Origin of the sequence: Galbibacter sp. (assembly GCF_048266365.1) — a bacterium.
In the GTDB taxonomy this organism is placed as follows: domain Bacteria; phylum Bacteroidota; class Bacteroidia; order Flavobacteriales; family Flavobacteriaceae; genus Galbibacter.
This window is the reverse complement of record NZ_JBLWZP010000001.1, coordinates 403,699-634,384: the sequence shown is the minus strand read 5'-3', so window position 1 is coordinate 634,384 and position 230,686 is coordinate 403,699. Positions and strand designations below refer to the sequence as shown.

The window sequence follows — 230,686 nt, the reverse complement described above, 5'->3', positions numbered from 1 at the left end:
GGCTTGTTTTATGACTGCGAAGTGATCCTCTATCATTCTGTTGGCGAAATCAAGAACATCTTTATTTTTAGACCGCTTCAATGCTACTTTAGCATAATCGATATCTATTTGATTGGCAACCACTGCTACTGATGCTATTTCAGCATCCATCAAATCTGGAGCGTCTTGTCCAAATGTCAGGCTGCTGGCAGACAAGAAAACGAAGCAAACAAATACTAAGCTATTTCTCTTAATTGTTTTCATGAGTAAACATTTTTAAACGTTAATTACTATTTTGATGCAAATAAGATTCTTGGGTTACAAAATATCTGAAAAATCTATTGGTGGATCGAATTTAGAAACCTAGTCTTTACACTTTCTTTTGAAAACTTCCCACTAAAGTAATTTGTTTTGGTAGTGCAGTTCACGTCATTCACTCCACGAGAAGCCACACATAAATGATTGGCCTGAATATAAACTGCGATATCATCTGTCTTTAATAGCTCCTTTAACTTTTGACCAATTTCAACGGTAAGTCTTTCTTGAATTTGAGGTTTACTGGCAAAGAATTGTACGATACGATTAATTTTAGATAAGCCAATCACCTTATTTTTGGGTATATAAGCCACTGCTGCTTTACCAAAAAAAGGAACAAAATGATGTTCGCAATAGGAATAGAGCGTAATGTTATCAACAAGAACCATCTCACGATAGTTATTGGTATTTTCAAACAGGGAAATATTTGGAAAGTTAGCTGGGTCAAGACCTTTGAAAACCTCATTAACGTACATCTTAGCAACTCGTTTGGGGGTCTCCATTAAACTTGGATCATCAAGATCTAAACCCAATGCCTCCATTATTTTTGCAAAATGGAATTCGATGGATTTTAATTGTTCACGATGGGAAGAAACCAAACCTAACTTTTGAACTTTGTAATTGATGAAGACATCATCTTCAAGCTTTTCTTTTCCGTTCATTTTCCAGTGTGTTTTAATATATTAACTGTATTACATTTTCGTTGATAGCAAGATTTAACAACCGAATTCTACGATCCTTTGCAACCTTACTATGCTTTAGATGAATAGCAAGGAAGAAGGTTACATAATTTTGTAACCTAAATAAAAAATTTGCATCCAATAAGAAACATATTGCTATGAATACCAGTAGGGTTAACAAAAAGGAAATGGAGGATTTTTTAATCATAGAGCGCATAGTAAACGGTGACACCGAATTGTTTGAAATCCTCATGCGACGTCATAATGAATTATTATATAGAACAATTAGGAGCTATATACAAACGGAAGCGGATGTCCAGGACACCATACAAGACACCTATATAAAAGCTTTTGAGAAATTATACCAATTTAAAAATAACGCATTGTTCTCCACCTGGCTAGTTCGAATTGGGATAAACGAGGCACTACAACGAAAACGAAAAGCTCATAAATTCAGAACCATTGCCTTGCAACAATATGCCAATGTTTTACAAATCGAAGACAAAAACATCATGAATCCAGAAAACAGAACCATGTACAAAGAGTCCTACTGTTTCATGGAAAAAGCAATAGACACCCTGCCCGAGAAATATAAAATAGTGTTTATGCTTAAAGAAGTAGAAGGACTAGGAATATCAGAAATATCGAAGTGCTTAAACTTGAGCAACAGTAATGTAAAGGTTCGTTTATTCCGGGCGAGAATCATGCTCAAAGATTCCATTTTGAAACTAACTGATTACTCCAATATTTTCGAGTTCGGGGACGCGAAATGTGATCGCATTGTAGCAAGTGTCATGGAATATATTTACAAACAACAATCTTTGAAACAGCTCTAACAAGCTCCACCCCCACCTACACGTAGATTGTTTAAATTCCTATCCGCAACCTTGCCAGTGGGTGGGGATTTTTGTTTGGAAAGAAAATCATTGATAAAATCTCTTATGCAGTTACATCCCATCTATCGTTTTTAATGCATAATCTATATATTGATCTGAATGATAATTTTCGATTGAAATATGGTCTAGTTATGCATTAATATATACAATAATAATGGGTTCTACGTTTGCGTATTTTCCGACCCTGACGGACATAAATTCAACCTTCTTTACAGCAAAAATATGTGATCCTGTACTATGACAAAAATTATTTCAACACCCAACTGTGGAAACTCACCAACAATACGCTAAGAACCATTCACAAGAACAACCTCCTAAACAACATAAAGAATATCCTGGACAAAGAGCTTAAGAGTTCCGCCATCAACAAACAACACTTAATAGACCTGGTAGGTCATATCAACGACAGTTTTATGTTCGACAAGGAATGGAAGCACTTCTACAGCCTATTTAACAGAATACACCCCTCGTTTATTTCGGAACTAAACACCTCCTTTCCACGCCTAAGCGAAAGCGATATTAAGTTATGCGCCCTTATCAGACTTAAATTTTCATCACAGCACATCGCCACCTTGTTAGGGATTTCTCTAGGATCCGTCAAAGTCGCCCGACACAGGCCCCGAAAGAAACTCAACATGGAAGAAAGCGATGATATCTACGATTTCCTAAAACAGTTGTAGTCACCCTTAAAAGGTTATTCGAAAAAATTAAAAACGTTCCACAAATTGCATGCTCCGTATAAGATGATAAATATTCTCAATACTGGGTTCATTTGGATTTTTATAATATTCTCAATTGCTCAACTAGCTCATGGAAATATTTCGGGCTCCATATTTCAAGACCACTTTGGTCACTAATAAAACGTTTAATATCGTTTTTAACATATTCAAAATTCACCGTATCAATTTTTTCAGCTAAAAGTACTCTAAACTCCTTATCGGTAATCGAGTATGTATGCCAATCGCCACTGTCTTTGGCTCGTATGGCAAAATGACTCAAGTTAAGAGGAGTCCCTCTTTTAATATACCATTCCATATCGTACCAATCTCGTCCCTTAACATTCTTCCCCCATTTTCGAAAGAGTAGTGCGTGCATTTTGCCGGCAAATAAATCTGGTAACGTAAAACACTTTACATAGAAGGAAAAAGGTCGTATGAGCAGCTTTTCTTCGGTTTCGAATCCCAAGGGCGGCTGCGTATCCACTTCAATTTTGATTTTAATATTCGCAACTCGGTCAATTCCATGTTGGGGGATTATACTTTCGAGAAGCAATTCTCTCCATAAAGTTTCTGATTTCAGGAATGCGGAATTTATAGTGCTCTCATTTGTTTTTATTTTTTCTCTGACAGATACTTTCATACCTAATGACTCGAATTCATTTACGATCGCTTTTTGATAATTAGCGAGATTGAATTCCGGATCAGTCGTTAATAACGAAAAATCTAAGTCCTCCGAAAATCGGTCTAAACCATAAAATATCCTGAGCGCAGTACCTCCATAAAAGGCAGCTACTTCATAAAAACCTGCTCGGTAAAGTCCGACAAGTGCAATTTCCTGCATAATCTCTCTGAGAGCACTTTTGGCTTCCTGTTCATTCCCGGGGTTATAACTTTCTAACCATTTTGCTATCATAATTGTTCGATCATTTTAACCATCATTAATAAACTCTTCTTCTTTGGTGAATCCGGAATCCATTCCCTAATCATAATCGTATTTAAATCCTTCAGTGCTAATTCGTCCATCCTCATATCCTCTAAAAGTAAGTCATGGGCATTACGGATACTCCTTAGCGTCAATCCCGATGTAGTTACTATTTTGTCACATAATGCCTTTTCCGGTGATGCAATCATTGCATATTGATTGGACGGCAACCGAAGCATATGTAATCCAAAAGAATAATATGGCACAAAAAGGTGCGTATAGGTAAACATACCCAATACTGTCTTAAACGAACGAGAAGCCTTTGTGGTTATCGAGGCTACCTCATATACACGTTCTGGTATTAAACCATAATATGATAAAGCGGTTTCCAAAGATACATAACTTGGTCCCAATAAATGGTTGGCCACCAGGAAGGTATCTGGCGTCTCATCTGTCACCCTTGGGCCTGCAATGTATAATCCTTTTTTTAAAGGCTCCAAAATACCTTTAGCCTTCAGCCCTTGAATCTTATCATTGGGACGTTTATAGCTTTTTAACCATGACATCAATAATTGATGTGGCAACGGTTGATCAAAATGTTTCCCTATGAGCTGTGCAATTTCCATATGCAAATGTAATAAATTAATAAGATAAACGAAAATTACTCGATTATCTTATTAAAAAAACACATTTAATAAAGATTATTGGACTATAACCTATTAGATGAAAAGCATCCAATACAATAGAACATCCAATCATTAAGATTATAGGTCTTATATTTCCGTATAAGTCGAAAGTCATTAAAGTCGAAATTATTAATCATGCTGTAATATGTTTACAAATTACTAAACCCTAAAGATTTGAATTTGAGATAGGACAAGCTGTAGATTTAAGTATTGACAAAAAAGTATGCGAATTGGCTAGCCTCCTATACAATCGCTAGCGCTCCTAACAACGACTACTTAGAATACGTTATAAGGTATACCCCAACAAAACAGTTTGACCAAAGGTATTGCTGAGTTACTGCCAAATGATACCGTTCAACGGATTAATGCTTGGGATCCATACAAATACAGTAGAAGTGGAACTTTCATAGACGCAGGAACAAGCATTACGCCATTCTACCAATATTCGAGTTCGGAGTCTCTAAATGTGATCGCATTGTAGCAAGTGTCATGGAATATATTTACAAACAACTATCATTAAAACTGCCCTAACAAACTCCCCCTCACCTTCGCCTAGCCAGTGAGTTAGAATTTTTATTTGGAAAGAAAATCATTGATAAAATCTCTTATGCAGTTACAGCCCATCTATCGTTTTTAACGCAAAATCTATATACTGATCTGAATGATAATTATGCGTAGAAAGCGGTACAAAGTAATCAATTTTAAGTCCATTTTGTTGTACTTCTAGATCACTGTTGGGGTAGAAAGTTGTCATAGATGTAAAGCGAAATTCAGTACCGTCAGGAAGCTCAAAGGATGTTACATTCATTGGGGAACCTGCCGTTTGCTGACCAATAGTAATGCAATTTGGCGCCTGTTGAATAGCCATTCCATAGTATTCCCCTTTACTCATTGTTGATCGATTAACGATAAGTATAATTTTTCCTCTCACATTTTTGTTATTGCTCTTCTTTCCAACGGTGAAAGAATTGGCAAAAGCCCCCAAGACTCCGGTAGTACTTTCTCTATAAACATACTTAGAAGGAGCTTTATTTACCGGGCTTATTACTTTGAAAAAATTCTTCTTTTCAGTGATAAGATGATCTCCAAGATCACTTAAATATAGATCTTTATTAGGATACCTCCTGGCATCAATTATTAAGTGTTCGATCTTCAGTTTGTTCACTTTGAAAAATGAATCACAAGCTTTTTTGGTAAGTTGAGATAAATCTAAGTAATATACATCTTTGCGCAGTTTTTCAACAGCAGCATGCTCCCCCTCTTTGGTATAAGGATTATCAGAAACGTATTGCTCGGATAAATGAATCTTTCGTTGGAGTAATTCTCCATTTCTGAGCATTTCAATATCCAATTCCTTCTTATGAGAATGAATCAAGTAATTCGAATTATACGATAAGAAACTTGTATTTGATGCTGGAATCAGCGGTGACAACTTTCCCTTCACTGCTTCTTTAATTGAGACGCCATCAATCTTTGTAATGACATCGCCTAATTGGATATCATCCATTTCACATCGCTTCCGATGTATTATATAATTAACTACCAATGAGTCGTTTACATTTACAACTAGGAAATTGGGCTTAAATTTAAAAAGGCTATCGGCAACTGTCTTAGAATAAAACTCAGTATGAGAATCCTTTAATTCAACGAATAGTTTTGTTTTTAGTAATTCAAATTCGAAGTTGTTTTCACAATCCAGAAAGCCAGGTATGTACTTTTCTAAAATCCCTTCCCAATTATTTGTGATAAGATATTTGTTGGCATACCAATACTGGATTACATTCCAGAATTCAAATAGTGTTAGGAGTCTATGGCTGGCTTTCATAAAACTGAAATCCTTCATTTTCCCTTCATTGGGAAAATCAATAAATCCTATTGAGGAGACATGGGTGTAATAATCACCGATGTTCTTATTTTCTTTAAGTTGATGCAGCAGTCCTTTTAATTCAGCATTATCGATTAAGATATCAATCCAACTGTAATCACTGTTTTTTAGGAACAGCTCTGTATCCTTGACGTCATCTGTTCGAATATCTTTAGTATCGTAACGCTTGACAAACTTAAGTAAAGCTGAATCTACCTTTTCTACTCCATCCAATTTCTCTATGCGTTCAAATAGCTTTATAAATTCATCTTCCCAATCATATTGTCCATCGCTTACATCTGGATGATGATACTTTAATAAGCCCCATACCAGACCCATCTTTTTAAATTTTTGAACTGTATTGTTGTCTGGTGTATCATTTGAAAAAACAAGGTTCATTGAACCTAGAAGTAATACTAAGAAGTAGATGTTTTTTAAGGCCATTCGTTTCGTTTAAATAGGTTAATTGGGAACTATGATGCCAAGTACATTTTATAAATGTACTATTTTAAGAACTACAAATTGGAGCAGATGGACTTCTACAGACTGAATTAACATAGGAATAACATTCTATTCTTTCATCATTATGTTCACGAATCATACTTCAGCATTTGCAAATACCAATCTTCGGTTTTACCATCCACTACAATGGCAAAAGAAGGGTTTGACCTCGGGGGTAACCTTTTTAGCTTTTCTCATAGATTAAGGTCAATAAAAGTATCTCCTAGATTTGGTGTAGCGCTTAATTTACCGCTTTTATAGGCGTTTAAAATATTCGTAGTGTTACGAACAACAGAGCTATCAAAGTCTGCCAATGAATACAGTACTGTAGCGCAGCTATCTTGCTTATCAGTAAACCAAATTGCATCATTTCTAAAAATGTCTTTATTATCTAAAATTTCTCGATTATGAGTCGTTGCAATGATTTGAGAACTTTTAGAATTCAAAAGGAAGGACAATAGAAAATGTAAATATAAATCCGGGTGTAATGATGCCTCTAACTCATCAATCGGAAATGCCATTGAATTTTTAATTAATAAAGCTAGTAACCCGGCAAAACCATAATACCGTCTAGTTCCTTGTGATTCAAATTCTAAAGGTAAAGTATATGCTCTGTTATCCACCGTATGTTCAAACTCAAGATTCACGGCTGACAATTTACCTTTATCCTCCAATTCCTTTATCCTTTCATCAGAAGCTTTTAATTGCTTCTTTAAAAACTGAATGAACTCATTAGGGATTTCCTTTTCCTCTTCTTGGATGACAATATCGGAAATGTTAAAATCAGCTTTCTTTAAGATTGTAACAATATCGGATTTAGAAATTTCATTCTCTTGAATTTTTGTTGTTACAAAACCCTCCAATTCTGTTTCCGAATACACTAATGGATTAAGGTAAGTCTCAAACCAAATAATTACCTCCTGTAATTCCTTTAAGTCGATATTAGTCTTTAAATAGCCTCCTAGGACTGTATTGTTTGATAATGTATTAGCTTCAAGCGTTTTCCTAAAGATTTTATCAGCAATGATTTTAGTGCCAAATTCTATTTCCGTAAACTGCTTGGACAAATTTGTTTTTCTCTTAAATACATTAGCTCTATTAGGATTATAAAAATATAATTCTTCAGAAACAATGGCTTTTTTAAAAAAGGTTACCTCATAAAAGTATTTGATACCGTTCTGGAAAAAAGTTATTGAAAGAATTGAATTTTGTGTTGGGGTTAATTGGTCAAAAAGAAACGGATTAAACCTTAACTCAGCAGTTTTCTTAACTTCAGGTTTGAGAATAAGATTTCTCAAAAAATGTAATGCATTAAGAATTGTAGTCTTTCCTGAAGCATTTGCGCCATATATTAATGCAAACTTTAAAATTCTTTGCTGACCACAATGTACAACATAGGCATCCTCAAGGTGCGTCGATTTGTCGGCCTCAAAGGATAAAGTCTGCTTTTCTTTTATTGAAGCAAAATTCTGAATACTGAAATCAATAATCATTTTTATGTTATTTTATGTAAGAGACTTACAAATTTAGTGATAAAAAATCTAAAACAAACAATATAATACACCAAAAATGTAAACAGATTGTAATTTAAATGCTATTTTTAACCCACAATAAGATCGGAGTGACATCTTAAATTTTACCTTTAGTCTTTAAACTTTTCCGTAATATTACCAGATGTAAAACGTACAACACAAGAGACTACTCATAATGATGGATAAAATAATACACTGGAATGTGGACCCTGTCATATTCTGGATCACTGACTCCTTTCCTTTAAAATATTACGGGCTTTTTTTCATGTCCGGTCTTATACTAGCCTATTACCTAGTGAAATGGATTTACAACAAAGAAGGTGTCGCTGTCGATAATTTAGATAAACTATTAACCTATGTTGTCGTAGGTACAATAGTTGGAGCTCGACTAGGACATTGCCTGTTTTATGAACCGCACTACTACTTTACTCATCCCATTGAAATAATCCTGCCCATTACCAAAATCAACGGCTCCTATGAGTTTATAGGGTATCAGGGGCTAGCGAGTCACGGAGGAGGTATAGGCGTTATTATTGCCATTGTATGGTATGCCAAAAAATACAAAACAAATCTATTATGGATATTGGACAGAGTTGCGATAGCCACTCCTATTACAGGGGCCTTTATACGGTTAGGGAATCTAATGAATTCTGAGATTTATGGAAAACCAACCAATGGAGAATGGGGTGTTATTTTTGTAAGGGATGATCTGATTCCTAGGCATCCCACACAACTTTATGAGGCCAGTGCTTATTTCCTGATTTTTGTCATTTTGTTCTGGCTATACAGAACCAAGAAACCGCTCTTGGGAAATGGATTTATCTTTGGACTATTCCTGGTACTCCTATTCATAGCAAGATTCTCAATCGAATTTTTCAAAGAAAATCAAGTAAGCTTTGAGGATCAACTATCTTTAAATATGGGTCAGCTCTTAAGCCTACCTTTCATATTGATTGGATTGATAGTAATGTATTTAAAAAGGAAGCCGAGCCTTTAATTCGAAAATTCTTGTGTTACACAGAGGGATAATACGTACTTAAAGCTATCTGGGAGCTTTTGGTATGCATTATTTGAATCGAATTGAAATATCTAAATGCGCTCCTAACCCTTCATTAATAATCCTTTGTAATGTCGAAAACCTGATATCTTTTAAATTTCTCTCAAGTCTAGAAATATAGGATTTGTTTGTCCCAGCCAATTCAGCCAGTTGCTCCTGTGTCAGTCCCTTATCCTCTCTAGCTTGTTGAATTAATACGCCCAATTTGAAGGCATCGTATTCTATTTCAAATTCCTCGCGTCTTTCATTTCCTAGTTTTCCAATTTTTTCATCAATAAATTGGTCAAGGCTTTTCAAATTTTTATCTTTTGCTTTCATAATATTCTTTTTTACCTGCTCTGCATATTCAATTTGTTGCCTAGGAGTTTTTTGAGTTTACTTCTGAAATCCATTACCAACTACGACAATATTATCCAAGTCGAAGAAACAAAAAATCCTGAAAATGTTATTTCCAACCTGAACTCTTATTTCGTAAAGTCCAGTTGTATTCTTCAGGTGCTTTAAATAATTTTCGGGAATGCGATCAATCTCCTCAATAATTCTTAAAGTCCAAACAATTTTCTTTTGTACCTTTTCTGTCTGGTCATTGTAAAAATCATTGAAGTAATTTTTAAAAAAATATAACTCCCGTTTTTTATTCATGAGGCATATATACAAAAAGTTGTCTAATTGGACTACGACTATTTAGGCTTTCGTAAATTAATTTTAGAATTTATATTCTTACATTAGATTGTGTATCAGGTTAATCTACTCTGTCTAGTTTTGAGATCAATTTTGAAAACAATGACAAATTTGCCATCGGAGAAGATTTTTTTGTCCTGCACGTCAAAGGCACCCTTTTGAGAATCAAGAATTGCCTCTTTTTTTTTAAACGTTAGGACGCTATTGATCTATATCCAAAAAATTGCCTTGAGTCATCACCGATTAACGGATTTAAAATTCAAATAATCCATTTAGTTTTTTTTGGTAAGATCAACTTTGGAAATCGCACCGAAATTAAAACAAATCAAAATCCACAGACAACTTATTACCTCATTCACATCTTGGTTGTAAACATTAAACCAAGGAACAGTTTAATCCATCCCTTGGTTTAATTATTAACTAACATACACATTTATCATTTATCTAATTATTGGCCCGGTGTCAGCCTCATAGCACCAAAATAATAGAATCCAGATCCGTTATTATTGTTCTCCCCAGCAGTGACCGTAATGGTAATTTCACCATTAGCATCTGCTTGAATACCATCAGCACAACCAATCTCAGAATTATTATTGGCAGTTTGGACATAAGTCGTAGCAGTGTTCTCTCCAGCCACTATGAATTTTGTCTCCCTGTCATCGCTAACTCCGGCTCTGGAGCCAAAGAAGCACAGGTTATAGGTGAGATTAGGATCTAAGCCTGAAAGTTTTATTTGACTCTGCTTTATTTCCAGACCCTGCCAAACACCGCTACTGTTTCCGTAGTAGGATTGTGTGGAGACATCTGAAGGAATTTCAAAGTCAGTGGTAACATCTGATTCTCCTGACCCATTCATATCATTAAACCTTTGAGTAACTAGTAAAGAAATATCAGTATACGCATCATTTTCATCTTTTAAATTATCTATAGAAGAACCCTCATGATGATCCGCTAGGGTATTCCATTTTGAAACAATTCGATGTCCAAAATTGATATAAACAGCCGCATTTAACGGTTCTGCATTTCCTGAGGCATAATCAGTGAGGATGGTAACCTTATCTGGATCGCTTATAGCGGCATGCGCAGCATGTTGTGCTATTTCTGCTTCCAAGTCTGTTATAGCGTCCGGCTTATAAGAATTTCCAATTACGTTAATTCCTGTTAGAGCTTCAAACCAAGTACTTGCAGCGGTATACCTTCCTATTCCAAGATCAAGATGATATCCATCACGCGTGAAGTTATCACCAACAAGAGAAGTTCTTCCATTTTGAATTGCAGTCCCGGAAGGGATAACGTAATCCATATCAGCCATAACTACAGCCTTCCTATAGGCATCTACAATAGCCTCATACATGAGCTGTTGATCACTTCCGTAATTAGGAAAATCCGAATGAGTAGAAGTTTCATCATAAGCCCAAGTTTGGTGTAATACATACTTAACCTTAGTATTTACAGCTAGGGCTTGTACATAATCTAATAATGCGGGTAATGGCGTAACAAAGGTCTCATACATACCAGATTTTCCACTTACCTGTTGAAAACTAATATAATCCCAATTTTCATCAGTTACACCCACCTCTATAGAAGTGTCAGGAGTACTTGTCTTAGTTCCATCTTCGTCAATTTTTCTATAGTTATATGCTGCAGTATTCGCTTGTGCATTCGACCAGTGTAGGTCAAGGGGAGCTCCTCCAATATAGAGGTTTCCTATAACCATTTTTACACCCTCAGCTTTCCCTAGATCATATAGATAGTTCTCTACGGCATCTTCAGAAAAACTATTTCCTATGGCTAAAATTTTCAGAACACCATCATCCTTAGGACCATTAACGCTTACTTCAAGGCTGGCACTATATTTTCCATCCACAGAAGAAAAAGTGATTGTAGTTACACCTTCTTTAATTCCAGTAACGACCGCGGAATAATCATCATTCATATGTACTGAAGCCACATCAGGGTCACTAGTTGTCCAGCTATAAGAGTTCCCCGGAATAGTTCCATTAGGTTCAAAAATAGGGCTTACCACTTGCTCCTGTTCCATGTCTAAGATGATAGCTTTTTTATCCAATCTTACCGATACCGCGACCTTAGTCTCTTGCTCCGGAACATTATCATCCTCATTACATGAAAATGAGGAAAAGGTGAAAAGGCTAAGCATGATAAACACAAGTGTTTTCATCTTTATAGGTAAAAGTTTATTCATAATGAAAAAATTTAAATTCGTATTTTGTTTAGTTTGACAGTAGTAAAAATTACTTAAGCTTGATTTAATTCAACTGCTCAAAATTTTCCTTAATAGCTCAAGCCTCAGGGAGGTTCGAATTTTACCTCGGGTGTTTCGAGAAAAATCTCCAAAGGGTTTTGGATACCGTCATTTGCATCTTGGTCATGATCATTAGCAATTTGATCCAGTTCACATGAGGTGAAACGGAAAGGGTGGATAAAAACATCTGTACATATTGTAATTGATTTCATAGTTAGCTAGTTTGAAAATCAATACTGAGGTTTTTGGATCAATCCATTACTATTTATTCCGGATTTTGAACAGTTACAACCTCTTTTCCAACAAAAATGTATACAGATTCTGCACCCAGGATCTATCCTAGGCTTGAGTCTGTTTTTATTAAATTTTAATGAGCCCATTGTTTACTATACGGCTGAAAGTCATATAGCTCTATTTCATTCCAATTGAAATTATCAATGCTCAGCTCATTACAAGTATACTAAAACGTTTTAGCATTTCAAAATATTTCCCGATAAAATTCGATTAATTATTGCCAATCCTGTCCAAATTAAATTTAAGATACTGGTGTGATTTTCAATTGAAATGTTTTTCAAGTTCATCTATCGCTATCTTATGTTCTCTAAAATTCCCTAAATGGATAGCCTCTAATTACCCTCCATTTATAAAGGGGGTTAGTCTACAGGACCGATCGAAGGCTTGGTGTATTAAATAAAAGGAATTCTCAGAACCACAAGAGTAACTTCACCCAGAATCTCATTACTGGAGCGTTTATAGTCTTTACCATGACATCAATGATTGATGTGGTACCGGTTGATCAAAGTGTTCCCCTATGATCAATATAATTTCCATGGGTAAATGTGATAAGTTAATAAGATACACGGATATTTTTCGTTTATCTTATAAAAAAAACACATAAAATAATCAGATAGCTTATTAAAAATAAGTTTCGCTTTACTTATCATCAATTCAACGTTGTTTCGTATCGAACACCTACGGAACATTATTTCTGCATATTTATTATTTTCTTTTATTTATTGCGTTTTCCGGGATTCAGTTAATCGCAAAGGTTAATAGGTTCAAAAAATTCCTTTCCTTGTCCGTAGGCGATGATTCCTTTATGCTGTAATCTACCAATAATCGTAGCTGGATGCGTACCAAATTTACGGGCATATCTTATGATGTCGTTAGTAGAGATTGTTTCTACACCACAAATTTCAGTTTCTTCTTTTTCAGATAAAATGAGGTCAGATGCAAAATTATCTGCCTCTTTCTCGTAGTTATGATTTTCGCCTTCATAAACTACATTTTCAATAGAAATATACTTTTTACCATGAAGTAAAATGTGGCCTACTTCATGGTAAAATGTAAACCAAAAAATATCATTCCTTTTATATCTCCCGCTTAACTGTATAAGGGGTACATTGTTAATCCATCTGGTTGAGCCGTGTATGGCTGTTTTAGGCAAACAAGGCGTATGTACTACTTTCACTCCTGCTGTCAAGCACAAGGCTTGAAGCTGATCAAAAAAATCACCAGGCTGTTCAGCCATAATTGTTTTAATGTTTGGCAAAAGTTTTCTAAATTTGGATTTATCAAATTCAGGTGCTACTAATTGCTCTGCCTGTATCTCTCCACGCCTTAACCAAGATGCAATTGCGGTACCATTTTCGTGGTATTTTAATGATATTCTAAAAGCCACCTGAAGCTTTTGGTTGATGTAATAATCTTCCCAAGCTTTTATACTGGCCACCTCAAAGTAATTAAATAAATTAATAACCTTTTCCTCTATTTTTAAAGTTTTAGGAACCCAACCGAAACTTGCCATCTTTGCGTAAGGAAATGATTTAGCCCAATCAACAGCTTCTTCAATAGCTAATTGAAAGTTCAGTCTCGCCCGATATTCATCAAAATTTCTTTGAGCTTCTGTCCAAAAATGGGCAGGAACTTTAAGAACTTGCTCAAATAATACTGCCATATCTGGTGTAATAGCGCTTTCTCCTTTTAATACAGCTGTAATTGTTTTTTCCGGCTTTCCCGTTCTTACCGCAAATTCCTTAGCTCCTATTTCCCGTTCCTCTAATGCCTCTGATAATATTTCTCCGGGGTGCGTTGTACTCTCCGGGTAATACTGATTAATAGTTGCCATGTTTTCCCTTATTTCCTGTTCTTTTTAATGGTAATCTTCGATCTTGATAATCTCTACTCCTGCAATTTCAACCCAAATGTATTTTCCATCATTATCTGTAGGCACAGGGTTTTCTATAGGAGTAAAAATGAGTCTGTGGGGATGAACCAAATCACAAGCCCAATTTCCTTTTTCATTCTCTCTTAATTCGTGAAATCTTCCTGGGGCATATCTCAAATCTTCTAAAGTTCTTGCAGCTTGAATCTGGGTTAATCTTCTTTTAAAGAGCCTAAACATACCAACTCCTAACTTTCTTTGCCCAATGGAGTCACTATTGGCATATTTTTTTTAGCTTATTGTTCCCAAAAATAATATTCATCGCAAAATTAGTAAAATTATTAACATTAAGTGTTAATTAAAAAACAAAAATAGTGATTGCTTTTTTAAATTTACTATTTAGTTATCAACATCAAGAATTTAATATAGTCAAGTCCAAATATTTAGCCATTAATTACTATCACCAGAGAATAATTTATACAGATAAAAAATTTATATAAAAGCTTCCATAATAAACGCATCAATATAAAAACCCGAATAACCACAACGGAATTTTAGTATTAAGACCTGATTCAATATCATCAGCAGCAATAAGATATGACGGCGCATTATGGACTTGTTTGGATGATTTATTTTTCCCACCAACTTCGATAGTGATTTCGTCGACCAGAAAATCGCCACTCTTAGGTTCAAATACATCAAAACCGGCATTGAGTAACTGTCCCAAGAGAAAGGTTTCCCGTAAATTCCCTTTGTCAGGAATATTGAGAATAGCTGATTACTCTCCTACTAAGATCTGCCTGACCATGGTGAATTTCTAATGCCGAGGATGACGAAAAAATCAATTTTAGTGTTGGTATCCCGTCATATATATTCTTAAGTTCTCTAGACCAATTGGGATACTTATGCACTTCATCAATTAAAAGCACCTCACCTCCTTGTTTATACCAATCCATCGCGGTATCCAATAAACTATGGGTATAAAACCAAGATGATCAGTTGTAACGTATAATCCTTTGCCAGAGGCATCTCCAAGATCATATTTTAAATGTTGCAATAGTAATGTTGTCTTCCCTGGCTCCTCGCGGACCCTTAATTCCAATCATGCGTTGATTCCAGTTAATTTTATCATGTAAAAATCTCCGAAAATCATTATTGGTATTTTTTAATAATATATCCTGAAAATCTAATACTACTTGCATATTGTTGTTTTGAAACAACAAGTGTAGTTAATTTTTGCAGTTTTGAAACTACAAAATATAGTTAATTTGCTTTTTCACAGATAAAATCACAGTTCTCCTTTCTTGGAAGAGTTCCGAACATGTAACACCGCAGGAAGAACAATTTTATCAAACAACGGATTCTCAACATCTTGTTTTAAACTGTTTAAAAACAACTGAGCAGCCCTTTTCCCCATTTCCAATGGAGATTGATCCACAGAACTAATCGAAGGTCTTGTATATTTAATAAACGGTTCATTTCCAAAACCAACCAGCGCCACCTGGTCAGGAATACCTATACCCTGCTCTTCCAACTCCAAATACGCCCCAATGGCCGCAAAATCACTGGCAGAAAAAACAGCATCAAATTCAACCTTCTGTCTCAATAGATTTTTAATCCCAATACTTCCGTTTTCAATCACACTACCGGTCTGAATAACATACTTCTTTGGATCAAGAGCAATACCATGATCCTTTAAAGCAGCACTGTACCCCAGAAAACGATTTTCATAGATATCAAACTTTCGATCCCCCGAAAAATGGACAATCTTACTGCAACCTTGAGAAATTAGATGCTTAGTAGCCTCGTAAGCCCCTTTAAAATCATCAATTACCACAGCGCTGGCATTGACTACCTCAATCGAGCGATCCACCAAGATTAAAGGCGTATCATTCTCCAAAATATGATTTAGATGTTCTTTACCCTCTGTCCTTCCCGTACTGGTGGAGAGAAATATTCCATCCACCTGAACATCCAACAAAGCATTAATATTTTCCTGTTCCGTAGAGGCCAATCCGCCAGTCTGACAAATAATTACATGATAACCCAAAGGCTTTAGCTCCTCTTCTATACCCCGAATAATGGTGGAGAAAAAACTTCGGTTAATAAAGGGAACCACTACCCCTACAACCATGCTATTTCCGGACTTGAGAGCCAAGGCCAATTTATTCTGTTTATAATTCATTTGTCGGGCAGTCTCAACAATAAGCTTTTTAGTAACCTCATTGACCCTTGGGTTATTATTAAGAGCTCGAGATACTGTAGAAGGGCTTATTTTAAGCCTCTTTGCAATATCGTATATCGTAATGTGATTCTTTGATTTCATTGGAAAATATCTAATTAGAAGGAATAACCCTTTTAATAGTGCCATCCTCATTGAACTCCATGGGATCTATGCACACCTCCCTGTGATAGCCCCCGGCACCATTAGCCATATCTACCCCACCTGGTTTAAACATACGGTGGTATACAATATACCATTGATCTGTACCTGGAACCTGAAGTACCGAATTATGACCGGCGCCATAAATTTCCTTAGCATCCTCCCTCATAATTACGATGTTGTTCTGCGGAAAGGTCAACTCCCCTATGGGAGATTTAGAATAGGCATAACGCACCTTGTAATTCGGGCTACGGGTATCATCTTCCGACCAAAGAAAGTAATACAATCCCTTGCGATAGAATACATAAATACCTTCTCTAAAAGTAGCATCCGGCGTGATCACCTTCAAGGTATTTTTCTTTAAAGAAACCATATCCTTTTGAAGTTCAGCCACTGCTAAGTAACCATTTCCCCAATACAAATAACTCTTACCCGTTTTAGGATCCGTAAATACATCAGGATCGATTTCCTGTCCCCTGTCAATCCCTTCAGGTTTAAAATCAATGAGTGGCCTACCGGAATCTACAAATGGCCCCTTAGGATCATCAGCAACTGCAACACCTATTTTCTTGGTACCTCCATCCATTGCTCCACTGAAGTAATAGTAATATTTATAGGAATTTCTTCCTTTCTTCTTTTCAATAATTGAAGGAGCCCAAGAGTTTCCGTTAGCCCAAGAAACTTCCTTTTTCAAATCAAGAATTACATTTTCTTCTTTCCAATTCACAAGATCCGTAGAAGAAAAGGTTTTAAAATAATAACCTCCCCAACCGTCAAACCCATCACTTGTAGGGTACAAATAATACTTTTGATCCTTCTCAGCATACAGAATTTCCGGATCCGCATAAAATCCGGGAATGATTGGATTTGAAGCCGTAGGCATTTCAAAACCTTCAGGCACACCCCACTTATCCGTTAAGTCTTTTAATTCCCATCTGGTGATCGGAACAACAGTTCCATGACGAGGATGAAAATCCATAGAGATTTCAGCATCTATGTTTTCAAACACATCCAAGTCACTGCTCTTACAAAACTGATAGCTTCCATCCATATACACATCGTACAACAACACATAGGAATCGCTGTGATTTAATTTAAAAATACAAGAACCTTCAACAGCTTCTGAAGTCTGTTGTTTATACCCTTTCTGCTCTACCCATTTACCCGAAGTCAACGAACTTGTAATAGCGCGTTTGATACCATTACCATGCCCTTCGGTTTTATAAAACAAATGATACAAACCATTCTTCGCTACGATATCCCCATCGATACATGACTTTCCATTATTTGGAAGGAACAAAGGTTTTGGCTGTCCAACGATATCAGTAAAGTCATCATTAGCATAGGCGTAATAGATAATATCTACGCCATCGCCATATTTCATAGACCAATAGATCATATACTTATCTGCCTCTGCATCATAAATTGATTGTGGTGCCCATACTCTTTTTAAATCCTCCTGTCCACTGTACTTCTTTTGGATGTTAACCACCGAAGAAGTCCAGTTCACAAGGTCATTAGATTTTAAAAGAACCATGGCTCGATTTGAATCCCACCCTTTGGATGAGGTCATATCGGTCATCACCATATAAAATGTTTTACCATCCTCTGCCCTTAGGATATGAGGATCGCGAACTCCACCGGTAGAACTGATTTTCTTGGAATCCAATATCGGCATATTGTTATTCAAAGCCCTAAAATTATAACCATCTGTACTGATGGCATAACACAAAGCTTCATCCGCAACTTGGTTTCCTTTAAAATACGCAAATAAATATGCACTATAGTCTTTCTCCGCGGGGCCTACCTTATAGGATTGTGCTGAAACAAGGCTTGTAAAACCAAGCCCTATACTTATAAGTAACAAACATAACGTTCTCATACTGCTTATAACAATTTTATACGAATCACCTGAAGTGAATACGGTTCAAGATTAATAGTTTTTGATGCATCTAATTCAAGCTCAGTTTGCTGAGCAGTAGCAGATTCATCATCTGGATGTCCGGCAAGCGTATATACAGCTACCTTCTGTGAAGCCAGCTTGAACCCTTCTAAATCCAATTGCGCATCAACAGCCGCAGGAAGTAGATTAACTAGCTTAATGATAAGCTCATTAGAAGCCTTATCCAATACACTTGAAACCGCTACTCTTTTTCTAACAGCCTCGCTAGAATTAGATAACTGCAATTGGTGATCAAAGTATAGCGTTCCAGTGTGATTTCCAAAAAGCTTTTGTACATAATAACCAGGAGTTAAATGCACTTCACTATTGTTAAAATAAATCAGATCCGGATTCCACTGTGTACTCCCTTCCTTAGCCAGTAAAGGCGCATAAGAACTCATCTCCACAATATCGCCATTGCGTTCGATACTGGTAAGGTACAAGGCTTCACTTAAGGCGGTTTCCATATTGTTAGGACGACCTGGCAGATGGGCTGCATATTCCCCAAGATAAACCTTGGACTTACTGCGATCATAGGCGTCGTAATACTCTTGATTATGGATAAACCATCCTGGTGGTTGGTAATAGTGTTCATCTACAATTGGGATATCCAATGCATCGGCCAATTCCCATCCCGCATCATAATCAGATCCACTTGAAAATGGCCCTACAGTACCAATTACGGTAATTTCCGGATGTTCCTTCTGTATGGCATTATAAATCATGGTAAAGCGCTCGATAAACACATCAGAAATCAAATCTTCATTTCCAATACCGATATACTTTAAATTAAATGGTTTCGGATGGCCGGCTTTTGCCCTTACACTTCCCCACTCTGAATCTGCCGGGCCATTAGCCCACTCAATCAGGTCAAAGATATCCTGTATATAAGCATCCATTTCTTCCATAGGCAACCCACACTGTTGTCCTGCTCCTCCGGTGGAAGAGTTTTGACAAGGTACCCCGGCAGCGATAATTGGAATCGGAGCAGCCCCTATATCCTCACAATATTGAAAGTATTCAAAATACCCCAAACCTACTGACTGATGATACCCCCAGATATTACGCTGTGGTATTCTAGCCTCCAAAGGCCCTACGGTATGTTTCCAGTTATAGATATTATCAAGCCCGTCACCATGGGCTACACAACCACCGGGAAAACGTAAAAACTTTGGATTGATATCCGCAATAACCTGGGCCAAATCAGCTCTTAGACCATTAGTTCTATTGTTAAAGGTATTTCTGGGAAATAAAGAAACCATATCCAAAGCAACATCAGAATCCTTCTGAAGTTTGACCTCTAAGAACAACTGCTTTCCAGCTTCTTTGACACGTATAACGGCCTTATGCTTTTTCCAAGAAGTGCTATTGACCTTAACCGAAGTAGCACCATATGATGTACCTAAACTATCCTTAAGGCTAATATCTAAAACATTAGATCCTGATAAAACTTTTGCAAACAAAGAAAGATCATATTTTTCTCCCCCTTTCACAGCAATGCCGGCATAACCGTGATTGCGCAAGGTAGCTCCGGCCTGCTTAGGTCGAAGTACTAAATAATGTTTATTGTTAACATGAATGGGCTCTAAACTATCAATGCTGTGCTCTGTGTCCACTTCCCAAGCTGTTAAAGCATTCCAATTCGGATCGTTGTATTTACGTTCCGAAGGATGGTATTCAAAATCACGATTTTGAATGAGCTCTCCATAAATACCACCATCAGCGGCATAATTGATATCCTCATAAAAAACACCAATAAGCTGATTACTAATTTCTTTCTTACGATCGGCTAAAATCTTAAGTCGAGCTGAAACTGTTTCTAAGCCGGCAAACCGCTGCTCATCTTGATCTGTAGTCTCACGATAAAGCTTGGCATTATAAGCTGCCAAATCTTTTGCAGCGATTAAGTTTTCAACCACATTCCAGGATACTTCATGAACGGTACCCTGAAGAACTTTTCCATTGATACTCGCACTTACCCTTGCATCAGCGATGCTGGAAGATGAAATCTTTGAATAGCTAGAAAAATCTGAAGTCTCTACTGAAAAGCTTTTCGCATCCTGCAATGTTCCATTTTGCCAACTGATCAAAAACGTACCGTTCTGCTTTTGTATTTGTGGTTTTAAGATCGGATCGTCAGTATTAAATACCGGATACGATTGTGGCTTCCAATGAATCAAATCCTTGGAACTTGCATAAGCAAATGCGGGATCCCTATCGTTCACTCCCCATATTGCATGCCAGGTTCCGTCGGTATCATGAAACAAGAAGGGATCATTCATTCTTTTCTCACCACCCCAGGTTCCATAATCACAATACACAAAGGTGTGTTCTGGCCCTATTGCATGCCAATTAAGCTTGTCGGTACTCCAAGCTAAATACAAACCATTTCTGCCTTGCTTTTCTTGAAGTGTGTAAGCAAACAGATATGCCTTTCCCGGATCATCAAGGGCATAGGACTTCATTGGTAGTCCTAGGTATAATACCAATATGACTACTAGAAATTTAATAGCGTAATCAGTTCTTTTCATCAGTAAGTCAATCATTTAATTTAAAAATCTTAGTTCTTTATCTCTTTATAGCGCACCATGGCCTCTACCAGATAATAATCTCCATAGGTAAGTGGTGTATCGACCTCCGTCTTATTGGGCATATTTCCGACTCCGTGTTTTAACAGAAACCCACCGTTACTTCCCTGTTCTGCGATATACTCAGGTGATAACAATGTTTCCAACATGATTTCAACCCGAGAAAGATACTTGCCTTCACTATAGGTAGAGAGTTCTATAAGTGCAGAAGCGATAATAGCCCCCGCAGATGAATCCCTTAATGCATCAGGAATATCGGGAGCATTAAAATCCCAATAGGGCACCATATCCTCTGGCATATTCGGATGGTTTAAAATATAATCAGCGATATTCTTGGCAAAATCCAAGTATTTCACATCCTTGGTTTCTCTATACATCACCACATAGCCATACAAGCCCCAGGCCTGTCCACGAGCCCATGAGGATGCATCTGCATAACCTTGATTGGTGATTTGTTGTTTAACTTCACCTGTGTTTTCATCATAAATCACCTCGTGATAAGAGCTGTAGTCATCTCTGTAATGATGTTCCATGGTAGTATTGGCATGATTAACCGCGATCTCAGCGAAAGCAGGATCGCCACTGTGTTTTGAAGCCCAAAACAACAACTCTAAGTTCATCATATTATCGATAATGACCACCAAGTCATCTTCTCCCCCTTTATTCCAAGGAGCGCTATCCCAGGATCGGATAGCCTTGGCATTTTTGTTATACCGAGTCGCCAGAGATTTAGCACTATTGATCAGAATACGTTCATAGTCGGGATTCGGGTTTAAGCGATTGGCATGCCCATAGCTGCAATACATCATAAAGCCCAAATCATGGGTAGAGGTATTGAACTGTTCCTTTTCCAAATGACCTAATGAATTATCGATCTCCTGTTGAAACATATCACTTCCAGACGCCTGATCCAGGTATAGCATGGTTCCGGAATAAAACCCACTACACCACCATCCTGAGTCACTGGTCTCCAGTTTATCTGTATCTTTAAAATAGGTTTTTGGAAATCGTCCTTCTTCTAAACGAGTCGCCATAGAGTTGTACTGGTAAACAGCAGTATTTAATACTTGGTCAATTTTCTTTTCTAAAGCAGACTCTTCTTTTTGACATCCAACAAGGGATAACCCTAAGAAAAGCAGCAGTGTTTGATAATAGTTTTTCATCAATGTAAGTAATTAGTTAATTAGACAAATCAAGCTCTAATACCTGAACAGTTTGTGGTGGCATACTGCTATCCAAGCCTTCGCCATCAATCTGTGATACGTTTTGAGCATAAATATGTAATTTATTATAGCGTTTCCATAGCCCCTTATCAAAATTGGGTTCCCACTCTCCTACAGCGGTTTTGGTCAGATCCTTCAAGTTCCATTGCTTATTATCAAAACCATACTGTGCCAAGGTGATTTTATTTCCACGAAGCTTATCCCTATAAAGCAAAAACAGATGGTTGTCATTCACCAAAATCTCCGGTCTTGAAATCGGAATACTTTTAGTTCCTCCCCCTCCAAGTTCAAAATCCTGATTACGAAAATCAGTATCCATCAATTGCCACTGATCATCCACATGGTACACCACTTTATATTGTGTTATGGAGTCCGACCTCCAATAACTGGCAATATAAGGATTTCCAAAAGGGTCTGTGGTTATGGAAGTTTGATTCATAAGGTTGCTGTTTTCGACTACCTTCCATGCATAGGGAGCCGTAGCCCGTATGATGGGTAGCTTTAAATCGTTACCATCAATATCCTGCCAACTAACTCCTCCATCCTTAGACACCATATAGGCGATATCGTGATTAGTGGTCACATCCCAGGATTCTCTCCAAGTCCAAGACAGATGAATACCGGTAGCATCCACATGGGTTTGCCAATAGGCAGAACGAATCTGCTCTCCGTCAATAAGATTATGGTGAAGTTGTGTCCATACCCCGGTATTAGGATCATAACGGTTCACCACCAGGTTACCCCGTCCCGAAGCCCCAGATCGGTATAGAAACAATAATGATCCATCAGAAAGATTCTGAAACTCGGGATAGGTTACTTTTTCTTCTTGCAGGCCTGTCATGGAAATTTCCTCATCGAGTTCTAAACTCAAAGGCTCTTTACTTTTAGCATATCGTAAGCGGGTATCATGTTGATCCCAGCTTACATGAAGATAGCCCTTGGCATCCACAGCCATACTGATGGAGTTATGGGCATCTTTGACGTTTCCGCTATAGGGGCTAACCAAGAGTTTCCACTTCGATTCATTTAATGTTCTAGTGCCCAGTACCATCTTCCCTTCACCATTGTAAAAGGCAATAAACTGATGGTTTTTAAAACTACACAGGGCCTGGTTTCTAAAAATAACGGTATTGACGGAGTTCTGACTCCAGCCCATACCGACATTACTTTGGGTTACCCTTAAATCAGCGCAGCCACAACAAAGCAATACACATCCCAAAAACCCTAAAACAACCTTATTCATGAGCGCGTCTTTTGACACAAATATTTTTAGCAAAATACGAACATCCTTCCAGACCATCGGCCTCTCCGGAAGACCCTTCCATTTGCAAGTTTACAATAAGCCACATAGGTTTGTTTGAAAAGTTCGTATAATGAACTCCCTGTTGCACCTCATCGATATAATAGGTAATCGAAGCATGAGATTCGTCCAACCACTGCAAACGAACCTTATACGCATGCCAACTATCAGCAGCATCTGAAATTTCTTTTTTGATGGTCGTCACATCCTTGGGCGTGATAAAGGTGTTTTGCCAATTCACGGCATCACCTTTAAATTCCAGGATGTCCGTCTCAGGAGGCCAACTATCTACTCCGGTCATCCAAAATGCCGGCCAGGTTCCAGGGGCAATAGGCGCCTTAAATTCTCCCGAAATCTCATATAAAGGATACTCCTTTGTTACGGTAATAGGAACTTTAGCATGTACTGCACCAGAGCGATATCGAATTGGCAGGTGTGGATCCGAACTACTACTGCCCACATCTTTGGATAAAAGTTCTGCCCTTAATTCTAAAACACCATCATTTAGGATAATATTAGAGGCATACATACGCGCTGTTCCATTATGATCCCTACCCCAAGGGTAGTAATTGTCCCAATGCTTTTTAAATGCACGATTGCTATCAAAGGACGAAGGTGCGATTAGCGTATCCCATGCCTTCTTTCTTTCCCTACCGGGATAATAGGCATGATCAATTGGAATTTGTTTTCCACTCCATATCCTTTTCTGGGTCCAATCCTGGGCAGGAGCTGCCCAAAATGGGGTTTGTTTTTCTAAACCAAGTACTAAAAAGGCGGTGGAAACCAAATACAAACTTCCTGTGGAAATATAAGGTTCTGCAATTTCTTTTTGCGCCCCATAAAAACCAATGGTTAGCCAGCCCTGTTTATCAAAAGTTCCCGGGGCTTCCATTTGTTTTTCCAGCACAGCCTTTAAAGCAGAGCGTACCTGTGCAGGATGAACTTCTGAAGGTAACTGCTGTAATAAAGCGATCTGGGATAACAACTGAAATGCACCCGCCCTATAGGCCAAAGATCGCCCTATAGGCGGGAAGGTGCCATCAGGAGCGATAAGTCGCTCTTGTACGGCAGCATAACGTCTCGCCCTATCCAAAAACACATCAGCCTGATCAATAAATTTACCTTTATATCGCCAATGTGATAACTGTTCTTTTTGATCTGCAAGAACGCCTAAGATATCCAGGATCATGGGCTGAATTACATAGCTGTTGTAATAATCCCAATGAAAATCAGGACCATCACCGTACATCCCATCACCCAAATACCACTCATCATGCTTAAATAAAGCGTACTCAAGACGCATCATATCCGCCTTTCCTTCAAACTTCAATAACGCTGCTTCTATCATGCCGCTAAACAGTAGCCAGTTCATATAAGGAGGTGATATGCTTCTGGTGCTTTTAAAAGCAGACAGCACGTTTTGCTTTACCTCCAATGAAAGTCTATCCCACAACTGTGTTGGTGCCCGAATTAAGGCTTCCGCCAAAAAAGCGGCATCTACCAAAGGTTGACCGCCCTGGGTGAAGTTCATATAATCTTTTGCTGATGGATTGGTAGCATTTTCAATACCGGCTAAAGCCAACTGAATATACTTCTCTCGAAGCTGACCTTCCGAAGAATCATCGGAACCGAGCTCCAACCAAGGAGCCATTCCGGCCAGGGTTCTTCCGAAGGCCTCCAAATGAGTAACTTCTTCTCTCCCCCCATAAGGATTAAGTGCCTTTTCAACAGGCATTGTTGCCTTAAGTTTATCTTCAGCCAGGTTCTTAAGTACCGGATCCGCAATCTTTACAAGCATATCCACAAAATACTCCCTATCCTCAAAAGTCGGCGCACTTGATTCTTGCGACCAGCTAAAATTCGTTAGTAGCGCAGCAATAAGCAGCAGGGGTAATTTTACCCCTGCAAATGCTTGAACTGCCCTAACAACATCAATCAATTTATTCATTGTTTTTTTATTTTTCTTTGGGCAGTCCTAGTAACCGGGGTTCTGCTCAAGTTTGTTTTCCTTATTCAACTGAATCTCCCGTAAAGGTATAGGAAGTAACAGATGTGTATCCGATAATCCTTGGATTTGCATCCCAACAGGCGCATCGCTATTATGTTCATTTGCACGCTCGACAAGTGTACCGGTACGCATTAGGGTCATTCTTCGATTTTCCTCTGCCAACAGCTCACGAACACGCTCATCCAAGATAAAGTCCAAGTCGATATCAGAAGCTGATACCGCAGGAGCATTGGCTCTTTGACGTAGCGCATTAATGGTAATGGCAGCACCGGAAGGATTACTCTGCATGAGCTGCGCTTCAGCTTTTAAAAGATAGGTCTCTCCTAAACGCATCAAGATAAAATCTTTCCACATTCCGTATCCAAATGTATCTCTTGGATCAAAATGCCCCCACTTCAAGGTATAAGGATTGATGATAAACAGTGTATCAGGTCCTGAGTAAGGCACATACTCTCCATACTGCTCGAAATCAGGATTGTTATATCTAAACCTTCTGTGAATGTTGTATTTAGAATTTCTAACATCACCATCTTCATATAAATCATACAACACCCAGTTGTTCAAACGAATTCTAGCAATTCCACGCCCTCCAAGAGAATCCGCCGGAATCATACCGTTTCTGTTGTGATAACCTGCACCCCAAACACGTCTTTGTTGAGGATCTCCGGTACTTCCACCGCGAACATCACTAGGGTTCTCATTCTCTAACACCCAAATGGCTTCAGTATTCCCTTGTGATCTACGCTGATTACCCTTGAAGAACATATCCGAAAACGGATCCCCAGGTTGATCGGATTTCACTCCATAACGCTCATCTACCAACTGAAACTTACCACTATCAATAATTAGATCCGCCTGATCTTCTGCCTTACCTGGCTCTCCTACACGAAGGTAAAACTTCGCAAACAACTGATTGGCAGCAAAACGACTAACTCTAGCCTCAGCGGGAGTGTTGTCAATGGACGGAAGGTTTTGAGAGGCATACAATAAATCCGCTTCGATTTGAGCATTCACCTCCTCCAAGGAGGCTCTTGTGTAATCGAGCTTTGGCTCAGCAATAGGCTCCGTAACCAGTGGCACTCCGCCAAATAAGGTAGCCAGCAAATTATAAGAGCGCGCTCTAAAGAACCTAGCCTCTGCATTAATTAGTTTTAATTGATCAGCCGTCATATCCAGGGCGCCTCCGGTTGGATGCTCTGCACTGTAAATAATACTATTGGCATTTTCAATAACATTATACGCCCTTCTCCAGGTTTGGAAAGCGGCCTCATCATCTGGAGTAAGCAGATCGTATTCATAATAAGGTACCTCGATACCCTGAGGCTGTGTTGGCCAAACAATGTCTGTTCCTACTTGCCATACTCCTACCCAACCTTGGTTACCACTCTGGGTATAGAACGTACTCACTTGTTGGTAGAGTCCAATAAGTGCTGATTCAAAACCAAGTTCATCATTCAAGGACTCCGGAGTATATGCGGACTCGATATCCTCCTCCAAAAAACTATCGTTGCAAGAGACCAGGCAAGTGCCGCTAAGTCCCACAACAAGAGCCATTATTTTTATATATTTTTTCATCTTCTTATGTTTTAATTCTTTAGTTAGCATGCTTAAAGCGATAAATTCATTCCTAGTGAAATCGAACGAACTACAGGATAGTTATTGGTCCAAGTGTCTGAGCCTCTATAAGATTGATTGCTCTCCGGATCCCATCCAATCCAATCGGTGAAGGTGTAAAGGTTCCTTCCCGCTACATAAAACATTAAATCAGAAATACCATAGCGCTCTGTAAATTCACTTGGGATTCTATAACTCAAGCGAACATCCTTAATTCGAACAAAACTGGCGTCCCGGGCATACCCATATCCACGGGTATTTCTATAGCCGATAGAAGGCCACTCATTGCTCTGATTCTCCGGAGTCCAATACCCTACCTCTTTTGGGGTATTTCTTCTTCCGGCCTCATCACCGTAGTTCATATCTGGATTACCTTTTAGCACTCCCTGAACAGTTTGAATAAAGAAACTCATACTTAAATTCTTATAGGTAAAAGTATTGGTAATCCCGCCAGTCCAATCTGGAAGGCTGGATCCCAAATAGGTTCTGTCATTCTCAGGATCGATCACGCCATCACCGTTGATATCAGCAAATTTGATATCACCCGATTGAGCCGTCGGATCCCATTGTGAGTTATCCTCACCTTCTTGCCATATCCCTACCATTTTATAATCATAGATCGCGTTTAATGGTTTTCCAATAAACCATCGGTTCGCAATATCATCTTCTCCGTCACCGTAAATCTCTAAAAGCTCGTTGGTATAGGTGGAAAAGTTAATGGAAGTTTCCCAGGTAAAATTATCATTCTGAATATTCTTAGTATTCAAGGTAACCTCAAAACCTGTGTTTTGCATCTCTCCTAGGTTATCCCAAATACTTTCCGATCCAGTAATTACAGGGATACTTCTTCTAAGTAGTATATCTCTGGTTTTACTTCTATAGACCTCCACAGAACCGGCGATTCTGTTTCTCAAAATACCAAAATCCAATCCTATGTTCATGGAAGTTGTCGTCTCCCAGTTCAAGTTAGCGTTACCAAGTCCATCCAAAAAGGTTCCAATTAAAGCAGAGCCTCCGAAGGGATACAATACCGTACCTGCAGTAGTGGCTGTTTGTCCAACGGCTACGGCCTGGTTTCCTGTTTCACCATAAGACAATCGCAGCTTTAATTGATTGATCGCATCATTTCCGGATAAAAAGTTCTCATTGTGAATATTCCAACCCAATGCCACACTTGGGAACACCCCATACTTACTTGTATTGGCTCCAAAGGCAGAATACCCGTCACGTCGTGCAGTTAAAGTTAATAAATAACGACTGTCATAAGAATAATTAAGACGTCCCATTTGAGAAAGCAGCGTCGATTTCCAGCTATCAGAAGAAGCTGAAATGTTCTGAGCGGATTCAATATTGTTATATGACAGCTCATCGTTTATAAAACCAACCCCTCTGGAGGTAGATTCAAAAAACTCGTTGGATTGCGCACTGTACAGTGCCGTAAGGTCAAAATGATGTTTTCCTATATCCTTGGTATAGGTCAATATGTTTTCAACAATCCAGTTATTTTCTTTATAATCTTTAATATCCGCGGTACCATTCTGGTCATTGGCTGCTCTACCTTTATAGTTCGCATAATGATATGGATTAGAGGTATAAGAAGCATTGATACGGTATTTTAATCCTTTTACAAATCCGGGAGTAAGCTCTGCAAAGAGTGTCCCGGATAAATTATTATCGCGCTCTGTCCTATCAGTAGTGAGTCCTAAAAGTGGATTCTCCCACAACTGCTCTGGGGACATCGGGAAGATTAAGTAATTACCATTCTCTTGATAAGGCACTGAATACGGGCTCATCGCCGAACCATTTAACAGGTTCGCTCTACCGCCATCAGTATTATTATTGGCAAAGAAAGCATTTAAGCCCACCTTTAAATAATCGGTAACCTTCAAATCAAGATTTGTACGCAGGTTGACCTTTTTAAAAGAATACCCTTTAATCACACCATCTTGATCCAAATAACTACCGGAAAGGAAATATTTAGCATCTTCGGTACCACCTCTGATACTTAAATTATGCTCCTGAATGCTACCGGCTTGGGTTGTTGCATCAATCCAATCCGTAGTGATACCGGCATTGTAATTATCAATTTCAGCCTGGTTTAATAATACCCCGGTTTGTTCAAGACCTCTAGCACGCATGTACTCCCTGTACTTTTGTACATAAGCTTCGGGACCACGAGGTTCCAATATATGTGAAATACTCTCTAAACCCGTATAGACCGAATAGTTTATACTCGGTTTACCGGACACCCCACGTTTTGTAGTGATCAATATCACCCCATTAGAACCACGTGTACCGTAAATAGCCACCGCAGAAGCATCTTTCAAAATTTCAATAGACTTAATATCTCTTGTATTAATGTCATTCATGGATCCATAAAAAGGGGTGCCATCAACAACAATAAAAGGACTTGTGTTAGCATTAATAGAGTTTACCCCACGAATCTGAATACCACCTGTACTCCCAGGAACTGAAGAACCTTCAGTAATGGTAAGACCGGCAGTAGTCCCTTGAATCGCTTGAGTCACATTGGTAATCGGTAAGTTCTCTAAACGACCTTCCGGTACAGAAGATACTGACCCGGTAACATCGGAACGCTTTTGGGTACCATACCCCACCACGACTACTTCATCCAATTGTGCAAGATCTTCCTCCATCGCAACATTAATGGTAGAACGGCCATCAACGGCAATCGTTTGGGTTTTAAATCCAATATAAGAAAATTCCAAGGTAGCATCTGAAGATGCATCCAATTGAAACGTCCCATCAAAATTAGTAACGACTCCAGTGCTGGTACCCTGAACAAGAATACTAACCCCTGGTAGTGGCATACCATCGCTGGAAGTCACACTTCCGGTAATTGGCTGCTGGAAAGAAGAATCCATCCCCTTCCCATACATTGAACAGAAGCTAAACAAGGTCAGGCAAACCATTAGTATGCCAACCCGAAAGCCAAAAATTTGTGTTGTTTTCATAAAGTTGAAGTTTGATTAAGATAATTACAATCGATTGCCAAAAAAGAATACAATCGATTGTATGTTTACTAGTTCACATTTAGTTTGATTGTAAATGTATATTTTACATTTACTAAAAACAAAATAAAATGTTAATTTAACATTTATTGATTGAACACAAATGATTACATCTCCCCTATAACCCCTTAAAAAATACAGTAATGTCCTATTGATCTAGGAAGCTCAGTTAACGGAAAAGTAAAAATCACCTCGGTTGCTCCTGTGTTGCGTACTGCTCCAAACTCTAATACACTTTTACTTAATGATTAAAAGTAGTTCCCGAAAATCCATACTTTCTATTGACCAGACAAACTTTTCGGTTCAATATAATTACCGTTGGATCACAGCTAAGGTGGTGTTGGCATACATTTTTATCTCAGATCTTGTAAAATTTCGATGAACTTTTTGCCATCTCCCATTTTAATTTCGCCGTTTTCATCTTTGATTTTTGGGATTCCGTATTTTACTTCTTTTACTATTCCATTCTTATCCAAGAAAAAATTTAGAGGATAGGCTTTTATTTCCATTTTGTCCATAAAATCCTTTGCACCTACTATATGGTTAAAAGTGAAATCGTATTTTTCTAAAAATTTTTCTACATCTTGTTGCGTTTCGAATGTTAGCGCAACAAAGTTAAAGTCCGAGCTATATTCTTCTTTAATTTTGTTTAGGATAGGCATTTCAACGATACAAGGGGCACATCTGGTAAACCAAAAATTGATAATTGTTGGCTTGCCTTTCAAATCTTCCAATGTAATTTCTTTTCCTTTTAAATCAGACAATTTAAAGTCTGGGAAAGGTTTCTCCAAGTAATCTGAAAAATTATTAGTAAAAGATTCTGCTCCTTTAACCCCAAAAGTAACAAAGTGAATAACGGAATCCTGTTTAGTCTCTGTTCTTGTCGTATGCGCTACCAAGGACATGCCTTTTAGTTTATCACCTAATTTTTCTTGTTGTTGCAAAAGCAAGTTATCTAATTTTGTCTTGGTTAGCCTATTTTTTCCGTTAGTCGAATAGTATTCTATTTGGGAAAATGAGGTTATGGAATAGCTTAAAAAAAAGAGTAGAACAAGGTATTTCATAATTTCAATAATTTAATTTCTATATTCTAAAGACTGAAAAATAAGCAAAATGTCGCAATTCCGTTCAATTCTTATCTTTGTGCAGTACTATGTTCATAAAAGGCTTGGTTTTGGGTTTATTATTTCTGGCAATTCAGTTGCTCATAACCCCTTTTTCTTTATCAAAAAAAGTACAAATCACTTCCTTTAAAGCAAAACTCAATTAAACCAACTAATGGATAAAATAATAATTATTCTAATGGCATTCTCATGCCTTGCCGTAAGCGCACAATCACAAATCACAGGTCGTGTTTTAGAAACAGAAACTCAAAAGAATTTAGAATTTGCAGAAGTAATTTTAAAGAATAATGGATCTTCAATTATTGCAGGTACAGTTACTGATGCTAATGGTTCATTTAATTTAAGTGTTGCTAAAGGAAATTATACATTACAAGTACTCTATGTCGGTCAAATACTTTATTCTAAAAGCTTAACAGTAGCAGAAAAACCTATTAACCTAGGGGTTATTGAAATTGTAAACACCTTAGAGTTAGAAGAGGTCGCGATTGTTGGAAAAAAGAAGCTGATTGAACAAAAAATAGATCGATTGGTTTTTAATGTAGAGAACTCATCGAAAGCGTCTCAAGGAGATGCGCTTGAAGTTTTAAGAGTAACACCAGGAGTTCGCGTGCAAAACGATCAAATTACAATGATAGGGAAAAGCAATCTTCAAGTAATGATTGATGATAAGATCATACGACTCTCTGATGAAGAATTGACCAATTTTCTAAGATCTATAGCCTCAGAAGATATTACGAAAGTAGAGGTTATTACAACACCTCCGGCAAAATATGAGGCCTCCGGAAATAGCGGACTTGTAAATATTATTTTAAAACAAGCTAAAAAGGACTCATGGAATGCCCAATTAAAATCCTCCTATACCCAACGAATTTACGCTGCAGGTTCCGTTGGAGGGAGCTTCAATTTCAATAAAAACAAGTTGAGTATAGCATCTTCCCTTAATTACAGTGACGCAGATTTTTTCTATGATCAACAAGATGATGCCTACTTCCCTGATGGTCTATGGTCTACATCAACCCCTGTCAAATTTTCCAACAAAGGACTTTCAGGAAGAATAGATCTCAATTATCAAATAACATCTAATTGGGAAATGGGAGCGCAGTATATATATAATAAATCTGATTACTTAAGCACCGACACTCCATACACGGCTGTATATGATAATAATACAAATGAAATCACAAGGTCACTGCGATCTAAAGGATCAATGGACTTAGGCCCTGAGATTCATTCTGTAAACTACAATAATGGATTTACATTAGATACTCTAGGAAGAAAAATAATATTGAATTTAGATTACTTCAAGTATAACAATCCGGACACTAAAACTTATGATGGTGTTTCAACTATTGAAGACCCATATTCAGAGCAGTTTTACAGGGGTATCAACACAAACAAACAAGATGTTACCAATGTTTCTGCCAAGTTAGATATTGAATATCCTTTACAATGGGTAGACTTAAGTTTTGGAGGAAAAATATCGAGCTCGAAATCATTAAATGATATTTTATTTTACAACAGCGGTTTGGTTGACGACCCAGTCACTGATATGCCATTAGCCCAAAATGATTTTGAATATAAAGAGGACATTCAGGCTGCTTATATTCAAGCCAATAAAAAGTTTAATGATTCTTGGAGCATGCAACTAGGATTGCGAATGGAGGCAACTCAAACAGATTCTAAATCCAATAATCTGGATTTGTCACAAAGGGATGAGTTTGCCAAGCTATTTCCCACGTTTTACCTATCCTATAATGCTACAGAAAACTCTAATTTCTCATTTAATTACAGCAAGCGAATTAACAGGCCCAATTTTGCGCAATTAAACCCAAATGATTATTGGATGAATCCATTTCAAACTATTGTTGGAAATGCATTTTTACAACCATCTTACATTGATAATTTTGAATTGACGAACACCTATAAAAATTTTGTCACCAAACTCTATTATAATTACGAGGATCATATTTTTTCGAGGGTACCACTAGCAGATAGTCAAACTAATATAATTCGTTTTACTTTTGAAAATTTCATAACCACTAACCGCATTGGATTTTCAGAAAACTACACCTTTAATAAAATCAAATGGTGGAGTAGTTATAACGGATTAGATGTAAACTACTCTAAATCATCATTCAATTTAGAGGAAAATCATGAAGATCAAGAAGGCTTAAACGCTACAGTTTATACCTATAATGATTTTAACCTGAATGCAGACAAAACATGGCTTTTAGGGGTTAACTATTGGTATATGGCTCCAGGTGTAAATGGGATTTTTGATACCAAATCAGCAAGCTCATTATCATTAACGCTACAATATTTATTACTCAATAAAGATTTAAATATTACTTTAAAAGGAAACGACCTCTTTAGAACTGCTGAAATAAGAAGGACAACAACTGTTAATGATGTGTATCAAAATGCCGAATATTACTTCGATAGTAGGTCTATTCAATTATCGGTGAGCTATAAGTTTGGCAACAACGATATTAAAGCGAAAAAACATAAAACCGGAAACGCTAACGAGAGACAACGTACGGGGAACTAGATATTTAATTTTGAAATAAAGAAAAGCTAATTCGGACAGACTTTTGAAAGTCATTTTATACTCGGGAAAGCCATCATAAAGCAGTTTGATCGTTAAATTCAATAATAAGAACTGCAGGATATTAATTTTTTTTAGGGTCCATTAAATCGTTACTTTCAGAAAAACAGATAATGGCTGAAAGCTATGCGATTAATAATTAATTGATCTTGTGAACGACTACTCCGTCTAAATCATAGATTATAGAGTGATAATTTCGTAACTTTTAGTTAAATTAAATTAGAATCTATGGAATACAATCCCTAAAAAACATCATATTTGGGGATCACAATCCCTAAATATGATCAAGAGAATCTTAGAAGAACAAATAAGCGATTTGGCATGGCCCAAAAATGACGACCCCAATAGCGCTTGTTCAACGTAGGAAACTCTTGCTGTAACCGTCTTGAGCTTCTTCCTTTCAGCTTTTTCACAAGACTGCTTACATCCTGGGAAGGACTATACTCAATGTGCATATGAACATGATCCTTGCTGACAACACCCTTCAAAATATTCACGCCCTCTGCATCACAAACTTATATCAAAAGCTTTCAGCAATTCTTTTGAATATCACCAACAAGAACTGGATAACGATATTTTGTGTTCCAAACTATATGTACGGACAATCTCGATACGGTATGACCATTTACCCTTGGATCAGTCATGACAAAGGTAGGTTTTTTAGAAGCTAAAGCGAGATGCGCTAAAGTGCATAGTTTTAACTACGCCTGAGACCAATAAAGAAAACAATTTTTGTTTAGCATCCAATAAAAGTCCTCATTGCACTATACCATTTAATAAATTTCGTAAATTACTGTGGCATTGATGCGCTGTTCAAACAGCGTTAAAGCCTAGATTTTTCCAAATAGCAAGGATGTAAATCGACATCATCGGAGATTATAAAAGATCTCCGATGAATATTTAAGAAATTCCAACCCTATGAATAAAGGACGCTTAGAAGCATTTACAGATGGTGTCATGGCCATCATTATCACCATCATGGTCTTAGAAATCAAAGTTCAACACGGTTCCAGTTTTAACGATTTATTAGTACTTATCCCGGTCTTTTTAAGCTACATCCTCAGTTTTGTTTACATTGGAATATACTGGAACAATCACCATCATTTAATGCAAGCAGCCAAGAAGGTTAACGGGAGGGTTCTTTGGTGTAATCTACACCTCCTATTCTGGCTGTCCTTGATTCCATTTGCCTCGGGATGGATGGGAGAGAATAGCTTCGAAAAAAATACCTTAGCCTTATATGGTTTTTTATTACTTATGTCATCTATCGCCTACCGCATGTTACAGAGAACTGTCATCCGCGCCAACAAAGATCTTGAACTGGATAAAATATTTCAAAAGGATTTCAAGGGTAAAATCTCTCCAGTAATTTATTTGTTAGGTATAGGGCTTAGTTGGGTAAATACTTGGATGGCCGGTGGCTGTTTTTTTATTGTTGCCCTTTTGTGGTTAATACCAGATAAGCGAATAGAACGCGTATTGTAAGAACGACCATAGAAAGCCAAGGCCAGGCACCTATATTACCTGCCATAACCATGTACAACAATTATTGATTTAAACTAATATTGAACAACCAACCAATCCCAACGAAGAAAAGGATTGACTTATTAGATGTTTACCGGGGATTTGCCCTGCTTGGTATTTTTGTAGTCAAGGTCGTAATAATGAATTCAACGTTTCTCAATCAAGACGAATTCGCAAAGCAATGGACATCTATTGTTGACCAAATCTCAAATAGAAGTTTACAGCTCTTTTTCTACACGAAGTTCTTTCCAGTATTTCCCTTGCTTTTTGGCCTGGTATTTCAATGCAAGTCCTTTGGTTAATAGAGAAAAGCAACCTTTACAACTTAAAGGCATCTTAATAAAAACAGTAACCATGACCAACACAATCCAACTTCTAAAATCCAGGTTAACCCTATATTTTTCAGCCTTCATTATTTTAATATTCACCGCCTGTGACAATGGTGATGACCATAATATTAAAACCCTGAATACTGCCTCAGGATACTCGATGATAATTGCAGACAACACGCCTATAATAAGTGGTTATGGGTCGCAACATAATGAATTCACATCAAGGTTCTGGATAGATACAGAAAGTGTTGAAGAAAACAGCTTTGAATCCATTGTCAATAATCAAACATTATATCGTAAAGCTATAGATGAAAATTTCAGGATAAACTATGTATACAAGGACTCACAAGGCCAGAATCAATACTATCAATTCGATCAGGGAAGCCTAGCAGAAACCGGCCGGGTTTTCTACTACAAAAACGATTTTTTAACATTTATGAACAACGACAGTATTGGTACTGTTACAACTGTTGGTTTCTATAATGATCAGCCTTATTTCGCAGGTTCCTTTGGTGAAGTTTCATCTCAGGAAGCCGGGAATTCATTTTATCCTACAATTCCATTCATATGGGATGGCAATGATCTCATAACCACGTTACCTTTACCAGATCAAACTAAAAATTTCCAAGGAATAAATACAATTTATGTTGAAAGTACCGAAACGACTTATGTGGGAGGACTCTGTGGTATACCAATGTATTGGAAAAATACAACTCCCGTTATATTGGACCAGCGATATGGTGAAGTATGGCAAGTAACAAAATCAGACGAGGACATTTATGCCGTAGGGCTAATTAACAAACATAATTCGAATAGCACAGGTCATACGGCTTGTTATTGGAAAAACGGAGAACTTCATGAATTAGAAGATAACGCTCAAGCTTATGGAATCTTCATTGATGGTGATGATGTATATGTCAGTGGAGCTTTCGGGGCAACACCAATAGACTACAAACCATGTTATTGGAAGAATGGCGTTAGAGTGGAGTTGTCGTTGTAAAATTAATTCATTAATGCAGATTAGACACATCAGTAAAAGGGTCTTCTAGTGAACTGTAATTATTACCCTACCCTATCGTCCAAACCTATAGTGTCTAATAAATCATAAGATAAAATAAAAAAGTTATGCATATTCTAGTAGTAGGAGCCAGTGGAAGAGTCGGAAAAGAATTGGTATCAAATCTTCTGCATGAGGGACATCAGGTAACCGGAACAACCCGTCAAAAAGAACATCTCTTTAAAAATCCCAATTACCGCCAAATCGAATTGAATTTAAAAGCACAACAAAAAGATATAGAAATTTCTATACCGAAAGAAACTGAAGCAATTTACTTTGTATCCGGTTCGCGCGGTAAGGATATTCTTCAAGTCGACTTACACGGCGCGGTGAAAACCATGATAGCCGCCGAGAAATTAAACATCAAGCGCTATATCATGTTAAGCGCATTGCATTCATTAGAACCCGAAAAATGGACGAGTATCGTTGATTACTTCACTGGAAAATATTTTGCGGACTTATGGCTTATAAATCAAACGAACTTGGATTATACTATTGTTCAACCCGGTTCGCTAACTGAAACCCCGGGCACAGGTAAAATTGATGTGACTAATCTTGATCGCCAAGGAGATATTGCAATCAAAGATGTAGCTACCGCATTAAAAGAAGTTTTAACTCAAAAGAACACCTATAAAAAAATGATTCCTATGTTAAGTGGCAGCACCTCGATAACAGAGGTTATTGCGAATTATAAATAAAATATGAGTTTAATAACACTCTACATTTTAGCAATTATCTTTCTTGCCACACTTGTTCGTTCAACTTTTGGATTTGGGGAATCTTTAATTGCTGTACCATTACTTACCCTTTTGATACCTATTGAAATTGCCGTACCGCTTTCAGTACTAATCTCCATTTTAATTGCGGCATTTATTGTCGTACAGGACCGAAAGCAAATACATTTTAACAGCGCTAAATGGTTGATTATTTTTGCTGCTCTTGGAATTCCGATTGGATTATTGTTGCTGATTTATGCCAATGAAAACCTGACCAAATTAGTATTGGGAATACTTATTATTTTGTATTCTATTTATTCCTTGACCTCTAAAGGCGGCTTTAGATTAGAAACAGACAACAAATTCTGGCTGTTTATTTGCGGTTTCTTTTCTGGTATATTAGGGGGAGCCTATGGCTTAAATGGCCCACCACTAGTTATTTATGGAAATCTGCGTAATTGGACAGCCAAACATTTCAGAGCTACTTTACAAGCTTATTTTTTACCGGCAAGCATTATAGGAATGATTGGATATTGGTATAATGGACTCTGGGTTTCTACTGTAACACACTATTTCTTATTATCAATTCCCGTGGTGATTCCAGCGATACTATTAGGACGATACTTTAACCACCGATTGAAGGATGGCACATTTTTAAAATATATTTATTTTGGGTTGATTTGTGTGGGAATACTACTATTAGGTCAGTCACTGATTTAACAAAAGACATGTTTACACCAAATTCTAACCAATAAACTTCTGTTGCCATATTTGAATTTTAGCCTTCAAACCCGTTGCTTTATTCATTCGTCCATTTTTTGAATCCCCCATGGCTTGGTCAATTTCTGTATTATACTCCCTCTCTGTCTTTGGCTTGAGATTCTTTTGGATCAGTTCAGCCTTTCTTGCTTCTATATCCATTGTAATTGTCTTTTTATCAAAAACAATTTCTTTTATATACCAAGGTTCTTCCAAACCCAAGGCAATAGCAAAAATATCCAGTGAATTTGTCATGATTTAAAATAGAATTTTTAATCATACCCACAGTATTTGTGGTAAGCCCTAAAATCGACTCTATAATTACGGTCACAACGGTAAAAAATTAAATCTACACCATGGGAATGAAGATCTTTTGATGCAGTAAGATACCGAAGTCCACCTTTCGACTTTAAGATTAAAAACAATATTCATCATATAATTTCACCATAAAAACATAGAAAGAAGAAATACCATATTTCATTTAATTATGATATGAGAATATAGGCGTGTATATGACTATATACCTTTCTTTTAAAACAATTATTGTTAATAATATCTTAATTAAAAAGAAATCAAAAGGTTTAAACAATATTAGTATTATAAAAGAAACTTTATGAAAAATATTTTGTTTTCTTAATCTTTTTTATAAATTTAACGAAATATTAATGTTTCATATTGAAATTTTAACCAGAAAATTAACAATAAAATCAACTATTCATTTAACCAAAAACATGATAAACGATGAGTAAATCCCTAATTACGCTATCAATATTCCTCCTTTTTTGTGGAATACTGTCTGCACAAAATGTTACAATTAAAGGGACAGTGTCTGAAGCAGAGACAGGAATCCCAATTCCAGGAGCAAATGTCCTGGTGAAAGGAACCAATCAGGGTCTTACAACTAATTTTGACGGAAATTATCAAATTGAGGTTCCAATGGGCGCCACAATAGTGTTCAGTTATATTGGATTTACTTCTAAAGAAGTACATGCCTCTAAGAGTACCATAACAAATATTTTTCTAGAAGTCGAAACTTCGCTACTTGACGAAGTGGTTCTGGTAGCCTATGGCAAACAAAAGAAAGAAAGCGTTGTGGGCGCACAGTCTACTATTAAATCGGAACAATTAAAAGTCCCTGTTGGAGATTTAACTACGGCCATTGCAGGTAGGCTTTCTGGCGTAGTAGCTACACAAAGAGGCGGAGGCCCTGGTCAAAATGGTGCTAACCTATTTATTCGTGGAGTCTCAACATTTGCCTCCAGCCCTCAAGGTCCGTTATTGGTTGTGGACGGCGTACCTGATCGAAGCATCAATAATATTGACCCTGAAGATATTGAAAGCTTTACGGTTTTAAAAGACGCAACCGCTACCGCAGTTTACGGAACACGTGGAGCAAATGGGGTGATCTTAATTACTACCAAAGGTGGTAGACCTGGTAAGCCAATTGTAAATGCAGAAATTAATTCTGCAATATCAACATTTACCAGGCTTCCTGAATTTATTGACGGTCCTACCTTTATGAGCTTATACAATGAAGGTCAGGAGACGAGAGGACAAAATGCTGCATTCACTCCAGAAGAAATCAGGCTCTCCGAAATGGGAACAGATACAGATTTACATCCAAATGTAAATTGGTATGATAAGCTTTTCAATGATTTTGGAACTAACAAACGCCTGACAGTAAACATTAGTGGGGGAGCTGAAAATGCCACCTATTATATTTCGGCAGGCTATTTCGGAGAAACAGGGCTTTTCAAAACCGGAGATGTTGAGGCATTTAACTCCGAATTAAAATACGATCGCTTCAACTTCACCAGTAACCTGAATGTAAATGTGACAAAGAGCACCAAAATAGACTTTGGAGTCAATGGCTTTATAACCAATTACAATAGGCCAGCAGCGGGGGTATCCCAAATTTTTAATCTCGCCACGCAAACTGCTCCACACATCATTCCGGCCCAGTACAGTAACGGGCAATGGCCTCAACTTCAAGGTACGCCTGCAAGCCCGTATATGGCTTTAACTCAATCAGGGGTTACCAATGAAATTAACAATACGGTACGTTCCAATTTACGAGTTTCTCAAGACTTAAATAGCATTATTGATGGTTTATCAGCCACCGCTATGTTTGCTTTTGATGTCAATTCTTTTAATGGCACTACGAGAAGCCGAACTCTTCCCACCCATTGGGCAACGGGTAGAGATGAACAAGGGGAACTGATCACAGAAATTTCATTTACGGGATCTGAAGATCTGGGATTCTCACTGGAACGCTTTGGGGATAGGCGTTTTTATTTAGAAACTGCCCTAAATTATAATAAGAAATTCGGAGTACACGATTTATCGGGGCTACTTCTTTTTAACCAATCTGATTATAGAGATGCTACTAAAAGGGTTGAAAGTTATACTGCTTCGATCCCATACCGACAAAGAAATTTTGTAGGGAGAATCAATTACGGATTTCAAAATAAATATTTTGCGGAGGCCAACTTTTCATACTCTGGATCTGATAATTTTGTTCCTGATCAACGTTATGGATTCTTCCCTTCATTTGGTGCAGGTTGGGTGATTTCAAAGGAAAATTTCTTTAAGCCTATTGAGGATGTTATTTCTCTATTAAAGGTCCGATATAGTTATGGGCTTTCAGGGAATGCTAATATCAATGACCCAAACAGTAGATTTTTATACCTAAGCACCATTGGAGAATCCGGCGGATATACTTTTGGTATTCCCGGCTCCCAAAGATCTTATACAGGATATAATGAATCAAGAATCGGAGGAAATGTACAATGGGAAACCTCATACCGTCACAATTTGGGAATTGAAATGAATTTCTTAAAAGATGACTTACAACTCATCGTAGAATTATTCAAAGAACGACGTGAAGGAATTTTATTAAGAGACTATACAATACCTTATGTTTCAGGATTCACCACCGGAAATATCCCGTTTAATAATGTCGGAAAAACGAAAAATAAAGGTATTGATATCACCTTAGATTACAACAAATCATTGTCTGAAAACAGCTATATTCAATTTAGAGGAACCTTTAACTATAACAAAAATGAAGCAGTTTTTGACGGACTTCCGCCATGGAAATACCCATACTTAGACAGAATTGGACATCCCATAAGTCAAAGATTCGGATACATTGCCACGGGACTGTTTCAAAGTGATGAGGAAATTGCAAATTCTGCATCCCAAGCAGGTGATGTTAGAGTAGGCGATATCAGATATAAGGATCTAAATGGAGATGGAAACATCAACAGCAGTGATCAGACAGCTATTGGATATGGAAGCATCCCTCGAATCGTTTATGGGATTTCGATTGGTGGAGGATATAAAGGTTTTGATGCCAGCTTATTCTTCCAAGGTGTTGGACAAGTAGACTTTAATTATTCAGGTGGATTCGGAACGACTCCTTTTTCACAAGGATCTAGTTATGGTAATATGTACGCCAATGTTTTGGACAGGTGGACCCCGGAAAACCCGGATCCCAGACCCTTTTATCCCCGCCTATCTACAAATCAAACAACCACAACCAATTACTACACCAGTACTTGGTGGATCAAACCTGCAGATTATCTGCGTTTGAAACAAGCAGAGATCGGTTATACAATCATCGGGGATGATAACAATATTGAAGTCTTCGAGAAATTTAGAATCTTCATAAGTGGTACGAACTTATTAACCTTTTCAACATGGGATTTCTGGGATCCGGAACTCGGTGACGGAAGAGGAACTGCCTATCCAAATACCACTACGTACAATTTAGGAATTAGACTTACATTTTAAAACTTAGTATACGATGTATAAATTAAATTATAAAATCATAACATTCGCACTCCTAACATTTTCAATTGTAGGATGTAGTGATGACTTTTTCGATTCACAACCCGATAATTTACTTTCCACAGATAATATCTTTGAAAACAAAGCCCAAACCGAGCGGTGGTGGGCTGGTTTATTCACAACAATCCAGGATATTTGGGATTACCCTTACAATTACCAGTATGGATTAATGAGCGACGAAATGGATGCTAGCAACTGGACCAATCCTTCAATGAATTCGGGAGCTATAACCTCAGAAAACTACTATTTTGGATTTATGAACTATTACGAAAGAATACGATTAGCCACGATCTTTCTAGAAAACATCGACAATAATGATGAAATACTAGCCCTTAATGGTGGTCAGGAAATCATACGTCAATACAAGGGAGAAGCGCAGTTTTTAAGAGCTTATTATTATTGGATAATGATGAAACACCTAGGACCGGTTTCCATTCAACCCTTAGAATCAGGAAGCCCAACTGATGACTATCAAATTCCGAGGAGTACATGGACTGAATGTGTGGAATTTGTACTTTCAGAGTTAGAACAAGCCAAGCAAAATTTACCCGTTGATTATTATCAGTCCGGCACTACAATTGTTGATGGAACCCAAGTCGGGAGGATCAACAAAATGATCGTGGAAGCAGTTGAATCTCAAATCCTTCTTTATAACGCCAGTCCATTGTTCAATGGAAATAGCGAATTGGCAAACTTCAAAAACTTAGACGGAACACAACTCATTCCACAGCAATATGATGCCAACAAATGGTCCCTGGCTGCTACTGCTGCCAAAGAGGCTATTGACATCGCAGAAGACAATGGAAAAGCTCTATATCAAGCAGGAGGTTCAGATACTTTTACTGCGGCCTTTAATTCCGTCAAAAACCTTTATTGGGATGGATGGGACGTAGAAGGTATCTGGTTAAAACCATCAACTAATAGTTACAATTGGGAAATTCATTCAGCACCAAGATCTACTCAAAATACCGGTTATAATGGCCTGGCAGTGGTTCAACGTCTTATAGATGATTTTAGAATGGCTAACGGAGAAAACATCGAGGAAAGCAACGATTATACTGAAACCGGTTATACATCCAGCAGCACACCATATTACGCTGAAGGCACCAATAATATGTATGTAAATCGGGAAGCTCGTTTTTATGCATGGATTAGCTTTAATGGATCAACCCATCCTAGCATTTCAAAATCAGGAGAACCCTATGTGGAGTTCTTCAATACAGGGAATTCCGGAAAAGCTGAATCTCCTAGAGACTGGCCAAAAACAGGATACACGGTGCGAAAGAATGTACATCCTTCGTTCAGGTCTGATCAAGGTTCTTTTGGTCGCCCTGCAATGCTGATTAGACTTGCAGAGTTATACCTCAATTATGCAGAGGCATTAAACGAATCAAACCCAGGACACCAAGATATCCTTACATATTTAAACCGGGTTAAAGTTAGAGCGGGATTACCGGCCATTACCGGCGGTATGAGTCAAGAGGAGATGCGTCAACAGATCAGAATGGAAAGAAGAATTGAATTCTGCTTTGAAGCAGGTCACAGATTTTTCGACGTTCGAAGATGGAAGATTCCAGATGAACCAGGATCCTATCAGGGTGGCGCTTATTACGGAATGAATATGAATCAAGGAAATGAAATATCTGATGATGAATTTCACACTCGTGTTCAGGCCTTTACTAGAACACCATGGCAGCAGAAATTTTACTTCTTCCCCTATGGTCAAAACGAGATGGATAGAAACAAACAACTGGTCCAATTCCCAGGGTATTAATCTAAAACATTACAAATCATGAAAACAATACGTATTATATACAGCCTGATTCTTATGTCAGTGTTAATTTTTCATAGTTGTCAGGAGAATGATCCACTCTATGAACAATTGACAACTTCTAAAGATGGAACCAATATCTTTTTAGCCAAGGCCAATTCTGAAATGGAATCCCTTGACATATTTCCGGCTGATGCAGACGAAAGGACCACAACTCTTGGAGTTGGTTTTGGCGGACTAGGTATACCCGCGGACAATATAACTGTCACACTCAGTATAGATGAAGCTACTCTGGACAGTATTAATACTGCGCGAGCTATTAATGGGGAAGATTTATATGAATTATTTCCCGAAAACAGCTATTCCTTAAGTACATTGAACCTTAACATCCCTAGTGGTGAACTATACTCAAATTTGATCACGCTCACCTATTATCCCAAGGTTTTTAATCAAGAAAAGGCTTTTATACTACCGCTTTCAATTACAGATGCCTCGGGTTATCCTATTAGTGAAACCGCCAAAACAGTTATTTTCCTAGCACCGAAAGGGCCAACACTCCAACTTACCCCAACTCCATATAACAAAGAAAACTGGAGTGTAATTGATTTTAGTTCTGAAGAGGATCAGGGTGAAGGCGAAGTAAACGGGTTTGTTCATAATGTGCTTGATGACAACCCTGATACGTTCTGGCACACCTGTTGGTACGCTTGTACTGCAGAGGAAACAACGACTTACCCACATTGGATCACTATTGACATGAAAGAGGCGCTATCTTTAAACGGCATTATCTTTTATCAAAGGCAATCCAATACCAGAGCTATAAAAGACCTTGAAGTGTTGGTTAGCACGGACAACGCTACCTGGGAATCATTGGGTGACTTCCAATTGGAACATTCTACTTCAGAACAAAGGCTTGAATTTGAAATGGAAATACAAGCCCAATACGTTAAAATCTTAATGAAATCAGGATGGGACGGCACAAATAATGCCGCCATGGGCGAGATCAGTCCTTATTTTGATGAGGAAGCTTATGTATATGAATAGTGAACTAGAGCCTTAAGGAACAAACGATCCTGAAAAACAAGCTCATTTTAAATTAAAACAAGCAGAAAAGTCGCTTAGATAATAAAGCCTAAGCGACTTTCTTATTCTATAACTTAATCAATGTAATTTGCGTGTATCAAAAAAATATATCATTACAACACCCTATATACTTTAGATCGCATACGACATCGTATTGGCGTTTGGCGAGATTTTGGCTTTATTGTGGTGGTACTGGGGGAGTTTTCAGGAAAAAACACACCGTCTTTGGATTATGTGTTCTCTCTACCGCGTCTGCAATATCAAATTATGCCATATAGAGAGAAAAGGCCGTTTAATTTATAAACGACCTTTCTAAAAATCTTATCAAGCTAAGAAACTTAACGATATCAAATCACTATTTTTTTAGTATAGCGCATTACTTCAATTCCTATTCTTCTACTTTTTATTAATGTCACCTCGTATGGCCTTAAAATCATGTTGCATCTGTTTTAGCTTCTCCGGCTTGGTTTCTGCCAGGTTCTTTTCTTGTCCGGGATCTGCCTTCACATTGTACAATTGATATTGTTTTGAGTTCCCTACTTCGATTTGCACCCATTGATTTACAGCAGGCCCGTTATAAGACGGAATCATAACCCAGTCTCCCTGCCTAAAGGCGGTTCTGGATGTCGCCTCAATAACCAGTGAATTTCTTCCCTGATCAGATTTTCCTAAAAGCACTGGCATTAGATTTTCACTATCACCGGTCTTAACATCACTTCCAATAAATTCCGCTAGAGAACTTAATAAGTCCAATTGAGATACTAAAGCATCAGAAACCTGAGGTTTAATAGTTCCCTTCCAATAGGTGATAAAGGGCACCCGGGTTCCCGCTTCAAATAAACTGTACTTCCCTCCTCTAAGGGACCCGGCCGGCTTATGATCACCCAACTTTTCGACCGCAAGATCCTTATAACCGTCATTTAACACAGGACCATTATCACTGGAGAAAATGATAAGGGTATTTTCAAGTACACCTTCAGACTCCAGAGTCTTTATAAATTCTCCTATAACCCAATCCGCTTCTATAATCACATCACCCCTGGGACCCATACCCGATTTACCCACAAATCGAGGGTGCGGTGTTCTCGGAACATGAGGCTGTTGAAGCGCATAATACAAAAAAAACGGTTCGTCCTTATGCGCTTTTACATAGTCCTTTGCCTTTTCCAGAAAGTGATCTGCCATATCCTCATCCTTCCATTTAGCAGCCTCCCCTCCTTTCATAAAACCTATTCTCGGAATCCCGTTCACAATACTATTGTTGTGACCGTGATCCCATTCCATTTTTAACATTTCAGGATTGCTCAAAGCCGTAGGCTCTCCCTCAAAATTTTCTTTATAGCTCACCTGTATGGGATCATTGGGATCCAACCCCACTACATCACCATTCTCAATATAAACCGTAGGCACCCTGTCTTGCGTAGCTGCCATGATGTGTGAATAATCAAAACCAATCTCATTGGGTCCGGGAGTAATATGCTGGTTCCAATCCAAATTACCACTACCCAAACCTAGATGCCATTTACCAACTACGCCAGTATGATAGTCCTTGGATTTAAAAACCTTAGGCAAGGTTTGCTGATCCTTCGAAATTAACAAAGGTGCAGTACCGGGAAGGATTTTAGCATCTTTATTTCGCCAAGGATAACTTCCTGTTAGAATAGCATATCGACTTGGAGTACAAGTAGCCGAAGTAGCGTATCCATTAGTAAAGCGAACACCACCATCAGCCAAGGCATCCATATTCGGTGTAGCAATAGCTGAGCCATAGCTCCCCATATCACCGTAACCCAAATCATCCATATAAAGAATCACGACATTGGGTTTTTGCTCCGCCTTTGAAGCGTCTTTGAGTTCTCCTTTACAACTTAAAAACAATAAGCCAATGAAGCTATAAACCAATAACAGTCCCACATCTATTTTTTTTAAACCCAGTGACTTTGTCTCAAATATGCGCATGGTATACAAATTTTAAAATTTTTATAAATTGTACTATTTAACATCTGTTCTTTGTACAGGGGTTAATTATCGTACCAATTTAACAATTCGGCAATTAATTTCAGAACCCTATCCGGAATTTCATTTTTTAAACCAGAAACCTCCCGATTCCCTTATTCTAAATTGTAGCCTTGGATATTTACCTCATCTATATTCTCCAATAAACTCTAAATCCTCATTTTAAAATTACTTGCTTATTTTTTACCCTCACCGACAGCTAATCAAAAATTTCGAAAGCCATAAAAAAACAAAATCCCAAAGTCAATTAAACCCTGGGATTTTGCATCGGTGTTGGTTGGTTTTAGCAAGTAACTTTCTATCTAATTCAATTTATTCAGGTGTGTTCCACCAAAGTGGTGTAGTCAATCTGATATTAGGATTATTGTCAGGCATATTTATATAATTCCTGTCCTCCTCGTTGTACTCATAGCGCATCGCCTGTATCCAATCATTTTCTCCGGGGAAAATATCGAGGTTGACATTATCAGGTCTTTGAAGACCAGGATAAATATCACTGCTGTAATCCATTCTACGCATATCCACCCAAGTTTCAGGATTCAACATATTGGAAATATATTTTTGAACCATGATATCCGACATGGTGACCCCTGAGCCTCCAACTTCAACATCCAGTTGAGCCATATAAGCAGTGATTTCAGCAGCAGGAACAGCTAGTTTTTCAAGATCCGCTTGAACACCCGCCTTAAGAGCAGTATAAGCTCCGGGTAAGTCCCCTTTTCTAAATCTTGCTTCGGCCTCTATAAATTTAACCTCACTGTAGGTAATCATATAAGTTGGTGAAGCCGGATTGGTATAAAAACCACCATTTCCAAGTGAGAAATCCTCAGAAGGTAAACCATCAAGTCCTCTTCCTGTCACTACACCGTGATATCCTCCATTTACGGCCTCAGGAACGATTATCGGTAACCTTGGATCCTCAATGGGTACTGCAGCACCTAGAGGGTTCTTAAGCAGTTCTACAAAGAAGTTAGAAAAGTAATCAAAACGAGATGATCCATAACCATCAGCACTAAAAGGCTGATTGGCATTCTCCGCTTCCCCGCCAGGGAAATTCACTTGAGCATTATCCTGATTTGATGTAAACGATTGCTCACAAAGTGCAATTATCGCATCGGCATTATAAGCCATATCTCCCGAGCTCTTTTTACCCAGGTGGTTCATGTATCTAGCTTTAATAGCCTTTGCAAACTTTATCCATTGTTCTTTATTACCTTGATAAAGAACATCTCCACCTTCTTGGTTTAGCTCAATCTCAGTAGGAAGCCCTAACTCCTCAATACCTTCATCAAGCAATTGAAAAATTGTAGCATACACTTCCTTTTGAGTAACAAACTCAGGAGTTAGATTCATGGAAGACTCACCATCATAGGTCTGGTCAGTAACTATATCACCGTATTGATCTGTAGTCATTCCGAAAATATAGGCTCTCAGTATTTTACCTACCGCCTTGAAATGTGGTGAATTATGCTTATCACCCAATACAATTAAATCAGCCGTATTAGGCAGCGCATACACATAGGCGTTCTGCCATAAAAAGTAACTTCCGGTAGTCAATTCCTTGCTCCAGGTTTCGGAATAGTAATCCGCTACGTTTTGAGAACCGTATTGTGTAATTCCTAATACTTCTCTGGCTCCCCTATATTGAGCAGTCCCTGTTGTATTTTCAATAGCCCCTTGAATTCTAAATTGTGGCGCCAAAGATGTGGTTGTAGGGGCAGTCTCTGAACTATTGACATCAAAGTAGTCGTCGGAACATGACACCAGGCTCACAACCGACAGTGCTATAAATGTTATATATGTACTCTTAAATATTTTCATTGTCCTTTATTTTAAAAAGTAAATCTAAGTCCTAAATCAAACCCTCTTGTATTGGCAGTACCCAAGTTATCAATATACATCGACCCGGCTCCGGAAATTCCGGCACCAAAGGTGTTTACATCGGGATCCACGCCACTGTAATTGGAGATCGTAAGTAAGTTTCTTCCGGTAGCATATAACTCCATGGCAGAAAGCGATAGCTTGTCTAAGATCTTTTCCGGGAATTTATAAGATAGGGTCACATAACGCAATCTAGCGAAGGAACCATCTTCAACAAAGTTCTCTGAGTTCAATGCATAGTAGTTCTGATAATATGATTGATTCATGGCCACAGGTGTTGTGTTAGGATTCCCGCTAGTATCCACACCTTCAATGACAATGGTTTGACCTCTGTCTAAAGTGTTTTGACTTTGCCCGTAGTAGGCAAGAGCAGATTCTGTAGCGTTATAGATTTCCTGTCCTTGTACGATATCAAGCAAGAATGAAAGACTTAGGTTTTTATAGCCAAAGGTATTGGTGATCCCAAGGCTCCAATCTGGTATCCTATTCACGTCCTCATAAGTAGTATCCTGCATATTTGGCAAACCATTGGATTGTACAATGATATCCCCATTTTCGTTTCTCTCAGGACGCTTTCCTCTCAGTCCGAATAAGGAACCATTTAAAACTGCCGCACCTGCCGCAGAGTTTCTAAAGGTCCATGAATCTGACAAATAAACCTCACTTAAGAACCCCGGTAGCTTAACAACATCACTCTTGTTAGTTCCAAAATTGAATATAGTCTCCCAAGTAAAGCTATCCGGATTGGTAAGTATACGGGCAGAAAGTAAAGCCTCTACCCCTCTGTTTTCAATTGAACCACCATTTAGAGTGGCGTAGAAGGTTCCTGTTGTTGGAGGAACCCGAATATCTGTTAATATCTGGTTATCGGATTTACTGTTGTAATACGTTACTTCAAGAGATACTCGGTTTTTGAGAAATCGCATATCAGCTCCAAACTCATAACTGTCTGTGAATTCCGGTTCTAAATTAGGATTCCCAACATCTACTCCATTCCAAGCATAACCGGAACTTGCAGCACCATTAAGGTTTTTACCCAAAGAACTTTCCAGTGATCCTATAGGAGCATCCTTACCTACTTGAGCCCAAGTAGCTCTCAGTTTTAAGAAGTTAAAATCATCTGAGGAGAAATTAAACAGATCGGTCAACACAGCTGACATACCTACCGAAGGATAAAAGAATGAGCGTTTGTTGGCCGGTAAGGTAGAAGACCAGTCATTTCTACCGGTAGCGGTCAAAAATAAAGCATTTTTCCACCCTAATTTAATGTCCCCGAAAACACCCACAGTTCTTTTTCTACTAATAACTTCCGTAATCAGCTGGTCCTCAATAGACACGTTAGAGATACTATAAATACCCGGAGCCTGGAATCCGTCTCCGGTAGTATATGTGGTTCTAATATCCAATTCCTCAACAGAGTGTCCCACCATGGCGTCTATTGAAAAATCTTCGGCTATCGTTTTAGAATAACTTAATAATAAGTTGGAAGTAAAACGCGAGTGATCTTTTTCAAATTGGTTTATATAACCATCATCACGGTTCTCTATTAAGGAACCCGTACCAATAACACGTTTACTGAACTCGTGGTAATCATCTGTCCCTACTTTATAGTTTAAATTAAAATCATTTAAAAAATTGTAGTTCACACTAACCACTCCAATAAGTCTTTTTACATCATCTGTATTAGGGCTATTGGCAATACTCCAATAGGCATTGTCAAATTGCTGATCCAGAAAGAATGATTTCTGAGAGCCATCCTCATTGAGATAATCTTTAGCATTGACATTTACCGGATAAGCCAATAAGCTATTCAGGCTACCTCCGGAAGAGTTACCCTGTCTGGTACTTGAAGTTTTGGAGTTTATATAGTTTCCGGAGACTCCTATGGTTAGGTTATTTCCAAACTTAGAGTTCGCATTAATCTTAAAGGAAGTTTTATCATAACTTGTACTAGGCACTATACCGTCTTGTGATAGATCTCCAATAGAAAAATAGATATTACTTTTTTCATTCCCTGTGGAATAACTTACGTTGTGATTCTGGGTAATGGCAGTTTTGTAAAAATCTTCCATATTATAATACAAGGGAGTTCCGCCGCTTATGGGTGCACCCCATGAAAATGAAGATTCAGGATCGTAAACCATGTCTGCTCCGGATCCTACTTGCATTCCTTGTCCGTATTGACTCTGAACATCTGGAGTCCCTATGATATTATCTACTGATAAGGAACCTGAGTAGCTCAATTGGCTCACCCCTGCCTGACCTTTTTTGGTGGTAATAATCACAGCCCCACTTGCTGCTTGTATTCCATAAAGCGCAGCAGCAGCCGGACCTTTTAATACTGAAATACTGGCTACGTCGTTAGGGTTGATGTCAGAGGCTCTGTTTGTACTAGCCACATCAAGACTGGAGTTTGTTGAGTTGTCAATCGGTATTCCATCTACAACAAAAAGAGGCTGGTTGTTTCCGGTGATGGAAGATCCTCCTCTAATTAGAATAATTGATGAAGTCCCGGGAGCACCTCCGGATGACACAATACTTACACCGGATACCTTCCCTTGTAATCCGTTGACCATATTGGTCTGGTTTCCCTGGATAAGCTGCTCTGACTTAATATTCTGAACTGAATTAGCCAGAGATACCTTTTTAGATTCTATTCCAAGAGCAGTTACTACGACTTCATCAAGACTCTCAGCGTCTTGTTGCATAGTAACATTCAAAACACTACTGCTACCAACTGTTTTGGTTTGGGCTTTCATCCCAAGATAAGTGAAAATCAATACAGTTCCAGTCTCAGCCTGGATGGTGTAATTTCCATCAAAATCAGTTGTGGTTCCTGTGCGAGTTCCGTCTACTACAATAGACACTCCCGGTAAGGGGGTTTGTTGCTCATCTGTCACTGTACCGCTAATACTTTGGGAAAAAGAAAAGCCACACGTCAACAGCAAAAGCATTGATAGTAAAAGTTTCTTCATAATAATTTGATTGTACCGTTAATTTATAGGAATGAAAATACGAAATCTAGATACTTTTTTACCAAAGTGCCGATATTAATAAAATCGACATAAATAATTTTGTATAATTTACTGATATGTAATTGATTAAAAAATCAATAAACCCGCAAGATAGTAGTAAAACTGCATGATTAGCATGTAAACCTAATGTAAATAGCGCATTAAATTAACATTAAAATGCAAAAAACGTTCAGGTTAATGAATGTTAGACTCGATGTTGCTTTGCGCGATGTCACCTGAAAATCAGCTTTGACCATCATCGAGGCAATACTAGCGGATAAGCGTGACACTGCTTACTTAGCTACACTTGTAGATGTCAGGACCAAAAAATCCAAAGAAGAGATCGCTAATTATTTGCACGGTACTTGGAGAACAGGGCTAGTATTTCTAACTTCTCTTTTAAACTCCATTTCATGTATTTCATAATTCAAAGGTATAAACTGAAATTTAAAATATCACTCCGATCTTATTTTGGTCCAAAATAACTGCCTACAGCACGATATATAAAAAACAGTGGTTTAAGTGCTTTAAAGACAATGAGTTTTTTAAATTTATGATAAGTAATAAACCAAAAAGTTAGTACGTGAAAATCCGCTATTTTTCATATATCAAAACAGTTATGTGCAATTTGGCTATGTTACCAAGATTTGGTATTTTTGAGTAAAATTATAGTCAAAATGGGAAAAAACACATCAATATCACTCGGAAATCATTTTGAGGATTTTATCAGAGAGGAAGTAAATTCTGGAAGGTATGGTTCGGTCAGCGAAGTTATTCGTTCAGCATTACGTTTATTAGAACGTGAAGAAAAAAAGGAAAGAGAATTGATTAAAGCTCTCGAAGTTGGAGAAAATAGCGGATTTGTTGAAAATTTTGACCCGAAACAAAATCTGTCTGAATTACATCGCCAACACTTATGAGTAAAAACAAATATCAAATAAGTAAACAAGCGATTGATGATTTAAATGATATTTGGGTTTATACTTTTCGCAAATGGTCTAAAGAACAAGCCGACAGATATTATGACTTAATAATCGGAGAGATTGAATTCGTAGCGGACAACTATCTGATTGGAAAATCCTGTGAACAAACTCGAAAAAATTATCGAGTAACAAAAATAAAATCGCATCTGATTTTTTACAGAAAATCAGAAAATGAAATTGTCGAAATCATTAGAATTTTGCATCAAAGAATGGATATCAAAAAACAACTGAAATAAAAGGTCGAATTGGTAAAGTGGGATATCACCCCTAAACCTCTCATAGGAACCATACGTGATAATCTCCCATCATACGGCTCCTCAATTAATCTATTATTTAAAATTTGCTCAATATGCGTAATAGTCCCCAATTGAAGGTTTTCAGCGCCTTTCAATAATCTATTAAGATATTGAGGGAGCAAGACATCGCTTTTGCTAAGTCTTTTTGAGTTTTCGGAAAGATATTCGCAGTTTTGTTCGCTTTAAGAGTTGACATCATTAAAATTGGATTATCTAAATCATTTATTTTTAAAACTATAGATACAGTACAATAGTAGACCAAAAATCCATTTCACGAATTCAAGCCCCTCAATTTTCACTATAGGCACTACTGCTCTATCGGCAAAGCACTCCCTCTCCTTCTCATCACAACAAAAAACATAACAGTTAATGCAAAAGCAATAATGATCCCAATGATATCAGAAGTCACAATATCAAGATCGAAGCCAATAGTCGAGTCGTAAAAAAGATAGGAGCCTAATACCGAGGTTATAAAAAATGCAGGCACCAAAGCAACGATATAATGCGTTTTCCTTTGGTATAAATAAACTGTAGCGATCCATAAAGCAATTGCTGCTATACACTGGTTAGCCCATGAGAAATACCGCCATAGCACCTGAAAATCCAGTTTAGTCAGTGTGAAAGCCGCTACAAAAAGCGGTATGGCAATCATAAACCGATTCTTTATAGCAATCTGATTAACCTTAAGATAGTCCGCAATAATCATCCTAGCTGCTCTAAAAGAAGTGTCACCAGAAGTAATCGGTAATACAATAACCCCAATGATCGCTAGGGTTCCACCAATGCTACCCAAGAACAGTGTTGAAATCTCATTCACCACTGCCGCCGCCCCACCCTTGTGAAGCAAGGTATTGAGATCTTCGCCATTAAATAAACTCATCGCAGCCCCTGCCCATACCATAGCGATAACAGCCTCAACGATCATCATTCCATAAAATATCTTTCTCCCTTGCTTTTCATTTCTGACAGTTCTAGCAATTATCGGAGATTGCGTGGCATGAAAGCCCGATAAGGCCCCACAAGAAATGGTCAAAAATATTACTGGGTAAAATGGGATGTCCTCAGGATGCAAATTCTCTAAAGTCAACTCTGGAATTGTATTTTCATGGAAGAATATTGCAATTCCGATTCCAACAGCACTACACAATAATAAAAATCCCAGTATGGGATAAATTTTACCTATAATTTTATCAATTGGCAAAACTGTAGCAATAATATAATAGGCAAAAATAGCAAGAACAATTAAGGTGAACACACCAACATCACCTCCACCGATTAAATCATTGATCATTTGAGCAGGTGCAGAAATAAATACGGTTCCGACCAGAAGCAGCAACAAGACCGTGAAAAAGTTGACGACATGACTGAATGATTTACCTAAAAACCGTGAAGCCAATGCTGGTAAATGATCTCCACCAAACCGAATAGAAATCATACCCGTTAGGTAATCGTGAACTGCACCAGCAAAAATAGCCCCAATGACAATCCATAAAAAAGCGATAGGGCCATATAAAGCGCCTAATATGGGGCCGAAAATTGGCCCCACACCAGCTATATTTAAGATCTGAATTAATGAGTTCCTATTGCTATTCATAGGTACAAAGTCAACCCCGTCTGCTTGCGCGTATGCCGGAGTAGGTCTATTTGCATCAGGCTTAAATACCCTTTCAATGAATTTGCCATAAAAAAGGTACCCTAACAGCAGTATAATTATTGCTACGACAAATGTGATCATACTATAATCATATTTAAAAGACACTATATAGGTCTTCAATTCATTCTTAAATGCCCTGTACCATCTATTTATTAAGAAATAGAATTCAATATAGTTTTTATACCTTAATAAGTTAGTCTTGTACTAACCAGGTATAGGCTCATATTGAATTTCTAAGCACCTATTCTTATTTTTCCCAAGCAAGGCGTTGTTTATTTTCCAACAATGTTTTTCTTAGTTCCTCATATTCTACATCCTGAAGGCTAACACCATGATCAATAGCTAGTGAAGCTGCAATGGCTGCAGATTGACCAAGTACCATAAAAACAGGCTCCATCCTGATAGAACCAAAAGCAATATGAGAAGCACTTAAGCACACAGGAACAGCAAGGTTAGTGGCTTCACTTTCTGTAGGGACAATAGAACGGTAGCTAATTGGAAAAGGTTTTAAACCACCAGCTTCAACATTCCCCTCATTTTGTACAAAACCATTTGCATCTACATAACGCTGAACATTATGAGAGTCCATAGTATAAGCAGCCAATCCTACAGGATCCTCCACTACTTTTAAAGCTTCACAATTGTGCTGCGTCATAACATAATCACTGACCATTCTTCTGGCTTCTCGAATATAAAGTTGATTCTGCCAACCATCACCTCGATCAAACTCATCTTTGGTCATACCCCACTTCGATGCGATATCACGAACTTTTTGAGGGATTCTAGGGTGATTCGCCAAAGTCCACATGAGTCCCATTTGGTAGATTCTGTGTTCTTCGATAATCTTTTCACGTTCTTCATAAGAAGCCTCAGGATATTCATAGTTTCTACCGATGTAGTCTGTTGAAAAACCAAACTTATTATTGGTGTCTGTTTTTCCATTAGGCATTTTTGAATTTATCCAAGGAAGTAATGCACTAGAATAACTATACATGTCTTTTATAAGGCCCTTTCTTGCCTCATAATTTCTAAGCAACAACTCATAATCCAATTCGTTGTAATTCTCAGGCTTTTTAAATGGAATTTGATTCTCAGGAACATCTGTCAAACACATTCTAAAACAATACGCCTGAATCTTATCATCAGCCTCACCTTCTAAACCAGGTCTCAGATTGATATTTGGCAACAATCCACTACTAGGATCTCCTTTAACAACATAAGGATCCACTCCTGGTACGAAGTTATGGTTAAAGGCATTTTTAGATACTTTCTTTTTTAAAGTAAGATTGATATTATTTGGCTGCACCCCATTGAGTGTTTCACCATACTGTGCATTACTCTCACGCCCTAAGGTATAACTAACACCAGCAGCAGCCATAAGGTCTCCTTCGTAAGTAGCATCAATAAACACCTTACCGCTATACACGGTTCCGTCTAGCATCACAATGGCATAAATAGTAGTGCCTTTTTTACGCACCCCATCTTTACGATTCAATCTTTTTTCAGTAACCAGCTTAACTTTTTCTTTGGCTAGCATTTTCTTGTAAACTGTCAGCGCAGCAGAAGGCTCAAAAGTCCACATAGCGTCCTCATGCTCGCCTGTTCGAGATTGGCCACCTCCTTTATATTCCGATTTCTTTTGCCATTTCCAATTAGCTGGATCATCATAATACGTTCTGATATTTTGATAGAACTCACGAGAAATTCCCCCAATGGCTTGTTTATTTCCAATGTCTGTCTGCCCCAGACCTCCAGTTGTTAAACCTCCAATTCTTGAAGAAGGTTCAATAAGCAAAACTGATTTCCCCATTCTACTACTCTGAATGGCCGCTGCTATACCAGCAGATGTACCACCATAAACCACAATGTCATATGTTTTTTTTCTAACCAGATCTGGTTCTGCAACAAATGAACTGAGCACTAAAAAAACAGATGTGGCGATTAGGATTAATATATTTTTATTCATTACACTGATTTAAAAATTAGACTTAAAAGGATTTTATTTCTCCCACTTCAAACGTTGCTTGTTTTTCAACAGACTCTCCTTTAATATATCATATTCAAGATCCTGAAGCTTTACGTTTTCATCGATGGCTAATGAAGCTGCGATAGCAGCTGACTGACCAAGCACCATAAAAACAGGTTCCATTCGAATAGAGCCAAAAGCAACGTGGGTTGAGCTCAAACATACAGGAACAACAAGATTAGTAGCCTCACGCTCCGTAGGGATAATGGAGCGGTAACTCACAGGAAAAGGATCCAATTGTAATGCGGCCACATTACCCTCATTTTGCACATAACCATTTGCATCCACATAGCGTTGAACATGATGGGAATCTATAGGATAAGAAGCTAACCCTACTGGATCTTCAACTATAGTGATACGCTCACAGTTGTGCTGGGTCATCACATAATCACTGATCATTCTTCTAGCTTCACGAATATAAAGTTGATCTTGCCAACCATCGCCTCGTTCAAATTCATCCTTGGTCATACCCCATTGCGATGCGATATCACGAACCTCCTTTGGGATTCTTGGGTGATTGGCCAAAGTCCACATGAGTCCCATTTGGTATTCTCTGTGTTCTTCAGCAATCTTTTCTCTTTCTTGGTAGGAAGCTTCTGGATACTCATAGTTTCTTCCAATATAATCCGTAGAAAACCCAAACTTATTATTGGTATCGGTTTTTCTATTTGGCATTTTAGCATTAATCCAAGGAAGCAACAAATTCGAATAACTGTGCATGTCCCTTACAAGACCCTTTCTGGCTTCATAATTTCGAAGGAGCAATTCGTAATCCAGTTCATTATAATTATCAGGCTTTTTAAACGGAATGCGATTTTCAGGAACATCCGTCAAACACATTCTAAAACAATAGGCCTGAATCTTATCATCACCTTCACCCTCAAGGCCAGGTTTTAAATTGATATTCGGCAACAATCCACTACTGGGATCACCATTAATAATATAAGGATCAACTCCTGGAAGGAAATTATGATAATGTGCGTTTCGCGATATTTTCCGTTTTAAGGTAAGATTAAAATTATTGGCCTGTACCCCATTAAGCGTTTCACCATACTCTGAATTACTCTCACGCCCCAAGGTATAACTCACACCAGCAGCGGCCATGAGATCCCCTTCGTAGGTAGCATCGATAAACATCTTACCCCTATAAACAGTTCCATCCAACATTTCTATGGCATAAATAGTAGTGCCATTCTTGCGCACTCCGTCCTTACGGTTTAATTTCTTCTGCGTAACTAGCTTAACTTTCTCTTTTGCCAACATATCCTCGTAGACCTGCAAGGCAGCAGATGGTTCAAATTTCCACATGGTAGGAATCGCTTCCCCAGGGTTACCTTTACCACCACCTTTATATGCTGATCGCTTTTGCCATTTCCAATTCGCCGGGTCATCGTAATAGGTATAGATTCCCTGGTAAAACTCTCTAGCAATACCACCTATTACTTTTTTCTTACTTATATCTGTTTGCCCTAGACCACCAGTTGTTAACCCACCAATACGTGAAGAGGGTTCAATTAGTAACACTGTTTTTCCCATTCTACTACTCTGTATGGCGGCAGCAATACCAGCTGATGTTCCACCATAAACAACAATGTCATATGCCTTCTTTCTAGTCAGAGTCGGCTCTGCCATAAACGAACTTAACACCAAAAAGAAGCTTATCGCCACGAGGGCCAAAATATTTTTATTCATAATATCTTTTATCTTAAATTCATGATATGTGATTATAAGTCCCATTCAATAGGAATGGGACTTATACTACATCAACTAACTTAACTAACAAACTTCTAATAGCCCGGATTCTGGGTAAGATTGTCATTCAACAATATTTCGTCTTGCGGAATTGGCCATAGATACTGCCGTTCCGGAAAGTTCATCTTATTTAATACTCTGGCCATACCCGCATTGAGTAGATTTTCAAATTGAGGCAGGCCATCCTGATCGATTTCTGGCGTTAATCCCCAGAACCATAAACCTGGCTCTACGATGTCATCCATCAGTTTGCCTGTAGGAGCTACGTTGACATTCGCATTAGAATCTACGTTTAACATCCCATAGATATTTCCACTCATCGCCTTTACGGCCAACTTCCATCGAATTAGATCCATATATCGAAGTCCCTCAAGGGCAAACTCAGATCTTCTTTCATTTCTGACTTTAAAACGCAATTCACTTTGGTCAGTGGTAGTGATCTCAGGGTTTGTAAATTGAGATTTTGCATACGCTCTATCACGTACTTCATTCATCGCATCTAATACGCTTTGATCAATCTGATTCAACTCGATTTTTGCTTCAGCGTACATTAATAACACATCTGCATATCGAATAATAATGCGATCAGGATCCGTATTGTAATCTTTCCAATCCTCAGATAAGGATTTCTTCCAATACAATCCATTAAACGAAGCCCATTGCACTATGGACCTTGTATCATTATTAGTCACCATTTTATTGGTTAGATAACTCATGATTTGTTTGTGCTCTGGATGTGAGGTGAAATCAACACCTAAGAATTCAGTCCCTTGATCTGGCGTTCTTCCATCACCATCTGCTAAAGAGCCAAATGGAACAATGGTCATTAAAAGACGAGGATCTCTGTTTTTAAATGGATTGCGAGGATCAAATAATGGAGATTCATCAATAGGCAAACCATCTACACATTCAAAAGAAGCCAATAAAGGCCAAGAAGGTTGATTTCCTGCGTATCCTCCAAATGTTCGAGGGAGCATCCCTCTAATGGTAATTGGAGTAGCAATTACATTAAACTCCTTGCTCCTAGAAATCTTAAAGATGATTTCTTTTGAGCTTTTCGTGGTGGGTAAGAATAATTCCTGAAAATCTGGATGCAATTTGTACACCCCTAGATCCATACATTCTTTTGCCGCAGCAGCAGCAGTTTCAAAATCATTTAAATAAATTGCTGATCTGGCTTTAAGAGCATAAGCCGCACCTTTGGTTGCGAACTCAGTTCCAGAATAGGATTCCGGTAAGTTTTCAACGGCAATATCATAGTACTCATAAATCTTTTGTAGAATCTCCTGTTTATTGGTGCGTCCTACTTCAAAAGATTCTTCGATAGTCAATTCACCTTCGTAAAATGGAACATCTCCATAATGTGTAATTAGGTATGTCCAAAAAAACGCGCGGGCAAAATTAACTTCGCCAATAAACTGCTTGGCTTTCTCATCCGTAAGAACGCCATTTTGTTTCTCTAAAGCTTCTGCAACAACATTAGCTCTTGTAATCCCTTTATAAATGATAAACCACTGACTTGCACCGTGTCCGAATTCAGAAGATAAGGTGCCTGCCTGAATTTGATCAATATCACTTCTGGTCTGAACATCATCAGTCCAGCCCTCAAGAGCATCCATGATCCAATATTCAGTGCGATACAGCTCGTTGACAGATTGTCTAAATTGATCTTCAGTGGTGTACCAGCTCCCTACACTTGCTGCATCTTGCTGCACCAAATCAAGTTCGGTACAGGAGAATCCAGTCCATAAAACAATAGCCAATAGTATTAATCTTGGTATATTTAAAAATCTCATAAGTCTAAAGTTTAAAGTGAAACATCAACGCCTAATATGAAGGCTTTTGTGATTAGATATCCTCCTCCATATTCAGGGTCTATCCCCTCTGGAAAACTATCAATAGTGAACAAATCATTACCCGCTAGAAAAACGCGAAGTCTTGATATGCCGATTTTCTCAACAACTCTAGAAGGTATGGTATACCCCAAGGTTATGTTCTTAATTCTCATGTAAGCCCCATCGGTTAACCAAAAATCTGAAAACGTATAGTTATTACTTGATGAATTATCCGACAACCTTGGATACTGAGCAGCAGCATTTTCTGCAGCTGAATTATAGTTGCTCCAATACTTCCCATCTATTAAGGTAGGTGGCGCTAACCAATGTCCTCTAAAAGGCTGGGCAAAATGCTCTCCCAATAAATATCTTTGCTTTGCAACACCTTGGAAAGTAACACCAAAATCTAGTCCCTTATACCCTAAAGAAATGTTTCCTCCATATTCAAATTTTGGAGATGTCGAACCACCTAAGTACGTTCTATCGAGTTCGTTTATCAATCCATCAGGCTCCCCTTCGGGACCACTGATGTCAACATATTTGATATCTCCTGGACGGACATTATTGCTTGTTGTTGCAGAATTATCTACCTCTTCTTGTGTTTGATAAATTCCATCGGCCTTATAACCAAACCAGGATCTAAATTGAGAACCTTCTTCAGAAATTGTGGTACTACCAATTATTCGTTTTCCTTCAATGTCACCAATGATGGACTCTGAATTAAATATATTAAAGGCGGCAGAATAGTGAAAATCTCCGATATTATCGTTCCATCGAAGCGATAGCTCCCAACCTTCTGTATCCATGCTTCCTACATTATAGGTAGGATCCTCGTATCCACTTAAGGATGGAATACTTAGATCCAATAACATGTCTTCGGTTTTCTTTTTATAATAATCAGCAGTAACAGATAACTTATCTTCAAAAAGGTTAAGATCAATACCTAAATCCAAGGTCGTGGTCGTTTCCCAAGTGATATCCTCAATAGCTAAATACCGTTGCCCTGCAGCTCTTAACAGTTCAGTATTTGATCCATTTGGACGAACCGTATTCATGAATTGAAAAACTGGTAAATACAAATAGTTTCCAAGTCTGTCATTTCCAAGCTTACCATAAGACCCTCTGAGTTTCAAAAATGAAACTGGGGAATTAAGGTTCTTAAAGAAATTCTCATTGGTTACTACCCAACCTGCAGAAATTGATGGGAAAGTTCCCCAACGGTAATCAGACCCAAATCTCGATGATCCATCTCGCCTAACATTAGCTTGTAATAGGTATTTATTCTTATAATCATACTGTATTCTTCCAAAATAAGAAGAGTATGCTAATTCAGATATACCACTTCCATCATCAAAGACGTTGTCTACAGGCGCTTCACCTAAAAATGGATATTCATATACTTCATATTCTTTTCCAACCACCTTCAAGGTCTCATTTTCTTGAGAAAACTCCTCAAAACCTAGCACCCCTCTAATGGAGTGATCTCCAAACGATTTATCGTAATTAATAAGGGCTTGGGTAGTAAGCGCACTATTAAAACTTCTTCTTTCGTTTAATCTAGAATTCACAGGATTATGTCCGCTGATGTATTTTGGTGTTCCTGCCATCTCAGGATCATCAAACTCCCAATATGGAATAGGTTTTATAAAAGATTTTGCTTTATGGAATTCATAACGTGGAGATAAATTCACTGATATTTTAACCTCAGGAACTGGTTTATAGAAAATACCTACTTTCCCAAAGATTTCATAAGTTTCATTTATACCAAATCCACCATGCTGCAGTTTGGCGTATACATTATTTGACGATTGTCCAGGAGCGACTCTACCATCCTCATATAAAGCAGAGTAAATGGAAGCCCCGTACACACTGTGATCGGTTGGATCTACAGTTGGTGTGTCTTGTTTCCCGATTCTAAAAGAAACATCCACATTCGCTCCAAATTTGTCATTAAATTCAATGTCGTTATTAACTCTGGCTGTATACCTTCTCCACTTTCGGTGATCGTATAACGCATTTTGTTTCTCATAACCGAAAGAGGCCAAAGTCTTTAAATTCTCACCCCCTCCACTTAGGGTTAACCCATGTCTGTACCCTAAGGCTTGATCTTTCATAGAAAGATCATACCAATCTGTATCTGGGAATTGGTCAGGGTTTTCAGCATGGCTAGCCATATAATTCTTGATCAATTCTTCAGAATACACAGGAAAATTATCATCGCCGTTACCACTATCATTCCATCTTTTTTCATTCATCATTTCCATATATCGGATGGAACCAACAGAACCTGGAACTTCGGTAGGAGTATTTATGATCGTTTCACCGGTATAATTCACACTAAACTCTCCTCTTTTAGCACGTTTAGTGGTAATTATAATAACACCAGCAGCTCCTCTAGAACCGTATATAGAAGCAGAAGCTGCGTCTTTAAGCACCGAAATAGATGCAATTTGATTAGGGTCTACATCATCAATACTTCCAACAGGCACGTCGTCTACTAATATTAAAGGACTGTTATCTCCTTGAAGTGTCGTTAAACCACGAAGTCTTAACACAGAGCTACCCGCACCTGGAGCAGAGCTTGATTTAGTTACAGTTAATCCTGGGATGGCTCCCTGAAGAGCAAGTGAAGTATTGGTTACCTTTCTTTCAGCTATTTCAACCCCTTTCATCGTAGTGATAGAACCTGTTAAGTCTCTTCTTGATTGGGTTCCATATCCAACTACAACGACCTCGTCTAACGCTGCCGCATCAAGCTTTAATTCTGCATTGATATGACTTCGTCCATTGACTTGGATTTCTTGTGTAGCGTATCCAATGTAACTTATTACTAGGGTGGCGTTTTCTTGAACTTCGATTACGAAATTCCCATTAAAATCACTCATCACCCCATTGGAGGTACCCTTTTCCAAGATGTTTGCAGCTGGAACAGTCAATTTCGTTTCAAACTCCGTTATCGTACCTGCAACGGTAACCGTTTGCTGCTCTTTTCTAGGGTTTTTGGTTTTTACTTTTTTAGGAAGTTTTTTTATAACAACTTGTTTACCTGATATCTTATATGAAAGATTGGTATTTAAAAAAGCATCTTGTAGAACCTTATCTATAGATGCGTCTTCAAGTGAAATGGATATTCTCCCATTGCCTTTTAGGACATCATCCTTGTAAAAGAAAACAAATTCGGTGTTTTCTTGAATTACATCAAGAAAATCAACAAGCTTCACATCCTTTAGATCGATATCTATATCATTCTGACTGTAAAAGGGATTAGCATAAGTTGAACTGACACAAAGCACCAATAAGATTATAAATCTTCGCATAATATTCAATAAGAATCGGCCAAAGTTATTTAATGCATAACATGACCTAAATATTTCATATTTATTCATAGTTTTGTATTTCGTTAGTTTAAATTGCTCTCGTAAAGTATATTAACTGACTCGGCCATAAGATGTTGACGCATCTTCTGGCCTTTTTTTATGTTGATTTCATTCCATCTGTTCTGTTTTATTGATTACTATTGATCCGTTTTCTTTAATTTCGTAATTAAAGCTTGAAGCTTGTTGTAAAGTAGTTAACACGCTTTCTATTGAATTCTTTAAGTTGAGATAGCCTGAAAACGTTTCTTCCTCCATAGCTGACTCCTGAAAATTAATAGTCACATTGTAATATCGATCAAGCTTCTTCATAATGTATTTTAGGGTGTTATTCTTAAAGACTAAAGCCCCCTCACGCCAAGAAAAATAATTTTCAACATCAACCTCCATAGTTTCTATTCTAGTATTATCCTTACTATAAACTGCCATGGTTCCAGGTGTTATTTTCACCTTTTTAGATGATTCAAAAAATGAATCAAATTTATGACTGATCTGTACACTTCCACTTTTGAGAACCGTTTTTACGTCCTTATCATCTGGATAATTACTCACGTTAAAAACAGTACCCAATACTTCAATGGTTTGACCTTCAGATAACACTTTAAAAGGATGCTTGCTGTCATGTACCACATCAAAAATGGCTTCTCCTTCCATTAAGAGAACTTCTCTGTCTTTCCCATTGAACACCACTGGATAGGTAAACTTAGTACCTGAGTTTAACCAGACCTTGGTACCATCAGACAATACTATTTTAGATCTCCTTCCATATGGGACTATGATGGTATTAAATTCATTTTGCTCTTGTAGAGCAATCTCCTTTGCATTACCCAGAGTGTCTGCTATATTCACCTCACGTCCACTATTCTGATATGCAATTCTTGAATTATTATTCTGTATTACCAATTTCTTATGACCTCCCAGAAATAGCTGAACATCACTAGCTTTCTCCACCTCTACATCTTTTGAGGATTTTGCAAATTCAGTTATCGATGTCTCCTTCGAGCTATACTGATATAGACCTATTCCCAGCATTACAACCACCATAGCCACCGCAGATATACTATAAAACAGACGTCTTCTTCTATTTTTATAGGCGCTAGCGGATGTCATAATCCTATCCCTTAATTCTTTCTTTTCGTTTTGGTTCATTAAATTCAAATTAATCTGACAGCAGGTATATAGAGTCCTAGCCAGAAATTAAGCCAATTTATCTTTTAGATTGGTAAGATTAATTGATGCCCATATATACATAAGTAGCCTACTTCTGTTTTATAGACAAAATTTTGAAGAAATTTTTAATAAAATATATGGATCGCAATCATAATGAGCGATACGACGTGTTTTCTAAGTACAGATAATGCACGATAAACAAGAGTTCTCGAGGTTGCAGCACTGACATCCATGATCTCCGCAATTTCACCATAGGTTCGATTCTCGGTAAACTTAAGCTGCAAAACTTTTTGTTGTCGCTTGGTCAAATAGGTTAAGGCAGTTTTCAACTTGTGTAATTTCTCATTTAAATGCTCAGCCTCCACGAGTTCTTCTTCATAAGACGATCCAGAATTTAATTGTTTAATCTCCAAAAGAGAAGCTTCTAAGTTGATGTGTTTTTTGGAAATATGTTTTCGGAGCACCTCTCGTTTAAGAGATTTTAAAAGGTAATATTTTACATTTGTGGGATCGGTAACTTTAGACCGGTACTTATACAGATTGACAAACAGATCATGGATGCTATCCATAACTAGAGTTTTGTTATGAACCTTTTCCAAACCATAAGAGAATAGTTCGTCTGCATATAGATCGTACAGCTTACCTAAGGCATCCATATTTCCTTTCTTCATTCTTTTCCAGAGTGCCTTGGCTTTCTTTTCATCTACAGTAGATTTAGATGAATTGGGTTCAGTACGATAACCCATAGAAGCTTCATCAGTGTTTTCAGATTGCACATTTACATTATGAACAACTTCAAGGTTGGTATTCTCAGAATAATTAATGAAATTACTATTAAATTCATCTTCGTCTTTTACATTATCATCCTTTAAATGTTCCATCTAAATACGTTTGAAATTAATCAATTATAAAATTTACATGTGCTAAAGTATGTAAAGTGTTTGACACTGATATTTTCTTAAAGTAAAGGGTTGGTTATATTTCTAGTAACACAATATTAACAATTAATGTGTTAAAATCATAACTATTCATAATGAATTATGTACTATATAAGTCAGGGTTTCTAATTTAAGTCACTATTCCGTCCTCCTAGAAATCAAGTGATTAAGATTGCTGTATTTCCTCTAAAAACTACAACTTAATATTAAATTTAAGTAGTTAAAACCATGCTTCATACAACACTCAAACTATTGATTTTTAGAATATTAAAATTAAATCTAAAAAATTGAACTTCAAACACAAGACATCTTATTTTTAATGAAATCCCCCAACTATTGATGGATTTTGAATAATTCAAAACGTTAAACTTTTAGCTTTTACCAAGTAGGAAGTGTTCAAGCTTCTTTATTAACATTGGGTTAACATTTAACGAGTTTTTCAATAAAAACCTATTGCTTCTCCGTGTATAGTAAAACTTAAAACATAGATCTACTTACCCTTGATTCTTTAATAATTCCAATAATGCTCCAGGTTTATCTGTAGTGATGTAGTCGATGTCCTTATCTAAAAACCATTGCATATCCTCTTTCTTATTGACGGTCCAAACATTGGTTATTAGTCCCAACTGTTTTGCTTGGGCTATAAGATCTGGGTTCTTTTTATACATTTTGATATGATAATCTACGCCAGCATACCCTGCATCCTTAACTTCTTGAAGACTTTGTTTTTCTTCCCAGCTCAGATAGCTTACAACTGCTTTATTATCAAGGGATATTACTTTGAGTCCAATATTCCAATCAAAACAAATATACTCCACTGCATCGCGCGCATTTAAATCATGTACCAGCTGCACAACCTTAGTTGCCAGCTCAATATTCCTTTGCTCACCAATCTTAGAGGTTTTGATTTCGAGGATTAATTTTACAACATCTTGTTGCTGTCCTCGATTAATATAGCTTTCTAGAGTAGGCAAATCTTCTCCATTTGGAAGCTTTTTCGCATTGAGTTCTTGATATGTAGAGGTTTCTATTTCTAAACCTTGGTGAGTTGGATCATGGCACACCACCAAAACACCATCAGCTGTCATCCAAATATCCAATTCTGATCCACCATAACCTCCTTTGATTGCTTGATCCAAGGAAGCAATTGAATTTTCAGGTAAACCCTGCTCTTCCCATGCACCTCTATGGGCTATAACTTTATTTACCAAACCTTCACTTTCACATGAAGTTGTAAGCATTAAAGTACACACTAAAAATAAAAATACTTTTTTCATAAAAATTTATTCTATAAACTAATTTACTATTAATGAACGATTTATAAGTTGAATCGAATTGTGGTAGAAAGAGATCATTTGACACTCCCCCTCAACTTCCGTTTTGTTATTTTCCAATACATCCATTTTCTGACACGAAAGAACAAATAATGATTCATAGGTATGTTACTTCAATATTATTTTAAGCGTAATAAGACTTGAAATTAACTAAGGTTAGAGGCCTTGATGATTTCATCAAGGAGGCTAATATCTATTGGTTATTCGCCTTAGTGATTTCTTTTTCTTTATAATAATCGATCCATGCTCTTATTCTACCTACGAACATTTTGAGATAATTCTCGGTTAAAAATATGTTTGACCAATCAAACCTCTTAGCTTGTATTCCAAGATAAAAAGCAAAAATCGAAGCTCCTGCTTCCGGTACAACTTGCAATTCTGATTTAGAAATTCTTTTTACCGATTGATAACCACCGAGAAAGCTCTCCACTTTTGATTCATAGATTTCTTTGTCAGTTTCGATAAAAAACAACTGTTTACAGAAATAAGCGACATCCAATATCAACGGCCCGTTTCCACAGCAATCAAAGTCAAATATTGTAATTTCATTTTCTTCATTTACACTCATATTATCATACCATAAATCAAGATGCACTATCCCTTGACGAAAACTTGACAAGTTATCATTGAAGGTTTTTGTTATTTCCATTCCCATTTGCTTGAGATACTTCATCTCTGGTAACTGCTCCGAGAAATACTGCGCTAATAGATCGTAAGATTCATTTAAGAGTAGATTAGGATCATAGTGCACTCTGTCTATGCTGATATTTTCTGTTAACGTATGAAATTGAGCCATTAATACACCAATTGCAAAACAGGTGTCATTAGACATAAAACGCATTTTTTGACCTTCGGCGAATGAGAAAACAACTAAATAGCGTAGCCCTTCCGGTGCGTATATGCTTTGAATAAAATTCTTATGTCTATCTGGTATGGGGTACGAAACCGAAAGATCATTATCCTTAAGTAAAGTAAGGAGTTTTAACTCTTCTTGAATTTCAATTTTTGACCGCCAATTATGACAATAAACCCTCACCACCATTTTTTTGACTCCATTTGAAATGAAATAAGTATGGTTCATTCCTGTTCTAAACAGTTTGCATTCAAACGAATTGTCTAAATCATAATGTTTCTTGACAAAGTCGCCAAGGTCATTTTCGGATAAGGTTGAAGTAGTTACTGGAAAAGATTTCATTTGTTTGTTTCAATTAATTGAGGCTAAATTTTTCATGAGCCGCCATTACTATTGGGAAGTTTGTCGGCACATTGCTTGGTCCAGGGTTTAATAATATCTTTATTCACTTCTTCGAACTCTATTTCAAATAATTCCATGAAAGATTTATTACTCTCCAATAGTTCAACATCATTAAAAAGGTCAACGCTAAACACCGTTGCATAATCTTTGTTGACCTCATTTTTTGCACGATTGACTTTTCCATTTGTGTTTTTGAAACATTTGAACTTCTGCATAGTATTAAAAAATTTGGTTTTATTTTCCTTTATGTCTATGTGATTCTCACAAGATTGAATATCTCCAAAACTAAACTTCAACCAAACTTTATCTTTTTCGAACATAATCACTATACTAAAAATATACTCTCCGTTACGTGATTTTGCTTCTGGATAACTAAATAATTTCAATAACTTCTCATCATCTGGTAATAAAAAAATCACATTTCTATCCCCTGAGTCATGACTCTCTATAAAACTCCGCTCTTTCTCTAATAGATAACTTTTAACTACCTTTTTATACTTTGAAAAATCTTCTTGGCTTCTAATTATAAAATCAATTTCTTTTTTAAAATCCCTATAGATTTCTTTTGCTAATCTAACTTCCTTACTTGTCTTAGTAATATCATTTTCTACCATAGTTACATATTGATTTATACTCTCTTTTATAGTTGCTGAAGCTTTGCTTATAGAATCCGTATTCCTCTTAACCAGATCAACAATACTCTGATAATTAATATTTTTATAGGCTTTCCCCTTTTTGAAACCTAAGTGACTAGTACTTGTCTCGGGGGTGAGAGTTAAGTAAATTTTGTTATCAATATCACTGAAATTTCTATTTACATACTTATAATACTTTTTGAGTTGATTCTTAGAATAGCTAGCATGTATTTTATTCTCGATTACTATTACAAAATTACGCTCTTCGTTTACAATAAGAATATCGATATTATGGACAGTTTCGCGGTAAACCTTTGTACTCTGTAGATTACTTTCCAGCAATGAATTATATTTGGTTGGATCCGAAAGAGGATTTGTATTCTCACAAATTATTTGCAACAATCCTTTTAAAAATATATCTCCTAGGTTATGGGACTCGTTAGGCTCGAATAACCATCCTAAAAAATTGCTATGACATATCTCTCTATATTGTACGCCTAGCACATTAAAAATATTGAACGCTTCCCGTGAAGTCTTTATATCCCGCAGTTGAGTGTTGTTCTCTTCTACAAATTTTTCTAAATCTTCAGTACTTACACACATATCATTTTCTAATACCCTGTTTACGTCTTTTGCTTTGTACATTGTTATGCCGTTGTATATTTAGAGGTCCTAACAGTTTATTCATAGGATTATACCTATTAGAATTTTTATTATTTAAAACCCGATCACTTCCACCTTACTCTTACCACTTTGTTGTTTACTAACCTTAATCTGAACAGGTATGCGCTCTGTCATTTCCTGTACGTGTGAAATCACACCTACTTTTCGACCTTGGTTGTGTAATCGCTCAAGAGCATCCATGGCAATGTTAAGTGTTGCAGGATCCAGAGAGCCAAAACCTTCATCAATAAATAGGGATTCAACTTTCATACGGCTGGAAGATAAGGATGCCAAGCCTAAAGCTAGTGCTAATGAAACCAAAAAGGATTCGCCACCGGAAAGTGAATATACCGTACGCACTTCATCACCCATATCCTGATCAAGAACCTGAAGACCCAAGGAATTAGGAATTCGCTGAAGGATATAACGTTTGCTCAATACCTCCAAGTGAACATTAGCATAACTTAATAACACATCCAAAGTATATTCCTGAGCAATTTGACGGAATTTTTTACCATCCGCAGAACCGATAATCTCATTGAGCTTCGCCCAATTTTCTACAATAGTCGCCTGCTTGTTTATCTCTTCTAACAAGCTTCCTATTCGTTGCTTGTTCTTAACGTCTTCATTTATCTTGAATCCTACTTCATTGTTCTTTTGATTATTTCTGTCCAATGATTCCTTTACCTGGCTCCGTAACGTAGTCAACTCTTCCTGTGTTCTCTCAGAAAGGCGTTGCTTTAGGTGAACTGTCAATAACTCAGTCCGCTCTTTCCACACAGTTTCTGCATGCTTAACCGCATCTTCAATAGCCCCTAAACTTTTCCTCTCTGCTTCTATCCAATCCTGGTTAAATTCTAATAAGCTTAATAACTTTTCTTGGTCAAGTGTTATTTCAGACTGCATATTATGTTTATAAATCCAATCATTGAGCTCTTCTTTTAGAGCTCCTTCCTGCTTGGATAAACTATCAATATCTTCTATAAGTTGGCCTTGTTGTGCTACATTTTTAGTGAGGTCTTCCTGTAGTTTTTCTTTTTTTAACCTTTGCTGCTCTAAAGTCTGTTTAGCCTGTTGAATTGCAGCCTTTAACTTGCCCTCTACTTCTGTAACAGCAGCTCCGTTAAAAATCGCTTTTCGATTTTCAGTTAACTTTTTATTTACCCCTTCAAGATCCGAAAGCTTTTTCTGGCTTATTATCACCTCGTCCTTAGTCGAATTGAGCTGTACCTCAAACCCTTTTATTTTCTCGGCCTGCACTTTTTGCTTCTGAAGAAAAGCTTCCAGTTCTGCTATATTAACTTTCCAACTATTGGCAAATTCTTTAATACTAGAAACAAATGATACTGGATTCGATCGCCAGTTTTCAAACCACTGTTCGGTGGTAAAGTATGTAGTTAACGCCTGCCTAAGCTCCTCTAGCCTCTTCTGAACCTTTTGTTTTTCTGCAATATCACTCTTTGTTTGATCCTCTAAAGATTTTAGGGTTCTATCGATATCCTTGATCTTGTTTTGAATTTGATCAAACTCTTTATCCAACCTTGCAAGCTGATCCTTATGATTTTCTAATTGTACTTTTTGTTTTGCATAAGATTGTATTTCAACAACTAATTGTTGCTGTTTTATTCTTTGCGCTTTCAATTGCTCTTGCAACCAAGAAGTCCGCTCCTGGAAAGGTTTGGCATTACAATTTTCTGAGACCTTAAATTCAGTCCAAGTTTCGTCAAGGCTCTCTAATTTTTCATTGTTCTCTATGGTTTGCACTTCAAGATCTCCAATGTACTTTGCTAACTGTGTCCCTTTTTGACTTAAAGTCGTATGCAGCGTTAATTGCTGAGTATACGCGGCCTCTATCCTTGCATGTTCAACTTCTAATTCAGACAGTACATGAGCAAGTCCCGGATTGTGTGAAGCATAAGGATGATCCATACTACCACAAACAACACAAGGTTCCCCCGGTTCTAATTGCTTTCTAAGCTCATCCACACTTTCTGCTGCCGCCAACCTCGCTTTTTCAAGCATTTTTAAGGAAGCTGTTCTCTCTGAGCTCCTAGCTGTGAGAAGTTTATCTGCCTGGTCTAATTCAAGGTTGTTTTTCTCCAGCTCCTTTTTATTTTTATCCCACTCTAGTTGTAATCTATTCTTCTCAAGTATGCCTGAGTATAGCAATTTCCAATGTGCAGAAGCCCCCACAATATCTTCGATGGAAACATCCAAAGAAGTCTTCTCCTTCTCAATATCAGAGATTGAAACCTTTGATAAAGCAGTATCTAAAGACTGATATTCAACTTTACTTTGATTCAGTTGCGTTTGAACAGCCTCCCTTTGCGAAGTTAAATGATCCTTTTCTTTACTGTCTTTTGAAATACCCTCTTCAGTAGTTTTAATACGGCTATTATACATTTGAAGGTTTTCCAAAATACTTTCCGCATCACTTAATTTAGATAAAATAAGATGCTCCTGTTCAGCAATAGGCTGACGACTCTCATTGTCTTCCTTCCACTTCTTAAGGGTAACGATCTTCTCTTCTACAGCTACTAATTCTGCTTTAGCTTTAGTAAATTGTTCACTCTGATTTACTTCCCTTTTACGAAGGTCATCTAAATCTTTAGAAGCCTGTTTAACCTGCTTAGCTTGCTCATCGAGTTTTACATCTAAAGCGTTTGCCTGAGTTAATAATGGCTTTGCGAGCTCTTCTTCCTGTTCTTTAACGACCAAGTCCTTATTAACGTTCATAAAGACAGTATCGGCTTCTTTTTTCAGCTTGGTTAAAGTTCCTTTAGCATTTGAAAGCTCTGCTGCCTGCTTTGTTTTATCAGTATGCTGTCTTTGAGTCCCTTTTAGTTCATTAAGGATTGGTCTGGCAGATTGAATAAGTGTAATCTGTTGGAATTGATCCTCCCTGGACTTTGCGGCTAATTTTGCAGTGACTACTTTTTCATTTTGCTGCTCGGCATCCTTCACACCCGCTTGGAGTTTGTTCCGCTGCTCATGCCAGTTTACTTCCTTATCCAGAGCAGTGATTTGCTTTTCTTCAGCTGTAATGCTGGTGCCTAATTGCTGCTTCTGCTCTTGTAAATCTTGTAACTCTTCTGTCGTAAAGGTTGCTATACCTTCGCGTTGATTATCCAGATCTCTTAGCTTCTGGGATTCTTCTCTATGGTGTTCGAACACCTTTTTGGAAATTTCAGAATAAATATGCGTACCAGTTAGCTTTTCCAACAAGGATGACTTTTCATCTTTTCCAGCTTTTAGAAAAGCGGTAAAATCACCTTGTGCCAGTAGAACAGAGCGGGTAAACTGCTCAAAGTTCAATCCTACTAAACGCTCTATTTCAGGGAGTAACTCTGTTTTCTTTCCCGGTATATCCTGATCCGTTGAAATGTTTTTAAGAGACACCTCATTAGGTTGCAAATTACCTTCAGCTTTATTGCGTGCTCTTCTTACACTCCAGGTTGCCCTGTAATGTTGATCATCGATACCCACAAAATCTACCTCAGCATAACCACTGGATGAACCATCTCTTAGGATACCTCGTACATCCCCTTGATTGATGGTGCTGCCATTTACATCTAAGACAGCAATGGAATTCTCGGCAAGCCTATATCGCGGAGTTTTCCCATAAAGGGCAAGACATAAGGCATCCAGTATCGTTGATTTTCCTGAACCGGTAGGACCGGTAATAGCAAAGATACCTGCGGAACGAAGTGGCTCCTCACTAAAGTTGATCTCTGTCTTTCCACCAAGAGAAGCTAAATTTTGAATGCGAATGGATAGTATCTTCATGCCTAATTTTCAGATTCGTTTACTTCCTGAGCTACCTGTTGAAATAACTTCTGAAGGTCCTTAGGAACGGGATTATCATATTTACTTTGATAGACTTTATCGAGCACTTCTAACGGCTGTAGCTGATTAAGCTGCTCTGAGCTCATTACGGTCTGTCCTTTAGATTTAGAAGTAGATTTGCCGTAGCGCACATCTATTTTTGCCAGTCTATAGTTTTTACCTGTTAGTGCTGTTTCTACTTTGTGTCTAAGACCGGGCTCCGGCCCTTCCAACAGTACACGAACTTCGAGATATGGTGCAGTATGGTTTTCTCCTTTAAATATTTCTAATTGTTGTAAAGTACTAAGAACTTCCTCGATGATACTATGTACTGCCGGACTTCGCTTAAGAGGAACTGAAACTGGTATCTCAATGGAATGCAGATTCTCAATTTTATCTGCAGTTACATCAAATACAATGACTTGATGTTTATAATTAGTTTCTGAGAAAGACATAGGCAAGGGACTTCCACTATACCGAATATGCTCTTTCCCACCAATGCGTTGGGCTTTATGAATATGTCCTAAAGCCACATAACGGATGTTAGTATCAAATGCAGACGCCGAAATACTTTCTACTCCACCCATAATTAGGCGTTCCGTTTTATCAAGATCACCTACTTCTGCTTGTTGCGCATGTAAGTGTCCCATAGCTATAATGGTTTGTCCTTCTTCTTTCTGCGATGCCGCATAATCATAGGCTTCTTTATAAAAAGCGTTAACGCCTTCAGTGTATGGATTGGAACTGTTCGCAACCGAAGGGTAATCACCCATTCGTAAAAAGGGAGCAGCGATACACCATAGAACTGTATTGCCCTGTTTGTCTTTTATAGGGATGGTTAATTTGCTATAGTCAATTGCTCCATCCTTGTCCTTCTGTACAAGTCCAATAATGTGAATATTGGAGGACTCCAAAAGGGGTTTAGGGGATTCCAGTCGTGAGGCTGAGTCATGATTTCCGGCTGTAGCTATGATTTGTAGTTTCGGGTTTTGCTTTACTGCCTTATTGAGAAAGGAATAAAACATTTTCACTGAAGCTGCCGATGGATTGGATAAGTCAAATACATCTCCACTTATCAATAAAACATCTATCTGCCGGGCAGTTAAAGTTTCCAACAGCCAATTTAAAAACTGCTGATGTTCATAGCGGCGGTCGTATTCATGAAATAGCTGACCTATGTGCCAATCAGCGGTATGCAAAATTCTAATCATGCGGTGGTTTTAATTGAATTTTCTGGTAATAATATAGTCAGCGTATATCCTTTTAACAACTTACTTAGGTAGTTGTTTTATCAAGGCTATTAACACTTATTACTTGCTTGTATAAAATTAAAAATATAAACCACAAAACCCTTGAGGTTTTTAGTAAAGATTGAATCCCAATCCTAACTTCTTCTAGTTTACTTAAAAAAAGTAATTAATTTCTCAATATTCTCTAATCTTTCATCACCTTCACTAATGCCTAAAAGCCCGGCATGCAAAAGGGGCTGTAAAGGTTTATTTTCCATAGTTAATGTATTTAATTCTTCAATTAACTTTAGTTAATTGTTGCACTAAAATATCGCCTAACAGGACATTAATTTACATTCCACCTCTTGCAGCAAAAGCTTCCTCTTGCTACAAATAATGCCAGCCCATTTTTTGAATTAGGGTCAAAGCTGCTTGTTGTGCATCGTTGTATTCTGTGTAGTTTATGGTAATAATTTATAAACTATTTTTCTTTCGTTATGGTGTTGTCTACGTTTTTGGGGAATTGAAATTTGCGTGAATACTTACAATAAGAATATAAAAACCTTCGAAACTCCTTATAAACCATGCAAAAACGTTATTATCATTATCTATATCTTTTACTCTACTATTGTTTCCTCTATTAGCTTTTGGGGAACTACTAGCTGCTTTTGGGGAATGAACTTAAGCACCTTTTTCTTGCCATTGTGATACTACATTTGATAGGTTACCAATAAACGGAAAGGCTTCGTAACGCCCTTCTATATAATCCTTCTCGAATGAACGATCATTACGAATCGTTTTTCCTTCTTCTTTATATTCTACCAAAGAATATATATCCGAAGCGCCATATTGATCCTTTTCTACAAAATAAATTCCTACGCGGAGTAGAAAAGATATTGGTATCTGCATGTTCCTTTATAGAGGTCGCAGCAAGACTCAATGTTGTTTTGTATTTAAACGAAAGAAAATTGTTTACTGAAAATTCGAGTAACATACTTTTGTATTCAGGTGAGGTTTTCTCAAAAGTACAATATCACAAACATTATATAGATAATTTGAGAATATTTCTCATTTTACTCAATACTATCCCAAAAAGTGTGAAACTAAAATATCGAGGGTTGGTTTCTTATTTAGATTCTGACCCTTTTTCCATAGATCGTGAGGAACTGATTTAAAATTGTACCCTTTCGTAAAACACTTTTCCGATTCTATCGATATGATCTATAAGATCTTGGTTCTCTATTCTATGGTAAATTGATAGGTCTATTTTATAGGGCAATAATAGGTCGTCCAACTCTGTTTCTATGGTAAACTGCTCATTTAGTGTTAGGTTATCGCCTATCAAAGTTAAGTCTATATCAGAATACGATTTGTAATTTCCTTTAGCACGAGAGCCATAGAGTATGGCTTTTTCTATGGCTTTGCGTTTATTAAAAACCGCATTTATTTTTTGTATGTCTTCTTGCTCTAGTCCGTACATTACTCTTCAAATATATCGCCTTGTTTAGCACTTCTTAAAGTTTCCATTTTTTCTAAGAATGTTTTAAGTGCAGGATGGTAATCTTCTAATATTACCCTAAAGATTTCGTCTGCAGTTTCTTCATTATAGGTATGCGATGTTTTGTTACGACTTATAATCATATCCATCCAAATTTTACCATTTGAAATTAACCCATTACTAAAGGCTTCTCTTATAGCATCACGAGAACCTGTAATAGCTACGTTACCTTGATATGCTGCATAGTCTTTCATGACATTCCACGCTAACTCGTGTGTGTATTCAAAACTTTGTATGAGTCCTAGCTTTAAAATATCGTTTAAGATATCACCTAAATGTTGGCTTTCTTCTGGGGTATGCCCATCTAAATAATTTTGTTTAATGTAGTTTACAGCTTCTTCAAATTTATTGAAAGCCTTTGCATAATTAGAAAAGCGTTGTTCCCAACGTATGTCATGTCGTTTACTCATTGGTATTTATTTTGTGAGGTTATTTTGTATGCATTGTTGAGTATAGTTTCTTCATTCATAATGCTATTATGAAAACTGGCACATATAAATTATAATAAAATCACTTAGGCATCGTCTTTAATTAAGCACACCAATCTAAGCAACAAAAATACGTAAATATTGACAACAACATATAGAACTCGTTTCGGGGAATTCTAAGTCAACGTCAAAGTAAAATTGTATCTTTATGTATTCCGCTATTGGATTTAGCAACTACCGATTTTCAATGGTGTTTTACAGATGGAAATGTAGCTAAAGCGATAACAAGATATTTTACTAATTTAGATGACATCAATGAAATTGATTGGCGTTCTATCAACTCCCGAGACTTTAGGATAGATAATGCAGATGGTGCCGAAAATAAATTAGTAAAAAGCATTCAGAGTTTTTAGTAAAAGACTTTATTTCAAATACTAAAATAAAAAGAAAATGTAGGTTATAATAATAGAACTTTCCTTTTATATCTAAATAACACGCCCTCTAAAGTAATTAAGAATTAGAGGGCGTATTAAATTTAAGACTTCTATGTCGAAAAACTTATTCTACAATAATAAACTCGCTACGTCTATTTTTCTGATGCTCTTTTTCTGTGCAAGACACACCATTAGAGCAGTTGTTTAACAACTGTGTTTCTCCATAGCCCTTTGCAGTTAATCGTTGTTCGCTAACACCTTCGCTTATCAGATACTCCATAGTAGATTTTGCACGTTTAAAAGAAAGCACCTGATTATATGCGTCGTTGGCTCTACTATCCGTATGTGATCCTATGGCTATCTTTATATTAGGATATCTTTTTAAGGTCTCCACTATTTTTTGTAATTCTACTTCAGCATCTGGACGGATGTTAGATTTATCAAAATCAAAATAAATAATGATGTTCAAAATTTTAGCCAAATCCTTGTTCGCTTCCAGGGATTCTTTGGAAGAATTTAATATAAAGTTATGGGTTCTATCACTTTCTCCTTTCGCCGAAAAAGTATCTTCCCCAGTATAATCATCCTTAGTTGCTTTAACGATATAATCCATATGGTAGGCAACATTTGTTTTATAAAATCCTTCAGAATCTGTTTTTATAACCTGTATCAAATTATTGTCTACATCTAAAATTTGAATTGTAGCATCAGCTATAGGTTTGTTTGAAGTACCATCGGTTACCACCCCATGAAGAACACTTGAATACACGTCCTTTATAGGTGAATTTTCTTCAAACCCATAAATATTGTCGTACGATTCACCATCATCTGATCGATTTGAGCTAATATATCCTTTACCATCTTTTGTTACATAAGCGACATCGTCGTATAATGAATTTATAGGTTTGCCTACATTTAATAAGCTTCCTTTGTAGCCTTGGCCATCGATCTTTATGTAAAACACATCGTATCCACCTAGCCCAAAGTGTCCGTCTGATGAGAAATATAAAGCATTCTCCTGACTGACAAAAGGAAACGATTCCCTTCCCGGGGTATTTACTTTTTTACCTAGATTAACAGGAATACCTAAACCACCATCTTCATTTATGGGTGCGTAATAAAGATCCGTTTGTCCTTCACCTCCCGGACGGTCAGATGTAAAATATAACTTATCCTCCTCAGGATTAAGCGCTGGATGAGCCGTATTAAAATCAGCCTTGTTTATTGTTAAATCTTGACCTTTTGTCCATTTACCCTTTTCCAACTCGGATCGATAAATCTTAAGCTTTAATGGGGAGTTTTTATTATCATTTTTCTTATTGGAACGGGTATAGTACATCGTTGTTCCACTTTTACTGATGGCAACGGTAGACTCGTGGTATTTGCTATTGACCTTGCCTTTTATCTTTTGTGGTTCATCTAAGGAATCAGCTGCTATGATTTTCGCCTCGTAAAGGTCTAGATAAGGCTGATTGTCCCAGCTACTTTTACGATCACGGAGTACCCCTTGATCTCTGCTGCTGGCAAAAATAATAGATTCATTCCCGTTGTAGCCCACGCCAAAATCAATACCATCACTATTGAGAGAAAGCTTGTTGATCGTGTAGCGTCCTGAGTTTTGTTCAATCATTTCAAGGTACCGCTCAACTGATATCAAGTCATCACTTTTTCGATCTATATTAGAAAGAAAGCTATCGTAATAGGACTTCGCAAGTTGTTTTTGACCTGTGGCTTTTAAACTTTGCGAATACCTTAGATTATAAATATTGGCTTGCTCGGAATTTATGTCAAAGAGTTCTTTATACCACTTTACGGACTCTTCATACTTGCCGTTCATGTAATAACTATCTCCGAGTCGTTGGAATAACTCCTCAGACTGAAACCCTTTTTCTGCCACAGCCTCATAAATTTCAATAGCTTCCATGTAAGAATATTTGGAAAAATATTCATTTGCTTTTTTGATCTTGTTGCTTTGTCCATAGATTTCAGAGGAGCTACTAAGACACATTACAACAATGGCTATAGCCAATATGTTTTTAATCATTTTATGTGTTTCCATGTTTTTATGTTTTTGATTCATTCCTATATGGGTCTTAGAAGAACCGTGGATTAATGACACCTTTGCTTCTTCCACCGATTTCAAAACGAAGAAAGAACTCGTGGGATCCATTAGCATATTCTGCGATATCTGTTAGATCATAATCATAGGCATAACCCAACATGATGCCGTTGGTTACTTGAAAACCTAATAAACCGCTTACTGCACTATCAAATCGGTAAGCAGTACCTAATGTAAGCTTTTCGTTGAACCAAAAGTTTGCTGAGACATCTGCTGCTAAAGGTGAACCTTGCACGCTCTTTAACATGAACGCTGGCTTAAATTTCCAAGAAGAGCTCAAATCAAATACATAACCACCAATCAGATATAAGTGCATACGCTCATCTGCCGCACTAATTGTAACATCATCGTAGTGAGTTGTCTTAAGAATATTCGGCGCAGAAAGTCCTAAGTACCAACGGTCCCTATGGCGCAGATAAAGACCTGCACCAATCACCGGTGATACTTGACCTTCTATACTATTTGAGTTTTGAAAGCTTGGATCATTCGGGTTATTTGGATTCAGCTTACTAAAATCAACATCTAATATATTTAATCCGGCTTTTAAACCAAATGCCAGGTGCGTACCCCTGTCGTTAAGTGGTATGGTATAGGAAAAATCTGCTGCAATATTGTCTTCTTTTGAAATTCCTATTTCATCGCTATAGAAGGAAAGACCTATGCCTACACGTTCACTAACAGGAGTGTTGAATGAAAAGTTCAATGTCTCAGGTGCACCATTAAATCCAACCCATTGACTACGATATAATCCAGTTAGACTTAGCATGCCACGACTACCCGCATAACCCGGGTTGATGGTTTGGGTATTGTACATATACTGGGTGTATTGTGAATCTTGTTGACCAAAAGTCATTTGAGCTAGCATCAGAACAACTATGTATAAGGATCTTCTAATTGTTGTTGCGTTTATAAAATTTATCATTTTTGACCTTTTTTTTAGTTGTTGTTATTTATGTATAGGAAACCTGATTGTTTTAATAGCTCATAATTGACGCCATCTGGACTATACCTATATTCAATAACATAGAAGTAGTCACCGGTAGGTAATCCCTGTCCTTCACTAATAGTAGATCTTGCATTTGAGTAGCCTCTGAATGCTTTATCATCATTGTTATAACCTTTTACAGAATACACTTCCGCACCCCATCGGTTAAAGATTCTAACGATGTTATCCTCAAAGCAATCGATCTTGTCTATTTTGAAATAATTATCATAATTGTTATCACCAACATTAACTGCATTGTGAATGTCCTCTTCTTTAATCTCGCAGGTGATGTATATGACTTGAACATGTTTGGAACTATTTCCACAGGAATCAGTTGCTACCCATTCTCTTACTAAATTGTACTGGTTACCACATTGATTTGATTGTTCTTCGTATTCATTAAATACAATAGTCACATCTTCAGAACAATCATCTGTGGCAACCACATTAGGTATTTCCGGAATGGTTCCACATGACGCATAAACTTCGCTCGGTAAATCTCCACTAAAAATTGGCGCTGTGTTGTCTTCCATAGCGATCAATTGGCTATGAACCGTTTGATTTCCTCCGGTGTCTGTCGCTGTCCATATTCTTTCTATGGTATAGGATCCCGGGCAACTACCTTGAGTTGTAACTTCATTAAATTCTACTGTTGCTACACTACAATCGTCTGTAGCGGATATGGTTTCTGCATGTGGAATATCACCGTTACACTCTAAAGTTATGTCTGCTGGAAGGGCTTCAACAAATACAGGTGGTGTGGTGTCTTCAATAGTGATTGTTTGGGTATGCTGACTTGTTAGCCCACAATCGTCCGTGGCAACCCATTCTCTTGTTATAATGTACCCCCCGTTAGAATCTACTGCAGTGGAGGTCTCGGTAAATGTAACTGTAGCACCTCCACAGCTATCAGAAGCAGTTAATACTTCTGCCGCCGGCACTGTGCCACAGCCAACTGTGATGTCCGCCGGCAATGCTTCAATAAACTCTGGCGCCGTTGTATCTTCTACTGTGATTATCTGAGAATGTGAAGTTGTTAATCCACAATCATCCGTGGCAATCCATTCTCTAGTTAGGATGTGATTACCCACGCAAGATCCTGCTGTGACTGATTCAGTAAAGGTAACCACAGCATTACCAAAATCATCAGTGGCTGTTAGGACCTCTACCGATGGTATTGCATCACAACTCACAGTGATATCCGTTGGCAAAGTTTCAACAAATACAGGTGGTGTAGTGTCTTCAATGGTGATGGTTACAACAGTAGTTGGTAAAGATTGGCAAATAACACCGTTAAGATTGGATATCGTAGTTCTCCTATAATAGGTGGTTTGACTTAATGCTTCAGGAGCATAAGTTGCCTCAGTAGCACCATTTATAGTGGTAAAACCACTTATGGCGCTGCTAGTGGATTGCTCCCATATGTAGCTGAGAGTACCGCTTCCTGTACCGTCGATATCAGAGGCTATTGCACTAGGAACTGTGTTCATACAAATGGACTGGTCCATCGCTATTGTTCCGGCTGTTGTTTCTCTTATGTTGATATTAAAATTAATTTCAGTAGGACAGCTCAATGCTGGAGTACTAACCTGCGTTGCATCGTAAACATATAAGGTTGTTTCCCCAAGAACATTATAGGTGTCACCGGCTTGATACGCTGTACCGGAGCCGTTTGCCTCTGTGTAATAAGCTTCGTTTCCGGATAAATTACTTCCTGTTATTGCAGGCAAGGTGATTTCAGTACATGAGTTAATATCTGCAACAGGGTCTAGGACTGGAATTGGAACAATAGTTAAAGTCACTTGTGTTCGTGTAAAACTTGAACAAGTACCATTATCTGATTCCGCATAATATGTTATGCTACCTAGTGTACTTAAAGTTGGAGAACTTACGATATTACCTCCTGTTGCCGCATCGTACCATGTTAAATTTAATCCCGCATCAACGATAGCTGTTGCTGTCAAAATTTGAATTGTACCGGTTTGACAGACTTGTTGATCAGTAGCAGTTGGTGCAGTCGGAATAATAGGAGCTTCGTCTATAGTAACGACAACCGGTTCAGCTGTACAACCACCTGCTACTGCTCGTGATCGAAAAGAATATTCACCTGGAGGCAAGTCGAAAACATAATTAGCACTAAATGCTTCAGCACCTATTGCGTATTCAAGATTTGTATTTACCGGAAATTCAATAGTTCCTTCCGTATCTCCGCATTGCGGATGAAAAACCGTAGGTGTTGCAGTTGTCGGAGTCCCGTTAATTACAACCGTATTTACTTCACTTACGCAGCCGGGGACAGCTGTATTTTTTGCTGAAATATTATATGTTCCAGGACCAAGATTGTCAAAAGTTGTTAGTGCTGAAAAGGTTGTCCCATCATCAATGGAATATTCAAAGCCGGAACCCAACGGCGAAATAATCTCAATACTTCCTGTTGCGCTTACACAATCCGGATGGGTAACAACTACTTCGGGTCTTTCCACAAATTGGACTTCAACAGGCACCACAATACTGCAACCTGTGGTTGTGTCCGTCCCTTTGATAAAGTAGATTCCAGAAACACTAACTGCTGTTGGTGTACTTAGAGGTATTGTTGCGGCTTGGTCGGTGAAATAAGCAAGATCTAGATTATCTGGATTACCATTTGTGATCCCTGCTGCAGTTAGGTCAATAGTATTGGGTGGGCATACTATATCAGGATTCTGGATAGTAAGTGCCGGTGCAGCATTGATAATCAATTCTACAGATGTTCTCGTTTTGCTTATACAGCTTCCGTTATCTGCTTCTGCATAATAAATGATTGATCCAATAGTATTTAACTCTGGATTGGCAACAACATTCCCTCCAATTGGAGCATCATACCAAGTAATGGTAGATCCCGTTGGAACAACAGCTGTTGCGGTTAGTGTCTGAATTGGAACACTTGCGCAAGCCACTTGATCTCCACCACTAACTGGTGCATCAGGAACTACCGGAGGTTCATTGATTGTGATATATTCCGGAGCTGAAATTGTCGTCCCTATTTTTGTCAAGAGTGTATAATCACCTGGTGTGAGATCAGGAAATATGTTAGTGGTCTCAAATGTTACTCCATCATCTATGGAATAGGTAGCACCAGTTAAAATTTGCATTTCTATGGTTCCTGTTTCTATTTCACAACTTGGCTGACTGACTATAGCAGCTGCGCTAGGTGTTAAATTTACTTCGGAAGTATTGTTGTCAGTATCTGGGTCATCAGCAGTTGAATTAATGGTGGCTGCGTTTAAATAGCTGCCCGTTGCATTTACTGTTGCGGTAATGGTCATTGTTGCAGCGTCGCCAGAGGCCAAATCACCAAGGGCCCAAACTCCCGTTGTTTCATCGTAAGTTGTACCAGTAGGTGGTGTACTACTAACATAGGTATAACCCGTGGGTAGTTGATCAGTCACAGTAACCTCTTGGGCATCTGAAGGCCCGTTATTGCTCGCAACCAATGTAAATACAACGTCTGTATTTATTGCAGGTGTTGCGTTATCAATTGTTTTCACAATGGATAAATCTGCGCTGGCGAAGGTGATCACTATTTCATCAGAAATAGAACAACCATCTACAAATGTTACATCTATGCTGTACGCGCCCTCTTCACTGATGATTAATTCATCGCCTGTTCCAACCACACTGCCATCCTTTGTCCAAGTGTATTGAGAAAGAGGTGAGCCAAAGAAACCATCTGTGGTAAGGGTATAAGGAAGTTGAGCGTTATTTAACGCAAGGTCAGGTCCCAAACCGGTAATTGGTGCAGAACCGTTATACGGACTAATGTCCCAGTTTATATTACCTCCTTGATCAATACTATGCTGGTTCGCAACAAATGGTGTAGGACTATCGGCAGTGATTCCCTTTAATCGTATATAATCAAAGTCTACCGATCCTGTGGAATTCGTAATTGTTGCATTCGCTGTGCTACTACTTGTAATCTCAGTAAGATTACAAGGAGTTCCACTGCCAAACCAATCTCCTGTTACGGTGTTGGTACTTCCCGATAAGAGGGTATACCTTTTTCCCGGAGAAAAAATTAAGGTACCTATTGTATTGCCTGAGCCGTTAATGTTTCCCGCACCTTTAAATTCGAGTTGATCAATGGTGTTTCCTCCTGAAATATATGCATTTGACGAAGTAGATGGATTGCTATATACCAATTGAGAAAAAGTAGAATTCACAACTGAAATTCTGCTTGCCAAAACGGCCTGAATATCCACATTATTATACACCCCACCGTTGGCGTTAAAAAATGGAGCAGTAATTTTAGAGCCTGTTGCTGTTAATGATTTTTGATCTCCTGTATAAGCCCAATTCACATTAAGTTCTGCATTACTAATATCAATTCTTGTAGGGAATGGGGTGGAGACGTCTGAAATTGCATCTATATTCACATTTATATCACTTAGGTTTAAACCACCCCTAACAAGCTCAATTCTCGTAAGAGGGTTTACCATATCGTCTAAAACAGTTATAGTAGCACTTTGAGAAGCCTTTTTAATAGTGAAATCGAAATTCCCTAAAGCACTGCCGTTTGTAGTGATAGTAGTATTGGTTGTACCTACGAATAGTAATTTTTCATCGGAGTTCATAGTGACCTCAGGATTCATTACTAAATCACCCCAAATCTCCATATTTAACAAAGCATCTTTGGAAAATATGGGATTGTTTGTCGCTCCTGTCCAATCCATATTTCGACAATAGGCGTTTCCGCTAGCTACAGATACTGTATCTCCAGTCGCGGTAAAACTATATGCATCAAAGAATACATCGTTGTCTACTGTAGGTACACAAGCTCCACCTGTACCACCTGAAGTCATGGACCAATTATTGGAGTCGTTCCAATCACCACTGCCACCAACCCAATAACGGGCTCCGGTGGAGGATGAGGTTATTGTAAATCCACTATTCCCACCGGCATCGGCTCCATTAACAGTAATTGGAACTCCAGAACCTGTAGCGCTCATGTCTTGTAGGTATACATTATCCATATTTACTGTAGAGGAAGTACCGAAGTTTAACGTGGCTGTAAGGCCATTGAATCCTTTCATTTCACCCAATCCATCGCAAGAAGGGCTGACAAATTCAAGGCTATTTACAATTCGGTTTGTTCCGGTGAAAAAGTACTCCATTGATGGAGCTAATATTAAATTATTTATGGTGTTGTTGTTACCTATTGTGCCCGCCCCTTTAAATTCAAGGGTTTCAAAAGTGTTTCCACTATCTAAGTCCACCGCAGATGTAGGACTGGGATTGGTGAAAACAAGTTCTCCAAATTCAGTATTGGCGATATCTGTAAAGTTGAGATCTGTAGTAACATGGACTTTAGGGTAGTATAATCCACGAGAGACAAACCTTAGGTTAGAAGTTACAAAAGAACCTGCTGCATCGCCTACCCAGGTTCTTCCTGTACCACCTAAGTGCCAATTTTCCACAGTAATGGTTGCATTGGTCATGTCAATTGTCCTATCACCTCCACCACTTTCATAAGTGTGAATGTTCATTGTTCTTCCCGGCATCAGCCACTGACCGGTCGAATGCTCAATTCTTGTTTGGGGGTTTATGAGATCATCCAATAAGGTAACCCCGCCTGTACCAACAGATTTTTCGATACGTATTATAAACGCACCTAAGCCACTACCGTTGGTTTGCATAGTAGCCATTTCTTGACCACTAAATTGTAATTTCGCATTCATGGTAACGGTATTGTCCATTACCAAATCGCCCCAAACTTCCATTTTGTAACTTGAATTCGCATTAAATATGGGAGCATCGGTCACATTAGTCCAAGTCATGTTATGACACCAAATATTGCTACTGGTAGTAACAGTATTGTTTCCCGGGCTAAAACCACTGTTCTGGTCAAACACCACATCATCAGCTAAGAAGGGCACACAATCACCACCGGGGCCACCAGAAGTTACACTCCAGTTATTCCTGTCGTTCCAATCTCCTGAGCCTCCGACCCAATATAGGGTGGTACCGGTAGCCGGCGGTTGGAAAGACCAGCCTGTATTTCCACCTCCATCTGCTCCCGTGACACTAATTGGCAAGGCAACTCCACCTGTGGCAGTCATTTCTTGAATGTAGACATTCTGCAAATCTAAAGTAGCACCAGCTAGAAAGTTTAAAGTCCCATTACTGTTACCAGTTATAGATCCCAAACCGCTACAATCCGGTGTGTTGAGTTGAAGTAATGTGGTAATGGTATTGGTTTCGAAAACCATCAAATCAAACCCAGGGGCAACTATTAATTCATCAATGGTATTTCCGCCTGCCCTTAAAAGTCCATTGCTTTTAAATTCGAGCCTTCCTATAGTGTTATTACCACCTATTCTCAAACTTCCAGGTCCTCCTGTGGTACTGGTAAAAGTTAACTCATCAAATGTAGTGTTGTTAATAATCATTGCACTACTATTTTCTATATTGATGTCAACCTTTGGGTAGGTATGTCCATCGGAATGAAATTGCAACGCACTAATATAGGATCCATCACTTAACAGCGTCGAATTTGTACCTCTAAAATCCCAAGTTCCATTTAAAGTAAGTTGCGTATTAGTAATATCTACACCTCTAATATTTGAGTTGCCGCTACTAAAATTTCCTATGTGATGGTTGTTATTGGAGAGATTCAGATGTCCATTGGCCAATAAAATAGTACTAACAGCCAAGCTTTCAGTGATACCATCTAATAAAATTAATGAGCCTCCAGGTTTATTGACTATAAATGGATTATACCAGCCAGCCACATTCACCCGAGCAGCACCGTTTGTTGCGTAGGTGGCATTTCCACCTCCGGTAAACTCAATAGTGTGCATTGCATACCGTACAGTAGAAGAAAGCTCTACATCTCCTGAAATGTAAAGTTTTACATTGTTACGGTTTCGAAACATTGGGGCAGTAGTCACCCCTACCCATGACATATTTTGACAATATGCATTTCCGGTAGGGAAGTCCACAATGTCTGAATTTGTTAGTCCGCTGTTGGCGTCGAAAATGACATTATCGCCTGATCCCGGGACTATGGAGTGTTTGATGCTTCCACCGGAGGCAGTAGCCCAGTGATTAATATCGCTCCAGTTCCCGGAGCCACCCACCCAATAATAGTCAGCAGCATGAAGCTGAACTATAAATAATAAAAGAAAATAAAACAGTAGACCTTTTTTCATGTGATTTTGTTTAAAATAATCCCATGAAACTTTGATATAATTTTCGGTCAAGACACTATATGCACTGACTTATACACTAATGATCAATTTTTGAGGGTAAAATCTGATCAACAATGAATGGCCTCGTTAAAGGGGGAATAGCTTGATACTTAATTTTATCACAGTTTCATTAGGAAGAGTGATGAATTAAAAAACTTACTAGAAACTATAAACACCAGTCTTTAATTTTGAAATCCGACAAGGGTATTCATACCAATGTTCAAGGATTGTAAGGACTTAGTGAATTAAATTATTTGAAATATCAAGCTAAATGCTTGTTAAGAAAAAAATGGAGATTGAATACAGCATTTTTTTTACTGGGAATAGTATTAATACGTTTCATAGGCTAGGTAGTTTGGATTTACATTTGTTATGGTAAACATACTGAAATTTTGTAGGACTGAACCAATTTCTGTAAATATTTTCATACAAATTTTTCGTAACCTACTTTGAGTCACCATAAAGACTGAGGAAATCCTCATTTTAAAAATTCAATTTTTTTAAAATTATACTATTGATTTGAAAATTGAAGTCATTTGAAAGGGAGCCGTCTAACAATATGTCGGTGGTTATTACATATTTATCATTTAAATTTAGGATTGCAGTGATTTTAATTTCATAAGTTCATCAAAGTTACGGGATTGTAACCTTTAGTTATAGGCAGCCCTAGTCCGGTACGTCATGAGTTCCCTGATTCTTTCTTTATTTTTCGCTTGTTTCGAATGTTCTTTTTACGCTTTTCTCTTCTCTTGCAAATCGCTTTAATCGCTCATTAAGGATCTTTGTTTTTCTTGCCGTTCCATTACCATATTTGACAGATTACCAATAAACGGAATAGCTCCGTAACGTCCTTCTATATAATCTTTCTCAAATGAGCGATCCTTACGAACCGTTTTTCCCTCTTCCTTATACTCTACCAAAGAGTACATGTCTGAAGCACCGTACCGATCCTTTTCAACAAAATAGATTTGATCTCTACGATAGTTGCCGTAGTACAATAAATTGGTGTCGTGTGTAGCAAAAATGAGCTGTGCGTTATTAGAATTAAATTGTTTAGAGTTAAAAAGCTTGGTGACAGCTAGCGTCAATAGTGGATGTAGGCTAGCATCCAATTCATCTACCACTAATACACCACCCTGATTTAAAACATCAAACACGGGTCCTGAAATATTAAAAATTTTATTGGTTCCCGAAGATTCCTGACTTCGCATATCAAATTCTACTTGCCCAATTGCTTTTCCTTGGTCATTATACTTTTTATGTATCGTTTTAATATCAATCTTAACGGTACCTTCCAGATCAGTTACCAATTGTCTCACAAGATTTTCTGACATATCCTTGGGAAGTCCTTTGGGGTCGAATGGTTTTTTATTAATTGCTATATCGTCAAAACCCAAGTCCAGTCTTTTATAAAAGTTCAGCAGCGTAGGACTGCTTTGTTTGTCTTCCAGCATACCAAAGGTGACGGCTTTAAATCCCTCATGGGCAAGCCCAGAAATGGTAATGAAGTTATTAAACCATTTCATGATTTTTTTGGCAATCCTCCCATTAAACTGATCTGATACAGCAAGAAACAGTGCATTATCCCGTGTCCGTTCTTCAAGGTTTTTTCCTTCGGGGAAACTTTTGGTTACTTCGATCCCGTCATATTCGCGAAGGAACATGGGTTTTTCTGCAATTTTTGATGCTTCAAAAAGCCATTCGGCATGCACCTTTTTATCATCTACTTCAAAACCATACCGATACCGAATATTATTAATGATAAAAATAGCCTCGAAGAGAGAGGGTGCTTTTTCGGTATCCGTATTTAACAAAAAAGGAGTAACATCCAATTCATCTGTAGAAGATTGATCGAAAGAATGTAAAACCAAACGTCTCATGGTAGACATAGCTCTGATAAAATTACTTTTACCACTGGCATTGGCTCCATAAATCACGGCTCCTTTTAATAAATCCCTACGCTCAGTAGAGAATATGTTAGTATCCACATGTTCCTTTATAGAGGTTGCAGCAAGACTCAACGTTGTTTTTGCTTTGAATGAAAGAAAATTGCTTACTGAAAATTCGAGTAACATATCTTTATGGTTATGTGAGTTTTTCTCAAAAATACAAATTTTTAATCATTAAATGATTAATTTTGAGAATATTTCTCATTTATACCATTTTTTTAGCCTCCAAATACTATTCCCCGCTATATCTCGCAATCGCTCTCGTTGGAACTAAGTCATATTATATATTAGACAATCTTCTATAAGTGGTTCTATACATCTTCTAAAGTTATTTATATGTACTTTAAGTTTTAGAGCTTCAACTTACATATCTCTATGCGACCTTCCTTGTTTACAATATTTAAAAAATATTTTACAGCCCCTTTAAAAGGCTCTTATATTTTAATCCTCAAAAACTCTTCCCATACTTGGATCCGTCTTAGTAGGCTCTCCAACCTCTACTCTTCCGGCGTATCTTCTTTTAAAAACATCAACTCCACCAACCGTTAATTCAAAATCATACCAATAAAAATTCTTACCGGTATCTAAAATAATTTCCTCTTTTTTACCACTTTTTAAAATGAGGTGTTGCACAGGTTGACCATAAGAACAATCTTTAATGGTAATCTTATGTTTTTTATTTGAATTATTAATAACCTCTACCAAAATATTCCCTGAAATTCTTTTTATCAGTTTTGTATTCTTTTCGTAATTGAAATTAATCAATATTTCAGGATCATTTTTACTTCCATTGAGTTCTCTATAAAAGCCATTCGGGCCGTAAACATTTAAATAGTAATGTCCTTGTTTAAAATTTTTAAGATTCCAATTATTCACTAATCTATCTCCGGATCTTACTGTAATTGGCCAGTTGGTTGTTAATCTTTCATCTATATTATTGGACGAATACACATTAAAAGGAGCCCCGTTAGCTTTATTTCCAAAAACATCATTAGATGCCTCAAAGAATACTTCAACGCTTGTTTTTTCCTTACAAATTCTAGCATCAACATACAATTCATACGGTAAAGCACATGAATCTTTAATCCCTGGCTCTTGCTTTGGTATAAATGAAGTACTTAAACTATTTTTTCTAGCAATAGCGATTTCACTTTTAGATAGTTCTCTGTAATTCGATGGCAATTCCTTCTCTCGTGCATGGACTACTCTACCCATAAATTCATTACGTTCTACAAAATCAGAAAATTTAAACCCTCCATCAGTAAAAGCTCTAAACGCTGAGGTTAAATCTCCGGTAATACATCTTCTCCATTCACTTATATTGGTTTCTCTTATACTTTTTCCATATTTTTTCTGAATAAAATTTTCCAACAATTGAATTGTCGATGTAATATCACATACTTCAGAATTTACCCAACCCCCTCTAGTCCATGGAGATGCTATTACCATAGGAACACGATATCCTAAACCCACTGGACTTTCTCTTGCGTTATGCTCATTGACCTTATCCTTAGCCAATTCTTCTTTAAGGGTAACGTATTCTTGTTTTAGATCTATTCCTTCTGAGGCTAATTGTTCATCTTTTGGATTCGGCGCTACAAATGGAGGAATATGATCAAAATAACCATCATTTTCATCATAGGTTAACACAAAAATGGTTTTTTTCCACACTTCAGGATCTTTAGTGAGAATATCCAACACTTCAGAAACATACCATGCTCCAAACCACGGTGCGCTTGGATGATCAGAAAACTTTTGGGGTGCTACCAACCATGAAACAGTTGGTAAATTGCCACTATTGACGTCTTTTCTAAATTCATGCAAAATATCTCCTTTTGGTATCCTCAACTTCTCTAATTTTCCATCTATCTCACAATCAACCACACTCGTTTTATGGTAATTAGGATCATTTTTATTTGTTACAAAGGCTCTTTGATGTAATTCCTTTTGGTATTTAGATAATTTTTTAAAATTCTCAGGGCTCCAACGTACACTATCGGTTTTTACTTGTGCTAGTTTTGCTTTCTTTTCACTTAGTTCATTCTGGAGTGGTTGAATTTTTGACTTGGGTGTTTTTTTGATTTTTTCTTCTAATTCTTTAATTGTAATAGGCAACTCAATAAGACTCCTTTTTAAGTAATCTTGATATCCTTTTGTATAACGCACATTAAATTGAGAATACCATTCCAAATTATTATCGGTAAAATTAGCCAAATACGACTCGTTCTCTCCTTCTAGACCGTTATAAAAACTTAATTCATTTTGATATACTTTCCATGGTATATTGTGATCTTGTAATCTTTCAGGAAAAGTTTTCCAATCGATTTCTTTATCCCAACCCACCTCAGAGTTTCTTACATGAGAAAATCCCTTCTGATCTTTATGCGTTCCCGACCAAAAAAACAATCTATTGGTGGTAGTTCCTGTAAGGGATGAACAAAAATGTTGATCGAATACTGTGAAAGCATCTGCGAAAGCATAGTAAAATGGTATATCTTGCCTATTGTAATACCCCAAGGTAAAAGGAATATCTTTATATTCTTTTCTTCCTGGTTGCTTTGCTTGTAGCCACTTATCGTATTTTCCATTATTCCTTGCATCTACTTGATTGGTCCAAGAATGAGGCAATCCTCCCATCCAAGTAGCTTTGGTTTCTTTCATGTTCAATCTAAACGGCGCATAGGTTCTTCCTTTAGCATCGCTTTGCAACCATACTGGGTTTTTATTTGGGAGTTTTATAGCACGAGGATCATTAAATCCTCTTACCCCTTTTAGTGTTCCATAGCAATGATCGAAAGAACGGTTTTCTTGCATTAAAAATACAATGTGTTCTGCATCATAAAAATCAGAGCCTATTTCAGGATCTATTTCTAATGCTCTTTTTATTGAATTTGGAAATGTTGGCAAAACGCTCATCCCTCCTGTAAACAATGTTGCCTTTTTAATAAAATCTCTTCTGGTATCCATTTTAGACGCTACTTTACAATTGAATATAATAAAAAGCGAATTCTTTATTACCTGTACTAAGCACTATAATTGCGCTGTTACTTAATAAAGAATCCGCTTTTTAACATAACTGTGTTGATTCATTTTACTTTAAAATCCACATTATTCCATTATTATCATCCACTCCACTAAACTGTCTATTGGTTGCTTCATTAACATGCTCTAAATTATACTGTACCTCATCAGATGGATACATCCACCGTACCGGTAATACATTGGATGGTTCATTCTGATTACTTTCCGGATTAATTTCAAAATACGGATATCCGGTTCTACGATTTTCAAAAAAAGCACTCAATGGTGATTGTAGGAAAGTGCTTAAATATTTTTGAGTGATAATTTGCTTAAGTCGAGTATTTGGCTCTGTACTTAACGCTACCTCAACACTTTGAATATAAGTTTGAATGTAATCGTCAGTAATATCCATGTTGTGATTATAAGTATCTACGGGAGTATTATCCCTTACATATGCCATAGCAGCTTTTATTCCTTTATTATAATGATCTTCTGACCCTGCGTCAATCCACCCTCTGATGGAGGCCTCCGCCAATATAAATTCTACCTCGGCATAACTTAAAAGATAGACCGGCTCTCCTTCAGGGGTATCCTTATACCGTAGATTAATATCGGAATAATCTTTAGATGAAGAAATAGAGCTTACTTCTGAATATTCTAATGAAGGCTCTACTCCAATGTATGCGTCAAAATCAGTTTCTGATAACCCCTCATCAATCTTTACAGGAGATGGTTCCGCATAGTAAAACAATCTATAGTCATTTAATTCTTTTAGCTTATCAATTAATACACTAGACACCATTGGATATATAACAAATTGGTTTCCTTGTTGGAAGAAAGGATACATTTGGTTTTGCTGATTTGAATATATTAAACTAAAATTGTCTTCATTACTACTAAATATAGGACGGCTATTTACAATGCTCTTAAACCTTTGTATCACGTTTATATCACTGTCTCCAGTTTTCTTATATAAGTTTATAAGTACCTTCAGTTGAAATGAATTTATCATTTTCCGCCATTTAGACACGTCTCCACCATAAATTACATCACCTTCAAACTGTACTGCATTTGCAAAAAGATTATCTGCTTTATCTAATTCATTTAAAATGCCTATAAATACTTCTTTTTGTGTATCGTAAGCAGGCTTAGTAACTCCTTCCGTTTCTCCCTTAAGCGCTTCACTATATGGAATATCACCTACTTGCATTGTTAAATTAAAGAAATAATAAGCTCTGATAAAATGCGCTAAAGCTTTATATCCATTCGCTTCTCCTGTTTCTAAATTTTGAGACAATTCGATCATTTTTTGTGCATCTGTTAAACGCGTCATATCTCCAAAACTGGCTCTATTTAAGCGATTGTATTGCGCATCCTCAGGATATTCACTCCATAAAATATATTTACTTCTCATAAATGGAAGCATAAAACTTTTTTCACTTGCGATATCATTATCTGTAATATTTAAAATGAGCTTTGTAGCTAACATTTGAGGAGTTACCGATGAAATCCCATCAGGATTTGTATTGATCTTGTCCATATCTGCACATGCACTAAAAAGTACCACCATGCTTGCAAACACAATTTTATATATCGTATTCATAATATTATTTTTTAGATTCTTTAGCTAATGTTTGTAACTTTATATTCAGTCCGATAAAACGTTGTGAAGGTGACGAAAGATCACTATCTGAGTTCCAATCTGGATCGGCAAACTCAAATTCCTTTGTAACGAGAAAAACGTTTTGTGCAGTTAAAGCAATGGTTGCATTAGCTACGCCTATTTTTTCACTTACATCTCTCGGGAGTGTATATCCAAAGGATAACTCTCTCAATTTGGCAAAGGTTGCGTCTTTAGCACCCAGGCTCCCATCTCCATATCTCCTTGCATAAGTTTCATAGGATACCGGAGTATCATTGGTTGCAAACTCTCTGGTGTCTTCAATTATTTGTCCATATTGATCATAACTTACATTTCCTGAAACCACTTTCACTCCATTTCCAACAAAAGATTCATTACCGTTAACAACCTCATCGTATCTCCATTGGTTATCGCTATCAGGATGAGAACCGGTATCCCACATTTTATATGAAGTATAATTATATAATGTTCCTCCAACACGGCCATCAAAACTTATATATAAGCTAAAGTCTTTATAATTAAATGTATTTGTAAATCCCCATAAGAAATCAGGATCACTATAATCCAAAAACCTAGTGTAATTGCTTCTCATTGGTAAGCCTCCTTCTGTATAGACTACATTCCCACTCGGATCCCTTTCCCAATCTCGAATTGTATAATTATCTATTCTGCCTCCTTCTTTTACCCATAAATTATCCGATGAATAAACCGGGTCTAAGTCTTTATAATAAGCATGTGTTTTTGACCAGTTAAGCGACACATCCCAATTAAAATTTTCGGACTTAATAACGCTCGCATTTAATGTTAACTCCAAACCTCTTCGTTCTATCGTTTCATCTATATTAATTAATGTTTGGCTAAAACCGGATGAAGCCGGTATAGAAGTAGATACTTGACGATTATAGGTATAGATATTATAATATGCCATATCCAACATAATCCTATTTTTAAACATATACGCAGCGGTACCAAATTCCCACGTTCTACTAGTTTCTGGTTCTACAACGGAAGTTTTTATCGTAGATGGATATGCAGCGGTGTTATAACCATCCCAAACACCTAAATTCACAGAATAATTCACATTAGTATCATAAACTCCCAAATCTTTTTTAGATACAGTCCAAGAACCTCTTATTTTCCATAAATCCAACCACGATGGTTTTACTCCCAATTCTGTTAGCAGTAAACTTCCAGCTACTGATGGATAAAAATATGATCTAGATGAAGATGGTAGTGTTGAACTCCAGTCATTTCTTCCCGTTAGATCAACAAAGAAGGTGTCTGCATAGGCAAATGATGCTAGTCCTAAAAAGCTATTAACCTCCTTTCTATAAGTCGAAGTCGCTACATCGGGGCGCTCTACTGAATTATTTAAAGAATAAATACCGGGGACCACAAGCCCATTACGAGTAGAGGCCATATTATACTGATCTTCATACTTATATATTGAAACACCGGTAGTTAGGTCGATATCAAGATTTTTAATCAAATTTTGTTTGTTGTAGTTAAATAACATATCTGAATTTAAGCTGTATCCTCTATATTGTTCCTGCTTATATAAACCGTTTACATACCATCCCCTAGTTGAATTAATACCTGAGGGGTTTTGAGTATTAGATTCATTAGAATAAAAATCGTAACCAATTCTACCTGTCAGTTTGGCTCCCTTAAAAAGCTTGTAATCGGCTGTAATATTCACATTAGTAATATTCTGCTCATCACTTTTAAGTTTTTCATAAGCAATTAAATATGGGTTATCATACCATGCACTATAATGCCAGTTTTGTTGTTCGTTGGGTACTACCCAATAATCCCTGTATTTCGATAAATCATACTCAGATCCTGTCCACATTAATATTTGGTACATATAGCCCTGGGACCCATATCCTGCACCAGTTGTTTGTGGTGTCATACTTCTATTATAACCAAGATTAGCTTTTATATCAAAGTTATCACTAAGCTGGAGTGTTCCAGAAACATTAAAATTGAATCTATTTAGTTTTAAATTTGGATATTGACCTTTATTTAAAACATGTGTAAATGAAGTCCTGAATGAACCCATATCTCCTGTCCGTGCAAAACTTATATTATTGTTCACGATAAAACCAGGTTGTAAGAAATTATTGAAATTATCTTTCCCCCGAGATGTAAGTGGCATATTTTCATATTGCTTAGTTTCTGGATTCCACTGTTCTGCCATTATCCCCATGTCCAATTTCTGACCCCATACATAATCCGTTGCGCTGTATGTACCTCCTAAACCTGCACTGTACGAAGACTGCACCTTCGGCAATGCCAAATACCCGGCAAAGAACATATTATTACTGTTGACACTGAGTCCGTTACCGCCATTCTTAGTCGTAATAATAACGGAACCTCCACTACCTCTAGCTCCGTATAATGCTGAAGCTGTAGCACCTTTTAGTACACTTATTTCTTTAATATCGTCTGATGCAACATCAGATAACTCCATATTTCCATAGGGAACACCATCTATCACCAATAATGGATTGGAACTTCCTCCACGTAATCTTATATCTGGAGATTCGTTAAATTCTGTACTATTTTGAATCCACAAACCTGCTACCTTTCCAGTTAAAGAAGTAGCTACATCGACACCCTTTACTGTCTGTACTTGATCACCTCCTATTTTTTGAACTGAATATCCCAGCGACTTTTCTTCCCGTTTAATACCCAGTGCAGTTACTACAACTTCATCAAGTTGTTGTGTATCCTCTTCTAAAGCAACATTTATTTGCCTTCTAATATTGACTTGTTCTTCGACAGTTCTAAACCCTAAATAACTAAATACGAGAATGTCATCGGAACTATTTACTGATATTTCATAATTACCATCAAAATCTGATGTTACTCCCATATCCCCACCCTTAAGCTGTATGGTTACACCAGGTAGCCCTAAGCCATCTGCTGATGAGGTAATTTTACCCTTTATTAAAATTGGATCTTGTTTAGTGCTTTCTTTAAGTCCTACATTAATTACATTATTTATTTGTTTAAAACTTAAACCTAATTGATTAGACACCTCCGCGAGCAACTTTTTGATTGTCACGTTTTTAGTATTCACATGAACCGTTTGTTGTTCATTCACCAATACTTTATCGTAAAAAAAATTAACTGCCACGTTATCTTCAACAATTTTAAAAATATCACCAAGATTATAAACCTCTTTTTTTAGGGTTATTTTATATTGAGCTAGATCAATATTGTTTTGATTTTTTGGCGTAAATGCCATAATTCCCATGGAGAAAAAACAAGTGAATAAAAAGCATAGTGTATACCTTTTACATAGATACCTCCTGTTAGTTTTAAGTTGCTTCATAATTTAAACTAGTTAATTGTTAATGTATATGGTTATTTGATTGTTATTCATTGTATATTTCACCTTTCTAGCAAATTCAAGACTTTCCATCACATTCTTTATGTTTTGCTTTTTAAACATCCCATTTATCTTCCAATCTTCTTTAGTATCTCCAACCACACTTACATCCACATTATACCATCGCTCTATTTTTGTTATAAACTCCATCAACCCGCTATCTCTAAATACTAGCACTCCATCTTTCCAACCGAAATAATCAATTTTGTCATAGCCGCTTATGACAGCTTTATCCAAATCTTTATTTATTGTAATTTTCTCCTCTGGATGTATAAGGAAATCATTTCTTCCGTTAATCTCTACAGGAGTCTCTACTGCTACCGAACCACTTTCAAGTGCAACAACCAGGGATTCCATTTCAGGGTAGAAACCCACATTGAAGGTTGTTCCATAAACCACAGTTTTAATCTTATTTGTAGTTACTATAAATTTTTTATTGGGATTATGGGATACATCGAAATATGCCTCCCCCTCTAGGATTACATTTCTACTTGTTGAATTAAAAACCGAGGGATATACTAGTTTACTTGCAGCATTTAAAATAACTTTTGTACTGTCAGGAAGTACAACAGTTTTATGTTCTCCTCTATTGGTTGTCACCTCGATATTTGATACAAGGCTATTCTCTTTTATAGAAACCAAACTGTCGTTACCACTTTTTAAAAGTGGATAGGTTATCAAAATAATTGCGAAAAGTGCTGCTGTACTTGCAGCCCAGAAGATTGTTTTATGAAACCGATTTCTACTTGGTTTAGGGTCACCTTCCTGATAATTATCACTTTTAGTAGCTTTTAGTATATTTTTTAAAAGCTCATCCTTTTTTGTAGAAGATAATTTTGCAGTGTTAAAGGTAGATCGCTCTACGATAGCTCTTGCTCTAGATATAGTTTCTTTATCACTTGGGTAAGTCTCTATCCATTTTGTCCAGAATACAGTTCCAGAAATTGTAGGATGATTGACCCATTTTACAAAATGTTCATTTTTTAAAAAAAAATCGATATCATGCTTTTTGTCTTCCAAAGTTTCCTGTCATTTATTACTAGACAACAAAACTTCTATAATGACATCACTTTTTTGAAACTTTCTTTTTCAGCAGCTTAATTGTTTTATATACCATATTTCGAGCAGACTTAATATTGCTATAGCCCAAAAGCTCTTTTATTTCATCATAACTCATTCCCAGATAAAAATAATAATATATAATTTCTCGATGTTTTTTACTCAAAGACTGTAAAGCAGCATCGATTCTTGTAATATCCTGTATTATTTGTTCATTCATCATTAGAGCTTCATCTACGGGAGGTATCATCTCAAAGTCAAAACCCTCCCAGAGATTGGTTTGTGTTATCGGTTTTCTCTTCTTTTTATAATTGAATATCCTTCTTTTAAGACATTGAAATAAAAATAAACGAATTGAATTGGTAATATTTGGTAATCCTGATCTCTTCTCTCTTAGCTGAATAAACAGATCTTGAATTAAATCTTCTACTAATTCTTTATTACAATATTGCATTCCAAAAGAATAAAGGTCATCAATATGAGCCTCATATATAATAATGAAAGCCTCCTCATCTCCCTTTTTAAAAGCTTTCCATAGTTTTTTGTCAGGTGAAAAAGACGTGAGATTACTGCCTATATTAACATTCTTTCGTTTTGAAAGCGCATCTTGGTCAACTAGCTTAAGTTTATATGCATTCGAATTATGCATTCTTTTAGTTGCTTAATAATGTTTTATATGTTAACAAATATATAAAAATTAAAAAGCACAATGAAAATAAATTATTTATTAATCCTTTCGAAATATAGAAACTAAACCATAACACTCCTAATACATAACCATAAGAATCATTTAACATTGTATAAATAATTTTCTTATATCAATTTAAAATTAAGATTTAATGCCAGCTATTTTAGTGTCCCAACAAATGTAGCAAGATCAATGGAGCAAGTTAATCCGTTATATTCACTGGTGGCATGGATACCATGTTTATGTACTTAGTGCTATTCATTTTTATGTATTTTACCATCGATTTTATCAATATCATTCTTTAATTCATTAGAGAAATTAGGCCAATTAAAATAATTAGTTCTTAAGTTAGAAACTTCCCATTGTTTGTCTAAATATTCTCTAAAAATTGCGGCTCTCTCTAACCTACTCTTTATTTGCATGATATTTTGAATTTTATTTCTATCATCAGAGTCAAAAATTGGAGTGTCAACAACCATAGCATCAACATAAGTAAAAGTATTTGATAGAAATCTCAAATGATAAATAGCTAAGTTAGTTGCTCGGATATTTAATTCATTATTTTGAATTGATAATTTATCACCTTTTTGAGAGGTCTCAAAAAGATTTTTAGAATAAGCAAAATTTAAAAGGCTATCAATCTGATTTGGATTAAAACCTACACCTTGCATATAGCTAAAAACTTCTTTAATAGTGACAAATCCATTATTTCGTGAGTTTTTAGAATAATCATCTAATAATGAAATCAACGCTAAAGTAATGAAATGCTCATTAGGGTTGTGGTACCTAACTTCGAATAGGTTTACAATTTCTGAATTTGATGATGAATAGTGAATGTTGTCACTAAAAATTACAGACCTTAATAATTCATGAACTGGCACAGTATAATACCCTGTTTTAGTACAGATATCATAGATTTTTTCCATATCAACATGTCCACTTCCAAAAAACTTTTTCACTAACTCAATAGCTTTTCTAATGTTTTCATTAGAAACATTATTTAAAAATGTTAACAACCCATTGTTTTTATGAAGAGAGTCTTCAAACATTCCAATTAATACATGTAGTTTTGAAAAACTAGTGGATGTATCCAGTTTACTTAAGGCTATGTCCCCACTCGTAATTCTCAACGCAAACTCAAGCCTTCTTTGTATAACTTCATCTAATCGCGGAGGGGGAATTGTAAATGCTTTTGTGTGGTAACCACTTAAGGCGCCAGATTCTTTTTTTGTTCGATGATATGTCTCTGGCCGTATTGATATAAAAACTATCATAGGCCAATCAGAAGCAAACTCTTGTGAAACTAAAAAAGCTGTTTCTTGATCTTGGTCTGATCTTTGGTCGCAATTATCAATAAATACTATAACTTGTTTCTTATGGTTTTTACAGATGTGTAATAATGCTTGTTTTAGATGTTCAATTTCATTTTCAATTTTATTTGATAAAAATTCAATTTCTTTTTCAATTGCTTTATCGGGATTAACTTCATAGAGTCTTTTTACTTTTACACTTTTTTTAAAATTCTCTAAATCAACATGATAACAATGCCGAACAAAGTCATCTTCTTCAATATTAATTCCATAATCACTCAATAGTTGACCTTTTAACACATCGATAATTGCTATTCTTACATCCAATGTCACGATAGCTCTAGAACCTAAATCGACTTTAAAGCTTAATGCTTTTTCAAAAACTTTTGGAGCTTCTACTAAACGTAAATAATCAATAAAAGTTGATTTTCCTACTCCTACATCTCCAACCAATAGTACAGGTCGTTTACTTAGACTATTAGCAAATAATTCTATTAAATCTTGAGAGACTCCTTTTTTTGAAGCGACTTGTTGAAGTGTAGCTTTTCTATCACCAACCTCGAATAGAAAGTTATATCTAGTTGATAAAATTGCCTTACTCACAAGCGAATAACTTGACAATGCACCACTTTTACAATAACAATTTTCTAGAAAATCTTTTTCTAGTCCTTCTTCTCTTATTACATCTTCAAAAACTAAATCACTTATTATTTCTAATTCTGTTTGAAAAGGATTTCGATTTTTAATTCCTGGATAACCATAGATTGTAGAAGATAATTTTGGTGGTAATTCTTGCTCAGTATTACCAATTAACTTTTTAATTAGATACTCCTCTTCGAATCCAGGTTTTGATAAACAATTCCAAAACTCTTTAAATTCTGTTATCGCTGTACTTAATGAAGGTATTACAAAAGCATTACCCTCCAAAGATGGAATTGAATCCGTTCGGTTTGCAATAAAAGCAATAAATTGCCAACCATTAGATACAATTGCAATAGGGATTGATCTATCTTGACAATAACCTTTAACTTGATCAATAGCAGCTTTAATATTCGAATTATCCTTATATATACTTTTTATTGGTTGATATAGATTTTGTTTCCCAGCTGGAAGTTCAAAATAATTGCCTGTTTTTTTTGCTTCAAGTACACAAACTGAGCGAAATAAACTTAGTGTGTAGTCGCTATATTTTCCTTGATAACTATCTTCGCATGAGATATTATTAGTTCCCCAAGCTAAACATTCGGTTAAAATTGAATCAATTAATTTAAATCTAGTATTTGCTTCGTTGAGTAAAGGTTTATCTATATTCAAGAATTCAGAATTCAATTCCTCTAACTTTTTTCTGCAAATTTCGTATTTACTCATAATATTATTTCAGCATTAAGTTCAACGTTTATATAAATAGTCCCTATATAATAATCCATAAAAATGGATTTAATTAAATCTCTGACATTCCAAGGTTCCCAATCAAACTCACGTTGAAAATCCGGAATAACAAACTGTCCTCTTTTTATTTCCCCATTAATTTCCTTAAATGAATTTTTTCTGGTTTTTGAACATTTTTCATGTACTTGTGTTATATATAATCTATTAAATTAACTTTTACCCTATTACCTTAAATATTCACCTGATTATGGCTATATCTAATAATTTATACATTCAATAATTAAACTATTCTAATCCTAATTTTTTCTTCTCATTAAACAATTTATCTAAAGCCACTTGCACGGGTATAGTCAATTTCTTTATGCTTTCTCTATAATTGTTTGATTCGTTGGTGAATTGCTTAGCAATTCTGCTCAAGGCATGATATCGATGTGTTGCCAAATCCTTTTGACTTTCTTTAATGTAGGTCCATAGGTCTACCTCATTTACCACCCTTTCTCTTTCTGCTTTGCGTATCATATCTATTAACTTATCTTTTATGATTCCTCTTTCTGAAAAGAATTGTACAAGTTTAATGCCTTCTACGTGTGAATGCCCCCTTTCCTGTATAGATTCAACCTCTGCTTTTAAGGTTTTATACTGCTCTTCCGCTTCTAAATAAGTGAATTCTTTAACCGATGGCCAAAAGGTTCTTTTTACCCATGAATCTCTTTTAAATTTTCGTTGGTGTTCATAATACTTTCTATCAATCTCTAAAGTTCCTATTTGTTTCATGGCTAGGATTGTCGAAACATGAAAAGCAAAAATTGATTTATTATCCGCCAATAATTGATTTGTCCGTTTATGTATTTCTCCTTTGTGCGTTTTCATCCGACTATTTAGCGCTCTTTGTTCATTATATTTAAAATTATCAAGATTGTTTGTCAATGCCCATGAAGCATTCTTATACTTACTATTAAATTGATGAGTTTTTACTTTATATGTTTTTAAAGCTTCGTTAAATGGTTTGTTTTTAACTCGGTCTGATCCCTTTCTTCCTAAAATAGCTCCTGTTAAACTTCCTATTACTCCACCTATTACAGTACCGGGGCCTGGAACAATAGAACCAATTATAGCACCTACGGCACCTCCACTCGCTGCTCCAAAGCCCGAGCCGATTACATCTAACCCGATATTTTTTGCAGCATTGACAATTGTTGTCTCACCTTTGCGAATTATTTTAAACTCTCTTATTGAAGAACAACTAGCGGTAATTATTGGAACATATGTGTCAAAAAGGTTTGACATAGATCCCGTTAAAAAACCTGTAGCTTCTGCGGTCTGCTCCATAATATCTGAGCCTACCATATCATGATCCACAATAATAGTTTCTGAAGCTCCTTCGTTAAAGGCTTCGATCATCTTTTCAATACCATCCTCGCCCCCTATGTGTATAGCATTTTCGGGAATATTGGTTGCATCGCCCGGTATGATAACAGGAATATCAGGGTATTTATCAAAATGTTCTGATAGCTGACTGGCATCACTTACCGTTTTTATATTAACCTCATGTCCTTCAATCAATAAATCCCAACCGCTTTGATTGGAAACTTCTGGCCACGCAACATCTAAACCATTTTCTAGTAAGTTTTCTGCTGCTACACTTTCGCCTATATGCCCACCTATTTTACTAATCCCTTCAGAAGAAAAACCACTCCAAAAATTGTGATCATAGGTCTGAACTTTGCTACTTAAATCTGCCAGATTATTTAGGTTTTCACCCGAAAGCCTAGACATACCTTCATAAACATGTTGGTCTACGGCTAAGTAAGAAGTTAATATACTGGCTCCCGTAAAAAAAGCTGCTTCCGCGCCTGCAATAATAGCAGAAGGGTCCTTTTTATACTGTTGATCTACTTTGTTTAGTTCTCGTTCTATCTTTTCATTAAAAGCATTATCGCCACTTATGTCGTAGCTTGTTTCCTTGATAAGTTTTGCCAATTCTTTCCGATACCCTAACATTAAACTGTCTAATTTATATGCTTCCGGTTTTAGTTTCTCTACATTTTGTAAAACCTCTTGCTTATGTTTTTTATACAGTAAAAAACGATAAGGCAAGAGATAGTCTGAAATGTTAGGTATGATTCTCATAATTACACTGTTATACTTTTTATTCTTAGCAAGCTTCTATTTGCCTTAACAACAAAACTTTATGTTTTTCAATTGAGTTTGATCATTGTAGAAATTTAAAATGGTAAATCATCATGGTTTTCTATTTTCTCATTAGGTTCTGGAGGTTTTGGTAATTTATATTTATAGAATGAATTTAAAAATAGACCTACTGTTGTAACACTATTAACAATAAAGTACGTGTATATAGAATCTTCGATTACAATATCTCCTTCCGTTTTACCGTGAAATATTGTTTTATCACTTCGTAATTGTTCAATATTCTGATTTAATTTTAATAAAGCACTACCAATAGCTTTAATTTCTTTCGGCATATCTCCATTTGGAAAAAGGGAAAATTCTTTTAGTATTTCCTGAGTTAATTTATACAATGTTTCTTTTCTAGTGGTTTTATATGTAACTCTCTCATCTTTTAAAATTTCGCATATAATACTTTCTAATGCAGAATTAGCTAATCCCACAGCTATATCCGGATGTGATTCTATTTGCTGAAAAGCTTTCTCAAAAGTAGCACTTGCTGTTTTGTAGCTTGATTTAAGTTCATTTTTAAAGGTAGGAATACTTGGTATAAAATTTGGAGTTTCAATTCCCATATCAATTGCAATCTTTAATAAATCTTCGCCTTCCATTTTATGCAATGTGGTTAACAAGTCAATGTTCTCTGTTCCATCTTTAAAATATATGATGAAATTCTCCCATGCATTGTTCCAACTCCCTTCTTCTTGATGCCATTTTTCAATATAGAGTTTCACATACTTATACGTTTTATATTCTTCGTAAATCGCTTCATTAACTTTGTGAGTTAATTCCATTCTATATTTAGGTGAGATCTCCATGAAATAATTTTAAATTATGTTTCTACAGCTGTAGAAGTACTAACTAGCGTCAACATTTAATTGTTTTACTGCATTTGTTTCTTTCATGACTGCGTATATAACAGTTGAAAGTTGATCTCTAATTGAATAACTTCAGCTAGGCCGGTTTCAAGTTTTTGTATAGTCATTTAGTTCAGGTTTAGCGTAATAAATTCTATTATCCAGTTTTATATAATCACATCTGTGCCTTTTTTCAATTTCTTGCTACATATCAAAATAATTCCATTTCGCTCTCCATCTTTGAATTGTCCAGTAATTTTGTGAATTCTATAATTTAATAGTGCTAGCGTAGGAATTGCACAAAATAGATCTGTCCTCATATATATTTTGTTCTTTTTTCAATCAGCTTAATGATTTCTTTAAATTCCTTTTTATCATTCTCTTTCAAGGATTCTATAAATTTCTCGATTCGCTCTTTTGAATTATAGTCCAAATTAAATCCTTTTAATAGATTCATTTCATTTTCTAAACTTCCATTAAATAAGTCTGTTTTCTCTTCCTTTTCTATGCTCAATAATTTTGCAAACCGGCAAAACTGTCCAACTTCAAACTCAACATCTAAAATCAAATTGTATTTTCCTTTTGTCAAAGCTTTTTGCCTATCAATACCTTTAATAGTTCCTACTCCTAATGTTTCAAGATAAACCTTGTCATCTGTTTGAAAGCAATCACTTTCAATTTCTGAAATTGGTTTATACTTCTCATTTTTTAATGCACTTTTAAATTCGGCTCTACTTTCAGAAATCTCAAGTAAGCGAATTGAAATTTCATCCAGGTAATCAACATCTTGAACGTTTTTCCATCTAGACGGAATAATTGATTGACCGTGTAACGCACCAATTAAACCACCTGTAAATGCTGCTATACTGTCTGTGTCAGTTCCAATTGAATTTACAGCTTGTTCGATCCCTTTTAAAGGTTCATTAAAATATTTACAAGCCAAATAAATTCCTGCAATCACTGTAGAAGTTCCTGAACCTTTTGTCTCATTCTTATAACAGCCTAATTTAGACAACACATCAAAATCGGATGAGTTATTATTAATCAATTTATAAGTTGTTCTTAAATATTCTTGAGTTTCATCTACAATGGATTTAAACAAAATTCTAAATGACTCTTTAGAGTTTTTGTTCCATTCTATTTCCCAGCTTTTTAATTTGGGATTATCTAAAAAGTCAATAGAAAATTTTTGATGAATGTCTTTACCTAATTCGGTAAGAAAGTTTGTGTAGTTAAAATTCTCTGGATTAAATCTCAAAATTGTGTCAATAGAATAACCATAAAGCATTGCTCCTAAAATAGCCCTTGGATGTCCGTGAGTTATTATGCTATTCCCAAATATTTCTTCTTTGATTTTGTCAGGTTCACCAAAGTTGGCCAAGGCAATTGGTAGTATTCTCATTGCAGCTCCATTTGCACCACTTTCTCGATAGTCAATTGTTACTTTACCAGCCTTAAATGTAAAAAAATTGTTATTCCATTCTGCCGATTTACGTTCTATTTTCCGAGCTGCATTTTTAATAGTTCTACCTGCACCTCTGGAATAGAGCAACCAATCAGGTAACTCTTTTTTAGCAAAATATTGCTGATCCACAAATCCGTCCTTTTTAATTGAACGAGCTACAGAAAGTAATAATTGAGTGTCATCGGAATATGAACCCGAGTTGAGCTTGTCTATGTATCCGTGAAACCTACCGCCAACATTTTTTTCCCAATCGTGAAAGGAGTTGATGTAATCGGTTCCGAAATTTTTCTTTACTGACCCTTCGCTTTTTTCAAACTCAGTCATCCAACCTAAAGCATCTCCGATAGCCGCAAGCTTTAAACTCCCTTTATATTTAATTTCCGCTTTCATTTCGAGCGATTTGGTGAAAAAATTGCTTTATCAACTTTAAACTTATTGGTGTCGAAAGAAGACATAGCAGCTCTGGCTTCAGCCAATTTCTCTTCAGATTCAAAGCAAACAGATATTATACTATCTGCCGGAATTGAGTTTTTAACTAATATCTCTGCCTGAACATCCGTTGGGTATTTTGGATGAGTTGAATTTCTGGTAAGAGTACGAACACCATTGAAAGTATTTATATTTAGTTGTCCCTGAAATAGCATTTTGAACTTTTCTAAGTCTCCTGAAATCCCAAATTGTCTTTTAGCTGCATTTGAAGCTGCGTTTGTAATTGAGAAAAGAGTTTCGCTATCGTAAATGTGTTTTGGGTTTATTTTAATAATGCACCAATTTATTGTGAAGTCCTCTTTACTTTTTTTTCGAAATTTTGAAAACAAAAAAGTGTTTGGCCCTGATAATGACAAGTTTATATAACTTTTATCATCGTATCTTACATTATCCATGAATTGCACATAGTCCATAACATCAAATTGTTCGATGTCCAAACTTTCTAATTTGTCTCTACTCATTAATTCTTTATTCTCTAAGATGCTAAGTAAGTTGATCGTTGGCGTGAAATGTATGAGGAACTCAATTTCTCTTTTATCTATTTCTTCTTTAAATTCTATGTAATTTGTTTTTAAATTCATATACAAGAGTTAAAATGGTAGGTCATCATCGTATTTGTTAAATGTTCCTTGAGAGGATTGAGAAGAGCTTATATCTTCCAACAAGCCCGCATCAATCTCTTTCAAATAACGTGAAGGATTACTATTATCACTTGAAAACAGGAAAAGTTTATTTCTTGCCCTAGTCATGCAGGTATAAAGCAACCTTCGTTCAGTTGAAATATGAAATTCATCATCCGTTTCAATGAATCCTTGGGGATAAGGAATAATTCCATCATTCAGGTCAAGGATAAATACATTATTAAATTCAAGCCCTTTCACAGATGACATTGTGCAAATCTTCACACTATCATTTCCATAGTTGACGGACAGGTTTGATTTGACTAACTCGGTAGAAAATCCATTTGCATCAAGAAATGCTTTGATTCGCTTCACCCCATTTGTTGACCGATGAAGAACAACAGTACTATTTAGATTATCACTATTATTCAATACAGTGAGTTGGTCGTCAAGGTAGCTCAGTTGCTCATCAAAATCTGAATAGTATGCAATTTTAGGCTTTTCACCTTCTCGAACTGAGTATTCTATTTCAGTAAAGTCTTCATTGTCAGTTTCATTTTCTAACAATGCATTTGCTGCTTTTGCAATTTCTATCGTGTTTCTGTAATTCTTTTTAAAAGCAATAGTTCTCCCACCTCTTACATTAATGCCAACTTCACTCCAAACAAAACCACTTTTAAAAATACGCTGTGCAGCATCAGCAATTATTGACAAACTATTTGTTTCATTATCGACTAAACTCGAAATGGCGAGAATTTGAGCTTTGTTCAAATCTTGAGCTTCATCAATTATTATATGTGTGTAAGGCGGAATAAAATTAGGATCGTTTTGAATTTTTCTCAATGCTAATATTGCATAGTCATCAAAATCAACTTGACCTCTGTTTTTCAATTCATGATTATATTTTTCATAAACCACCCAAATAACCTCTTTGTCAGTTTTTGTAACACGGTCAGACGTGCCTCTTCCTGTTCTTGCAGCTTCAAGATATTCCGATTTGTCTTTAAATAGTTTTCCTTTCATCCAAGAAATTTCTTCTTGAAAAAATTCTGCACTTTTATCTAAAATATTTGAAGTGCTTGATGTCAATCCACTTATGATGTCCTCAATAATTTCAACTTGAGTCCATTGCCGAATTGTTGAGTCAAAAGGAATACCTGCAAAACGAAATGCCCAGCTATGAAAGTTGATGATTTGAACATTTAGTCCATCAGGTGTTTGGGGGGTTATTTCATCTGTATCTTTTTGGTATCCACCATTTATATATGGTTTTATTGCTTTTATGTATGCCGAAAGTGTTTTATTGTATGTAAAAATCACAATTTTAGTTTCCTTGAAAAGATTTGCTTGTGTTTCAAGTAGGTGTTTCGCTCGATAAAGTGCGACCGTAGTTTTTCCACTTCCCGCAACTCCTTTTATTTGAATTGGATTTTTTGGCGGTAGGAATAATACATTTTTCTGTTCCCCTTTTAATGTTATTCTTTTCAGCATTTCAATTCAGTTTAGTTTGGTGTGATAACAAAAATCTGTCCTTCTGCCCCAACAATTATATAAGTCCATAAATATATACATTCAAAAAGCGCATAACTTACGGGAAACCACATATGCAGTGCTTTTTCAAGATATAGGTTTCCACAGTAAAGAATAAAGTTTTGTTGTAAACACTTTAAATCCTGTTGTAAAAGCATGAAAAAAGGCCTATAATGCTTACCTCAAGGAACTGTAACTGTCTTGAAACAACATCACACTGAATATAATCCACTTGCATTTAAACCATCCTCAGTTCAATAAAAATCGTTATCTTTATTTCACTGAGTTTCAGCTTTAAAATTTATGTAGGGCTACCCATTATAGACTTTCGCCGAAGGCCCTATTCATCAAGAAAACAACAAGACAGGAAATTTTTTCCCTAAAAATGCTAGCTAGCTTTAAGCTACCCGGTACCGCATTTTCATGGACAAACTTCAAATCACTCACTGAAGTTCTACTTTTTGTTTTTATAACGAGATCTCGTCAAAGAAAAGTTGGATATGAAAGAGCGAACATTGGAAGCTAAGTTATTGAAAAGAAGCAATGCTGTCATTGCCGAAATTGAGTAACCGGAAAACCTGAAGAAAGAAGTAGGCCTGTGCGAAAAGCAAAGCCACTATTATAAATTCTAATATTTTGAACTATGTACATCGATAATCTCTTTACCGCTCTTCTTACTATTGGCCTTATCAGTATGCTATTCTACGGATTGTACCAAGTCTCTAAATATGCCTTTTTTCTTAACAATCTTCTACTCCTGGCAGTAGCGCTTCTTCTTCAATATTGGAACGATATGGCTTTGGTATTACTGACTGTGGTCTGCCCACTTTTGTTGATTAATACGGTCTTTTATGCTTTCTTACATAAAACTGAAAGATCAAAAAACGCAGACCATCGATATCAAATCAATTTTGTAACGACCAAAGGAAACTTTAAACTGGATAACATTAAACGCGGTGCATCTGTAATTGGTTCTGCAGGGAGTGGAAAAACAGAAAGCGTCGTGTACGGTTTCTTAAAGCATTTCAAAAAGGAAAACTTTTGTGGAATCATCCACGACTATAAAGATTTTGAACTGACAGAAATGGCATATCCCCTCTTTAAGGATGGCCAAATTCCATTTAAAGTCATTTCCTTTGATAAAATCACCCATCGGGTAAATCCCATCGCTCCACGATATTTAGAGAATGAGGAGAGCGTAAACGAAGTTTCACGGGTACTTATTGAGAACCTATTGGAGCACCGGGAATCCGGTTCAACAGGAACCTCCAAATTTTTCAATGATGCTGCAGAAGGATTAATAGGTGGCCTGATTTGGAAACTTAAAACAAGCTATCCACTGTTCTGCACCCTCCCCCATTTGATTGCCATTTATCAATATCTGGATACCGATAGTCTGATACAGTTTCTGGAAACCAATACCACATCAAGAGCTATGGCAGACGCCTTTATCAGTGGAAAGGATTCCGAGAAACAAACAGCAGGAGTCAAAAGTACCTTGGCCAATGCATTAAAACGCATCAGTACACAACGAATCTTTATGGCTCTATCCGCGGATGAAGTGCCGTTAAATATTAATAGTAGCGAAAATCCATACATAATTTCTGTAGTGAATAACCCCAAATATGAAACTTCGTATTCACCGATCATAGCTACCATCATCCACACGATTACCAAGCAAATGAGTGTGCGGGATTCTGAACCGTCATTCTTACTGATGGAAGAAGCCCCAACGATTCGCTTATTAAATATGCACCGTATTCCTGCCACCCTTAGAAGTTATGATATCTCCACAGTATATGTAATGCAGGACAAGATTCAAAACGACATGATGTATGGAGATAAGGCAAGCAAGGCGATATTAAGCAATCTTTCCTATCAATTTTTCGGAAAGGTCAACGACCCGGACACCGCAAAATATTACGAACGTTTTTTTGAGATTGTCAAGGATCCAACCAAAAGTGTAAACCGCGGATATAACCTTGATTTTGATACGCGTATAACCACCGGGGAAAAGGAAATTCCTAAAGTTAGAGCCAATGTCTTTTTCAGGTTAAAACAAGGTGAATTTATCACCTATGCCGATGGAAAGGACAAGAAAGTTCAGTTTAAATTAGATACTATTCAAAAGGAGATACCGGAAGAATCCAGGCAGTTTTCCAAAACTGATTGGGAAGCTAATTTTGAGAGGATTTATGAGGAGGTGAGGTCAATATTTAAATAATCTTCCGAATGAGAAATATTGGTGATATATTAAAGGAGGCTGATTTTTAAATTAAGGTAGTAACGTTTTTGCTTACTGATAAGCAAAAAAAGCGGTACAGGTAAATAGCACAATGGCATTCTGGCAAATAAGTAAACGGATTAATGGAGAAATTAAGAAAAATAAACCCGCAGAGCACGGAAAAATATGGGCAAAGCTTTGGAACTCGAAATTTAATAAGGATGATGCAATTAGTGGGAGAGAATCTTGAAACCTTCTTTAAAAGCCTTTATGGCTAATATAAACTTGAGCGTTTATTATCTCAAATATTTGCCACTAACGCTAAATAGTGGTAATAATTAGATTTCATATTCTTGCCACTTTTTTTGGGCAACGCTAGAGCCTAACAAGTACTGAGGCAATACCGGGTTGATGAGATGGAGACGTTTAAACTGCTTTTCTTCTTTAGATTTGAACAAAACGTTATCATGATTAATTCGAAAGTATGCCATTAAAAGGGCATTAGTTGTTTACGTTTTGTATTTTATCCTTGGTTCTTTATGCTTTTCGGATATGATGTTCAGTAGCTTCAAGGAGGAGTCTGCGTCTGCGATTACAAGTCTGTTTTTCGTCAGGTCAATTTTTCTATGTCGCTCAAAATATCCTTTTCAGTCAGGTGTGAAATCGGAACTTTGTTTTTTGAAAGTTCATTTTCAAATTCAAGCCTTGACAAACCAGAGAGTTGAGCAGCTTTCCCAATAGTAAGTTTTTCCAGTTTATATAGCTGAATAGCCAACGATATTTTAATACGCTCCTTTAAATCATTTTCAGATTCGTTGAGAGCCAAAAGGATATCGTTTGGAAAATCTATGGATATTGTTTGAAAGCTCATTTTCATTGTTTTACTTCAAATTTAATTATTTTAAGGTAAGTTTATTTTAGTTATGCTGTTTTTCCAGACTTCCGTACTGGGACTTCCAAGTTAAACTCCGATTAAGGATGCATAATATTCTTGCTTCTCTGTAAGTCGTTCTAATTTTTTGATCTTAGTGTTCTAATTAGGAACATCAAATGTTATTCCCTCTAAGACACTGAAAACATTGGGTTTATCTCCTTAAATTATTTGGTCACTAACTCCGTTACTAGCTCCGTTACAAAAAGCAATAATATCTTCTAAAGCATTGGATATACTGGCATTGGCTCCATTACCTACTTGGTCACTTACTTAGTCACTTCTGGCAGTTATTGGATGAATGGGAAGTCAAGATTTGAGCGTTTACATTGCTCCCACCCATTTAATTTGGGTTGTTGATAAACCGATGCGATATTTTAAGTTTAATATTCCGCTGACCATCTTGTTCATTTAATACTAAAACGACCCTTCGATCCTTAGCTATTGAGAACTTCGGCATCACATAGACCAATTGGACCGCTTGATTTGCTTTGATTTTTGAAGGAAAATGATGCTTGTAAACAGGATCTCTGTATAACCGTTGTAAAGACTTCTTCTTGCCTTTTTTCTTGGTCTCAGTATAAAGGTTCAAGTAATTTAAATCATAATCCAGCGTAGAATGATTCTCAATCCGGATAACAAAGTAGAGCTCCTCTTTGTCAAAAAAAATGTTCTCAACACGCATAACAATACCCTCACTCTGCTTTTTAAGACTACCTATGCCTTGTTTAGACTTAAGTAGTAAAGAGCAGAACTTTTGGTAATAATAAATTTTGTTGTCGTTATCCGTTTTAGGTGCCACCGCCTGAACTGAATCCTTCACAATCGGCCTTTCATTCCCAATACTACTTGATATTGGAATAAAATAATTAAGCTTTGAGAGCTGTTTTTTATATTTTACAATATACGAGAAAACCGAACCATCAATATTGACCACCAACAGATTACTTTCTTCTCCGGGAGTTGCTTGAAGCAATCCAAAATACTGTTGCTTTTCCCGATTGTAAGAAAACACAAAGTTAGCCGAACCGGTTATACCTTGCTTAATAGGCTCAGGAAAGAAGATGGCTACATTCTTTTGCTCATTGGCATATATGGTATCAAGTTTAAAAGATGTTTGTGCACAGCTTAGATCTGTGGCAAACAGGAATATTGCGATAAAAATAAAATTTTTCATAATAGCGTGTTTAAAAAGTGAAGGATGTCTATAATTTAGGTTTCAGTATAAGTCTGTAATTGTCAAGTACAGTAACCTTGATGTTTCGGTTATTGCGTTGGAATATCTTTTTAAAACCGCCTATTTGCGGTACACCGGCTATATTGATATCATCGACCATATCTCCGATGATCTCGCTTGAAACTTCTGCCCGAAAATTGTTCTCTACATAAATCCCTTCACTTCTATCTTGAAAGTCAAAGGCTTTTAATTGAGTTGGAAGATTTTGGATGTTCTCTATGGTTATCAAAACCCGATTGGGCTGAAACCTTATAAAGCCAAAAATAGGAGTGTTTTTGGGTAGTAGTTTTCCGTTGATGGTAGCCGCCTTGCTAAGGCGCATTCGCAACCTGGAATTGGCCTTTACAACCTGATTACCATCTACAACTGCATAGATCATTGTATCTGTATCACCGGTAGCAGAAACAACATTTTCTTTCGGATCGGAAGCAAAAAATAACTGATGTTCCAACCCTAATTCCTTAGCCTCAATTTTTAGCGCTCTTTTGATTTTGGCAGTGTCAACTTTTGCCGCTTTCTTTTGACTATTTTTTTTCACTCCAAAATTTTGATACCGTTTTTCCGAGTACCTAATTCTTGCCGAATCATAGATGCTATCAACAATCCGCTGTTTTTGGAGTTCTGGCAAGTCAGGATCATAGTAACCGAGATCATCGATCAGCTTTTCATCATAAACACTTGGCATATTAGCCTCTCGCGCTTGTTTGAGATCGTTTATGGCATCCAGTTTTGAATCATATTCCTTCGGATCCTCTTTGAGCTCGGGAACCGATGTTCCTTTTAGATTTGTCTTCTCACTTTTATCAGCACCCATTACCATTATGGAATAAGAGATCAGAAAAATGACCACTACGGCAATAACCGCCGCAAACACTATTTTATTCTTTTCTATTTTCATCAGTTATTTTTTTTAGCGTATTCTCGAAATAATCAGTAACCAGTAATCCATGTGGATTATTTGGAAAATTACGATCCACGGTGATCAGCTTTCCTGAGGATACCAATTCATAGGTATCTGTAACCAAGCCGCGCTTGATTTCAAAAACGGTATGCGTTCTAAATTCATAGGTTCCATTTTGCTGTTGGATCCGTGAATCACTACTAAGCACCTTTTGAACCAGGGAGTATTGTAAAAGACGATTATAGACCCCTTCGGCCTTTTTCTGACGATAGAGGTCACTTACAGAACTATCCGCTAGCCAAAGTGCCTTTTCCAGGTTCTTTTCATAGTTGGCTGCATCAATGGTGTAGAAATAGTTGTGAAACAGTTCTAGGTGTGCCAGTGCTTCAACTTCAAAATTCTCCTTCTGAGTGACGAGTTTCAATGGAATAATACTCCCATCGGTGCTAACGGCGAAGGCATTATTAAGTGAGTTCTTATGCATTGTAAAAGCCAACCACAACGCAAAGATGCTGCATACTAAAGAGCAAATGACCACTGTATAGACAATGAATCTATTTAGTCTTAAAACTTGATAAATATTTTTATATGGCATTCTCATATCATTATGATTTAATGGGTAAACAATCGAAGGGTAAATGAAGTCGCACGTTTGTAGAGTTTAAATTTCAACAGGACTATAAAACTTACCGAACAGAGCTGCACTACCGGGGCAAAAAAGCCTTCTCCGGCATCCGACCCGAAAAGGTCGGTCCAGAAGTTGGTAGTGAGTTCTCTATAGAGCGCATTTACAAATACATTGACTAGAAAAAAAGCAGGCACCAACATATAAACCGCAGCATACAGCTTAAAAAAGGTATAGGCCAGAGAGCGGAACTTTTCAAATACCGCAAGACTTATGACCAACGGAAAAAACGCCTGCATGATCCCAAGTAAAAAATAGCGTTCCGCTAAAAACAAGGGATAAATAAAAAGATCTAAAATCCATAGGATCATACCTAGGGTAAAAGCAACGATTTTAAAACCATAAAGCGGCGTGACTAAGGCTTCATATAAAAGCGTCATTGCCGCATGGGCTACCTTAATCACATTCACATCTTCCTCTATGGGAATATCCTGCATCTTTAAGGGGAGTAATGCCGGTGCTGTGGCCCTGTATTGTCCTTCAATGGACACCAGAATGCTGTCAAAAAATCCCAGAACCTGAGTCGAAAATATGACCAGGAGAACAACAGTAAAATTTTTAGCCAGTTCTCCCGGACTAAGGCCCCATGTATAACCATCCCGTTCAGCAACCCCCTCACTATATTTTTTTAGAATATTGATCAGGAAAAATAACACCGCAAGCGTTTTCATTCCGGCAATTGTATATTGCGAAAAGTCGCTGTTTTGGATGGTCTGAAATACAGTATCTATATATTCCAGTCCTATGCCTAGAACAATGGTAGCTGTCATCTTTAGTAGTTTGTTTGGCGGTTATTGATTTTATCTTGCATTTTCCTAAAAGAAATAATGTCCCGGTACCGTTTGGTTTTCACCTGTATGTTTGATACCATTTCCTTTGACTCTGACTCTTTTTGCTTTAAAATTTCGGCGCGTTCGGCATCACTCATTTTAAGATAGTCACTGGAGAGAATTTGATCTATAAAATCCATGGTATCCAAGGAATTCTCCACAATAGCGCTAAAGGATTCCGATACCCTGGCCACTTCATCCGGTTTAATAAAGGGGGAGTTTAAAATGTTTTTTAAGTCATTTCGCATTATAGCAATAAGGCGTGCGTTGCTTCTTCCGATTTCTTGCACCGCTTTTAATTGCTTTATAACTGCATTAACCTTTTCCAGATTCTCTTTTTGCTGTTTTAAAAATTCAACAGTTCGAATAAGCTGTGAAGTTTGCTTGGCAGATTCTACCAATGATTTTACCAGGCTTACAAAATTGGTATTGTCATACACCGGCATTCCCTGGCACGTAGCACGTGCAGGCAAAAAAAGAATGATTGCTGTTGCAACGATTAGGATTTTTGTTTTACTCATTACTAAATATTTGTTTTGGTATTCGTGAATCTTCGATTTCATGAGACTATGATTTAGATGTAAATTGAAGGATTGCTTTTTCCATATCCCCATGCCGGTTGTAGAACTCCATTATTTCTTGGTTTTCCCTGCCATCAGTCAAATAAGCAGCATATACCGCTTTGGGAACTTCCAGACGAAAAATATTGCTGTGTTTTCCGATCTTGATAAACATTTCTGTGTACTTACGGGGTCCAGAAAGGTTATTTTTGATAGACTTTAATTGATTCAGGTCGTGGCTGGAGAGGTTTAATCTTTTGACCAATTGGTCATAACCCTTTTCATTGTATAGACTATAGATGATTTGTGTGTTTTCCAGTATACTGGCAGATGTACTGTTTTGCGGCAGTTGATTGATGGATTGCAGTACAATCCCAATAGCACCGTTTTGCTTTCGAATCGCTTGGTAGTAGAACTCTACACTTTCAAGGACATTATCAAATTTCAGCTGTTTGGCGAACTCATCGAATAAAATAATTCCCTTTTCAGAACGGTTCCGCCAAATCGTTCGCTGAATGGCCGATTTAATTAACTTCAACATCACGGACAGAATTTCCTTGTTATCCTGCACCTGGTCCAATTCAAACACGATTAATCGCTTGTCCTCGATCTTATAGGTTTGGTCTTGTCCCTCGCTAAACAAAAAGCTGTAAAGACCACCTTCCACATATTCTGAAAGAATGTGCAAAAAATCATAACAACTAAAGTCTTCTTCTCGGATACCTAAGTCTTGAATCAAGCTGTCTTTAGCATCCTTTATAAATGCATATAGAGACGCTAAGCAATGCTGATCCCCTATTTGTCTATAGTAATGCAACAACACCTTTTTCATGGCGACTTCCTTTCCCTTGGAAACAGAATTGCCTTCGGCCAAGAGTTCCAACAGGAACATGGATAAGTCTTCCAAACGCTCCGGGCTAAGGTCATCTTCATTAGAAATATAAAAAGGGTTGATGCCAAGGTTTTTCCCTTGCTCATATCGTAAGATAGTATGGTCATCAGGATAGAGTTTAGCGAATTTCGAGTAGGATCCCCCAAGGTCAATGACCACCAATCTCACCCCGGATTCAAAATACTGCCTAAGGATGTTATTGGCTAAAAAGGATTTCCCTTCACCCGTGGGGGCGAAAATGGCAAAGTTGCGTGCCTTGATACGTTTCTTTTGTTCATCCCATAAATCCTTTAAAACAGGTATGTTATGTTCACGGTCATTGAAGATAATCCCAGTGGTATCTGATGCATAATTAGTATTGTTGAGAAGGAGGCACAATGCATGTTTTAAATCTGTCACATAGAGATCTTCATCTGAAAAATTACTAGAAAAACAGCAATAGCTGTTCAAGATATAATTCTTCCGCTCCTCCCCTCTCGGGTAATATGGAATCATATCCAGTTCCTTAAATTCGGCCTTGATCCTGGAGGTAATTTTATCCAAATTATTGGCCTGTTTAGACCAATAGACGATGTTCAGATGACCACGAACAATTCGGGCGTTATCATCCCCATTGATCCGATCAAGTATGTGCTGAATTTTTCCAAGAACCACCTTGTTCTGAGATCCGAAATTGGAACTTTTTTCAAGCTCCTCAATTTTCTTATCCAATAGCTTACGCCATTTGTGTTTATCATCCAAATAGAGAATTTGGTTGACCATATGATTCTCATTTAGCGTAAGCCCTATACCATCAATAAACCCCTGATGAAACACAAAATCGTCCGAAGTGAATCTATCATTGGTTTTGCTACTCTGTACACTTTCGCCAAAGCACAGTTCGCTATTGATGGCTAGGGCATCAAAATAATTCTCACCTATTGTGACATTCTTTTTCTCAAGGAGCATATCGGTATCCAACCCTTCATTAAAGCCATTGAAGTAACCCATAGTCAAGCTTTCTATACCACTGGAATCAAGTAGTGTAAATTCCATTTTTCGCCCATTATTGATAAAGGCAACTGAATCATGCACTGCACCGATAAAAGACTTTATCTCTTCATCCATTTGCGGGACAATTCCTTTGGAGATCTTGCGAAAAGGATTCACGTATTTAGGATTATGGAATTCCTTGTTTTTGGTTAAAACAAAAAACAGGTAACAGCTGTGCTGCATATACTCACGGCCCTTAAAATGGTTATGGGTGGCCTTCTCCAAAAAAGTTGTATTGGGGAGCTCATGAGAGGTATAGGATTTCTTTAAATAAACATCCTGCTTGTGCACTACAGTGCCAACGGGTAAGGTCTTTAAAGCTTGAAACCAAACACCGTGTATATCTTCAAAATCCTTTTCGGATAATGAATATATTTCAGGCAAATTGCCTTTATAGCACAGCACCACATTACCGTTGTTGGCAAAAATGATATTGTCTTGAATATCCACAATGGGTTTGTATGTCGAAAAGTTAATTTTATTCATAATTGATGGTTGAATTTCTTTTGTTAGTGATAATCTTAGGGAAGGCCCCTTTTATCTGAAACAGCTGCGGATGATTCGTAATTCGTAATAAGGATAGATACAACCCGCAGTTAAATAGTAGTATGCCTATGATTATTCCGAAACTAAAGGAAAAGATCATGACCAATAATGAGGCTATGATAGAAACCATCATTAGGGCAAACAGGGAAATGGGCAGTGAGAAAATCATCGCTCGCTTCCTGATGTTCCTATAGACTTCGAATCGCTTCATTAGACTACGATTCCAATGAGGTATGTAAAAATACCAACAACGGCACCTGCAATGAGAACAAATACCAGTACGCGTGTAATTCCTTTTTTCAGATCAGCGTTCTCACCAAAGAAATGTCCTGCATTGAAAAGGAAGCCGATAAGGAATATGACCCCCAATATGATTGGAAAAATGGTTCGAATAGTGTTGGAAACATCGTTAACGGAATCTTCAATTCCGCCAATTTGTGCAAAAAGCGATGTGGAGAGCAAGGACAGAAATGTTGTCAAAAAAAGTGATTTCTTCATAATATTAAAGCTTTTGGTTTTGGTTATTCATCTTGTTATAAATTTACATATATTCGTATACAAACTACTGTAAATCAATAATTTATGAAAAAAATTATATTTGAATCAGTTTGTGTTAAATTGATATCATCCGGCATTAAATTCTATGATTATTAAGAATGAAGTACCCCTTAAACTGAAAAACGAATATGAAAAAAGCAGTCAAAAACGTCAGTTTTATCTTTTTGCTCCTAAAAATGTGCTTCATTTTTAGCCAAGAAGGATCTATTCAAAAAAGAATTGTTTTAGATCCCGGTCATGGTGGAAAAGACTTTGGTGCTATCGCCATAAATGGTCTTAAAGAGAAAGATCTTGTCTTGGATGTTGCCCTGGAAATCATAAAGCTTAATGCACAGTCGGAAACACCATTGGATATTTATTTAACCCGTTATAATGACACCCTTATTTCATTATCAGATAGAACAAAATTGGCCCGGGCGCTGAAAGCGGATTTGTTTATATCCCTGCATTGTAATGATGCCTTAAACTCCAATGCCAGAGGAATCGAGGTATACACTTCCAGGAGTGTCTTCGGTTTCTCAGATTCTTCTGTTTGGTTTGCTTACCGCTTACAGAAAAATATTAAAAGGCAACTAGGGTTTGAGAGTCGAGGCGTGAAGTTTGCGGATTTTCAGGTAATACGGGAGGTCAATGGTTTATGTCCTGTAGTACTTTTGGAATTAGGCTTCTTAAGCAACGCCGATGAGCGTAGTTATCTAGTAGAAAAACAGCATATGGAGCGTATTGCTTCAGTCCTATTATCATCCATTATAAATCATTAGTAATATGAGAGATCTTTTTTTAGCCTTAACAAAGAGTATAAAAGCCATTATTGTGCAATATATAAAGCAAGCCGGCGCGCTTTATAAATATTTCAGAAGTTGAATAATTTCCTTTAGTCACCAACTTTTGATCAGGGGCAATTAGGTTATATAATTCCAGAGTTTGACTGTTAAAAAGGAATAATTACGGCCTTCAGGTGCTAAAGAATCAAATACCAAAGCTTCAAGGTCAAAAGCTTCATGTTTTAAAGTATTTAAATTTGCGGTGAGGTGGGTGTGTATTTTGAGCCCCGGTTTAAAGCTAAAGCTTAAAACGGGAAAGCGGTACTTTATTCATTTATGCTAATACACGTCTGGTTTTTTGAGATCTCTAACGTAAAAGTCTAAAATTAAGGCTCTACGTTAGAGATCCTTATTGCAATAGAATTTACTTTTAACAATTTCTTCCAAGGCGTTAAATCTCATAGCACTGAAATTAAAGCCTTCATTTCGGCAGTGGTCTATCCGATTAGAAATTCTCAAAAGTTGTACTGCATCTTTGAATCAGATTTCTGACTTTACTTTGCGCTTTTTATGCACGCGATTCATCTCCATGACTTTTTGAATCTGATTGACCTCATAATAAATAGTCCCACCGATTTTTGTGTAAGGTAAGGTTCCATTTATCCTTAAATTCTGAAGTGTTCCGGGACTTATACCAAGTAGGTCCATGACCTCAAACGACTTAAGGTACATCAAAGGTTTCTCAAGGTTTCGATTGGCGATTAAACGATTGCAATAGTCGCGCATTTCCTTTTTAAATTTTTCAAAATCTTCTAAAGTAATTGTTTTCGTCATCATACTAAGGTTTATATGAATAGCGCCAATCACAAGGAATTATTTAATGTGACGGCCCTATTCGGGTTAAATATTTGTTCTACTAATTTGTGAGGAATTAGCTGCTTTTAATTATGTGTCGTCAATTTTTTAAAGGCTCAGAATTGTAATACTCTTCACTGATAAAGATCTCCAATGAAACAAAAAAAGTAAACAGTGCAAGTATAACTTTTTGATGCACCCTACACGAAGAATTTTTACGTGTGGTGTATCAACAGGTTACAATTACAAATCAGGGTTAAAAATATTTAAAACCCGATTTATAAAGAAAGACTAAGGATTTAAGGTGGTTTTCGCCGATGAGTGGCTTACGCTTTTGAACTGTTCTAATACTGTCTTTGTGTTACTGACATAAATTAATGATGCAGCTGTAATAAGAATTAATACAATAAAGGCTATAATAACCCGGTTGGTATATGCCTCTGCCCTTTTAACAAGCCATTCCAGTCGAGTGTAAAACCGATCCTGATTTTCGCGATGTCTTTCCAAATGGGCATGATAGTCGCCCAATTCGGATTTGAGTTCATCTAAATCGATAGACACCTTTATATTTTTCATGTTTTCATTGATGGTCTCGAGTCTCTTTACATCGCCTTGGAACCTTTCCATTTCAAAGGTCAGTAATTCCAAATGTTCCTTAATTCTTGTCATAATTAAATGCTTTTAAATTTCTATTCCGGTAGAGATGGTATGTTTTATAGTGTTTGTGGCTATTTGTTTTGCAATACTCCGTGCTAAGCTCGCTGCTATGGGAATGATTGTTTGTGAAATTTTAACAGCTGAAATATTCCTTGACCCACTCAAGGATTTACCATAGAGTTGTTTGGCCAAGTTTCCTGCTTCCATGGTCCGGTGGATACTGCTTCCTTTAAGGTTATAACCCTTATATGCAAAACGAAAGCCTTGAAGGTTCCCGGCCTTATTAATACTTGGAATGACCTTGACACCACTGGTTTTCATATCCTTTATATAGCGATCGAAGGTTTTAGGTCGAAAGCGCTTCATGATACTATCGTGCTTGTTCTTGATTTCTACACGTATGAGGGCGAGTTTATCAAGCTTTTCCTGTACAACTTCTTTTATGGTCTTCAAATTCATCTGTTTTGCGACCTCTATTGCCGCAAGTTGGCTACGATTGCTGATAAAGCCTACATGATAAGCATTGCCCTTGAAATCTATTCGGTTTATGTAGAGGTGGATATGAAGGTGCGCCTTGTCTCTATGTACGAAACCTATGCCCTGCCTGTCTCCAAGTTTCATTTGACTTATAAACAGTCTACATATTTTCCCAAGATCCTCATTGCTCAATTTTTTTCCATCCTCAATAGTCGGACTGAGAATAAACGACAAGTTTTTTCTATGACAGTTCACATTCAGATTCTGAATAAAGCGAAATTCTCGGCTAATCTCGATGGGGTTTTCCCCTACCAGGTTTTGTCGAAAAACAACGTCCGCATTTTTTTCTTGGTTCCATCCGTATGCTATGGTGGACGCTGCTTGTAAAATACTATGTCCTTTTCCTATCATTTGGTTATATTTAGTAAGAGTGCTTTAATCTCCCCGGCAAGTCGGTTCACGCCTTTAGTAAACTTTGGGTCTTTTTCGCCAACCAGGTATGCTGCTGACTTTAAATTGTTATGGTACAACACCAGGTTTTTATAGATTTCAATATGCTGATCGGACATGCGTTCTTTTACCTCTACCCGAAATACAGCCCTGCGAAATAACTCACTCACACTAAGCCCGCTGCGTTTAGCGATGAGCTTTAAAAGCTTTTTCTCGTACGCTGAGCATCCGATACGAAAGGATTGATTTCTGTTTTTAGAAAGTCGCTTTTTCTTAGTATGATTTTCCTTGGCCGCTACCGGTACACTGGGCATATCCAACACGGAATTGTCATTATCAAATTCAGGGGTTATGGTGTCATTTTCCCTTAGAACCTCCGATGAGAGTTGTAATTTGATTTTGTTAGGTATTGGCTTTCGCTCCACCACTAAACCGTCTTTTTTCCTGTTATCATAATCTAATTCCATTACATCAAATTTTAAGTTGTATTTAAATCTAGAAGGGGCTGTGGAAAATTCTTTTCCTAATTGAGACCAATGGTTCTATAAACTTTAGAATAGAATGTCATTGGACTTGTTTTGAAGATTAATAATGAACAAATCACTTTGCTGCGGTACCGTAAAAATCTTGTAATAAATTTAAAAACAAACTTGGAATGATCTTAAAATAAAGTGATTTACTTATTAACAGGAATTTGATTTACAAACATTTAAACACAAATAGCACCAAATGATATCAAATAAAATGTGAAGTCTAATAAGAATTAGTTGGATTTAGTGTGTTCCGGGACCATCAGAAGCTCTTAAAGTTGTTTAAATTCGGAATTCTTACCCATAAAAATCAAGATTCTGGAGCATGTTGACCCCTCTAAAGTATTTTTTGATGGGATTTTTAGGGTTTAATTTAAAAACGGAAATGGGAAATATGAGGAGATGAATATACTTTAGTCTAAAGTCTTAGTATAGACTTCCAAGACTCAAATCCCAAGCCGGAGGTTTATAAAATGACCTTAAGGCTGATACATTGCCACTAAGTAGCCATGGTATAACGATCCGGTAGATGGCCTTGTGAATCGTTTTAAAAACATCAAACTTCAAATGCACCATAAAGCTAGGGAATGAAACAGTTCACTGTACACTCCCTTAAACTCTCTCTATCCAAGATTTTGTGTTCTTGAAAAATAATTTTCACTCCTTAAATATGGCATCCAGTTTCCTATAATTTTCTTTTTTGGTAACCATTTTCAATTGCTGAATCAAGTCCAAAGTTGTGGCTGGTTGTAAGGGAAATTTATGCTTAGCCAATAATCTTTTCAAGGCCAAATTAATTTTGTCCTCACCAATTAACATATATAATTCATACATTTTTACCAGACCTTTATTGTATATTACATTGGCATTGGTTGGTTTTGAATTATATAAGGCCTCTTCCCCACTAAATGCTTTCCCGCTATCATACATATTCTTATAAAGTTTGACCATTTCAAGCATTTTTTCCTTACCATATTCATTTTTAAACAGCATTAATTGCGTGTATTGTGCCAGCGTTTCTGTAAGTACACCACTTCCTTCTCTATAGTCGGGTGCCAGTTGTGCATTTCCCCACCATTGATGCGACAATTCGTGTCCTGCCAATTCATTGATAACATCGTGTCCTTCCCCTTGTGATAAGTTTAAATGGAATTGTTTTTCGTTAATAAAAATGGTTGCAGGATAAGCCGTTGCCGCAAAACCCCTCGTAAACGAGCTAATTTCAGCGAATCGAATTGTTTTGTAGGGATATTTTCCAAAATTTGTTTCACAGTACTGCAATGTTTTTTTTATGCTATTAATTAAATGAGAAATATTTTGATTGTGCTTTGGTTCATAAAAAACTTCTATGACAACATCCTTATAATTAGATTTTTTGATGTCATATTTTGCTGATGAAATTGCAAATCGAAACGGAATATCAGTGGCTTTATAATGAAAATAATTTCGATTGCTCTTTGAATAACTTTTCACTAATTCTCCAGCGGAAGCTACCGTTTGGTCAATCGAAGTGGAAACAATAGCATCAAAATTTATAAATTCATAATTGTACGGATCAGCCAACGGCACATCTACTTTTGTAAGTGTATCTTGTAATGGCATTTTTCGTTTCTTTCTTTCAAATTTACCTTCAATTTCATTGTTGAAATCATAGCCGATAGCTGGAAAATAATTGCTGATTCGCATAAAAGCACCATTTCCGACAATGGCATTAAAGGATTGATGCCCTTTTAAGGGTTCTATTTTATATTCAAAATTAAATCTAATTGAAATACTGTCATGCGGTAACAACTTTTTCCTTGTTCTGAAGATATATTGTCCAAATTCTTCATCCTTTTTTTCTAAAGTTAATTGTGATGAACCAATAGAATTCCAAGTGATTTCCTTTGATGTAGCGATTAGGATTTCTGAAATTTCAGATTGGGTCTTGTTAACCAATGTGTAGGTTCCTAGCACCGTATACCTGTTTTCTTCTGGATATAAATCGATACTGGTTTTCACATCGGTGATGCTTAGTTGCGGTTGATTTTTATAGGATTTGTATTTTTCTTCATAATGTTGTCGCCAATTCAATTCAGTTTCTTTGGAAACAGCATCACTCTTTCTAAAAATATGCACGCCCGTCAATAGCATTACAACAAAAGGTAAAATTAAAAAAGTGAGTGATTTCCGTTTTGTTTTTAAAACCGATTTGTTCAAAAAAAGAATAGCCAAAACTGAAAGTAATATTGCAAATGATGAGCTATACAACATATTAATTAAAAACACCTTTGATAAGTATCCAAAACCATTGATGCCGCTAAATGCATCGGGCAGATAATTGGCAAATCGGGACAGTGGATGCTCGAATCCAATTGTTTTTCCCAAAGATGTATTTGTCAAAATCAGGAAAACAGCAGAAATAGAAAGAGCAATGTATTTGTTTTTAATACGATATTGCAAAGCAATAATAACAAGGCCACAGAGTGATGCAGGCAAACCAATGAAATAAAATAAGGACAAATAAGTGCTCCAATCTATAATTGGATATTGAAACCAAACCTGAAAAAGTACACCTAAAACAATACAGGAAATTATTAAAATCAACGAAATGACAGCTACCGTAACAAATTTTGAAATGAACAAGGCTGAATATGAAAATGGTGTTGAATTCTCGATACATGAAAAATTAACACTTTTACTTTTCCAGACCAATTCACTTCCATAAAAAAGCATTGCCAATAACAATATGAAAGGAATTGTTGCTAAAATGGTGTTAACCATTAAGGTTGTAGTAACGAAATATTGTGGCAGACGAATACCGCCTTCTATTGCTCCGTACATTTCCATACCAACTATAAATATGGTTATAGCAATCAGTAAAACAAATGGAATACTTTTTAGGGTTGCCTTTAAATCTATTTCTAAAAAAGAAACAATGGTTGAGATGAAATATTTTTTTCCGCTTGATTTTGTTGCTATTCTGGTATAAACATATTTTCCATTGGTCAATTCATTTATGACTTCAACTTTCTTTTTTTGTTTATTGGAAGTTTTGAATTGGAAGCGGTTATATACAGCATATAAAAATGCAAGTGCCAATAAAATAATCGCAATTCTATTGAACATCAAATTTCCTGAAAGTTCCAGAACCATTGTGTTTTTTTGTAATGCGGTCCAATATCGGGTTTGTTCAAAAAAAGCAGCCATACCGAACGGGTCTAACTTTGCCGAAAGGTTCATTGCATTATCAGAAACAGAGGTAGCACTAGCTAATAAAGGGGAATTTGAAAAAATGGAACCGACCATATACAACACATAAATGCCCAATCCGCTTAAATAAATAAGCATTTTATTTTTGCTCAACCAAGCGGTGCAACAAACGATTACCGTGCATAAAAAGATATTGGGAAGTACAATTACCAGAAAAGAATTTAGATAATAATTCAAATGAAAAATTCCCCAATTTTCGGAGTTGTCGATTTCCATTAAATGCCCCAAGATATAACCTATAAGAAAAAGTAGAAACGATAATACAGCCACTCCGAAAACCAATAAAAACCTGCTCAAAAAATAGTTGCGGATTGTTATTGCTGTTGCATACAATATCTGTTCAAAGTGATTGTCATTTTCCCGCAATAAACTCTGCGAAGCCATTATTACAATGGGGAAGAGACTTGCCAATGAAAATAATCCTAAAATGAAATTTATGGCATAAGGGGAATTATAGGTGATATTTGGAAATGAAATTCCCGCAGAGGTTCCTACCAAAATACCAAAACCAAGAAATGACAATAGCATTACATAAAATGAAATTTTACGACTATAAAATTTCCATTCGAATAAAATTAAATGACGTAGCATCTTACTGTAGTTTTTGTAATGTTGTGAAATAAACATCTTCTAAATCAGCCTCCGCCTGTGTAAATCCATTCATCGGATTTTCGTTGGCAAATACTTTAATGCTCAATTTGCCCCCTTGCAATTGGGTAGAAATAATGTTATACTCATTTTCATATTCCAAAAGTTTATTTTTATCAATATGTTTCTTCCAGACCTTGCCATTAATTTGAGCAACAAACTGTTCAGGGTTACCAGTTAATAGCAATTCTCCATTATTGATAATGGTCATTTGTGTACACAGATTTCTAACATCCTCTACCAAATGTGTTGATAGGATTACGATGATGTTTTGACCAATTTCGCTTAACAAATTATTAAAACGATTTCGTTCTACAGGGTCTAAACCAGCGGTTGGTTCATCTACAATAATAATCTTTGGATTGCCCAAAAGTGCTTGTGCCACACCAAAGCGCTGACGCATTCCGCCACTATAACTACTAACGGCTTTGTTTTTTTGTTCGAGCAAATTAGTTTTTTCGAGTAATGCCAATATTTGTTCTTTTCGAGTAGGTTTATCATTTAATCCTTTTAAAATCGCCAAGTGATTGAGCAGGTCATACGCCGATATATTGTGATAAACTCCGAAATCTTGAGGTAGATAACCCAATTGTTTCTTGATGAAAGTCTGATTTTCTACAATGTTCTCATCGTTGAAAAAAATTGAACCATTATCGGGCTGTTGCAAACCAACGATGGTTTTCATTAAGGTTGATTTTCCGGCGCCATTTGGCCCCAATAAACCAAACATTCCATTTTCGATTTCAAGTGAGATGTTGCGCAATGCCTTTACGTTATTGGCATAAGTTTTTGTGATATTTTTGATTTTTAAACTGTTCATTTTTTGATTGATTTATGTTGAAATTTGGACAGACGAGTGTCTGTCAACTACAATTAAGTAGCTGATATTTAAGTAAATAATTGATTAATTTATTTATTCTTCTACATACTCCATAACATCGCCTGGTTGACAATCTAATGCCTTACAGATAGCTTCTAAAGTATCAAACCTGAATCCTTTGGCCTTTCCCGTTTTTAGTATAGATAAGTTCGCTGGTGTAATGTTCAGAATTTCTGCCAATTCTTTGCTTTGCATCTTTCGTTTCGCAAGCATAACGTCTATGTTTACTACTATCGCCATAACTAGATGTATAAATCTTGTTCATTCTGTAGATTAAAGCCTTGTTTAAAAATGGCATAAAAGAAATAAGCAAAGACACCCAGAAAAAAGTGAATTAAAGCAATCCATTCCAATCCATCCTCTATGTTACCTGTGAAAATTAAGGTTAATATAATGATCAATAAAGGCACAAAAATATTAGCCAAACAAAACCATTTCAACTGATTTACTCCATATTTTGTAAACAGTTTGGGTTGTTTAAATACATTGAATACATTACTTACCAAAAAAAAGAAAATACCATAACAACCAAGAGGAACTAAAAATTCGAAAACTTTATAATCCCAATTGTTCTCCCCAAGTAGAAATCGAGTCTCGGTAAATGGATAACATACGGCAAAATATTTTCCGTTATCAATAGTAATGTAACTCCATTCGAATACTAATGAAAAGAGCGCATAGATTGTAATCAAAATATATACCATGGCTACTATTCTTGTGATATAGAATAAAATTGTAGAAATGATTTTGACATTCTTCATTGAACAAAATTTTAAATTATTACCGCAAATATATAATTAATTATTGTTTTACAATAATTAATTATCATAAAGAATTGATTTAGTTAAGGGAAGAATGAAATATTTTTATAAATTCCTTTCAGGAAAATATTTTGGTAGTCTTTAAGTATGTTATGGTATAAGCGTAGTGCGGGGTTTCGGAGCAATTCATTGTCAGTCCATCGTAAAGTATCATAAGAGCAAAAATGCTCAAACTTAACTGTTCTGCCCGCATTACGCTTATACAATGTTAGCGGTTGCCTTTCTTTATTTTTGATACGCTTTATATACTTCTCTATCCATTTTTATGTTCAGTCGTTCAGTAAATTCTGCCGGATTGAAATTTATTTTTTTATACTCAGCTTCGACTAATTGTTTTGCTTTATTGAAAAAACCTTGATTTTGCCAAACGGCAATAGTCATAAGCGTTATATCTCCATTGGCGTCCTCATAGGCAATTACTTCATCTTTAATGAATCCGGGGATAGATTTGATAAAGTTTCTATTGTATTGCATTCTTTCCGTAAATTCCACTATCGCATTTTTCGGCACTATAAATTTATCGACAAAGAATACATTGGATTCATTTCCCTGTATAAGAGAAATGGGGTCAGAAGGTAAAATGCCTAACTGTTGAAGAAAGCCAAGCCTGTCAGTTTGGATTTGGTAACTGATTATCTTTCCATTTTCGAATTTATAGATGACCATCCCATCATTTGAGATTGCTCTGTTCGTAGGCGAAATATTTTGAAATACACCTTTATGAGTCCCCTGTACTTGTTGTCTTACGAAAACTTTATTTCCTTCGGCGATGATTTCCGTCAATATCCATTTTGCATCAGGGAAAGCATTTATAACGGCCATTATTCCATGTTTAAATGCCTCAATGCCTTTTTCTCCTTGTGCATTTGTATAGTCTTCTGAAACAATACTGCTAAGCAAATCAAACTTCCTGTTATTCATTATGCTTTCGTAAAGGCTATGAATAACCCCCTTATTTGTACTTATAGCTACTTCCATTGTAGTGTTTTTTACTGAATGATTTGATGATTTGACTTGAGTAAATCCATCCTGACTGATTATCAAAGCGGAAAGGAATAGACCCATTTTAATTGCTGATTTCATAATTACCATATTTTGTTATTGCAAAGTTGGCAAGTATCGAAATACATTCATTGTAAAAAATCATTGATTTTACCAATAGGAAGCCGATTTGAAAAAATCTGTTGGAGTTTGCCCAGTAAAAATCTTAAAATCTTTATTGAAATGCGATTGGTCGTAATATCCATTTTCAAGTGCGATATCAAGAAAAGTTGATGATGAAGCGTTTTGGTTGATAATACTTTTCATTCTGACTATTGATGAAAACTGTTTTGGGGAGGCTCCGGTTACTTTCCTAAACCGTTTCTCGAAAGCGTCCTGGCTAATAAATAAGCTGTTGGCTAATTCCCTAATCTGGGTCAATCCGTTATCTAAATAAATACTTGCTATAGCTTCTGACACAAGTTTGTCAGTCGTATTGTGAGAAAGCTTCGAGCATAAGAACTGCTCAATCACAGCTATTCTTTTCTTGTTATTATTGAGTTCATCTAATCGCTCTTCTATGATTGAGATTTCTGAATAGGCAAAAAAGTTATCTAGGGGAACGCTTTTTTCAAACAGTTCGTGAAGCGGTTGCTTGAAAAAAGCAGACACTCCTGTTTCCTTGAACAATACAATTAAAGCTGAAGTTTGTGGAGTATAGTTGATTAGTCTAACGGATTTTCGTAGACCCGAAAAGGTGGTAACGGGCAAAATGGACTATCTAATAAAAATGGGACTAAATTTTTCAGGCCGCATTGTTGATAATCCCTTTTAGTTTCAGCTCCATTTCCAATGGTGTTAAATAGTCCAAGCTTGAATGAATTCTTTTGGTATTATACCAAGTTATATATTGGCTTACTTCGCCAAATAACTGCAAGTATGAAGTAAACTTAAAACGATATAGCCATTCGTGTTTAATGGTTTTAAAGAAGCTTTCCGCTACTGCATTATCCCAACAGTTACCTTTTCTACTCATGGATTGTGTTATATTGCTATTGAAAGAAAAGATATTAGTCATTGTATTGGCTGCATACTGAACACCTCTATCGGAATGAAATATGAAATTATTTGAAATAGTTCTATTTCTTCTAGCATGAATCCAAGCTTTTAATACCGTATTTTGCACAGTCATATCTTCGCTTAACGCCCATCCTACAACCTTTCTGTCTGCTAAATCTATAATAGTTGTTAGGTAATTCCAGTTATCATTTACTCTAATGTAAGTGATGTCGGATACCCATTTCTCTCCTATTGTTGAACTTGAAAATTCTCTATCTAGTTCGTTTTTAGCCAATGGAAAGTTATGCCTGGAATCGGTTGTGTTTACAAACTTTCTTTTTAAAACACTTCTTAATCCCATTTCTTTCATCAATATTGCGATATATGAACGGCAATAATTTAGATTTTCTCGTTCTAACATTTTCTGTATTCTACAGCTTCCATAAATCTCTTTACTATCTTCAAAAATAGCTCTAATCCGTTCTTTTAGTAATATTACAGAGTTTTTAGTCCTTACTGAATTCTTGTTTTTACGCCAATTATAATATGCGTTTTTGCTGACCTGCATACATTTGCACATCTTCTCAACCACAAAATCTGATTCATTTGAGAAAATGAATTGATATTTTAATGATCGCTCTTGGAAAAGATGCTTACGGCCTTTTTTAAGATATCACGCTCCATTTTTACATCACGCAATTCCTTACGTAACGCTTTAAGTTCTTGCTCTTCAACTGTAAGTTCTCTTTTCTTGGAGAAATCTCCAGATTTAGCCTCGTATTCCCTTTTCCAGCGGCTTATAAGGCTGGGTGCAACACCATAATCCTCACTTATTTGTTTTGCCTTCATTCCAGATTGCAATAGTTCTACTATTGTAACCTTTAATTCATTGTTGTATCTTTTTGCCATAATTCAAATATATAATTTATGACCGTAAAAATTCGTCCCAGCTAAACTAGACAATCCAGAAGTGCTGAACCCCCACTTGCGTGTAGCTGCTGTTACCCACAGTTATTTTTCATTTAGTTTCTTTCTGTACATATAGTCAGCAATTTTGAAGATTGCATAATTTTTATCTCGTGCAATTTCATTAAAAAACTGTCCATTTGTTATTTCATCAATTTGTTGTCCAAAGAGAATAGAGTTTGTTCGGAATTTCAAACCTTCAAAGTCAACTACCCAAGGTGTATATAGATAATTTGGCTTGTCGTCAGAGTTCTCTATTATTAATTTTTTCCCATTTTGAAATACAAAAATAATTCTTCTCCAATCTGTCGTAGTGCTCCAATTTCCATAAGCTTGCCAAAAGGCATTATTGATTTCTTCTTCGTTAAGAGTGAATAGTGAGTCTGCAACTGACCTGTAAAAATTGAAGTCGGTGTTTTCTCCTGGAAATGAGTATAAATTCTCAAAGTCAAAACGATCTATGCCTGATTTCTTTATGCGTTGTTCTTCTTTGTCAATGAACTTTTTAAAATTTTTGATGTCACCTTCTGTGATGTTTAAAACGTTCAATGAAACTTTTACTAACCTTGATTTGTCAATTAGCTCAATAATCTGTTCTATTTTGTCAGCGTTTATTTCACTTATAGCACGGGAAAGATATTTTGAAGAACTTGATTTTTTATTAACTACAAATTTGTCCCCTTTTCTAATGTATGACCTTAATGAATTACTGGAATGGAAACAACCTTGACTGCCATTTTCAAAATGTAATTCCTTAACTACGAGATTTGAAAAGATACTTTCAGGCAAATTATATTCATTAATTGACTTTTCTTTTGGGTCAAAGGTGTATTGTTTATTCAAACTTCGGTCTGCCAATACAATTTTGTTGTCAAATAAAGAAGCATTGGCGATAGAGAAATCCACAGACACAAATCGGCACCACTGCTTTTTCTTTTTGTCAAAGCGAAAAATATCTTTATTCCCAAATCCATATTCTTCACCTTCAAAACTTAATTTCAAGTAGGGTTCTTGAATGGGGATTTCATCCGTAAATAAGTGAGAAACTATAAATTCATCAGGATTAATCTTGTAAATGCTTTCAAATGTTAGAACGAAAAGTTTGTTGTTTCTAACTCCAATTGCTCTGGGGATGTTTTCAAGCGATTTCTCTGACTGCCAAGTTTTAGAAAAAGCACTATCATAATGGCTTATACTCAAATCTTGATTAATTGTGTAAAGCTTATTGTTTTCAGAAACTTCAAAATCAATTATTTCAGGCAAATAAGTCCAATTTATAGAATCAGACTTAGTTAAAAACACTCTACCTTGCTGATTGATGATATGGTAGTTTCCAAATATTCTTATTTTCCTAATGTCAGGTCGTTCTTCTTTCGAAAGCCTTTCATACTTTGCTTGACTTAAAGGTGTGGGTAGTTTTTCCCAACTTTGACAGTTATCAGTCGTTTTGTAGAGTACGTTCCAAAAAGAGCCAAACAACCCTGTTTGTTCATCTTTTGCAAAATGAATAGTTGAAAATCTTAGTGCGTTTTCATTTCCTGCCTTATCAAAGGATTTCCAAGTTTTTCCATTATCTTCTGTGTAATAAATGAGCTGCGAATTACCGCTCATCCACGCTTTACCGTTATTGTTTATGTATGCAGCATCAATCCAACTACTTTTTCCAAATATTACTTTTTCCCAAGTCTTTCCGTGATTCCCTGACCAAAAAACAAAGTCTTGCTTTCCACCTTCTTGAATAAACCCTGAAATCATAAGGGTATCTTCTGAGAAAAAGTTTATTCTTTCAAAGGTTTTTCCTGTACTAAAATTGTATGGGTCTAACGAACCATAGGGGCCCATATACCATAGTTCACCGATTTGTTTGGTGTAGTAAACATTTCCCGCTTTTGTTGCTACCCAAATTTCTTCGGATGGTGAAATTCCAAGTTCTGATACACCGCCTACAATTGATAATCTTGATAAATATTCTTCTTGTCCAAAAACTGTCAATGGAATAAGTATGATTGTCAATATGTACAGTATCTTCTTCATAATTGTGGGTAACGTTCAAGTATAAGCGAAGTGCGGGATTAAAAGCACTTCACTTTCTGTTTAAGCTTATGTTTATTAATATTCGATTCGTTTAAATTTAGCACTTTAGCCCGCATTACGCTTATACAATGTTCTCTGCAGGTTTTATTCCTTCACAATGATTTCAATCGCTTTTTCAAGCAATTCATCTTTTCCTTGTTTTATTCCCTCAATTGTCGGTTGCACTTCTATATCAGGAACAATCCCAACGCGTTGAGTTCCTTCCCCATTTGGGTAGTTGACTCCAATTCCTGAAATCATTGTTCTGAGTCCACCGGGAAGCCTAATAGCTGATACGTTTCCGTCCGCTCCTGCAGTGGTACTTCCAATGATTGTGGTATTATCACCAGCTCTAAATGCCATTGAAGTGTATTCTGCTTGACTTTGGGATAGTTCATTGACCAAAACAACTAATTTTCCATTATAAGTCTTGCCTTGACTTGGAATTTCTATATTGCTTGTAAATGTAAATTCTCCTGGATTGTCAACATTTCCATTGGTAAACTTCACAAAAGGTGTCGATGAAGAAACAAAATATGAACCTAAGCTAAAGGGAACAAAAGTAGAGGGATAATTACGAATGTCAATAATGATGCCTTTTGTGTCTTTAAACTCACTTTTTATTTTTGGAATATCTTCTTCTTTGATTGTTTGAAGCGTTACATAACCTATGTTGTTGTCTAACATTTTAAAAGATTTGTTATCACTTTTCCTGTACCAACGATAAATTCCAAGGCTATCTTTCGGGTATAGTTTAAGTGTGTTTTTTTGATGGTTGGAATTTCCCGTAACAAACACAATATCAATTCTATCCGAATTTGAACGTAAAAGGTCAGCCGAAATATCTCTTAGTCTTGTTGGTAGGTTTGAAGCAGGGTAATATCTTAATTTTTCCTTGACAATTTCTTGAATGGGCATACCATTTATCTCGGTAATTATATCGCCAATCTTTAGTCCAACTTCGTTTTTTAGTTCTTGATTGTAATAATCTGTTACAACCAATTGATTTTCAATAAAACGAACGTGTACAGGTGCATAATTCACACCCTTCCATTCATCAATTTTATCAGCACCGCCCCAAAGATTAGCGTGTGTATCTTGAATATCTCCAATAATTTGGATAGCAGCTAATTCATATTCTAATTCGTCTTTTGCATTGATAAATAGAGGAATATATTCACTTAGTTTTTTGTTCCAATCTTCGTCCATTAAGTGTTTATAAGGGAAAAAGTAGTTTATCATATTCCAATACCTGTAAAGGGATAGCAACCTAAAACCATCATCTGGATATGGCATATTTGAATAAGGGTTTTCATTTTTAAATTCAGGGTTACCAACATTAGCAGTCATTCCAATGTAATAGTGTTTGCCTTGTGAACGGTTGTTGTAAACGTATAATAATTTGTTTTTCAAATCTTCATTTTGTTTTTCTATCCAAGTTAAATCTGGTTTAAGAAAAGCATTTTCAGCTGTAGGTTTACATTTTTTACATTTCTTGATTTCGCCTAATAAGTTAATCCAATTGATGATAAAGTTATCTCTCTCGTTGTCGTTTTTTGTCTCAAAATAATTTGGCAAAACTCTAAATAGTTCATAGTCCCAATTATAATTGCCTTGTGCAATTTCAGGGTGATGATACTTAAGAAAGCCCCAAACTCTACCTAATAACTCAAGATTTCGGATATCCTTTTCTTTTAGATTAGATAGTTCAATTAATGACCCATCATCAAATTCCTTATCAAGCTGTGCCTTTGATAATTCTTTTTCTACTTCTTTTAGCGTTTGAACATTTTTACCGTCAATTGATAAAACAAAATCGTCAAACCAAGCATCTCCTTTCCCTGAAAGTATTCCTGCAATAAATATATTTTCTGCTTCTTCTGGGTATTCAAGAGAGATAGTGTATTTCTGCCAATCTCTGGTACCTGTTATGTTTTGGTTTTGCATATTGTCAAAAGCTAATGAACTTCCATTACCATCAACTCGTAATAACAAACCTGCAAATCCATTTTCAACATTTTTGATTTTCATATAACCATCAAGCTGTATAGTCTTACCTGAATAGTTCGCTGGAATTTTATAGGCAATACTTCCAAAGGAACTTCCTGTTTGGTCAGATGTAATTTTCCCTGATTTTTTCCCTGAGTGAGCAATAGAATCTATTGTTAATTCATAATTACCCCATTTGAACCATCCGTCAGAAAGTGATGTGTTCTCACTCTGGTTTTCAAAACTGAGATTATATTTTTCAGGTTCTTGGGCTTGACAACTAATTGAAAAAATTATCAGTAAAACTATTAGTATTTTTTTCATCGATTCGTTTTTTAACTTGCAGAGAACATGTCGCAGCTACACGCATGTGGGGATTTTTAGCAATGAACTTCATTAAAAGTACAGAATTTTGATTTAGCACTTCACTTTCATAGAAGCACTGAACCCCCACTTGAGTGTAGGTGCTGTTATGCACAGTACTTCATTGTTTTAAGTCGGTTAATAACTTGTCAATCTCTTTCAATACGTCCGTTTGATATATGTCTTTTCCTTTGCCTAATGAATAAATATTATCACAGACTTTTATTAAATTTCCCAAAAAAGCCTTTTCATTAGGTGACCAAGTTTCGCCAATTTTTACGTGCCCATTTTGGTCAGTTGTCGCAAAATAGTATATTACTCCGTCAACACCCATTAAATCATTCTCAGGTTTCTTCGTCTGTTCTTCTAATAATCTGAACAACTCAATTATTTTGAAATATAAGTCAGCGGATAATTCAGCCTTGCTTGAAGTTAGTTTAACTTTCTTTTTATTTTTTGCATACCAATAACTTTCGGAAAGTCTATTACTCACAACATAGTTTTTATCTTCTATTATCTCAATGGAAAAAGAGTATTCGTATGAAAAAGAAGGCATTGAAGTATATCTCGCAATTGGTTTTTCAGAATATCCTTTGTACAACAATGGGAAAACATTTTCGTAATATTCTTTTAAAACTCCTTCGTATTGTTTAAAGTCCTTTACAGGTTCCAAATGTTGTTTTTGTCCGAAACATAAAAATGTCGTCAAAACAAAAGTTAATATTAAAATGGTCTGTTTCATTGTCGTTCTAGTATTGTGCATAACGTTTAGTATATGAAAAGTAGGCGGTTTTGATGCACCAAACTTTCGGTTAAGCACAGGGTTTGAGAGAAGCCAAAATCCTTGAATTTATTACTGTTTCGCCTATTTTTTATATACTTTGTTACCTGCTGGCTTTTTTATTGTGGAATTCCTTTTCTGTTGGTGTTTTCTATCCAATTCTTCACATTACCAATATAATCCCAAACATCTCCAGGTTCAGGTTTAATATAATTTACTGATTCTGGGTTATCTCCCATTTTTGAAAAAATATCGATAAGCCAATTTGAACCGTGTCCACTTGCATTGAGTGATTTTAACCAACTTTCAAGTTCTCCTTTTTGAATTACAAAAACTCCATATTCAACCAATTGATTTAAGAAATTAGAACAAGCTTCCCTGTCTTCTCCGTTTAACAAATCAATTCCTCCTTGTGTTTTCCAATTTTGTCCTGTAGCATTTAAAGTTTCATATAAACTCCTACGCTGATTTTGAAATGGTTGATGATTTAATTGAGGAATAAAAGAACCTTCTAATAATTTCGCAAAAACTTGACCTCCTTCTTTCAAAACATCAATATCAATTATACCGACTGCAGGTATACCAAGTTCTCTTAAAGGTTTTACTATTTGCCAAACTGTTTGTTTATTTTGTGCATTGATGAATAAACAGTTGCTAATTCCTCTTGGGTCGCTTTGTGATAAAAGCCTCTCGTTTATTTCTTGATAAAATGCTCTGTCCGAATCGGCTTCAGTAACTATTACCGACTCATAAAATAATCCATTTAATACGCCAGTTGAACGTAATAAAGGATGTCTCATTAGGTGTAGTATTTTATCTTTTGGTAGAATTCTAGAAGTTGGAAAACCATTTTTATATGTTAATCTTATTATGTTAAGTGGGGCACTTGATTGTATGCAACCCATTAAAAATGATGAACTATGAGTAGCAACTAAAAGTCTTTTATTAGAGTTTCTTAAGGACTTTCCAATTTCTTTACCAAGTTTGTTGGATAAAGCAGGATGTAAGAAAGCTTCTGGTTCATCTATTAGTGTTATTTTAGGGTCTCCGGCGAGAAGAGTAGTTAAAATTCCTGTAAATGCCTTTACTCCGTCACTGGCTTCATCAATTAACAATGCTTTTTTGTGAAATTCAATAGCTTCATTTTCCCAGCTTTTTTCTTCTCTCTCATTTAAGGGTTCTCTGTCAGATAATCTTACTCTTAATTTCCCAATATTTGTTGGGTCGATTACATAATATTTCCCAAACGCCTCGTAAACAATCCTCCTCAATTCTTTTCTTAAATTATTATCAATGAAGAGATGGGATAAATGATTAGTAGGAGTGGCTTGTAAGTCTCCAGCAGATTGTTCAGTTAATAAATTCAAACGATTAGTGCCATCTAAACGTAAAGTATATAAATCCAAAAATGAAGAATACCAATAATTTTGTACTGGATTTTGTGCAATGCGAATAATTTCTGCACTTTTAACTTTAATTCTTTTTGCACTATTATCTTGTGAGCTTACTTTACCTATAATTATTTCATCTTCACTTATTGCCTCATTTAAATTTGGTTTCTGCTTAATTTTTTCAAGTTCTGATTCTATTTCATCCTTAGTGAGTGGAGTAAATGAAATATTTTGAAGAATTAAATCGTTAGCTTGACCAACAGTCTTTCTGGAAAATTTTTCAATTTCAATTAGAACTCTACTTTTACCAGAGTTATTGGGCCCTACAAATACAGTTATTGGTGTTAATTCAATTTCAAGGTTCGGTTGTCCTTGAGATGAACTAGATTTTAATTTTATCTTATCTATCATTGGGTTTTACGATTGTTTTCAGCTTGCAGGTAACGGTTAGTATATGAAAAGTAGGCGATTTCGAAGCGTTAAACTTTCGGTTAAACACAAACTTTGATACGAGCCAAAACCCTTGAATTCTGCACTATTTCGCCTATTTTTTATATACATTGTTACCTGCTGGCTTTTTTATTTACTCATAAATTTTCCAACAATATCATTAGGCATTGTTGGTGCGGAATCATCTTTTAAAAGTCCTGTTTCAGCACGACTAAATAATGCTTGCATAATAAGCTGTTTATCTTCTTTATCTACTGTAGATTCCTTTAATAGTGATAAATAAAAATAAGTCAGTGTATGTCTCTCTTCACAGTCGCGAGCCAAATGAAATGAGCTAAACATAACTTTAGTAACTGCTCTAATTGCGAAAGCCATAAATGATATAAAAGTAACGTAAATTATAGACCACCTTATTGCAGAACTTTTATCTCCATCAAAAAATGACTCATAAATTTGTTCTGGTGTTGTCCAAAGGAGTTTACCTAATGAAAATACTACAATCAAAACAAGAATTACTAAAACTGTTAATGCAATCCAACCTTGTTTTTTTAGTTTTTTAGCTCTTTCTGACCAATATTTTGCCGGTTCTTCGAGCTTTAATTTCTCTTTATAAGTGTTTTCAAGTTCCTCTAAACGCTTGTCTGATTTTGTGCTGAAACTCTCAAACTCTCCCTTGGTATTTATAAACCAGTCTGAATACGTTTTTTCTTTATCTTCTTTAAATTCATCTATAGCTTTGGAGTATTCTTCATATTTTTCTGTGCTGTTTTTTAGATGCTCGACTAATTCACTTTCTAATTTTGGCAGGCTATTTTCAAAATTTGCTCGAAGTTTGGAAAGTGATGATTTTTCTTTGTTTCTTCTCTCTGTAATTGCCGTTGAATCTTTTAATGTAAATTCATACGCCAATAAGTATCCGTTGAAATTGTCTTTAACGTTTATATTTTGGTTTAAATTACCAGTCAAATAAGTATACGCTCCTATGAAAGATTCAGAATGGTTTTTATAGACTTCAATCAAAAATTCGGTTTCAGGGCAATTATAAGTGAAATTTGTGCCTGTGTTATTTTGGATTTGATTTTTAGGGTTTCTAAAGTAGCTTTCTAAATTAGATTCATTTTCTTGTGAGCCGTACGAATCGATAAAGCTAATCAATTGGTTTTCTATAGATTCAAAATGTTTTTTTGATGCAAGAAGTTCGTTGGGTAAATTTTCAGTCAATTTATCCCAACCATTGATTTGTTGATTTACAAACTTGTGTAAATGTCCGAATCCCTTAAATTCATAACTCAAATTTAGATGTGTATACCTCAAATTAAATTCAACAGAGTTGAACCAATCGGTATTTACGGTTTGAGATAATTTTTTTCTAAATTCAGTTTGCGTCATAATTTTTCAGCTTGCAGGTAACGGTCTTGTATATGAAAAGTAGCAGATTTTACACACTAACTTTTCGGTTTGGTACTGACGTTAAATTTATAAAAATCACTTTAGATTAAGCACTTAAACCGCTATTTTTTATATACGTTGTTACCCACTGGCTTTATTCCGTTCAGCTTGGTTTTCAGCGTTGGCAAAGACATACTCTTTTGCAATTTTTGGGCTTGAGTGTTGGTTGGTGCGAATTGCAAATGTGTATGGCTTTTAGCGTTGGCTTTTTAACAACAACTTTTATTTTCTTGAATTGGTGGACAAGCAACTGTTCCGTATGAGCAATAAACACAGCAATCTCCTTCTTTTGGTTTCAAAACCGTTTTACAGTTCTCGCATTCGTAGAAAAATTGACAAGCGTTTGTTGGCATATCTTCTACTTTTTTATGTCCGCAATTAGGACAAGTGATTTCTGATTTTAATTTGACTTCCATTAGTTTTCTTTTTTATCGGTTACTTTATAACCTGTTGAGTTTATTGCATTCTCGATTTCTGTTTCGTTGGTTTTGGTTTTGTCAAATTCAACGATTGCATTTCCATTTTCGTAAGACGCTTTCGAGTTCACAATTCCGTTGAGCTTATTTACTTCGTGATTTACGTGTTCTTCGCAACTCGCACAAGTCATTCCGCTTATTTTAAATTCAGTCGTTTTAATGTCCGATTTGTCAACTACGATTATTTGTTTGTCTGTATTTGGGTAAAATATTCCTGAATAGTATGGAAAAGCCAACATTACAATTGCAAATACAGTTACGATTCCTAAAAACTTTTTTGATTGAATAAATTTTGGTTTTTCGTCCGTCTCACATTCGCAGTCAATTTCTTTTTGAGGTTTTAGTTTTTGATACCAAGCAAAACCAAGAACTAAAATTGTCAGTCCGATTAAATAAGGTCTAAAAGGTTCAATCCAAGAAAATGCAGAAGCAATTCCGCTTGTTCCTGCGATTAGAGCCAAAACTGGTGTAATACAACACAAGGAAGCTGTAATTGCAGTTAACAAACCTGCACCAATTAATTTGTTTTCACTTTTCATATCGTTTCTAAAATTTTGTTTTTATCAAGTATCTCAAAAAACGGATTTAGTAATTTTTCATATTCAGTCGTAAGTGAGTAAAAAATCGTTTGAGCATCTCTTTCTGTTTCTAATAGATTTCGGTCTTTCATTTTCCTTAAATGTTGAGAAATAGCTGAAATGTTCATTCCGAGAATGTCGCTCAAATCACAAACACAAAGTCTTTTTTCCTCAAAGAGTAGGTAGAGTATTTTCAGTCGAACGCTATTTCCGACCAATGAAAGTCCGTTTGCCAAATAGTCGAACGATTCGTTTAATTCCGAAACTGTGTCTTTGCAACGGTTTATTTGTTCAATATCGGCTTGTTGTCTTATGCAAGAATTATTTTCCATATAACAAAGTTACGTATATTTCTTATTTAAGCAAATACTTAAATACATAAATTTCAAGCATTGGGAAAATTTTAGCTCTTTTGGTTATTATAGCGTTGGATTTGTGTGTCGGAAAAAAACGAAAGTGCTAAAATGTGCGGTTGGTTTTCAGCTTGTGGGTAACGTAGCCGGCGCTTGGCGCACGTTCGGGCGCATTGCGCCAAGTGCGTGTTAGAGGACAGTCCCGTAGGGCTGGACTCCGTCAAGCGCCGGCTACGTTAAGCGGGAAGCCCGAAGGGATTTCCGCTTAACAATACAATTAGCGAAACGGAATTTCGCTAAACCGTCTCTATATCCGAATTGCGTAATGTGCAGTTATAAAATTAGCAATATTTTTGTAAATCAGAACGATAACTATTATTTATTTCCTGGATAGCGAAATAAACAACTAAGTTTCTTCGTTATTAAGGTATGGATAGCGAAACAATGATATTGATGATGACTGAGCGTATGGCTTTACAACGCTATTCGCCGAATACCATTAAGGCATACAAGCAATATGCTCAGGTTTTCCTAAAAGCGATGTCAGATTATACCAGATTGAAGGATATACCATTGTCAGAAATTGAAGGATTTATCAATCGTATGGTTACGGACAATAAGATCAGTGTTTCCTATCAACGCTCATTGGTAGGAGCGATAAAGAAGCTTTACGAATTAACCCTTGACGAAAAAGTAGAATTGGATTATCTCTACCCTAAGCGTAACTTTTCCAGCTTACCGAAGTTCTTCACCAAGGATGAAATCAAGCGTATATTCGACGCTACAGATAATCCCAAACATAAGGCAATGCTCATGACAACCTATAGCTGTGGATTAAGATTAAGCGAATTACTGAATTTAAAGATTACTGATATTCGGTCAGCAGACAAGCTACTTCAGATCAATAAGAGCAAGGGTAACAAAGATAGAGTAGTATCGCTACCCGATAGATTACTTGAAATTTTGCGAGAGTATTACAGGCAGTATAAACCCTCTACGTATCTTTTTGAGGGAGCAAATGGCGGTCGATATAGCGAACGTAGTGTTCAACTGGTACTCAAAAAATCTTTAGCAAAAGGAAAAATCAATACTTCCGGATCAGTCCATACACTACGGCATTCTTATGCCACACATTTGATTCAATCGGGCGTCGATATCCGTATCGTACAAAAGCTCTTAGGTCATGTGTCAATAAAGACAACTCAAATCTATACCCATATTACGGATATTGACAGTAAGAGAACTCCTAGCCCTTTGGATTTTTTATAAATTCTTAGAAATCTATTCCGCTGGCTATTTCGGAGTTATGACGTCACCTTTATCAAGGAAGAGGGGCCTAATGTTCTGACCTTCTCATCTTCATAAATAAGACCCGATTGATATATTGGTTTGGTTAAAAGCCCGCCACGTTTTTCTTTAAATTCTAGAAAATCTTATTTTTGAAGAGGTTATTATGGTTTCTGGTATTTTAAGGCCATGATTACCCGCTTTATATAGGTTTAAACCTTATTTGTTTGTGTCCGTTGGTTTAGTGCCTCTATCATCCGGACAAAATTGGAGTGTCATTTGAACTCTATACGGTTCATCACTCGAGGCTACCCCCGAAAGGTTTATTAGGAGTAATACGTAAATTTTAAATTTGACGAGTTTACATTCCGGATTGCTATTTAATCTAATTAATCCCAAAACCGATGTGAGCAAAACTCTAATCCATTAAATATATGACCGGTAAAAGACCAGCTTATTTCACAAAATCAGGTCTATAAATCTTATACTTCATTGTCTTTTTTAAGTAGTTTTTTAAATTCCGAGTACGTGGGAGCCCTACTCTTCGACCAATCACTCTCATGTAAAAGGTTTCTAATATACTCTCTTAAAAGTTCGGCAATTTTGTATAGGTCGTCTAGGGAGGGTTTCGCGGCTTAAAACTTATTACTTTTTACCTTTGCTCCTCCTTCTACAATCTTCACAACCTCGACGCTTTTACTTCTTGATTTTTCATTTTCTTTAAGGACTGTTGTAACTTTCAATATCAAACGTATCTTATCGTGTTCCGGCGTAGGAAAATCAAAAAGTTTTGATATAGAATTATACTCAAATGCTTTTGCTATAAGTGTTAAATGCCTGATACTATATTTATGCCTTTGGGTAAACGACTCCACGTTACCTACAAAACTTTTCGTTACGCCCATTCTTTCGCTTAATTCTTGTTGAGTCCATCCTCTTTCTTCCCGAAGTTGTCTAATATATAAAATAAGAAGATAGTCCAAGTGATTCATTTCCCTGTACTCAGTTCTAATTAATGTCTTTTCGTTAGGCATTATTTCCACATTTTAAACCAACGTGTTAGTTTGTTAAATTTGTTACAACAACCACTTCAAAGTATTGATAATAAGATTTATATAGGTTCTATCTGCCACAGTTATAGCCATAAGCGACTCCAAATGTTTTTTCAAGATCTGTCAGTCTAGAGCTTAATATGCCTTCTTTACATAATAAGATTTACTACACTCAGCTAGAATTTGGTTTTCGAAGTATTCTTTTTGCTTTAAAGGATAATTGTAGGTTACGCCTTATTACTTTTTATCTTTGTCCCTCCTTCAACCACCACTATATCAACAACAACAGTGTCAGATAACTTCGAAATCGTACCATCCTTTTTTACTTTGGGTATCTTCTTGTATTTAACTTTTATTAATTCATCATCAGGCAAACCATTTGGAAACAAATCATCTAAGCAGGAAAATCCAAATACCGTTTTTAAAATACGTAAGTGGCGTAAGTTATATTTCTCAGGTTGATCTATTGCCTCGCATTTGCCAACAAACGTTTCCGCAAAACCCATTTTCCCACTTAATGTTCTTTGCGACCACCCTCGTTTTAATCGAAAGTCCTTAATGTTTAAAATTAATTCGTACTCAATTCTGTATATTGCTGAGCTTTCAAAAACATCTTTCATCTATAATTTTTTATGTACCGTATATTTGGTACTTTGAGTTTTATTCTTATATTTGCCTTAGCGATTTGATATTAATGGCTATTAGCCTTGATATACGATGTTTACTCGTTCGAAATCCGCCAGATTGCCACGAGTTGACCGAGTGATCGCCTATTGCTGGAATTTACTATCTTCGCGATATAATCCCAGTATGGCGTTCCTCGTTAACTTATGTGGCAACCTTGATTCCAAGGATGAGAGGGGGTTCGGCGGAACCACGAACTAAAGTTGCGAGGGCGCGTACTGGTCTTATACCACTCAAATCTCCTCACAAGCTTGCTTATCGAGTACACATCGTTTACATAACCAACATGATTATGAAAACGAAGTTTACCATACCGCCAAAACCTTTTATCCGCAGCCGACTTGCAGCGGACATTCCCATTGGTGATTCCAATTGGACACAACCTCTCGTATCTATTTCAAAAAACTCTAATGCATACTTAAATAAAAAAACTCTTCCCGACAGTATCTGTTGGGTAGTACCGATCTTATGTTTGGGTAATCACACGTGTTTACCTCAGGATATTAAAAGGTCACATTTTTCGTCAAGTCGCATTGATTACGAATGTAACCCGTTTTTAACATTTTTGCAAGTCGTTTTTTTAAGGTCTTGCAGCATAGGATCGGTTTTTAGAAATTCTTCATTTTTTAAAGTATTAATACACCTCCGAATCAAGGAAATTACTTCTCAATATTTGAAAGAGATTCAAGTAACATCTTGGTATCTATTATTTCGGAAAAAGCCGAGAAACCCAATATAGAATCGATCATATTGTGATTTGGAGCGGGAAATCTACTGATTTTTGAAATTACCTTCATCCGCATTCATTCCACTATACAACTCTTCACCAAGCACTCGAGTGCTAATCTAATTTTTAAAAAATAGAAAAATTAAGTTTTCTCACGCTTTGTTTTGCCCAATTTCGCCGAGAAAACTACAAAATTCAACCCTAAAGGTCCAAGATATATACGTGGCAAAATACGGCAAACATCATTCTAATTTAATCTAACAAGGATAGGATTTTCTGTGCATTTGACAGGTGGCAGACTTCTTATAATTAACTAAAAACAAGCTATTAGAACAACATTATGCAAAATAAACATATCTTAAGGGATAGGTGTATACTATTGGTACTCCTTCTCATCTTTTCTATTGGGACCTATTCCCTATTCGGAAATAATAAAACCATCAATTTTTTAGAATTAGCTGATTACCAACATCGGGTTAAGGGGCAAGTCACTGATTCCAACGGCATTCCGATTCCCGGAGTGAACGTAGAAATCAAAGGGACTTCTTATGGCAATTTCACAGATAAAGAGGGTTACTTTTACGTGGATGCCGCCCCTACCGATGTTTTAATATTAAGCTATATCGGATTTAAACAACTTGAAGTTACAGTGGGGACTTCAGAGGAACTTTCACTAGTTCTCGAGGAGGATATTACAACCCTGGAAGCAGTCACGGTTAATGCAGGGTATTATACAGTGTCGGAGAGGGCACGAACAGGTAGTATTGCAAAAGTAACCGCTGAAGAAATAGAGCTCCAACCCATAGTAAGTCCATTAGAAGCATTGCAGGGAAGAATGGCCGGTGTCCAAATTGATCAATTTAGCGGCATGCCGGGTGCAGCTCCGAAAATACGCATCAGAGGAACAAACAGCTTACGCGATGACGGTAACTATCCCTTATATATTGTGGATGGTGTTCCTATAAATTCAGAACCTTTAGATGACTATACTGCACTAGGCGGTCATTCAAATTTAATAAATCCCGGAATAGGAATCGATCCGCTAAGTACTTTAAATCTCTCGGATATTGAGAGTATAGAGGTGCTTAAAGATGCAGATGCAACCGCGATTTATGGATCTCGTGGAGCTAATGGTGTCGTATTAATTACTACCAAGAAAGCCGGAATGTATGAACAAAAAACCCAAGTGCAGGCAAGGTGGTATTCCGGAATTGGTCAGGTTGAACGACGAGAAAAATTATTAAACTCTGAGCAGTATGTTGCTTTTCGTAAGGCCCACCTAAATAACAGTGGATTTGGAGTGGACCATCCATTGTATTTTCATTTTGCTCGAGATTTATTGAATTGGGATAATTCAAGGTATACTGATTGGCAGGATGAACTTATAGGTGGAACCGCAGAATTTTCCAATTTAAATATTTCAGCATCCGGCGGAAATGGTAATACTTCATTTCGGTTAACTGGTGGGTATTCTGATCAAGGAACTGTATTCCCTCTTGATATTGGTTATAAAAAACTAACTTTTGGGGTTAAGATCAACCATATATCAGATAATAAAAAATGGAAATTGCAATTTTCTGGAAATTACGGTATAGATAAAACGCAATCGACCCCCACCGCCGATATAATGAATGCCATTTACTACCCTCCTATAGCACCAAAATTATATAATGATGATCACACGCTCCACTGGGAAGAGTGGGAGAAGATGGGGAGTTCGACAATATATAACCCGATACGATCAAAATACAAAATGACTGAGGGTAAGGTTAGTAATTCAATCTCCAATCTAACAATATCTTACAATATCTTAAAAGAGTTAACTTTTAAAGCAAGTATAGGGTATACAACTAATAGAAGGGATGCGGTATCAAAACAAAGCTTATTGTTTTTTGCTCCTTCACAACGAGGAGTGGGAATTAACCAAACTGCGACGTCCATTGATTATGCAGAGAGAACTTCTTGGATTGTAGAACCTCAAATTAGTTATGAAACAAATATATTTCATGGTGAATTAGATATCCTAATCGGTTCTACTTTTCAAAATAATCAACATACATCTTCAAATATCTATGGCCGTGGATTTGTGGATGAATCCTTATCCGGAGATATTTCCTCTGCAGACTTTAGGCTTGGTTTGGGAGGAAAGGTAGAGGAATATAAATATCAAGCAATATTCGGGCGAATAGGTTATAATTGGAAGCAAAAATATTACATCAACCTAACAGGTCGGCGGGATGGTTCTTCACGCTTTGGCCCTGGAAAACGGTTTTCCAACTTTGGAGCCGTAGGTGCTGCCTGGATTTTCTCTGAAGAACTCATGTTCAAAGAACGAATTCCATGGCTGAGCTTTGCTAAATTCAGAGGGAGTTATGGTGTAACAGGAAGTGATCAAATCGGAGACTATCAATATATCGATAGCTATCAGGCGACAACTGCCCCTGGAGGACTGTATCCTACCCAACTGTATAATGATAATTTTGCATGGGAAAAAAACAAAAAGCTGGAAGCTTCCTTGGAACTTGGATTTTTACAAGATCGAATCCATATGGGGTTTAGTTGGTATCGTAACCGTTCTTCAAATCAACTAGTAGGATATACATTACCTTTAATGACCGGGTTTTCCAGTGTACAATCCAATTTACCCGCAACGGTTCAAAATACGGGGTGGGAAGTTGAGTTTTCTACAACACCTATTACAAGTAAGGATTTTCGTTGGGACATCTTTTTCAACCTTAGCCTGCCGAAAAATGAGTTATTGAATTTTCCAAACATAGAGCTCACTCCATATGCTAATCAATACCGAGTTGGTCACCCTTTAAATATTGCATTGCTATTTGAGTATATCGGAAAAAACGAGGCAGGACAATTTGAGTTTACCGATGTTGATAAAAATGGAATTCTTGACATTAAAGATCGTATTTATGTTCAAAATCGTTCTAGGAAATATTTCGGGGGGCTTCGCAATAGTCTATCATACAAGCAGTGGAAGCTAGATATTCAATTGGACTTTGTAAAAAGACAGGCCCAAAGACCAACTGCTTTGTATTACCCGTTACCAGGGAGCACAACTAGAAACTACCCCCTTGAACAATATGAAATGTGGAAAGACAGAGAGTTAAACCCAGATAATACTGATAGTTCACAATACCGTCACTATATATATTCTGGCTACAATATTGTAGATGGTTCATATTTAAGGTTAAAAAATTTGTCATTGGTTTACAGTATGCCGGAATCATGGATTCGGCCATTGGGCATTAGTGGGTGGAATGTGTTTTTTACCGCACAGAACCTGCTAACGCTTACTTCTTACCCCGGGCTTAATGTAGAAAGCGGAGGAGTCGCAACCTTACCGCCTTTGCGCATGTTCTCTACCGGATTACAACTCACCTTTTAAATTCAAATACAATGAAGAATAAAATATATTTTTGGATTACTGGTTTGTCTATTTTATATAGTCTGCAATCCTGCGAAGACTTTGTGGATATCGATTCTCCCAATTTTCAAATGGTAACAGAAGATGTCTACAGTAAAGAAAAAACGACCATTGCTGCTATTAAAGGAATATACAATCAGCTGTATGTAGCGAACTTTTCTACTTATGGAGTTTCACTCCTAGGAGCAATGAGCGGTGATCTATTAATTGCTAGAACAGACACCTTTCTACCCTTTGATCAACATGAACTGTTTTCAATAAATACTCCTGATTCATCATTCAATCAGAATATATGGAGTAGTGCATATAATATTATCTATCTCGCTAACCGAGCCCTAGAAGGATTGGAAAATGCAAATATCAATGATGATTTACGCAACGACCTTCGTGGACAGGTTCTATTTATACGGGCCTTCACCTACTTCTACCTGACCAATTTTTACGGAGAAGTGCCACTTTTACTTACATCAGACTATAACACTAATGCCACGGCGCCTCGTAATCCTACAGAAGAAGTATGGTTACATATTGAAAGCGATTTGGATGAGGCAGCTCTGCTGCTAAATAAACAAACGGAATATAAAGATGGCGAGCGCTACTATGTAAATCGGAGTGTAGTCGAAGCCTTTAGAGCTCGGGTATACCTTTATCGGGAAGATTGGTCAAATGCAGAGATTTTCAGCACTAAAGTAATCGATCGAACTGGTTTGTATGGTCTAGAGGTTAACCCAGAGAATGTTTTTCGAGCAAATAGTAAAGAAGCAATATGGCAAATTACACGGGATGGGGTGAATAATTTTGTACCTGAAGAAGCTACTTATTTTACGTTACATGTTAATGGTACCGGAACCACCATTACAGGTAATACTGCACTTTCTGATAAATTTGTGAGCTCTTTAGATTCTTTAGATTTGCGGCGATTATGGATTGGGGAAGCCAACACCGAGACCGAACACGCCTATTTTACAGAAAAATACTGGTTTGATAATGATGGAGAGGTTCTGCAGTATAGCACGACAATGCGCCTGGCTGAGCAATACCTGATACGTGCTGAAGCACGCGCAATGCAAAATAAACTGGTAGAAGCCATTACAGATCTGGATAAAATTCGAAAAAGAGCAGGTATTGGTTTAATTGCTGAGAGTAACCCCGGCATTAGTAAGCAAGCATTGCTGGATTCAATAATGACAGAACGAAAACGTGAATTATTTGCCGAATGGGGACACCGCTGGCTGGATTTAAAACGGACGGGTAAAGTAAATACTGTATTTGGTAATAATCCAAGTTGGCAGGAAACCGACGCCTTATATCCTATCCCGGGAGAAGAAGGCTTAAAAAATCCTTTTTTAACTCAGAATGATGGTTATGGCAATTAATCAAATATCACAATCTATTTATACAATGAAAAATTTAATACGTTTAAGTCTACTTATATTAGTTTGTTTAATTTTACTTCCAATTAATTCATATGCTCTCCCTGCGAATGATTCAAAGGATTCCTTTATGTTGGAAAAAAGCATTCGTGTTGGGCATTTACCAAATGGTTTTACATATTATTTAAAACCGACAAATGATACAGATGAAATAAGCTTACAATTTTATGTAAAGGTCGGACGATTCAATGAAAGACTATGGGACACCCATGAATACTCCCATTTAATGGAGCATTTTGGATATATAGAGGGTTATCTAAAATCCTACTACTCGGAAAACGATGCAACATTTAAAGAGTCAGGGAATACTACATTTGCTTTGACAGCTCGTATGTATACTCCGTATTGGAGTAGCGTTAACAGCATTGATACTATATCTTTAAAGGATCGTTTAGAATGGTTCTATAATATTTCCAATATGGATCTGAAAGATTCAGTAGTTTTACGAGAGGCTCGTTGTGTAAGGCAGGAAACTTTCTATAAGGGACAAGGGTTTGAATTAAACAGGTTCTTTAACAAAAGCATAAGGGATGCCGCTATATTATTTAATAGTAAAGGAGAAACTCCTTATACAGATTGGATAAAGGCTTATGATATGGGAGGAATATCTGTTTCCTCCTTACGTGAATTTTACCGCCATTGGTACCGTCCTGACCGTATGGGATTAGTTATCACTGGCAATATCCGAGATATCAATAATCTAGAACAACAACTTATTGCTTTATACGGTAAAATTCCAAAAGTGACCGCAAAAAATGATGATTTTGATATGCGCTTTTTTTACCTAAATTCTCCACCAAGGTTTAAAACTGTGGAACGAGTAGAACTAAGCCGATTTTCCAACTGGAATAAGAACCGCTCTCAAATATCTTTATTTTTCCGAGTAAAAGAATTCCATAAAGTCCTAGATACCAAAGAAAAATGGATTAACGAACAATTGTATAAGGCCATCTATAGCATGATTTACCAACGACTCAGAAAAAAGGGGATGCTTTCATGGTCTCCTAAAAAAGGTGATGTTGTAGATGCGGTATTTCCTGACAGAGACTATCCATATTTTAGGATGCCAGCAATAGAAAACAAACCGGGTACAGAACGGGAAAATCTCCAACGGGTAGCCAGCACATTGCAACAACTTTGGGAAAATGGATTTACACAACAGGAGTGGGATGAGCAAAAACATTGGATGCTAAATGGCATTACTTCTAAGGACACCAGCAGCACAGTGTATTGGGAAGATCAGCTGAAAAACCATTTTGTGTATGGTGAGATCTTGCCAGCACATAAAAAAGCGATTACCAAACATTGGACAAATAGTCTTTCCTTGAAGGATATAAACTCCTATTTGAATAAAAATTTTTCAGTTATGCCCGATGATATCTATATCACAGCGTCTGCAGGTCACCCTGCACTAGACTATACGGAAGATCAAGTTCGGGGCTGGATTAAAGAAGCGATAAAGACGCCTGTAGGTCTAAGCGAAACTATTGATATAACTACATTAATACCAGTAGGTGAGAAAAATTCTCCATTAATGAGCCCTAATGAAGTAAAAAACTTAAAAGTGGTGCAATACCGAAAAAAAGGAATAGATCCAGATACTGGCTTAGAGGTTTTGGAACTTGATAATGGGGTGAAATTAATGCTTGACTGGCAAGAACTTAATGGCAATGTTTCCGAAAGCATCTCTATTAGTGGAACCAGCCCAAGAGGAGCGTCCTGTTTTCCAGAAGACGACTATTATACCGCAATCAGTGCAGCAGAGATTGTCAAACTCAGTGGTGCAGGCAGCTTTAATAGGAACTCAATACGAAATAAATTAGGGAGAGAGTTCCGCCCAAGTGAAGAACCTGTACAATTACATATTAAGAGCAACACTTCGACTGTAAGCACCAGATCAAAGTTAGAAGATCTGGAAAAATATTTACAACTAGTATATTTATATTTTACATCACCCCAGCAGGATTCTACGGCATTCGCGCAATGGAGAAGTCAAATAAAAGATCACTATTTTGGTGAAATTTATGGAGGAGTATCTCCAAGAATTGATATGAAAAATTTCATTGCAAAGTTATTAAACTTTAGAGACTTTGCACCATCAAATCAGATAAGTACAGAACAATTTTATCAAAAACAAAATGTTAAATTAGAAGAAACCATGGAATGTTATCAGACTATTTTTGGTAATGCTTCTGATTTTACATTTGTTGTCAAAGGAAGATACGAAAAAGAACGGATTTTGCCCTTATTGCAAAAGTATTTAGGAAATCTCCCTTCAGATAATAATGTAAATTGTTCAGATATGGATGATATTAATAAAATGGATATTGAATTACCTAAAGGTCCAATCTACCATACGTTTTATGCGGATAAAATGAAAGCGGGTTATAAACTTTATACCGTTCCCTATATGTTATCTTATATCGTTCCGATCCCTGAGGATAACTGGAAAGATAGAGTTACAATGGATATTATCCGTATCTACCTAGGACCTAAGTTCAATCAAGAACTCCGTTTTATAAAAGGGACAAGTGTATATTATAACACAGTTGAAGGGAGGTACTCGAAAGCAGATGCTTTATATAGCCTGACTATTTTTGTGGATGCTTTAGATGACGAATTACAATGGGTTCGGAAGGAAATTAAAACCATGATAATCGATCTCAAGGATCATGGAATAGCTATGGATGAAAAGGATATAGTTTTGGAGGATCCGCTTTTTTTTGGTAGATATATGTCAACTCCGAAACTTAAAGAAAAAATCATGGAGTACGCCCGCTCTTTAACTTCAGAAAAAATCAAAGAAGTAGCCACCAAATATCTAAATGAAATCCATCAATATGAGTTTGTATTAAAGGAGAGTAAGAAAGATTTTGTAATACCATAGAAAATTACGCGTAAAATAGAATAAGACACTCAAGTCAAATGTACTTAAAAACTTGAGTGTCCTATCGTTAGTAATAACCATTAATTGTTATTATGAACATTTATTAATTCAATGGAGTCAAAGAAGTAAATTCAAACACCATTGTACTTGGAACACCTGTAGCCGCGGGAACATAGGTTCCCTGGTCCGTTTCCCTTTCCACTTGAACTTCCATTACGTTACCATCTTTAGAGATCCAAGTTGTACAGTTTTGTCCATCCCCCTGACAATCAATAGGAGATTGATACTTAACTCCATCAATTAGAATTACTAGATCATCTGGCGCTTCACTTGTAAACGCAAACGACATACCGATAGCCAATACAAAGGCCAACATCGGTAAAATTAATTTGATATTTTTCATGATTTTATTATTTACATGATTAATAATTTTGCCTACTTCTGGATAGGTTTTCGGCTGGTCTTCCCTGCTTTTGTTGCGCAACAAAATATCTTGATACCTAAAGAAATTAGGTTTAAATTTTAATTCATTAAGTAGGTTATTACCTGAATAAGGGCTTTGCCTCCTATTCCACCTTATCATGAAATAGTTCAACATTTGACAATTTCCTTCTGTGGTATAATCGTATTGCCAATACCGCTAATAAGACAAAACTTATATTAACTATCAGATGCTGTGGCCAGGTCAACAGTGTCAATACTCCTCCACAAGAACAAGGGGTGTATGGGCTAAAAAATACAATCCCTGCAACATAGAGTGTAAACAAAATCATTAGTCCAAGGGCTCCGTACAATCCTTTAAGCCTGCTTCTTGGCCAAGCCACAAAAAAGGCTAAAACAATTTCCAAGGTTGGAACTCCCCAACTCAAAATATAAGCTGTTGCACCACCAGGTAAAATTGGAGAGTTATTCAGATTATTAAAAAAGCGATCCCCTTCCATTAGTTTAGTAAGCCCTGCATACACAAACAACACTATAAAGAGAAAACGTATGATCTCTATAATAATTCCGCTATATTTTTTACCCAACTTCATGACCTATATAATTTGTTGATTTCAAACAAGTTAAAGCTAGGTAATGATTTTTAAAAAGTGCTGTACTCTCAGTACAGAAATGTTGTACTCTTAGTACAAAAAAACTGGACTCTCAGTACAAGAAAAGCTGTACTCTGAGTACAGATCAGTCGAACGAAATGCGCACACTAAACTTTTTTTTACGCCTTTTCATATAAAATTGTGGTTGTAAGTTTGGAAATCTATATCATGGATACTTGATAAGATACTATTTAAAAGGCCTGCCGTAAAGTATCTTTCAACGATCCAAACAAAATTGCTAGAAGTACGATCTAACTTCCTGGGTAGAAATTAAAAATTTAAAACGACCTATTTATGGGTAGAATTATAGATTTACAGATGAGAGATTCTGTGAAGATAAAAGTCATCTTTATATAAAGTTCAATTCACGAGCTTTATCCAATAAATCCTTATCACTGCCACCTTCAACTCCAAAAATAATTTTTAGTTTCCCTTTCCAGTTGAAAACAGTAGTTCTCGAAACTAAAAGATTCTCTGCAATTTTCTCCATTGTAAGCCCCTTCTCAAGTTCAAAAAGTAATTGTCGATCCAGACTGGCAATCCTAATATCGGTATCCAAATTATTGGATAAACATTTTAAAACAGTTTTACTGAAAAAAGGAGTTTCATTGAGTACATCTTTAATCGCACTGACAATCTTTTTCCCGTTCAAATCACCTTTCACTAAGAAACCGTCAGGTTTAACATTACCAAAAATATTTTTAATTCGGGCAAAGTCGTTATAAATAGTGGAAACAATTATAAGAGTTCCGGGATAACGCTTGCGTATCTCCACTCCGAGATCCTCTCCTGAATACATTCCTATTTCAGGCTGCGGCTCCAAGTTTATATCCAAAAATACCAAGTCAAACGAAGGCTTTGTTTTCAATGCAGCTAAGGCATCACCCAAATTATGAACACTATGGGTATTAAATTCAGAACCGGTAGAATTACTAATTTTCATTAAAGTTCTTACGATTCCTTCTGCTAAAAGGGCATGATCATCCACAATAAGGGTTTTGTAGTGTTTTTTCATGAAAGGTTTGAGTTTAAGTTGGTTGATGTTGGGTAAGGAATGGTCATAACTAGCGTAGTTCCTTTATCCGCGGTAGATTCAATAGTGAATTTTCCTTTCAGTTCATCGATGGTGGATTGGAGGTTTTTAAGGCCAATACCTTTGCCTCGTTTTTTAGTTATCCCTACCCCATTATCCGCAATGGTTACCAATAAATACTGTCCCTGAGTCTTCAACTTTAAAATAACCTTTGTCGCCTTGGAGTGTTTAATGCAGTTATGTAAAGCCTCGCTGATGCAGTAGTAAATATCCACTTTAGTAATGTCCTCATAATACGACCAATCAATCTCCTTATCGGCAGCCATGGTAAGCTTAAATTTTCCGGTGACAGCTCTTTCTTTTGCAAGATCTGCAATAACAGCTGTAAAATTTACAGGTGCGAAAATACTACTGGCTCTTAAAGCATGAGAAGCATCCCGTATCTGGTTTTCTATTTGTTCTAGTGCCTCGATATATTCCACATGCTTTGCTAAGCTTTCAGTGTCCCCCTCGAGATTCAAATCATTCCAACCCGTCCGAATGGCATATAACTTAGGAAGGATACCATCATGAAGCATTTTTGAAATTCGAAGGCGCTCCTCTTCTCTGCCCTCTTCGTATTTCTCCAATTGTTTGTTTAATGAAAGATATGATTCCCCAGCAGCTTTTTGCTGGGCGACTTCTAATTGTAACTGCTTGTATTGAACACGCTGTCGGTAATGCATAAATAAAATTATCAGTACTAAAAGTAACAAAGTAGAAAAAATATACATCCAGACATTTATTTTAGCAAGCTTCGCAGTCTGTTGTTTATATTTCTGAGTCTCATATTGGATCGCTATAAACTTATTGCGGGTTTGGCGCTCGTAATCAATTAACTTATCCTTTAATGCAATATGCTCGTTTAGGTACCCCGCATCATTCGAAGGATCAATTGCAGCAAGTAATTCTAAGTTATCAAACACATCACTATTGCCTTGAATTGACTTTGCCAATTGATACGATTCATTTGCCAATTGCATTGCCCTTATGGTATCCCCTGCATAAGCACGATACCAAGCCAGGTGGTGCTTGCTTGTTATTACACCCAATTTGGATTCCAAACTATCCCTGATCTTTAAAACCCTATTAAACTCGGTATAAAGTCCTGTGGTATCTTTAAGTTTTAGTCGGCTATAAGCCTTATTATCTAATAATCGGGCATAAAGCGCTTTATTCGTTTTTTGTACCCTTGGATCCTCCAGTGCCCTATCAAAATAAGAAATAGCATTTTGATAGTCTCCGGACTTATGATAGAGGACTCCGACATTGTTTAGGGTGTGATCACGATAAAGACCGGGGTCTTTCACGTTTTTTAAATACCCTAAACCTTTAGTATAAGCGTCAATCGCATTTTCATATTCCTTTAATTCATTATAGATGATCCCTAGAAGATTATAACACAGGTAAAGCTGTTTATAGTTTTTATTGGGCTCAAATAACTTTATCGCCCTAAACACTTCCACTTCAGCTCCTGTATAATATTTGTTACGGCAAAGGATAGAGGCTTTACTATAATGCATCTTTCCGGCGTAATACGAATGTCCTTGGTTTTCAAAATGATGTTGGGCTTTGTTATACTGATAATACGCACTGTCAAAGCGCTCCTCATTAAGATACCAAATGCCATAGTTCCAATGCGCAAGTCCCATTCTTAACGTATCCCCCGTCTTTTTGGCAAGCGCCATGGCTTTGGCATTGGCCTTATTAAAAAGGACGGAGTCCTTTAACAATATTGCTTGAGCTGTAATCTTCTCAAGATACTTCCCCGCAGTAGAATCCTGCTCTAGCTTATCAACAAGCCCAAAAGCCTCTTTTAAGTATATAACAGTGGAATCAGAGTGATTTGACTTTGCTTTGGAAATTAGCATAGCAGCTTTGGCCTCTGTAGCGGTGTATATCTGATCGGATTTATGGGAAGTCTTTTGACAACGGTTAAAAAGTACTATCAGAAGTATACCAAAAAGAAGTACAGCAATCCGATATTTTACCGTAGTTTTTTTCATTTTTTAGAAAAAAGCAGCAGCTAGATTAAGAGGGTTCTTTAAGATAAATGAACCTTAAACATAATAAAAACTTCAACACTAAACGCTAAATCATTGGATTAAAACCCTTTAAAATCGATGAAACACACATTGTCCGGATTACAATTTGAATTATTTTACAGTAATTTCAACGTTCTCGTCACATAACCATTAAAAAGCGAAGACTGGGTATTTTGATAAAACGAAATCATCTTTTTAATTGATTCTCCTCATTTTGGCTAAAAAATATACCTGAATTGAATAGTTCCCTTTGAACATTACAAACCAATCATATACAATCAAATATCACTTAATAAGCAGAATTGACATCTTTTGTACTTTAAACTATTTAGGCATTGAAATTCGAGTTCTTAAGCCGAAAACACAACCCCAATATTTTCAGTAGGAAAAATACCAATCCCAAAAAAACTCGCCAAGGAAGTCCTCCTCTTATATCCTATTTGTTTAAAGTAAAACACTATAAACAAAGGTTAGCCTGAGATTAGTATTAATTGGTTTTTTCAGTAAAAAACTTCCGCTTATGTTCAGCAGCTAATTCCAGAAGTTCCTTTGCCTTTTCAGGATAGCTGTCTATAACATTCCCTTTTTCATAAGGATCATGGAGAAGATCAAACAAACTTGTATCGATCTCCTTTTGAATATACTTACCTGCCTCACCTCCAACACCTGCTTTGGATAGTGTACGATAAGGATGTTTTAAATGCAATTTCCATCTTCCGTCGCTACTTATTATACCTTGAAAATTTGTATTGTTAGAAAATGGATAATACTGATGTTGGTTTTTAGCACCGGGGGTGTCTAAAATCAAATCCCAAACATCTTTTCCGTCAATCTCATTTTCCGGAAGGGAGCTGCTTGTAAGCCCGCATACAGTAGGTAGAATATCCACAGAGCTGAATGTTTTTCTAGATATGGTACCGCTTTTTATTTGTTTGGGATATTTTATGATCAGGGGATTGCGAACCCCTCCGTCAAAAATAGTTCCTTTACCTTCCCGAAAAGGAGTTATACCTGAATGATCCCCATAGGAAAGCCAGGGACCATTATCTGAAGCTATAAAAATAAAAATGGTGTTCTCCTCCAGACCATTTCTTTTAATTGCCTGGTTGACCTGTCCTACGGACCAATCTAGTTCCATAATAACATCACCGTATGTTCCTGTTCCGGATTTACCTTTAAATGTATCGCTGCCAAAAAGCGGAACATGCGGCATGGAATGAGGCAAATAAAGAAAGAAAGGTTCGTCCTTATGTTTGTCTATAAAGTTTACTGCATCTTCAGTGTACCAACCGGTAAGCTTTTTTTGATCTTCTGCAGTCATACTATCAATGACAACCTTACCGTTTTTCCAATACTGCAGAGGCCATTGCCCCCAGTACTTTGGATCTTCCGGATGTCCTGCCCACATATCATGGGAATACATCAAACCTGAAGATTCCTGAAAACCCCGGTCATGGGATCTATGGCCTGGTTTATCACCCAAATGCCACTTTCCAAAAATCCCAGTTTTATAACCATTCTCCTGAAGTACCTCCCCCATTGTAGCAAACTGCAGATCAAGCCCGGGGTCTCCGGGTCCATGTGCTCCAAAAACTTTAGTGCGGCCCGGATAACTGCCGGTCATCAACACTGCCCGGGAAGCTGAACAAATTGATTGAGGTACATAAAAGTTATAGAAACTACGCCCTTCTTTTGCCAAAACCTCAACATTCGGAGTCGGGTATGGAGGATTCCCGAAAGGAGCAAAATCTTCAAAGGCGCCATCGTCTAGGAAGATTAAAACTACATTGGGCTTAGAAGGATCCTTTTCATTTACCTTGTTTCCCATAAGTAAAAAAGGAACAATGCCTAAGCAGAGGTATATAACAATAAGTCTAAAGCTTTTTGGTTTCATTTTCATAGTTTTCATGCTGAAAATTAATCATTCTTTTTCCTATTTACAATGTATTCAGAAATAGGATACAGAAACATAAGCATCGTGTTGCCTTATTATTGGATAAAATAATGCAGTGATGTATTGGTTAGTATAGATTATTGGTAGTTCAAACTATCATAAAAAATTGACGAAAAAAAATCACATCATCTTGGTATATCCATTAGAGAAGTTCGCTAAAAAATAAATCCAGAGAAAGATTATCGCACCTTATAGTAGCAACATAATATAAATATAACGATAATTATATTGCGTAAAAGTGATGAAAATGTTCTAAACTGAGTTAAAATCAATATATTTATTGTGACCTAAATTAGAACACACCTATTAGTCATGATTATAAATCACATTGTTGAAATTTGCGTTGCAATTGATATTGCCATATTGGGTATCGCTTACCCGATAATAATTGATAAGACTTCTAACATTGGAGATAAATATAACTCTCATTATTTAGCTGAAATTTTTAAGACGGAATTTTTTCAAAAAGAGATGAGGTTCCCAAAAACAAGTTATAGAATAAGTTACTTTGAATTTATTCTGACAAGTACAATTCTCTCTTTTGTGTTTCTAATTTTCCCAATAAAGCCATTTTTTGGCTGGGACAATTTTTTTATTAATAACTCTGCAAAGTTTTTAACTTTTTCTTTGACAGTAATACTCATTGCTACTTTTGTGATTTGGTTAAAGCAGATTGCAAAGTATAATGGAATGTTTATTCCAATATGGGGGCTACTATTAAAAAAGCATCATAATCGACTTATTAGTAGTGAGTTTACTTTAAAAACAATTAATGAATTTGCAATATATGGAGTAAAAAATCAGGTAGAGAAGATAGAGGAAGAGTTGATAGACTTTTACTCTGAAGAGTTTTCTAAATATCGAGAAAATCATAGTACTGAAACTCCTGTAGAATACCCAGATGATTTGTATTTTATTATTAATAAACTAATTTACACAGTTAATGGAATAGATAATTTTGAATATAAATCAATTGAACACAGAGCTATAAGCGGAGCATGGCTGCTTGGGGAAGATTTTAAGGAATTGAAAATTTCTGTAAAGTCATATCAATGGCTATGGAGAAACATTAATTTAATAAGAAATCGAGAAGATTTTTTAATGATGTTTTGGTCTAATTCACATCAATATTTTCAGTACCGATTGAGTCCTTTCCAGGATGAATTATTTGTGAATAGGAGTGTTGTTGAAGTTGTGAATAAAAATGCAATTAAGGAAAGAGATGAACAGAGAGAACGCTTTTTAGAGTTTCATTATGTATTAGGAGGAATGATGATGTACGAAAAAAACTATGAGGTATTAAATAAGTTTTTTAAATATACCCAGAACACCCCTCCCGTTTATGTGTTACTTCCTAATAACATGAATGAGGTCTTTAAATGGTTTAACTATTTCAATGATAATGATAGGCATTTTAGAGATCCACTGTGTACTAAATATTCATTTAAAGGATTAGAAGGATTGGGTGCTAATGACGAAATAATTAATTGGACACTAAAATATATCGTCGTATTATTTATAAGGTTATTTGGATTGCATTCTTATTATTTGAATGAAAGGTACATCGCTCCACCGGACTTAACGCGTGAAGATGATTTCCACTTGAGAAAATGGGAGCAGAACATACCATTGTTTGTAGAAACCGTAAATAAGGTGTTTGAAAATAAATGTTTACTTGAAGAATTAAATTTCAAGGAGTTATTAAATAGTAAAGGGGAGGAAATTTCAACCTTTGTTGAAGAACTAAAAGAAAGAATAACTGATAATATAAATTATACTCAAGTGGCTGCCATATTATCTCCCGACAAGGTGCAAAATTTCGAATATACTACAAATAGTATTCTGAGTGATGCAATGGATAAATATGAGAAAATTATCAATAAGAATAACTTTTCTGAAAAGGAAGACCTGATGAGGTTTAGGGTTGATGGAAGGATAATTGAGCTTTATTCAAAATCTCCGTTTACAGATGAAGGTGTTCAACATATGAATTACCATAGTTTTATGGCTGATTGGATAGTACGAAACAGGGTAAATGCGTTGATACCAAGTTCGTTTTTCAGTTCTCGTTCAGCTCGTTATTTATTGAAAGAAGACGATATTCCCAAGGCATTAAAAAGATTAAAATTTGATAAGAATAAGCACGTAATCGTTGTAATAAATCAAATAATTAATAGTACTTTATTGAAAGAGTTTGAAAAAAAGGTTATTAGAATCCCTTCTTCTAAGCACCAAAATTTAATATTTATCCTCAGGGAAGATGATTTGCCAAGACTTGAGTATGTTGATATAAATGTAATTGAAGATGAAGTAATGGAAGACAAAGTAAAAATAATGAATCCTACATATAAGATTTATACCTCAATTTTAGACTTAAATGATGCTGGAAATGAAGAGGTTAGAAAAAGATGGAATTCAAAAGGGAATGAGCTTGATTTAGGGAGTCAGGTTCAACTCTATATCTTCTTTGTGTTTAATATAGTTTGGAAGAAAGGGATTAAAATGGTTCAACTTAACATTGAAAATTCATACAGGGAACAAGGTGTTGTGAACAATATAGAGGACGTTTTGCCATTTGATGAATAAAGATTAATAGCCTTAATTATTCAAATTTTTCAACATCACATTCCAAAAACATACTTCCTCAGAAACGGGTATCGCAATACATATTTATAGGTTAACCCAAATATAATCTCCAAACACACGGCTGTTCCATAATACAACCAAAGATTATCAACACCCACTACATACTTTGCAATGAAAATTGGAAGCACATGCCATAGGTAAATTGCCAACGAATGAACACCTATCCATTCCATGGATTGAACTTCCCGAATCATACTTTTGGAAGCTACTTGTACTGCCAGAATAAGCAGAACAATATTTAAAAAATAGAAATTAAAAATAGACAGTACTTTTACGGGATTGTAAAACAAATACCCCGCCATACACAATCCCAGTAAAGGCAATAAGTAGAGCAACCACCCTGGACGCTTTAGCTCTTTATGTTTTAATACAAATCCAAGAACAAAAAAGAATAAGAAATAAGGCCGAAACGTATGAAGTACCAGCTTAATTCCGGCATTGATAATCCGATACTCTTGATACAGTTCGGGATAGTAACTCAGTGTAAGTGATACAACTGAAATTACAAATGCGATCGCAAGCATAACATTATGTTGTATTCCTGTTTTCTTGAATAACCAAGTAATCACTACCCAGCTTAAAAAGGCAGGTATAAACCATAAATGATAGAAAGGATATACTACTGCCTTTACGAGTTCAAAACCACTAAAGTTTAGGGTTTCCAATGTATTATAAATAAAATATCCGACAACAGCTATTCCCCAGGGTAAGATGACCCTAAATCGGTATTTACTAATCAGCTGAAATAAATTGAATTTTACCATTTTATCGGCATTGAATAAAAAGCCGCTGATACCGATAAATAGTGGCATATGGAAACTGTAAATGATGGTTCTCCAGAATGAATTGTCAATAGCCTCGGGAATCATATGTCCCAAAATGACTAATAAAATGAGTACTCCCTTGAATAAGTCAATATTTCTTAATCGCATTTAAGCCTGTATTACTGGTTGATAACTTACACAGGATACAACGTTCTAATCTTCAAAAGTTATATGAAATTCAAAAATAAATTTAGAATTTCAGTTAGAATTTTATTTTTATATACTTGCAGCACTCTTTAGTCCGGCACTATATGCTCCAACAGCACTTGGCAAGTAGACCCGAAACCGCAACGAATTACGTAAATAAATGACCTATACTGAAAACGATTATAAAGAAACCGCTGAAATGGCAAAGCTGATAAAAAAGATAGACCATATAAATGCGGCATATGCAAATAAGGTTTCTGATCAAATCTATAAGCAACAACCTTTCTTCTTAACAGTCCTGTTAGGTTATAGGAAAGATATTTCCATGGTGGAGCTGGAAGATATAATGAAAGTTTATTTTCTAGTATGGGAATATTTTAAGTTAAACCGGAACCTTCCCAAAGAGAAAGTAACCCAAACTAAGTTTGAGAAAGTTCAACATAAAATTATGCAAATGCTTCATTATAGTGAGGGAGAATCCGAAACCTCCAGAGACGAAATATACCGCCGAGAATTGCAAAATCTCAAGTCCAAATCATTATGGACAGCTGTACATTTACGATTCAATAATCAACCAGCACTGATGGCTATGAATCCAGAAAATAAAGGATTAGTCCTCATCGGCATCCTGAGCTTTATTCAGTGCTTTGAAGCGCGTTAGAAGGTTTGTTAGGTTAATCAAAGCAGATGAAAAAATAAAATAGAATTAGCATATTTTTACCTAATACAAAAGACCTTTAACTAAGTGAATATCAGACATCTGTACTAGACAATAACGAAACTATTTACTGTTAATCTAGTCGGCTCGCATGTTTTTTTTGAGCTGCATCGGTAATATAGATTGTTGGAACCTTGAACTTCACGTTTGATACGTCTTTTCTGCCCTATATGCCATCCAAAGAAATCCATGAGTATTTTAGTGCCAAAGCCACCACAGTAGATAATAAATCTGCAATGATTAAAAAGAAGTTTGATTTATGGTGTATTGACTTTCTATTTTAATACTTTGATCTTTTGTTCTCCATCCACTCGTTCAATAAGCACCACCTCACCTGTCACAATCTGATCGTCAACAATCTTATGAGTGGATAAACGGTTAGCTATATCATGTGATACTAATAAAATATACTCTTTTTCATTTACTTTCAAACGAACAGCTTCCGCTTCATTATCGGCAAGCTTCCTGCCATTCCTATTCAATATAGGAATGTTTTCGAATTCCACTTTATTATTTTCCGGGAAATACAACAAGGTGATAAAAGAATGGAAACCTGTCGCCTTTTTTGACAGCTCTGCCCTAGTAATTTCTTCCTTGTAATTATAATCTGGTGAGTACCAAGCATCGATTAAGGTTATTCCTGCCTCTTTGAATGGTTGAATTCTAAGGTTATTCGTGTCGAATGTAGTGGTGAGTCCGCCTTCTTGAATCTTCACTCGTTTATCGGCAAAATTGAAGTACTGCGAATACTGATGTTCATTTTCAGCTTCAAAACTGTCAATCAACAACCAAATATCCGGTTTAAGATACAACACCCTTCTTTTTATAAGCACCGGGTCGTCCAGACGCAGGTACGCCTTATTAAAGACCTCCGCATAGTCAAAATCGTCTTCAATCACGACATAGGCCCCTTCGGACTTTGCCTCGAACGAGTTGCTCCACGAACCGCTATAAACAGAATTCGTTAGTCCATCAACCCCAAGAGTATTATGAGCCGTATTAGACTTAAAGTACTTACGCCATTCACTACTGCCAACATAGGTATAACGACCGCCATCTACCAGATAATCCTTACCGTATGCAAATAAAGTGAAGTGCAATAAATCATCGTGTGAGTGCCCGCCACCAATTCTTCTCATATGAAAACTGCTATAAAATGCGTCTTCTTCCCATGAGGATCTTGAATAAAGATCGCCTGCATTGAATTGGTATGCCGATAAAAAATCAGGTTGCTTCATTGGCAATTGCTGATAACTTTGGTTTGAAGTATCTCCGAAAAGGAAATAATTCTCGTAATCAAGCTGATCATAAGCTCTGAACTTCAATAGCTCATCCTTAGAAAGAATCGCTGCCATAGTAAGTAAACCCCTCAAATCATTGTCGTCACTATCACCCAGCAGAGGTTCATTATAATTAGGCTTTTGCCACGCAACATTGGCATAAGCCATTTGAAGCGTCCGATCAAGAATGCTTCTTGGAAGTTCAATCCTTGCTCGTTTAGACAATAACACCACGTTCAAATAACAATGCATCACCTCATTGTGGTACATGGGAGACTGCTCCCATTGAGTGCCATCATCCAATATTTGATTCCGGATACATGTATCCAGCTTTTCAATAGCGCTTTTCTTCCATTCTTCGCTTTGTTTAAATTCGGACAAAAAAACTGCTGCTGTAAAGAGCCCGTTAAATTCTAGTACGCCCCAGTTACTAATTTGAGAATGCCTATTAAAACCGCTATCAATATACGCTGCATGCTCAACCATACTACTTAAGAACATTTCAAGAAAATCGGGAGTGACGTACTTGGAATGTTTTACATATTCAAAACTTTTCACCCAGTTTTCAATACGGATTCCTGCTTCAATCCTTCTCCAACTAGTCCGCTTAGTTTCATCAGTAATAGGGTTATTTACTATCCAATGTGTTACCTGATCCACAAATTCTTTAGCATATTTTTCCTTTCCGGTCAGCATATATGCTTTTCCCAAGTCGATCCAAAAACGGTGACGATTTAACATAAAGGTCCATTCGGGGTCACCAAAAGGATTTAGGTGCCAATCTATTTCTTTTGTAAACGTATAAGGAACAATCGTCTTCTCCATATCCCACTCATAACGGAATAAGAAATATTTCCGTCGTACTTGATCCGCCACACGAATTGAACTCGCCACTTTTTCAGGAAAATTATTTCTTATATAAACTATATCGTTTTTGTCAACACTTAGGTAAAGATTTTCTTTCTCCCTGTAATATTTCAAAAGCGTCTTTTTTGCCTCCTTGACATTACCGCTGTCATGCCACATTTTCACTTGTTTAAGTCTGGGGTTATCAAAATCCAATTTCCCCATAACATCCATTGCTTGTGCTTTAACTTCCAAGACAGTAAGCAACACTAAAATCAGTGCAATATAATTCTTCATTTGGTCGCGTATTTATTGATTAAAATGTCTTAAGATTCCTTAAAAAAAGAACGATATTTTTTTAAGGTTCCAGAATCAATATATTTACCAAAAGATCCCTGCCAATAACATTGGGAGGGAATCTAATGAATAGCAAAACTATTTCAAACTAACTAATCAACAAGAAGTTCTTTTAATACCTATGTTACGAAACTATGATTTATATTAATCAGTATAAGCACCTATTTCCGCCAAATGTGTATATCTGAAACCTCCGTAGCCATTGGCTGTTACCAGTTTCATATACCTTACAGTTTCTCTGGCGGGTAGTTGAATATATTGCCAGCTTGTCTGTTTCTTTAAAGTATAAGTACCCTGACTAGTCCAGTTTATATTATCATTGCTTGTAAACACTTCACAATCTTTAATGGCTCCGTTTAGGTTTGATCTGTTCAAAAAGGCGAATCCGTCAACAACCGTTGCAGCTCCCATATCGAGAACTACATAATGGGGATGATTTGGCAAGGTGTTTTTCCATTCTGTATGCCAAATAGTTGACTGATCTCCATCAAGTATTTTGTATGCAGCACCGGTATCTTCTTCACTATCTGCTTCAATTACTGACCAACCATCCCTGTCCATTAATTCTTTTATTACCACACCATCCAACAGCGGAACAGCATTCTCAAAATCATATTGGAATGAATATGTTTTCCAGCTGCCGTTTTCATGATAAAAACGAATTCTTAACTGGTAATTGCCTTCCAACTTATAAAAATCGGAAAGTGGTGATTCCACATGAAATGTATTTCCGTCCGGTTTTACTGTCCAGCTAGGGGTATCATAATCCTTATTTCCCCCGGATGGTTCCGGGTCGTGATAAAAATTTATATCAGTAACCTCATAATCGCTGACAAATTGACCATCTATAACAATGCTTCCGTTCTCAACTCTTGCATCTAATTTCTTGATATCGTGGTTAACCTGAGTATACCAATCAAATCTTTCCACAGCACTAAAGGTTTGAGAATTAGCAAAGGTTGCCGCAGATGCTGCAGTGATAAAGGTTGAGCTCTTGCCGTAAGTGTGATTCCCACTACCCATTATCGCAGTCCCTAAAACCGCTTGTTCACTTTTTCTTTCCTTGTTATGAGGACAATTCAAGCCGTGACCAAGTTCATGTATTAACCCTCCAATCCACTTAGTGGCAAGGTTGCCATATATATCATTCTGTCCCAAATATTTCACATCCATAGATGGGTAATCCAGTGCAAAACAATATTTCCCTACTCCATAAAATGGAACACCTCCAGGGTTCAACGGGTCACCGGATCGTGATGGCATTATCACCAAGGTATGCTCACTCTTTTTTGCATTCTTATTTTCTGCAAAATAAGCTTCGATCTCGGGAATAACCTTTCCACTTCCGCCAGAATATGTATAATAGTCTTGTTCCCTAGCTCCACGAATAACATCTACATCTACCAGCTCCTTAGCTAGAAGATCCAACCCAAATGAGGATCTTCCAAAACCTTCTCTATCTAAATTTTCAGCAAAAAATTCTTGGGTTTGCAGCAAAATACCACTGATTCGATGTTTATAGTTTTGAAAAGGTTCTACATCCTTGGGCAGAAAATAAATGACGTTCAACTTATGAGGATTGTTACTCCATTCGTTCTCAAAGCCAGGTTGTTCACCAAGTAAGTAAGTAGCGGTTAAATTTTCCTCTGAGGGTGTAAACTGGTCCTTAGAACAACCCGCTATTATCAATACCGTCAATAATGAAAGTGTTAACTTTTTTTTGATTGTTTTCATTTATAAAGTGTTATTTAAGTTTTTGATAATAGGTCATACTAATCAATGAATCAGTATGACCTGTTATTAGTTTACCATTCCGGATTCTGTTCAAGGTTTTTATTTAAACCCAACTGATCTGTAGGAAAAGGAAATAGATAATCTTTGGAAGGATCAAACTCCCGTAAGCTCGCGTCTTGTAATAGAATATTTCCGTCTGCATCAAAATTAATACTGCTTGTTTCGTCCTCGGACAAATTAAAGTCAGCGAATAATTTGTTTCCAAGCACAGGTTTCGGTAGCTCGATCTCTGCCGTTTTCCATCTTATTAGATCCCAATATCTAAAGCCTTCTAAAGCCAATTCTACTCTTCTTTCCCGACGGATTTCCTCGCGCATGTTTAATCCATTAGCCGTGACCAGCGTATTGGTTAAGCCTGGAAGACTAACACTGGGCCTAGATCTTAACTGATTAATGGAAATATTTAAATCAGTATCACTTATTCCATTTTCCAATTCAAAAGTTGCCTCAGCATAGTTAAGCAATACTTCTGCGTATCTTATAACCGCTCTATCTATATAAGAGCGTGAATTCTGCCAATCCTCAAGATGCGCATACCTTCTATTGGCAAAACCGGTTCGCTGAAAGTTTAGGTCCGGAACCGTAAATACAGGTTTGGTTCCTATATACTCATCACCATCTTTAAAGAAGGTAGCGTTCATTCTAGGATCCCTGTTTTCAAATACCTCAAACGTAGTTGTCGGCTCCTCATACAAAGGAGATTTATCTATTGGCAATCCATCTGCCATTAAATAAGAATCCGCCAAAGCCTTGGTTGGATTTGCAGCTCCTGTCTCCAAGTTACGTTGTGTAACATGAGAAGTAATTGATTCTTCAATACTTTTTCCATATTGATGTACTAAAATATTTTCCTTATTGCTTCTCCCTTCTCCTTCATATTGGAACAAATCAAAATATTCAGAATATATAGCATGCTCTCCGGAGTCCATCACCGCTTTTGCGGCTTGTTTTGCAATAGTCAAATGCTTTTGTGGATTGCCATAACTATGGAACTTAGCTCTGGTTCCTTCAAACAAGGCAACTCTCGATTTAAAAGCCAAGGCAGCGGTACTTGTCACTCTTCCATAGTTTGAAGAACTCTGCTCGCTAGGTGATTCCAATTTTGAGGCAGCAAAATCCAAATCCTCATATATCGCTGTCAATACGTCTTCTCGGGTAGCCTTGGGAGCTTGTAATTCAGGATCATTTTCTTTCAATGTTCTTAAAATCAAAGGAACCCCTCCATAGCGTCTCAGTAAATTAAAATAATTCCAGGCTCTGAAGAATCTGGCCTCTCCAACGTATAAATCGACTACAGCAGGTTCAACTCCTGTCTCTAAAACTTTTTGAGATTTCTCAATAATGTTATTAGCTCTTCTTATCCCGGTATATTGATTTCCGTAAAAACCATCTGAAGAAGGGGTTAATCGGGTACCATCACTAATGGAATTAGGTCCGGTAGCATAACTATCATCAGACCAGTTGTCACTTGTTTCTGGCAAACCCGGTAATTCAAAATATAAAACATTCACAGCTGCTTTAAGATCTGCTTCATTGTTCCAGAAGGCAGGATCTGTAATAACTGTCTCTGGTATACGGTCTACATCACAGGAAGTAGCAAAAATCGATACTATACCAAGCAATACAATTTTTATTTTATTTCTTTTAATCATAATTATCTCTTTTAAATCATTAAAATGATATATTAACACCAAAAGCTATCGAAGCCGTTAATGGGTAATCCGAATGAACTTGATTTTTTTGTTCTGGATCCAACACACCATCAAATACTCCTAATTTGCTGAACGTTGCTATGTTTTCCGCAGAAAGGTATAGTCTGACTTTAGACATAGACATTTTTTCTAAATATTGCTCGGGAATTGAATATCCTACCTGAATATTTTTAACTCTTAAATAAGCGGCGTCAAGTACCCAACGATCTGAAGTAGCATAATTATGGTGTCCTCCAATATAAGGGCGGGGAAAAGCAGCATTTGTATTTTCCGGTGTATAATAATCTGCATTGATTGCCACGGGTTGTATCCAAGAATAGATTAGAGGCTGAGAAACATATCGGGAAGGGAGAATGTTTCTTTTTCCAACTCCTTGCAGAAATAAGCTGAAATCAACACTCTTATAGTTGGCATTAAATGTCAAGCCATAAAGGTATCTTTGCTGAGTACTCCCAAGATTTACCAAATCACCGGGATCTTCTATAGTTCCTCCTCCATTGTTAATTTCTCCATCGCCATTCTGATCTACATATTCTATATCACCTATTCCCGTATTACTACTATAAAATGGTGCTCCATCCAACTGCCCTTGAGATTCTATGTAGCCTGGAACAGTCTGATATCCCCAAATGGTGTTAAGCGGATGACCGGTAATTTTGCCATTAGTTCCTCCATTAACCAAATCGTATCCTTCCCCGTATTCTATTAACTCATTCTGGTTGTCAGATACGTTTACTCCAATGCTAAAATTAAAATCATCTCCTATATGATTCCTGTAAAATAGGGCAGCTTCCCATCCCCAACTTTTAAGTTCCCCTTGGTTTGTTCTTGGAGGGTTTACTCCTAAGGTTGCAGGACGTCTAATCTGAACAAGCATATTGTTATTCGTTTTGGTATAATAATCAAAACTTCCTGTGATCTTGTTGTTTAATATTCCGAAGTCCAAACCGAAGTCAGTCGTTTCAAGTGTTTCCCACCCTAAGGATGAGGAAGGTATGGAACCTTGATAAAAATAAGTAGCTCTGTCTTCAGCTTCTCCAAAAACCAAACCGCTTCCATTTTGGATAATCGGTAAATAATCATAATACCCAATAATGTCCGCATTCGCATTGCCTACTTGCCCCCATGAAAATCTTGGTTTAAACTCAGAAATAAAAGGCAAAGCATGTTCAAACCAGCCTTCTTTATGCATGTTCCATCCGGCAGACGCCGAATAGAACCATTTTATTCTTTGTCCAGGTGCCAACCGTGAACTCTCATCAGATCTAATGGTAGCTTCAATAAGATATTTATCATCATAATTATAATTGAAACGACCAAGTACTGACTGATTAGCAAACTCTATTGATCCTTCTCCTACAGTTTCAGAACCTTCCTCGGCTAAATTTAATGTAGGGAGATTATTACTTACCAGATTACTCACGGAAGCATTGAAAGCGGATTCTCGGTAGCTTTCCCATTGATATCCTGCCAAAAAGTGGAATTTGTGCTTTTCCGCCAAGGTCAGATCATAATCGACCAAAAACTGAAAATTGTCGGTATTCCTTGTCCTAGTGTATCTGTAATAATTATTAGGGCGGTTTAGATAAAAAGCGGGCTGAGAATCATCTAAATCCCATAATTCGACCGTGCGCCTGAATGAAGTAAAGTCTTTTCTGTCAATCTGCCTCCCATATATCGTTTTAAGCTGTAAACCCTTTATAAAATCTTTGGCGGTTAATGTAAATATACCATTGAGCTCATTATAATCATCATCTTGATACCCGCCTTTTTGCAATATAGCATAAGTATTATTACCTGAAGTTCCTGCACCTCCAAAGAGTTTTCCATCAGGAGTAAAGATAGGATAACGCTGCCTGGCTTGGTACACCTGTTGTAACAAACCATATCCACTCACTCCTACCGAAGGTCTATCTTTACCTTCTACAGTATAGCTTAGTTTAGTATCAAAATCAATATGCTTTGTAATCTTTGCGTTTACATTTGAACGTAAGTTCCATCTTTTGTAGCCATCGGGTCCAACTTTAAATACTCCATCCTGATTTAAATAACCTGTTGAAAAAAGATATCTGATTTTTTCAGAACCACCACTAACATTAAGATTGTGAGACTGTAAAAAATACTGATCCCTTAGGACTTGATCTCTAATACTTTGTTGGTTATATGTCCGATATTTGTTAGGGTTGTTCGGGTCTACAACAAACTCAACACCATTTCGTATATTATTTAAATCGAAATCACTATACTCTGCACCAACGCCAGCATTTGCACGTGCCAAATTCGAATATTCCGCTTCTTCTAATAAGGCCATCCTATCAGGTATATTTAATGCCCATTGAACAGTCATTCTACCATCATAATCAACCACCATTTTTCCTTCTTTCCCTATTTTAGTATTGACAAGTATAACTCCTCCCGCAGCCCGTGCTCCATATATAGCCGCTGCTGCTGCATCTTTTAAAACTGTCACTGACTCTATATCATCAGGATTCATTCTTTGCAAAGGAGCCAAAGAAGGCATTGAAACTCCGTCGAGTACCAAAAGCGGATCAACTGCACCGTTCGCTGAGGATACCCCTCTTATCTGTATACTGAGGTTTTCATCTCCTGGCTGACCTGAAGTTCTTGTTATATTAAGTCCCGGAGCGGTACCTTGAAGAGCGTTAATAGCATTGGTCACCGGCCTGTTCTCGATTGATTCCGATGTAATTGTCGAAACAGCTGAAGTCATAGATACTTTCTTCTGGGTACCATATCCAATTACTACAACTTCGCTTAATTGAGCAACGTCTTCCTCAAGTGTAACATTTATCGTGCTTCTACCATCAACCGGTATAGTTTGTGTTGTAAAGCCGACATAGCTATATACTAATACTGGATTATTACCGCTGACAGTTACTTCATAATTACCATCAAAATCTGTAGTAACACCATTACCAGTCCCTTGCAATAAAACATTGACACCCGGGATCGGTGTTCCTGATCCATCGGTAATTTTTCCAATTACAATCGATTGTATTGTGTCTTCAAAAAAGGTATTGGCCGCAACACCATTTATGAAAAATAACACAAGTACCATCAGACTATAGTAACGCCATCTTGGTGAACTTTTTTGTTTTCTGTTCATAGTTTTAATTAATTAGTTAGTTAATAAAATGTTAATTGAAAAACAATGATACAAAAGATATCGTAACAAAACAATCGATTGTATGACTTATTTATAAAAAAAACATATAATAAACAGGTATATTCCTTTTTATTTCTTGTTTTATCACACATTAAATGTATAAAATACAAAATGAAACCTTTGCGTTAACATAAAATAAGTGTTATAGTAATACTTAAGTTTAACTTTATTATATACACAAATATATTATTGTATAAATTACTGATGCACAGATACATACATTATTACAAGCTTATTAAGTATGTTTTTGGCATTGATAAAAATAAGGAACTGAAACTTAATTATTTGTATTTATAAAAAAAGGGTAGCTAAAATTTAATCAAGGTTAACTTGGTATTACTCTATTAAATATCATAGTGTATACTATGATATAAAAAAACTAAATTTTTCTATTTGTAGACTCCCTTTCAATTATAGTAGAGTTCAATATGATAGTCCTACTATCTACTTTTTCGCCTTTTTTATTAATATTGTCAATCAGTAAGTCACATGCTATTTTACCCATTTCAAACCCGGATTGATCCACCGTTGATAATGATGGTTCTATAACTTCAGAAATAGGTTCATTACTAAACCCGAAAACACATATATCTTCCGGAATTCTTTTCCCTATACTTTTTAAATATTTCATTGCTCCTATGGCCGATACGTCATTCGCAGAGAAAATACCGTCAATCGTTTCGTTGGCTTCTATTAATTGTTTGGTAAGATTATGGCCATCCTGCTCCATCAACCTGGATATAAGGACAAGTTCTTTTCTGTATTTTATTTTATTTTCTTCTAGTGCCCGTTTATACCCCATGCGTCTTTTCTTGTATATTTCTAGGTTTTGCGGACCTTCAAAGTGTGCAATGCTTTTACACCCTTTTGAAATAAGATGATTCACAGCATCATAGGCAGCTTGCTCGTCATCTATCAATACCTTATTACTATCAGTTACATTCTCACAACATCTGTCGAAAAAGACTAAAGGAATATTATTTTCTTTAAAATATTCTAAATGATCTCCGGTTGTAGTTTCCATAGAAACCGAAATCAGCACTCCATCTACTCGGTTCGAAATCAAGTTATTTACAATGCGTCGTTCCCGATTCAAATCCTCCATCGATTGGGAAATAACCACATTGAACCCAGCTACATAAGATGCTTCTTCTATACCTGCGATTGTTGAAGATAAAAAATGTCTCGAAATTCTGGGAACCACCACTCCAATGGTGTTAGACTTATTCATTCTGAGATTGGATGCTAATAAATTTCGTTGATATCCCAGTTCCTTGGCCGCAGCCCACACCTTGTCTTTGGTGCTTTTTGCAACCCTGCTGCTATTATTAAGTGCTCTAGAAACTGTTGAACTATCTACACCTAATTTATCAGCAATCTCGTATATGGTAATACCTCCTTTTTTCAAGGGTTAAAATTTTATTAAACTCATTCCGTTTATAAAATATAGCCAGGCAATGGGTAAGCACGGTTTTTAAGAATAACCTACAAATTGTCTTTATCTTGCTTATTCATTGTTGTAGACGATTGACACAATAATTTGCGCTATACTATTTATATTAATTTTCTAATTTTTCCTTTCGAATCAATGCCTCAAGAAAATAATAGTCCGCATAGTTAAGAGGTACATCAATTTCTACCTCATGTGGCTTACTACCTACTGAATGCTTTAAAATAAATCCTTCATTTGCATTTATATTGGCCAGATATTTAGGAGAACCAAGACTTTCCATCACTTGGTTTGCATAACTCAGATACTGTTCTGCAGTACTTTCACCAACATATTGACTTAACTCATAAAGTGCTGAAGCAGTAATTGCCGCTGCCGATGCATCTCTAGGGGTTCCATCTGAGATCGGCACATTGTAGTCCCAATATGGGATCTTATCTTCCGGCATATTTGGATGATTCCTTATAAACTCAGCTATTTTTATCGCTTGATCAAGATATTTTTGATCATTGGTTTCCCTATAGCACATTGTATATCCATATAATCCCCATGCCTGTCCCCTTGACCAAGCTGAATCATCACTTAACCCCTGATGGGTGTTTTTCTTAATGACAGCTCCGGTTTTCGTATCGTAATCCACTACATGGAAGGAACTATTATCTTCCCTAAAATGGTTCTTCATCGTTGTATCAGCATGAGAGACGGCAATATTATAAAAAGTTGAGTCACCTGAAATTCTGGTAGCATGAAACAATAACTCCAAATTCATCATATTATCTATGATCACAGGACAACTCCATCTATTATTTTTTTCCCAAGATTGTAAAATACCTGCGTTAGGCCTGAACCTTTCAGAAAGCGATCTGGCTGTTTGTACGATAATGGAATCATATTCCTTATTATCAACATACTTAAGTGCATTTCCATAACTACATTCCATTATAAAACCCACATCGTGGTTTCCTGTCCAATACTGAATGGAGTCAAGTTTTTCAGTATAGGTAACAGCTCTTTCTTTCCATTTATTATCGTTGGTTAAAGCATATAAATTCCATAATGAACCAGGGTAAAATCCGCTTGTCCAATCGTATATTCCGACTAATTTACGTTTATTGTTCTCTATTGTCCTGGGCATAAATCGCTTGCTGTCAATATGAAGTTCTACACTGGCATAGGTTGTATCATATTGTCTCACCGAATGTTCTAATACTGAAAGTTCAGATGTTGCTTTCTTTTCTGTAGAACTTTGGCATCCAATAAAAAGTGCCATGCAACATAACAGATAGGTTGGTAGTTTAAAGTTGATCATCATATAAAATATTTAGGTGCCTAAATTATAATAATCAGAGTTAAATAAAAACTAAATGAAAGAAATTTTTCAATATTTTATTTCGTTTATTATGTTTTACAATAATTATAGTATAGAAAGATATCTACAATAATACCAACTCCAAAATTTTTTGAACCTGTTTATTATTCTACAAATGGAATCGTGTTTTCAAACCACTTCCATTTTCGTTGTCGATCAATACTTAAGGTTCACAAAATATGTCTATGAATTGAGTATTCCATTTAAATGCCCATACATACATAGGGTATTTACAAGTATATCTTCACACATGCTACGGAAGCATTGGTTTGGGATATAAATTCTAATTCATTACAATATAACATACTCATAGGGAGGCCACGGGCTTCCCTATGAGTATATCTTTAAATCATACCTTGCAAATCTCATTAAGTAGTATAGTAATCAACCAAAAAAACAACCGTAACTATCATCCTTAATAGCTTTAATCAACTCATCTATTTGCGCTGATTTTGGAAAAGGCGCATAGTGCTGCCACTTCCCGCTTGCACGCATCCAATAGAGCTCCCACTGTTTTCGTGTTTTAATAAATCGAAGTTTTGCAAACTCCTGATGTTGAATTTCATCTGGATTATTCCATACCGGACGAATTTCAAAAAGAATGACCTCTTTACCATCGTAAGAATAGCCATAGTCAAGTTGCTTACGAATTTCTAATTCCTTTGGGCGTAATGATTCTACAAAGTTTTTTATGATCGCTTCGTTAATATCCATGATACTGGTCAGTAGTTGAGTTTACTATACACTATGTTTAATATTTCCAGGTTATATTTGGTTTCTAAAAAATCAGATCAATAGAAACCCTCCTGTTTTTTGCTCTGTTATCATGAGATGTATTTGGCACTAAGGGATCTTCCTCTCCTTTGGAAATTAGCTTCATACGATCACGGGAAACACCCTGAGTTTCTAAATAATCTGCCACCGCCTCAGCTCTTTCCAGTCCTATTCGCTGATTTAGGGATTCACTCCCCAAATCACAAGTATGTCCCATAATATGAAGCTTTACGGTCTCATCCTTATTTACCATATGGGCTATAGTGTTTAGCCGTTCTGCTAACGGCTCCGGTACTTGCGTCTGATCAATATTACCAAATATAAGCGGCTCCTTTATATATGTGAATTCAGAGTCGGTAAAGGTAGGCTTCTCAAGTTCTTCTTTGGGCTGCTTAGCAACTACAACCGGTTTCGGTTCTTGTACTTCTACAGCCTCTTCAACAATAACTACATCTTCCTCTTCTTCCAGTGATTGTTTCTTCGCACCTAAACCAAACCCTAATTTTAATTGAACACCAGCAGAGATATAATTACTGTTCTCTACAACGTCTTCCATAGCTAACACCCCATTGGCTGATACTCCTTCAATGCGTTCTGGGCTGTAACTTACAATGTTTGTATATGCATCAGCATCCTGAAGATCCATTAATCCGTAGTCGACATAAATTCCGGTGTATAAATTCAGCCTGTCTTTGAGTTTAAAGACTAGACCTCCTTCTGCACTTAACAACACTGATGTTTTTAAGGATACTTTTGAATCCCCTTCCCAATTGCTTATGCTACCAAATCCATGAGCCGGCAAATCATCGATTTCCAGATTGAGATCCGGGTAGTATCCGCTAAGGGCTAAAGCTTCGGCATTGGCTTCGATGTCTTGTTTACCGGTGAATAAAACTTTCCCTCCAAGCCCAAAATAAACACCTGTCTTATCAGAGAACATTGTGTGGTATTGCAGCATCAAGGGAATGGAAAAACTATAAAACTTTTGATCCTCCTCATAGCCGTCTGCACTTACCCGATATTCAAATGCTGACCCTTGATCGTCTATCTCATAGGTTGTAAACTGCCTGTTGTTATCCAGGGTAAAGGTGTTTCTATTCAGTCTGGCTTCCACTCCTGTCTGCAGGCCCCAATGTTCATTTAAAAAGTGCGTATAACCTATCCCTATGCCGCCCCCGAGTTCCAGGCTACCTTCTCCCACATCACTTTTATAAGAAATCCCGGAGACTCCTCCGTGTAGTGAAACGGTGAGTTCTTGTCCCTGGCTGTATACTATTGATATCAAAAATAGACTTGTAAGTAGTGTTGTTTTCATCTGATACTGATTGATTATACTATAATGAGTTAATTCACCAAAAGGTTAACCGTCTTTCGAGTGCCGTCTCCTAGACTAAGGACCACCACATAGATCCCTGTCTGTGTTGGAGCAGTTAGACTGGTTTGTGAATCTGTAACTGAGACCGTTTGCATAAGCCTTCCGTTAAGGTCGATGATACTAATGGAAGCTCCACTCAGGGAGGCCTCATCAAAACTACAGTCAACCACAAATGTAGAGGATGCCCGAACCGGGTTAGGGATTAGCCTTACGCTTTTAGCAAAGTTCTCCCCAGACAATTCTAAAACGCAGGTGATGATCACTTCACCACTTTGGGTTGTGGCCTCCACATAATAACGTCCGCTTAAAGTTCCGTTTTCAGAATAATACTGCTTCGTAGCTCCCGCTACAGGAGCACCATCCTTATACCATTGATAACTCACAAAATCTCCGCTACTGTTATCAAAGACCAAAACATCATCCCAGTGCTGACGAATGAGTCCGTTTTGACTCACTAGCACCGTCTTTTCAACTGAGGTGGCCGGATGATGATTTTCATCGCCCGGTTGTTGCGCTATAATCGTTGTCGTTCCTGATGCTTTCGCTGACAATACGTTTCCTGTTACCTCGGCAATGGATGTATCTGCTACAGTATAGGTTACAGGCAGTCCGCTACTTGCCGATGCTGTTAATGAAACTTGTGAATCACTCTCACAACCAAAACTCAAATCCTGGCTCCAGGTAATTTCTTGGTCTGCTTTTACAATCTCAAAATCTGCCGATTCAAGGTGAAGGTCATAATTAATCCCAGCGCTTAAGTTTCCTAAAGTTATCGGATAATTGCCCGCATCTTCGCCAGTAGCTCGGGATAATGCTCCCGTTACTATTGCTATATCATCCCCGGTTACAAAACCGCCGGCATGATAAGTGAATTCAGGATCCGTCTCTCCGTAGACTTTTGAATTAGCATCAGCTGTGATATTTAGAATAGCTGGTTCGACAGCAAAGTCTGCGTTAGTGAAATTGATTGTATAACCGGATCCTCCGCTTAAAGTCCCCAGCTCGATAGCATAGGTTCCGACATCTTCCCCTGCAACGCGGCTAAGTACTCCACTTAAAATTGATTCATCGGCTCCGCTTTCAAAACCTGTTACCGTATACGTAAATACAGGATCTGCCTCGCCATAGGTTTTGCTTTGACCGGCATCTACGGTAATATCAAGTACGACTGATGTGATGTTAAAATCTGCACTGGTAAACTGAATAGTGTAATTCGTTCCGCCGCTTAAGGTTCCCTGCTCAATCGCATAGGTACCGACCTCTTCTCCTGGCACGCGACTAAGGGCTCCGCTTAAAATTGATTTATCCTCCCCGTTCTCAAAACCTGTTACGGTATACGTAAATACAGGATCTGCCACACCAAATATTTTGCTTTGACCGGCATCTACGGTAATATCAAGTGTAGCAGGTGAGATATTAAAATCTGCACTAGTAAAGTTTATATTATAATCAGATCCGCCGCTTAAGGTTCCCTGCTCGATCGCATAGGTTCCGACCTCTTCTCCTGCAACACGACTAAGTGTTCCACTTAAAATTGATTCATCGTCTCCGCTTTCAAAACCTGTTACCGTATATGTAAATTCAGGATCTGCCTCGCCATACGTTTTACTTGAACCGGCATCTACGGTAATATCTAGTGTGGCCGGTGAGATATTAAAATCTGAACCAATGAAGTTGATAACGTAATTAGACTCGGCACTTAAGGTTCCCTGCTCAATCGCATAGGTTCCGACCTCTTCTCCAGCTTCGCGGCTAAGGGCTCCGCTTAAAATGGATTCATCGTCTCCGTTTTCGAAACCTGTTACCGTATAGGTAAGTTCCGGATCAAGCTCGCCGTAGGTTTTGCTTTGACCCACATCTACAGTAATATCAAGTACGACTGATGTGATGTTAAAGTCGGAACTGGTAAACTGAATAGTGTAATTCGTTCCGCCGCTTAAGGTTCCCAGTTGAATTTCATAACCTCCAACGGACTCTCCCGCCACGCGACTAAGTGCTCCGCTTAAAATTGATTCATCATCTCCGTTTTCAAAACCTGTTACTGTATAGGTAAATTCCGGATCAAGCTCGCCGAAGGTTTTACTTTGACCGGCATCTACTGTAATATCAAGTGTGGCCGGTGAGATATTAAAAACTGAACCGATGAAATTGATAACGTAATTAGATCCGCCGCTTAAGGTTCCCTGCTCAATCGCATAGGTTCCGAACTCTTCTCCAGCTTCGCGACTAAGTGCTCCATTTAAAATGGATTCATCATCTCCGCTTTCAAAACCTGTTACGGTATAGGTAAGTTCCGGATCAAGCTCGCCGTAGGTTTTGCTTGAACCGACATCTACAGTAATATCTAGTGTGGCCGGTGAGATATTAAAATCTGCACTAGTTAAGTTTATGTTGTAATTAGATCCGGCACTTAAGGTACCCCGTTGAATCGCATAGGCTCCGACCTCTTCTCCCGCCACGCGACTAAGGGCTCCGCTTAAAATTGATTCATCGTCTCCGTTTTCAAAACCTGTTAACGTATAGGTAAGTTCCGGATCTGCCTCGCCATAGGTTTTGCTTGAACCGGCATCTACGGTAATATCAAGTGTAGCCAGTGAGATATTAAAATCTGCACTAGCTAAATTTATATTATAATTAGATCCCGCACTTAGGGTTCCCAGTTGAATTTCATAACCTCCAACGGACTCTCCTGCAGCGCGACTAAGTGCTCCGCTTAAAATTGATTCATCATCTCCGTTCTCAAAACCTGTTACTGTATAGGTAAATTCAGGATCTGCCTCGCCGTAGGTTTTGCTTTGACCGGCATCCACGGTAATATCAAGTGTAATTGGCATACTCTTGATACTGGTATCCACGACTGAAATTCCTGTATTCCCCACAGCATCTTCTAAGGTGGCAGTAAGGGTGATGGTTCCATCATTCAAACCACTTAAATCTATTCCTGATATTTGGTCGGTAGCGGTAACTATAACTCCCGATCCGGTAACAGGTGTGCCTCCGCTTGAACTAGTAAAAGTATAATTATAATCTGTTCCGATCTCCGCTCCCGAAAAGGTAAAACCTACATTCGATTGATTGGAGGCATTGATTTGATTTTGATCTATTAACACCGTATAACCTGAAGGAGCGACTGCGTCTATTAATAAATTCTGAGCGCTCTGAACATTCTGAAGCGTTAAATCTGCATCTACACCATCGTTTTGAATTGTTCCGCCATTAGCTTCTATTGTTGGGGATAGCGCTATCCCGTCTGTATCTTCATCTCCTGATTGAACCCAATAACGAAACACTAAAGTAGATGTACCGCTTCCTGAAACATATACTGCTAATCCGGTGGATGCTCCGATGGTTAGTGAAAGTTCCGGCATTCCAGTGGATACATCTACATAGACATCTTTATCAAAACTAACAATGAAATCCATAGTTTCCCCAGCTATATATGTTCCATCTGCCGGAACAGAAACACTAGTTACCACAGCCACTACAGGTTGAGAAACGATGAGTGTCGTCATCCCGGAATCAGATAAATTCCCACCGCTACCGGTATTTCCGTTATCATCGATGGTAACGTTCAAGTTTTGGTCAGCGGTATTTCCAAACTGATTTTGGAATTTCAAGTTAGATCCTGCTATATAGGCATTAATATCAGCTATTGCACCTGCAAGAGAAATTGACGAGCTGCCACTGCCCGAAATAATCACTCCTCCCCCAGTTGGGGCAAAAAGACTTCCAGTTACCACACTCATATCAACAGTAACACTTCCTGTTTCTGCATCTACATCAGAAAAACTAATACCAGTCAGTGCTGTATTTACATCCTCCGTCACAGTAATTGTAGCAGGCAGAGTCACTTGGGGAGCATCATTCACCGCTGTAATGTTCACGTTGACTGTGCCAATAAATATATCTTCACCACCACCGGCACCTGTATACCCGTTGTCATTTATTGAAACATCTACTGAACCGCCATTATAACCACTAAGATTTTCAGAAGGTCTAAAATAAATATTTGTAGGAGCATTAATATAATTGTTCAAATCAGTCAAATTCCCCGTTATTTGTAATTGACTAGTCAAGTGACCACTTAATGTAATTCCTGTTCCGGCAGCTACATCAAATATCCCTCCGGTAGCAGTCAATGTTAAAGTAAGCTCACCGCTTCCGGCATCAACATCGCTTACTGTCGCTGATGATATATCGAATGGATCCATTGTAGAATCTTCTTCTACTGTAATTTCTAGGGGTAATCCGTTAATAGTTGGGTCATCATTGACCCCTGTAATATCAAAGGTAACTGATGCGGCATTCGAATAGCCGGTACCATCATTGGATACAAATAAGATGGTAGCTGCATTACTGCCATATAGATTTGGATTCGGAGTAAATGTAGCTGCATCCAGTGCTGCATTGATATTTGCTAAAGTACCCGAAGCTGTAAAGTTAGTTGATCCGTTTCCTGAACTACTAAAGGTTATTCCCGAGGTACCTAGACTTAAGGTTCCTCCGGTTATTGTAAATGCTACGGTTTGATCATCCCCATCTTCATCAGTTATATGAATATCATCAGCCAGCTCTACATTACTTTGATCTTCATTAACTATAGGCGCTGAGGGAGATGTTGCTGTGGGAGCGGTATAGGTTTGACTAAAACCTTGTGTTAAGGCTATAAATAAAAAAAACAGGAAAAGAAAGTATCTAATTCTGGGATAGTAATATTGATCCATAATAGTTGGTGCGTTAGTTGGTTTTCTAGGTTAGGGGATAATGCAGTTCAAACTTAAATAGTATTTTTTTTGATTTGTTAAATTTTAACATTTAATATTTCATTTATAGACAAATAGACCCCTTTTATCGGTTCTATGACTAAAAAAGGCTTTAATCAAGGTTGATTAAAGCCTTTTTATGTTTTTCTAATCTTGTCCTTCTCTTTAAAAATGTACATTTTTTCGTTTCACATAACTCACATTTGATAAGGTATTTTCAGTGAGCATAATATCAGATTCATGAACGCTTCCAAGAGCATATTTCTTTTATGATGAAAAAATGTATAAAGAAACAGAAGAACCTGATTTATTGATTGTGTGATTTTATAATTGAATTTTTAATTTAAATTTGCCGATCTAAACCTTAATAAATATACTATGCTTAAAAAACTACTATTTTTAGGTGCTTTACTAACTGCGATGGCATCTTTTGGTCAGCAAGTGAACTTTGGTGTCCAGGCCGGTTACACCAATATGGAAGGTAAGTCTTCTAATTCTAATGAAGATGTCTCTTATTCCGGGAATTCATCCGGATTTTACGTAGGAGCTTTGGCTGATTTTACATTATCAGAAAGCTTTCATTTACAACCATCAGTAAACTATGCCAATGCAGAGGAAACAAATTTATTGATTGTTCCTGTAATGGCTCAATATTATATTGAAAACTCCGGATTTTATCTGCAAGCAGGACCACAAGCAACCTTTATGCTGGAAGACACCTCTATACAAGGAACAGACGTCCTGAACACCTTTGGTCTGGACCTAGCCTTTGGGTTAGGTTATCAGATAAATTCTAATTTCTTCGTAGAAGCAAAATATAGCTTCGAGCTTACCAACAGGTTCTCAAAGGAGATAAAAAACGCCGCTGATGCTCAAGACATGGACGTAGATTCACAAATTAACGCCTTAAGCGTTGGGCTGGGATATAAATTCTAATTCATTACAATATAACATATTCATAGGGAGGCCACGGGTTTCCCTATGAGTATATCTTTAAATCATACCATGCAAATCTCATTAAGTAGTAAAGTAATCAACCAAAAAAACAACCGTAACTATCATCCTTAATAGCTTTAATCAACTCATCTATTTGCGCTGATTTTGGAAAAGGCGCATAGTGCTGCCACTTCCCGCTTGCACGCATCCAATAGAGCTCCCACTGTTTTCGTGTTTTAATGAATCGAAGTTTTGCAAACTCTTGATGTTGAATTTCATCTGGATTATTCCATACCGGACGAATTTCAAAAAGAATGACCTCTTTGCCGTCGTAAGAATAGCCACAGTCAAGTTGATTACGAATTTCTAATTCCTTTGGGCGTAATGATTCTACAAAGTTTTTTTATGGTCGCTTCGTTAATATCCATGATTCTAGTTAGTAGTTCGTTTATTATACATTTTACGATCTTGCTTCCAAAGCACTAATACAATTTAACAGCGCTCTGTAATGATGATAGGTCGCTTTCCAGATATGCCCTTTCGGATTCTTTCTGCTGTTTGGACGCCGATCTAAGCCCCACTCATACCAACCTCCATGGGTATGATCCAACATATAAGAATCTACATAGATCCACAACTCCTTAAAACGCTTCTTATACTGATGCTCATCGTCAGGAAAATAAGAATCCATTAGCAGTAAGGTATTCAAGGCCTCTGCTTGAGACCACCAATTTTTATCACTGTTGACAATCTCCAGGCTATTGGAACCCTCGTAATAGTAACCACCGTCGTATAGCCCTCCAAGCTTATTATCCCAGCCGTACTCTAAAGCATGATCGACCATGGCTTTTCCAATCTCAAGAGTATACTGATGATCTTCCCGCTCCAAAGCTTCAGAGGCCTCTAACATCAAATAAGCAGTTTCAACATCATGACCAAAGGAAACATGATCAAGATAATAATGCTTTGCTATAGTTTCCTTAGAAGTATCCTTAAAGGACAAAGGAGTCCAATCCTCCAAAAAGAAAAGGTTCATATAGTGATCTTCACTTACGATGGTATCACGGATTAAAACCAAAAGTTCTTCCAAGCGTTGTTTTAATAATTCATCCGGCCAAACGTGGTATAGTTCTGTAAAAGCTTCTAACAGATGAATGCTGCTGTTTTGATCCTTATAACCAATCTCCGAGGTGGATAGAAAACTTGCGTCTCTTTTAATAGGTGTTCCATCCAATTCAAGAGATTGATAATAGCCCTTATATACCTTGTCATGGCTGTTTTCTTCAAGCCAATAAAAGGTTTTTTTAGCAAGATCCAGTGCGTCTCGATTCCCAGAGGCCTTGTAATATGCAGCCAAGCCATAAATCCCGAAAGCATTGCCATAAGCAGTTTTTTGAGGTCTTTCATTTTGAATTGGCACCCCTTTTTTATTGACGAGATCATAAAAACCACCATGCTCAGCATCCCACATTTTGGATTTCAGAAACTCAAAACCATGGTCGGCGTAGGCTAGAAAACTACTGTCCTTGTAAAAAAGAACGGCCTTCGAAGTGGCCCAAATATGCCTTGCCTGGGTTACGATCATTTTATCTTGTTCGCTACCCACCTTGAAATCATATAAGATTTCACTAAAATAACCACCATCTTCATAATCCAAAACCAAGGGATACCATTTATCCATTAGCTGCGATGTAGCCTGGTATTTCATTTGTTGAAGGATTTGAGCCTCGGTAGTAGGAATTTCCTGAGCTACTGTATTTGATACGCACAGTAGAGCTAATACGATTGTAAATATTTTCATGAGTTGGCTAGTTTGCCATAAAAATAAAGGAAATTCTCTAACGGTGACTTGGATAAACAACTTAATGAGGATTTGTGAAATTCATTCCCGGATTCATTTCACATAATTTAGAAGTCTAGGTGTTCCCAGTATGTTGATATACCCTAAAAACAACTGTGATTTTTTGTTATATTTGATATATATGTTGTGTTTTTCAGCATTAATGCACTGAATTACATCATGTTAACTGATAGGTGTTTTGTTTTTTTACCTAATTAATTATCAACCATCTGATTATAATGACAGTATATTCTGGAGGTAGCTTAAAAGTGAAATAAACTATTGCATAAAAATTAAGTGATAGTAAACTAGAAATCCTTGTGATGGGAGCTGATCCCGGTCGAACAGAGTTTCTCTTAAAGAGAAAAACCTAAATGAGAGTCGGTATTTACATTAGAGAACATATACTTTCATGATGCCAGTAAGAAGCTCGAACGGTTGGACTGCATAGTTGTTTAATAATGGTGATAAGTAGTCAAGGAGTTCTTCTTCTCCTAAATTTATTAGTAATGGATTGCTTGGGAGAATAAGAAGACTTATGGACACTTTTAAGAAAATTAAAAAGAAACAAATCATACTTTTTAAATCAAAAAATAAAATGCTCTATTCGGTTAATGCGATATTCAAATAAGAAAATACGATTCATCTTTATAGTTAAATTTTTGTTGTTTAGTGTTATTACATATTCTCAAAACACCATTATAAAAGGTCGTGTGATTGCCAATGAAGAAAATCTCTCCGAAATTCATGTTTTAAATATAAGTTCCCAAAAAGGGGTTTTAACAGATAGAAATGGATATTTTGAAATTCCGGTTGGACTCAATGACATCCTATTATTCTCATCTATTCAATTTGAAAAAAAAGAAATAAAAATTGATGCAAACATATTAAAAAACGGGTCTTTAGATGTTTTATTAGAAAAGCAAGTTGTGGAGTTGGAAGAAGTGATTTTAACTCTTGGAAACCTTACTGGGTCATTAGAAGAAGATATTCAGAACATTGAAATTGAGCCTGAAGTTTCTTCTAAAACATTAAGTTTACTTAATGCTGGTGTAAATGTGAAGACACAAAGTGAAAGAAGATTATATACAGCGCGGACATGGGACTTTAGAGGAGCTGCTGTGAAAATAGATCCATTAATTAATGCCATTTCCGGTAGAACAAAAATGCTTAGAAATAGAGTAAAGCTGGAAAACAAAACCGCAAAATATAATAAAGTGTTTGAAAATTATAATGATTCATTGATGGCAATAAAACTAAAAATACCGGTGGAAAAAATTTATGATTTTTATTATTATTGTGGAATGGACTCTACCTTCGATTCTGTTATTAACTTGAATAACAAAGGTCAACTGTGGATGTTCATAATAAAGAAAAGTGAAGAGTATAGAAAAAACAATAGTCTTTTAAGCAAGTACAAATGAAATTCTTCCAACGAATTTCAAAAACAATGTCCTCCGAGAATCACAAAACCTTTCTCTATAGCAAAGTACATCGAAAGGCTTATGTGAATTATTCTATTTCTTAATTGCCGTTACTTCCACTCACCATGAGCAGGATAAGCCCTCTTATACTGATCAGGCCATTTTTCAACGCTATTGCCTTCAAGGACATGAGCGGCATAGAGCGGAAAATAAGGATTCCGAAGGCTCGCTCTGGCAATAAGGATAAGGTCAGCTTCCTCTTTTTGCAAAATATCCTCTGCTTGTTGTGGTGTATTTATAAGTCCTACAGCAGCAGTAGGTATCCCAGCCTGTTTTCTAATTTCAGCCGCAAATGGAACCTGGTAATTGGGTTCTGCTGGAATATCAGCCAAAACATTACCCCCGGTAGAAGTATCGATAAGGTGGACACCTAGGGATTTAAGCCTAATGGCAAGCTTTACGGAATCTTCCAGACTCCAACCTCCTTCTGTCCAATCCGTAGCGGAAATACGAACCAGTAACGCCCTTTCTTTTCCCCAAACTTCCTGTATGGCCTGTACCGCTTCAAGGGTAAAACGCACTCGGTTTTCAAAACTTCCACCGTACTGATCGGTACGCTTATTGCTCAAAGGAGAATAAAACTGGTGTAATAAGTAACCATGAGCAGCGTGTAGTTCTATAACATCATAGCCAGCTTCCAAAGAACGCTTTGTCGCTGCTTTAAAGTTATTCAAACAGTCCTTTATATCACTCATGGTCATCTCTTGAGGAGCAAACTCCTCTGAGCCAAATGGAATTGATGAAGGCCCTTTGGTAATCCATCCATTTTCATCCTCAGGAGCTATTTGTTCTCCACCATCCCAAGGTTTTTCACAACTTGCCTTTCTGCCGGCATGAGCTAATTGTATTCCAATTTTACTTCCCTGTTGATGTACAAAATCTACAATGCTCTTCAATGGCTCAATCTGCTTATCTTCCCAAAGTCCAAGGTCCCCATAGCTAATCCTTCCTTCCGGACTAATTGCAGTAGCTTCCTGAATAATAAGTCCGGCGCCGCCAACTGCCCTGGAGCCCAGATGAACCAGGTGCCAGTTATTAGCCAGTCCGTCTATGGCCGAGTATTGGCACATCGGTGAAATAACAATTCGATTTTCTAATGTAGTATCCCCTAATTGATAAGGGCTTAATAATAATGATTTAGAACTCATAATGATGTTTTACTAGAATTAATTTAATCTCAAAGTTTAATACAAATGATTTGGAATGCTCCTCACTCTAATCAATTTCAATTACAATTTTGCCAACTATATTTCCAGACGCTAAAAGCTCATGAGCTTCCTTTATTTGATCAAACTTAAAACTTTTAAAAATGTAGGGGGATATAGTGTTTTCTTGTAACAACTTAGCAATAATTTCCATATCTCGACCACTGGAAAAAACCGACATAAAATAACAGGCCTTCAAGTTTTTTGCAATTGCTGCTTTTTTATCATCTTCGGTTAAACCGGAAGGCAGGTTAACAATTGTTCCATTATTTCTTAATACGTTAACCGAACGTTTGAAATTTTCATAACCAACTGTTTCTAAGACGAAGTCAATATTGTTTAACCGTTGTTCAAAATTTTCATTTTTATAATCAATATGCTCATCTGCTCCAAAGCTATAAACAAATTGCTCATTCTTACTTGATGATGTACCTATAACGTAAGATCCCATATATTTGGCAATTTGAACGGCAAAATGCCCTACTCCACCTGATGCCCCGTGAATTAATACTTTATCATTCCTTTTTAACTTTCCAAAATGATTAAATGCTTGCCAAGCAGTAAGAGCAGCCAAGGTACTTGCTGCTGCCTCGGAATGTGATATGTTTTCGGGTTTAAGTGCTAAATGTTCTGCCGGTACTGCAACATACTCAGCGTAAGCCTTACCGTGACCTACGAAATTTACCATTCCAAACACTTCTTGACCTATTTGTAAGTCGGTGACATTTTTTCCGATCTTTTCTATAATTCCACAAATGTCCCATCCTAAAATAATTGGGTTATAGTCTTTTAAATTATTTGCCAAAGCTTCACCCTGTCTGGTTTTTATATCCACCGGGTTAATGCTAATCGCTTTGGTTCTTACCAACACCTCATTCTCGGAAATTTCAGGGATCGGGATTTCTGTTAATTTCAAATTTTCAACGCCTCCAAAGTCCTTTAATACTATTGCTTTCATTCTTATTTTATCTATAGTGCAAATTTAAACTATAAATACGCTGATAGATCGGTATAATTTTTACCTAAATAAGTATGTTTGCATTATGAAAAGAGAACATATTGAAAAGCCGGTTGTTGTTATGTATGAAAAGGTTGACCAGTGCCCTATTAAGGACAGGCTTTTCAGCTTCTTCCAGTTGGTCTATGTGATTTCAGGAGATGGTTTTTATATCATTAACGGAAACAAACAAAGATATGAGCCGCAAAACCTTTTCTTAGTAACGCCGAATGACTCTCATACCTTTGATGTGATTTCAACTACCGAATTTCTATTAATCCGCTTTAATTACGTCTATCTAAACGAATACCGATGGAAGAACATCGATCATCTTGAATGCTTACTGGGTAATGCACGTAATATGAATAGCAATATTTTAAATTTGCAACCAGATCGGGTTTTGGTAAAGTCTATTACCGAATCCATCTTGAACGGTATAAAATTCCCCGATATTTTTAATGAGGAATTAACTAGACATTTAATTAATTCATTGCTCGTAATAGTGGCCAGAAACTTATCAAAATATCAATGTGAAGGAATTGATAGTTCAGATAGCAGGTTTATAGGTATTGTCAATTATATACAGCAAAACATATACGACCCAAGCCTACTGAAAGCCGATATAATTTCTGAGGAATTCCATATTTCCTCGAATTATCTAAGCCGTTTTTTTAAATCTCAGAGTAATGACACCATGCAAGGATATATTGCAAAATATAAAATTAAGCTTATTGAAAACCGACTTAAGTACAGTGATATGCGCATTAATGAAATAGCCTATGAATTTGGATTTACAGACGGGAGTCACCTCAATAAATTTTTTAAAAAGCATAGTGAGATAAGTTTATCCGATTACAGAAAAATGTAAGTCCGATATAAAGAAGGCCAACTAAACGAACCATATCATTATAGACATTAGAAAAAAGCAGACAGCGAAAGGAGCAACGAAAATTAAAATAACGATTTACAGCCTATAAACAGCTTTGTTATTTTCAAAACCGAAGGTGGCAAAGTAAATATTGATGTTTTTTATCAAGATAAAACGCTTTGGTTAACGCAAAAACAATAGCTGAACTCTTTGAAAAAGGACGTTCTACCATAACGGAGCATCTTAAAAAAATATTTGACGACGGTGAATTGGATGAAGCTTTAGTATGTCGGGATTTCCGACACACTGCCGAAGACGGCAAAACATACCAAATCAAATATTACAATTTAAGAGCCATAACAGCGGTTGGATACAGGGTCAACTCACAAAGAGCCATTGAGTTTAGAAAATGGGCAACTGAAATTTTGCACGAGTACATCATCAAGGGTTTTGCTATGGATTATAAGCGCTTAAAGCAAATTAAACATTATGGAGAAGATTATTTTGAAGAAATGTTGGAACGAATCCGAGAGATTCGATTAAGTGAAAGACGTTTATACCAAAAAAATCGCAGACATCTATGCACTATCAGCTGATTATGACAATAAATCGGAAATAACCCAGCATTTTTTCGATTCGGTTCAAAATAAACTTCATTGGGCAATAACAGGAAAAACAGCTGCTGAGATAATCTATACAGAAGCAGATGCTACCAAAATCTATATGGGCCTAAAAATTTGGAAACAAGCCCCTGACGGAAAGATTTTAAAAAGTGATGTAACGATTGCAAAAAATTATTTGAATGATGAACATTTAAAAGCTTTAGAAAGAATAGTGACTTCTTATTTAGACCTAGCAGAAAATAGAGCGAGAAACAGGCAGGTAATGAATATGAAAGATTGGGACGGCTTTTTAGTTCAATTTTTGGAATTGGCAGATTATCCCATTTTAAAAGACAAGGGCAAAATATCAATGTTGGAAGCAAAGCTAAAACCCGAAAGTGAGTACGATAAATTTCGTGTGATTCAAGACCAAAATTATGTTTCCGATTTTGATAAGGAAATGGAAAAATTAATAGGCAAGAAAAATAATGGTGAATGATGAAGTATCGTTAGTTCGCAGATTTTCCTCAATTTGGGGAATGACACAGAATTTTGTTTTACACTCCCAGTTATTTTGATAAATGAGGCAAAACATATTTACTCTTCCCTATTAACCGGCGTTTCTTGCATTTTGTTTTACTTGTTCCCAAGTAAAGGATTTGCTTTCGCCTTTTAAATGAGCTTCTCTGCGTATATCAATCATACGATATTGTTCTTCGCTTAACATGAGTTCCTGCTCGTGGTTCTGATAACTTTCAGCCAATGCCTTTATCATTTTTAAAAGTCTTATATCTGCTGTGTTTATATATTCCTTGACGGTATTTCTTAATCCCTAAAAAAGAGCCAAAAAGAAATGCCTAGTAAAGAAGAATTAGTCTTGAGATTCAAGCCTAAAAGCAAGACAATAGACTAAACCATTTAAATTCAAATGATTCGCCTATTGTCTTAATGCTACTGAATAATCTACTTGGAGATTATACTAATTTCATGTTTACAGGATCCCATTGAATAATTTTTTTGTCAAAATAGCTTTCGTTACAAGCCAGTGATGGTGCAGCAGTTCTAAATCCGAACTCTGCATCTTCCACTACTGTTTTACCTGTACGAATAGCATCAAAGAAGTTAGTAAAGTGATCGACGTGAGAGCTATATCCTTGAGGTGCTTTAAACACAACATCCTTAACCTGTTTTCTTTTGGTTTGCTCCTCAGTCCATTTGGCTTTATAATCTTTGGTGAGTTCTTCCCGCATACTTTCAGAGAAGGTAAACAAAGAATCATATCCGCCAAATCCGGGCGCTTCAGGCATAATGCTGTGTTTAACTGTTACATTGTCCCCATCGATACGCATTAGTCCTTCTGAACCGATAACTTCAATAACTTCCTTTGGACCACCTCCACTTATAAAGTTAACTCTAAGGTTTAGCTGGAATGCAGGGTGCTGCTCACTATCCGGATACTGCATAACCCCGGACATTACATCAGGCATATTACGACCATCTTTCCAATAACTGAATTGACCGGTACTATAAATAGACTCAGGCCCAAGAGAATTGGTGACAAAGTGTGTTCCGCTAAGTAGGTGTACATACAAGTCTCCGGCTACCCCGGTTCCTAATTCTTTATAAGCACGCCACCAGAAGAATTTCTTGGCATCAAACTCCATTTTCTCGGTTACCTCAATAAAGGTTTCCCAATCGGTAGTTTCTGCATTAGCATCATTTGGAATGGTGTATTGCCAAGCACCGATGGAGCTTTGTCTGTCATAAACTGCACTTACCATATTTAAATCTCCAATTTCACCGGAAGCTAATAGTTCTTTTGCCTTGGCATACCCGATACTACTCACTCTTTGACTTCCAACTTGGAACACTTTTCCGGAAGCTTTGGCAGCTTTAATAAGCGGCAATCCCTCCTCTATTTTGTGAACCATTGGTTTTTCAATATACACATGCTTTCCTTTAGCCAAGGCATCATGAGCAATCTGCGCATGCCATACATCCGTAGTACAAATGAGTACCGCATCAATATCTCTACGGTCCAAAATGTCTTTATAATTTCTGGTGGTAAATATCTTTTTCCCGAATTTCTCTTTAGCATTTTGAATTCTTCCGGTATACAGATCACAAATAGCTACGAGTTCCACACCAGGCACTTCTAGAGCAGAATTTAAATCAAATTGACCTTGTACCCCAAAACCTATAACACCGATACGGATCTTATCGTTAGAGGTAAAAGGACGGTCATAACGCATAATACGCTCTTCTGCTTTCTCCTGTGCTGCAGAGGAAGTAAAAGGAATGGCTGCTGATACTAAGGTAGTAGCCCCTATTTGACGTAAAAATTTTCTTCGTGCGTTTTTATTATTCTTCATGTTTATTATTTAATTGTACAATCTTAATTTACTGAGTAGCTTATAAAAGCTATTTTATTACTGTCTGGACTCCAAGAGGGAACATTAATGGTTCCTTGTCCTCCCAAAAACACCGGGGTGATATCCTTAATTTGTTTTGTCTCTAGATTCATAAGGCGTAATTTCACCTGTTTTCCAAAGGGGTGGTTTTGTTTTTGATCCAAAGTATAGGCAATGTAAACGATCCACTTTCCATCAGGGGAGGGATGCGGAAACCAATTGGAATATTTATCAAAGGTTAGCTGCTTGGGTTCTTCTCCACTTTCCAGCATACGCCAGATTTGCATATGCCCAGTGCGATACGAATTAAAGTAGATGTATTTTCCATCAGGAGAATATTCCGGACCATCGTCAAGACCTTCATCTGTAGTAAGTCTTGTTTCTTCTCCCCCTTCTACTGAGATGGTATATACATCGTAATTACCATTGCGCTCGGCGCAATACGTTAGTTGTTTCCCATCCGGTGACCATCCATGCCAGTAGGATGGCACCTTTGAAGTAATCTTTCTAGGCTCTCCTCCTCCTATCGGCAATACATATATAGCAGACTTATAGGACTTGGTAGAAGGATCAGATTCATCATTATGGCTTATTGCAAGCCATTTTCCATCAAAAGAAATCCCGTGATCATTATTACACTGATCGGCAAACCCGGTATTGAGTAATTCTAATTGCTTGGTATTTAAATCCAAAGTGTAGAGTCTACCATTGCTATTTACAATCAGGTAATTATCAGGATGCCAATTGGGCGCCTCAAAGTGGTTATTTGTAATTAGTACGGTGTCTATCTTAGCTGTTGAAATATCCACGGTTAAAATATAACTGGTGGTATCAATATCTTTTTGAGATTGTTTATATGCTTGTATGGGTTGCTCGGCTATTTGCCATTGGGATTTATCTTCCGATAAGCCTGTAATAGCTATGGTATCTTTCGGATATTGGGAATAAAGTGTAATACATAAGAATAAGCTAGCCAGAGCCGAAAACCAATGCTTTGGTGAACATCGATTACTACTTAATAAGCATACCGGACTTTGAAATGGTTTAGTCATTTTAGATTCATTGGCTCATGCAGGATTTAAATATACAATGATTTTCTAAAAAATGGTAATTGACTTATCATTATCATTTTAAATGTTTCAAATGGAGATACTTTAACAAGGGTTTAGCTTTCTTAATAAAGTTAGCGGGAAGACTATGACATCCTATTATTTTTGATTAACATCAAATAAATTAGGAAAACAAAATTTTGCAGAGAGGGCGTGTTTTTTACTCCCTCCCTTTTATTCTCAATGTTTTTCACCTAAGTTCTTTCTATCTACATTGTCATAAATATATAAAACCTGAACAGGCACATTTAGCGTTCTGAATACGTTTACTATCCTCAATAAACTTATGCGTGAAAAAATAGGTAAACCCGAAGATTTTTTATTTTTCTTTTTTGAAATTATACCATAAGTGATACGAAAATCACCCAATTCAATATGCTTTTTCATTTCAGGATGAGACTCTACAAGTTTTATTAATTTGTCTTTAGCAATTTTTTCTCTCCTTAGTAACTCTACAGAGTTTACTCCCTGATTAAACAGGTGGCTTAGACTTGTAGAACGAGTTGACACCTTAATATGAGCTAATTCTAAACAACCATCATACACATAGATTAAATCACAAGGTTCTATTCGATATTGGCCATTTATAGATATATTTTGTTTATCTAAACATATAACATCATGATTATCAGCCTCTACCTTTTTATTGTAATCATCTTCTCGTTTGTGTTCACATTGATGAAGATAATCATGGGTATCGATAAATAAAGGATCCAATTCATTCGCAAGTTTTTGAATGAAATCCCTGTCAATTTGATACCATTCACCTTCGCATAAATGATATACGTTTCCTTCAAACTCACAGTCATACAATAAACTTTTGTAAATAGAGAACTCTTTTATTGGAGTATTATTTTCGTTACAAATTTGTAATTTATGTTTCAACAAATCCTTGATCTCTTCAATTTGAAAAACCCCTTTTTCTTGAAGATACTCTCTATATCCCATTATATAAACATCCAAAAATTCAAGTCTGGAAATACCAGCACCTAAATATTTTATTTTATAATCTGTCTCATAATCAAAGATATCCGGAATTGCTAGAACTAACTCCATTGGCGCTGGATCCTTATTAAATGCATCAAGTAATCTTATGTTTAACTCAGTTAGAATTTCTGGATCCTTAACTGGAACTATGCTTAGTAACTCCGGAAAATTAGTTTTATAATCTTCTTTTCTATAAATTTCTATTAACGATTCACACAACCCTGTTATTTCATCAGCTTGGGAATTTGATGATACCCTCAAGTTGGTTCCGCCAGTAATATTCTTAAACAAACTACTATATTCATTTTTTACAGAGCCTGTCATTTTTTTCAAAATGATTTCATTACTATTTAATGAAAAAAAAGGTAACTCTGAGCCTATTGGGCTTTGGATACGTTGCCTTTTAGCATCTTCTGGTTGAAGGATGTCAGTTGATTTTATTTTTTTTGGGTCTAAAGCGTTCAATGTCGTTTTAATCCCAAAATCATATTCAAAGGCAACATCCTTTAACTGATGATATGTAGAACCGAAAGTTAGAGCAATCCAATTTTCGTGTACTTTCAAAAAGACTAGCGCACCTTTTAGAGATTGTCTTAGATCCATATTGATACCCCAATAATCTTTCCACCAAGGTGAAATAGGTGGTTTATTGGAAATATACATAACAGCCATTTTAGGAAGTTTAGTATTATCACCATTTCGTATAGGTGTTAACGAATGGTCATCTTTAAGAGAATTATTAGGTGTAAAATTTTCCTTTAGCAGGAATATTGAAAAAGATCTACTTTTTGCCATAATATATTGTTTTAGTTGTATTTAGATATTATTTAATCTAACTATTCTTAACTTCCTTATCAGTATTTAAGACAATTAATTTATCACCAGAATTTTCTATCTTTCAAAAAGCATAATACAGAAACATCGCAAGTATTGAACTGAATATAAAAACATTAAATCAATGCCTAATTACTATTCGGGACTGAATTCTCCTCCTCCGATCTAATTTCCTACGTGAAACCTAAACGCCTTTAAAAACGACCAAGAATAGATATCGGTTGTTTTACGTTTTCTCCCAATTAACCGTCGCTAACGAAATTAATTAATAAAAAGAGATAAGCATTACGGAAAACCAGACTAGGAAGCACCCTTTGGTAATTAAAAGCGTCTTACTAAAAACACTAATCATGACCAACTCAATTCCACTACTAAAATCTAGGTTAACCCTATATTTTTCTATTTTCTTTATTTTAGTTTTCACCTCCCGTGATAATGGAGTTGACAACAACACCGAAACCGTGAATACTGCTGGGGATATTCAGTGATAGTAGCAAACAATACTCCATTGATAAGTGCATATGGGTCGCAACATGAAATACGTTCCACAAGATTTTGGATTGAATCCGAAAGCGTTGATGAAAACAGTTTCGATACTAAAGTCCCTATTCAGTCGCTATATCGCAAAGCAATAGGTGAAAATTACAGAATTAACTATGTGTACAAAGACTCAGAAGGCAAAAATCAGTACTTTCAATTTGATCAGGGCAGTCTCGCTGAAAAAGGAGGAATATTTTACTACACAAACGATGTTCTAACATTTATGGATAACGATAGCATTAATATAAATTACATACATTTTCCAACTGTTAATTTTAATACTTAACATTTGGTGCTAAAGAACCACCCGGTGCGGGTGGTTTAAAATATTGGATTGCACTTATTTAGGTTCAAAATAATAAAACAAATCTGTTTTGTAATCTTCATCGGTATCATGGAAATAATTAAAGATCATTACCTGAAGCACTTGATAATCAACATTCTCATAAATCCATCGAAATGGCAAGACCCGAATGATTTCTTCATGAATTTCTTCATGAATTTCTTTAAGTGTTTTCTAAACAGTAGTTTCAGTGGTCTGCAGTGTAGAAGTCACCGGGAAATATAAATAATCGAACACACAACTATCCGAAAGTTGAAAATCAAATAGCCTGAAGAATCCCATATTTTTTTCCGACAAAAATAAATTTTATGGCTCCACGTCTTTTTATTATTGGTTTTAACAACTACTAAATTAGTATTCATTTTAACAGTTAAAATTACTCCGATCCCTCCAATTATTTTATAGCAAGATACTCCACATTTTGAGCACCTATTGCCTTCTATCAGGTATTCAAAACATATGCAAAACTTTGAACATGCTTTGAACAGCGCTTGTTCAGCGCAGTCATTTAAATTATCCTTAAAATTGGACATGCTTTTTACCAAAAGGCAATTATTGACTTACATGCTTTGATGTTTTTCACTTCAAATTTCCAAGCACTAATCCGTATAAACTATACCAACTAAAATGAAACATCTACAACGATTTCGCCCTTTTTATCTAACTGCAGTTTTACTATTATGTTTAAGTACAAACCTCATAGCACAAGTAAAAATATACCAGGGAACCGAAACTATTCCCACGTATAAAATGGGAGCAGATGAAACCAGTCCTGTTTTTTACACCGGACGGGCAGTTCAAGGAGCGGAGGGTCGGGTGTATCCATATCCATCTCAAACCAATTTAGGAAGCGCGCTTGTCGATACCGAATATGAAATGGTATACTTGGAAAATGAGTATATCAAAATTAAGGTTCTGCCTGCTTTCGGCGGTCGTTTATTCTCTGCGATAGACAAAACTAACGGACACGAATTATTCCATACCAATAGTGTCATAAAACCGGACCTGATCGGAACCCTGGGAGCTTGGGTCTCAGGTGGTATTGAATGGTGTTTCCCACACCATCACAGAACTACCACAATGCTACCAAGTGATTACAGAATGGTTAAAAACGATGATGGCAGTGCTACAATTTGGATAGGAGAAACAGAGAAAACTATGGATATGCGTGGGGTTGTCGGTGTGACTTTGCGCCCCGAGCGTTCCTATATAGAGGTTGATTATCGCATTAACAACACTAGTAGTTCAACTCAGAACTTTCTTTTTTGGGCCAATGTTGCCATAACGGCAAATGATGACTTTCGTACATTTTGGCCTCCTAGCAATACTATAGGAGTCTATCATAATAACACAAGTTTTACAGAATGGCCTATCTCACAGCAAAACTATATTGGGATTGATTATACCAAAGGTGTAGATCTTACTTGGTGGAAAAATCATCCTAATCCGGTTTCTATCTTCATGTGGGATGCTAAGCAGGGGTTTATCGGTGGTTATGACTACGCCCAAAATGCAGGGACTGTACATGTAGGTAATCCCATTAAAAATCCTACATCAAAATTATGGCAGTTTGGTCCCGGCTTACAAGGTCAAAACGCCAGAAGAAAACTTACCGATGACGGTAAAGCTTATGTAGAATTAATGACCGGCACATTTTCCAACAATCAGCCCGATTACAGTTGGATACTTCCTAACTCCGTCAAAGACGCAAAGAATTATTGGTATCCCGTTCGGGATCTTGAAATTGTAAAGAATTCCAATAAAAAAGCAGCTATCACCTTACAGATGCGTAATGATAGTACCGTGTTTTACGGATTCAATACCACCGGAGCTTTTAAAAATGCACAGTTCATTTTAAGAAACGAAAATCAGGTACTGGTAAAAAAACGTATTGACATTGCTCCTGATAATCCCTTCACAACCACCTATAAAGGGAAAAGCAAGTTAGATGAGTATAAACTTCATCTCGAACTTATGGACAACAATGGAAATGTATTGATATCATATGCTCCCGTTAAATCTCAAAAACCTGAATTACCCAAAACTCAGGAAAAGGTTAAAAAGCCACAAGAGCTGGAATCTGTGGAAGACCTGTATCTGACCGGACGATTTGTTCAGCAGTTCAAAAGAGCTGGAATGAATCCTGATGATTATTATTTGGCGGCTTTAGAAAAATCCCCAAATGATTATCGGGTGAATATCGCACTTGGTATTCGACGTGTGAACCAAACCAAATACAAAGAGGCGCTTTCCTATTTTCAAACTGCGGCAGACAAACTTCAAATTAAATACTACCAACCTAAAGAAGGTGAACTCTATTATTATATGGGAATTGCCCAAAAAGAATTAGGGCTTAATGAGAAGGCGTATGAGAACTTTGGACGTGCTACCTGGTATTATCAGTGGCTTTCCTCGGCTAGTTTCCAACTCGCTCAATTGGAATCTCAAAACGGAAATTATGAAAAAGCACTGGATTTTATAGAAGCGGCCTATTCAACAAATACTCAAGATGGAAGAATCTCTGTTTTGTATAGTGCCCTTTTGAGAAAATTAGGGAATCCTGAAAAGGCTACAGCATTAATTGATGCTTTGTTGGCCTATGACCCTCTAAACTTCAATGCGCTTTATGAAAAAAGTATTTTAGAAGGGAATCCTACACTTTTAGGGTGGCATAAGAATATGCAGGATGTAGAGAATAACTATTTAGAAGTTGCCACACACTATATGAATGCGGGCTTACTCGAAGAAGGAATTGCACTTTTATCCGAGCTTAAAAAACCAAAGAACCCGTTAATCTCATATTACCGCTCTTGGTTCTATACCAACTCCAAAGATGCGGATATGGCGGATAAAATGCTGAAAGTGGCAGAGAAGGCTTCTTTAGACTATGTCTTTCCGTATAGAAGAGAGACAGAAAAGGTACTTCAACAAGTTTTAGAACGCCACCCTAACGATACTAAGGCAAACTATTTATTAGGAAACTTATTATATGATAAAAGACCTAATGAGGCTATGGCGCACTGGCAGAAGGCCGCCGAATTCAACAGCTCTTTTGCCATGGTGTGGCGGAACCTTGCCTTTGGTGCCTTTCATCTTCAAAAAGATGCTGACCAGGCTATAGCCTATATGACTAAGGCTATCGCTTTAGACCATTCATATCCGCTTTGGTATGCTGAGCTATCTCAATACTATGAAGCATCAGAGCAAGACTATAAGAATATGCTCAGCATTCTGGATGAAAATCTGGACGTGGTTAAACAGGATATTGCTGCTGTTAAGACTTATGTCCAGCTGTTGAATTTAACCGGCCAGTACGACAAGGCCATCAGTTTTCTGGAAACACATCACTTTAGAACTTGGGAAGGTGGGAGACAAACCTACTGGAGTCATGTAAACGCCAATACGCTAAAAGCACTAGAGCTTATCAAAGATAAGCGCTATAAGGCAGCGATTGATCACTTGAATCAAGCATTGGTGTATCCGGAAAATCTTGAAGTTGGAAAACCCATGCACGATGAAAAAAATGCAATGATTTATTATTTCATTGGTATGGCATATCAATACCTCGGAAACTCCAAACAGGCTACCTCCTTTTTCAAACAAAGTGTATCCTCTGACAATGGTCCGGGAATGGCGGATTTGCTTTATTTCCAGGGAAGAGCCTTAGAAGAATTAGGACAATCCGATAAGGCAAAACAACTTTATGAAAAGCTGATCGCCAAAGGAAAAGAACTAAGAAGAGGAGATTCTGATAACATATCGGTCGGTGTTCAGGCTACCCAAGCAAGCAAAAAAACGCTGTCGTATTCCTTTTACCTGGAAGCACTTGGTCATCGTGGATTAAACCATTCAAAACAAGCCCGGGAACTATTGAAATCATCGATTGCTAATTATAAAAACAACCTCTGGGCCAGGGTAATGATCAGCAATGATTTAACTAAATAAGCATCATGTATCATTGAAGCTCAGTGTGGAATTAACCCTCAACTACTTATGCAGCCCCATGAATTCAATTACATAACAATCTAAACTATTTAATTAATTAAACCTTATGAGAAAATTTTTAATCCTATGCGCAGTGTTTCTGTCGGCTCATCTGCGAATGCTTGGGCAAGAAGCATCAATTGAAGTCACCGGAACGATAACTGAAGCACAAACGGGTGTTCCTATTCCCGGTGCTAATATTTTAGAAAAAGGAACATCAAACGGTGTCACGACCGATTTTGACGGGAACTACACCATACAGGTTCCTGTAAATGCGGTTTTAGAGGTGAGTTATATTGGTTTTAAATCCATGCAAATCCCGGTCAACGGCCAAATCCGGCATAACGTTATTTTAAACTATGAGGCTTCTGCCTTGGAAGAAGTAGTCGTAGTGGGTTATGGTACACAACGTAAAAAAGATTTAACAGGGTCAGTTTCTGTGGTTAAAACAGATGATTTTAAACAACAGCCTATTACTCGTGTTGACGAAATATTACAAGGGCGAGCTTCCGGTGTACAGGTCACCCAAGCCGGCGGTGCTCCAGGAGGAGAATCACGCGTACGTATTCGCGGGGCTAATTCTGTTCTGGGAAATAATGATCCGCTATACGTTATTGATGGTTATGTGGGAGCAGATTTTAATATGGTAAACCCAAGTGATATTGAATCCCTACAGGTGTTAAAAGATGCTGCATCTACCTCGGTCTACGGAAGTAGAGGAGCCAACGGTGTGGTGATCATCACCACCAAAGATGGCACCAAAGGAGCTATAAAGGTTACTTATCAGGGGAACTTCTCTGTATCTGAAGTGATCAAACAATGGGATGTACTCGATGCATATGACTTTGCAACAGTGGTCAATGAGCGTTCTGATGCCCTGGGGATTTCCCCGGTATTTACGACAGACGAAATTGCCGGCTTTAGGGCTAATGGAGGTACTGATTGGCAGGACGTGATCTTCAGAACCGCCTGGGGAAAAGAACATAAGATCAATGTTTCCGGAGGTGGAGATAAAACCTCCTATATGGTGTCCGGTAACTATATGGAAAAAGACGGGATTCTTGAAAATTCCGATTTTAAACGTTACGGGATCCGGTCCAACATTAATTCAGAAGTAAATGATAACTTAACCATTGGAGTTAATATCACAGGGACACGTTTAGAGAACCACAATACCGGATTACTAAGAGGAGCAGGAAATCCGGTGGTACAAGCCCTGGCTTGGGCTCCAACCACTCCGGTATATAATGAAAATGGAGGCTATATTCTTTCAGATCCCGTAGGATCTTTTACCTATAGCCCTGCTGCCCTACTCTATGAAAGAGCTAATGACAATCAAAGAAACATTATCAATATCATCGGTAATATCAATTACAAATTACCTGTAGAAGGACTGTCCTTAGATTTAAAATACGCGGTCAATTATGTCAATGCGCAAGGGCAAAGCTTTGTCGGCAATGCAGTGAGTCAAAACAATCCAAGCGCACACCGTTCTTCCAGTGAGCAAATCATATTACAAGGAACCAATGCACTTAATTACAGCAGAACCTTTAATGATGTACATAAAATAAACGCTGTAGCAGTATTTGAGACGCAACAGTTCACAAACAATAGCTTTTCTTCCACCGGAAATACCTTACTTTTCCCTTCATTAGGCTATTATAACCTTCCGTTAGCCGAGTCCTACGCTGTTGGATCAGGTTATACCAAATGGAGTTTATTATCGTATTTAGGACGATTTAATTATACCTATAAAGACAGGTTGCTTTTATCTGCAGCCGTACGTAGAGACGGATCTTCAAAGTTCGCTGAAAACAACAGATTCAGCACCTTCCCTTCTGTAGCAGTGGGATACGTTCTTTCTGAGGAGGATTTTATACAAAACTTAAATGTATTCGATCATTTAAAATTAAGAGCGAGTTGGGGTAAAACGGGGAGTCAAGCCATTAATCCTTACGCAACTTTAAATGCTTATAATAACAATACGCCTATGGCTTTTAACAGTGGTGGCGTTACCAGCGGTATTCAAATCGGAAACCCGGGGAATCCTAATTTGAAATGGGAAACAACTTCCCAAATCGATATCGGATTGGAAATGCAGTTCTTCAACAGAAGGCTGTCCTTGGAAGTGGATTACTTCCAAAAAAGCACAGAGGATTTACTTTTAAACCAGGCTCTTCCTTCTTATGTAGGTGGTGGTATTCAGACCAAAAATGTAGGAGAAATAGAGAACAAAGGTTTTGAATTTGCTTTGATCGCTGATGTTATTGATTCAGAATCTTTTAACTGGTCAAGTCATTTGAACATCTCCACAGTGAAAAATGAAGTGGTAAGTTTAGGTGGCATTGCTCCTAGAATTCCTCAAGGAACACATGTGGGCGGAGGATTATCCACAACCAATGAGTTTATGTTAATGCCCGGGGAGTCATTAGCCTCCTACTGGGGACTTAATTATCTGGGAACCTGGAAACCCGGTGAAGAAGCCGAAGCCAACCGATACAATGCAGTACCCGGAGATTCCAGATATAAAGATCTTAATGATGACGGAACCATTACTACGGATGATTTTCAGATTATCGGAAAAGGAATCCCTACCACAACGGCCGGATGGAATAATACCTTTACTTATAATAACCTGAGTTTAAATGTATTTTTCCAAGGAGTATTTGGTATCGATAAATTGAACTACACCCGCGGTGCAGCCATGACAGGAAGCGGTGATGCACGACAGTTTATTTTATCTAACATTAAAGACCGGTACATCCCGGGTGAAAATGAAACATCTGATATTCCAGCCTTTAGCTCATCCAATGTGATGTACACACAATCCAGCCGATTCATAGAGAAGGGTGATTACATTCGTTTAAAGAACGTTAGCTTGGCGTATGAGTTTCCGAAATCTGTATTTGAAAATACACAATTACAATTATCATTAAGTGCAACAAACTTGTTCACCATTACGGATTATTCCGGTATCGATCCGGAATCAAGCAACATTGGTTCAGGTACGGATACTGCTCAAGGTATCGATTATGGAGCTTATCCAAATTCAAAAACCTATACCATCGGTCTAAACTTAACTTTTTAATTAAAACATCATGAAAACGTTTAAACTATTATATATAGCATCTTTCGCAATGCTACTTCTCGGATGTTCCGATTATCTTGAAGAAGAATCTAAGGGTGCATTAGTAGGTGCTTCGGCGCTCACCAGTGTAGAGGGATTGGAAGCAGCTCTAACCGGAACTTACAAAGGACTGGCCACCACCTGGGGTACCGGTTTTTTACACTCCACATCCATAGCCGCTACAATGGGCGGTGATGATGTCACAACCCACAAGGCCAGTAATAAAGCAAGTTTTAGAGAGTTCGATCAATTTAATGTGTCAGAAACCAATCAGAGAACACAGGCATTATACACAGGATGTTATAAAGCCATTCAAGGGGCAAATAACATTATTGAAAATTATGATCGTACTGAAGGTGACCAACAGATCATCGATGCCATTGTCGGAGAAGCTTATTTCTTACGAGCACTCTCTTACTTTTGGCTGGTGCGATTGTACGGTGAGATTCCATTGGTTACACAGGCGGTATATTCCGAGGATCTTTTAACCATTGAAAAATCCACCCCGGAAGAAATTTATGCCCTAATAGAGTCAGATTTAGCTATAGCCGAGGAAAAAGTTCCAAATACAAAACGAGATCCGGGCCGTCCTAACAAAGGAACGGTTAAGGCCTACCTTGCCAGTGTGTATTTAACCCAGGCCGGTTGGCCTTTAAAACAAACGGATAAATATGCCCTTGCGGCAGCTAAAGCCAAAGAGGTTATAGACAATAAAGCCATTTATGGTTTTGAACTGCTTTCAAACTTGGAGGACGTTTTCGAAAACGACCCGACAAAGAATGGTACCAATGAAACCGTATTTCAACTTTCTACCTTTAGAGGGAATGGTACAACGACCAATGGTAACTATGGATCGGCAGCAATGCCCGGTGAAGAATCAGGATGGGATGATTTTTTCGCTGAATTGGATTTCTTTAACAACTTCCCTGAAGGCATAAGAAAAGAAGTTACCTTCCGAACTGAATTTATCACTGCTGACGGTGAAGTTATTCCTTGGCAAGAAAGCCAAACAGAACATCCCTACTACGAGAAATATTACATTAAAGGAGATGAAAGAACCTGGAGCTCTTCTGTACCGGAGTCCATGATGCGTTATGCTCACGTACTAACTATTTATGCAGAAGCACAGGCACGTGCTACAGCTAGTCCTGATGCTTTAGCTTATGAGAGTATCAATGCCATTCGACTTAGAGCAGGATTAGAACCGTTAAGCGGATTGTCAGGTGATGAATTTGCTGATGCCGTAGTTCAGGAAAGAGCTTGGGAATTTGCTGCAGAAAGAACGCGTTGGTTTGATTTAATTCGATTGGAAATGGTTGAAGAAGTGAATACCAATAAAAATCCGGATGACTTACAGCCTTTAGGTACAATCACCAAGGAGGAATATACCTTCCCGTTACCTTTCTCAGAGACCTCTATGAATGAGAATCTCTAATAATGTTATAGGTCAGATGATCCGTTTAATACCCGGAAAATTACGGCATTGGTATAAATAATTGACCGTTAACCCCGGTGTTGGCAACCTACTTATGTAGTAGAGAACCTTTTGAATTAGATAGCTTTCAAAAGTGTCCCATTTCTCTACATGGCCAGCATCGGGGTTTCTTATTGAAATTACTTATTCGTTTGTACTGGAAAATGCGTTAGTTCACTACCCTATCAAAATCATCAAAAAACTCTTTTTCGGTCTTAAGGTCTTTTAAATGGATATAATCTAGTATTCCGGTTCCTTTAAACAATTGTTCGATGCCTACAATATTTCCATTGGTTCCTTTATAAGCATCGGAGAATACCAATTCTTCGTTAATAAAAACCTGAACCTTTTGGTCTTTTATGATCATGCGAAGAATGTTCCATTGTTCGGAATCAAAGGTTAAAGAGGAAAGGTCTTCATCTACGCCATTTAACACCAACTCACCTACCTTTATCCCTGAATAACTTGAGCATCCCTTTTCCATAAGTTTGATCTCCGTGAAATCATTTTCACAAAATAAGGACAGGAAAAAGTCATAACAGGTGATTCCTCCGATATCTTTTGAGTTTTTGAATCTCACCTTCATTTCAAAGTTATCTCCGTCAATTTCAAAGTTTTTAAAAAGGCGGTGATTCACATAATAGACAGAGTTAATGTCCAGTCCTTCCTTAGCTAAACTCTCCAGTGTATAGTACAGGTACCCCTTTTCTCTTGGCACTCTAATCTGGTTATTTAACCATGAAATTTGATTGTTTTCCGGGTAGTAATAACTAAACCAATCCTTGGAGGTTGCCAGTACATTTTCGGTGGCCAGCTGCTGCCCTAGACCGGTCAATGTAATTTTGTAATAACCGGGGATTTGATAGGTATAATTAAATAAAGAGCGTTGCTTATCCAGGTTCTTTATCTCCGGACCGGTTATGGGATGATTAAAATTAAAATCAAGCCAGACACTATCAGTTTTTAAATTCTTAATATTATAGTTTACAGCAACCGTATAAGGTACCGTGCCGATGGTATCCGTGGTATTAAAAAAGATAGAATCCTTCAGATCGTTTTCGTTAATATCGCTCATGGCATGAGTCCCTTGTGTGAGAGGTAATATAGAAATTATGCCCACCAAAATAACAAGACCGATTACGACTGTTTTTCGCTTCCATTTAGGAGTAGGTATTTCTTCTGCTTCGGAATGGAACTTTTCATTATAATCAATAGTCAAAGCTAGCCAATCCTTAAAACCGATAAACTTGGCTAAGGCATCTTTTGTCGCTCGTTGAGGATTGTAGTGTTCTTTGTATTTGATTTTACCAAAGAGCCTTTTAAGTGTGTGCGGACTAATAGAAATCTCAGTCTCTTGGTAGATGAGTTCTGATAAGGTTAAAAAATCAGCTTCTTTCCAGGATTGAGATTTACCCCAGTCTAATTTCAGTTCGATCTGATTTAAACAATATTGTAAGCGTTTTTGACCTTTCATGGGGGTATTCAAAAATTATGCAAAACTTTGAACAGGTTTTGAATAGTTTATATTCAAGTAGTTCTGAAAATTAGTTAATATTTTCATAAAGGTAAAAATTTTGATAACACAGAAGGCCTTTTTGACTCAAATCTTTATGTATGACATAAAAATGATCGGTTATTAACCATTAACCTTAAAGAAATAATACACCGGCTTAATTAAAACAAAGCATTAACCTTAAAAACCAAAACAAAATGAAAAACAAATTGATGATCTTATCTTCTATCATCCTTATGCTTGGATGTGATGAATTAGAAAAAGAAAATTTTGCTCAGTCAGCATTAGAACCTGAAGCTGTAATTACTGTCTTAAATGTATCCGATGATTTCCAATTGGTATGGGAAGATGAGTTTGAGGGGTCTACCTTAGACACTACCAAATGGAGCAGAGTCCCGGTAGGTCCTCCTGATTGGAAAAACTATATGACCACTGACGACCAGGTCTTTGATATTTCAGGTGGTCACCTGTATCTAAAAGGAATCGTTAATCCTGATACTCAAGCCGATCCAAGGCCTTATTTAACAGGTGGGGTTTGGACTCGAGATAAATTCAATTTCACCTATGGAAAGGTGGAAGTACGTGCTAAAATGGATTCGGCCCAGGGGTGTTGGCCGGCCATTTGGCTGCTCGGAAGCACTAATGAGTATGGCGGTTGGCCTGATTTTGGGGAAATCGATATCATGGAGCATTTAAATTTTGATAACTTTATCTACTCTACTGTACATAGTAATATTAAAAGTTCGCCAAGCAGTAAAACTGCTTCTGTGAATCCGGGTGAATTTAACACCTATGGTGTTGAGTGGTATCCAAACAGAATTGTTTTTACCATTAATGGAGCCACAACATTTACCTATTATAAAGAACAAGGTGCTGATTGGCGTCAATGGCCTTATGACAGAGATTTTCATCTTATACTGTCTCAGCAACTTGGAGGTGCCTGGGTTGGTAATGTTGATGCAAGCCATTTACCTGTGGAGTACGTCATTGATTATGTAAGGTATTACGAGTACATTGAACCTGAAACTCCACCATTGGGATCGAATCAGTACATAAAAATCCAAATGCATGGTAGTACCTCAAATTCATGGGATCACTTGACCGAAGTAACCTTAATACATGATGGAACTGAATTTGTACTTCCTGCAGGTCATGATGCTCCTGCCGTATTAGGAGATGGCGAAGGTGTGGATGGTGCTAGTACCGGGTTCTATGGATTAGATTCCAGCGGATTACTGGTAATTAATCTGGGAGAAGGTTATGATTTTGACGCTGTAAAGTTAGGTGCTCATAATGGAGGTGGTCGTATTTATGAAGGCGTAGAAGTATCCCTTTCAGGAGATGGTAACAACTACAATACACCTGTAATAAAAGATGTACAGGGTTCAAATACCTTTGGTTTTACCAAAAACAGATTTGTGAAAATTCAGATGAATGGCAATACCGTTAATAACTGGAGTCATTTAACTGAGGTTACGCTTATTAATGAAGGAGGTGAATTTCCCCTACCTACCGGACATGATGCTCCTTCCATACTTGGGGACGGCGTAGGTATTAACGGATCTAGTTCTGGTTACTATGGATTAGACTCAAGTGGATTACTTGTCATTGATCTTGGGCAAGAGGTTAGTTTTACGGCCGTTAAATTAGGTGTATTTAATGGAGATAATCGAACCTATGTGGATGTGGAAGTTTCTCTTTCAAAAGATGGAATCACTTATGGGAATGTAGAAACCCATGACATACAAGGGGCTCAGGTTTTCTTCTGAGGTTATTGCCCAATAAGGTATTAGATAAGGAGTAAAAAAGTGAGTTGGGAGATAGGGATTGTCTCATTAAGAGACACTATCCCGAAGTGTGTAAACTAAAAACACCCTCGGGACATCCATTAATTGCAGGTTCTATTTAAATTCCAAAACCATTGAAGTTTTCAGTAAAAATGCGAAAAGTAATTAGTTCTTTTAAAATTGAATTTATAGTTTATATTTGTCCTCTTAAACCTTAATCAATTTACTATGTTTAAAAAATTTTTTTTTTTCGCAACCCTACTAGCTAGTATGGCTACTTTTGGCCAAGAGGTAAGTTTTGGAGCCCAAGCGGGGTATTTGAATATGAATGCCAAAGCTACTTATGATGGAGCTTCAGTTTCAGAAGGTAATTCTGGATTCTATGTAGGTGCTTTAGCTGATTTTACATTATCAGAAAGCTTCCATGTGCAACCTTCCCTAAATTATGGAAATGTTGATGATACGGGCTTCCTAATCATTCCAGTGATGGCGCAATATCATATTCAAAATTCTGGATTTTATTTACAAGCTGGACCTCAAGCAACTTATGCACTTGAAGATACTCCTGATGAAATTAATGGCTTTGGTCTGGATTTAGCTTTGGGTGCAGGATATCAAATTAATGATAACTTTTTCGTGGAGGCAAAATATGCTTTTGAAATTACCAATAGGTTATCAGGAGATGCTGGAAACGATGTAAAGTACCGCATCAACACACTAAGTGTTGGGTTGGGTTATAAATTCTAATTCCCCAAATACGAATTACTTTAAAAAGGAGGCGCTAGCTTCCTTTTTTTATGCCCTACTGTTTTGCACGCCTCTCCTAACTAAGGCCTAGCAACCCTTATAAATACTGTGTTTTATTTTAAATTGGGTGTCCCACGCGTATTTCAGATGCCTTTTTCTATTTTTATTGATATGCTTGTGAGCGGAAAAAGTAATTTGCAGTTCTGATATATCGAATTATTTGAATTTAAGCACTTCTTAATAATGTTCCTATTTTATTTAAAAGCCGATTCCTATTCCTGGCGTGTACTAAGCCAAACAACAGTAGCTTCATTATCGTCAATCCCAATCAAAATCATGCTTCTGTGTATATTGATGTTACCAAATTCTGTGTATTCTTATTTACCGAAAACTGTGCAGATTTATTTACCGATCACATATGCAATGGTGTTGTCCATTTTTTCTGGATATTCGTTCTTACCGACTACATTCTTCCCACTTTGTTGTTTACTCACCTTTATCTGCACAGATATACACTCTGTCATTTCCATTACATGAGAAATCACACCCACCTTTCGACCTTGATTGTGTAATCGCTCTAGGGTATCCATGCCAATGTTTAATGTTTCATGATCTAATGAGCCAAAAACCTTCATCAATGCATAAAGGTTCTACTTTCATACGGGTTGAAGATAAAGAGTCTAAGCTTAAAGCAAGTGCCAATGAAACCAAGAACGATTCTCCACCAGAAAGTGAATACACCGTGCGCACCTCATCGCCCATGTCTTGTTCTAGAACCTGAAAACAGACCTAAGGAGCTTGGAATTCGTTGAAGGATATATCATTTACTCCAGACTTGTCCGAGTGAGTTCGGTCTTTGTATTTTGACGACAAAGCTCATTATTATGGAGATATTTAATTATAATCTGGATTTTCAATGCATTTCACCACATCAACAGCAAGTCTATCTCTTAATACAAAAACCCAAACAACCAAAGCGGCAATTTAGTTATAGGATACTCTACATCATCTGACACCACAAAAGCATTTTTTATGTCGTTTATTTGTTTGTTGGTTTTGTCTTTGCCTCCAACTTCAAAAGTATACATGTCGTCAACTAAAAAATCTCCTTGCTTAGGATATGAAACTTTATGCCAAACTGCAACTTGGGAAATAAAATAGGTTTCCCGTAAATTTCCCTTATTCGGATCAGCTGTCGAAAATGCAAAGGCAAGATTTGGGTTGTCTAAATAAACCTTTTCCGGTTTTTGAAGTGTAGCTAAACTTATTCCCGAGGCATACAATAGTCGTATTAATTGTGCTTGCTCTAAAAAATGAAGATACGTTACTACCGAATTTCTATGAATATCACTTTTTGTAGCGATATTGGTAATATTGGGCTGAAAGGGCACATTGGCAGCAACAACATTCAACAATTGTAACATCTTTTTTGCATTACGAATGTCAAAACCTTTAAGCTCTGCCATATCATATTCCACAATTAAGCGCACCAATTGTTGCAAACGTGTAGAATAGCCTTGTTTATCTTCCATTGAAAATGGATAGTAGCCGTATTGCAAATAATCTTGAAAATGAGCTAATGGTTTAAATTCAGATGGAAACATTTTTGTCCATTTACGATCTACAGATAGTATTTCTTCTAAAGAAATAGGTTCAAAATCATGCAAATCATTAAATCCTAAATATTCACGGTATGAAAGCCCCGGCAAGGTGTACATCAACATTCTCCTACTTAAATCGCCTTCTTCTCTAGAAATATCGATTATGGACGATCCTGTGAATACAATTTTAAGGTCTGGATAGAAGTCGTATAAGTTTTTTATATGTATCGACCAATTTTCGTATTTATGCACTTCGTCTAAAAAAAGAAATTCCCCTCCTTTTTTAAAGAATTCTTCGGCTGTTTCCACCAATGAATGTGTCGTAAAATAAAAATCATCTAAAGACCAATAGGTGCCTTGTGTTGGCGATAACTGCAACGCCTTTAGCTTTTGTAACAAAAGGGTGGTTTTACCTGTGCCCCTTGCGCCTTTAATGCCTATTAATCTGTTATTCCAATTAATTTCATAATATAGATAGCGCTTTTTTTTGGTGCTTACCCGCTTTACTAATGTTGATGACTTTTCTAATAGACCCTCCATAATGCACTTTTATATATGCAATTTAGTGTATTTTTTGCACATTACACTATGCATATAGATATATGTCGTAAATTATTTAGTTAGACTTTAGGCATTTCAAAACTTATTGTAAATCAAAGTATTACGAGTAAATATATCTATATTTCATCTAATTCTCGTCTAAAACCCTATCTACTTAGCTAAACTCTTTATTGCAAAATACATCCAAAAGTTGCAATAGTAAGATTAGCTGGCAAACCAAGGGCGTGTAAATAAACTTCTATGTTAATAGCTTTATTGTCTGAATCTTTTAAGGCAATTTTTTCTTCAATCTTTCTCTTGCTCTTACACGAAAATCAATGAACTCTTAAAGGGGAGCACTCATTTTTCCTTTTGTTTGTCATGTACTTCCTTTATAACTCTGTCCTTACTAGCAGTATTACACCTCTATAATTTCTTTTAATGTTAATATGAATTTTTGCATTTTGAAAGATTAATAAATGACAAATGCTATCCATTAAATCCGTGAATCACCTGTTCCTGTTGACACCTAGTTGGAGATTTGTCGTAAAATCGAGTACAGTTTTAAATAGGTTTCTTGAAATATTTTACAGCCCTCCAATTCTATTTCTAAAGAAAGAACTAAAACTTAAACAATTGGTATAAGTCTACTTCTAACGAATTCGCTATTTCAAGTAAAGTATAAACAGTTGAATTTACTTTGCCATTCTCAATCTTCTCAATAGCTTGTCTGTCCTTACCACATGCACGAGCCAGATCAGACTGACTCCAGCCTTTTTTCTTACGCAGCTCTATAATATTTTCTCCGACCTTCTTTTTTAATTGATCCTTTGTCATATAACAAATGTCATTCTATTCTATGACAAAATTGTCATAGAAAAAATTGACACTGTGAGTTTTTTTCTTATATTCGTCATATTATTGTATGACAGTAAATTTTTAAAAATCAATCAAAATGAATAACGAGCAGATAAAACAGTTAATTGAAGGTCGTGAGCCCATAGCCATTGTACGTTATTTTGAAAGGCCTGTATTTGTACACGATTACACCAATGTTAAATATATCATACTTAAGATTAACCGGAATAAGGATGGTATCAATGAAATAAAGATTCCCGACGGGCTGGTTTCTTTTCTAAGGTCAAAACTTAAAAACTTCGAAGAAGTAATCCGTAAAACCTATAAGAAAAGGAGCTTTAAAAAATATATAAACCCATTTTTTTATTATTATTGTATAATCTTTCAAAGTGGCGCAATTTGACGAAGAACCCATAACTCCGAAATAGCGATGCAAACGGGGAGGATATACGATTATCGAATTTTGCATTGCTTGCCAATGCCTTGGGATTGTCGATTGAGTTAAAACCTGAATAAGTGCGAAGCACAATTGGCTCTCAATCTTAAAACGTGCTGTACTGCTTATTCTGCCGAAAACGAGCTTTGGCATCAAACACTCCGGATAATACGGCTACTTAGAATACTCTTCTTTTTCAAAAGCAGCGGAACAATAATAGAAAAGAAAACAATACCGTTAAAACGTACCAACATCGACTCAAATATAAGAGCAATGAATAAAGCTAAAAATACTGCAAACTCATTGGAACTACGCCTCATATAAAAAGCCAGCCAGGTAAAGACAAATAAAAGAATAAATATACCGACAACCCCTGTTTCAAGCCAAGTTTGTAAAAACTGATTATGGGCGTTATAACGGTGCTTTATATGATTTTGATACTCTACCCCCAGCTCTTCATATTTAGCCACAAGAACATCTTTAGCATCCCCTATTCCGTATCCTAACAAAGGAGCTTCTTCTATAGCCATTATAGCTGCCTTCCAAGTCAGCCAACGATCATGTTCAGATATGGGGAGATCCTGAGTATTTAACGCTGTATCATTAGTCCTGCTTCTATTATGAAAGAAATGAGGATTCTTCACAAAAACAATGGTTCCCAGCAAAAACAAACAAACCAGTAAGTAGCGCTTAGATTTATCCTTAACTTTCCATATAAGCAATATACCCATTACAAACAGCGTATAATAAGCAGCCTCATTAGCTAAAAGAAACAAGTAGGCAAACAATATCAACACACAAAACAATCGCCAAACGGTATTCAATTCCTTTTTAAGATAGTAACTCAGCACCAGTAGTATATACAATGAAACATAACTGGGACTAACCACATTAGAGAACTGATCGTTCATAAACAACCTCCAGGACATTGTAACATACTCCCACAAAGATGTGGTCTCTACTTGTACGGTTGTGAATACATCATAAAGGACTGTAGAGAGGTTCATAAAGAAGGAGCATACCAATCCATAAAGCAAAAAGTCAAAAAGCTTGCGAACTGAACTTGCATCCTCCTTCACAAACAGAAATATAATTGGAAATAACAACAATGATAAGGATCTGACTATAAGATCAACCCCGTCAGAAAGATTATCGGTATAGAACAGGCTAATAAGTAAAACCAGAAAGTACAGAGGAAATACCAGAAGTACCTTATTTTCCATTAATATAGTCCGTTCTACTGTAGATTTAAACATATTGATACAACCAAAAACAATGGCAAGCACAAAGAAAGGTGTTGGGTAGTGAATATCAATAGGCAACAAAAAAAAAGCAATGTAAAGGCTATTCCAAAAAACACGCTGAACAAGCGTACTATTTTCATCGCTGTAGAATAAGCTTTTGATATGTTTTATTGTTTTATCCAACCACCCATATATATTTACAAAATGTATATCTATTATTTCATAAGGCTTTAGTAGGCCTTATCTTCACCCTGGAAGACATTGAGAACGGTTTGGATAATAATCTTAATATCCAAAGCCATGGTCCAGTTCTCCAGGTAAAAGATATCAAATTTTACACGGTTAACGATATCAATATCCGTTTCGATTTCACCACGATAACCACGTACTTGAGCAAGCCCGGTGATACCTGGCTTGACAAAATGACGCACCATATACTTATTTACCTTTTTCGCATAAACCTCTGTGTGCAATACCATGTGAGGCCGAGGCCCTACTACAGACATATGCCCCCAGAATACATTAAAAAATTGAGGTAATTCGTCAATACTGGTTTTTCTGATGAAAGCTCCCATTTTAGTGATTCTCATATCCCCTTTAGTGGCCATTTGTTTATCAGAATCCTTATTGACTGCCATGGAACGAAACTTTAAACAGGCAAACTCTTCTGAGTTTATTCCATTACGGTATTGTTTAAAGAATATAGGCCCTTTGGACTCTATTCGTATTAACAAACCAATTAATGGGGTCAACCAAGAAAGTACTAATACAATCACAAGACCAGAAAAGATGATATCAAAAGTTCTTTTCAAGTAATAGTTAATGGAGTTCTCCAAGGGGATATCCCTCATGGAAAGGATTGGAATGTAATCGTAATACTCATACTTCAAACGCTTGGTAAAAATGTTCTTATTATCCGGAATAAACTTAACAACTTTTAAATTATTATCGGCGAATGCGATAATCTCCTCCAGTTGGCTGTTTTTTAATTCAGCTACGGAACAATAGATTTCATCTATATTATTTTCAATAATGTAATTAAAACATTGCTGTAAAGAAAACCCATAGCCCCCCACATCAAACTTACGCTTAAAATCGTATCCAAATTCCATACGTTCCTTAAACACCCCTATAAGCTGATTGGTTTTCTTATTATCTCCAATAACAACTGTAGTTCTTCGATTGCCTTCTAACGACTCCCGATACTGCAACAATAAAAAATACAGTAATATCTTAAAGAAAGAAACCAGCAATAAACAAAGTAGAAAATACTCAGCTAACAATAACCGGCTAATCATGGTTTCTTTAAAAAACCCAATAAAAGCATACAATAGGAAAAAGAATACAGTAAACTGTTTAAACAACAAGGTTAAAATAAGCGGCAATTTTGCATACCGCTGTACATCATAGAAGCTGTTACGAATAGAAATCACCACCCAACCTAAAGTCAAATAACTAAAAAACAGAATCGGGTTATATAACTTTATTGGCAGGTAATAGGCCAACAATAATATAATCCCTAAATCAATGGTGTAAGAAATGGGTTTTAAAAGTTTTGAATAGCCGCCTTTTTCAGTTTTGAACATTAACTATTGAAATTTTATTCTTCAAATATAGTTAAGCTAATTTAAATTTTTCCCGAAGGACTAAAAGAATAAATTTTGTATTTCCTACAAGATAGCGTTTCCACATACGTCTGGGTTCTTGCGCAAAGCGGTAAAACCACTCTAAACCTGCCTTTTGCATCCAGACAGGCGCTCGTTTGACAATACCAGCTACTACATCAAAACTACCACCAACTCCCATAATGAAATTGACTTTATTAAGTAATTCTTTGTTTTCATATAGGAAATTCTCTTTAGTTGGTGAACTTATGGCAACGAAAAGAATATTTGCACCACTATCAGATATTTGTTTGGCGATTTCCTTCTCTTCATTTTTATCAAAATATCCATTTCGATAACCAGCAATAATGTCAGGGGAATACTGATTAGAATATTTCTCTACAACCGTCTTTACTACCGCTTCTTTAGCACCAAAAAAGAATATCTTATAGTTTTTCTTATAAGCTAATTCTACCAAATTAACCATTAGATCTATTCCGGCGACACGCTCCTTTAATGGTTTTCCCAGGAATCTTGATGCCCAGACTACAGCTTGACCGTCAGCATTAATCAAATCACTTTCATTAACACTATGACGTAATTTCAAATCATTTTGCAAAGCTATGATCTTACCAGCATTTACAACGACATGATGTAGCTGTCCATTGTCTTCAATTGTCACTTCTACTCTAATAAGAGTCTCCTGCATAGATAGATTATCTATATTGGAGTTTAAAATATGAATTCTATTCATTCTCAAATTCTAAGAAATAATAACTATATGCATAAAACATCCACGCTTGAGCCCAACGAATATATGGTATTTTGGATGTTACAATTTTTTTCTTTTGGTAATAAAAATAACCCTTCGATGACTGCATATTCGCAATAGTCCAATTTATAACCCTGTCAACTAGCTCTCTATTCTCTCTTAGCTTATTCATTTTACTTAAGGTTACCACTAATTGAGCAGGAGCATGAATATCAATTGGAAACATTCTATTATTGTAATACTTTGATATCCCATCTTTTGTAAAAAATGTGTTTAAATAATAGTCCAATCCCTTATCAATATATTCTTGAAATGATTTATCTCCTGACAATTCTTGATACTTATGAATACATTCTAAATTATACCCTGTATGAAAATTATCTATCCATTGATGAAAAGACAAGGTGCCATATGACCAGGATCCGTCTTTTGATTGCCTTTTACAAACATAAGAAACCACTTTACGAGATGCTTGCAACAAATTGTCTTCTTTTGTATATTCATATACCATTGATAACAATTTCGCGCCAAGCAAACCCGCATTATATACTTGTGTGCTATCCAGAGGGGAGTAAGAAAAGGTAAAATCATTTTCAGTATCATAGGTCCTCTTTAAATCTTTTAACACAAATTGTGAAGAACTAATAGCCGTCTTCAATAAGTCATCCCTCTTAGTTATTTCATATGCCTTTAACAATGATTCAACAATAAAGGACGTTGCAACAACTGTAGGGGTATACTTGGGTTGATAAAAAGCTCTCGCTTGCCAATCGAAGTTATAACCCCAGCATGCACCGGAGTAACCATTACTCTTTAAATCTAAAATTTTGGATGATAAAAAATTAATCTTTTGTAGATATTCTTCTTTGGGCTCAGTGTTATAAAGATTACAATATCCCGTTAAAAACAACCCTAACCCTTTAGGGTTATACTCTTTTTTAATTCCAAAAAAATTTCTGAAATTAATAGGATTACGTTTAAACAATTGTATCCAAGCTAATCTAAAAAAATTCGATTTACCTAATGGGGTTTTTTGAATTATCCAGCTGTTCAGTCCATCATACGGATCCCAACCACTGTAATTCTCAGAAGAACAAAAATCAGATAATTTCTGAAAACTCCTTTTAAAATTTAACATGTCACTTTCCAAATCCCTTTTCAATTTATTATATAACTTGTGGCAATCCCGTTCGTAAACTATCCTGAATTTTAAAAGTCGTTAAAGTTGTATTATACATTGATTCAAAACTTATGGGACTATCTTTTTCAGTAGTCAAAGCTTCCATAAAAGCTAATACTTCTTGTTTGTGTCCTTTACCTTTCAGTTTCAGCTTTTCGACCTTGTTTGCACTATGAAAAAACCCACCTCTAAAATCATTAATGATACCTACTTTGCCTGCGCAAAACACCTCTATATATTCCTTTGGCAAGGATTTATCTCCATTCGCAACATAAATTAAATTACCGATAGATCCATCATCAAACTTAACAATAACACTAATATTGTCGTCCGTTTTTATTTGAGAGTTTTCTGAATTTATGCAATCTGCATAAACAGAGATAGGTTTCGCATTAGTAAAAAATTGCATTAAATCAATGAAATGACACATTTCACCAACAATTCTTCCACCGCCTATTTCATCCAATTGTGTCCAATGATCTTTTGGAATAAAACCAGCATTAACACGAATGTTTATGACTAACTGCTCATTTGAACCTTTAATGCGATTTTTTATTTCCTGGGCAATAGGTGAAAATCTACGATTAAAACCTACCATAAGTTTTGACGTGCCCTTTTCATAAGCTTTTTTAACCTCTTCTAACTCCTCATAGTTCATAGCTAAAGGTTTCTCGACAAACACGTGTTTCTTACTCTTAACTCCTTCTACAACATACTTTGCATGTGAATTATGTGGTGTTGCAACAAATATTGTGTTTATCTCCGAATTAATAAAAACATCAGATGCATCCGAAGATGCTGTTGTAAAACCAAATTTCTCAGAAACATTTTTTGCAGTAATCCCTTTAGTCGTCACGACTGTATCTACAGAAGCATTTCCTGCTTTAACATTAGGGATTAAATAGCTCTGAGCAAAACTCCCAGCTCCAATAAAACCAACGTTTATTTTTGAAATTGATGAAGTATTAACTTTAAAAAGAGTTTTAAGTTTATTATTGTTATCATCATATTTAAGTAAAATCCCAATATGCGGCTCCTTTACTTTTCCTAATACAATGTCATAGGCTCTTTCGGCTTCTGAGATATCAAAAATTTGTGTGATTAGCGGTTTAATATTAATTGCTTTCTTTGCCAGTAATTGCAAGAAAGCTTCCATGTTTCTCTGTTCCGTCCAGCGTACATAAGCGTAAGGATAATCATTACCTTCTTCCTCATATGAGACATCATAACGCCCAGGACCATACGAACAGGAAAGCTTTAATTCTAGCTCTTTTCTATAAAAATGAGGGTCCCGCGGAACATCCATTTTAACGGCACCTACAACAACCACTTTTCCCTTTTTCTTACTGATTTCAGCCGATAACTCAATGGGGTCATTACTGGGTGCAGCTGCAGTAATAATTACACTATCAAATCCGTAACCTTTTGTGAAATTCTGAATAGAAGACAATAGGTTTGAATCATTTCGAAGCAAAGCTTCCATTGCTCCATTCTCTCTAGACAATTGTACTAACCTTTCCGAAAGGTCAATTCCAAAAACATTACATCCATTTGCATTCAAGATCTGACAGGTTATTTGACCTAATAGCCCTAGCCCTATTACACATATATTTTCTCCCAACGTTGGGTTTGCCTGACGTACTCCTTGCATAGCAATGGCCCCCAATGTAGTAAAACTAGCTTCTTCAAATGAAACACCATCAGGTATTTTAGCAACTAAATTTTGTGGAATGGAAACAACCTCGGCATGTGAAGCATAATCTTGACCAGCACAAGCGACCCTGTCTCCTGGCTTAAAAGCACCTTTGGAATCCATTGAAGCATGTACTACTCCGGATGTGCTATATCCTAATGCTTTAAGTGTATCCAATTTTGTTTTCACCTTATCCAAAGTTGCTTTAATGCCCTCCTTTTTCATATTCTGTAATACCTGAACAACTAAATCTGGGCGCTTTTTGGCTTTTCCAATGATATTGGATTTCCCTACACTAACAGTACTACGTTCCGTTCCTGCACTTATTAATGAATATTTATTTTTAACTAGTACCATCCCATTGGATATCGAAGGCATTGGCACCTCATCTACATATAGTTCTCCCGATTTAAAATTTTGTATTACTTGTTTCATCAGCGGTATGGTTATTTATTTTTTGAATTAAAAAAATATGTTTTCCTCTTTTGGTTTTCGGAATTTCATCTTCGAGTTGCAAAGATATAGTTATTTTATTGTTAACGGAATCAATTAATTTCCTAATAAAGTTATTTTCGTCCAATGAATTATCTGACTGAAGAACTATCTTAATAAGGATATCTCCCATTTTTTCTTGTACTATCTGAAGCTCCTTAATAGAGTTAAATTCATCGAAATGTTGACCAAAGATAAATGCAGTCAAGGAAACTTTAGTTCCGTCAGATAAATAAATATAGTCTTGCTTTCTTCCATAAATATTTTTAAAGCTTGATCCTTTAAAGCCACACTCGCATTCTTTTTTTTCAGAATATTCTGCCTCATCACCAGTGGCATATCGTATCATGGGCATTATTTGATTATCAAAACCGGTTGCTACTATTTCGCCTTTAATGTTTGGTTCAGTTATTATTTCCATATTTTCATTCAATAATTCTGCATAACCGTAAGAAGGATAAATATGTAAATCGCTTGAATACGGACAATTACCTGCATGAATCAGTCTTTCCGAATGACCATACCAATGGGCAACTTTAGCTTTAAAATAATCTTCAATTTGTAATTGATCTGTTAGGTACAAGCCTTCCGAACCTAAGAAAATTGCTTTAATATTTAAATTAGATTGAATATTTGCTTTATCTAAACAACTGATGAAATTTTTCAGTGCAGAAGGATAAGCATGAATAAAACTAGGCTCAAACTTTTTGATCACTTTATAAACTTCAGTAACATTGGTACTATTGATCAAGTAACAAGAAATGGCTAACTTATTTTCGATTACCTGATACTCCCATAACTTATTATCAGCTAAAGGTTCTCCTCTTATCATCAATATCTTGTTTCCGGGCTTATAACCAAATTGTCCCCAATACCAATCAAAATGTGCCTTCTCCTTGGGTCGTGACACCCCTTTCTCTAAATAAAATTCAAATGGTGTCCCACTAGACCCCCCAGTGTTAGCAACCAACCTATTAAAATTCGAAGGATTAACAAACTTGCTTTTATTCTCTCGAATTATATTTTTATTTACAATTGGAAAATCCTCAATTCGAGTAAACATTACTTTTTTATAATAGGGAATATTTTGGTAAGAAAATTTTAGTTGGCTTTTTAATAAATTCTGTTGTATTTCGGAATTGAAATTTTTGAGTCTTTCAACGTATTCGAAATAAAATCGGCCATATTTTATTGAATTTGGTAATAATCTATATAAATATCCTATCCCCAACTTCAAAGGATAGGGTAATTTTTTATATAGGCTCAACATGTTATATAATAAATCTTCCAAAACTGTTATCTAGTAGTTATTTTAAAATGAGTCAATTAAATATAATTTATATAATGGTAATTGTTGAAATGGCTTTTATACTACTTTTTACAAAAAGAAATTCATTTTTGTTGTTAGTGATTAACTTCGAATTTAAAAAATCAACATCCCCAATTTTAAACCCATTGAAATAAAAAAGCATCTTAAATGAAATTTATACTAACAGTTTATTCGTTTAAAATACTCTTAAATGTATCTAACATATTATTCTCGAAAACTTCAATAGTATAAAGTTTCTTATATTTCAGTTTGGCATTGATTGACATTGCTTCAAGTTTGCCAACATTATTCAGTAAGATGGATAATTTTTCAGCCAGATCACTGGGATCATTCATTTTAACTATCATACCATTCACTCCATGATCAATAATTTCAGGTATGGCACCATTATCTGTTGACACTGGCACCAGTCCAACCATCATCGATTCCAGAATTGATAGAGGAAAACATTCATTTCTATAATAAGTGGGGAAACAAAATATTGCAGAACTATTAATCTCAAGAAACTTACTATTACCGTAAATCGGACCAAGAACTTTAACAACATCGTTCAGTCCTTTATCAACAACAATTTGTTTTAATTCATCAACTGTCAAATCTTTAGTGCTACTTCCAATTATTTTAGCTGAAAACTGAACGTTTTGAGATTGGAGCATACTAAGTGCCTCTATCAAAACCAAAACCCCTTTACTTCTTACCAAATTAGACAAATATACTATTTCATGTGTTTTTATATTTCTATTCCCTAAACCATCAATTTTCTGGTAAGGAATACCATTGGAAACGTAATATATTGATCCATTATGGACCTTATCAATATCATAACTTAACATTTTTGAAAGACATATAACACTGGAATCTTTAAAAACATACTTGTACAATATTTTTTTTATCTTGTGTTTTATTTCTGTGGATATACCTTTGCCATGTAAATGATAACATATCTTTAATCCAAATAATTTTAAAATTGAAACAAAAATAGTATCCCTGTAAAAAGCACCACCAATTGGGGAAAGAGTAAAATAAACTAAATCATATTTTTTATTAATTAGCAATTTAATTAATATAAATGAAAGATTAAATGTTTGAAGTAATTTTCCGAAGGTGAATCTTCCAATTTCGCTAACGTTGTTCACAAAGTCTAAATTCAAAACATCAATATCGTAGTTGTCTTTTAGCCTTTCTGAGTTTACCAAATATTCGTTCATCATGGACGCACCATGAATAGGTGGTGGCAATTGGACTAAGAATAAAACGCGAGGCTTTTCATTGTTCTCCTTCATAAAACAATTCAAATTTTGAATTAATGGTTAATATGACACAAAAAAAACTAAAAAAAACTATCCCTTTATTCAACTCAAATACTTCTTCCGTTAAACTCGAAACAGCAAATAAAGTACTAATCCCCAATAACAATATTGATTTATTTCTAATAGAATTTAAGAACAAAAGTAGGATTAAAATAATAAATAACAACAACCCTAAAACTCCAAATTCCATAGCGTAGGTGAGATACATATTATGTGATGTATATTGCCGCTGTGATCCAAGTACAAATCCCTTTTCTTGATATTTATCCAGCAAATACTCCCTACTATTACCTTTTCCCACCCCAAAAGGTAAATTCTCCTTAACAACCTCAAGTGAACAGCTCCAAAGAGCAAGCCTAGAATTAACTGAATTCCAATTTGTACTAGTTACAGAATCCTCATAACTAAATTGTACAATTTCCCCAATGTTTATACTGTTTCTTGCTTTTGAATAAAATATGAAGCACGTCCCTATCAGTAGAATTATGGACAATAAAACCATTTTGGCGCCTTTACTGTACATCCAAAATAATAAGAAAAGAAATATGCAAGCCGAAAATATGACGGAAAATGTGTTTAGGGCAAATAATGCAATACCTAATATTACCAGAGCTATAAACGAAAACAATCTGAGCTTACTGTTTACGACCTGATAATTTCTTAATAAAACTGTACCGAAGATGATCATTGCAAATGCGGTATATATCGATAAGTATGTAGGATGAAAATTCACGTTTTCACTCAACTTATGGTATCTAAATAAATTTTCTATTACTAAATTATTGGGATTGAACTTATAAATAGATCCATTGATATAAGTATTAAAAATGGATATTATTATAGCGATTATAATTGTGAACAAGGTAGAAATTGCAAAAACTAACAATATTTTCTCCAATTGCTTCTTAGTTAATTTAGAGGTAGAGAAAATTAGTGGGAAAATGAGAAGTGATAAAGATTTTTCGACACCTTTCAGCGTAGTACTCACGCTTTCGGAATATAATACTGAAACTATACCAATTGCGAACAACAAAGTCAATACCGCTTGGATAATATTATATTTTACTTTTTGATTTAACAATTTAACAAATGACACGAATAAAAGAAGGATTATAACTATGTTGTTTAGGAGCATAGGCCCAAGTAAAGTAACTACTACACAACAAAACAAATAAAACTGTAGTTTATTCAATGCCTCTCTAGTTTTCCCGCTTTTCATATTCCAATCGTCTATTTAAATCAATTCCCATAAATAATTCACAAAAAACAATAACGGTAAAATAATCAAACCAATAGTCCAAAACAAAATAAGCTAATATTAAAAAAAAAATATGTTTTCCATAAGTGAGGTAACTGAAATTTCTTATCCAGTTTCCTAAATAAAAAATGAAAAACAGAAAAAATCCAAAAAACCCATATTCCCCAAAAAGTTTATTGTAAAATGAGAATGGTTGATTTGCTGTACCGTCTTTAAATGGTACTTTTAATAATTCTGAATTCCACAGAGAAAAATGATTTTTCTCAAATTCCATTGAAATAAATTTATATTTGTCTGGAAACCATTCAGTATAGTCTCCAGCCGTCAAGAATGCTGTTCTTGAAGAGAATTTCCCGCCTCCAGCGCCGAAAAAAGCTTCTGTTACACCTGAGGTAATAAATTTTCCAGTTTGATTGAATGACACCATCTTTCTTGCTTGGTCCGTTTCACTGAACAATCTTTGGGTGATGTTTTCAACTACATAATCTACATTTTTAGGACTTACCAAAGAAAAAATTATAATGCCAACGCTTATTCCTGTTACTATTTTAAATTTGGTGCCTAGAGAAAAATATGCAAAAACCATAAAGAGAGTTATACCTAAAAAAATAACTATCCCGCTCATGTAAGTAGAAGCTAACATAAATATAATCGCAAGAAGCGCATTCAATTTGTCACCAAAGTGATAAAAATAAACTACAAAAAATGAAAAAACGATAAATGATACAGAAGAATTCGTAAAAACCCCTTTAATGAAATCACCGGACCCCATACTAACTAGATGGGGTAAAATTGAATTTTTATCTACTGCTATCAATATGTATTGGAATATCATAATCAATACGTTAAACCAGAAAAATAATTTTAATGTTTTATCGATTGTATGAAAAGGTAAAGCCGACAAAATAGTGGAACCAGATCGTGAGGCTACTAACATTAAGACCCACATACCACTTGCAATAATTGAGTTAATACAATAATTCAGTGAGAATGACTCCTTCCAAAAAAACAACAATTGGAGTGAAGATACTACGATCATGATTACAAAGAACAATTCTTTAGAATTCATTCTAGATTTGAATCCATAGGTCAATATAATAATAAATCCTACTATCGGAATCCCTATAAACTGAATCACTGGATTTCCTACAGACAATACTAAAAGGAACATAAAAAACAAGACAATATGTATCCTAATCTTAGAAATTTTTATGCGGCTCAAATCTTATAATATTTTTTTAATTACCAATTTCGAAAAACATTCTTTTTAATTTATTAATTTGATCATTTGTTGATTGTTTAATTATGACTTTTAAATCCGTGTAATTTGCCATAAAATCATCAATATCACTAAACAAATCATCCTTTTTTAGAGAGCTAATATCATGAACAAACCTCTCAAATCCAATCATTTTCATAACTCCCTGCGTTTTAAACCCTTGATATCTAATTGCAATCACAGGGGTGCCTGCGTTTGCAGCCAAAATACAAGAATGTAACCGGGTTCCAACAAGTAGCTTACATTTAGAATATACTCCAACCATTTCATTTGCATTATAGTCTTCTGTTAAAACTAAATTTTGAATTCCCTTCTCATTCAACTTTTGCTGAATAACATATATTAAATCTAAATCACTCTTTCCATGATGTCGTACTGTCACTTGCGGAATAAACAACGGAAATAAATTGTATTTTTTATAAGACAATTCTATAGCTCCAACAAGATTTTCTATATACCGCTCCTTAGCTTTAACTGGATCTTCAATCCTTGGAAAAGTCCAATTTACTACAGTAATTCCAAGAATTTCTCTTCCCTCCGAAAGCGCTAAATCGACATTGATATCTTTCTTTTTGATATAAAATGCCGTATCAGGAGCAAGTGATACATTTGGTATGTGATACTTCCTAAGTAAATTATAGGAAAGCTCTTCTCTTACTACAATATGACTACATAATGAAATGTACTTCATTGCATACTTTTCACTTTTCTCTGATGCAAACCCCCCAATACTTTGCCCCAATATTATAACTTTCTTTTTTAGTTGACTTGCAACTCTTATGGGTTGTAATGTTCTCCACAAAAACAAATTACCCCTTAAATCCTCTTTATCATTGTAAATAAATTGTCCACCTTTAACTATTACTAAGTCAGCATTTTTAATACTCGTATATGCTTGAAATTGTTTGCCTCCTGCATATCTACCCAATATCCCAAAAAATGAAATTTTCAATTGTATATAATTTAGAAAAAGTCTAAGAACGGCTATTACATTAGTAATAAAGGATGTGTTACCACCTATATAAGGAGTCGGTAGTATACCTTCAATAATTTCTATATCATTTTCTTTCATCTTTCTATTATGATACCAAAAATCTGGATCAGATGATCGAAAAGTTGACATTAAAGTGATTTTTGCGTGTGGAAATTTCTCTCTTAACCCGTCTACTGTTGCCTGTGTTATTGCTAAATCGCCTTTGTTTGAATCTGAATAACCGTGTGTAATTACAATATTTTTTGCTTCCATAGAAAAAATGTTATTTATTTAACACCTATAGCATTTTGTTAAATTTAATTCGTAAAAAAATTAACGCTATGAAACTGACAAGTATAAGTGATATTATATATGAGTATAGCTCTTGCCCGAAAATATATGTTGAACCGAAGAACAAAATAGTCATTAGTATTAAGGGCGGCATAAACTTCGTTCTTTCTAACACAAATAATCTTTCATTAAGTGATCTTATATTTAATAATGATAAAGAAATTTCACCTATTAGTATTGCTAAAGATATATAGAATGGTTGTTGTTCGTTAAAAAAAGAAAATAAAATTCCAGATGAAATAGTAATTCCAGCTGCTACAATCAGATTTCTACTATAATCGTTATCTTTTTTCTTCAATAATAATCTTGTACCTGAACTGGTGGTAAATGAAGATATGAAACCAGCTAAGCCAAGAATTACAAAAGTGTAAGTATAAACCGTATATTTTTGATCAAACAATAATGGGATAATTACCTTTGGGTAAAACACCAAAGTGTTAAGAAAAACAACTCCAGCAATCATCGCAAAACTATCAACTTTTAATGCTACCGACTCATCTTTTAGTTCTTTAAAAAAAGCTTGTACTATAATTCTTCTCACACCTTTAAATACCATGTAAAACTTTAATGCAATATAAGCAACCGCTATTATCCGGTTATCATTAAAGTAAGAAAGAACATTAATCAAACCAATTCCAATGAAGAACATTGAAAAACTAGCAATGCCGATATTGAAATTTGAAATATACATATTTAAGCTTTTCACACTGGGCCTAACAAAATATGAAACCTTAAGATATTTTGACACCAAAATTCCAGCCATCAAATATGTTGCTATCAAACTTACTACAAAAATTTCTATTATCTGTTTTTCAAAAAATATAGATGCCACAACTAAAGAAAGGGATGGAATCATCACTCTCATCAAAGCAATAAATGCCCCAGCAATAGGTTTACCTATACCATATAATGCATAATCTGCATTTAAGGCGATTACAGGGGCAATGAGAAATAGATAGTTTTTAGTAGAATAATAACCCGTAGCACCTAAGACCATTAGTATGAGTGCCAAAGTTATTCTAGCGCACTGGGTTTTATTAAGTTCATTTTCCCAGTTTTCTGCTGTTGCAATATTCCTTGTAGCTGACAATTGAAGTCCAAAAGCAACAACGGATATTATCAGTAATGATAAAGAATCCAACTCACCGATATACGCTAAAGTGGGTTCTTCAACAAATTTTGAAATAAATTTTAGTGATAGCAAAGTGACAACATGTCCTATACCAGTTATACCACCTATTATTAAAAGTCTTTTAATCATTCATCACCCCACAAAAATCCAACAGCAACTTGTCTTTGGATAAGGTTAATTCCTTAAACTCATCATGTGCTACTAAAAACACCACAATATCAGCTTTTTCGGCAGCTTCTTTATAATCCGTTAGCTTGAAAACCTTATGTTCCGTGATATTCGGCTCAACAATGTAATACTCTTCATTATTGGCATTTTGAAGCACTTTCTGGGCTATATACTTAGCCGGAGACTCCCTTAAATCATCGATGTTCGGTTTAAAGGCAAGTCCCATTAGCGCAATGCTTGGCTTTTTACCATTCTTAAGCTCATATTCAAGCTTGGCAGTTTGCACTTTTTCAGCACACCAAAAAGATTTATAATTATTAATCTCTCTGGCTTTACCTATGATTTGCGATTCCATTGGATAATCTGCCACAATGAAATAAGGATCAACTGCTATACAATGTCCACCAACACCACATCCTGGCTGTAAGATATTAACTCTTGGATGCTTATTAGCAAGACTAATAAGTTCCCACACATTGATATCGGCTTTATCACAAATTAGAGAAAGCTCATTAGCGAATGCGATTTGAACATCCCTGGATGAATTCTCTACCAATTTACACATCTCAGCGGTTCTAGCATTTGTTTTATGTAAATCCCCTTTGATGAATTGTTTATAAAACGCAACAGCCTTATCCGTTGACACTTCATTAACTCCACCTATCACCCTATCATTATGAACCAATTCATACATTACATTTCCTGGGAGTACTCTTTCCGGACAATATGCAATATATATTTCTCCTTCTAATTCAGGTCTCTCTGAAAAAATAAGGCTCATCATTTTTTCAGTAGTACCAATTGGAGAAGTCGATTCGATAATATATAAATCCCCTTTCTTTAACAGAGGAATTACCGCCTTAGTAGCAGCTTCGACAAATGAAATATCCGGTTCATTCTTTCCTTTAAACGGGGTGGGTACTACAATTAAATAGGTGTCGGCTTCAACAGGTTTGACGTCAGCTCGTAAATACCCTTTTTCTACCGCACTGGCTACCGCCTGATCAAGTTCGGGTTCTACAATATGTATCTTACCCGCATTAATTGTTTCAACTACTTTGGGATTGATATCTACTCCGTGTACATAGGTTTTATTTTGAGCAATTAAAGCTGCTGTAGGTAGGCCTATATATCCAAGACCAACCATGACCACATCCGGATTATTCATTCGAAATTTCTTTTATAAAATTCACAATTCTTTCACATGCTTTACCATCTCCATATGGATTATGTAAAGCACTCATATTATTATAAGCATCTATGTCATTTAACAACTTCGAAGCCTCATTAAAAATCTTATTACTATCTGTCCCTACCAACAATACTGTTCCAGCTTCTACTGCTTCTGGTCGCTCGGTAGTATCCCTCATAACAAGTACAGGTTTTCCTAGGCTTGGTGCTTCTTCTTGAACACCTCCACTGTCAGTTATAATTAAGTACGATTTCTCCATCAACCAAACAAAGGCAGGATAAGAAAGTGGATCTATTAAATTGACATTATCAATATTTGATAAAAGTTCATAAACAGGCTTCTGAACATTAGGATTTAAATGTACAGGATAAATGATTTGAACATCTTTGTTTTCTTCTGCGATTTTCTTTAGGGCTTTACAAATATTCAAAAATCCTTGACCATGATTTTCTCGTCTATGCCCAGTTACCAGAATCAATCGCTTATCGGACTCTAAAATATCCGTTATTTTTTTCACCTCCTGATCAACAAAATCAGTGTTTTTAATTTTATCTACACTAAAAAGCAATGCATCAATAACAGTATTTCCCGTTATTAAAATAGACTCATCTGATTTACTCTCCGCAAGTAGATTATTTTTGGAGGTTGTGGTAGGTGAGAAATGGTAATTAGCGACTACCCCTGTTACGCATCTATTCATTTCTTCCGGAAATGGAGATTGCAAATTGAAGGTGCGCAAACCGGCTTCTATGTGACATACTTTAGCGCCGGAATAAAATGAAGCTAAACTAGAAGCCATAGTTGTGGTAGTATCACCATGAACATAGACAAAATCAGGCTTAAATTCTTCCAAAACCGGTTTAAGACTGGTTATTATATCAGAGGTTAAAGAATATAAGTTCTGGTTTGGTTTCATTAGGTTTAAATCGTAATCAGGCTTAATTTCAAAGAATTCAAGTACCTGATCCAACATTTCTCTATGCTGAGCCGTTATACAAACCTTTGTATCAAAATCCTCACTTCTATTTTGAAACTCCTTGACCAATGGTGCCATTTTTATGGCCTCGGGACGAGTGCCAAAAATGATCAGGTTTTTAATTCTCATCTAGCTTTTTAAGATTTTATTCACATTTCGCACAAAAATACAATAATACATTGGTAAAGCAAGTTTTTTTAGACTTAATACTATACGCTAGTCTAATCGGCTTTATTCTACAATGATCCTAAATTTCTAATTATGTATCAGCGTTTCTGAAATTCATCATTAAACCCACATCCTATGGTAAATTTTAGCAGACCAGCATCCTAAAACAACACCTTTCCACTGATTGATGTGCATTTTACAGCCAGACAAATAATCTTATCTAATGCCTTTTTATTTAACGCTAACTTTCAAAAAAAAAGACTATCTAAATATAATAATGCCCATGTTAATCTCTAACATAAGGTTACCTAATTGTTAAACATACTTATTTTAAGTACCGTGTAATTGTGGACTAAGAATAACAGAATCAACACTTGTCGT

At 36.4% G+C, this 230,686-nt stretch carries 165 protein-coding genes and 2 pseudogenes (1 of these 167 cut by a window edge); 38 read left to right on the top strand and 129 right to left on the bottom strand.

From position 1 onward, the window contains the following. On the bottom strand, positions 1-243 hold the start of the coding sequence (locus ACN0TV_RS02660; RefSeq protein WP_417359835.1) for a DUF4142 domain-containing protein. It extends 291 nt beyond the left edge of the window; 243 of the gene's 534 nt are visible here — the first part of the coding sequence; it begins with the start codon at positions 241-243; the stop codon falls past the left edge of the window. Positions 244-317: 74 nt separating this feature from the next. Continuing rightward, positions 318-956, bottom strand: a complete 639-nt coding sequence (folE, locus tag ACN0TV_RS02655; RefSeq protein ID WP_417359833.1) for a GTP cyclohydrolase I FolE — start codon at positions 954-956, stop codon at positions 318-320. A gap of 176 nt (positions 957-1,132) precedes the next feature. Between folE and ACN0TV_RS02650 the strand changes: the two genes are divergently transcribed. Further along, a complete protein-coding gene (locus ACN0TV_RS02650; protein ID WP_417359831.1) occupies positions 1,133-1,810 on the top strand; it encodes an RNA polymerase sigma factor in 678 nt (225 codons plus the stop codon). A 284-nt stretch (positions 1,811-2,094) separates the two neighbouring features. Beyond that, the gene (locus ACN0TV_RS02645) at positions 2,095-2,550 is read left to right on the top strand and encodes a helix-turn-helix transcriptional regulator (protein ID WP_417359829.1); all 456 of its coding nucleotides are present in this window, start codon (positions 2,095-2,097) and stop codon (positions 2,548-2,550) included. Positions 2,551-2,650: 100 nt separating this feature from the next. Here the strand turns inward: ACN0TV_RS02645 and ACN0TV_RS02640 are convergent, their stop codons facing one another. Next, positions 2,651-3,502 (bottom strand): nucleotidyl transferase AbiEii/AbiGii toxin family protein, encoded by an 852-nt coding sequence (locus ACN0TV_RS02640; protein WP_417359827.1) that lies wholly within the window; start codon positions 3,500-3,502, stop codon positions 2,651-2,653. Continuing rightward, complete coding sequence (locus ACN0TV_RS02635) at positions 3,499-4,137, bottom strand: type IV toxin-antitoxin system AbiEi family antitoxin domain-containing protein (RefSeq protein WP_417359825.1); 639 nt, start codon at positions 4,135-4,137, stop codon at positions 3,499-3,501. Before ACN0TV_RS02635 ends, ACN0TV_RS02640 begins: the two co-directional genes overlap by 4 nt. A 373-nt stretch (positions 4,138-4,510) precedes the next feature. Between ACN0TV_RS02635 and ACN0TV_RS02630 the strand changes: the two genes are divergently transcribed. Then, positions 4,511-4,678 carry a hypothetical protein gene (locus ACN0TV_RS02630; protein ID WP_417359823.1) on the top strand — a complete coding sequence of 56 codons (168 nt, stop codon included), beginning with the start codon at positions 4,511-4,513 and terminating at the stop codon, positions 4,676-4,678. Positions 4,679-4,810: 132 nt separating this feature from the next. Here ACN0TV_RS02630 and ACN0TV_RS02625 read toward each other — a convergent pair whose 3' ends face one another. Together ACN0TV_RS02625 and ACN0TV_RS02620 are read right to left on the bottom strand one after the other, a co-directional pair. Beyond that, entirely contained in the window at positions 4,811-6,505 is a 1,695-nt protein-coding gene (locus tag ACN0TV_RS02625) for a S41 family peptidase (protein ID WP_417359821.1), read from the bottom strand. A gap of 251 nt (positions 6,506-6,756) precedes the next feature. Further along, the gene (locus ACN0TV_RS02620; protein ID WP_417359819.1) at positions 6,757-8,055 is read right to left on the bottom strand and encodes an AAA family ATPase; all 1,299 of its coding nucleotides are present in this window, start codon (positions 8,053-8,055) and stop codon (positions 6,757-6,759) included. Positions 8,056-8,269: 214 nt separating this feature from the next. Here ACN0TV_RS02620 and lgt point away from each other — a divergent pair, with 214 nt between their 5' ends. Then, a complete protein-coding gene (gene lgt, locus ACN0TV_RS02615; RefSeq protein ID WP_417359817.1) occupies positions 8,270-9,091 on the top strand; it encodes a prolipoprotein diacylglyceryl transferase in 822 nt (273 codons plus the stop codon). A 69-nt stretch (positions 9,092-9,160) separates the two neighbouring features. On the opposite strand, the gene ACN0TV_RS02610 is transcribed toward lgt, so the two are convergent. The 17 genes from ACN0TV_RS02610 to ACN0TV_RS02530 form a co-directional block, all read right to left on the bottom strand. Continuing rightward, positions 9,161-9,469, bottom strand: coding sequence for a helix-turn-helix domain-containing protein (locus ACN0TV_RS02610; protein ID WP_417359815.1), 309 nt, complete (start codon positions 9,467-9,469; stop codon positions 9,161-9,163). Between the two features lie 57 nt (positions 9,470-9,526). Further along, on the bottom strand, positions 9,527-9,793 hold the full coding sequence (locus tag ACN0TV_RS02605) for a type II toxin-antitoxin system RelE/ParE family toxin (protein ID WP_417359813.1): 267 nt from the start codon (positions 9,791-9,793) through the stop codon (positions 9,527-9,529). A gap of 487 nt (positions 9,794-10,280) precedes the next feature. Continuing rightward, entirely contained in the window at positions 10,281-12,035 is a 1,755-nt protein-coding gene (locus tag ACN0TV_RS02600) for a DUF4886 domain-containing protein (protein WP_417359811.1), read from the bottom strand. A 104-nt stretch (positions 12,036-12,139) separates the two neighbouring features. Further along, on the bottom strand, positions 12,140-12,307 hold the full coding sequence (locus ACN0TV_RS02595; protein ID WP_417359809.1) for a hypothetical protein: 168 nt from the start codon (positions 12,305-12,307) through the stop codon (positions 12,140-12,142). Between the two features lie 824 nt (positions 12,308-13,131). Continuing rightward, complete coding sequence (locus ACN0TV_RS02590) at positions 13,132-14,223, bottom strand: ImmA/IrrE family metallo-endopeptidase (RefSeq protein ID WP_417359807.1); 1,092 nt, start codon at positions 14,221-14,223, stop codon at positions 13,132-13,134. 24 nt (positions 14,224-14,247) lie between these two features. Beyond that, on the bottom strand, positions 14,248-14,499 hold the full coding sequence (locus tag ACN0TV_RS02585) for a type II toxin-antitoxin system RelE/ParE family toxin (RefSeq protein ID WP_417359806.1): 252 nt from the start codon (positions 14,497-14,499) through the stop codon (positions 14,248-14,250). Between the two features lie 280 nt (positions 14,500-14,779). Then, positions 14,780-14,986 (bottom strand): hypothetical protein, encoded by a 207-nt coding sequence (locus ACN0TV_RS02580; protein WP_417359804.1) that lies wholly within the window; start codon positions 14,984-14,986, stop codon positions 14,780-14,782. 28 nt (positions 14,987-15,014) lie between these two features. Then, positions 15,015-15,215, bottom strand: coding sequence for an AAA family ATPase (locus tag ACN0TV_RS02575; RefSeq protein ID WP_417359803.1), 201 nt, complete (start codon positions 15,213-15,215; stop codon positions 15,015-15,017). A gap of 332 nt (positions 15,216-15,547) precedes the next feature. Continuing rightward, positions 15,548-16,585 (bottom strand): LacI family DNA-binding transcriptional regulator, encoded by a 1,038-nt coding sequence (locus ACN0TV_RS02570; RefSeq protein ID WP_417359801.1) that lies wholly within the window; start codon positions 16,583-16,585, stop codon positions 15,548-15,550. Between the two features lie 10 nt (positions 16,586-16,595). Further along, positions 16,596-18,524, bottom strand: coding sequence for a family 43 glycosylhydrolase (locus ACN0TV_RS02565; RefSeq protein ID WP_417359799.1), 1,929 nt, complete (start codon positions 18,522-18,524; stop codon positions 16,596-16,598). 5 nt (positions 18,525-18,529) lie between these two features. Next, complete coding sequence (locus ACN0TV_RS02560; protein WP_417359797.1) at positions 18,530-21,115, bottom strand: alpha-L-arabinofuranosidase C-terminal domain-containing protein; 2,586 nt, start codon at positions 21,113-21,115, stop codon at positions 18,530-18,532. Positions 21,116-21,144: 29 nt separating this feature from the next. Next, complete coding sequence (locus ACN0TV_RS02555) at positions 21,145-22,335, bottom strand: glycoside hydrolase family 88 protein (protein WP_417359795.1); 1,191 nt, start codon at positions 22,333-22,335, stop codon at positions 21,145-21,147. Positions 22,336-22,351: 16 nt separating this feature from the next. Further along, entirely contained in the window at positions 22,352-23,638 is a 1,287-nt protein-coding gene (locus tag ACN0TV_RS02550) for a BNR repeat-containing protein (protein ID WP_417359793.1), read from the bottom strand. Beyond that, positions 23,631-25,643: a DUF2264 domain-containing protein gene (locus ACN0TV_RS02545; RefSeq protein ID WP_417359791.1), complete on the bottom strand. Its 2,013-nt coding sequence runs from the start codon at positions 25,641-25,643 to the stop codon at positions 23,631-23,633. Before ACN0TV_RS02545 ends, ACN0TV_RS02550 begins: the two co-directional genes overlap by 8 nt. A gap of 27 nt (positions 25,644-25,670) precedes the next feature. Beyond that, complete coding sequence (locus ACN0TV_RS02540; RefSeq protein ID WP_417359789.1) at positions 25,671-27,278, bottom strand: RagB/SusD family nutrient uptake outer membrane protein; 1,608 nt, start codon at positions 27,276-27,278, stop codon at positions 25,671-25,673. A gap of 32 nt (positions 27,279-27,310) precedes the next feature. Continuing rightward, positions 27,311-30,292 carry a SusC/RagA family TonB-linked outer membrane protein gene (locus ACN0TV_RS02535; protein ID WP_417359788.1) on the bottom strand — a complete coding sequence of 994 codons (2,982 nt, stop codon included), beginning with the start codon at positions 30,290-30,292 and terminating at the stop codon, positions 27,311-27,313. Between the two features lie 410 nt (positions 30,293-30,702). Beyond that, a complete protein-coding gene (locus ACN0TV_RS02530; protein WP_417359786.1) occupies positions 30,703-31,293 on the bottom strand; it encodes a TlpA family protein disulfide reductase in 591 nt (196 codons plus the stop codon). A 334-nt stretch (positions 31,294-31,627) separates the two neighbouring features. Between ACN0TV_RS02530 and ACN0TV_RS02525 the strand changes: the two genes are divergently transcribed. Further along, a complete protein-coding gene (locus ACN0TV_RS02525) occupies positions 31,628-34,021 on the top strand; it encodes a TonB-dependent receptor domain-containing protein (RefSeq protein ID WP_417359784.1) in 2,394 nt (797 codons plus the stop codon). A 377-nt stretch (positions 34,022-34,398) separates the two neighbouring features. Here the strand turns inward: ACN0TV_RS02525 and tnpA are convergent. After that, positions 34,399-34,722 (bottom strand): annotated as a pseudogene (tnpA, locus tag ACN0TV_RS02520) (IS200/IS605 family transposase); the annotation flags it as partial. Between the two features lie 274 nt (positions 34,723-34,996). Between tnpA and ACN0TV_RS02515 the strand changes: the two are divergent. From ACN0TV_RS02515 to ACN0TV_RS02500, 4 genes are all read left to right on the top strand, one after another. Then, positions 34,997-35,563, top strand: a complete 567-nt coding sequence (locus ACN0TV_RS02515; protein WP_417359782.1) for a TMEM175 family protein — start codon at positions 34,997-34,999, stop codon at positions 35,561-35,563. A gap of 393 nt (positions 35,564-35,956) precedes the next feature. Further along, the gene (locus ACN0TV_RS02510) at positions 35,957-36,934 is read left to right on the top strand and encodes a hypothetical protein (protein ID WP_417359780.1); all 978 of its coding nucleotides are present in this window, start codon (positions 35,957-35,959) and stop codon (positions 36,932-36,934) included. A 125-nt stretch (positions 36,935-37,059) separates the two neighbouring features. Then, positions 37,060-37,689, top strand: coding sequence for an NAD(P)H-binding protein (locus tag ACN0TV_RS02505; RefSeq protein WP_417359778.1), 630 nt, complete (start codon positions 37,060-37,062; stop codon positions 37,687-37,689). A gap of 3 nt (positions 37,690-37,692) precedes the next feature. After that, positions 37,693-38,427, top strand: coding sequence for a sulfite exporter TauE/SafE family protein (locus ACN0TV_RS02500; RefSeq protein ID WP_417359776.1), 735 nt, complete (start codon positions 37,693-37,695; stop codon positions 38,425-38,427). Between the two features lie 24 nt (positions 38,428-38,451). Here the strand turns inward: ACN0TV_RS02500 and ACN0TV_RS02495 are convergent, their stop codons facing one another. Next, positions 38,452-38,721, bottom strand: a complete 270-nt coding sequence (locus tag ACN0TV_RS02495; RefSeq protein ID WP_417359775.1) for a hypothetical protein — start codon at positions 38,719-38,721, stop codon at positions 38,452-38,454. Positions 38,722-39,207: 486 nt separating this feature from the next. Between ACN0TV_RS02495 and ACN0TV_RS02490 the strand changes: the two genes are divergently transcribed. From ACN0TV_RS02490 to ACN0TV_RS02480, 3 genes are read left to right on the top strand one after another with little or no spacing between them, the layout of a single operon-like run. Then, positions 39,208-42,261: a SusC/RagA family TonB-linked outer membrane protein gene (locus ACN0TV_RS02490; protein ID WP_417359773.1), complete on the top strand. Its 3,054-nt coding sequence runs from the start codon at positions 39,208-39,210 to the stop codon at positions 42,259-42,261. Between the two features lie 13 nt (positions 42,262-42,274). Beyond that, on the top strand, positions 42,275-44,092 hold the full coding sequence (locus tag ACN0TV_RS02485; RefSeq protein WP_417359771.1) for a RagB/SusD family nutrient uptake outer membrane protein: 1,818 nt from the start codon (positions 42,275-42,277) through the stop codon (positions 44,090-44,092). An 18-nt stretch (positions 44,093-44,110) separates the two neighbouring features. After that, positions 44,111-45,133, top strand: coding sequence for a discoidin domain-containing protein (locus tag ACN0TV_RS02480; RefSeq protein ID WP_417359769.1), 1,023 nt, complete (start codon positions 44,111-44,113; stop codon positions 45,131-45,133). Between the two features lie 435 nt (positions 45,134-45,568). Here the strand turns inward: ACN0TV_RS02480 and ACN0TV_RS02475 are convergent, their stop codons facing one another. The 3 genes from ACN0TV_RS02475 to ACN0TV_RS02465 form a co-directional block, all read right to left on the bottom strand. Continuing rightward, the gene (locus ACN0TV_RS02475) at positions 45,569-47,131 is read right to left on the bottom strand and encodes a sulfatase family protein (RefSeq protein ID WP_417359767.1); all 1,563 of its coding nucleotides are present in this window, start codon (positions 47,129-47,131) and stop codon (positions 45,569-45,571) included. 369 nt (positions 47,132-47,500) lie between these two features. Next, the gene (locus tag ACN0TV_RS02470; protein WP_417359765.1) at positions 47,501-49,009 is read right to left on the bottom strand and encodes a SusD/RagB family nutrient-binding outer membrane lipoprotein; all 1,509 of its coding nucleotides are present in this window, start codon (positions 49,007-49,009) and stop codon (positions 47,501-47,503) included. 11 nt (positions 49,010-49,020) lie between these two features. Further along, a complete protein-coding gene (locus tag ACN0TV_RS02465; protein WP_417359763.1) occupies positions 49,021-52,044 on the bottom strand; it encodes a SusC/RagA family TonB-linked outer membrane protein in 3,024 nt (1,007 codons plus the stop codon). 288 nt (positions 52,045-52,332) lie between these two features. Here ACN0TV_RS02465 and ACN0TV_RS02460 point away from each other — a divergent pair, with 288 nt between their 5' ends. The 3 genes from ACN0TV_RS02460 to ACN0TV_RS02450 all read left to right on the top strand — a co-directional run bounded on the left by ACN0TV_RS02460 (position 52,333) and on the right by ACN0TV_RS02450 (position 53,302). Then, positions 52,333-52,509, top strand: a complete 177-nt coding sequence (locus ACN0TV_RS02460; protein WP_417359761.1) for a hypothetical protein — start codon at positions 52,333-52,335, stop codon at positions 52,507-52,509. A gap of 251 nt (positions 52,510-52,760) precedes the next feature. Then, a complete protein-coding gene (locus ACN0TV_RS02455; RefSeq protein WP_223442046.1) occupies positions 52,761-53,003 on the top strand; it encodes a type II toxin-antitoxin system ParD family antitoxin in 243 nt (80 codons plus the stop codon). Continuing rightward, positions 53,000-53,302, top strand: a complete 303-nt coding sequence (locus tag ACN0TV_RS02450; protein ID WP_417359759.1) for a type II toxin-antitoxin system RelE/ParE family toxin — start codon at positions 53,000-53,002, stop codon at positions 53,300-53,302. Before ACN0TV_RS02455 ends, ACN0TV_RS02450 begins: the two co-directional genes overlap by 4 nt. Before the next feature lie 367 nt (positions 53,303-53,669). Here the strand turns inward: ACN0TV_RS02450 and ACN0TV_RS02445 are convergent, their stop codons facing one another. The 15 genes from ACN0TV_RS02445 to ACN0TV_RS02375 form a co-directional block, all read right to left on the bottom strand. After that, positions 53,670-55,097: a carbon starvation protein A gene (locus tag ACN0TV_RS02445; RefSeq protein ID WP_417359757.1), complete on the bottom strand. Its 1,428-nt coding sequence runs from the start codon at positions 55,095-55,097 to the stop codon at positions 53,670-53,672. A gap of 166 nt (positions 55,098-55,263) precedes the next feature. Further along, complete coding sequence (locus ACN0TV_RS02440; RefSeq protein WP_417359755.1) at positions 55,264-56,982, bottom strand: FAD-dependent oxidoreductase; 1,719 nt, start codon at positions 56,980-56,982, stop codon at positions 55,264-55,266. A gap of 33 nt (positions 56,983-57,015) precedes the next feature. Next, positions 57,016-58,734 (bottom strand): FAD-dependent oxidoreductase, encoded by a 1,719-nt coding sequence (locus ACN0TV_RS02435; protein WP_417359753.1) that lies wholly within the window; start codon positions 58,732-58,734, stop codon positions 57,016-57,018. 95 nt (positions 58,735-58,829) lie between these two features. Further along, a complete protein-coding gene (locus tag ACN0TV_RS02430) occupies positions 58,830-60,590 on the bottom strand; it encodes a RagB/SusD family nutrient uptake outer membrane protein (RefSeq protein ID WP_417359751.1) in 1,761 nt (586 codons plus the stop codon). An 11-nt stretch (positions 60,591-60,601) separates the two neighbouring features. After that, positions 60,602-63,946: a TonB-dependent receptor gene (locus ACN0TV_RS02425; protein WP_417359749.1), complete on the bottom strand. Its 3,345-nt coding sequence runs from the start codon at positions 63,944-63,946 to the stop codon at positions 60,602-60,604. 168 nt (positions 63,947-64,114) lie between these two features. Further along, entirely contained in the window at positions 64,115-65,152 is a 1,038-nt protein-coding gene (locus ACN0TV_RS02420) for a FecR family protein (RefSeq protein ID WP_417359747.1), read from the bottom strand. A gap of 146 nt (positions 65,153-65,298) precedes the next feature. After that, positions 65,299-66,054, bottom strand: coding sequence for an RNA polymerase sigma factor (locus ACN0TV_RS02415; RefSeq protein WP_417359745.1), 756 nt, complete (start codon positions 66,052-66,054; stop codon positions 65,299-65,301). 551 nt (positions 66,055-66,605) lie between these two features. Continuing rightward, positions 66,606-67,388 carry a glycerophosphodiester phosphodiesterase gene (locus ACN0TV_RS02410; protein ID WP_417359743.1) on the bottom strand — a complete coding sequence of 261 codons (783 nt, stop codon included), beginning with the start codon at positions 67,386-67,388 and terminating at the stop codon, positions 66,606-66,608. A gap of 250 nt (positions 67,389-67,638) precedes the next feature. Further along, positions 67,639-68,640 (bottom strand): phosphotransferase, encoded by a 1,002-nt coding sequence (locus tag ACN0TV_RS02405; RefSeq protein WP_417359741.1) that lies wholly within the window; start codon positions 68,638-68,640, stop codon positions 67,639-67,641. Positions 68,641-68,672: 32 nt separating this feature from the next. Beyond that, entirely contained in the window at positions 68,673-69,980 is a 1,308-nt protein-coding gene (locus ACN0TV_RS02400; protein ID WP_417359740.1) for a PD-(D/E)XK nuclease family protein, read from the bottom strand. A 72-nt stretch (positions 69,981-70,052) separates the two neighbouring features. Further along, positions 70,053-73,784, bottom strand: a complete 3,732-nt coding sequence (locus tag ACN0TV_RS02395) for an AAA family ATPase (protein ID WP_417359738.1) — start codon at positions 73,782-73,784, stop codon at positions 70,053-70,055. A 2-nt stretch (positions 73,785-73,786) separates the two neighbouring features. Continuing rightward, a complete protein-coding gene (locus ACN0TV_RS02390) occupies positions 73,787-75,034 on the bottom strand; it encodes an exonuclease SbcCD subunit D (RefSeq protein ID WP_417359736.1) in 1,248 nt (415 codons plus the stop codon). Between the two features lie 699 nt (positions 75,035-75,733). Continuing rightward, positions 75,734-75,961, bottom strand: coding sequence for a hypothetical protein (locus ACN0TV_RS02385; RefSeq protein WP_417359734.1), 228 nt, complete (start codon positions 75,959-75,961; stop codon positions 75,734-75,736). A gap of 262 nt (positions 75,962-76,223) precedes the next feature. Further along, positions 76,224-76,532, bottom strand: a complete 309-nt coding sequence (locus ACN0TV_RS02380; protein WP_417359733.1) for a nucleotidyltransferase domain-containing protein — start codon at positions 76,530-76,532, stop codon at positions 76,224-76,226. Continuing rightward, positions 76,532-77,020 carry a nucleotidyltransferase substrate binding protein gene (locus tag ACN0TV_RS02375; RefSeq protein WP_417359731.1) on the bottom strand — a complete coding sequence of 163 codons (489 nt, stop codon included), beginning with the start codon at positions 77,018-77,020 and terminating at the stop codon, positions 76,532-76,534. Before ACN0TV_RS02375 ends, ACN0TV_RS02380 begins: the two co-directional genes overlap by 1 nt. Positions 77,021-77,211: 191 nt before the next feature. Between ACN0TV_RS02375 and ACN0TV_RS02370 the strand changes: the two genes are divergently transcribed. After that, complete coding sequence (locus ACN0TV_RS02370; protein WP_417359946.1) at positions 77,212-77,451, top strand: DarT ssDNA thymidine ADP-ribosyltransferase family protein; 240 nt, start codon at positions 77,212-77,214, stop codon at positions 77,449-77,451. 145 nt (positions 77,452-77,596) lie between these two features. On the opposite strand, the gene ACN0TV_RS02365 is transcribed toward ACN0TV_RS02370, so the two are convergent. From ACN0TV_RS02365 to ACN0TV_RS02290, 16 genes are all read right to left on the bottom strand, one after another. Then, positions 77,597-79,531 (bottom strand): OmpA family protein, encoded by a 1,935-nt coding sequence (locus ACN0TV_RS02365; RefSeq protein WP_417359729.1) that lies wholly within the window; start codon positions 79,529-79,531, stop codon positions 77,597-77,599. A 34-nt stretch (positions 79,532-79,565) separates the two neighbouring features. Continuing rightward, a complete protein-coding gene (locus ACN0TV_RS02360; protein ID WP_417359727.1) occupies positions 79,566-80,513 on the bottom strand; it encodes a type IX secretion system membrane protein PorP/SprF in 948 nt (315 codons plus the stop codon). Positions 80,514-80,527: 14 nt separating this feature from the next. Further along, on the bottom strand, positions 80,528-87,763 hold the full coding sequence (locus ACN0TV_RS02355; protein ID WP_417359725.1) for a gliding motility-associated C-terminal domain-containing protein: 7,236 nt from the start codon (positions 87,761-87,763) through the stop codon (positions 80,528-80,530). Positions 87,764-88,563: 800 nt separating this feature from the next. Then, positions 88,564-89,877 (bottom strand): AAA family ATPase, encoded by a 1,314-nt coding sequence (locus tag ACN0TV_RS02350; protein WP_417359723.1) that lies wholly within the window; start codon positions 89,875-89,877, stop codon positions 88,564-88,566. A 315-nt stretch (positions 89,878-90,192) separates the two neighbouring features. Then, a complete protein-coding gene (locus ACN0TV_RS02345; RefSeq protein WP_417359721.1) occupies positions 90,193-92,718 on the bottom strand; it encodes a phosphocholine-specific phospholipase C in 2,526 nt (841 codons plus the stop codon). Between the two features lie 124 nt (positions 92,719-92,842). Continuing rightward, the gene (locus ACN0TV_RS02340) at positions 92,843-94,375 is read right to left on the bottom strand and encodes a SusD/RagB family nutrient-binding outer membrane lipoprotein (protein ID WP_417359719.1); all 1,533 of its coding nucleotides are present in this window, start codon (positions 94,373-94,375) and stop codon (positions 92,843-92,845) included. 4 nt (positions 94,376-94,379) lie between these two features. Then, positions 94,380-97,754: a SusC/RagA family TonB-linked outer membrane protein gene (locus ACN0TV_RS02335; protein ID WP_417359717.1), complete on the bottom strand. Its 3,375-nt coding sequence runs from the start codon at positions 97,752-97,754 to the stop codon at positions 94,380-94,382. Positions 97,755-97,766: 12 nt separating this feature from the next. Further along, positions 97,767-98,831 carry a FecR family protein gene (locus ACN0TV_RS02330; RefSeq protein ID WP_417359715.1) on the bottom strand — a complete coding sequence of 355 codons (1,065 nt, stop codon included), beginning with the start codon at positions 98,829-98,831 and terminating at the stop codon, positions 97,767-97,769. Positions 98,832-98,877: 46 nt separating this feature from the next. Further along, a complete protein-coding gene (locus tag ACN0TV_RS02325) occupies positions 98,878-99,519 on the bottom strand; it encodes an RNA polymerase sigma factor (RefSeq protein ID WP_417359714.1) in 642 nt (213 codons plus the stop codon). Between the two features lie 293 nt (positions 99,520-99,812). Then, a complete protein-coding gene (locus ACN0TV_RS02320; RefSeq protein ID WP_417359712.1) occupies positions 99,813-102,236 on the bottom strand; it encodes a hypothetical protein in 2,424 nt (807 codons plus the stop codon). Then, the gene (locus ACN0TV_RS02315) at positions 102,233-102,397 is read right to left on the bottom strand and encodes a DUF262 domain-containing protein (protein WP_417359944.1); all 165 of its coding nucleotides are present in this window, start codon (positions 102,395-102,397) and stop codon (positions 102,233-102,235) included. Before ACN0TV_RS02315 ends, ACN0TV_RS02320 begins: the two co-directional genes overlap by 4 nt. 145 nt (positions 102,398-102,542) lie before the next feature. Further along, positions 102,543-104,387, bottom strand: coding sequence for a hypothetical protein (locus tag ACN0TV_RS02310; protein ID WP_417359710.1), 1,845 nt, complete (start codon positions 104,385-104,387; stop codon positions 102,543-102,545). A 95-nt stretch (positions 104,388-104,482) separates the two neighbouring features. Continuing rightward, positions 104,483-105,262 (bottom strand): abortive infection family protein, encoded by a 780-nt coding sequence (locus tag ACN0TV_RS02305; RefSeq protein ID WP_417359708.1) that lies wholly within the window; start codon positions 105,260-105,262, stop codon positions 104,483-104,485. Positions 105,263-105,617: 355 nt separating this feature from the next. Continuing rightward, entirely contained in the window at positions 105,618-107,156 is a 1,539-nt protein-coding gene (locus ACN0TV_RS02300) for an ADP-ribosylglycohydrolase family protein (RefSeq protein ID WP_417359706.1), read from the bottom strand. Beyond that, positions 107,153-107,836, bottom strand: a complete 684-nt coding sequence (locus tag ACN0TV_RS02295; protein ID WP_417359704.1) for a DarT ssDNA thymidine ADP-ribosyltransferase family protein — start codon at positions 107,834-107,836, stop codon at positions 107,153-107,155. Before ACN0TV_RS02295 ends, ACN0TV_RS02300 begins: the two co-directional genes overlap by 4 nt. A gap of 9 nt (positions 107,837-107,845) precedes the next feature. Further along, on the bottom strand, positions 107,846-109,366 hold the full coding sequence (locus ACN0TV_RS02290) for a 3'-5' exonuclease (protein WP_417359702.1): 1,521 nt from the start codon (positions 109,364-109,366) through the stop codon (positions 107,846-107,848). 682 nt (positions 109,367-110,048) lie between these two features. Between ACN0TV_RS02290 and ACN0TV_RS02285 the strand changes: the two genes are divergently transcribed. After that, positions 110,049-111,629 carry a type IV secretory system conjugative DNA transfer family protein gene (locus ACN0TV_RS02285; protein ID WP_417359700.1) on the top strand — a complete coding sequence of 527 codons (1,581 nt, stop codon included), beginning with the start codon at positions 110,049-110,051 and terminating at the stop codon, positions 111,627-111,629. Between the two features lie 610 nt (positions 111,630-112,239). Here the strand turns inward: ACN0TV_RS02285 and ACN0TV_RS02280 are convergent. From ACN0TV_RS02280 to ACN0TV_RS02250, 7 genes are all read right to left on the bottom strand, one after another. Then, on the bottom strand, positions 112,240-112,500 hold the full coding sequence (locus ACN0TV_RS02280; protein WP_417359698.1) for a UPF0175 family protein: 261 nt from the start codon (positions 112,498-112,500) through the stop codon (positions 112,240-112,242). 403 nt (positions 112,501-112,903) lie between these two features. Beyond that, complete coding sequence (locus ACN0TV_RS02275) at positions 112,904-113,737, bottom strand: DUF4138 domain-containing protein (RefSeq protein ID WP_417359697.1); 834 nt, start codon at positions 113,735-113,737, stop codon at positions 112,904-112,906. Between the two features lie 28 nt (positions 113,738-113,765). Further along, on the bottom strand, positions 113,766-114,695 hold the full coding sequence (traM, locus tag ACN0TV_RS02270) for a conjugative transposon protein TraM (RefSeq protein ID WP_417359695.1): 930 nt from the start codon (positions 114,693-114,695) through the stop codon (positions 113,766-113,768). Then, on the bottom strand, positions 114,676-115,299 hold the full coding sequence (locus ACN0TV_RS02265) for a conjugal transfer protein TraK (protein ID WP_417359693.1): 624 nt from the start codon (positions 115,297-115,299) through the stop codon (positions 114,676-114,678). Before ACN0TV_RS02265 ends, traM begins: the two co-directional genes overlap by 20 nt. An 11-nt stretch (positions 115,300-115,310) precedes the next feature. Further along, entirely contained in the window at positions 115,311-116,153 is an 843-nt protein-coding gene (locus ACN0TV_RS02260; RefSeq protein WP_417359691.1) for a hypothetical protein, read from the bottom strand. A gap of 2 nt (positions 116,154-116,155) precedes the next feature. Then, positions 116,156-116,734, bottom strand: a complete 579-nt coding sequence (locus tag ACN0TV_RS02255; RefSeq protein ID WP_417359689.1) for a conjugal transfer protein — start codon at positions 116,732-116,734, stop codon at positions 116,156-116,158. A gap of 46 nt (positions 116,735-116,780) precedes the next feature. Continuing rightward, the gene (locus tag ACN0TV_RS02250; protein ID WP_417359688.1) at positions 116,781-119,183 is read right to left on the bottom strand and encodes a TraG family conjugative transposon ATPase; all 2,403 of its coding nucleotides are present in this window, start codon (positions 119,181-119,183) and stop codon (positions 116,781-116,783) included. Between the two features lie 128 nt (positions 119,184-119,311). Here ACN0TV_RS02250 and ACN0TV_RS02245 point away from each other — a divergent pair, with 128 nt between their 5' ends. Next, entirely contained in the window at positions 119,312-119,437 is a 126-nt protein-coding gene (locus ACN0TV_RS02245) for a hypothetical protein (protein WP_417359686.1), read from the top strand. Between the two features lie 16 nt (positions 119,438-119,453). Here the strand turns inward: ACN0TV_RS02245 and ACN0TV_RS02240 are convergent, their stop codons facing one another. Beyond that, positions 119,454-119,741 carry a hypothetical protein gene (locus ACN0TV_RS02240; protein WP_417359684.1) on the bottom strand — a complete coding sequence of 96 codons (288 nt, stop codon included), beginning with the start codon at positions 119,739-119,741 and terminating at the stop codon, positions 119,454-119,456. 188 nt (positions 119,742-119,929) lie between these two features. Between ACN0TV_RS02240 and ACN0TV_RS02235 the strand changes: the two genes are divergently transcribed. Continuing rightward, positions 119,930-120,562 carry an N-acetylmuramoyl-L-alanine amidase family protein gene (locus ACN0TV_RS02235; RefSeq protein ID WP_417359682.1) on the top strand — a complete coding sequence of 211 codons (633 nt, stop codon included), beginning with the start codon at positions 119,930-119,932 and terminating at the stop codon, positions 120,560-120,562. 543 nt (positions 120,563-121,105) lie between these two features. Here the strand turns inward: ACN0TV_RS02235 and ACN0TV_RS02230 are convergent. From ACN0TV_RS02230 to ACN0TV_RS02140, 19 genes are all read right to left on the bottom strand, one after another. Continuing rightward, positions 121,106-121,402 (bottom strand): helix-turn-helix domain-containing protein, encoded by a 297-nt coding sequence (locus tag ACN0TV_RS02230; protein WP_417359681.1) that lies wholly within the window; start codon positions 121,400-121,402, stop codon positions 121,106-121,108. Positions 121,403-121,711: 309 nt separating this feature from the next. Beyond that, positions 121,712-122,089 (bottom strand): DUF6730 family protein, encoded by a 378-nt coding sequence (locus ACN0TV_RS02225; RefSeq protein ID WP_417359680.1) that lies wholly within the window; start codon positions 122,087-122,089, stop codon positions 121,712-121,714. 12 nt (positions 122,090-122,101) lie between these two features. Further along, the gene (locus ACN0TV_RS02220) at positions 122,102-122,965 is read right to left on the bottom strand and encodes a relaxase/mobilization nuclease domain-containing protein (RefSeq protein WP_417359678.1); all 864 of its coding nucleotides are present in this window, start codon (positions 122,963-122,965) and stop codon (positions 122,102-122,104) included. Beyond that, positions 122,962-123,471: a plasmid mobilization protein gene (locus tag ACN0TV_RS02215; RefSeq protein WP_417359676.1), complete on the bottom strand. Its 510-nt coding sequence runs from the start codon at positions 123,469-123,471 to the stop codon at positions 122,962-122,964. The genes ACN0TV_RS02220 and ACN0TV_RS02215 overlap by 4 nt, the downstream gene beginning before the upstream one ends. A 720-nt stretch (positions 123,472-124,191) precedes the next feature. Beyond that, the gene (locus ACN0TV_RS02210) at positions 124,192-127,377 is read right to left on the bottom strand and encodes a M1 family aminopeptidase (protein WP_417359674.1); all 3,186 of its coding nucleotides are present in this window, start codon (positions 127,375-127,377) and stop codon (positions 124,192-124,194) included. A gap of 1 nt (position 127,378) precedes the next feature. Beyond that, positions 127,379-128,254, bottom strand: a complete 876-nt coding sequence (locus tag ACN0TV_RS02205) for an ABC transporter ATP-binding protein (protein WP_417359672.1) — start codon at positions 128,252-128,254, stop codon at positions 127,379-127,381. 93 nt (positions 128,255-128,347) lie between these two features. Continuing rightward, positions 128,348-128,554, bottom strand: coding sequence for a helix-turn-helix domain-containing protein (locus ACN0TV_RS02200; protein ID WP_417359670.1), 207 nt, complete (start codon positions 128,552-128,554; stop codon positions 128,348-128,350). Between the two features lie 2 nt (positions 128,555-128,556). Further along, positions 128,557-129,075 carry a DUF2975 domain-containing protein gene (locus ACN0TV_RS02195; RefSeq protein WP_417359668.1) on the bottom strand — a complete coding sequence of 173 codons (519 nt, stop codon included), beginning with the start codon at positions 129,073-129,075 and terminating at the stop codon, positions 128,557-128,559. A gap of 285 nt (positions 129,076-129,360) precedes the next feature. After that, positions 129,361-130,218 (bottom strand): ester cyclase, encoded by an 858-nt coding sequence (locus ACN0TV_RS02190; protein ID WP_417359666.1) that lies wholly within the window; start codon positions 130,216-130,218, stop codon positions 129,361-129,363. A 69-nt stretch (positions 130,219-130,287) separates the two neighbouring features. Continuing rightward, positions 130,288-130,887: a helix-turn-helix domain-containing protein gene (locus ACN0TV_RS02185; protein WP_417359664.1), complete on the bottom strand. Its 600-nt coding sequence runs from the start codon at positions 130,885-130,887 to the stop codon at positions 130,288-130,290. Positions 130,888-130,921: 34 nt separating this feature from the next. Next, positions 130,922-132,084, bottom strand: a protein-coding gene (locus ACN0TV_RS02180) for an IS3 family transposase (protein WP_417359663.1) whose coding sequence is annotated in 2 segments (ribosomal slippage) — positions 130,922-131,847 and positions 131,847-132,084 — 1,164 coding nt in all. Because the reading frame shifts where the segments join, the coding sequence is not laid out codon by codon here. Positions 132,085-132,186: 102 nt separating this feature from the next. After that, on the bottom strand, positions 132,187-134,133 hold the full coding sequence (locus ACN0TV_RS02175; protein WP_417359661.1) for a WD40/YVTN/BNR-like repeat-containing protein: 1,947 nt from the start codon (positions 134,131-134,133) through the stop codon (positions 132,187-132,189). Between the two features lie 186 nt (positions 134,134-134,319). Next, positions 134,320-136,245 (bottom strand): S41 family peptidase, encoded by a 1,926-nt coding sequence (locus ACN0TV_RS02170; RefSeq protein ID WP_417359659.1) that lies wholly within the window; start codon positions 136,243-136,245, stop codon positions 134,320-134,322. Positions 136,246-136,687: 442 nt separating this feature from the next. Then, entirely contained in the window at positions 136,688-137,308 is a 621-nt protein-coding gene (locus ACN0TV_RS02165) for a hypothetical protein (RefSeq protein ID WP_417359658.1), read from the bottom strand. Between the two features lie 158 nt (positions 137,309-137,466). Beyond that, complete coding sequence (locus tag ACN0TV_RS02160) at positions 137,467-139,149, bottom strand: ATP-dependent nuclease (protein ID WP_417359656.1); 1,683 nt, start codon at positions 139,147-139,149, stop codon at positions 137,467-137,469. A 168-nt stretch (positions 139,150-139,317) separates the two neighbouring features. Next, on the bottom strand, positions 139,318-140,577 hold the full coding sequence (locus ACN0TV_RS02155; protein ID WP_417359654.1) for a DUF6161 domain-containing protein: 1,260 nt from the start codon (positions 140,575-140,577) through the stop codon (positions 139,318-139,320). A gap of 269 nt (positions 140,578-140,846) precedes the next feature. Beyond that, positions 140,847-141,053: a GDCCVxC domain-containing (seleno)protein gene (locus tag ACN0TV_RS02150; RefSeq protein ID WP_085766191.1), complete on the bottom strand. Its 207-nt coding sequence runs from the start codon at positions 141,051-141,053 to the stop codon at positions 140,847-140,849. Then, positions 141,053-141,652: a mercuric transport protein MerTP gene (merTP, locus tag ACN0TV_RS02145; RefSeq protein ID WP_085766192.1), complete on the bottom strand. Its 600-nt coding sequence runs from the start codon at positions 141,650-141,652 to the stop codon at positions 141,053-141,055. The genes ACN0TV_RS02150 and merTP overlap by 1 nt, the downstream gene beginning before the upstream one ends. Further along, the gene (locus ACN0TV_RS02140) at positions 141,649-142,023 is read right to left on the bottom strand and encodes an ArsR/SmtB family transcription factor (RefSeq protein WP_085766193.1); all 375 of its coding nucleotides are present in this window, start codon (positions 142,021-142,023) and stop codon (positions 141,649-141,651) included. The genes merTP and ACN0TV_RS02140 overlap by 4 nt, the downstream gene beginning before the upstream one ends. 450 nt (positions 142,024-142,473) lie before the next feature. Between ACN0TV_RS02140 and ACN0TV_RS02135 the strand changes: the two genes are divergently transcribed. Further along, positions 142,474-143,313 (top strand): tyrosine-type recombinase/integrase, encoded by an 840-nt coding sequence (locus tag ACN0TV_RS02135; protein ID WP_417359647.1) that lies wholly within the window; start codon positions 142,474-142,476, stop codon positions 143,311-143,313. A 653-nt stretch (positions 143,314-143,966) separates the two neighbouring features. Here ACN0TV_RS02135 and ACN0TV_RS02130 read toward each other — a convergent pair. Together ACN0TV_RS02130 and ACN0TV_RS02125 are read right to left on the bottom strand one after the other, a co-directional pair. Further along, on the bottom strand, positions 143,967-144,365 hold the full coding sequence (locus ACN0TV_RS02130) for a helix-turn-helix domain-containing protein (protein ID WP_417359645.1): 399 nt from the start codon (positions 144,363-144,365) through the stop codon (positions 143,967-143,969). A gap of 245 nt (positions 144,366-144,610) precedes the next feature. Beyond that, positions 144,611-145,003, bottom strand: a complete 393-nt coding sequence (locus tag ACN0TV_RS02125; protein ID WP_417359643.1) for an XRE family transcriptional regulator — start codon at positions 145,001-145,003, stop codon at positions 144,611-144,613. Between the two features lie 1,131 nt (positions 145,004-146,134). Here ACN0TV_RS02125 and ACN0TV_RS02120 point away from each other — a divergent pair. The 3 genes from ACN0TV_RS02120 to ACN0TV_RS02110 all read left to right on the top strand — a co-directional run bounded on the left by ACN0TV_RS02120 (position 146,135) and on the right by ACN0TV_RS02110 (position 153,553). Further along, positions 146,135-149,194, top strand: coding sequence for a SusC/RagA family TonB-linked outer membrane protein (locus tag ACN0TV_RS02120; RefSeq protein WP_417359641.1), 3,060 nt, complete (start codon positions 146,135-146,137; stop codon positions 149,192-149,194). Between the two features lie 11 nt (positions 149,195-149,205). Next, a complete protein-coding gene (locus tag ACN0TV_RS02115) occupies positions 149,206-150,609 on the top strand; it encodes a RagB/SusD family nutrient uptake outer membrane protein (protein ID WP_417359639.1) in 1,404 nt (467 codons plus the stop codon). A 127-nt stretch (positions 150,610-150,736) separates the two neighbouring features. Beyond that, a complete protein-coding gene (locus ACN0TV_RS02110; protein WP_417359638.1) occupies positions 150,737-153,553 on the top strand; it encodes an insulinase family protein in 2,817 nt (938 codons plus the stop codon). Between the two features lie 103 nt (positions 153,554-153,656). Here ACN0TV_RS02110 and ACN0TV_RS02105 read toward each other — a convergent pair whose 3' ends face one another. The 5 genes from ACN0TV_RS02105 to ACN0TV_RS02085 form a co-directional block, all read right to left on the bottom strand. Next, on the bottom strand, positions 153,657-153,956 hold the full coding sequence (locus ACN0TV_RS02105) for a DUF6520 family protein (protein ID WP_417359636.1): 300 nt from the start codon (positions 153,954-153,956) through the stop codon (positions 153,657-153,659). Positions 153,957-154,119: 163 nt separating this feature from the next. Next, a complete protein-coding gene (locus ACN0TV_RS02100) occupies positions 154,120-154,587 on the bottom strand; it encodes a MauE/DoxX family redox-associated membrane protein (RefSeq protein WP_417359634.1) in 468 nt (155 codons plus the stop codon). Between the two features lie 409 nt (positions 154,588-154,996). After that, positions 154,997-155,662: a response regulator gene (locus ACN0TV_RS02095; RefSeq protein ID WP_417359632.1), complete on the bottom strand. Its 666-nt coding sequence runs from the start codon at positions 155,660-155,662 to the stop codon at positions 154,997-154,999. Continuing rightward, positions 155,659-157,725, bottom strand: coding sequence for a tetratricopeptide repeat-containing sensor histidine kinase (locus tag ACN0TV_RS02090; RefSeq protein WP_417359630.1), 2,067 nt, complete (start codon positions 157,723-157,725; stop codon positions 155,659-155,661). The genes ACN0TV_RS02095 and ACN0TV_RS02090 overlap by 4 nt, the downstream gene beginning before the upstream one ends. Positions 157,726-158,251: 526 nt before the next feature. Further along, positions 158,252-159,658, bottom strand: a complete 1,407-nt coding sequence (locus tag ACN0TV_RS02085) for a sulfatase-like hydrolase/transferase (RefSeq protein WP_417359628.1) — start codon at positions 159,656-159,658, stop codon at positions 158,252-158,254. Between the two features lie 372 nt (positions 159,659-160,030). Here ACN0TV_RS02085 and ACN0TV_RS02080 point away from each other — a divergent pair, with 372 nt between their 5' ends. Next, the gene (locus tag ACN0TV_RS02080) at positions 160,031-162,304 is read left to right on the top strand and encodes a hypothetical protein (RefSeq protein ID WP_417359626.1); all 2,274 of its coding nucleotides are present in this window, start codon (positions 160,031-160,033) and stop codon (positions 162,302-162,304) included. Between the two features lie 35 nt (positions 162,305-162,339). On the opposite strand, the gene ACN0TV_RS02075 is transcribed toward ACN0TV_RS02080, so the two are convergent. Continuing rightward, positions 162,340-163,296, bottom strand: coding sequence for an acyltransferase family protein (locus ACN0TV_RS02075; protein WP_417359624.1), 957 nt, complete (start codon positions 163,294-163,296; stop codon positions 162,340-162,342). 199 nt (positions 163,297-163,495) lie between these two features. On the opposite strand from ACN0TV_RS02075, the gene ACN0TV_RS02070 reads away from it, so the two are divergent. Both ACN0TV_RS02070 and ACN0TV_RS02065 read left to right on the top strand, forming a co-directional pair. Further along, on the top strand, positions 163,496-163,996 hold the full coding sequence (locus ACN0TV_RS02070; protein ID WP_417359622.1) for a hypothetical protein: 501 nt from the start codon (positions 163,496-163,498) through the stop codon (positions 163,994-163,996). A gap of 191 nt (positions 163,997-164,187) precedes the next feature. Then, the gene (locus tag ACN0TV_RS02065; protein WP_417359620.1) at positions 164,188-164,337 is read left to right on the top strand and encodes a DUF6398 domain-containing protein; all 150 of its coding nucleotides are present in this window, start codon (positions 164,188-164,190) and stop codon (positions 164,335-164,337) included. Here ACN0TV_RS02065 and ACN0TV_RS02060 read toward each other — a convergent pair. The 9 genes from ACN0TV_RS02060 to ACN0TV_RS02020 form a co-directional block, all read right to left on the bottom strand. Next, a complete protein-coding gene (locus tag ACN0TV_RS02060; protein ID WP_417359619.1) occupies positions 164,329-166,476 on the bottom strand; it encodes an alginate lyase family protein in 2,148 nt (715 codons plus the stop codon). The two genes, ACN0TV_RS02065 and ACN0TV_RS02060, sit on opposite strands and share 9 nt — an antisense overlap. A 204-nt stretch (positions 166,477-166,680) precedes the next feature. After that, the gene (locus ACN0TV_RS02055) at positions 166,681-168,270 is read right to left on the bottom strand and encodes a discoidin domain-containing protein (protein ID WP_417359616.1); all 1,590 of its coding nucleotides are present in this window, start codon (positions 168,268-168,270) and stop codon (positions 166,681-166,683) included. Between the two features lie 71 nt (positions 168,271-168,341). Continuing rightward, on the bottom strand, positions 168,342-169,982 hold the full coding sequence (locus tag ACN0TV_RS02050) for a RagB/SusD family nutrient uptake outer membrane protein (RefSeq protein WP_417359614.1): 1,641 nt from the start codon (positions 169,980-169,982) through the stop codon (positions 168,342-168,344). Positions 169,983-170,001: 19 nt separating this feature from the next. After that, entirely contained in the window at positions 170,002-173,169 is a 3,168-nt protein-coding gene (locus ACN0TV_RS02045; RefSeq protein WP_417359612.1) for a SusC/RagA family TonB-linked outer membrane protein, read from the bottom strand. Between the two features lie 439 nt (positions 173,170-173,608). Continuing rightward, positions 173,609-174,637, bottom strand: a complete 1,029-nt coding sequence (locus ACN0TV_RS02040) for a LacI family DNA-binding transcriptional regulator (RefSeq protein WP_417359610.1) — start codon at positions 174,635-174,637, stop codon at positions 173,609-173,611. A 151-nt stretch (positions 174,638-174,788) separates the two neighbouring features. Then, entirely contained in the window at positions 174,789-175,991 is a 1,203-nt protein-coding gene (locus tag ACN0TV_RS02035) for a glucuronyl hydrolase (RefSeq protein ID WP_417359608.1), read from the bottom strand. 441 nt (positions 175,992-176,432) lie between these two features. Further along, positions 176,433-176,762, bottom strand: a complete 330-nt coding sequence (locus ACN0TV_RS02030; protein ID WP_417359606.1) for a DUF3024 domain-containing protein — start codon at positions 176,760-176,762, stop codon at positions 176,433-176,435. 64 nt (positions 176,763-176,826) lie between these two features. Further along, on the bottom strand, positions 176,827-178,137 hold the full coding sequence (locus ACN0TV_RS02025; protein WP_417359604.1) for an OmpA family protein: 1,311 nt from the start codon (positions 178,135-178,137) through the stop codon (positions 176,827-176,829). A 29-nt stretch (positions 178,138-178,166) separates the two neighbouring features. Continuing rightward, entirely contained in the window at positions 178,167-182,921 is a 4,755-nt protein-coding gene (locus tag ACN0TV_RS02020) for an MBG domain-containing protein (RefSeq protein WP_417359602.1), read from the bottom strand. Positions 182,922-183,338: 417 nt separating this feature from the next. Between ACN0TV_RS02020 and ACN0TV_RS02015 the strand changes: the two genes are divergently transcribed. After that, positions 183,339-183,896, top strand: a complete 558-nt coding sequence (locus tag ACN0TV_RS02015; protein WP_417359601.1) for a porin family protein — start codon at positions 183,339-183,341, stop codon at positions 183,894-183,896. Positions 183,897-183,993: 97 nt separating this feature from the next. On the opposite strand, the gene ACN0TV_RS02010 is transcribed toward ACN0TV_RS02015, so the two are convergent. Continuing rightward, positions 183,994-184,104 (bottom strand): DUF3024 domain-containing protein, encoded by a 111-nt coding sequence (locus ACN0TV_RS02010; RefSeq protein ID WP_417359599.1) that lies wholly within the window; start codon positions 184,102-184,104, stop codon positions 183,994-183,996. A 252-nt stretch (positions 184,105-184,356) separates the two neighbouring features. Then, entirely contained in the window at positions 184,357-185,697 is a 1,341-nt protein-coding gene (locus tag ACN0TV_RS02005; RefSeq protein WP_417359597.1) for an AGE family epimerase/isomerase, read from the bottom strand. Positions 185,698-186,449: 752 nt separating this feature from the next. Between ACN0TV_RS02005 and ACN0TV_RS02000 the strand changes: the two genes are divergently transcribed. Further along, positions 186,450-187,160: a carboxypeptidase-like regulatory domain-containing protein gene (locus ACN0TV_RS02000; RefSeq protein WP_417359595.1), complete on the top strand. Its 711-nt coding sequence runs from the start codon at positions 186,450-186,452 to the stop codon at positions 187,158-187,160. Between the two features lie 110 nt (positions 187,161-187,270). Here the strand turns inward: ACN0TV_RS02000 and ACN0TV_RS01995 are convergent, their stop codons facing one another. Together ACN0TV_RS01995 and ACN0TV_RS01990 are read right to left on the bottom strand one after the other, a co-directional pair. Continuing rightward, positions 187,271-188,368 carry an NADH:flavin oxidoreductase/NADH oxidase gene (locus tag ACN0TV_RS01995; RefSeq protein WP_417359594.1) on the bottom strand — a complete coding sequence of 366 codons (1,098 nt, stop codon included), beginning with the start codon at positions 188,366-188,368 and terminating at the stop codon, positions 187,271-187,273. Positions 188,369-188,435: 67 nt separating this feature from the next. Beyond that, positions 188,436-189,383 carry an NADP-dependent oxidoreductase gene (locus ACN0TV_RS01990; RefSeq protein WP_417359592.1) on the bottom strand — a complete coding sequence of 316 codons (948 nt, stop codon included), beginning with the start codon at positions 189,381-189,383 and terminating at the stop codon, positions 188,436-188,438. Between the two features lie 85 nt (positions 189,384-189,468). Between ACN0TV_RS01990 and ACN0TV_RS01985 the strand changes: the two genes are divergently transcribed. Both ACN0TV_RS01985 and ACN0TV_RS01980 read left to right on the top strand, forming a co-directional pair. Beyond that, complete coding sequence (locus ACN0TV_RS01985) at positions 189,469-190,290, top strand: AraC family transcriptional regulator (protein ID WP_417359590.1); 822 nt, start codon at positions 189,469-189,471, stop codon at positions 190,288-190,290. A 105-nt stretch (positions 190,291-190,395) separates the two neighbouring features. Further along, a pseudogene (locus ACN0TV_RS01980) lies at positions 190,396-191,391 on the top strand (virulence RhuM family protein). A 111-nt stretch (positions 191,392-191,502) separates the two neighbouring features. On the opposite strand, the gene ACN0TV_RS01975 reads toward ACN0TV_RS01980, so the two are convergent. The 4 genes from ACN0TV_RS01975 to ACN0TV_RS01960 all read right to left on the bottom strand — a co-directional run bounded on the left by ACN0TV_RS01975 (position 191,503) and on the right by ACN0TV_RS01960 (position 196,194). Further along, positions 191,503-191,667, bottom strand: a complete 165-nt coding sequence (locus ACN0TV_RS01975) for a hypothetical protein (RefSeq protein ID WP_417359588.1) — start codon at positions 191,665-191,667, stop codon at positions 191,503-191,505. Positions 191,668-191,866: 199 nt separating this feature from the next. Further along, the gene (locus ACN0TV_RS01970) at positions 191,867-193,264 is read right to left on the bottom strand and encodes a Gfo/Idh/MocA family protein (protein ID WP_417359586.1); all 1,398 of its coding nucleotides are present in this window, start codon (positions 193,262-193,264) and stop codon (positions 191,867-191,869) included. Between the two features lie 23 nt (positions 193,265-193,287). Continuing rightward, the gene (locus tag ACN0TV_RS01965; RefSeq protein ID WP_417359584.1) at positions 193,288-194,355 is read right to left on the bottom strand and encodes a TolB family protein; all 1,068 of its coding nucleotides are present in this window, start codon (positions 194,353-194,355) and stop codon (positions 193,288-193,290) included. A gap of 237 nt (positions 194,356-194,592) precedes the next feature. Continuing rightward, positions 194,593-196,194 (bottom strand): DUF6119 family protein, encoded by a 1,602-nt coding sequence (locus ACN0TV_RS01960; protein WP_417359582.1) that lies wholly within the window; start codon positions 196,192-196,194, stop codon positions 194,593-194,595. Between the two features lie 389 nt (positions 196,195-196,583). Here ACN0TV_RS01960 and ACN0TV_RS01955 point away from each other — a divergent pair, with 389 nt between their 5' ends. The 5 genes from ACN0TV_RS01955 (at position 196,584) to ACN0TV_RS01935 (ending at position 205,662) form a co-directional block, all read left to right on the top strand. Next, a complete protein-coding gene (locus ACN0TV_RS01955) occupies positions 196,584-196,721 on the top strand; it encodes a hypothetical protein (RefSeq protein ID WP_417359580.1) in 138 nt (45 codons plus the stop codon). Between the two features lie 20 nt (positions 196,722-196,741). Next, entirely contained in the window at positions 196,742-197,059 is a 318-nt protein-coding gene (locus ACN0TV_RS01950) for a hypothetical protein (protein ID WP_417359578.1), read from the top strand. A 684-nt stretch (positions 197,060-197,743) separates the two neighbouring features. After that, positions 197,744-201,061, top strand: coding sequence for a DUF5107 domain-containing protein (locus ACN0TV_RS01945; protein WP_417359576.1), 3,318 nt, complete (start codon positions 197,744-197,746; stop codon positions 201,059-201,061). A gap of 106 nt (positions 201,062-201,167) precedes the next feature. Beyond that, a complete protein-coding gene (locus tag ACN0TV_RS01940; protein WP_417359574.1) occupies positions 201,168-204,188 on the top strand; it encodes a SusC/RagA family TonB-linked outer membrane protein in 3,021 nt (1,006 codons plus the stop codon). Between the two features lie 10 nt (positions 204,189-204,198). Beyond that, a complete protein-coding gene (locus tag ACN0TV_RS01935) occupies positions 204,199-205,662 on the top strand; it encodes a RagB/SusD family nutrient uptake outer membrane protein (RefSeq protein ID WP_417359572.1) in 1,464 nt (487 codons plus the stop codon). A 208-nt stretch (positions 205,663-205,870) separates the two neighbouring features. Here ACN0TV_RS01935 and ACN0TV_RS01930 read toward each other — a convergent pair whose 3' ends face one another. Continuing rightward, a complete protein-coding gene (locus tag ACN0TV_RS01930; RefSeq protein WP_417359571.1) occupies positions 205,871-207,175 on the bottom strand; it encodes a hypothetical protein in 1,305 nt (434 codons plus the stop codon). 236 nt (positions 207,176-207,411) lie between these two features. Between ACN0TV_RS01930 and ACN0TV_RS01925 the strand changes: the two genes are divergently transcribed. Then, positions 207,412-208,983: a glycoside hydrolase family 16 protein gene (locus ACN0TV_RS01925; RefSeq protein WP_417359569.1), complete on the top strand. Its 1,572-nt coding sequence runs from the start codon at positions 207,412-207,414 to the stop codon at positions 208,981-208,983. A 246-nt stretch (positions 208,984-209,229) separates the two neighbouring features. Next, positions 209,230-209,748 (top strand): outer membrane beta-barrel protein, encoded by a 519-nt coding sequence (locus tag ACN0TV_RS01920; RefSeq protein ID WP_417359567.1) that lies wholly within the window; start codon positions 209,230-209,232, stop codon positions 209,746-209,748. 401 nt (positions 209,749-210,149) lie between these two features. Here ACN0TV_RS01920 and ACN0TV_RS01915 read toward each other — a convergent pair whose 3' ends face one another. The 4 genes from ACN0TV_RS01915 to ACN0TV_RS01900 form a co-directional block, all read right to left on the bottom strand. Then, positions 210,150-210,386, bottom strand: a complete 237-nt coding sequence (locus ACN0TV_RS01915; RefSeq protein WP_417359955.1) for a hypothetical protein — start codon at positions 210,384-210,386, stop codon at positions 210,150-210,152. Then, the gene (locus ACN0TV_RS01910) at positions 210,355-210,510 is read right to left on the bottom strand and encodes a hypothetical protein (RefSeq protein WP_417359565.1); all 156 of its coding nucleotides are present in this window, start codon (positions 210,508-210,510) and stop codon (positions 210,355-210,357) included. The genes ACN0TV_RS01915 and ACN0TV_RS01910 overlap by 32 nt, the downstream gene beginning before the upstream one ends. A gap of 188 nt (positions 210,511-210,698) precedes the next feature. After that, complete coding sequence (locus ACN0TV_RS01905) at positions 210,699-211,889, bottom strand: ATP-binding protein (protein ID WP_417359563.1); 1,191 nt, start codon at positions 211,887-211,889, stop codon at positions 210,699-210,701. A 621-nt stretch (positions 211,890-212,510) separates the two neighbouring features. Further along, positions 212,511-212,726: a helix-turn-helix domain-containing protein gene (locus ACN0TV_RS01900; RefSeq protein ID WP_417359561.1), complete on the bottom strand. Its 216-nt coding sequence runs from the start codon at positions 212,724-212,726 to the stop codon at positions 212,511-212,513. Between the two features lie 118 nt (positions 212,727-212,844). On the opposite strand from ACN0TV_RS01900, the gene ACN0TV_RS01895 reads away from it, so the two are divergent. Then, entirely contained in the window at positions 212,845-213,150 is a 306-nt protein-coding gene (locus ACN0TV_RS01895; RefSeq protein ID WP_417359559.1) for a hypothetical protein, read from the top strand. A gap of 185 nt (positions 213,151-213,335) precedes the next feature. Here the strand turns inward: ACN0TV_RS01895 and ACN0TV_RS01890 are convergent, their stop codons facing one another. The 13 genes from ACN0TV_RS01890 to wecB form a co-directional block, all read right to left on the bottom strand. Next, entirely contained in the window at positions 213,336-214,610 is a 1,275-nt protein-coding gene (locus ACN0TV_RS01890; RefSeq protein ID WP_417359557.1) for an O-antigen ligase family protein, read from the bottom strand. Between the two features lie 47 nt (positions 214,611-214,657). Beyond that, a complete protein-coding gene (locus ACN0TV_RS01885) occupies positions 214,658-216,013 on the bottom strand; it encodes an exopolysaccharide biosynthesis polyprenyl glycosylphosphotransferase (RefSeq protein ID WP_417359555.1) in 1,356 nt (451 codons plus the stop codon). Between the two features lie 31 nt (positions 216,014-216,044). Beyond that, positions 216,045-216,785 carry a WecB/TagA/CpsF family glycosyltransferase gene (locus tag ACN0TV_RS01880; protein ID WP_417359553.1) on the bottom strand — a complete coding sequence of 247 codons (741 nt, stop codon included), beginning with the start codon at positions 216,783-216,785 and terminating at the stop codon, positions 216,045-216,047. Next, positions 216,778-217,941: a delta-aminolevulinic acid dehydratase gene (locus ACN0TV_RS01875; protein ID WP_417359551.1), complete on the bottom strand. Its 1,164-nt coding sequence runs from the start codon at positions 217,939-217,941 to the stop codon at positions 216,778-216,780. Before ACN0TV_RS01875 ends, ACN0TV_RS01880 begins: the two co-directional genes overlap by 8 nt. Before the next feature lie 28 nt (positions 217,942-217,969). Continuing rightward, positions 217,970-220,111 carry a bi-domain-containing oxidoreductase gene (locus ACN0TV_RS01870; RefSeq protein WP_417359549.1) on the bottom strand — a complete coding sequence of 714 codons (2,142 nt, stop codon included), beginning with the start codon at positions 220,109-220,111 and terminating at the stop codon, positions 217,970-217,972. Further along, positions 220,086-221,459, bottom strand: coding sequence for a hypothetical protein (locus ACN0TV_RS01865; RefSeq protein ID WP_417359547.1), 1,374 nt, complete (start codon positions 221,457-221,459; stop codon positions 220,086-220,088). The genes ACN0TV_RS01870 and ACN0TV_RS01865 overlap by 26 nt, the downstream gene beginning before the upstream one ends. A gap of 206 nt (positions 221,460-221,665) precedes the next feature. Continuing rightward, a complete protein-coding gene (locus ACN0TV_RS01860) occupies positions 221,666-222,781 on the bottom strand; it encodes a glycosyltransferase family 4 protein (RefSeq protein ID WP_417359545.1) in 1,116 nt (371 codons plus the stop codon). After that, positions 222,765-224,027: an O-antigen ligase family protein gene (locus tag ACN0TV_RS01855; protein WP_417359543.1), complete on the bottom strand. Its 1,263-nt coding sequence runs from the start codon at positions 224,025-224,027 to the stop codon at positions 222,765-222,767. Before ACN0TV_RS01855 ends, ACN0TV_RS01860 begins: the two co-directional genes overlap by 17 nt. Next, the gene (locus tag ACN0TV_RS01850) at positions 224,008-225,135 is read right to left on the bottom strand and encodes a hypothetical protein (protein WP_417359542.1); all 1,128 of its coding nucleotides are present in this window, start codon (positions 225,133-225,135) and stop codon (positions 224,008-224,010) included. Before ACN0TV_RS01850 ends, ACN0TV_RS01855 begins: the two co-directional genes overlap by 20 nt. Positions 225,136-225,304: 169 nt before the next feature. Further along, positions 225,305-226,591, bottom strand: a complete 1,287-nt coding sequence (locus ACN0TV_RS01845; RefSeq protein WP_417359540.1) for a polysaccharide pyruvyl transferase family protein — start codon at positions 226,589-226,591, stop codon at positions 225,305-225,307. 25 nt (positions 226,592-226,616) lie between these two features. After that, positions 226,617-227,930 (bottom strand): hypothetical protein, encoded by a 1,314-nt coding sequence (locus tag ACN0TV_RS01840; protein ID WP_417359538.1) that lies wholly within the window; start codon positions 227,928-227,930, stop codon positions 226,617-226,619. Continuing rightward, positions 227,923-229,137, bottom strand: a complete 1,215-nt coding sequence (gene wecC, locus ACN0TV_RS01835; RefSeq protein ID WP_417359536.1) for a UDP-N-acetyl-D-mannosamine dehydrogenase — start codon at positions 229,135-229,137, stop codon at positions 227,923-227,925. The genes ACN0TV_RS01840 and wecC overlap by 8 nt, the downstream gene beginning before the upstream one ends. Further along, positions 229,130-230,266 (bottom strand): non-hydrolyzing UDP-N-acetylglucosamine 2-epimerase, encoded by a 1,137-nt coding sequence (wecB, locus tag ACN0TV_RS01830; protein WP_417359534.1) that lies wholly within the window; start codon positions 230,264-230,266, stop codon positions 229,130-229,132. Before wecB ends, wecC begins: the two co-directional genes overlap by 8 nt. Positions 230,267-230,686 lie beyond the last annotated feature (420 nt).

Coding starts and splice junctions, on each gene's coding strand:
- folE (WP_417359833.1), bottom strand. CDS start 956: ATGAACGGAAAAGAAAAGCTTGAAGATGATGTCTTCATCAATTACAAA.
- ACN0TV_RS02650 (WP_417359831.1), top strand. CDS start 1,133: ATGAATACCAGTAGGGTTAACAAAAAGGAAATGGAGGATTTTTTAATC.
- ACN0TV_RS02640 (WP_417359827.1), bottom strand. CDS start 3,502: ATGATAGCAAAATGGTTAGAAAGTTATAACCCCGGGAATGAACAGGAA.
- ACN0TV_RS02635 (WP_417359825.1), bottom strand. CDS start 4,137: ATGGAAATTGCACAGCTCATAGGGAAACATTTTGATCAACCGTTGCCA.
- ACN0TV_RS02625 (WP_417359821.1), bottom strand. CDS start 6,505: ATGGCCTTAAAAAACATCTACTTCTTAGTATTACTTCTAGGTTCAATG.
- ACN0TV_RS02620 (WP_417359819.1), bottom strand. CDS start 8,055: ATGATTATTGATTTCAGTATTCAGAATTTTGCTTCAATAAAAGAAAAG.
- lgt (WP_417359817.1), top strand. CDS start 8,270: ATGATGGATAAAATAATACACTGGAATGTGGACCCTGTCATATTCTGG.
- ACN0TV_RS02610 (WP_417359815.1), bottom strand. CDS start 9,469: ATGAAAGCAAAAGATAAAAATTTGAAAAGCCTTGACCAATTTATTGAT.
- ACN0TV_RS02605 (WP_417359813.1), bottom strand. CDS start 9,793: ATGAATAAAAAACGGGAGTTATATTTTTTTAAAAATTACTTCAATGAT.
- ACN0TV_RS02600 (WP_417359811.1), bottom strand. CDS start 12,035: ATGAATAAACTTTTACCTATAAAGATGAAAACACTTGTGTTTATCATG.
- ACN0TV_RS02595 (WP_417359809.1), bottom strand. CDS start 12,307: ATGAAATCAATTACAATATGTACAGATGTTTTTATCCACCCTTTCCGT.
- ACN0TV_RS02590 (WP_417359807.1), bottom strand. CDS start 14,223: ATGGCAACTATTAATCAGTATTACCCGGAGAGTACAACGCACCCCGGA.
- ACN0TV_RS02585 (WP_417359806.1), bottom strand. CDS start 14,499: ATGTTTAGGCTCTTTAAAAGAAGATTAACCCAGATTCAAGCTGCAAGA.
- ACN0TV_RS02575 (WP_417359803.1), bottom strand. CDS start 15,215: ATGGATTGGTATAAACAAGGAGGTGAGGTGCTTTTAATTGATGAAGTG.
- ACN0TV_RS02570 (WP_417359801.1), bottom strand. CDS start 16,585: ATGAAATCAAAGAATCACATTACGATATACGATATTGCAAAGAGGCTT.
- ACN0TV_RS02565 (WP_417359799.1), bottom strand. CDS start 18,524: ATGAGAACGTTATGTTTGTTACTTATAAGTATAGGGCTTGGTTTTACA.
- ACN0TV_RS02560 (WP_417359797.1), bottom strand. CDS start 21,115: ATGAAAAGAACTGATTACGCTATTAAATTTCTAGTAGTCATATTGGTA.
- ACN0TV_RS02555 (WP_417359795.1), bottom strand. CDS start 22,335: ATGAAAAACTATTATCAAACACTGCTGCTTTTCTTAGGGTTATCCCTT.
- ACN0TV_RS02550 (WP_417359793.1), bottom strand. CDS start 23,638: ATGAATAAGGTTGTTTTAGGGTTTTTGGGATGTGTATTGCTTTGTTGT.
- ACN0TV_RS02545 (WP_417359791.1), bottom strand. CDS start 25,643: ATGAATAAATTGATTGATGTTGTTAGGGCAGTTCAAGCATTTGCAGGG.
- ACN0TV_RS02540 (WP_417359789.1), bottom strand. CDS start 27,278: ATGAAAAAATATATAAAAATAATGGCTCTTGTTGTGGGACTTAGCGGC.
- ACN0TV_RS02535 (WP_417359788.1), bottom strand. CDS start 30,292: ATGAAAACAACACAAATTTTTGGCTTTCGGGTTGGCATACTAATGGTT.
- ACN0TV_RS02525 (WP_417359784.1), top strand. CDS start 31,628: ATGGATAAAATAATAATTATTCTAATGGCATTCTCATGCCTTGCCGTA.
- ACN0TV_RS02515 (WP_417359782.1), top strand. CDS start 34,997: ATGAATAAAGGACGCTTAGAAGCATTTACAGATGGTGTCATGGCCATC.
- ACN0TV_RS02510 (WP_417359780.1), top strand. CDS start 35,957: ATGACCAACACAATCCAACTTCTAAAATCCAGGTTAACCCTATATTTT.
- ACN0TV_RS02505 (WP_417359778.1), top strand. CDS start 37,060: ATGCATATTCTAGTAGTAGGAGCCAGTGGAAGAGTCGGAAAAGAATTG.
- ACN0TV_RS02500 (WP_417359776.1), top strand. CDS start 37,693: ATGAGTTTAATAACACTCTACATTTTAGCAATTATCTTTCTTGCCACA.
- ACN0TV_RS02495 (WP_417359775.1), bottom strand. CDS start 38,721: ATGACAAATTCACTGGATATTTTTGCTATTGCCTTGGGTTTGGAAGAA.
- ACN0TV_RS02490 (WP_417359773.1), top strand. CDS start 39,208: ATGAGTAAATCCCTAATTACGCTATCAATATTCCTCCTTTTTTGTGGA.
- ACN0TV_RS02485 (WP_417359771.1), top strand. CDS start 42,275: ATGTATAAATTAAATTATAAAATCATAACATTCGCACTCCTAACATTT.
- ACN0TV_RS02480 (WP_417359769.1), top strand. CDS start 44,111: ATGAAAACAATACGTATTATATACAGCCTGATTCTTATGTCAGTGTTA.
- ACN0TV_RS02475 (WP_417359767.1), bottom strand. CDS start 47,131: ATGCGCATATTTGAGACAAAGTCACTGGGTTTAAAAAAAATAGATGTG.
- ACN0TV_RS02470 (WP_417359765.1), bottom strand. CDS start 49,009: ATGAAAATATTTAAGAGTACATATATAACATTTATAGCACTGTCGGTT.
- ACN0TV_RS02465 (WP_417359763.1), bottom strand. CDS start 52,044: ATGAAGAAACTTTTACTATCAATGCTTTTGCTGTTGACGTGTGGCTTT.
- ACN0TV_RS02455 (WP_223442046.1), top strand. CDS start 52,761: ATGGGAAAAAACACATCAATATCACTCGGAAATCATTTTGAGGATTTT.
- ACN0TV_RS02450 (WP_417359759.1), top strand. CDS start 53,000: ATGAGTAAAAACAAATATCAAATAAGTAAACAAGCGATTGATGATTTA.
- ACN0TV_RS02445 (WP_417359757.1), bottom strand. CDS start 55,097: ATGATCACATTTGTCGTAGCAATAATTATACTGCTGTTAGGGTACCTT.
- ACN0TV_RS02440 (WP_417359755.1), bottom strand. CDS start 56,982: ATGAATAAAAATATATTAATCCTAATCGCCACATCTGTTTTTTTAGTG.
- ACN0TV_RS02435 (WP_417359753.1), bottom strand. CDS start 58,734: ATGAATAAAAATATTTTGGCCCTCGTGGCGATAAGCTTCTTTTTGGTG.
- ACN0TV_RS02430 (WP_417359751.1), bottom strand. CDS start 60,590: ATGAGATTTTTAAATATACCAAGATTAATACTATTGGCTATTGTTTTA.
- ACN0TV_RS02425 (WP_417359749.1), bottom strand. CDS start 63,946: ATGCGAAGATTTATAATCTTATTGGTGCTTTGTGTCAGTTCAACTTAT.
- ACN0TV_RS02420 (WP_417359747.1), bottom strand. CDS start 65,152: ATGAACCAAAACGAAAAGAAAGAATTAAGGGATAGGATTATGACATCC.
- ACN0TV_RS02415 (WP_417359745.1), bottom strand. CDS start 66,054: ATGGAACATTTAAAGGATGATAATGTAAAAGACGAAGATGAATTTAAT.
- ACN0TV_RS02410 (WP_417359743.1), bottom strand. CDS start 67,388: ATGAAAAAAGTATTTTTATTTTTAGTGTGTACTTTAATGCTTACAACT.
- ACN0TV_RS02405 (WP_417359741.1), bottom strand. CDS start 68,640: ATGAAATCTTTTCCAGTAACTACTTCAACCTTATCCGAAAATGACCTT.
- ACN0TV_RS02400 (WP_417359740.1), bottom strand. CDS start 69,980: ATGTACAAAGCAAAAGACGTAAACAGGGTATTAGAAAATGATATGTGT.
- ACN0TV_RS02395 (WP_417359738.1), bottom strand. CDS start 73,784: ATGAAGATACTATCCATTCGCATTCAAAATTTAGCTTCTCTTGGTGGA.
- ACN0TV_RS02390 (WP_417359736.1), bottom strand. CDS start 75,034: ATGATTAGAATTTTGCATACCGCTGATTGGCACATAGGTCAGCTATTT.
- ACN0TV_RS02385 (WP_417359734.1), bottom strand. CDS start 75,961: ATGCAGATACCAATATCTTTTCTACTCCGCGTAGGAATTTATTTTGTA.
- ACN0TV_RS02380 (WP_417359733.1), bottom strand. CDS start 76,532: ATGTACGGACTAGAGCAAGAAGACATACAAAAAATAAATGCGGTTTTT.
- ACN0TV_RS02375 (WP_417359731.1), bottom strand. CDS start 77,020: ATGAGTAAACGACATGACATACGTTGGGAACAACGCTTTTCTAATTAT.
- ACN0TV_RS02365 (WP_417359729.1), bottom strand. CDS start 79,531: ATGGAAACACATAAAATGATTAAAAACATATTGGCTATAGCCATTGTT.
- ACN0TV_RS02360 (WP_417359727.1), bottom strand. CDS start 80,513: ATGATAAATTTTATAAACGCAACAACAATTAGAAGATCCTTATACATA.
- ACN0TV_RS02355 (WP_417359725.1), bottom strand. CDS start 87,763: ATGAAAAAAGGTCTACTGTTTTATTTTCTTTTATTATTTATAGTTCAG.
- ACN0TV_RS02350 (WP_417359723.1), bottom strand. CDS start 89,877: ATGTTACTCGAATTTTCAGTAAGCAATTTTCTTTCATTCAAAGCAAAA.
- ACN0TV_RS02345 (WP_417359721.1), bottom strand. CDS start 92,718: ATGGATACCAGAAGAGATTTTATTAAAAAGGCAACATTGTTTACAGGA.
- ACN0TV_RS02340 (WP_417359719.1), bottom strand. CDS start 94,375: ATGAATACGATATATAAAATTGTGTTTGCAAGCATGGTGGTACTTTTT.
- ACN0TV_RS02335 (WP_417359717.1), bottom strand. CDS start 97,754: ATGAAGCAACTTAAAACTAACAGGAGGTATCTATGTAAAAGGTATACA.
- ACN0TV_RS02325 (WP_417359714.1), bottom strand. CDS start 99,519: ATGCATAATTCGAATGCATATAAACTTAAGCTAGTTGACCAAGATGCG.
- ACN0TV_RS02320 (WP_417359712.1), bottom strand. CDS start 102,236: ATGAGTAAATACGAAATTTGCAGAAAAAAGTTAGAGGAATTGAATTCT.
- ACN0TV_RS02310 (WP_417359710.1), bottom strand. CDS start 104,387: ATGAGAATCATACCTAACATTTCAGACTATCTCTTGCCTTATCGTTTT.
- ACN0TV_RS02305 (WP_417359708.1), bottom strand. CDS start 105,262: ATGGAGATCTCACCTAAATATAGAATGGAATTAACTCACAAAGTTAAT.
- ACN0TV_RS02300 (WP_417359706.1), bottom strand. CDS start 107,156: ATGAAAGCGGAAATTAAATATAAAGGGAGTTTAAAGCTTGCGGCTATC.
- ACN0TV_RS02295 (WP_417359704.1), bottom strand. CDS start 107,836: ATGAATTTAAAAACAAATTACATAGAATTTAAAGAAGAAATAGATAAA.
- ACN0TV_RS02290 (WP_417359702.1), bottom strand. CDS start 109,366: ATGCTGAAAAGAATAACATTAAAAGGGGAACAGAAAAATGTATTATTC.
- ACN0TV_RS02285 (WP_417359700.1), top strand. CDS start 110,049: ATGTACATCGATAATCTCTTTACCGCTCTTCTTACTATTGGCCTTATC.
- ACN0TV_RS02280 (WP_417359698.1), bottom strand. CDS start 112,500: ATGAGCTTTCAAACAATATCCATAGATTTTCCAAACGATATCCTTTTG.
- ACN0TV_RS02275 (WP_417359697.1), bottom strand. CDS start 113,737: ATGAAAAATTTTATTTTTATCGCAATATTCCTGTTTGCCACAGATCTA.
- traM (WP_417359695.1), bottom strand. CDS start 114,695: ATGAAAATAGAAAAGAATAAAATAGTGTTTGCGGCGGTTATTGCCGTA.
- ACN0TV_RS02265 (WP_417359693.1), bottom strand. CDS start 115,299: ATGAGAATGCCATATAAAAATATTTATCAAGTTTTAAGACTAAATAGA.
- ACN0TV_RS02260 (WP_417359691.1), bottom strand. CDS start 116,153: ATGACAGCTACCATTGTTCTAGGCATAGGACTGGAATATATAGATACT.
- ACN0TV_RS02255 (WP_417359689.1), bottom strand. CDS start 116,734: ATGAGTAAAACAAAAATCCTAATCGTTGCAACAGCAATCATTCTTTTT.
- ACN0TV_RS02250 (WP_417359688.1), bottom strand. CDS start 119,183: ATGAATAAAATTAACTTTTCGACATACAAACCCATTGTGGATATTCAA.
- ACN0TV_RS02245 (WP_417359686.1), top strand. CDS start 119,312: ATGATTATTCCGAAACTAAAGGAAAAGATCATGACCAATAATGAGGCT.
- ACN0TV_RS02240 (WP_417359684.1), bottom strand. CDS start 119,741: ATGAAGAAATCACTTTTTTTGACAACATTTCTGTCCTTGCTCTCCACA.
- ACN0TV_RS02235 (WP_417359682.1), top strand. CDS start 119,930: ATGAAAAAAGCAGTCAAAAACGTCAGTTTTATCTTTTTGCTCCTAAAA.
- ACN0TV_RS02230 (WP_417359681.1), bottom strand. CDS start 121,402: ATGATGACGAAAACAATTACTTTAGAAGATTTTGAAAAATTTAAAAAG.
- ACN0TV_RS02225 (WP_417359680.1), bottom strand. CDS start 122,089: ATGACAAGAATTAAGGAACATTTGGAATTACTGACCTTTGAAATGGAA.
- ACN0TV_RS02220 (WP_417359678.1), bottom strand. CDS start 122,965: ATGATAGGAAAAGGACATAGTATTTTACAAGCAGCGTCCACCATAGCA.
- ACN0TV_RS02215 (WP_417359676.1), bottom strand. CDS start 123,471: ATGGAATTAGATTATGATAACAGGAAAAAAGACGGTTTAGTGGTGGAG.
- ACN0TV_RS02210 (WP_417359674.1), bottom strand. CDS start 127,377: ATGCTACGTCATTTAATTTTATTCGAATGGAAATTTTATAGTCGTAAA.
- ACN0TV_RS02205 (WP_417359672.1), bottom strand. CDS start 128,254: ATGAACAGTTTAAAAATCAAAAATATCACAAAAACTTATGCCAATAAC.
- ACN0TV_RS02200 (WP_417359670.1), bottom strand. CDS start 128,554: ATGGCGATAGTAGTAAACATAGACGTTATGCTTGCGAAACGAAAGATG.
- ACN0TV_RS02195 (WP_417359668.1), bottom strand. CDS start 129,075: ATGAAGAATGTCAAAATCATTTCTACAATTTTATTCTATATCACAAGA.
- ACN0TV_RS02190 (WP_417359666.1), bottom strand. CDS start 130,218: ATGAAATCAGCAATTAAAATGGGTCTATTCCTTTCCGCTTTGATAATC.
- ACN0TV_RS02170 (WP_417359659.1), bottom strand. CDS start 136,245: ATGAAAATCAAAAATGTTGAAAATGGATTTGCAGGTTTGTTATTACGA.
- ACN0TV_RS02165 (WP_417359658.1), bottom strand. CDS start 137,308: ATGAAACAGACCATTTTAATATTAACTTTTGTTTTGACGACATTTTTA.
- ACN0TV_RS02160 (WP_417359656.1), bottom strand. CDS start 139,149: ATGATAGATAAGATAAAATTAAAATCTAGTTCATCTCAAGGACAACCG.
- ACN0TV_RS02155 (WP_417359654.1), bottom strand. CDS start 140,577: ATGACGCAAACTGAATTTAGAAAAAAATTATCTCAAACCGTAAATACC.
- ACN0TV_RS02150 (WP_085766191.1), bottom strand. CDS start 141,053: ATGGAAGTCAAATTAAAATCAGAAATCACTTGTCCTAATTGCGGACAT.
- merTP (WP_085766192.1), bottom strand. CDS start 141,652: ATGAAAAGTGAAAACAAATTAATTGGTGCAGGTTTGTTAACTGCAATT.
- ACN0TV_RS02140 (WP_085766193.1), bottom strand. CDS start 142,023: ATGGAAAATAATTCTTGCATAAGACAACAAGCCGATATTGAACAAATA.
- ACN0TV_RS02135 (WP_417359647.1), top strand. CDS start 142,474: ATGGATAGCGAAACAATGATATTGATGATGACTGAGCGTATGGCTTTA.
- ACN0TV_RS02130 (WP_417359645.1), bottom strand. CDS start 144,365: ATGCCTAACGAAAAGACATTAATTAGAACTGAGTACAGGGAAATGAAT.
- ACN0TV_RS02125 (WP_417359643.1), bottom strand. CDS start 145,003: ATGAAAGATGTTTTTGAAAGCTCAGCAATATACAGAATTGAGTACGAA.
- ACN0TV_RS02120 (WP_417359641.1), top strand. CDS start 146,135: ATGCAAAATAAACATATCTTAAGGGATAGGTGTATACTATTGGTACTC.
- ACN0TV_RS02115 (WP_417359639.1), top strand. CDS start 149,206: ATGAAGAATAAAATATATTTTTGGATTACTGGTTTGTCTATTTTATAT.
- ACN0TV_RS02110 (WP_417359638.1), top strand. CDS start 150,737: ATGTTGGAAAAAAGCATTCGTGTTGGGCATTTACCAAATGGTTTTACA.
- ACN0TV_RS02105 (WP_417359636.1), bottom strand. CDS start 153,956: ATGAAAAATATCAAATTAATTTTACCGATGTTGGCCTTTGTATTGGCT.
- ACN0TV_RS02100 (WP_417359634.1), bottom strand. CDS start 154,587: ATGAAGTTGGGTAAAAAATATAGCGGAATTATTATAGAGATCATACGT.
- ACN0TV_RS02095 (WP_417359632.1), bottom strand. CDS start 155,662: ATGAAAAAACACTACAAAACCCTTATTGTGGATGATCATGCCCTTTTA.
- ACN0TV_RS02090 (WP_417359630.1), bottom strand. CDS start 157,725: ATGAAAAAAACTACGGTAAAATATCGGATTGCTGTACTTCTTTTTGGT.
- ACN0TV_RS02085 (WP_417359628.1), bottom strand. CDS start 159,658: ATGAAACCAAAAAGCTTTAGACTTATTGTTATATACCTCTGCTTAGGC.
- ACN0TV_RS02080 (WP_417359626.1), top strand. CDS start 160,031: ATGATTATAAATCACATTGTTGAAATTTGCGTTGCAATTGATATTGCC.
- ACN0TV_RS02075 (WP_417359624.1), bottom strand. CDS start 163,296: ATGCGATTAAGAAATATTGACTTATTCAAGGGAGTACTCATTTTATTA.
- ACN0TV_RS02070 (WP_417359622.1), top strand. CDS start 163,496: ATGACCTATACTGAAAACGATTATAAAGAAACCGCTGAAATGGCAAAG.
- ACN0TV_RS02060 (WP_417359619.1), bottom strand. CDS start 166,476: ATGAAGAATTATATTGCACTGATTTTAGTGTTGCTTACTGTCTTGGAA.
- ACN0TV_RS02055 (WP_417359616.1), bottom strand. CDS start 168,270: ATGAAAACAATCAAAAAAAAGTTAACACTTTCATTATTGACGGTATTG.
- ACN0TV_RS02050 (WP_417359614.1), bottom strand. CDS start 169,982: ATGATTAAAAGAAATAAAATAAAAATTGTATTGCTTGGTATAGTATCG.
- ACN0TV_RS02045 (WP_417359612.1), bottom strand. CDS start 173,169: ATGAACAGAAAACAAAAAAGTTCACCAAGATGGCGTTACTATAGTCTG.
- ACN0TV_RS02035 (WP_417359608.1), bottom strand. CDS start 175,991: ATGATGATCAACTTTAAACTACCAACCTATCTGTTATGTTGCATGGCA.
- ACN0TV_RS02030 (WP_417359606.1), bottom strand. CDS start 176,762: ATGGATATTAACGAAGCGATCATAAAAAACTTTGTAGAATCATTACGC.
- ACN0TV_RS02025 (WP_417359604.1), bottom strand. CDS start 178,137: ATGAAAACAACACTACTTACAAGTCTATTTTTGATATCAATAGTATAC.
- ACN0TV_RS02020 (WP_417359602.1), bottom strand. CDS start 182,921: ATGGATCAATATTACTATCCCAGAATTAGATACTTTCTTTTCCTGTTT.
- ACN0TV_RS02015 (WP_417359601.1), top strand. CDS start 183,339: ATGCTTAAAAAACTACTATTTTTAGGTGCTTTACTAACTGCGATGGCA.
- ACN0TV_RS02010 (WP_417359599.1), bottom strand. CDS start 184,104: ATGCGTGCAAGCGGGAAGTGGCAGCACTATGCGCCTTTTCCAAAATCA.
- ACN0TV_RS02005 (WP_417359597.1), bottom strand. CDS start 185,697: ATGAAAATATTTACAATCGTATTAGCTCTACTGTGCGTATCAAATACA.
- ACN0TV_RS01995 (WP_417359594.1), bottom strand. CDS start 188,368: ATGAGTTCTAAATCATTATTATTAAGCCCTTATCAATTAGGGGATACT.
- ACN0TV_RS01990 (WP_417359592.1), bottom strand. CDS start 189,383: ATGAAAGCAATAGTATTAAAGGACTTTGGAGGCGTTGAAAATTTGAAA.
- ACN0TV_RS01985 (WP_417359590.1), top strand. CDS start 189,469: ATGAAAAGAGAACATATTGAAAAGCCGGTTGTTGTTATGTATGAAAAG.
- ACN0TV_RS01975 (WP_417359588.1), bottom strand. CDS start 191,667: ATGATAAAGGCATTGGCTGAAAGTTATCAGAACCACGAGCAGGAACTC.
- ACN0TV_RS01970 (WP_417359586.1), bottom strand. CDS start 193,264: ATGAAGAATAATAAAAACGCACGAAGAAAATTTTTACGTCAAATAGGG.
- ACN0TV_RS01965 (WP_417359584.1), bottom strand. CDS start 194,355: ATGACTAAACCATTTCAAAGTCCGGTATGCTTATTAAGTAGTAATCGA.
- ACN0TV_RS01960 (WP_417359582.1), bottom strand. CDS start 196,194: ATGGCAAAAAGTAGATCTTTTTCAATATTCCTGCTAAAGGAAAATTTT.
- ACN0TV_RS01955 (WP_417359580.1), top strand. CDS start 196,584: ATGACCAACTCAATTCCACTACTAAAATCTAGGTTAACCCTATATTTT.
- ACN0TV_RS01945 (WP_417359576.1), top strand. CDS start 197,744: ATGAAACATCTACAACGATTTCGCCCTTTTTATCTAACTGCAGTTTTA.
- ACN0TV_RS01940 (WP_417359574.1), top strand. CDS start 201,168: ATGAGAAAATTTTTAATCCTATGCGCAGTGTTTCTGTCGGCTCATCTG.
- ACN0TV_RS01935 (WP_417359572.1), top strand. CDS start 204,199: ATGAAAACGTTTAAACTATTATATATAGCATCTTTCGCAATGCTACTT.
- ACN0TV_RS01930 (WP_417359571.1), bottom strand. CDS start 207,175: ATGAAAGGTCAAAAACGCTTACAATATTGTTTAAATCAGATCGAACTG.
- ACN0TV_RS01925 (WP_417359569.1), top strand. CDS start 207,412: ATGAAAAACAAATTGATGATCTTATCTTCTATCATCCTTATGCTTGGA.
- ACN0TV_RS01920 (WP_417359567.1), top strand. CDS start 209,230: ATGTTTAAAAAATTTTTTTTTTTCGCAACCCTACTAGCTAGTATGGCT.
- ACN0TV_RS01910 (WP_417359565.1), bottom strand. CDS start 210,510: ATGGGCGATGAGGTGCGCACGGTGTATTCACTTTCTGGTGGAGAATCG.
- ACN0TV_RS01905 (WP_417359563.1), bottom strand. CDS start 211,889: ATGGAGGGTCTATTAGAAAAGTCATCAACATTAGTAAAGCGGGTAAGC.
- ACN0TV_RS01900 (WP_417359561.1), bottom strand. CDS start 212,726: ATGACAAAGGATCAATTAAAAAAGAAGGTCGGAGAAAATATTATAGAG.
- ACN0TV_RS01895 (WP_417359559.1), top strand. CDS start 212,845: ATGAATAACGAGCAGATAAAACAGTTAATTGAAGGTCGTGAGCCCATA.
- ACN0TV_RS01885 (WP_417359555.1), bottom strand. CDS start 216,013: ATGTTCAAAACTGAAAAAGGCGGCTATTCAAAACTTTTAAAACCCATT.
- ACN0TV_RS01880 (WP_417359553.1), bottom strand. CDS start 216,785: ATGAATAGAATTCATATTTTAAACTCCAATATAGATAATCTATCTATG.
- ACN0TV_RS01875 (WP_417359551.1), bottom strand. CDS start 217,941: ATGTTAAATTTTAAAAGGAGTTTTCAGAAATTATCTGATTTTTGTTCT.
- ACN0TV_RS01870 (WP_417359549.1), bottom strand. CDS start 220,111: ATGAAACAAGTAATACAAAATTTTAAATCGGGAGAACTATATGTAGAT.
- ACN0TV_RS01860 (WP_417359545.1), bottom strand. CDS start 222,781: ATGAAGGAGAACAATGAAAAGCCTCGCGTTTTATTCTTAGTCCAATTG.
- ACN0TV_RS01855 (WP_417359543.1), bottom strand. CDS start 224,027: ATGAAAAGCGGGAAAACTAGAGAGGCATTGAATAAACTACAGTTTTAT.
- ACN0TV_RS01850 (WP_417359542.1), bottom strand. CDS start 225,135: ATGAATTCTAAAGAATTGTTCTTTGTAATCATGATCGTAGTATCTTCA.
- ACN0TV_RS01845 (WP_417359540.1), bottom strand. CDS start 226,591: ATGGAAGCAAAAAATATTGTAATTACACACGGTTATTCAGATTCAAAC.
- ACN0TV_RS01840 (WP_417359538.1), bottom strand. CDS start 227,930: ATGATTAAAAGACTTTTAATAATAGGTGGTATAACTGGTATAGGACAT.
- wecC (WP_417359536.1), bottom strand. CDS start 229,137: ATGAATAATCCGGATGTGGTCATGGTTGGTCTTGGATATATAGGCCTA.
- wecB (WP_417359534.1), bottom strand. CDS start 230,266: ATGAGAATTAAAAACCTGATCATTTTTGGCACTCGTCCCGAGGCCATA.